188 protein-coding genes and 4 pseudogenes (2 of these 192 cut by a window edge) are annotated in these 230,686 nt (G+C 61.0%); 88 read left to right on the forward strand and 104 right to left on the reverse strand.

Annotated features, from left to right (window positions below; genetic code table 11):
* The 5 genes from OH764_RS29945 to OH764_RS29965 all read right to left on the reverse strand — a co-directional run.
* Positions 1-669, reverse strand: partial view of a CaiB/BaiF CoA transferase family protein gene (locus tag OH764_RS29945; protein ID WP_498851329.1) — the 5' portion only. It extends 555 nt beyond the left edge of the window; the window shows 669 of its 1,224 coding nt (coding positions 1-669); the start codon lies at positions 667-669; its stop codon lies off the left edge, out of view.
* Positions 669-1,136, reverse strand: coding sequence for a MaoC family dehydratase (locus OH764_RS29950; protein ID WP_020066713.1), 468 nt, complete (start codon positions 1,134-1,136; stop codon positions 669-671). Before OH764_RS29950 ends, OH764_RS29945 begins: the two co-directional genes overlap by 1 nt.
* Positions 1,137-1,138: 2 nt before the next feature.
* Positions 1,139-1,531: a VOC family protein gene (locus OH764_RS29955; protein WP_498849668.1), complete on the reverse strand. Its 393-nt coding sequence runs from the start codon at positions 1,529-1,531 to the stop codon at positions 1,139-1,141.
* Positions 1,528-2,478, reverse strand: a complete 951-nt coding sequence (locus OH764_RS29960) for a ketopantoate reductase family protein (protein WP_498849669.1) — start codon at positions 2,476-2,478, stop codon at positions 1,528-1,530. The genes OH764_RS29955 and OH764_RS29960 overlap by 4 nt, the downstream gene beginning before the upstream one ends.
* Before the next feature lie 193 nt (positions 2,479-2,671).
* Complete coding sequence (locus OH764_RS29965) at positions 2,672-3,247, reverse strand: TetR/AcrR family transcriptional regulator (RefSeq protein WP_498849670.1); 576 nt, start codon at positions 3,245-3,247, stop codon at positions 2,672-2,674.
* 182 nt (positions 3,248-3,429) lie between these two features.
* Between OH764_RS29965 and OH764_RS29970 the strand changes: the two genes are divergently transcribed.
* Entirely contained in the window at positions 3,430-4,839 is a 1,410-nt protein-coding gene (locus OH764_RS29970; protein WP_498849671.1) for an amidase, read from the forward strand.
* Positions 4,840-4,950: 111 nt separating this feature from the next.
* Here OH764_RS29970 and OH764_RS29975 read toward each other — a convergent pair whose 3' ends face one another.
* The 3 genes from OH764_RS29975 to OH764_RS29985 all read right to left on the reverse strand — a co-directional run bounded on the left by OH764_RS29975 (position 4,951) and on the right by OH764_RS29985 (position 7,573).
* Positions 4,951-5,847 carry a Rossmann-fold NAD(P)-binding domain-containing protein gene (locus OH764_RS29975; RefSeq protein WP_498849672.1) on the reverse strand — a complete coding sequence of 299 codons (897 nt, stop codon included), beginning with the start codon at positions 5,845-5,847 and terminating at the stop codon, positions 4,951-4,953.
* Between the two features lie 81 nt (positions 5,848-5,928).
* Entirely contained in the window at positions 5,929-6,471 is a 543-nt protein-coding gene (locus OH764_RS29980; protein WP_498849673.1) for a carbonic anhydrase, read from the reverse strand.
* 115 nt (positions 6,472-6,586) lie between these two features.
* Entirely contained in the window at positions 6,587-7,573 is a 987-nt protein-coding gene (locus OH764_RS29985; RefSeq protein ID WP_498849674.1) for a carbon-nitrogen hydrolase family protein, read from the reverse strand.
* 217 nt (positions 7,574-7,790) lie between these two features.
* Between OH764_RS29985 and OH764_RS29990 the strand changes: the two genes are divergently transcribed.
* The gene (locus OH764_RS29990; RefSeq protein WP_498849675.1) at positions 7,791-8,747 is read left to right on the forward strand and encodes a GlxA family transcriptional regulator; all 957 of its coding nucleotides are present in this window, start codon (positions 7,791-7,793) and stop codon (positions 8,745-8,747) included.
* A 135-nt stretch (positions 8,748-8,882) separates the two neighbouring features.
* The gene (locus tag OH764_RS29995) at positions 8,883-9,353 is read left to right on the forward strand and encodes a ribonuclease (protein ID WP_498849676.1); all 471 of its coding nucleotides are present in this window, start codon (positions 8,883-8,885) and stop codon (positions 9,351-9,353) included.
* Positions 9,354-9,387: 34 nt separating this feature from the next.
* On the opposite strand, the gene OH764_RS30000 is transcribed toward OH764_RS29995, so the two are convergent.
* The 3 genes from OH764_RS30000 to OH764_RS30010 all read right to left on the reverse strand — a co-directional run bounded on the left by OH764_RS30000 (position 9,388) and on the right by OH764_RS30010 (position 14,673).
* Entirely contained in the window at positions 9,388-10,965 is a 1,578-nt protein-coding gene (locus OH764_RS30000) for a hypothetical protein (protein WP_498849677.1), read from the reverse strand.
* Positions 10,966-11,626: 661 nt separating this feature from the next.
* A complete protein-coding gene (locus tag OH764_RS30005; protein ID WP_498849678.1) occupies positions 11,627-13,180 on the reverse strand; it encodes a methyl-accepting chemotaxis protein in 1,554 nt (517 codons plus the stop codon).
* A 347-nt stretch (positions 13,181-13,527) separates the two neighbouring features.
* Positions 13,528-14,673, reverse strand: a complete 1,146-nt coding sequence (locus OH764_RS30010; RefSeq protein ID WP_498849679.1) for a glutathione-independent formaldehyde dehydrogenase — start codon at positions 14,671-14,673, stop codon at positions 13,528-13,530.
* Between the two features lie 845 nt (positions 14,674-15,518).
* Between OH764_RS30010 and OH764_RS30015 the strand changes: the two genes are divergently transcribed.
* The 3 genes from OH764_RS30015 to OH764_RS30025 all read left to right on the forward strand — a co-directional run bounded on the left by OH764_RS30015 (position 15,519) and on the right by OH764_RS30025 (position 18,029).
* Positions 15,519-16,499, forward strand: coding sequence for a Vgb family protein (locus OH764_RS30015; protein ID WP_498851330.1), 981 nt, complete (start codon positions 15,519-15,521; stop codon positions 16,497-16,499).
* A 97-nt stretch (positions 16,500-16,596) separates the two neighbouring features.
* A complete protein-coding gene (locus tag OH764_RS30020) occupies positions 16,597-17,241 on the forward strand; it encodes a DUF1326 domain-containing protein (RefSeq protein ID WP_498849680.1) in 645 nt (214 codons plus the stop codon).
* Complete coding sequence (locus OH764_RS30025) at positions 17,238-18,029, forward strand: DUF2182 domain-containing protein (protein ID WP_498849681.1); 792 nt, start codon at positions 17,238-17,240, stop codon at positions 18,027-18,029. The genes OH764_RS30020 and OH764_RS30025 overlap by 4 nt, the downstream gene beginning before the upstream one ends.
* A 100-nt stretch (positions 18,030-18,129) precedes the next feature.
* On the opposite strand, the gene OH764_RS30030 is transcribed toward OH764_RS30025, so the two are convergent.
* Together OH764_RS30030 and OH764_RS30035 are read right to left on the reverse strand one after the other, a co-directional pair.
* Complete coding sequence (locus OH764_RS30030) at positions 18,130-20,514, reverse strand: filamentous hemagglutinin N-terminal domain-containing protein (protein ID WP_498849682.1); 2,385 nt, start codon at positions 20,512-20,514, stop codon at positions 18,130-18,132.
* A gap of 518 nt (positions 20,515-21,032) precedes the next feature.
* Complete coding sequence (locus tag OH764_RS30035; protein WP_498849683.1) at positions 21,033-21,770, reverse strand: IclR family transcriptional regulator; 738 nt, start codon at positions 21,768-21,770, stop codon at positions 21,033-21,035.
* A gap of 131 nt (positions 21,771-21,901) precedes the next feature.
* Here OH764_RS30035 and OH764_RS30040 point away from each other — a divergent pair, with 131 nt between their 5' ends.
* Together OH764_RS30040 and OH764_RS30045 are read left to right on the forward strand one after the other, a co-directional pair.
* Positions 21,902-22,891 (forward strand): carbon-nitrogen hydrolase family protein, encoded by a 990-nt coding sequence (locus OH764_RS30040; RefSeq protein ID WP_498849684.1) that lies wholly within the window; start codon positions 21,902-21,904, stop codon positions 22,889-22,891.
* On the forward strand, positions 22,888-23,814 hold the full coding sequence (locus OH764_RS30045) for a threonine/serine dehydratase (RefSeq protein ID WP_498849685.1): 927 nt from the start codon (positions 22,888-22,890) through the stop codon (positions 23,812-23,814). The genes OH764_RS30040 and OH764_RS30045 overlap by 4 nt, the downstream gene beginning before the upstream one ends.
* A gap of 102 nt (positions 23,815-23,916) precedes the next feature.
* Here the strand turns inward: OH764_RS30045 and OH764_RS30050 are convergent, their stop codons facing one another.
* From OH764_RS30050 to dld, 4 genes are all read right to left on the reverse strand, one after another.
* Positions 23,917-25,269, reverse strand: a complete 1,353-nt coding sequence (locus OH764_RS30050; RefSeq protein ID WP_498849686.1) for an epoxide hydrolase family protein — start codon at positions 25,267-25,269, stop codon at positions 23,917-23,919.
* A gap of 195 nt (positions 25,270-25,464) precedes the next feature.
* Positions 25,465-26,457 carry a carbon-nitrogen hydrolase family protein gene (locus tag OH764_RS30055; RefSeq protein ID WP_498849687.1) on the reverse strand — a complete coding sequence of 331 codons (993 nt, stop codon included), beginning with the start codon at positions 26,455-26,457 and terminating at the stop codon, positions 25,465-25,467.
* Between the two features lie 72 nt (positions 26,458-26,529).
* A complete protein-coding gene (locus OH764_RS30060) occupies positions 26,530-27,012 on the reverse strand; it encodes a MarR family winged helix-turn-helix transcriptional regulator (protein WP_498849688.1) in 483 nt (160 codons plus the stop codon).
* Positions 27,013-27,525: 513 nt separating this feature from the next.
* Positions 27,526-29,265, reverse strand: a complete 1,740-nt coding sequence (dld, locus tag OH764_RS30065) for a D-lactate dehydrogenase (protein ID WP_498849689.1) — start codon at positions 29,263-29,265, stop codon at positions 27,526-27,528.
* A gap of 154 nt (positions 29,266-29,419) precedes the next feature.
* Between dld and OH764_RS30070 the strand changes: the two genes are divergently transcribed.
* A complete protein-coding gene (locus OH764_RS30070) occupies positions 29,420-30,319 on the forward strand; it encodes a LysR family transcriptional regulator (RefSeq protein ID WP_498849690.1) in 900 nt (299 codons plus the stop codon).
* 408 nt (positions 30,320-30,727) lie between these two features.
* Here the strand turns inward: OH764_RS30070 and OH764_RS30075 are convergent, their stop codons facing one another.
* Positions 30,728-31,687 carry a LysR family transcriptional regulator gene (locus OH764_RS30075; RefSeq protein WP_498851331.1) on the reverse strand — a complete coding sequence of 320 codons (960 nt, stop codon included), beginning with the start codon at positions 31,685-31,687 and terminating at the stop codon, positions 30,728-30,730.
* A 118-nt stretch (positions 31,688-31,805) separates the two neighbouring features.
* Between OH764_RS30075 and OH764_RS30080 the strand changes: the two genes are divergently transcribed.
* The 3 genes from OH764_RS30080 (at position 31,806) to OH764_RS30090 (ending at position 35,855) form a co-directional block, all read left to right on the forward strand.
* Complete coding sequence (locus OH764_RS30080; protein ID WP_498849691.1) at positions 31,806-32,972, forward strand: mandelate racemase/muconate lactonizing enzyme family protein; 1,167 nt, start codon at positions 31,806-31,808, stop codon at positions 32,970-32,972.
* A gap of 157 nt (positions 32,973-33,129) precedes the next feature.
* On the forward strand, positions 33,130-34,488 hold the full coding sequence (gene dctA / locus OH764_RS30085) for a cation:dicarboxylase symporter family transporter (protein ID WP_498849692.1): 1,359 nt from the start codon (positions 33,130-33,132) through the stop codon (positions 34,486-34,488).
* Positions 34,489-34,919: 431 nt separating this feature from the next.
* The gene (locus OH764_RS30090; protein ID WP_498849693.1) at positions 34,920-35,855 is read left to right on the forward strand and encodes a type 1 periplasmic-binding domain-containing protein; all 936 of its coding nucleotides are present in this window, start codon (positions 34,920-34,922) and stop codon (positions 35,853-35,855) included.
* 87 nt (positions 35,856-35,942) lie between these two features.
* Here OH764_RS30090 and OH764_RS30095 read toward each other — a convergent pair.
* A pseudogene (locus OH764_RS30095) lies at positions 35,943-36,416 on the reverse strand (substrate binding domain-containing protein); the annotation flags it as partial.
* A 162-nt stretch (positions 36,417-36,578) separates the two neighbouring features.
* Between OH764_RS30095 and OH764_RS30100 the strand changes: the two are divergent.
* The 3 genes from OH764_RS30100 (at position 36,579) to OH764_RS30110 (ending at position 38,903) form a co-directional block, all read left to right on the forward strand.
* Positions 36,579-36,791, forward strand: a complete 213-nt coding sequence (locus OH764_RS30100; RefSeq protein WP_020066756.1) for a ParD-like family protein — start codon at positions 36,579-36,581, stop codon at positions 36,789-36,791.
* Positions 36,788-37,555 (forward strand): type I methionyl aminopeptidase, encoded by a 768-nt coding sequence (map, locus tag OH764_RS30105; protein WP_498849694.1) that lies wholly within the window; start codon positions 36,788-36,790, stop codon positions 37,553-37,555. Before OH764_RS30100 ends, map begins: the two co-directional genes overlap by 4 nt.
* 178 nt (positions 37,556-37,733) lie before the next feature.
* The gene (locus OH764_RS30110) at positions 37,734-38,903 is read left to right on the forward strand and encodes a glycosyltransferase family 9 protein (protein ID WP_498849695.1); all 1,170 of its coding nucleotides are present in this window, start codon (positions 37,734-37,736) and stop codon (positions 38,901-38,903) included.
* Between the two features lie 63 nt (positions 38,904-38,966).
* Here OH764_RS30110 and OH764_RS30115 read toward each other — a convergent pair whose 3' ends face one another.
* On the reverse strand, positions 38,967-39,545 hold the full coding sequence (locus tag OH764_RS30115; protein ID WP_498849696.1) for a TetR/AcrR family transcriptional regulator: 579 nt from the start codon (positions 39,543-39,545) through the stop codon (positions 38,967-38,969).
* A 270-nt stretch (positions 39,546-39,815) separates the two neighbouring features.
* Between OH764_RS30115 and OH764_RS30120 the strand changes: the two genes are divergently transcribed.
* Positions 39,816-40,520, forward strand: coding sequence for an SDR family oxidoreductase (locus OH764_RS30120; protein ID WP_498849697.1), 705 nt, complete (start codon positions 39,816-39,818; stop codon positions 40,518-40,520).
* A gap of 114 nt (positions 40,521-40,634) precedes the next feature.
* Here the strand turns inward: OH764_RS30120 and OH764_RS30125 are convergent, their stop codons facing one another.
* The gene (locus OH764_RS30125; protein ID WP_498849698.1) at positions 40,635-41,564 is read right to left on the reverse strand and encodes a LysR family transcriptional regulator; all 930 of its coding nucleotides are present in this window, start codon (positions 41,562-41,564) and stop codon (positions 40,635-40,637) included.
* A 126-nt stretch (positions 41,565-41,690) separates the two neighbouring features.
* Here OH764_RS30125 and OH764_RS30130 point away from each other — a divergent pair, with 126 nt between their 5' ends.
* Complete coding sequence (locus OH764_RS30130; protein ID WP_498849699.1) at positions 41,691-42,464, forward strand: SDR family NAD(P)-dependent oxidoreductase; 774 nt, start codon at positions 41,691-41,693, stop codon at positions 42,462-42,464.
* 13 nt (positions 42,465-42,477) lie between these two features.
* A complete protein-coding gene (locus OH764_RS30135) occupies positions 42,478-43,461 on the forward strand; it encodes an aldo/keto reductase (protein WP_498849700.1) in 984 nt (327 codons plus the stop codon).
* A 152-nt stretch (positions 43,462-43,613) separates the two neighbouring features.
* On the opposite strand, the gene OH764_RS30140 is transcribed toward OH764_RS30135, so the two are convergent.
* Positions 43,614-43,931: a DUF4148 domain-containing protein gene (locus tag OH764_RS30140; protein WP_498849701.1), complete on the reverse strand. Its 318-nt coding sequence runs from the start codon at positions 43,929-43,931 to the stop codon at positions 43,614-43,616.
* A gap of 347 nt (positions 43,932-44,278) precedes the next feature.
* Here OH764_RS30140 and OH764_RS30145 point away from each other — a divergent pair, with 347 nt between their 5' ends.
* Genes OH764_RS30145 through OH764_RS30155 form a run of 3 tightly spaced genes read left to right on the forward strand, consistent with a single transcriptional unit; the run spans position 44,279 to position 50,246 of the window.
* Positions 44,279-47,473, forward strand: a complete 3,195-nt coding sequence (locus OH764_RS30145; RefSeq protein WP_498849702.1) for an efflux RND transporter permease subunit — start codon at positions 44,279-44,281, stop codon at positions 47,471-47,473.
* A 9-nt stretch (positions 47,474-47,482) separates the two neighbouring features.
* The gene (locus OH764_RS30150; protein ID WP_498849703.1) at positions 47,483-48,730 is read left to right on the forward strand and encodes an efflux RND transporter periplasmic adaptor subunit; all 1,248 of its coding nucleotides are present in this window, start codon (positions 47,483-47,485) and stop codon (positions 48,728-48,730) included.
* A 19-nt stretch (positions 48,731-48,749) separates the two neighbouring features.
* Positions 48,750-50,246 carry an outer membrane factor lipoprotein domain-containing protein gene (locus OH764_RS30155; protein WP_498849704.1) on the forward strand — a complete coding sequence of 499 codons (1,497 nt, stop codon included), beginning with the start codon at positions 48,750-48,752 and terminating at the stop codon, positions 50,244-50,246.
* Here the strand turns inward: OH764_RS30155 and OH764_RS30160 are convergent.
* The 4 genes from OH764_RS30160 to OH764_RS30175 all read right to left on the reverse strand — a co-directional run bounded on the left by OH764_RS30160 (position 50,227) and on the right by OH764_RS30175 (position 55,557).
* Entirely contained in the window at positions 50,227-51,651 is a 1,425-nt protein-coding gene (locus OH764_RS30160) for a sensor histidine kinase (protein ID WP_498849705.1), read from the reverse strand. The genes OH764_RS30155 and OH764_RS30160 overlap by 20 nt on opposite strands.
* Positions 51,651-52,328, reverse strand: coding sequence for a heavy metal response regulator transcription factor (locus tag OH764_RS30165; RefSeq protein WP_027778691.1), 678 nt, complete (start codon positions 52,326-52,328; stop codon positions 51,651-51,653). Before OH764_RS30165 ends, OH764_RS30160 begins: the two co-directional genes overlap by 1 nt.
* Positions 52,329-52,481: 153 nt before the next feature.
* Positions 52,482-53,963: a P-loop NTPase family protein gene (locus OH764_RS30170; RefSeq protein WP_498849706.1), complete on the reverse strand. Its 1,482-nt coding sequence runs from the start codon at positions 53,961-53,963 to the stop codon at positions 52,482-52,484.
* Between the two features lie 73 nt (positions 53,964-54,036).
* Positions 54,037-55,557, reverse strand: a complete 1,521-nt coding sequence (locus tag OH764_RS30175) for a helix-turn-helix transcriptional regulator (protein ID WP_498849707.1) — start codon at positions 55,555-55,557, stop codon at positions 54,037-54,039.
* Positions 55,558-56,278: 721 nt separating this feature from the next.
* On the opposite strand from OH764_RS30175, the gene OH764_RS30180 reads away from it, so the two are divergent.
* Positions 56,279-57,232: an IS5 family transposase gene (locus OH764_RS30180; protein WP_498847679.1), complete on the forward strand. Its 954-nt coding sequence runs from the start codon at positions 56,279-56,281 to the stop codon at positions 57,230-57,232.
* 150 nt (positions 57,233-57,382) lie between these two features.
* On the opposite strand, the gene OH764_RS30185 is transcribed toward OH764_RS30180, so the two are convergent.
* Together OH764_RS30185 and OH764_RS30190 are read right to left on the reverse strand one after the other, a co-directional pair.
* A complete protein-coding gene (locus OH764_RS30185; protein WP_498849708.1) occupies positions 57,383-59,845 on the reverse strand; it encodes a hybrid sensor histidine kinase/response regulator in 2,463 nt (820 codons plus the stop codon).
* 152 nt (positions 59,846-59,997) lie between these two features.
* Positions 59,998-60,423 carry a hypothetical protein gene (locus OH764_RS30190; RefSeq protein ID WP_498849709.1) on the reverse strand — a complete coding sequence of 142 codons (426 nt, stop codon included), beginning with the start codon at positions 60,421-60,423 and terminating at the stop codon, positions 59,998-60,000.
* A 497-nt stretch (positions 60,424-60,920) separates the two neighbouring features.
* Between OH764_RS30190 and OH764_RS30195 the strand changes: the two genes are divergently transcribed.
* The 8 genes from OH764_RS30195 to OH764_RS30230 all read left to right on the forward strand — a co-directional run bounded on the left by OH764_RS30195 (position 60,921) and on the right by OH764_RS30230 (position 70,257).
* Entirely contained in the window at positions 60,921-61,139 is a 219-nt protein-coding gene (locus OH764_RS30195; protein ID WP_498849710.1) for a tautomerase family protein, read from the forward strand.
* Positions 61,140-61,405: 266 nt separating this feature from the next.
* A complete protein-coding gene (locus tag OH764_RS30200) occupies positions 61,406-62,437 on the forward strand; it encodes a TRAP transporter substrate-binding protein (RefSeq protein ID WP_498849711.1) in 1,032 nt (343 codons plus the stop codon).
* Between the two features lie 15 nt (positions 62,438-62,452).
* Positions 62,453-64,348 carry a TRAP transporter large permease gene (locus tag OH764_RS30205; RefSeq protein WP_498849712.1) on the forward strand — a complete coding sequence of 632 codons (1,896 nt, stop codon included), beginning with the start codon at positions 62,453-62,455 and terminating at the stop codon, positions 64,346-64,348.
* Between the two features lie 19 nt (positions 64,349-64,367).
* Positions 64,368-65,447, forward strand: a complete 1,080-nt coding sequence (locus tag OH764_RS30210; RefSeq protein WP_020066778.1) for a LacI family DNA-binding transcriptional regulator — start codon at positions 64,368-64,370, stop codon at positions 65,445-65,447.
* Positions 65,448-65,451: 4 nt separating this feature from the next.
* On the forward strand, positions 65,452-66,459 hold the full coding sequence (locus OH764_RS30215) for a hydroxyacid dehydrogenase (protein ID WP_498849713.1): 1,008 nt from the start codon (positions 65,452-65,454) through the stop codon (positions 66,457-66,459).
* Positions 66,456-67,271: an amidohydrolase family protein gene (locus OH764_RS30220; protein ID WP_498849714.1), complete on the forward strand. Its 816-nt coding sequence runs from the start codon at positions 66,456-66,458 to the stop codon at positions 67,269-67,271. The genes OH764_RS30215 and OH764_RS30220 overlap by 4 nt, the downstream gene beginning before the upstream one ends.
* Before the next feature lie 165 nt (positions 67,272-67,436).
* On the forward strand, positions 67,437-69,815 hold the full coding sequence (locus OH764_RS30225; RefSeq protein WP_498849715.1) for an ATP-binding protein: 2,379 nt from the start codon (positions 67,437-67,439) through the stop codon (positions 69,813-69,815).
* A gap of 4 nt (positions 69,816-69,819) precedes the next feature.
* A complete protein-coding gene (locus OH764_RS30230) occupies positions 69,820-70,257 on the forward strand; it encodes a response regulator (RefSeq protein ID WP_498849716.1) in 438 nt (145 codons plus the stop codon).
* Positions 70,258-70,357: 100 nt separating this feature from the next.
* Here the strand turns inward: OH764_RS30230 and OH764_RS30235 are convergent, their stop codons facing one another.
* Positions 70,358-72,031, reverse strand: a complete 1,674-nt coding sequence (locus OH764_RS30235) for a sensor histidine kinase (protein WP_498849717.1) — start codon at positions 72,029-72,031, stop codon at positions 70,358-70,360.
* 18 nt (positions 72,032-72,049) lie between these two features.
* Positions 72,050-72,712 carry a biliverdin-producing heme oxygenase gene (locus OH764_RS30240; RefSeq protein WP_498849718.1) on the reverse strand — a complete coding sequence of 221 codons (663 nt, stop codon included), beginning with the start codon at positions 72,710-72,712 and terminating at the stop codon, positions 72,050-72,052.
* A gap of 351 nt (positions 72,713-73,063) precedes the next feature.
* Between OH764_RS30240 and tehA the strand changes: the two genes are divergently transcribed.
* The gene (gene tehA / locus OH764_RS30245; RefSeq protein WP_498849719.1) at positions 73,064-74,086 is read left to right on the forward strand and encodes a TDT family transporter; all 1,023 of its coding nucleotides are present in this window, start codon (positions 73,064-73,066) and stop codon (positions 74,084-74,086) included.
* A 194-nt stretch (positions 74,087-74,280) separates the two neighbouring features.
* Entirely contained in the window at positions 74,281-75,381 is a 1,101-nt protein-coding gene (locus OH764_RS30250; protein WP_498849720.1) for a porin, read from the forward strand.
* 93 nt (positions 75,382-75,474) lie between these two features.
* Here the strand turns inward: OH764_RS30250 and OH764_RS30255 are convergent, their stop codons facing one another.
* Genes OH764_RS30255 through OH764_RS30285 form a run of 7 tightly spaced genes read right to left on the reverse strand, consistent with a single transcriptional unit; the run spans position 75,475 to position 80,608 of the window.
* Complete coding sequence (locus OH764_RS30255; protein WP_498849721.1) at positions 75,475-75,840, reverse strand: response regulator; 366 nt, start codon at positions 75,838-75,840, stop codon at positions 75,475-75,477.
* A 44-nt stretch (positions 75,841-75,884) separates the two neighbouring features.
* Positions 75,885-76,691: an IS5 family transposase gene (locus OH764_RS30260; RefSeq protein ID WP_498849038.1), complete on the reverse strand. Its 807-nt coding sequence runs from the start codon at positions 76,689-76,691 to the stop codon at positions 75,885-75,887.
* Positions 76,688-77,980 (reverse strand): ATP-binding protein, encoded by a 1,293-nt coding sequence (locus OH764_RS30265; RefSeq protein ID WP_498849722.1) that lies wholly within the window; start codon positions 77,978-77,980, stop codon positions 76,688-76,690. The genes OH764_RS30260 and OH764_RS30265 overlap by 4 nt, the downstream gene beginning before the upstream one ends.
* A gap of 1 nt (position 77,981) precedes the next feature.
* A complete protein-coding gene (locus OH764_RS30270) occupies positions 77,982-78,971 on the reverse strand; it encodes an ATP-binding protein (RefSeq protein ID WP_498849723.1) in 990 nt (329 codons plus the stop codon).
* Positions 78,956-79,318, reverse strand: coding sequence for an anti-sigma regulatory factor (locus tag OH764_RS30275; RefSeq protein ID WP_020066791.1), 363 nt, complete (start codon positions 79,316-79,318; stop codon positions 78,956-78,958). Before OH764_RS30275 ends, OH764_RS30270 begins: the two co-directional genes overlap by 16 nt.
* A 35-nt stretch (positions 79,319-79,353) precedes the next feature.
* Positions 79,354-79,737 (reverse strand): STAS domain-containing protein, encoded by a 384-nt coding sequence (locus OH764_RS30280; protein WP_020066792.1) that lies wholly within the window; start codon positions 79,735-79,737, stop codon positions 79,354-79,356.
* A 1-nt stretch (position 79,738) separates the two neighbouring features.
* Complete coding sequence (locus tag OH764_RS30285; RefSeq protein ID WP_498849724.1) at positions 79,739-80,608, reverse strand: STAS domain-containing protein; 870 nt, start codon at positions 80,606-80,608, stop codon at positions 79,739-79,741.
* A 349-nt stretch (positions 80,609-80,957) separates the two neighbouring features.
* On the opposite strand from OH764_RS30285, the gene OH764_RS30290 reads away from it, so the two are divergent.
* Both OH764_RS30290 and OH764_RS30295 read left to right on the forward strand, forming a co-directional pair.
* Positions 80,958-81,434: a YsnF/AvaK domain-containing protein gene (locus OH764_RS30290; RefSeq protein WP_498849725.1), complete on the forward strand. Its 477-nt coding sequence runs from the start codon at positions 80,958-80,960 to the stop codon at positions 81,432-81,434.
* Positions 81,435-81,523: 89 nt separating this feature from the next.
* Positions 81,524-82,396 (forward strand): YsnF/AvaK domain-containing protein, encoded by an 873-nt coding sequence (locus OH764_RS30295; RefSeq protein WP_498849726.1) that lies wholly within the window; start codon positions 81,524-81,526, stop codon positions 82,394-82,396.
* A gap of 57 nt (positions 82,397-82,453) precedes the next feature.
* Here OH764_RS30295 and OH764_RS30300 read toward each other — a convergent pair whose 3' ends face one another.
* Genes OH764_RS30300 through coxB form a run of 5 tightly spaced genes read right to left on the reverse strand, consistent with a single transcriptional unit; the run spans position 82,454 to position 87,982 of the window.
* Positions 82,454-83,797, reverse strand: coding sequence for a c-type cytochrome (locus OH764_RS30300; RefSeq protein WP_498849727.1), 1,344 nt, complete (start codon positions 83,795-83,797; stop codon positions 82,454-82,456).
* 5 nt (positions 83,798-83,802) lie between these two features.
* Complete coding sequence (locus OH764_RS30305; protein ID WP_498849728.1) at positions 83,803-84,306, reverse strand: hypothetical protein; 504 nt, start codon at positions 84,304-84,306, stop codon at positions 83,803-83,805.
* A 7-nt stretch (positions 84,307-84,313) separates the two neighbouring features.
* Positions 84,314-84,913 carry a cytochrome c oxidase subunit 3 gene (locus OH764_RS30310; protein WP_498849729.1) on the reverse strand — a complete coding sequence of 200 codons (600 nt, stop codon included), beginning with the start codon at positions 84,911-84,913 and terminating at the stop codon, positions 84,314-84,316.
* Entirely contained in the window at positions 84,906-86,897 is a 1,992-nt protein-coding gene (gene ctaD, locus OH764_RS30315; protein ID WP_498849730.1) for a cytochrome c oxidase subunit I, read from the reverse strand. The genes OH764_RS30310 and ctaD overlap by 8 nt, the downstream gene beginning before the upstream one ends.
* A gap of 26 nt (positions 86,898-86,923) precedes the next feature.
* Positions 86,924-87,982 carry a cytochrome c oxidase subunit II gene (coxB, locus tag OH764_RS30320; RefSeq protein ID WP_498851332.1) on the reverse strand — a complete coding sequence of 353 codons (1,059 nt, stop codon included), beginning with the start codon at positions 87,980-87,982 and terminating at the stop codon, positions 86,924-86,926.
* Positions 87,983-88,507: 525 nt separating this feature from the next.
* On the opposite strand from coxB, the gene OH764_RS30325 reads away from it, so the two are divergent.
* From OH764_RS30325 to OH764_RS30335, 3 genes are all read left to right on the forward strand, one after another.
* Entirely contained in the window at positions 88,508-89,752 is a 1,245-nt protein-coding gene (locus tag OH764_RS30325; RefSeq protein WP_498849731.1) for a sensor histidine kinase, read from the forward strand.
* 374 nt (positions 89,753-90,126) lie between these two features.
* Positions 90,127-91,956, forward strand: coding sequence for a hybrid sensor histidine kinase/response regulator (locus OH764_RS30330; RefSeq protein WP_498849732.1), 1,830 nt, complete (start codon positions 90,127-90,129; stop codon positions 91,954-91,956).
* Between the two features lie 117 nt (positions 91,957-92,073).
* Positions 92,074-92,343 carry a hypothetical protein gene (locus OH764_RS30335; RefSeq protein ID WP_498849733.1) on the forward strand — a complete coding sequence of 90 codons (270 nt, stop codon included), beginning with the start codon at positions 92,074-92,076 and terminating at the stop codon, positions 92,341-92,343.
* A gap of 56 nt (positions 92,344-92,399) precedes the next feature.
* On the opposite strand, the gene OH764_RS30340 is transcribed toward OH764_RS30335, so the two are convergent.
* From OH764_RS30340 to OH764_RS30360, 5 genes are all read right to left on the reverse strand, one after another.
* Positions 92,400-93,719: an epoxide hydrolase family protein gene (locus OH764_RS30340; protein ID WP_498849734.1), complete on the reverse strand. Its 1,320-nt coding sequence runs from the start codon at positions 93,717-93,719 to the stop codon at positions 92,400-92,402.
* A gap of 43 nt (positions 93,720-93,762) precedes the next feature.
* Complete coding sequence (locus tag OH764_RS30345) at positions 93,763-94,122, reverse strand: BON domain-containing protein (protein WP_498849735.1); 360 nt, start codon at positions 94,120-94,122, stop codon at positions 93,763-93,765.
* A gap of 193 nt (positions 94,123-94,315) precedes the next feature.
* Positions 94,316-100,282, reverse strand: coding sequence for an AAA family ATPase (locus tag OH764_RS30350; RefSeq protein WP_498849736.1), 5,967 nt, complete (start codon positions 100,280-100,282; stop codon positions 94,316-94,318).
* A 136-nt stretch (positions 100,283-100,418) separates the two neighbouring features.
* Positions 100,419-101,258, reverse strand: a complete 840-nt coding sequence (locus OH764_RS30355) for an enoyl-CoA hydratase/isomerase family protein (RefSeq protein WP_498849737.1) — start codon at positions 101,256-101,258, stop codon at positions 100,419-100,421.
* A gap of 40 nt (positions 101,259-101,298) precedes the next feature.
* Positions 101,299-101,976, reverse strand: coding sequence for a type 1 glutamine amidotransferase domain-containing protein (locus OH764_RS30360; protein WP_498849738.1), 678 nt, complete (start codon positions 101,974-101,976; stop codon positions 101,299-101,301).
* A gap of 585 nt (positions 101,977-102,561) precedes the next feature.
* Here OH764_RS30360 and OH764_RS30365 point away from each other — a divergent pair.
* Positions 102,562-103,296 (forward strand): response regulator transcription factor, encoded by a 735-nt coding sequence (locus tag OH764_RS30365; RefSeq protein WP_498849739.1) that lies wholly within the window; start codon positions 102,562-102,564, stop codon positions 103,294-103,296.
* A gap of 99 nt (positions 103,297-103,395) precedes the next feature.
* On the opposite strand, the pseudogene OH764_RS30370 reads toward OH764_RS30365, so the two are convergent.
* Positions 103,396-104,918, reverse strand: a pseudogene (locus OH764_RS30370) (sensor domain-containing diguanylate cyclase).
* Between the two features lie 293 nt (positions 104,919-105,211).
* Here OH764_RS30370 and OH764_RS30375 point away from each other — a divergent pair.
* The 6 genes from OH764_RS30375 to OH764_RS30400 all read left to right on the forward strand — a co-directional run bounded on the left by OH764_RS30375 (position 105,212) and on the right by OH764_RS30400 (position 111,716).
* A complete protein-coding gene (locus OH764_RS30375; protein ID WP_498849740.1) occupies positions 105,212-106,750 on the forward strand; it encodes a sensor histidine kinase in 1,539 nt (512 codons plus the stop codon).
* On the forward strand, positions 106,732-108,108 hold the full coding sequence (locus OH764_RS30380) for a sigma-54-dependent transcriptional regulator (RefSeq protein ID WP_498849741.1): 1,377 nt from the start codon (positions 106,732-106,734) through the stop codon (positions 108,106-108,108). The genes OH764_RS30375 and OH764_RS30380 overlap by 19 nt, the downstream gene beginning before the upstream one ends.
* Positions 108,109-108,247: 139 nt before the next feature.
* On the forward strand, positions 108,248-109,060 hold the full coding sequence (locus tag OH764_RS30385) for a hypothetical protein (protein ID WP_498849742.1): 813 nt from the start codon (positions 108,248-108,250) through the stop codon (positions 109,058-109,060).
* A 23-nt stretch (positions 109,061-109,083) separates the two neighbouring features.
* Positions 109,084-109,650: a hypothetical protein gene (locus OH764_RS30390; protein ID WP_498849743.1), complete on the forward strand. Its 567-nt coding sequence runs from the start codon at positions 109,084-109,086 to the stop codon at positions 109,648-109,650.
* Between the two features lie 52 nt (positions 109,651-109,702).
* On the forward strand, positions 109,703-111,016 hold the full coding sequence (locus tag OH764_RS30395; protein ID WP_498849744.1) for an MFS transporter: 1,314 nt from the start codon (positions 109,703-109,705) through the stop codon (positions 111,014-111,016).
* Positions 111,017-111,131: 115 nt separating this feature from the next.
* A complete protein-coding gene (locus OH764_RS30400) occupies positions 111,132-111,716 on the forward strand; it encodes a CGNR zinc finger domain-containing protein (RefSeq protein WP_498849745.1) in 585 nt (194 codons plus the stop codon).
* Positions 111,717-111,892: 176 nt separating this feature from the next.
* Here the strand turns inward: OH764_RS30400 and OH764_RS30405 are convergent, their stop codons facing one another.
* Together OH764_RS30405 and OH764_RS30410 are read right to left on the reverse strand one after the other, a co-directional pair.
* Complete coding sequence (locus OH764_RS30405) at positions 111,893-112,765, reverse strand: alpha/beta fold hydrolase (RefSeq protein ID WP_498849746.1); 873 nt, start codon at positions 112,763-112,765, stop codon at positions 111,893-111,895.
* Between the two features lie 295 nt (positions 112,766-113,060).
* Entirely contained in the window at positions 113,061-114,821 is a 1,761-nt protein-coding gene (locus OH764_RS30410; RefSeq protein WP_498849747.1) for an MOSC domain-containing protein, read from the reverse strand.
* A 302-nt stretch (positions 114,822-115,123) separates the two neighbouring features.
* Here OH764_RS30410 and OH764_RS30415 point away from each other — a divergent pair, with 302 nt between their 5' ends.
* Both OH764_RS30415 and OH764_RS30420 read left to right on the forward strand, forming a co-directional pair.
* Positions 115,124-115,732, forward strand: coding sequence for a TetR/AcrR family transcriptional regulator (locus OH764_RS30415; RefSeq protein WP_498849748.1), 609 nt, complete (start codon positions 115,124-115,126; stop codon positions 115,730-115,732).
* A gap of 108 nt (positions 115,733-115,840) precedes the next feature.
* On the forward strand, positions 115,841-116,530 hold the full coding sequence (locus OH764_RS30420; protein WP_498849749.1) for a type 1 glutamine amidotransferase domain-containing protein: 690 nt from the start codon (positions 115,841-115,843) through the stop codon (positions 116,528-116,530).
* 106 nt (positions 116,531-116,636) lie between these two features.
* Here OH764_RS30420 and OH764_RS30425 read toward each other — a convergent pair whose 3' ends face one another.
* Positions 116,637-117,398, reverse strand: coding sequence for a Rossmann-fold NAD(P)-binding domain-containing protein (locus OH764_RS30425; protein ID WP_498849750.1), 762 nt, complete (start codon positions 117,396-117,398; stop codon positions 116,637-116,639).
* A gap of 96 nt (positions 117,399-117,494) precedes the next feature.
* Positions 117,495-118,610, reverse strand: a complete 1,116-nt coding sequence (locus OH764_RS30430; RefSeq protein ID WP_498849751.1) for an MFS transporter — start codon at positions 118,608-118,610, stop codon at positions 117,495-117,497.
* A gap of 234 nt (positions 118,611-118,844) precedes the next feature.
* On the opposite strand from OH764_RS30430, the gene OH764_RS30435 reads away from it, so the two are divergent.
* Entirely contained in the window at positions 118,845-119,858 is a 1,014-nt protein-coding gene (locus OH764_RS30435; RefSeq protein WP_498849752.1) for a LysR substrate-binding domain-containing protein, read from the forward strand.
* A gap of 69 nt (positions 119,859-119,927) precedes the next feature.
* Positions 119,928-120,434, forward strand: a complete 507-nt coding sequence (locus tag OH764_RS30440) for a GNAT family N-acetyltransferase (RefSeq protein WP_498851333.1) — start codon at positions 119,928-119,930, stop codon at positions 120,432-120,434.
* 42 nt (positions 120,435-120,476) lie between these two features.
* On the opposite strand, the gene OH764_RS30445 is transcribed toward OH764_RS30440, so the two are convergent.
* The 5 genes from OH764_RS30445 to OH764_RS30465 all read right to left on the reverse strand — a co-directional run bounded on the left by OH764_RS30445 (position 120,477) and on the right by OH764_RS30465 (position 124,506).
* Positions 120,477-120,770 (reverse strand): cupredoxin domain-containing protein, encoded by a 294-nt coding sequence (locus tag OH764_RS30445; protein ID WP_227471206.1) that lies wholly within the window; start codon positions 120,768-120,770, stop codon positions 120,477-120,479.
* A gap of 84 nt (positions 120,771-120,854) precedes the next feature.
* On the reverse strand, positions 120,855-121,802 hold the full coding sequence (locus OH764_RS30450) for a metallophosphoesterase family protein (protein WP_498849753.1): 948 nt from the start codon (positions 121,800-121,802) through the stop codon (positions 120,855-120,857).
* Positions 121,803-122,103: 301 nt separating this feature from the next.
* Positions 122,104-122,895 (reverse strand): anti-sigma factor family protein, encoded by a 792-nt coding sequence (locus OH764_RS30455; RefSeq protein WP_498849754.1) that lies wholly within the window; start codon positions 122,893-122,895, stop codon positions 122,104-122,106.
* Positions 122,892-123,431: a sigma-70 family RNA polymerase sigma factor gene (locus tag OH764_RS30460; RefSeq protein ID WP_498849755.1), complete on the reverse strand. Its 540-nt coding sequence runs from the start codon at positions 123,429-123,431 to the stop codon at positions 122,892-122,894. The genes OH764_RS30455 and OH764_RS30460 overlap by 4 nt, the downstream gene beginning before the upstream one ends.
* A gap of 172 nt (positions 123,432-123,603) precedes the next feature.
* Complete coding sequence (locus OH764_RS30465) at positions 123,604-124,506, reverse strand: LysR family transcriptional regulator (RefSeq protein WP_498849756.1); 903 nt, start codon at positions 124,504-124,506, stop codon at positions 123,604-123,606.
* A 93-nt stretch (positions 124,507-124,599) separates the two neighbouring features.
* On the opposite strand from OH764_RS30465, the gene OH764_RS30470 reads away from it, so the two are divergent.
* Both OH764_RS30470 and OH764_RS30475 read left to right on the forward strand, forming a co-directional pair.
* A complete protein-coding gene (locus OH764_RS30470; RefSeq protein ID WP_498849757.1) occupies positions 124,600-125,853 on the forward strand; it encodes an MFS transporter in 1,254 nt (417 codons plus the stop codon).
* Positions 125,854-125,883: 30 nt separating this feature from the next.
* Positions 125,884-126,765: pseudogene (locus OH764_RS30475) on the forward strand (alpha/beta fold hydrolase).
* Positions 126,766-126,908: 143 nt separating this feature from the next.
* Here the strand turns inward: OH764_RS30475 and OH764_RS30480 are convergent.
* Positions 126,909-127,364, reverse strand: a complete 456-nt coding sequence (locus tag OH764_RS30480) for a winged helix-turn-helix transcriptional regulator (RefSeq protein ID WP_498849758.1) — start codon at positions 127,362-127,364, stop codon at positions 126,909-126,911.
* Positions 127,365-127,527: 163 nt separating this feature from the next.
* Between OH764_RS30480 and OH764_RS30485 the strand changes: the two genes are divergently transcribed.
* From OH764_RS30485 to OH764_RS30495, 3 genes are all read left to right on the forward strand, one after another.
* Positions 127,528-128,772, forward strand: coding sequence for an MFS transporter (locus tag OH764_RS30485; protein WP_498849759.1), 1,245 nt, complete (start codon positions 127,528-127,530; stop codon positions 128,770-128,772).
* A gap of 254 nt (positions 128,773-129,026) precedes the next feature.
* Positions 129,027-130,301 (forward strand): phospholipase D-like domain-containing protein, encoded by a 1,275-nt coding sequence (gene cls, locus OH764_RS30490; RefSeq protein WP_498849760.1) that lies wholly within the window; start codon positions 129,027-129,029, stop codon positions 130,299-130,301.
* Positions 130,302-130,526: 225 nt separating this feature from the next.
* Positions 130,527-131,594: an SDR family oxidoreductase gene (locus tag OH764_RS30495; RefSeq protein ID WP_498849761.1), complete on the forward strand. Its 1,068-nt coding sequence runs from the start codon at positions 130,527-130,529 to the stop codon at positions 131,592-131,594.
* 42 nt (positions 131,595-131,636) lie between these two features.
* On the opposite strand, the gene OH764_RS30500 is transcribed toward OH764_RS30495, so the two are convergent.
* Positions 131,637-132,422: an IclR family transcriptional regulator gene (locus OH764_RS30500; protein WP_498849762.1), complete on the reverse strand. Its 786-nt coding sequence runs from the start codon at positions 132,420-132,422 to the stop codon at positions 131,637-131,639.
* A gap of 255 nt (positions 132,423-132,677) precedes the next feature.
* Here OH764_RS30500 and OH764_RS30505 point away from each other — a divergent pair, with 255 nt between their 5' ends.
* Positions 132,678-134,054, forward strand: coding sequence for an MFS transporter (locus OH764_RS30505; protein ID WP_498849763.1), 1,377 nt, complete (start codon positions 132,678-132,680; stop codon positions 134,052-134,054).
* Between the two features lie 73 nt (positions 134,055-134,127).
* On the forward strand, positions 134,128-134,583 hold the full coding sequence (locus OH764_RS30510) for a type II 3-dehydroquinate dehydratase (RefSeq protein WP_498849764.1): 456 nt from the start codon (positions 134,128-134,130) through the stop codon (positions 134,581-134,583).
* Between the two features lie 6 nt (positions 134,584-134,589).
* Here OH764_RS30510 and OH764_RS30515 read toward each other — a convergent pair whose 3' ends face one another.
* Positions 134,590-135,558, reverse strand: a complete 969-nt coding sequence (locus OH764_RS30515) for a LysR family transcriptional regulator (protein WP_498849765.1) — start codon at positions 135,556-135,558, stop codon at positions 134,590-134,592.
* 103 nt (positions 135,559-135,661) lie between these two features.
* On the opposite strand from OH764_RS30515, the gene OH764_RS30520 reads away from it, so the two are divergent.
* On the forward strand, positions 135,662-136,438 hold the full coding sequence (locus tag OH764_RS30520) for an SDR family oxidoreductase (RefSeq protein ID WP_498849766.1): 777 nt from the start codon (positions 135,662-135,664) through the stop codon (positions 136,436-136,438).
* A gap of 104 nt (positions 136,439-136,542) precedes the next feature.
* Here the strand turns inward: OH764_RS30520 and OH764_RS30525 are convergent, their stop codons facing one another.
* Positions 136,543-137,292: an SDR family oxidoreductase gene (locus tag OH764_RS30525; RefSeq protein ID WP_498849767.1), complete on the reverse strand. Its 750-nt coding sequence runs from the start codon at positions 137,290-137,292 to the stop codon at positions 136,543-136,545.
* A 102-nt stretch (positions 137,293-137,394) separates the two neighbouring features.
* Here OH764_RS30525 and OH764_RS30530 point away from each other — a divergent pair, with 102 nt between their 5' ends.
* From OH764_RS30530 to OH764_RS30545, 4 genes are all read left to right on the forward strand, one after another.
* Positions 137,395-138,315: an AraC family transcriptional regulator gene (locus tag OH764_RS30530; RefSeq protein WP_498849768.1), complete on the forward strand. Its 921-nt coding sequence runs from the start codon at positions 137,395-137,397 to the stop codon at positions 138,313-138,315.
* Between the two features lie 115 nt (positions 138,316-138,430).
* Complete coding sequence (locus OH764_RS30535; protein WP_498849769.1) at positions 138,431-139,021, forward strand: helix-turn-helix domain-containing protein; 591 nt, start codon at positions 138,431-138,433, stop codon at positions 139,019-139,021.
* Entirely contained in the window at positions 139,018-139,548 is a 531-nt protein-coding gene (locus OH764_RS30540; protein WP_498849770.1) for a GNAT family N-acetyltransferase, read from the forward strand. Before OH764_RS30535 ends, OH764_RS30540 begins: the two co-directional genes overlap by 4 nt.
* A gap of 67 nt (positions 139,549-139,615) precedes the next feature.
* The gene (locus OH764_RS30545; RefSeq protein WP_498849771.1) at positions 139,616-139,975 is read left to right on the forward strand and encodes a cupin domain-containing protein; all 360 of its coding nucleotides are present in this window, start codon (positions 139,616-139,618) and stop codon (positions 139,973-139,975) included.
* 41 nt (positions 139,976-140,016) lie between these two features.
* On the opposite strand, the gene OH764_RS30550 is transcribed toward OH764_RS30545, so the two are convergent.
* The 3 genes from OH764_RS30550 to OH764_RS30560 form a co-directional block, all read right to left on the reverse strand.
* A complete protein-coding gene (locus OH764_RS30550) occupies positions 140,017-140,310 on the reverse strand; it encodes a GYD domain-containing protein (RefSeq protein WP_498849772.1) in 294 nt (97 codons plus the stop codon).
* 205 nt (positions 140,311-140,515) lie between these two features.
* A complete protein-coding gene (locus tag OH764_RS30555; RefSeq protein ID WP_498849773.1) occupies positions 140,516-142,219 on the reverse strand; it encodes a ShlB/FhaC/HecB family hemolysin secretion/activation protein in 1,704 nt (567 codons plus the stop codon).
* A 70-nt stretch (positions 142,220-142,289) separates the two neighbouring features.
* On the reverse strand, positions 142,290-144,554 hold the full coding sequence (locus OH764_RS30560; RefSeq protein WP_498849774.1) for a two-partner secretion domain-containing protein: 2,265 nt from the start codon (positions 144,552-144,554) through the stop codon (positions 142,290-142,292).
* Positions 144,555-144,904: 350 nt separating this feature from the next.
* On the opposite strand from OH764_RS30560, the gene OH764_RS30565 reads away from it, so the two are divergent.
* Together OH764_RS30565 and OH764_RS30570 are read left to right on the forward strand one after the other, a co-directional pair.
* Positions 144,905-147,553, forward strand: a complete 2,649-nt coding sequence (locus OH764_RS30565) for a PAS domain-containing hybrid sensor histidine kinase/response regulator (RefSeq protein WP_498849775.1) — start codon at positions 144,905-144,907, stop codon at positions 147,551-147,553.
* 190 nt (positions 147,554-147,743) lie between these two features.
* Positions 147,744-149,609, forward strand: coding sequence for an extracellular solute-binding protein (locus OH764_RS30570; protein ID WP_498849776.1), 1,866 nt, complete (start codon positions 147,744-147,746; stop codon positions 149,607-149,609).
* A gap of 89 nt (positions 149,610-149,698) precedes the next feature.
* On the opposite strand, the gene OH764_RS30575 is transcribed toward OH764_RS30570, so the two are convergent.
* Both OH764_RS30575 and OH764_RS30580 read right to left on the reverse strand, forming a co-directional pair.
* Complete coding sequence (locus OH764_RS30575) at positions 149,699-150,667, reverse strand: Tim44 domain-containing protein (protein ID WP_498849777.1); 969 nt, start codon at positions 150,665-150,667, stop codon at positions 149,699-149,701.
* 86 nt (positions 150,668-150,753) lie between these two features.
* Positions 150,754-151,236, reverse strand: coding sequence for a CBS domain-containing protein (locus OH764_RS30580; RefSeq protein ID WP_498849778.1), 483 nt, complete (start codon positions 151,234-151,236; stop codon positions 150,754-150,756).
* Positions 151,237-151,383: 147 nt separating this feature from the next.
* On the opposite strand from OH764_RS30580, the gene nhaR reads away from it, so the two are divergent.
* Entirely contained in the window at positions 151,384-152,280 is an 897-nt protein-coding gene (nhaR, locus tag OH764_RS30585) for a transcriptional activator NhaR (protein WP_020066857.1), read from the forward strand.
* 185 nt (positions 152,281-152,465) lie between these two features.
* On the forward strand, positions 152,466-154,025 hold the full coding sequence (locus OH764_RS30590; protein WP_498849779.1) for a methyl-accepting chemotaxis protein: 1,560 nt from the start codon (positions 152,466-152,468) through the stop codon (positions 154,023-154,025).
* Positions 154,026-154,112: 87 nt separating this feature from the next.
* On the opposite strand, the gene OH764_RS30595 is transcribed toward OH764_RS30590, so the two are convergent.
* From OH764_RS30595 to OH764_RS30605, 3 genes are all read right to left on the reverse strand, one after another.
* Positions 154,113-155,255 (reverse strand): porin, encoded by a 1,143-nt coding sequence (locus OH764_RS30595; RefSeq protein ID WP_498849780.1) that lies wholly within the window; start codon positions 155,253-155,255, stop codon positions 154,113-154,115.
* 884 nt (positions 155,256-156,139) lie between these two features.
* Complete coding sequence (locus OH764_RS30600) at positions 156,140-156,289, reverse strand: hypothetical protein (protein WP_498849781.1); 150 nt, start codon at positions 156,287-156,289, stop codon at positions 156,140-156,142.
* A 166-nt stretch (positions 156,290-156,455) separates the two neighbouring features.
* Positions 156,456-156,662: a hypothetical protein gene (locus OH764_RS30605; RefSeq protein ID WP_498849782.1), complete on the reverse strand. Its 207-nt coding sequence runs from the start codon at positions 156,660-156,662 to the stop codon at positions 156,456-156,458.
* A gap of 436 nt (positions 156,663-157,098) precedes the next feature.
* On the opposite strand from OH764_RS30605, the gene OH764_RS30610 reads away from it, so the two are divergent.
* The 3 genes from OH764_RS30610 to OH764_RS30620 all read left to right on the forward strand — a co-directional run bounded on the left by OH764_RS30610 (position 157,099) and on the right by OH764_RS30620 (position 160,617).
* Complete coding sequence (locus tag OH764_RS30610; protein ID WP_498849783.1) at positions 157,099-158,418, forward strand: MFS transporter; 1,320 nt, start codon at positions 157,099-157,101, stop codon at positions 158,416-158,418.
* 49 nt (positions 158,419-158,467) lie between these two features.
* Positions 158,468-159,427, forward strand: a complete 960-nt coding sequence (locus tag OH764_RS30615) for a dihydrodipicolinate synthase family protein (protein ID WP_498849784.1) — start codon at positions 158,468-158,470, stop codon at positions 159,425-159,427.
* Between the two features lie 95 nt (positions 159,428-159,522).
* Positions 159,523-160,617: a LacI family DNA-binding transcriptional regulator gene (locus OH764_RS30620; RefSeq protein ID WP_498849785.1), complete on the forward strand. Its 1,095-nt coding sequence runs from the start codon at positions 159,523-159,525 to the stop codon at positions 160,615-160,617.
* Between the two features lie 22 nt (positions 160,618-160,639).
* On the opposite strand, the gene OH764_RS30625 is transcribed toward OH764_RS30620, so the two are convergent.
* The 4 genes from OH764_RS30625 to OH764_RS30640 all read right to left on the reverse strand — a co-directional run bounded on the left by OH764_RS30625 (position 160,640) and on the right by OH764_RS30640 (position 165,929).
* Positions 160,640-161,830, reverse strand: coding sequence for an aminotransferase-like domain-containing protein (locus tag OH764_RS30625; protein WP_498851334.1), 1,191 nt, complete (start codon positions 161,828-161,830; stop codon positions 160,640-160,642).
* Between the two features lie 46 nt (positions 161,831-161,876).
* Entirely contained in the window at positions 161,877-163,049 is a 1,173-nt protein-coding gene (locus OH764_RS30630; protein WP_498849786.1) for an NAD(P)/FAD-dependent oxidoreductase, read from the reverse strand.
* 146 nt (positions 163,050-163,195) lie between these two features.
* Positions 163,196-164,695, reverse strand: a complete 1,500-nt coding sequence (gene amaB, locus OH764_RS30635; RefSeq protein WP_498849787.1) for an aldehyde dehydrogenase family protein — start codon at positions 164,693-164,695, stop codon at positions 163,196-163,198.
* Positions 164,696-164,900: 205 nt separating this feature from the next.
* The gene (locus tag OH764_RS30640; protein ID WP_498849788.1) at positions 164,901-165,929 is read right to left on the reverse strand and encodes a DUF1338 domain-containing protein; all 1,029 of its coding nucleotides are present in this window, start codon (positions 165,927-165,929) and stop codon (positions 164,901-164,903) included.
* A 180-nt stretch (positions 165,930-166,109) separates the two neighbouring features.
* Between OH764_RS30640 and OH764_RS30645 the strand changes: the two genes are divergently transcribed.
* From OH764_RS30645 to OH764_RS30680, 8 genes are all read left to right on the forward strand, one after another.
* Positions 166,110-167,015, forward strand: a complete 906-nt coding sequence (locus OH764_RS30645; protein WP_498849789.1) for a LysR family transcriptional regulator — start codon at positions 166,110-166,112, stop codon at positions 167,013-167,015.
* Between the two features lie 104 nt (positions 167,016-167,119).
* A complete protein-coding gene (locus OH764_RS30650) occupies positions 167,120-167,848 on the forward strand; it encodes a YrzE family protein (protein WP_498849790.1) in 729 nt (242 codons plus the stop codon).
* 391 nt (positions 167,849-168,239) lie between these two features.
* Positions 168,240-168,431 carry a hypothetical protein gene (locus tag OH764_RS30655; protein WP_481368357.1) on the forward strand — a complete coding sequence of 64 codons (192 nt, stop codon included), beginning with the start codon at positions 168,240-168,242 and terminating at the stop codon, positions 168,429-168,431.
* A gap of 284 nt (positions 168,432-168,715) precedes the next feature.
* Complete coding sequence (locus tag OH764_RS30660; RefSeq protein ID WP_498849791.1) at positions 168,716-169,126, forward strand: RcnB family protein; 411 nt, start codon at positions 168,716-168,718, stop codon at positions 169,124-169,126.
* A 541-nt stretch (positions 169,127-169,667) separates the two neighbouring features.
* The gene (locus OH764_RS30665) at positions 169,668-171,986 is read left to right on the forward strand and encodes a sigma-54 interaction domain-containing protein (RefSeq protein WP_498849792.1); all 2,319 of its coding nucleotides are present in this window, start codon (positions 169,668-169,670) and stop codon (positions 171,984-171,986) included.
* Entirely contained in the window at positions 171,976-173,193 is a 1,218-nt protein-coding gene (locus OH764_RS30670; RefSeq protein ID WP_498849793.1) for an S-methyl thiohydantoin desulfurase domain-containing protein, read from the forward strand. Before OH764_RS30665 ends, OH764_RS30670 begins: the two co-directional genes overlap by 11 nt.
* Entirely contained in the window at positions 173,190-173,915 is a 726-nt protein-coding gene (locus OH764_RS30675; protein WP_498849794.1) for an aspartate/glutamate racemase family protein, read from the forward strand. Before OH764_RS30670 ends, OH764_RS30675 begins: the two co-directional genes overlap by 4 nt.
* Positions 173,916-174,765: 850 nt before the next feature.
* Entirely contained in the window at positions 174,766-174,954 is a 189-nt protein-coding gene (locus OH764_RS30680; protein ID WP_498849795.1) for a hypothetical protein, read from the forward strand.
* Positions 174,955-174,981: 27 nt separating this feature from the next.
* Here the strand turns inward: OH764_RS30680 and OH764_RS30685 are convergent, their stop codons facing one another.
* Together OH764_RS30685 and OH764_RS30690 are read right to left on the reverse strand one after the other, a co-directional pair.
* Complete coding sequence (locus OH764_RS30685; RefSeq protein WP_498849796.1) at positions 174,982-176,190, reverse strand: MFS transporter; 1,209 nt, start codon at positions 176,188-176,190, stop codon at positions 174,982-174,984.
* A gap of 61 nt (positions 176,191-176,251) precedes the next feature.
* Positions 176,252-176,647 (reverse strand): hypothetical protein, encoded by a 396-nt coding sequence (locus OH764_RS30690; RefSeq protein WP_498849797.1) that lies wholly within the window; start codon positions 176,645-176,647, stop codon positions 176,252-176,254.
* Positions 176,648-176,867: 220 nt separating this feature from the next.
* Here OH764_RS30690 and OH764_RS30695 point away from each other — a divergent pair, with 220 nt between their 5' ends.
* The 4 genes from OH764_RS30695 (at position 176,868) to OH764_RS30710 (ending at position 178,054) form a co-directional block, all read left to right on the forward strand.
* Positions 176,868-177,044 (forward strand): hypothetical protein, encoded by a 177-nt coding sequence (locus OH764_RS30695; protein ID WP_167455782.1) that lies wholly within the window; start codon positions 176,868-176,870, stop codon positions 177,042-177,044.
* Between the two features lie 5 nt (positions 177,045-177,049).
* The gene (locus OH764_RS30700; RefSeq protein ID WP_498849798.1) at positions 177,050-177,286 is read left to right on the forward strand and encodes a hypothetical protein; all 237 of its coding nucleotides are present in this window, start codon (positions 177,050-177,052) and stop codon (positions 177,284-177,286) included.
* Positions 177,287-177,370: 84 nt separating this feature from the next.
* Positions 177,371-177,574 (forward strand): CsbD family protein, encoded by a 204-nt coding sequence (locus OH764_RS30705; protein ID WP_498849799.1) that lies wholly within the window; start codon positions 177,371-177,373, stop codon positions 177,572-177,574.
* Between the two features lie 156 nt (positions 177,575-177,730).
* Positions 177,731-178,054: a VOC family protein gene (locus OH764_RS30710; protein ID WP_498849800.1), complete on the forward strand. Its 324-nt coding sequence runs from the start codon at positions 177,731-177,733 to the stop codon at positions 178,052-178,054.
* 137 nt (positions 178,055-178,191) lie between these two features.
* Here OH764_RS30710 and OH764_RS30715 read toward each other — a convergent pair whose 3' ends face one another.
* The 3 genes from OH764_RS30715 to OH764_RS30725 all read right to left on the reverse strand — a co-directional run bounded on the left by OH764_RS30715 (position 178,192) and on the right by OH764_RS30725 (position 181,926).
* Positions 178,192-179,127 (reverse strand): DUF2950 domain-containing protein, encoded by a 936-nt coding sequence (locus OH764_RS30715; protein ID WP_498849801.1) that lies wholly within the window; start codon positions 179,125-179,127, stop codon positions 178,192-178,194.
* 144 nt (positions 179,128-179,271) lie between these two features.
* Positions 179,272-180,267: a 2-hydroxyacid dehydrogenase gene (locus OH764_RS30720; RefSeq protein WP_498849802.1), complete on the reverse strand. Its 996-nt coding sequence runs from the start codon at positions 180,265-180,267 to the stop codon at positions 179,272-179,274.
* 66 nt (positions 180,268-180,333) lie between these two features.
* Positions 180,334-181,926 carry an aspartate:alanine exchanger family transporter gene (locus tag OH764_RS30725; RefSeq protein WP_498849803.1) on the reverse strand — a complete coding sequence of 531 codons (1,593 nt, stop codon included), beginning with the start codon at positions 181,924-181,926 and terminating at the stop codon, positions 180,334-180,336.
* A gap of 433 nt (positions 181,927-182,359) precedes the next feature.
* Between OH764_RS30725 and ptsP the strand changes: the two genes are divergently transcribed.
* Both ptsP and ptsG read left to right on the forward strand, forming a co-directional pair.
* Positions 182,360-184,915: a phosphoenolpyruvate--protein phosphotransferase gene (gene ptsP, locus OH764_RS30730; protein WP_498849804.1), complete on the forward strand. Its 2,556-nt coding sequence runs from the start codon at positions 182,360-182,362 to the stop codon at positions 184,913-184,915.
* Positions 184,916-184,937: 22 nt separating this feature from the next.
* Entirely contained in the window at positions 184,938-186,731 is a 1,794-nt protein-coding gene (ptsG, locus tag OH764_RS30735) for a PTS sugar transporter subunit IIBC (protein WP_498849805.1), read from the forward strand.
* 132 nt (positions 186,732-186,863) lie between these two features.
* Here ptsG and OH764_RS30740 read toward each other — a convergent pair whose 3' ends face one another.
* The 3 genes from OH764_RS30740 to OH764_RS30750 all read right to left on the reverse strand — a co-directional run bounded on the left by OH764_RS30740 (position 186,864) and on the right by OH764_RS30750 (position 193,943).
* Positions 186,864-188,876, reverse strand: coding sequence for a glycogen debranching protein (locus tag OH764_RS30740; protein WP_498849806.1), 2,013 nt, complete (start codon positions 188,874-188,876; stop codon positions 186,864-186,866).
* A gap of 64 nt (positions 188,877-188,940) precedes the next feature.
* Positions 188,941-191,451: a glycogen/starch/alpha-glucan phosphorylase gene (locus tag OH764_RS30745; RefSeq protein ID WP_498849807.1), complete on the reverse strand. Its 2,511-nt coding sequence runs from the start codon at positions 191,449-191,451 to the stop codon at positions 188,941-188,943.
* Positions 191,452-191,546: 95 nt separating this feature from the next.
* Positions 191,547-193,943, reverse strand: coding sequence for a phosphoketolase family protein (locus OH764_RS30750; protein ID WP_498849808.1), 2,397 nt, complete (start codon positions 193,941-193,943; stop codon positions 191,547-191,549).
* A gap of 961 nt (positions 193,944-194,904) precedes the next feature.
* On the opposite strand from OH764_RS30750, the gene OH764_RS30755 reads away from it, so the two are divergent.
* From OH764_RS30755 to OH764_RS30765, 3 genes are all read left to right on the forward strand, one after another.
* Positions 194,905-195,213 carry a hypothetical protein gene (locus OH764_RS30755; protein ID WP_498849809.1) on the forward strand — a complete coding sequence of 103 codons (309 nt, stop codon included), beginning with the start codon at positions 194,905-194,907 and terminating at the stop codon, positions 195,211-195,213.
* A 127-nt stretch (positions 195,214-195,340) separates the two neighbouring features.
* Positions 195,341-196,705 carry a DUF3300 domain-containing protein gene (locus OH764_RS30760; protein ID WP_498849810.1) on the forward strand — a complete coding sequence of 455 codons (1,365 nt, stop codon included), beginning with the start codon at positions 195,341-195,343 and terminating at the stop codon, positions 196,703-196,705.
* Between the two features lie 295 nt (positions 196,706-197,000).
* The gene (locus OH764_RS30765; RefSeq protein WP_498849811.1) at positions 197,001-197,258 is read left to right on the forward strand and encodes an RNA recognition motif domain-containing protein; all 258 of its coding nucleotides are present in this window, start codon (positions 197,001-197,003) and stop codon (positions 197,256-197,258) included.
* A 123-nt stretch (positions 197,259-197,381) separates the two neighbouring features.
* On the opposite strand, the gene OH764_RS30770 is transcribed toward OH764_RS30765, so the two are convergent.
* The 8 genes from OH764_RS30770 to OH764_RS30805 all read right to left on the reverse strand — a co-directional run bounded on the left by OH764_RS30770 (position 197,382) and on the right by OH764_RS30805 (position 205,262).
* Positions 197,382-197,759: a BON domain-containing protein gene (locus OH764_RS30770; RefSeq protein ID WP_498849812.1), complete on the reverse strand. Its 378-nt coding sequence runs from the start codon at positions 197,757-197,759 to the stop codon at positions 197,382-197,384.
* Positions 197,760-197,789: 30 nt separating this feature from the next.
* The gene (locus tag OH764_RS30775; protein WP_498849813.1) at positions 197,790-198,935 is read right to left on the reverse strand and encodes a porin; all 1,146 of its coding nucleotides are present in this window, start codon (positions 198,933-198,935) and stop codon (positions 197,790-197,792) included.
* An 82-nt stretch (positions 198,936-199,017) separates the two neighbouring features.
* A complete protein-coding gene (locus OH764_RS30780; protein WP_498849814.1) occupies positions 199,018-200,646 on the reverse strand; it encodes a 3-(methylthio)propionyl-CoA ligase in 1,629 nt (542 codons plus the stop codon).
* Positions 200,647-200,732: 86 nt separating this feature from the next.
* Positions 200,733-201,467, reverse strand: coding sequence for a DsbA family oxidoreductase (locus OH764_RS30785; protein WP_498849815.1), 735 nt, complete (start codon positions 201,465-201,467; stop codon positions 200,733-200,735).
* Positions 201,454-202,014: an RBBP9/YdeN family alpha/beta hydrolase gene (locus OH764_RS30790; protein ID WP_498849816.1), complete on the reverse strand. Its 561-nt coding sequence runs from the start codon at positions 202,012-202,014 to the stop codon at positions 201,454-201,456. Before OH764_RS30790 ends, OH764_RS30785 begins: the two co-directional genes overlap by 14 nt.
* A 19-nt stretch (positions 202,015-202,033) precedes the next feature.
* Entirely contained in the window at positions 202,034-202,882 is an 849-nt protein-coding gene (locus OH764_RS30795; RefSeq protein WP_498849817.1) for a TauD/TfdA dioxygenase family protein, read from the reverse strand.
* Positions 202,883-202,892: 10 nt separating this feature from the next.
* Positions 202,893-203,873, reverse strand: coding sequence for a quinone oxidoreductase family protein (locus tag OH764_RS30800; protein ID WP_498849818.1), 981 nt, complete (start codon positions 203,871-203,873; stop codon positions 202,893-202,895).
* Positions 203,874-203,939: 66 nt separating this feature from the next.
* Entirely contained in the window at positions 203,940-205,262 is a 1,323-nt protein-coding gene (locus tag OH764_RS30805; RefSeq protein ID WP_498849819.1) for an MFS transporter, read from the reverse strand.
* 386 nt (positions 205,263-205,648) lie between these two features.
* On the opposite strand from OH764_RS30805, the gene OH764_RS30810 reads away from it, so the two are divergent.
* Positions 205,649-206,650 carry an AraC family transcriptional regulator gene (locus OH764_RS30810; RefSeq protein ID WP_498849820.1) on the forward strand — a complete coding sequence of 334 codons (1,002 nt, stop codon included), beginning with the start codon at positions 205,649-205,651 and terminating at the stop codon, positions 206,648-206,650.
* 217 nt (positions 206,651-206,867) lie between these two features.
* Here the strand turns inward: OH764_RS30810 and OH764_RS30815 are convergent, their stop codons facing one another.
* The 3 genes from OH764_RS30815 to OH764_RS30825 all read right to left on the reverse strand — a co-directional run bounded on the left by OH764_RS30815 (position 206,868) and on the right by OH764_RS30825 (position 210,013).
* The gene (locus tag OH764_RS30815; protein WP_498849821.1) at positions 206,868-207,926 is read right to left on the reverse strand and encodes a beta-keto acid cleavage family enzyme; all 1,059 of its coding nucleotides are present in this window, start codon (positions 207,924-207,926) and stop codon (positions 206,868-206,870) included.
* A gap of 496 nt (positions 207,927-208,422) precedes the next feature.
* The gene (locus tag OH764_RS30820) at positions 208,423-209,526 is read right to left on the reverse strand and encodes an AI-2E family transporter (RefSeq protein ID WP_498849822.1); all 1,104 of its coding nucleotides are present in this window, start codon (positions 209,524-209,526) and stop codon (positions 208,423-208,425) included.
* Between the two features lie 214 nt (positions 209,527-209,740).
* Positions 209,741-210,013, reverse strand: a complete 273-nt coding sequence (locus tag OH764_RS30825) for a hypothetical protein (protein ID WP_498849823.1) — start codon at positions 210,011-210,013, stop codon at positions 209,741-209,743.
* Positions 210,014-210,362: 349 nt separating this feature from the next.
* Here OH764_RS30825 and OH764_RS30830 point away from each other — a divergent pair, with 349 nt between their 5' ends.
* Positions 210,363-211,736, forward strand: a complete 1,374-nt coding sequence (locus OH764_RS30830; RefSeq protein ID WP_498849824.1) for a DUF3300 domain-containing protein — start codon at positions 210,363-210,365, stop codon at positions 211,734-211,736.
* A gap of 80 nt (positions 211,737-211,816) precedes the next feature.
* Here OH764_RS30830 and OH764_RS30835 read toward each other — a convergent pair whose 3' ends face one another.
* The 11 genes and pseudogenes from OH764_RS30835 to OH764_RS30885 all read right to left on the reverse strand — a co-directional run.
* On the reverse strand, positions 211,817-212,404 hold the full coding sequence (locus OH764_RS30835; RefSeq protein WP_498849825.1) for a PqiC family protein: 588 nt from the start codon (positions 212,402-212,404) through the stop codon (positions 211,817-211,819).
* Complete coding sequence (locus OH764_RS30840) at positions 212,401-214,020, reverse strand: PqiB family protein (RefSeq protein WP_498849826.1); 1,620 nt, start codon at positions 214,018-214,020, stop codon at positions 212,401-212,403. Before OH764_RS30840 ends, OH764_RS30835 begins: the two co-directional genes overlap by 4 nt.
* Positions 213,995-215,284, reverse strand: a complete 1,290-nt coding sequence (locus OH764_RS30845; protein ID WP_498849827.1) for a paraquat-inducible protein A — start codon at positions 215,282-215,284, stop codon at positions 213,995-213,997. The genes OH764_RS30840 and OH764_RS30845 overlap by 26 nt, the downstream gene beginning before the upstream one ends.
* Positions 215,281-216,765: an outer membrane factor lipoprotein domain-containing protein gene (locus tag OH764_RS30850; protein WP_498849828.1), complete on the reverse strand. Its 1,485-nt coding sequence runs from the start codon at positions 216,763-216,765 to the stop codon at positions 215,281-215,283. Before OH764_RS30850 ends, OH764_RS30845 begins: the two co-directional genes overlap by 4 nt.
* Before the next feature lies 1 nt (position 216,766).
* Positions 216,767-219,994: an efflux RND transporter permease subunit gene (locus tag OH764_RS30855; RefSeq protein ID WP_498849829.1), complete on the reverse strand. Its 3,228-nt coding sequence runs from the start codon at positions 219,992-219,994 to the stop codon at positions 216,767-216,769.
* A gap of 12 nt (positions 219,995-220,006) precedes the next feature.
* The gene (locus OH764_RS30860) at positions 220,007-221,440 is read right to left on the reverse strand and encodes an efflux RND transporter periplasmic adaptor subunit (RefSeq protein WP_498849830.1); all 1,434 of its coding nucleotides are present in this window, start codon (positions 221,438-221,440) and stop codon (positions 220,007-220,009) included.
* Positions 221,441-221,588: 148 nt separating this feature from the next.
* Positions 221,589-221,975: a response regulator transcription factor gene (locus OH764_RS30865; protein ID WP_498849831.1), complete on the reverse strand. Its 387-nt coding sequence runs from the start codon at positions 221,973-221,975 to the stop codon at positions 221,589-221,591.
* Between the two features lie 263 nt (positions 221,976-222,238).
* Positions 222,239-222,877 (reverse strand): response regulator transcription factor, encoded by a 639-nt coding sequence (locus OH764_RS30870; protein WP_498849832.1) that lies wholly within the window; start codon positions 222,875-222,877, stop codon positions 222,239-222,241.
* 17 nt (positions 222,878-222,894) lie between these two features.
* Positions 222,895-223,953 carry a PAS domain-containing sensor histidine kinase gene (locus tag OH764_RS30875; RefSeq protein ID WP_498849833.1) on the reverse strand — a complete coding sequence of 353 codons (1,059 nt, stop codon included), beginning with the start codon at positions 223,951-223,953 and terminating at the stop codon, positions 222,895-222,897.
* A 1,225-nt stretch (positions 223,954-225,178) separates the two neighbouring features.
* Positions 225,179-225,766, reverse strand: coding sequence for a lipid-binding SYLF domain-containing protein (locus tag OH764_RS30880; RefSeq protein ID WP_498849834.1), 588 nt, complete (start codon positions 225,764-225,766; stop codon positions 225,179-225,181).
* A gap of 309 nt (positions 225,767-226,075) precedes the next feature.
* Positions 226,076-226,405 (reverse strand): annotated as a pseudogene (locus OH764_RS30885) (glycine zipper family protein); the annotation flags it as partial.
* A 391-nt stretch (positions 226,406-226,796) separates the two neighbouring features.
* On the opposite strand from OH764_RS30885, the gene OH764_RS30890 reads away from it, so the two are divergent.
* The gene (locus tag OH764_RS30890; RefSeq protein ID WP_498849835.1) at positions 226,797-227,030 is read left to right on the forward strand and encodes a ribbon-helix-helix domain-containing protein; all 234 of its coding nucleotides are present in this window, start codon (positions 226,797-226,799) and stop codon (positions 227,028-227,030) included.
* Complete coding sequence (locus tag OH764_RS30895; protein ID WP_498849836.1) at positions 227,027-230,203, forward strand: CheR family methyltransferase; 3,177 nt, start codon at positions 227,027-227,029, stop codon at positions 230,201-230,203. The genes OH764_RS30890 and OH764_RS30895 overlap by 4 nt, the downstream gene beginning before the upstream one ends.
* Before the next feature lie 36 nt (positions 230,204-230,239).
* Here the strand turns inward: OH764_RS30895 and OH764_RS30900 are convergent, their stop codons facing one another.
* A protein-coding gene (locus OH764_RS30900) for a LysR family transcriptional regulator (protein WP_087752083.1) crosses the window boundary here: on the reverse strand, positions 230,240-230,686 show its final stretch. It continues 450 nt past the right edge of the window; 447 of the gene's 897 nt are visible here — the last part of the coding sequence; its start codon lies off the right edge, out of view — the gene reads right to left on this strand; its stop codon occupies positions 230,240-230,242.

The raw sequence follows: 230,686 nt of genomic DNA on the forward strand, positions 1-230,686 counted from the left end.
CGGCACCACGCCTTGCATCGTGTAGCACTGCACCGCATATTCATGCATCGAAAAGAGCGCGTCATACAGCGCCATGTCGATGTGCTGGCCGCGGCCGCTCTTCACCCGGCCGAGCAGCGCGGCGTTGACGGCCGCGACCGCATGGATGCCGGTGTACATGTCGCCGAGCGAAATGCGCATGAGCGGCGGCGGCTCACCGGGGTTGCCGATCATCTGCATGATGCCGCTCTTCGCTTCCGCAATGAGGCCGAAGCCCGCGCGATGCGCATCCGGTCCGGTATGTCCATAGGCGGAAATCGAGCAGTAGACGAGACCCGGATTGCGCTCGGACAACGCGGCGTACCCGAGCCCGAGCTTGTCCAGCGCGCCCGGCCGGTAGTTCTCGATGAACACGTCGGCGGAATCGCACAGACGCTGCATGAACGCCTTGCCGCGCGGATCTTTCATGTTGACGCTTACGCCGCGCTTGCCCATGTTGAGCTGCAGGAAATAGGCGCTTTGCTGGTCGTCGAGGACGGTGGCGTGCTGACGGCCTGCGTCGCCGCTGCCGGGACGCTCGACCTTGATGACTTCCGCGCCGAGCGCCGCAAGGCATCGGCCGACATAGGGACCGGCGAGAAAGTGGCTGTAATCGACGACACGGATACCTTCGAGGGGACGCGCCTGCATCATTTCGCTCCCGGACGGCGCGGGATCATCAGACGATGCTCGCCGCGTTGAACGACTTCGCCGTTCTGGTTGATCAATTCCGACGGCAACACGACGATGCCCCAGTCCGGACGGCTCTTGCTCGCGCGCATCGAGCCGACGCGGAACTTCACATGCAGTACGTCGTTAGCCTTGATCGGCAACAAAAAGTCCCACGTCCAGCCGAGCGACATGCCAGGCAGAAAGCGATAGTCACTTTGCGTCTTCAGGCCATCGGCAATCGACAATCCGAAGAGACCATGCGCGACGATCGAACCGAAATGGCTCGCATTGGCGTATTCCTCGTCGACATGCACCGGCGTGTGATCGCCTGTGAGATCGGCATAAGCGAGGATGCGTTCTTTCGTGACGGTATAGCTGGGGCTCACGCACTCGTCGCCTTCCCGCGCATCGTCCCAGTATTTTTCGGTGATGGTAGTGGTGCTCATGCTCACGCCTCCGCGCGTGGGTTGATCGCCAGCGCCTGCGCGACGCACGTAGCAGGTTTAGCCTGAATGAGTTCGACAGCGAGGCCGTCGGGCAGACGCAGCCAGTTGCGGCCCTGCGGCATTTCTGTGACGCCGAACGCTTGCGCGGCGGCAAGCGCGGCTTCGAGGTCTTCGCACATGACGCCGAGATGTGCGAGCCGCCCCTCGGGGCCCTCATGCTGTGGCGCGCTGATGAACTGCAGACCACCCAGCGTCCAGTACTGACGCGGCTCCTCGCGCGTGCCGTCGACTTCTCGCAGCGTCATGCCGAGCACCTTGTCGAAGAAGCCGATATGCCAGTGAATGTCCTTCACCCAGATCGCAACGTGTTCCAGATAACCTCTCGTCGCGCTCATGCTCCGGCTCCTTGTTTCTGGCGATCCGTCATCGCTCGTTCGATGCCCTTGATGCAGGCGACGAGTGTCGAGTTCACCGGAGTCGGCACGTTGAGGCGCTCGCCCCAGCGCACGACGGCGCCGTTGATAAAGTCGATTTCGGTTACCGAAGACTTTTCGAGGCTTTGCAGCATCGATGTCTTGAACGCGGGCGGAAGGCCTTCGGCGGCCATGTTCCAGGCGTCTTCGGCATTCGTGATGGAAAGCGTGATGCCGGCGGCCTCGGCCGCGGCCATTGCTTCTTCTACGGCCGCGAGCGACGTCGCTTTCAGAACAGGTTCATCGTAGAGCTGGCCATAGGTGAGCTGCGTGATGCCCGTGATCGCGCCCGTCGCGACGTTGATGAGCAGCTTGTCCCACATCGTGCCGAGAATATTGTCGCTGACCGTGGTCGTCAGACCGGCGGCGCTGAACGCATCCGCGATCGCTTGCGCACGGCCCGTGATGCGGCCGTCGAGTTCGCCGATGATCGTGAGCTTGCCCGTCACGCCGGCCTGGATATGGCCGGGCCCTCGCAGGACGCCGCCGACATACGTCTTGCCGGCGAGCACGCGCTCGCGTCCGACGATCTCGCTCAGCACGTCTTCGTGGCCGAGGCCGTTCTGCAGCGACAGCACGACCGTTTCCGGACCGACGAGATCGAGCGCGCCGCGCATGGCCGTATCGGTGTGAAAGGACTTGACCAGCACGATAACGAGGTCGACGGGGCCGACTTCTGCGGGATTCATCGTCGCGCGGACCTTGACCCGGCGCGTGCCGCGTTCGTCGTCGACTTGCAAACCGTCGCGGGACATGGCTTCGACGTGCGCGGCAGACCGGTCGACGAGCCACGTCTCATGGCCGCCTTCGGTCAGCGCGGATCCGATTGCGCAACCCAGCGCTCCGGCCCCTAGAAATGCTATCTTCATATGCGTCTCCTTGAACGCATACGAAGATACGGCTCCGCGTACATGCTGGCAATGCAATGACTTTAATAGCTGCATTGCGTATGGCAATAATGGGGAGGGTCTTCAGGCGACGTTACGGCACGAGAATGCAGACGCCGATCGCGCCGGCAGCCTGCATTTCGCCATTGGGGTCTATACGCGCCGAGGTAAAGCGTCAGCCCGGCAACAACCCGGCCTGCCTATAACTATCCATGAGCGTGTCAAACAGTTCGATGTCCGCGCGACCACGCGCCATGAGCTGCGCACCGGCGACTGCGGCATAAATGGCGCAGGCGCGTTGGCGGGCCCGCTGTGCGTCGACGATCTTCGCCTCTCGAAGATTTTTTTCCAGCCATGCGACATTCACATCCGCGAAAACCTGAACCTCTTTTTTCACTCCTTCGGGGAGATCGTCATACTCTGCGGCCATGAAGCTGCTCAGGCACATGCGGTTGTCGCTCTCGAGCGACTTGCGAAACGTCTCCGGGTATCGACGCAGGCTAACAAGCGGATCCGCCGACGAGGTCGCAAGCGCTTCCAGGAGCGCCGCGGAATCTTCCCAGTAACGCCTGGCAACGGCCGCAGCGAGGTCGGCCTTGCTTGCGAAGTGGTGGTAGATGCTTGCAGCCTTGATACCCACCTCCTGCGCAAGGTCGCGAATGTTCAGTCCGCCGTACCCGTGGGCCTGCGCCATTCTTGTAGCCGCGACGACGATTCTGTCGCTCGAACTTCCAGCGGCCTGATTCTTCATGGGAAGTCTCCGCAAAAAACTGTTGACTGCGCGGATTATAGCGCCTAAAGTCCAACCTAACAAACGTTAGGTAAAACGACTCGAGGCCGGCCAGCTGTCGGCTTTTTTAACGCGGCGCCGTCCTATCGAACGTTAGGTAGGTATCGTCCACATCATTGAATCGACCATTGATAGAGGTAGTTATGAGCTCGGAAATCTTTTTTCAGGATGCGACGCGACTGGCAGAACTGATCCGCAAGCGCGAAATCTCCCCGGTTGAAGTCATGCAGGCGCACCTTGACCGGATTGAAGCGATCGATCCCAAGGTCAACGCCATTGTTACGGTCGCGGACGATGCAATGAAAGCCGCGCAAGCCGCCGAAGCGGCTGTGCTCTCCGGACAGACGCGCGGGCCGCTTCACGGTGTGCCCTTCACTGCCAAAGACTCGATCGACACAGCCGGTGTACCGACGCAGCGTGGCTCGCCCATTTTCCAAGGGCGCGTGCCTGACGCCGACGCGGTTAGCGTTGCGCGGCTGAAAAAGGCAGGCGGCATCCTCCTCGCAAAAACCAATCTGCCCGAATTCTCTTATTGGATTGAGAGCGACAACCTGCTTAGCGGTCGGTCAAACAATCCGTGGGACCTTGACCGGACACCTGGTGGTTCAAGCGGCGGCGAATCGGCGGCCATTGCAGCAGGTATGTCGCCGCTGGGACTCGGCACTGATCTCGCCATCTCGGTGCGTGGGCCGGCCGCGCAGACCGGCATCGTCTCGCTTAAGGCAACCCACGGGCGAGTACCAATGACCGGCATCTGGCCGCGGGCACCGCGCCGCTTCTGGCATGTAGGTCCCATGGCGCGTAGCATCCGCGACCTTGCACTCGCCTTCTCGCAGTTGGCAGGCCCGGACGGGCAGGACGCTTTTGCGAGCAGCACCGTGCAATTCGATGCGGGCGTCGTGCGTTCGCATGATCGACCGTTGAGGGTGGGCTGGATGGCTGGGCCGGGCTTCGGACCGGTCGATGCCGAAGTCGCCGCGACTGTGCAGTCGGCGGCGGAAGCGCTCAGGAGCGTGGGCTGCCTCGTCGAGCCCGTCAGCATTCCCGCGCTGGAACGTGACTTCGCTCTTGATGTGTTCAACCGTCTGCACGTTATGGAAATGAAGCCAGCGTTCGCGGAAGCCACGGCAGGGCGTGGTCAGGACGAACTGTACAAGATGGCGAGAACAATGCTCGCGCTGCCTGATACGTCCATGAAGGACTATATCGACGCCGAACAGGCCGCCGAGCGTCTGCGGGACGGCTACGCCGAATACTTCACGAAATACGACGCGTTGATTACTCAGGTCCTGCCGATCCCTGCGCACAAACATGGCGTTGACACATTCACGATCAACGGTGAAACCGTTGACGCCAGGTATCTGCAGGGCGCAACGGTTCCGCTCAACGTGACCGGTTTGCCCGGCATTTCGATGCGATTCGGCACGAGCAAGGAGGCACTGCCCATCAACGTGCAGATCGTCGGCAGTTGGCAGGCGGAGTCCACCATCCTCCATATCGCGTCATTGCTCGAATCCGTGAGCCCCGTGCGCGATCAGCATCCGAATATCTGATGCGGCTGGGGTTTAGTTTGGTTTGGTTTCGCTGCGCCGGACTCGTCCGCGAGTCTGGCGCACACCGGCGCCTTAACCGCGGCGACCGTCGAGCGAACATCTAAGCGGCGCTTAACGTTGCGTTCCCGGCTGAAAAGCATCACGGTTAGCAGTGACGTAATCGCGCACGGAAATCGGCTTTTGGCCCGTTATCTGTTCGACCAGATTGTTAGTGCCGGCGAACTCGCCCGCCTGATAGCCGCGATACACCGACGTAATGTGCTGGATGAAATACGGCGGCAGTCCAAACTGGTTGAGACGCGCCTCGAACGATTCGACGCTCTCTGCTTCATAACGCATTGGGCGGTCGAGCGCATCGCCGACTATTTTCGCCATTTGATCGTGATCTAGTTCCTCCGCGCCGAACAACGGATATGTCTTGCCCGCGTGAGACTCAGGGTTCAGCAGGATGCGAGCAATCACACGTCCCTGATCGGCGGCGGCGATCGGTGCGTGGCGGCCGTTCCCGGCAGGAACGCGTAGCACGTTATGGTTCGCAATCTCCGAGCGCTGAAACCCATAACTCAGCCATTCCATGAAGAGTGTCGGGCGCAGATGAGTAACGGGGATACCGGACCAATCGAATATGCGCTCGCCATACCAGTGCGCAAGCGATGCATGGCTCCTTGCGTCGGGGCTCGCGGAAATCTGCGACATATTGACGATCGAGCGAACCCCTGCAAATTTCGCGGCGTGAGCAAAATAGGCAATCGCATCGACGAGTTGCGGTTGCATGATCGGGTATACGAAATAGGCACCTGTCACGTCGCGTAGCGCTGCCTGAACCGCGTGACTGTCGAGCAGATCGCCCACAACAACTTCGACGCCGCTCGCGCGTAACGATGCGGCGCGCTCGTCGTCGCGATGGACCAGAGCGCGCACGCGTGCGCCGCTCGACAAAAGCTCCTCGATAGCGGCACCGCCCGTTGCACCGGTGGCGCCCGTAATCAGATAAACATCATGCTTCATCTCATACTCCAGATTGGAATGCGAACAGGTGCGCGACGCTCTTCGCTCGGCGAAGTGCCGGCTTTTTCGCCCAGGCGGCTCTCAGCCTGCCGTCTCACGCAAAGGTGAAGGCGGAACCACCACCTCGACGAGGCCTGTCTTGACGTCGTAAACCAGGCCCGACACGACCAGGTTATCGGGAAGGTTGCTGTTCGCGCGCAGTGCGGCGACATCGAGCGCCACCGCCTCGTATGGCTCCGTGACAGCGAGCTTATCGAGTGCGTCCGTCTCGATATCAAGATGCTTCGCGAGCAAAGCGGGCGCGTGCTTGTAGCAGCCGATAATCCCGCAATCCGTGTGTTGCAGCAGGACGAGATTGCGCGCGCCATCCGGGCGTCCGGCAGCTTTCGCGACGACACTCAGTACTGCAAGCGTTTCGAGCAACGATTTGTTCACCCGGCCGCCGACATTGCGAATGACAGCCGTCTCACCCTGCTTCAAACCCAAGACATTGGCGGGATCGACGCGAGGATCGACACAGCCGACCACCACCGTTCCCGTCGACGGCATCATCTTCAGATCGGGCGCAAACGTGGTGTTTGCGAAGTCGGCGTTGCGCTCCAGCATGACATCGTTGAAGTCCATTTTGCTTACTCCTGCATTGATGGCTCGAAGTGGCCAAGTTGACTCTCAAGCGTCTCGCGCCTCGCACTCGCGCGATGCGCATTCGACGACGGTATTGCGCGATTGCACACGCGGTTCACGCGATCTCTTCCAGGTCGCTGACTGGCTCTTCTCCAACTGCGCGCACCGATCGCTCGATGACATGCAGCTTCGGTGTGCGATCGATCACGAGCCCGAGCACGTCGGGGCGGCTGTAATGACCGCGCGAGTCCATCATCCGTTTGCGTTTGTCGATCTGCCAGAAATCCAGATCGGCGATGATCTCGCCCTCTCCTTCACGCAGCGGCGCGCCACCCATGTACTCGCCTTCCGGTGAGACGATGGCGGTGAAACAACCGCTGGAGATCGGGCCAATCTGCGTTGTATTGGTATCGTGCAGAATCTGCTGTTGCTGTTCGGGCGTGAGCCAGGCAGTCGCGTTGACCACGAAGGCTCCCGCCTCCAGCGCGTGCTGGCGGATGTTCACGGAGATCTGCTCCGAGAAAAGATCTCCGGCGAACGACCCCGGATACATGGCCGAATGGATTTCCTCGCCGTCGGCCATCAGCGCGTAACGCGCGAGCGGGTTGTAGTGCTCCCAGCACGCCAGCTGACCGACCCGGCCCACAGCGGTATCAATAGCACGCAGGCCTGAGCCATCGCCCATTCCCCATACCATTCGCTCGTGATAGGTCGGCGAGAGCTTGCGACGCCGCTGCACGAGCGTGCCGTCGGCGTCGAACAACAGTTGCGTGTTGTAGATCGTGCCGCCGTCGCGTTCGTTGACGCCAATCGATACGACCATTCCGGCCTGGCGCGCCGTTTCGCCGATTGCGCGAGTCGTATCCGACGGAACGGTCACCGCCTGTTCGAGCAGCTTGTAATGCTCGGCGCCCATTGCAAAAGGCGATTCGATGAACGAGAAGTACGGATAATAGGGAACGACGGTTTCGGGAAACGTCGCGAACTGGACGCCCTGCTTGCCGAGTTCGAGAATCTTTTTGACGACTTTGTCGACAGTGCCTTCCCGGCTATACAGGACAGGCGCGATCTGGACTGCTGCGGCGCGGATGACTTTCGACATGATGATGTTCCTTTGGCTAGCTGCGATGCAATTAAGAGAAGTGCTTGAACCTTAACGTCGCAAGCCATTACGATCCACGTCGTTGTTGCCACCATTCATGACATTCGTGGCCCAAGCGCAGTAAGCTGGTTATCTGGATTCACAGTTCGCTATCGGGAATTCGACCCAGACGGCGCTTATTCACACCACGTTCACACTGCGTAGGGCGGAATCAGATATGCACCGGATTGGCTTCATAGTGCCGCGAAGATTTCAGATGATGAGCCTCGCGGCTCTTACGGTGTTCGAGATCGCGAACATGCCGCCGAGAGGCCCGTGCTATGAGGTCCATCTGCTGTCTGAACACGGCGGTCCGGTTGTATCTTCGGGTGGTATGACCTTGGAAACCGAAGCGTTTGGCGATCCGGCATTCGACACGATCATCGTGGGCTCTATCACTGAAATGAAAATGCCCGCTGCCGATGCTCCCGTAGTTGCGTTCGTGAAAGAGGCGGCCAGCGCATCCAGACGGATTGCCTCGATCTGCAGTGGCGCATTTGTCCTCGGCGAGGCAGGACTTCTGGATGGCAGACGCGCCACCATGCATTGGGCGCACGCGTCCGAATTCAGGGCGCGCTTCCCGAATGTCCGCACGGAAGAAGACCGGATATTTGTCAACGACGGTCCACTGTGGACTTCGGCGGGAATGACGGCGGGGATCGACCTCGCCCTGGCTTTGCTCGACAACGACCTCGGCCCGGACGCCGCAAAAATGGTTGCCAGGCTTCTTGTCATGAATCAGCGGCGATTGGGTGGCCAGATGCAGCATTCAGCACTGCTGGACATGACGCCGAAATCCGATCGGATCGAACTGGTCCTCGCGCATATTCGCCGCAACCTGCGCAATCCGCTCACCATCGAGGAACTTGCGAATGTCGCAAACCTCAGCCCGCGCCAGTTCAGCCGCGCCTTCGCCACCGAGACCGGTCAGTCGCCCGCCAAAGCTGTCGAACAGCTGCGCCTGGAAGCAGCCAGATTCATGATCGAGCAGGGCCGCCACACGATTAACGTGGTGGCACAGGAAACGGGTTTCGCCGACCGCGAACGTATGCGCCGAGCGTTCGTCCGGACGTATGGTGTACCTGCCGATATCCTGCGCAGGAGCGCGCGGCGTGAACCGGCCACGGAGAATTGAAGGCGCTTTATGGAGGGGCATGGCGTCGCGTGCCGAATGCCGACTTCAGGTCGAACGTTGATTCGCTCTGCCATTAGCGATACCTTTACATCTATCCTGGTCGTCGAGTGCTGGTCAACGAGGGAGGATCGTTTCGTGAAAAGCGCGTGGGCTTTCTCATGCATCGTCGCCATGGGCGCGATCCTCGGCGGATGCGGCAAGGGCGGTTCGCAAAACGTCACTGAGGCATCGGGCGCATCCGCGAGCCAGTCGCCGGTTCAGCCAGCGCGGGACGCGAGCGGTACACCCACCGCATCAGGCGCGCAATCGACGGGCGCACTGGGTACCGTCACCAAGGCACAGTTGCCGGGGGAAGCAGCCGAAACACTGCGGCTGATCACAGCGGGCGGCCCCTTCCCTTTTGCGGACGACGGCGTGTTGTTTCGTAACAGCGCGCTTTTGCTGCCCAAGCATCCCCGCGGCTATTACCACACATACACAGTCCGCACCCCGGGCTCGACGGATCGCGGACAGCGCCGGATCGTATGTGGTGGACCGCGCAAGCAGACCAGCGACTGCTATTACACCGACGATTACTACGCCAGCTTCAAGCGCATTGCAGGATAACGAGCTACGCTGATCCGCGAAATGTCGATCCCTCTCACACGTCCGGATTGCTTTTTATAAAGCCGGTGAACGCGCTATACGACGGATTGATGGGCGTCCCGTCGAGCATGATGCCGTACGTATCGTTTCCGCTATCGAGCACATACAACATGACCGATTGGATGCTGTGAGTCTTTCTCGCGGAATAGAACTCGCTCAACTGGCTCGTGATGTAATTTGCCCGATAGGCCTGCGTCTGCTCCGGACCTGTGTTCCACTCGCTGATGATGAACGGCACGCCGTAACGCGCTTTGCAGTACGTCGGCAGATCGAACCCCGGACTTTGGCCGTCGGCGGGAATGGCGAAGATGTCGCCGTAGACTTCGTAGTTATGCCAGGTGGTGATGTCCCAACGAACCTTGGGATGACCAGTGCTGCTGTCGGGCTGATTGCCTTCCCACAATGCATCGGATGCGCCGATATCGTTCACGCAAAAATTGACGCCGCATTTCGCCGAGGGCTGTACTGACTTCACGCCGTCTATCATGCCGCGCAAGGCGCCGCGCAGAAGCGGCCAGTTTACGTTGTTGAAGTCGGCCGCCTTGGTACCGGCGTTGGTGTCGTCGAGAATGATCGCTCTGTCACGGGTGAGTTCGTTGCCGCATTCGTACATCGTCACGCCGTATGGCATGAGTGCGCGAGCGACCGTCGCGCCGGAATTGAAGCCCGCGTTGTAAGCCGCCGACTCGCTTGCAAAGAGAGTGCCGTCGTTGGCGTAGATCCCCTGCTGGATCAAGGCGAACACCTGGAGCCCCGCCGTCTGGAATGTCCGCGCAATGTCGGTCACTGGGCCCAGTTGCGATGAGTCCGCCGAGCAGCCGACACGATAGATTGTGCAGCCCATCGTTTTCAGAATAGTGACGAGTTGCGCCGGCGTGTACAGGTAGTCGTGGTGACCGTTCATGCCGTAGAACGAACCCGCAGCCGGTGCGGTAGTAATGCGTGGGTCCGAGCAAGCCAGCCATTGAGCCTTGACTTCGGCGTTGACATAGAACTGACCGCTGGTATTGCGCAGGTATATTTTGCCGCCGTACCACAGCGCGAGCGATACGTTGTAGTTCGTTCCCGCCACCACGCCGTTCTTATACGCAACGCCGTTCACCAGGGTCCACTTTGCGCCCGTACTGTCGATGATGTAAGGCGCAGACGGCATCGTGGTGCCGTCTGCCGAAGTGCCGCCGGTCAGCCGAGGATCGGCGCACCTGATCCAGCCCGTACCGTTCCATTGGTAAAACTCGCCGGAGGTATTTTCGGCGTAGACGGCTCCGGTGTAGTACATGGCGAGCGCGACGTTATAGTTGTTTCCTGCTACTACACCGTTCTTATAAAGTACGCCGCCCGTAATGGTCCACACCGCGCCCGCGCCGTCGATGATGGAGCTGGCGGGCGGCATGGCCGTGCCGTTTGCCGAAGGCGAGGCGGTGGTGCGCGCCGTGGCACGCGCGGCGGAATTGCCGCTCGCAGCGCTCGCGACAACCTCGCTGTCCTCACCTCCACCTCCGCCACAGGCGCTAAGAACACAACTTCCGCCGAGGGCAACGAGCCCTCCAATGAATTGACGCCGCTTAACCATGGTGACTTTCTCAATCGATAAATAGCTTTTGAATTTCGTTCGGGCTGCTAACGATCAAGAACATCGCTTCCCAAACTCCACTTCGGATTTGGCCTGCTTCAACGCGTAAGATCCGGCGATGCTGACATTGACCTTCGTTGCGCTACGCACTCGGCGCAGACCTCAAACGGAGAGAAAATCAGCAATTATTTCCGCCTTCTGCATTGCTAGCTGCAATTCCTACTTGCTATATCGGCCTGAAATGCGAGAACTGCTGCGTTTGGGGCGAATAGTATGAATTTTGCTGTTAGGGGCACGAGACACGAAGAATCGCCTTTCTTCGGAGGAAAGGCGGGAGAGCATTGTCAGTCCGGGTATTGGGCCGGGGGTTGGCCCTCGTGTCGAACGGCCGTGCTGGCCGCTTATTGGCAATCAGTGCGCGATCGGCGAGAGTGTCGCGCGAGCGCCAGCACAGGGCCGGCTGGCGATACCGGACAGCGTCACATCCTCACGACGAGAAACGGCACCGCGACGGGAAACGTCCTCGGGACCGAAAGCAGAAAGAATATTCGGCGCGCCGACGAAGTCACTACTCACAAAACTTGCCCGAGGTGGCAGCGCCGGCCATAGTTTGTCGCGCTCTCACCGCGATGCGCCGCGCCGCCGGCCTTCGTCTTACGCGTTAGACGAGCGCGGCAAACTGCGGTGCGTGGTTCGTGCGGAACACCGCAACGGCGTCGCGCAGAGACCGCGCCTGCTCCGACATCGCCTGCGCCGCCGCCGACGCCTGTTCGACCAGTGCAGCGTTCTGCTGGGTCACCTGGTCCATCTGTACGACGGCGTGGTTGACCTGTTCGATGCCGGTACTCTGCTCGGCCGACGCCGCCGAGATGTCAGCAATGACTGTCTTTACCTGATGCACTGACTGAACGATATCGTCGATGATTCCGCCAGCGTTTTGCACAAGCTCAGCGCCCGCCGCCACGCGCTGCGATGACTGGCTGATCAATGTTTTTACTTCCTTCGCGGCAGCCGCGCTTCGCTGCGCGAGCGCACGCACTTCGCCAGCGACGACTGCAAAACCTCGCCCTTGTTCGCCGGCGCGGGCCGCTTCAACGGCCGCGTTGAGTGCCAGAATGTTTGTCTGAAAAGCAATACCTTCGATGACCGCGATGATCTCACCAACTTCCGACGAGCTCTCGCTGATGCCTTCCATGGTCCTGACCACGGTCTGCATCACGGTGCCACCGGAGCTCGCAGTGTCAGATGCCTTTTCAGCAAGCGACGACGCGAGTCCCGCGTTCCCTGCATTCTGGCGCACCGTGCTTGTCAGTTCTTCCATGCTGGCCGCCGTTTGCTCCAATGAGGCGGCCTGCTCTTCCGTACGCGCGGACAGGCTCAGATTGCCTGCCGCGATTTCCGAACTCGCCATCGCAACGCCATCCGCGTTGTGACGCACCGTACTCACGACGCTTAGCAAACTCGATTGCATGTCGGCGAGTGCTCTCAGCAACGCGCCGAGCTCGTCTGAGCGATCTACATTTATCTTCGAAGTCAGGTCGCCCTGCGCAACGGTACGCGCTACCTCTACCGCAGTGGCAAGCGGTCGCGTGATCGAGCGGCTGAACAGCATCGCACCGCTCAATCCCGCGGCGAAGGCTCCCATCATCAACGCCAGACTGATTGCGCCGGCCCGACGCGCGTCGCCGTCGGCTTGCGCCGACATCGCCGCTGTCTTCGCCGCGATTTGCTCGACCACTTCACCGAGCAAACGCGCCGGCTCGCGATCGACGCCGGCGACGGCCCGGTCGCCGACTGTCGGCTCGAAATCGTTGGCCTTGAACGCTTCCAGTCCTTTGCGATAGCCGTTGCCCATGCTTGTATGCGCGTTGCCAAATTGCTCGACGAGCGCACGCGTTCCAGGTTCATCAAGCGTTGAAAGCAACACCTTCGTTTCTTCGTCGACAAGGCGTTCCTGTTTCTCGAAGGCGGCCCAACCCTTGTCCAGTTTCACCGGGTCCTTGCCACGCAACAGCACGTCTTTCCATTCCTGGACTTGCAGTTTGAAGTTCACAAGGATATTTGCGGCCATTCGCTCATTCGCGACGTGTATGCGCACAAGCTCGTCGTACTCGCCAAGCGAGCGATGCATCGAGTACAGGCCATACATCGCGCCGGCGAACATCAGGAAGAGTGCCGCGGCAAAACCGAGGGGGAGCTTGAATGCGAGTTTCATGCAAGTCTGAGAGAAGGAGTGGGTACCGTACCGCGCGCATCGTGTCGGGCACTGTTGCGGTCTGCAGTCGGGCGGTTACTCTCAGGGTTTACGGCGGTGCGTAGACGATCTGAATAGTCAAAAACAGATTGCGGCGGGAAGGCACAGAGACACTGTTCTGGCACCGCAAACACAAACACACTACACAAACGATCGTTGCGCATGGCCGAGGGAATGCGCAGCTGTGCTCCTCGCGCGAATCGCGGGTCGCGCTGCGATCGACCTGCGCAAGCCGGGCCGGTTGGACCTTCGTCGAACCCGGCTTGCATGCAGGTCTCCGTCATGCACTCACTGACGAGAAAATGCCCTCAGCCCGCTGGCTTCAGGATTACTTTCGTCCACCCTTGGTCGCGCGAGTCGAAGTGCTGGTAGGCCTCAGCCGCCCTGCTCAGTTCGAGCTCGTGTGAAACGATAAAAGAGGGCTTCGCCCTACCCGCATGAATCAGGTCGCGCAACTGGCGGTTGTAGGCTTTGACATTGCACTGCCCGGTGGCGATATGCTGGCCCTTGAACCAGCACATTCCCCAGTCGAACGCAATCTGCCCCTTCTTGGCCAGGTTATCGGATGCGCCGGGATCCTGTGGCGTGAATACCCCGACCACACCGATGCCGCCGGTGAACTTCACCGATTGGACGAGATTGTTCATGGTCAGATTCGGAACCTCCTTCCCGGCGGGATCATGGCATTGATAGCCGACGCACTCGCAGCCGACATCGGCACCCAAGCCATGGGTGAGTTCCTTGATCCGCTCGACTGGATCGCACTTCGAATCGTCGATGGCGACTGCACCTATTGATTCCGCCAAGCGGAGCCGGTCGGGATGACGGTCGACCACCATCACATTGCAGGCGCCCTTGACCATAGCTGCATGCGCGGCCATCAGCCCGACTGGACCCGAGCCGTAGATGACGACTGCATCGCCCGGCCGCATTCCGGCGAGCTCGGTGCAATGCCATCCGGTCGGGAAGATATCGGCCACCATCACATAGTCGCTCTGCTTTTCCTCGGCGTCAGGAGGCAGCTTCAGGCAGTTGAAATCGGCCCAAGGAACGCGCAGGTATTCCGCCTGTCCGCCCTGATAGGGTCCCATGTCGGCGAAGCCGAAGGCAGCGCCTGCCATGCCGGGCTCAGGATTGGCAGCCAGGCAGAATGCGGTCAATCCCTTTTCGCAATTCTTGCAATGCCCACAGCTGATATTGAACGGCATGCACACCCAGTCACCGACTTTCAAACGCTCAACGGCCGGCCCCACTTCCGTGACCTGGCCGAGATTCTCATGCCCGAAAACCCTCCCCTTTTCAAAGTCGGTCCTGCCTTCGAACATATGCAGATCCGAACCGCAGATATTGGTGCTTCTGATCTGCACGATCACATCAGTCGGACGCTCGATTTTTGGATCGGGCACGTTTTCCACGCTGACATCGCGCGGCCCTCGATAGACAACAGCTTTCATCAGGCTTCTCCGGTTACACGCACGCCTGCCTGACCCTGCTTCCTCGATTGCCAGAAGTCGTGAGTCGGACCGGGTAGCGCTACCACATGACCCTCCGCTTATGCCCCCAGGCGTCGTACCGGTTTCGAATACCTGTGCGTAGCCAGGTCGTTCGACCGAGTGGTTCCCAGCGTCTTTGACGTCGTCCCAATGCCACGCATCCAGCCGCGGAGGGTTTTCTCCATCGGATCAGCTGGCCGATTCGCACGGACGTCGTTGGGGCAGCAATGGATATTCCAGACGAAAGCGATGCAAGCCCGACGCGCGGTGTATTTTCGTGCCATCTCTCGCGCTTCGCGTGCCAATAGCGGCGTCCCCCTTATGCAGCAGTTCGCCGCATTCGACGCCGGCGCCCGAGTTGCGCGCTGGGCCGATGCTTTCTCTTGCGCGTGCCGGGACCGAGGTCGTCGAGAGGTGTGTGCGTAATTACAAAGGACGGATCAAACTGTCCACGTTGAATGCGTCGCAATGGGTCGTGTGTCCAGTTGATGACGTGTGTGACGCATGCGCTAGCCAGATCCATGTTCATCCAATCGCGGAGAAGGATCTCGTCGATCAGTGCACCTTACATGTGCGGCGGGTCGGTTTTCGTCATCGCGTGTCGCGTCATTGCGAGTACCGCAGCCCAATGTCTGCGCGCGCATCGTCAGTGACGAACCCGAGACTCCCTCCGGTAAGTGCCACACTAAGCTAGCGTGCATGTGCAAGCCAATTCTGGTTCGGAGGCGAACGTGATTCACATCGCAAATGCATCGACGTGGGCACCGGCGTGGGCACCGGCGAAGAAAATTTCCGCATTCCATTTCTTGCAATACTTTGCGTCGGTTCTCGCTGGCGCGATATTAGCCACAGCTTCGGTACAGGCTCAGTCCCCTTCGTTCGACTCGTTTGCCTTGCCGTCCGGTAGCGCACCGCACGATGTCGCGCCAGAGTCTGGCGTCGCCGTCTGGTACACCGCGCAGGGGCAAGGCGTTGTCGGAAGGCTTGACCCGCGCAGCGGCAAGACGGAGCGGATTGCGCTCGGCAACGGATCGGCGCCGCATGGCGTGATCGTCGGTCCGGACGGAGCCGCATGGATCACCGACGGCGGGCTGAACGCGATCGTCCGTGTCGATTCGAAGACACTCGCCGTCACGCATTTCCCGTTGCCCAAGGACAGGCAGAACGCGAACCTGAACACCGCCGTTTTCGACAAGCGCGGGCATCTGTGGTTTACAGGGCAACGCGGAATCTATGGTGAGCTAGACCCGGCAAACGGCAAAATGCGCGTGTTTGATGCACCGCGCGGGCCGGGTGCCTATGGCATCTGTGTCACGCCTGACGGCAGCTTGTACTTTGCTTCACTGGCTGGCAACTACCTCGGCCGCATCGACCCGGCGAGCGGCACGGCGCAAGTCATCGAGCCGCCGACACCCGAACAGGGAGCGCGCCGCGTATGGTCCGATTCGAAAGGTCGCGTCTGGATCAGCGAGTGGAACGCAGGAAAGGTGGGAGTGTTCGACCCGGCGGCGCATCAGTGGCGCGAATGGAAACTGCCGGGCGCCGATCCGCATGTGTATGCAATATTCGTCGACGACAAGGACATCGTCTGGCTCAGCGAATGGAGCGCTAACACGCTCGTGCGCTTCGACCCACAAACGGAACGATTCGAGACGTTTCCGCTGCCTCGCCAACACGCGAATGTACGCCAGATGATGGGCCGGCCAGGAGAAGTCTGGCTGTCCGAGTCTGGCACGGATCACCTGCTGCGCTACCGGTCCGGCGCAGCGGTTGCCGGCAGCAAGTAACAGCCCGCGCGCCTCAGCCAAGCTTTAACTTTCCTTTTCCGCTGCATACACTGGATTCGAGCCACGTGGCTCGTCGCGAGGCACGAGGAGGACAACCATGACTCCCTGGGAAATTCAAGGCACCGAACTCGTCAATTGCAATTGCTCATACGGCTGCCCCTGCCAATTCAACGCCCTGCCGAGCAACGGCTTCTGCGAAGCGATGGGCGCCATTTCGATCAGCAACGGTTATTACGGTGACGTGCGGCTAGACGGCGTCAAGCTTGCGGTCGTGTTTCAGTGGCCCGGGCCGATCCACGAAGGTAAGGGCAAGTGCCAGCCGATCGTCGACGAACGAGCTAGCCCCGCGCAACGAGAAGCCATTCTGAAAATCATGACGGGGCAAGACACCGAGCCGTTCGCCACAATGTTCTCCGTTTTCGCATCGACGGTCGAGCATGCATTCGACCCGATCTTCACGAAAATCGACTTCGATGTCGATGTCGACGCCAGGCGCGGCCGGATTCATGTCGAGGGTATATTCGACGTCGTCGGCGAACCGATTCGCAATCCAGTAACGGGCGATGAGCACCGCGTCCGGATCGACCTGCCTCACGGGTTCGAATACGAACTTGCCGAGATTGGCTCCGGTACGAGCCGCTCGCAGGGAAACATCGCAGTGGATCTCAAGGGGACTTATGCGCAGTTCGCGCACCTCCACCTGAATAACAAAGGCCCGATCCGGCATCGCGCTGCGGCATGAGCAGCTTCGAAATTGCCGTGGGGCGCGAGCGCGTGATCACCGCGCTCGGCATCGTCGCCGTCGTCGCGTTTTCGTGGGTCTACGTGTGGACAGGCGCGGGAATCGGCATGTCCGCGCTCGAGATGACGGCCGTCGCGCTGTTCCCTCATCGACTGGCAGACGGCGGCGGGGGAATGGATCTGTCGTTGCCGACCGTGATCCTGATGTGGTGGGTGATGATGATCGCAATGATGACACCCAGCGCGGCGCCGCTGATCCTGTTATATCGACGCGTATTGCGGCACCACGCGTCCACTGAGTCCAGTTCGGCCATCCCGTCGTTGTTTCTGCTGGCCGGTTACCTGACCGCATGGCTGGCATTCTCAATCTGCGCGGCATCGCTCCAGAAGGTACTGCAACCGACCGGCCTCATTTCGGAAATGATGCTGTGGTCAAGGAGCGCTCCGCTTTCCGCCATTGTCCTGGCCTCTGCGGGCCTCTACCAGTTCTCGCCGCTTAAGCGCGCCTGCCTCGCGCAGTGCCGTTCACCAGTCAATTTTCTCACTTCGCACTGGCGCCCTGGCGTCGCAGGCAGCTTCATGCTCGGGATGCGTCATGGAATTTACTGCGTGGGCTGCTGTTGGCTGCTGATGGCATTGCTGTTCGTCGGCGGCATCATGAATCTCATCTGGATCGCCGCGCTGGCGTTGATCGTATTCGTGGAGAAAATCCTGCCCGGCGGGGAGCGAGTCGGCCGCGTGCTCGGCGTCGTGTTGATCGTCTGGGCAGGCGTTACTCTGCTGGTCTGATCGGCTTTTCTCTTCACAGCCGATCGTGTGAATGACCGGACAACTCCATCCGTCAGTAAGTCACCTACGCCTCGCGCCCGCGTTGAGAGGCCGAAGCTCATCATGGTTGCGCGAGCCGGTTCAGCGACGGCCCGAAATAGCCTGACACCCAAGTGCCGTTTGCACCGAAGTCCCATGTCGGCCCGAAGCTTGCAGGATCGCGCAATTCCAGGTCGGTGAGGCCGCTCGAACTGGCCACCGCCGTGCCCGAACCGACGCCGGCTTGCGCGCCCGACGACTCACTGTTCCAGAAAACGTCGTTGGCGATGCTGCCGCTATTGTTGCCCGCGATGCCGCCTACTGTCGCGTTGCCGTCCGGCGTGAGCTTCGCATACGCGTACGACTGCTCAATGCGGCCGGTATTGTTGCCAACCAGTCCGCCGACCGTCGTGCCGCCGGTCATCTGGAACGCGAAGGCGTAAGAACGAACTATGTCGCCATTGTTCGTGCCGACCAGGCCGCCAAAAGTGCTCGGCGCACTGGCTGTCATCGAGTTGAGCGAATACGAACGATCGATGTGCCCGTCGTTGCGCCCGACCAGCCCGCCCAGTTCACCCGTGCCGGTGATGTTCACACCCGCCCACGACCGCTCGATGTTGCCGAAATTCTCGCCGACGAGCCCGCCGATCACCGAGTTCGCGTTGCCCGTGGACGTGATGATGCCTGTCGCGCCGACATTGATCAGCGTCCCGTAATTGACTGCCGCGAGCAAACCTAAGGGGCCCGAAGAAGACGTCCCCGTGCCGTCTGCCAGCGTGAAGTTGCGCACCACCCCATCTTTGCCGATCACGTTGAACATTCCGGCATTAGTGGCGAGATGAAGATCGGCCGGCAGATGGCCCATGCCGTCGAACTGGCCGGTGAACGGATGGTCGGTGGAGCCGATGCCGCCGAACTCGCCCGCATCGACGAATTCAATTCCGCGCGGAGCCAGCGCATAGTTGCCCGCGAGGTTGTTGTTCACCGCGCGCAGGTCGTCCAGCGACGCGATCAGCTGATAAGCCGTGAATTGCGTGAGTAGTCCACTGAACGGCGCGGCCTGCCATGACGGATTCGTGACGACCGTGCCGCGTGTGAAAGTGCCGTTGATATCGTAGAGCGCCGTGATGATGCCGGTGCTTCTCGACCAGTCGAGCGTGCCCTGATTGATCACGCTCCCGCCGTTATCGAATCCATAGCTGTCGGCAGAAAGCGTCAGCGGGCCTGCGCCGATGTTGGCGATGGTCACGCGCGGCGCGATGGTCAGCGAGTGCGCGGCATTGAGATTCAGCGACGCGTCACCGCGCCAGCGCAGACTCGCTTCCACGTCGATGTTGCCCTTGCCGTTCGCGCCCAGCTTGCCGTCGGCGCCGTTCGCCAGCACATTGACCGACGCGCCGCGGCTCAGGCTGGCGCCGAGCGTGTCGGCGGTGCGCGCATCGACGGTGAAATCTCCGGTCGTGATGTTCCACTGTCTGGCCTGGACGTCTGCGCCGCCCACCTTGACGCTGCCGCCGGACATTTCGACTACGCCGCGGCTGCCGTCCGCGTTTTGAGCGGTGATCTGAGCGCCGCGGGCATCGATGTTGCCGGTGTTGATGCGGTAGTTCGTGGTGGTGTCTGCGACGAGCCAGACGTGTCCGTCGCGCGTGGCCGTGCCGGTCGCGCGCAGCGCGCCCGAGTGACCGGCCAGCGCGAAAATATTGCCGTCCGCCGCCTGAAGGTTGATGGTCGCCGCTTCGACGGTGCCCGTGTTTCTGATCGTACCGCCGCTTCCCACATCGACGGAAAGCTGCTGATACCCGCTATCGAACAAGCGCACCTGACGGCCCACGGCAGATTCCGCGTTGCCGTTGGGCGCATCTATCTTCCCTGCATTGACGACCTTGCTGGCCGATATAAGCAGGACGTCGCCGCCAGACGACGAGATCCTGCCGAGGTTGACGACATTCGCCGTCGAACTCCCAGTGTAGGCCGTTCCGCCGATCGCGCGCGGATTGAGGAAGCTGTCGTCGGAAACGTCGAGGGTCGATGCCAGGAAGCGGCCACCCGTCGAAATCACGCCGGTTCGACCGATCAGCACGCCATTTGGGTTGATGAGATACGCACTGCCCGTCGCGTTGAGCGCGCCGTAGATCGCGGACACATCGCTGCCGGTCACGCGGTTGAGCGTCGCGCCCGTGCCGTTGTTGATCGACACGGTGTTCCCCACACCGATCGAAAAACTGTCCCAATTGATGATGCCGCGCCCGCCTGCTTGCGTGATATTCAGGTTCCGGCCGTTCTGCGCGATGCTGCCCGTGGTGCCGACGAAACTGCCGCCCTGCGGTAGAGGTCCTGCCGCGACACTCGCGTGACCGTAGAGAAGTGCCGCCGCGGCAAGCCCTAACCCAGCCCACCGTTTGGCTAACGACCGCCGACGATCATGGAGTGCGCGCGTGCCACGCGCTAGCGCTGCAACGGTCATAGAACCCCCTTTTTCCGGCATCAATGTTTCGCCATCCTGAGCGAGTGCGCTCGACATCAGGCCAGCGGCGCACGTTCATTGATCTGAAGGTTAGCAGGGGGAACAGCCGTAGTCAGTCAAAAGTTAGTAGTTTGCGCCTTGTCTTTTCGCGCGCGTCATTTGCAGCAAAAGACGAACCCGACCGAAAAGGACGGCACGCTTATTTGATAACCTTGCGCCAGAACACAAGGTACGCGGCCGTGCCGGATGCGACAAGAAGGATTCCCCACATAGGGATCATGCTGATGAGAACAGAGGTGGCAGACATTTCATACTCCCGGTTAGCGTGATTACGTTTCAACACCACTGCTTCGTTCTTGCGTGCACGACGCGATCTGCAGGTGTTGTGTTCAACGACGTATTGATGCTAACGCTGCGTCCGGTCGGTTCCCTGCGGTCCCCTGTCGCACCGGTTTGCGCCCGATCAACGAATGTAACGTTGTCGATCGCGGTGTACCGGTGCATCCGTTGTTACTCATTTACTGCGCGAATGTCTTAACCGCCGCTTTCAGGATCTTCGCCAAGGCGGCCGGATTGCCAATGCGAGCCGTTGGGCCAGCAACAGATAGCGCGCCGCGAACCTGCCCTCCACTCACCACCGGCACCGCGACGCAAGTCAAACCGGCGATCAGTTCTTCCGCATCCAGCGCGTATCCCTGCTTGCGGATACGCGCGAGTTCCGCCTGAAGCTGATCCGCATCGACAATCGTATTCGGCGTGAAACGCTCCAGGCCTTGCTCGCAAACCTGCGGAAAAAGCCGAGTTTCTGCCGAAGCGAGCAGCACCTTGCCCACACCAGTTGCATGTAGCGGTCCCCGCCAGCCGACCTGGGAGAACATACGAATGGGATGCGGAGAATCCACCTTCGCAAGGTAGACGACGCGATTACCGTCGAGCGCGGCAAAGTGCGCCGTTTCGCCCGTTTCATTCACAAGCCGCTGTAACAGCGGCGTAACCTGCTCGGCCAGCGCAGCTTCCGCACTGGCACCCGCGCCGCGAAAAAGCTCCGCGAGCCTGAGGCTCAGGCGATACGTTTTGTCATCCTGAACGATCCATTCCTTCTGAGCCAACGTCTTGAGCAGACGGTACACGGTTGCACGCGGCAGATCGAGAGACTGCGCGATTTGACTGACGCCCAGAAGACTGTTGGAAGTGGCCAGTAGTTCGACGAGACGGATGGCGTGCTCGACGCTATTGACTGTCGCGATTTCTCCCATCACCTCTCTCCTCAACACACGAACACACGAACGCAGACCAACATGCACCGCTTGCCGTAAATCGGACAAGCACCTATGATGCATCAATACTGATACTAACATGTTCACTATAGATACACAAGGAGGCGGTAATGAACGACTTCAACAGGGAAGCGCCGTGGGTCGCTTCCGTCATCCAGGGTACGCCCGTCCCATTCGACAAGCGGCGCACCTTGGCAAAGGTCGACGACCTGGTCGCGTCCGCAGTGGCCCGCGACGCAAAGCTGGTGGTTTTCCCCGAAGCGTTCGTGGGCGGCTATCCGAAGGGGCATGCGTTCGGCTCGTACGTAGGCGGACGCAGCGACGAAGGACGAGATGCGTATCGCGAGTATTGGGAATCGGCGATCGATGTGCCGGGGCCGTGCGTCGACGAACTCGCCGCAATTTCAGCGCGCCATGGCGTGCATATGGTGATCGGCGTAATCGAACGCGACGCAGGCACGCTCTATTGCTGTGTGCTGTTCTTCGGTCCAACGGGAGACTTTCTCGGCAAACATCGCAAGCTGATGCCGACCGGCGCCGAGCGGCTGATATGGGGCTATGGCGACGGCTCGACCATGCCCGTGTTCGACACTGCACTCGGAAAGCTCGGCGCCGTGATCTGCTGGGAAAACTACATGCCCATGATGCGCACCGCGATGTACGCAAAGGGCATCGAACTCTATTGCGCGCCGACGGCCGACTCCAGGCCGACATGGGTCGCGTCGATGCAGCACGTCGCCATAGAAGGCAGGTGCTACGTGCTTGCGAGCAACCAGTTTCTGCGCCGTAGCGATTTTCCAGACACGTACGCCAGTCGCTTCGGCGACGATCCCGAGACCGTCGTTCAAGCCGGTGGAAGCTGCATCGTCGATCCGTTCGGCCAGATCCTTGCGGGCCCCGCCTTCGGCGAAGAAGCCATCCTCACGGCGGAAATCGATCTGCGAAACGTTGCGCGAGGCAAGTTTGATTTCGACGTGACGGGCCACTACAGCCGTCCCGACATTTTTCGCCTGACCGTCGACGAACGCCGCCAGGCGCCGGTCACTGTCATTCCTTCCGTGCGCCAGCAGGAAGCCGGTTATGAGGATCTCGTCAAATGATCAGTCAGGGAGACATTCGCGCCGCCGCGCAGCGCATCGCTCCGTACATCCGCACCACGCCGGTCATGCGCGTGGAACCCGGCTTGTCCAATGTGTCCGGCGATACTTTCCTGAAGCTGGAATCGCTTCAGGTGACAGGCTCGTTCAAGCCAAGAGGTGCATTTAATCGTCTGCTCGGCGAGCCGCTTCCGCTTGCTGGCGTGGTCGCGGCGTCCGGAGGAAACCACGGTATCGCCGTCGCCTACGCGGCGCAAAAGCTCGGCGCACGCGTGGAGATTTATGTGCCGAGCCTCGCGACCGCACTCAAACGCAAGATGCTGACAGACCTGGGCGCTCAGGTCGTCGTCGCCGGCAATAACTATGTGGAAGCGCTCGCGGCCAGCGAAGCGCGGGCGGCTGAAACGGGCGCGCTGAAAGTGCACGCTTTCGACGACCCGGCCACCGTCGCAGGACAAGGTACGATCGCGATCGAACTCGAAGCACAGGTGCCGGACGTCGATACCATTCTGGTTTCAGTCGGCGGCGGTGGATTCATCGGCGGCATCGCAGCGTGGTTCGCCGGACGCGTGAAGGTGGTTGCCGTCGAGCCGAAGCAATGCCCGACGCTCAATCGCGCGTTGCAGGCTCGCACACCCGTCGATGTCGACACGGGCGGCATCGCCGCAGATTCGCTCGGGTGCAAGCGCATCGGCGACGTGCCGTTTTCCGTTCTTCTTCCAAACGTGCGCGACTCCGTGCTGGTGTCCGACGAGCAGATTCGGGAAGCGCAAATGGCGCTATGGCAAAAGTTCAGGATCGCCGCAGAGCCCGGAGGCGCAACCGCTTTCGCCGCGCTGACCTCGGGCGCCTATGTGCGATCGCCGGGTGAAAAGATCGCCGTCGTGATTTGCGGCGGCAACGCCGACCCGGCGTCGTTCGCGTAGTGCGTCGCAAGCCGCCACTCTCTCGGACAGCGCGCGGCTGCCGCACTGCGTTGCGTGACTACGTCCTGGCTCTTGGCCAGGGCAACACGCGCGCCAAGCGTTTCAGGTACGCAAGGACCTCAACCCTGTGCGTACTTCATCGGCGAGGATCGTCGGCACCTCCCATGCCGGAAAGTGGCCGCCCGTTTCGGGCTTGTTGAAGTAGATCAGATTGTGATACGCCTTTTCGGTCCAACTCTTCGGTGCCTGGTAGTTTTCTCCCGGAAACGCGCTGATGGCGGCCGGCACGTTGACGTCAGCCGCCAGAAAGAAGTTGGCGTGCGACTCCCAGTAAAAGCGTGCCGCCGACACGCCTGTATTGGTCAACCAGTAGAGCGTGATGTCGTCGAGCAGGTCATCGCGCGTCAGCGCGCCCGACGAGTGACCGTTGACTGGATGACCGAGCACGGCCGCACTTAATGCCGCAGCGGGCTGACCGTAGCCGTCGCCATGGTCGAGCATCCAGGAAGCCAGCGCGACGGGCGAGTCGGCCAATCCGTATAACGTCTGCGGGCGCGTACCCATTTCGAAAGCGTAGCCGCGCTTTTTCTTCGCGTTGACGCTCAATTGTTCATATGCGTGTTTCTCTTCGTCGGAAAGACCCGTTGGCATCGGATCGCCCGACGCGATTGACTTCAGGATATCGGCCGGCACTGATGCGGGGAAATTTACGTGAATGCCGATTAGTTCAGGTGGTGCCTGCTTGGCCATGATGTTCGAGACAATGCCGCCGAGATCACCGCCGTGCGAAGCAAAGCGCGGATAGCCGAGGCGCTTCATCAAGACGACCCATGCGCGCGCGGTGCGCTCGGGTCCCCAGCCCGTGGTTTGAGGACGCGCCGAGAACCCATAGCCAGGCAACGACGGGATGACGAGGTGAAACGCGTCCGACGCCGGCGCGCCATATGCGGTCGGATTGACGAGCGGATCGATGATCTTGAACTGTTCGATCACCGAGCCGGGCCAACCGTGCGTTACGATCAACGGCATTGCGTTTTCATGCTTTGATCGCACGTGGATGAAATGGATATCGAGTCCGTCGATCTCGGTTATGAACTGTGGATACGAGTTGAGCCGCGCTTCGCACTTCCGCCAGTCGTAGCCGGTCGCCCAGTAATGCGCGAGCCCCTGAATGGTCGCGAGTTGAACGCCTTGCGACTCGTCGGGCACCGTCTCACGATCTGGCCAGCGCGTCGCGTTGATGCGACGCCGCAGGTCGACGAGTTGCGACTCGGGGGCGTGAACGCGGAACGGCCGGATCGCTGTCTTGTCGCCGTTCGCGGGTTCCGTGATCTTGCCTATCGCCTGACTCGTGTCGGCGAAAGCGAACTGGCTTAGCGAGCCTGCGGCGAGCGCCGCAGCCGTCATACCGACAAAGTGCCGGCGAGATGTGGATTGAGGGATGTCGTTTGACATGGTATCGGTCTCCGGTTCCGTTCAGATTGTCGCGTCGCGCGTGAAGTCCGCGACATGCAGCTTGACGAAGTCATACATGCTCGCGGGCTTAAGAATGGGCCGTTCATGGCTCGTATTCGTCGTCATAGCACTTACCTCAGATAACGTTGGAATCTGGCCGACCATCGATAGAACAGTCAGTCAGAATCGTTGCGGTCATGCAACCGGCGTGTGAACGTCATCTGCACTTTTCGTATCGATTGCCACCGGATGCACAGTGCGCTCGTGAACGTGGGCCGTAGGCGTACGGTCGATCATCAAACTCAAGAGTTCGGGGCGGTTGTAGTGGCCGGCGGAATCCATCAGCATCTTGCGGCGGTCGATCAACGTGAAGTCCAGATCGACGATCACTTCGCCTTCACCCGAACGCAGCGGCTCTGCCATCAGAGTGCCGTCTGGCGATACGATGGCGGTGAAACAGCCGCCCGATATCGGACCAATTCCGCAGCCGGTGTCCTTCATGATTTGCGCCTGCTGCGCGGCATCGAGCCACGCCGTTGCGTTGACAACAAATGCGCCGGACTCGAGCGCATGCTGGCGAATGTTGATTTCCATTCGTTGTGCAAAGCCGTCGCCAAACGCGGAACCCGGGTACATCGCCGAATGGATTTGCTCGCCGTCGGCAATCAGCGCGTAACGCGCGAGCGGGTTGTTGTGTTCGAAGCACGCGAGCTGGCCGATACGACCCACAGCACTATCGACGGCGCGCAAGCCTGAGCCGTCCCCCTGGCCCCAAATCATGCGCTCGAAATGCGTCGGCGTAATCTTGCGCCGCCGCTGAATCAGCGTGCCGTCTGCATCGAAGAGCAACTGCGTGTTGTACAGCGTGCCGCCGTCGCGCTCATTGACACCAATCGACACCACCATACCGGCCTTTCGTGCGGCTTCGCCAATTGCGTCGGTTGCAGCGGAGGGCACGGTCACGGCCTGTTCGAGCAGTCGCAAATGTTCGGTGCCTGACAGGAGTTCGATGCCCGACTGCACCGCTGAAAAGTACGGGTAATACGGCACGACCGTTTCGGGAAAGGTGGCGAACTGAACACCCTTCTCACCGAGTTCATGGATCTTCCGCACGACTTTTGCCACGGTACCCTCGCGGCTATAGAGCACGGGACTGATCTGGACCGCGGCGGCTTTGACGACTTTCATGACAGACTCCTTGACTAGAACATTAGAACGGGTTTTGAACGATGTTGCGTATGCAACATTCACAGAACAATTTCACGCAGCACGCAGCGCCAATTCGCGAGCGATATTCATGAAGTCGTCGACGCCCTCGTTTCCGAGAGCATGCGTCGCGTGGCTCTGTGCTGATGACCACGCACTCGCGGCACGCCTGAGCAGTGCGTCGCCTTCGGCGGTGAGCGAAAGCGGACGGCTCCGCCCATCGCCCGCTGGCGCGCCTTCGGTTACCCAGCCCTGAACGATCAGCGGCCGCAGGTTTCTGGTCAGCGTGGACCGGTCGTGACGGCTCCGTCGGCCGAGCTCGGATCGACTGATCGGCGCCCACTCTGCGATCAGCACGAGCAATGAGAATTGCGGCGCCACGATTCCGAACGGCCGCAGCGCGTCGCCATAAATCACGGTCAATACGCGGGATACCTGGCGGGCGCGCGTAACCAAACAATTACTCGCGATATGGCTGCTCAGCGATTGGCTAATAGAGCTGTTCAGTTCATTCGTGGGGTTCGGCTGGTGCTGCATATGCAATACCTCAAATGGTCCTGTGCGGCTGTGCGATGCCTGGCGTGCGATGGACGTATTTGAGCGTATGGATGTATCTCGATCGTGTCGGAAAATCGTCTGTGTGTATGCACATGTAACGCCGTGTCTTCCAGATACGTTGGGATACAAAAACGTGTTTGACGTGGTTTCGTGCGGTTCTTGCACGAATATCGTGGGCTAACCGATCGCTGAGGCGCCACTGCTGGTTGGCGAACTTTGCTGACGGTTTCCGTTGCGGCGCTGATCGTGGTTGATTCTGCTAATGCAGGCGGCCGAGGGGCAAACACCGCTTCAGTTGGAATCGTGTCAACGCGTGTCCGCGCGAGATGTGGATCGTGCCCAAATCTATTGCTTGAAGCGTCCCGGCGGTGCGCATACCGCGTGCATGATGCAATGCTTCTGAAGCCTGAATTGACTAGCTAGCCTCGGTTCAGGTCACCAGAGGACAGAAGTAGGTCGCGGGGAACTCTACCGGCAGGCGATGGACGTCACCTAGACTAAGGTTTCCCGATACTTCGCGAACTTCGACGTCTGTCCAATCCCCGGATTGAAGCAGTTGCAGGGATCGAGCTGCTGATAGAAGGCGGCGAGCTGGGGCTTCGCATGGTATAGATGGCCGACGTTGTGCTCCGCCGGATATTCGGCGCCGCGGCGGTCCAGCAGCTTCCACATCTTATGTTCGACTTCAAGGCAGTCGTTACCCTTCTTGACGATGTAATCCTGGTGGAACACGTGGCAGAGGAAGTGGCCGTAGTACAACTTTATAGCGATGGTTTCTTCGATGTCGGGCGGCAGCGTCTCAATCCAGTCGCGGTCATTGCGTCGCAATGCGACATCCAGCGCGACGATATTCTCCACTTCCTGAGTATGCACCGCGCGATAGCGAACGGCCGCGCCGGCGGCAGCGAAACGATGCAGGAATGCTTTCCTGCCTTCTTCGTCCGTACATTCAAAATAGCCACCGGCCGCATGGTCGAAATAACCTGAAAGGAAGGCACGCGTTTCTTCCACGCTTTCGGCCGACACCTTCAGCATCAAATGATGCTCGTACTTATCACGATATTCTTTCATTCGCGCCGGCAGATGACTCGGGAACAGTCGGCTCGCCGCTTGCATGACACGGTCGGTGAGATGCGAAGGAAGAAAACTGAAACGATCGAACAGCGCGTCGAAACGGCTCTTTAGTCCGAACAGCGCCGGCAGCCGGGAAGTGCCAAGATAGTTGATTGCAAGGAAGGTGTCCTTGCCGTATTCCTCAGCAATGTCGAAAGCGTCGCGATGAAAATATTCGCCGGAAATCGGCAGATGTTTGAAGTCATGCAGCGCGTGACGGCGGATTTCAGTGAGCTCGTCGGGGCGGTTCGTGCCGATATAGAACACCTTTGCATTCTGCTCGATCGGAAACGTGTCGAGCCGTAACGCGAACACCATCACCTTGCCAGCGGAACCTGACGCTTCGTACAAGCGCTGTGGATCGGCGTTGAAACGCGCGGGCGTATCGGCATCGATCTCACGAACATGCGTCGCGTAACCGTGATCGGATCCGGCACCCGCGTTGAGACGAATATCGGCATCGCTGAACTCGCGGCGCTCCAGCCGCCCGAGGATATCCTCGGGCGAGTCGCCGAGTTCGATTCCCAGATGGTTGACGAGGTTAAGTTTTCCCGCTGCATCTACCTGCCCGAACACCGCCATTTCCGTATAAGCCGGGCCGCGCTGCACCAGCGCACCGCCCGAGTTGTTGCACACCCCGCCGAATACCGACGCGCCGATGCAGCTCGAGCCGATCACCGAATGCGGCTCGCGGCCAAGCGGCTTCAATGTCTTCTCCAACTGATCGAGTGTCGCGCCCGGAAGGCAAACGATCTGCTTGCCACCGTCGATCACGTAGACCTTCTTCATGCGGCTCGTGCTGACGATCACAATGTCGCGATCGTAGTCGTTACCGTCCGGCGTCGATCCGCCGGTGAGACCGGTGTTCGATGCCTGCGTGATGACAATCACATTCGCTGCAATGCACGCCTGCAGCACTTTCCATTGTTCGACTATCGTGCCGGGACAAACCACCGCGAGCGCCTTGCCGGCGCCAAACCGGAAGCCGGTGCGATAGCGGCGGGTCGCGCCATCGTCAGTCATGGTGTGCTTGTTGCCCACGATGTTGCGTAGGTCCGCAATCAACGTGGAAGCCTTGCTGTCCTGTCCTTCTGCCGACGGTGCGCGCGTCACTGACATCGAATTCTCCTGGAGAAACGTTGAGTTTGACGCGCATCGACTCCAACTAAGCGGTCGGGTGTGACCTTTGAGCGCATCGGGTTGAACACGAGGTTAAAATCGGGCAACCCATTAGTCCAATATCTCGAAGTCACTTTTTGGAGACGAAAAAGATATGGAATTTCGTCAGTTGCGCTACTTCCTCGCCGTGGCCGAGCATCTGCATTTCACGGATGCCGCGACGCACCTTGGCATCGCCCAGCCGCCCTTAAGCCAGCAGATCCTCAAGCTCGAGCGGGAAATCGGCACGTCCTTGTTCGTCCGGCATCCACGCCGCGTCGAATTGACCGAAGCAGGACGGCTCTTCCGTGAGAGCGCGCGACGCATCGTCGAGGACGCGCAACAGGCTTTCGTCGAAGTACAGAACGCGGGACGTGGAGAAACAGGCCGGCTTTCGCTGGGTTTTGCAGGTTCGACGGTGTTTCATCCGATGGTGGCGACGACGATGCAGCAGTACCGGCATGCGTATGAGCGCGTGTCGATCAGTTGCGAGGAGAGCAACAGTTCGGCGCTGCTGGACAAGGTCTCGGAGCGCCAGCTCGATGCCGCGCTGGTGCGCATGCCGCTGAACTGCAGGGATCTGATCGTCGAGCCGCTGGTCGACGAAAACATGTTGGCGGTGCTACCGGCAAACCATCGCCTGAGCCGACGACGGCGCATCGATCTGGCAGATCTTTCCGGCGATCCGTTCATCCTCTTTCCGCGGCTGATCGGCCCGGATCTGCATGATTCGATCATTGCCGCGTGTCGCGAGGCCGGCTTCGCACCCTCGATCGGCATGGAGTCGCCACAGATCTCGTCGGCGGCGAACCTTGTAGCGGCCGGATTCGGCGTCGCGATGGTTCCGGCATCGATCCGGCAGGTTCAGGTCGAAGGCGTGTCTTATCACGAACTGAAGGGTAGCCCGCTTTCGACAGGCATCGCGCTAGTCCATCGGCAACGCGAAAAATCGCCTACTGTGCTGAATTTTGTACGGATTTTGCGGCTGCAGCGAGGCGCCGCCCGCTCGGCATGATGTTGCGTGAGTTAGCCATGAGGAAGTGGGTCCAGGCGTCGGCTGCCAACACGGACCTGTGATTTTTTAGCCTGGCACTGCCCTGCAGGCTCGAAGATCGCCAGTTGGCCATGGCGTGTCTTGATCCCGTTGCGACCGCGGTCTGTCGCAAACGAACGGCAGCAATAGACCGGGTACCAGCCGTTCTGCGCAACAATATGGACGTCTGCAATTGGCAGACCGCTACCCCACGCGATGGTTTCACTCGACCGAACTCCTCCACTCGCCGCTTTCCATCGTCAGCGTCTCGCAGCGGCAAACTCGAGTCATTCGGGCGTTGATTCGTCGCGGTGTCAAGTCAAACCGACCGGAAGCAACGTTACGAATAATGCGTGTGCGAGCGTTCAAGTCTGCCTTGCTTCCAACTCATCAACCGCGGCTCCGCTTCTTCCGTTCCCGCCGCTCCGCGCCGGTTTCCACCGGAGTGAACGGTGCCTGGAATCGACTCACGAGGAAATCAATGAATGCGCGCGCGCGAGCTGTTTGATTCTTCTGCCTCGGGTAGTAGACGAATAAGTCGGCGGACGGAAGAACCGTGTTAGGCAGCACAAGTTGGAGACGCCCGCTCTGCACATACTTGGCCAAGTCCCATTCAGACCGTATCAATATCCCGTGTCCTTCAAGCGCCCAGCGAAGTACGATGTCCCCGTCGTTACTCGACAAGGCCCCTTTGACCTTGATGGCCTCGGTGTGGTCATTCACGATATAACGCCAGACGCCATAGGCGTCGTTATTCTGGCGGTGGATGATGCAACGATGTTGGGCTAGATCCTCGACGCGCTCTGGTTTGCCGTACTTCTCCAAGTATTTTGGCGAGGCACAAAGGAAGCGGCGATTGCTCATGATCCTTCGCGCGCTCAAGCGAGTGTCGGGGAGCTCGCCGAATCTTATCGCCATGTCGAACGCGCCTTCAACAAGATCGACTGGACGATCGGTGACCTCGAACTGGATTTCGACGCTGGGGAAGCGTTTTGCGAATTCCGAGACCAACGGCGCGATTGTTGTTCGGCCGAAGCCGAGCGTCGCATTGACGCGCACGAGCCCTTGAGGGTCACCTTTCGTTCCCGAGATCGCTTCCTCCATTTCGCGGACCTGTCCGACTATCTGCGTTGCATACCGAAGATATGTTTCGCCTTCAGGCGTGAGACTCACGCTCCGAGTAGTTCGATTGACAAGTCGTACGCCGAGTCGCTGTTCAATGACGCCAAGCCTCTTCGTCGCAGCCGGCGGGGACAGGTCGAGAGCTCGTGCGGCGCCTGACATGCTTCTGAGTTTCGCCAGAAGAATAAAAAACTCGAAATCAGTCGCAGTCTGCGTCTCAGTATTCACTGCAATTGAAAAGTGATGTGAATGAAAGTGTAGTTTAGCAGTCTTTTTCACGGTTAATCTACGTCCCATGTTGCAGCCGATGAGTCGCAACACCTCGTAAAACTCTGGAGACGAAGCCGTGAGAATTGTTGAAATCCGCGAAAAGACCGTTCCGATCAGTTCCCCGATACGCAACGCCTATATTGACTTCAGCAAGATGACGCTGAGTCTGGTCGCAGTCATCACCGACGTGATTCGGGACGGCAAGCCGGTAATCGGCTACGGCTTCAACTCCAACGGCCGGTACGGGCAGGGCAAGCTCATGCGTGAGCGGTTCATCCCTCGCATCCTCGAAGCTGATCCCGCCTCGCTGGTCAACGATGCTGGTGACAACCTCGATCCCCATAAAATCTGGGCGACGATGTTCACCAACGAAAAGCCCGGCGGCCACGGCGAACGCTCTGTCGCAATTGGCACCATCGATATGGCAATCTGGGATGCGGTCTCGAAGATCGAAGGGAAACCGCTGTTTCAGTTGCTGGCGGACCGCTACGGCAACGGCCAACCGGATCGCAAGATTTTCGTGTACGCAGCAGGCGGCTACTACTATCCGGGCCAGGACCACGAGAAGCTGAAAGACGAGATGCGCAGCTATATCGACCGCGGTTACACCGTGGTAAAGAAAAAAATCGGCGGTGCATCGCTCGACGAAGATCTTCGCCGCATTGACTCGATCCTCAGCGTGCTGCAAAACGACCAGAAGCTTGCCGTTGATGCGAACGGTCGCTTCGATCTGGACACCGCAATTCAGTACGCAAAGGCACTCTCTCAATACGATCTCTTCTGGTACGAGGAACCGGGCGATCCGCTCGACTTTGAACTACAAGCCACGCTGCGCAACTACTACGACAAGCCGATGGCGACGGGCGAAGACCTGTTCTCGATGCAGGACGCGCGTAACTTGATCCGCTATGGCGGCATGCGTCCCGACCGCGACTGGCTGCAATTCGACTGCGCGCTGAGCTATGGCCTGGTGGAATACCTGCGCACGTTGGACATGCTGCGTCAGCACGGCTGGTCGCCGAGCCGCTGCATTCCCCACGGCGGTCACCAGATGTCGCTGAACATCGCCGCTGGCCTTGGCTTGGGTGGAAACGAGTCCTATCCGGACCTGTTCCAACCGTACGGCGGCTTCCCCGATGGGGTCAAGGTCGAGAACGGCTATATCACGATGCCGGACCTCCCGGGTATCGGCTTCGAGGGTAAATCGGATCTCATTGCCGAGATGCGCAAGCTGTCGGCATAAACACTCAGCGGTATCAGGGTATCGACGGTCCTCGTCGATGCTACGCCTAGAAAGAGACCAATTCAGGCGCACCTCGGCCGTGCTCACCACAGCGGATTATCCCGCTGTGGGTGCTCGTCCGTACTCTACAAATAGACGCCAGTCATAGGAGACAGACATGCTGGTATCGAAAGTCAGGAAGACGCTCTCGAAGCTCTACGTGCAGGTTCTTATCGGGATCATCGCCGGTATCCTGCTGGGCCACTTTTATCCGGACGTTGGTTCCCAACTCAAGCCCCTCGGTGACTTGTTTATCAAGTTGATCCGAATGCTGCTTGCACCGATCATCTTCGCGTCGGTGGTTGTCGGCATTGCCCGCATGAATGATCTTCATGAAGCGGGCCGCGTCGGCGTTAAGGCGCTGCTTTACTTTGAAGTCGCATCGACGATCGCACTCCTCGTTGGGATGGTCGTCGTGAATGTCTTCAAACCCGGTGTCGGCATGAACGTCGATCCGTCGCACATCGACGGGTCCGCGATCTCGACCTATACGACTGCCGCCAAGCAACATGGCATGCTCGACTTTTTCATGAGCATTGTCCCGAACAGCATCGTTGGCGCGTTCGCCAACGGCGAGATGCTACCGATCATTTTCTTCTCGCTGCTGCTCGCCATTTCTCTCGCCAAGCTAGGACCTCGGACGGCACCGTTTGTAGACATGCTCGATATGTTCCTTCAGGGCATGTTCGGGGTGGTGCGGATCGTCATGTACGTCGCACCTATCGGTGCGTTCGGTGGCATGGCCTTCACCATCGCAAAGTACGGGATCGGCACATTGGCTTCCTTCGGCCAGTTGATGTTGTGCCTCTATCTGACGTCCATCTTCTTTGTGGTTGTGGTCCTCGGACTAGTAATGAGGATGTGCGGATTGTCGCTGTTCAAGTACCTCCGCTACATCAAGGATGAGATCCTGATCACGCTCGGCACGGCGTCCACGGAAGCGGTACTTCCGCAGATGCTGGTCAAGATGGAACGGATGGGTTGCTCGCGACCCGTTGTTGGAATGGTGTTGCCTACCGGATACACCTTCAATGCGGACGGAACGGCGATATATCTCACGATGGCTGCGCTGTTCATCGCTCAGGCGATGAACGTGCATCTGACGATTTGGGATCAGTTGCTTGTGTTGGGCGTGCTTCTTCTCACTTCGAAAGGCTCGGCGGGAGTCGCGGGTGCTGGATTCGTTGCGCTGGCCGCGACGCTCGCGTCGATGCACAAAATTCCGGTCGAAGGTTTGGTCTTGCTTCTCGGTGTCGATCGTTTTCTTAATGAAGCTCGGGCCGTGACGAACCTGATCGGCAATGGTGTTGCAACTGTCGTGGTCGCGCGTTGGGAAGGACAGCTCGACATGAACACTGCGCGTGCGGTGCTGAATCGTACGTACGTTGATGAATTCGAAGAGCTGCAGCCGAACGATCATCCGGCCATCGTATCCGCATCTACGGGCGATGCATCCGTCCGATCGAACGCTCATTGAGCCTCCACAGCAGCACTTTTGCAAATTGGCAGTGGCTTTTGGGCGACTGCCAACTTCTTTTTTAGAGCATTGCCGATATGACCACGAAAAAAATGACAAGAAGATTTTCGCGAAGCCGCGCTCCACTATCATGAGTTCCCGACGCCAGAGAAGACGGCAAGCGCGTACCTCGGCTTCAGAGCAATTGCTGACATTTGAATGACCGCAGCCTCTTGCGCGCAGATGGCTGCTTGTGGCCGAGGCCGTCCGCTGCCCCGTCCCATGAAGTGACGATGGCGGCCCGCCGATCGTCGGCTTATTATTCCGACAGGTCGCTGAAAACTAGTGTGTGAGGCAAAGATTTCGCTTGCCGGGCGAGAATCTCCATAACAGGGAAATGCCTTTCCGCAAGCTTATGCTGTCAGGTCGAGGCCACTTCGAGTGGACACACCATGCTTGGACCTCTGAGATTTTTCGTGCTGCTCTGCTCGTTGGCGGTGATGGTGTCGGCCGCGCACGCGAGCACAATTGGTGTCGTCCTGCCGGGCTCATCGCTTGTCTTCTATCAGACATTGCTTAAGGGAATACAGCAGTCGGCCCATGATCATCATGTAGATCTGCTGATTCGGAGCCCGTCCGACGGTGAGTCGCTCAATACACCGAATATCCAGGTGCGCATTATCGAATACATGGTGAAGCAGGGAGTCTCGGGCGTGGTACTGGCACCAGAACCATTGGCCGGCGACACGCGGGTTTCAGTGCCAGTACCCTTGATCCTCGTGGATCGATATAGCGCCGATTACGACGGAATCTCGACCGTCTACACAGACAATTTCGGCGCAGGCAGGAAGGCGGCGCTCAGCCTGGTACCGCTTCTAAAAAAGGGTGCCAAGGTGGCAATGCTGCGGCTCGCGCCCAACGTAAGTTCGACTGCTGCGAGGGAAAGCGGATTTTTAAGCGTTGCCCGCAAAGAGGGATGGGATGTGGTGATCGATACCTACGTAGGGTATCGACCGCGCGATGCCGAAGTGCTGATCGCCGAGGTGATAAACAGCTACCCTGGCCGCCTCGACGCCGTTTTCGCGCCGGCCGAACCAATTGCTTACGGCGCTCTGCGTGTAATCGAGGCCGCAGCAGGCGGCCAGCGCCCGCGCCTCGTGCTATTCGACTGGCGTCCGGAATTCCTGGAAGGACTCAAAAAAGGAATCGTACATGCCGCCATATTGCAGGACCCTTACCGTATGGGTTACCTCGCCTTGGCGTCCATGGTCGAGGCGCTGCAGGGCCATCCGCCACCCCGCACTCTCTTCGTCGTCGTGGTCACCGTTACGCCACAAAACATGAACGATCCGGCGATCCGGTCGTTGTTGGCGAAGTACGCCAGATAAGCGGCGTGAGCCACGAGCGTCTTCAATACCGCTCCGCGCAATCAGAAAAATGGCAGCCGTGTAGGTGCCGCGCTGAACGCTTCACGGTCATTCCACCAATGCGTTCGCGTATTCACGCATGGCCGCGCTCATGGGCAACACCCGTTCCCTTAGATGAGCATGAAGATATCGGACAGCCGGCGAGAACTGACGACGGTGCGGACAGACCAGGTTCAGCGGCGCTGTTTCCCCGGGTTGGTCAGGCAACAGAACATGTAGTCGGCCGGATATCACATCGTCGTGCACGTCGAGCCATGATTTATAGGCGATGCCGCGACCTTGCACTGCCCAGCGTCTCGCGATTTCCGCATCGTCGCAAAGCAGCATGCCTCTCACCGTGACCTGCCGCCGCACGCCGTCGGACGGAAACGACCAGCGGTCATAGACGCGGCTTGCCAGCACATAGGGCAGGCAATCGTGCAAAACGAGTTCGTCCAGAGAAGCGGGCGAGCCGCGGCGCTTCAGGTACTCCGGCGAAGCCACCAGCACTCTTCGATTTTTCTCGGCGAGTGCCAGCGCAACGTTACGAACACGACTCCATTCGCAAGCGCGAACCGGGCGGCGAATGGCAGACCATCGTGCATGACCCGCGCGTGAGTGACGGCCATCGCGAGCAGCAACACGCTTGCACTGCGAACGGACAAGAGTATATGATTCGTATACGTTTCATATACGGATGGCAAAATGGGCATTGTGAATATTGACGACGACTTGCACGATCAGATACGCAAAGCGAGCCAGGTGTCGTGTCGGTCGATCAACGCGCAAGCGGCGTTCTGGATAAAGATTGGCATGCTGTGCGAAATGAATCCGACGCACAGTTTTAGTGAAATCGTTGCGCGCGAACTGCGAGCAGCAGGCGTGGAGACGCGATCCGTCAGGGTGGCGTCCACGTGACCAAGCGACCAGAAGAAATCGCGTTGCTCGCGGAGTCTGGGAAATTACTCGCGGATGTGTTTGGTCATCTGGACCGGTTGGACATGATCGGCATGTCGACCATGCAGATCAACGATCTGGTCGATAGCCTCATCGTCAACGAACTCAATGCCCGTCCGGCAAGCAAAGGCCAATACGGCTACGCCTACGTACTGAATTCATCGCGCAACAACGTGGTTTGCCACGGCGTTCCGTCGCCGACGGAAATATTGAAAGGCGGCGATATCGTTAATTTCGACATCACGCTGGAAAAGAACGGATACATCGCGGACTCCAGCAAAATGTATCTGCTAGGCGAGGTATCGCCGCTAGCTAAACGGCTCGTGGAAGTCACGTACCAAGCAATGTGGAAAGGCATCAGGGCCGTTCGTCCAGGCGCGCGACTGGGCGATGTCGGGCATGCGATCGAGCGGCACGCACGGCAAAACGGTTATTCGGTCGTAAGGGAATATTGTGGACACGGCATCGGACGCGAAATGCACGAGCCTCCTCAGGTTCTGCATTGGGGAAAGCCGCGAACCGGTCTGGTGCTGCAAGAGGGCATGGTCTTTACCATCGAGCCGATGATCAACCGGGGGCGACATGCGGTCGGGACCGAAGACGATGGCTGGACCGTCGTCACAAACGATGGAAAGCTGTCCGCACAATTCGAGCATACCGTCGCCGTTACCCGAAACGGTGTACGCGTCTTGACGTTGCGCCCAGACGAAAAACCCATGAACTGAAGTCCGCTGGGCTCAACACCGGCGACGCAATGCTGCGAGCTCGCGAACGCGCCATAGCGGCGAGCGCTCACGACGCGCCAGTTTCGTATGGCGGCCCACAGACCGGGCACCTCCTTCCATGCACACTCAGTGCGTCGCTCCGCGCGGCTTGGCACTCACCTCATCTCGTGGATATGCAATGGAATGGAAAAGCCTGCTTACTGAATTCCCGGTCTGGGTGATTGGCCGCTTGACCCCGTCGCGGCATGACCCTCGTCGCAGTACGCCGCGTGAAATTCTTGTCCTTCGACCGAACGATTTTGGTGAGTTGCTGACTGCGACGCCGATCTTCGAGGCGCTCAAAAAACGCTTCCCCGCCACCCGAATCGTTGCCGGCATCGGCAGCTGGGGGCGTCCGATTCTCGAGAACAATCCGTTCATCGATGAAATCGTCGAGATCGATGCACCATGGAACAACAAGATCGTCGAGAACCGCTCGCCCGGTGACGTCGTGCGTTTCCTGCTGAAATCGCCGCGAGTCGCCGCGCTGCGCAAGCGAGGCGGGTTTGACGTCGGAATCGACGTCCTCGGCAGTTACATGGGGGCGCTGCTGATGATGCGCCTCGGTGTGCGATACCGCATCGGCGTGCGCGGTTATCGCGGCGGCCACAGCGGGTGTCACGCTTACATTGACTTTGCGCGCCGCCAATCCGGTCGCGCCGCGCTCGCGCAAGCCGAGTTGCTCGGCGCAACCGACCTTCCCGACGCTCGACCTCAGCTTTTCCTCACGGCAGCCGAACGAGCAAGCGCCAAGAGGATCTGGACAAATGACTCCGCGCAAGCGGGCACGACATGGCGAGTGCTGGTCGGCGTCGGAGCGGGTGTTCCCACGAAGGCGTGGGATCCAAGGCAGTTCGGGGCAGCGCTCTCGCAGATTGCGTCCGCATTGCAACAGTCCGGTGACCGCTGCGAGATTCTTATAGTTGGTAGCGAGGCCGACAAGGCGCGCGCCAACGAAGCGATCGTCGCCGCGGGACCCAATGTCCCGGTGCGTTCGGTCGCGGGCGGGGTGTCGATGCGAACGGTCTTTGCGCTCGCCGAAAATGCGAGTGCCGTCCTGACGAACTCCTCGATGCTGATGCATGTGGCTGCCGCGTTCCACCGGCCGACGGTCGCAGTGCTCGGCGGCAGTATCACGAGGCCGACGGTTCACGATGCAATCTGGGGATACCCGGAACACTATAAGAGCGTCTCACCGGATGTTTACATCGAAGGCCAACCTGAAAAAAACTGGCCGGGCGTCGAGCGGGTTGTGGACGCCGTGCTGAGTGCATTGCGAACGCAGCGCACTTGCGTGAGTACGGTGTAGATTGAGCGGGCTCTGAGGCCGCGAGCGCGAACAATCTTCGGCGGTCCTATCGCACTGCAGCGCTCATGGACCCGTAGGTGGCGTCTCATCGGCAAGCGTGCGGCACCCTGCTTCGAGGATTTCGTCGGCGAAGGCGGGATCGGCATCTGCAATCGCACGCGACAACACGAGCGCCCCGACCATCTGACTGAACGCCGCAATGGCATCCTGGCGGGTTTCTTCCGGCGTCGCGCCTTCCTTGGCGATCATGGCGGCAAACCGGTCGAGATACGCCGCCAGGCCGCGCGCGTACGACACACGCGCAGCGGCGGTCATTCTGGGAGCGTCGCCCACGAAGCCGGACAGCGGGCACCCCGCCTCGATGTTGTCGCGGTGCCGGGTCGACAGATAGCGCGCAGTTTGCTTGACCAGGCTACCGGCGTTCGGCGAATCCGCATAGTCTTGCATCGCCTTTTCCATCACCGCGGCGACCAGCGCGTCCTTCGACTTGAAGTGGTTGTAAAAGCCACCCTGCGTAAAACCGGCTTCTTTCATCAACTCCGCGAGCCCCACGGCGTCGACGCCGCGAATGCGGAACAGCCGCTCGGCGGCCGCGACAATCGCGCTCCGGTTTTCGGCGGCCTGTTGCCGAGACACACCCATCGCTCTCTCCCTTATCCCGACAATCGCATCGATTAACAAACACAATGTCGATCACCATTGACATAGCCGATCCACGTCGACACAATGCATCTAAAGACGATGTCGATCGACATTGACATAAGTCTAGCGGAGTTTCGGGCGCGATGGGAAGCCAAGCCGACGGCACGGTTCACACGGCAACACATTCCGAAATAAGCAAGGAAGTTTTTGATCAAGTTCCCATGCGCCCGGCGAGCCGGCGCCTGCGATTAACCCTATGAAGGATTCGTCATGAAAATCGAAGGTTCGGTTATTTTCGTAACGGGCGCGAACCGCGGCCTTGGTCTCGAGTTTGCGAAACAGGCACTCGAGAGAGGGGCGCGCAAGGTCTATGCGGGCGCGCGCGATCCGGCCAGTGTGACGCTGCCGGGCGTCGTGCCGGTGAAACTGGACGTGACCGATCCAGCGGCTGTCGCCGCTGCCGCCGAGGCGGCGGGTGACGTCACGCTGCTGATCAACAATGCGGGCATAGCACGGCTTGGCAGCCTGACCGACGACGGCGCGATCGACGCGTTGCGCGATCACTTCGAAACCAACGTATTCGGCATGCTGGCGATGTCGCGGGCGTTTGCGGGCAACCTCGCCCGCAACGGCGGTGGCGCGATTCTCAACGTGCTGTCGGTCGCGAGCTGGGTGAACCGGCCGATTCTCTCTGGTTACGGCGTGTCGAAGTCGGCCGCGTGGGCGCTGACCAACGGCCTGCGCCATTCGTTGCGCGAGCAGCATACGCAAGTCGTCGGGCTTCACGCCGGCTTCATCGATACGGATTTGACGCGCGGGCTGGAAGTGCCGAAGGCGACGCCGGCCGACGTCGTGCGTCAGGCATACGACGCAATTGAAGCCGGCGCGGAGGAAGTATCCACCGACGAGTTCACGCGAGAGGTGAAAGCCGCACTGTCCTCCGGCGTCTATCTCAACGAGCCGGTTGCTCACTAACGGCATCGGAACGCTCGTCCGTCGCATGCGAAAGCGTGCGACGGACAGCATGACGAACATCCACGTCAAATGACTCTTTGTGGTAACGGCAGCAATTAGCGGCGCCAGTCCGGCTCACTCACGCGACCTTGAAATCTTCGCGAGTGACTGCTGTTTCCGGATGATATTGATCAAGCTAAGCAACGCTGGGTGGTTGTATCGACGACCACTGTAGTACATGTGAAGTGGATCCTCAGCGCACGCATGGTCTTCGAGCACAACCTTCAGGGTACGCCGCGCCAGCTCATCGGCGATTCGAGCCTCGAGTAGATACGCTATGCCCATTCCTGCCTTGCATGCGCTAATCGTGGTCGCGGTGTCGTTGATCGTGATCGACCCGGGCACTCGGATCGGGGTTGTTTTACCTGCAACGCCGACCTCCCAACGGTAGCTCGAATTGTCACCGAGCAAAAGCTGAAGGCAGTTGTGCTCGGCCAGTTCGCTGACGTGACGAGGAGTGCCGTGTTTCTTCAGATAGGCGGGCGACGCGGCCATCACCCATCGCTGCGGGCCGGTAAGCGGCACTGCAATCATGTCTTCGGGAACATGATGACCGTAGCGAATCCCGGCGTCGTATCCTTCTGCAACGATGTCGATCGGCCGGTTATCGACCACCACCGTAAGCTGCACATCGGGGCACAGGCGTGCGAATTCCGGCAATGCCGGTGCGACCAGCAGGTGGGCGGCATCCGCGAAAACATTCAGACGTAAAGAGCCGAGTCGCGCGGTACCTGGCGCTTCAAAACTCTCGAGAGCCGAACCGATCTGGTTGAAGCCTTCTTCCAGCCGGGAAGCGAGATCGAGCCCCGCCTCCGTGGGCGAAACCGCCCTGCTCGTCCGGTTAAGCAGCTTTGCGCCGAGGCGGTCTTCCAGCCGCCGCATCGCGTGACTGACTGCCGACGGGGTCTGCCCAAGTTCTATCGCAGCCAGCCGGAAACTCCGGCACCTGACGATCGCAAGAAACAGCCTTAAGTCCGCAAAATCGATCCGGTCGTTCTTTGCCATGATGAATGCCGTTCATCGTTCCAGTGAATCCCTTTCATTCTACGGTATGTAATCATTTTCTTCGACGAGAACCCGGAGCGCTGCGGCGTATGCCCCGCTCATGTTTATCCATTCGGAGGAAATTCCATGCATGGACTTGAGCACATACAGATCGGCGATGTGAAGGATACGAGAGTTCTCGTCACGGGCGGGTCGACTGGAATCGGAGCGGCTGTTGTTCGCGCATTTGCCGCACAGGGCGCGCACGTGGTCGCGCATTTCAACGAGAGCGAAGCGGCTGCGCAAGCGCTGCGTGCGGAATCGCCGGAGCGCATTCATCTTGTCCAGGGCGACGTCAGCGAGCCGGGCGAAGCATCGCGGGTCGTGAAGGAAGCGGCGCAACTGCTAGGCGGACTCGATGGGCTCATCAATAACGCCGGCGCCATGTTGGGACGGCTGGCATCTATAAGCGCCTCGGACAGCCACTTCGAACGCGTCGTCAACCTGAACGCAAGATCGGTTTGGGAAGCGACCTCGGCTGCCCATCCGTTTCTCAAGGAATCCGGTGGTTACGTCATCAATACGTCGTCCGTTGCTGCACGCACGGGCGGCGGCGCGGGAGCGGTTCTTTACGCCGCGTCAAAAAGCTTTGTCAGCAGTTTGACCCGTGGCCACGCAAAGGAATTCGTAAACGACGGAATCCGGGTCAACGCAGTAGCGCCCGGACTCATACAGACGCCGTTCCACGACAAATACACGCCGCCGGAAATCTGGGCGTCGCAGACTGCCACGGTGCCGATGGGCAGAGAAGGCCTGCCGGAGGAGTGCGTCGGCGCGTTCCTGTTCCTCGCGTCTCCCGCAATGTCGGGATACATCACGGGGCAGATCATCGAGGTTAACGGCGGACAACTCATGCCATGAACGGAGAATCAAGATGAAACAACGGAAGTTCGGACACGCAGAAAAGAGCGTCTCTGAAATCGGGTTTGGCGCGTGGGCCATCGGAGGTTCATGGGGCGACGTCGCCGAGAGCGATGCAAAAGCGGCCCTGCATGCAGCGCTCGATAGCGGTACAACCTTCATTGACACCGCCGACGTTTACGGCGACGGCCGCTCGGAGCGGATCATCGCGGACGTCCTCAAGGAACGCTCAGGGCCGCGGCCATTCGTTGCAACCAAGGCTGGGCGGCGACTGGACCCTCACGTGGCGCAAGGCTACACCGCAGCGAATCTAAATGCTTTTGTCGACCGGTCCTTGAAGAACCTGGAGATGGAGCGGCTTGATCTTGTACAGCTTCATTGTCCACCGACCGAGGTCTATTACCGGCCAGAGGTTTTCGATGCGATGGACCGCATGGTCGCAGCGGGAAAGATCAGCAGCTACGGTGTGTCGGTCGAGAAAGTCGAAGAAGGTCTGAAAGCGATCGAATATCCGGGCGTGAAGTCGGTACAGATCATCTACAACATTTTCAGGCAAAGGCCAGCCCGCTTTATTCAGGAAGCTCGTGACCGAGGAGTCGCCGTCATTGTCCGGGTGCCTCTTGCGTCGGGCCTGCTCACCGGAAAAATGACGCGCGAGACGACGTTTGCGGCCAATGACCATCGCCTTTTCAATCGTAACGGCGAGGCCTTCGACAAGGGCGAAACCTTTGCCGGCGTTCCTTATGACGTCGCTCTGGAAGCCGTCGACGAAATCCGCTCACTCGTCCCGCAAAACGCCACGATGGCGCAGTTTGCGCTTCGCTGGATCCTCATGAACGATGGAGTGACGACTGTCATCCCAGGGGCAAAGAACGCAGCGCAAGCCAAAGCAAACGCTGAGGCGAGCGAACTGCCGCCCCTGACAGATTCGGCCATGGAGGTCCTACGCGCGCTATATCTGCAAAAGATCGCGCCGTTTGTCCATCAGCAGTGGTAAAGCCTCGTTAAGAAGCCATCGAACATTGCTTTCCGGCCACCGGCCGGAAGCACCGGCAACCAGCGAAAACCAGCGACAACCCGGGCGGCCCGCATCGCGAGGAACGCATTCATTGCCCGCCCGGCGGTTGCACATGACACCGCAAACGCGGCTCAATGTCCGAAGTAGATCCTCCCGGGACCGTTCACCGATGCCGGCGCGCCTGCTTGCGACGAGCCGTTCATCGACACTCCCCCTACCGACGTCTTATACGTAGCAGTCTGTGCGGCGGACACCTTCGCCTTGGCGGCCTGAATGTCCGCGGGGTATTGCGCGTCCGATGCGACCGGACGATATCCGGCCATTTCAAACTGCACGAGATCGGCACGCACTTCGGCACGCGTCACCGGCTGATCGACGGTTTGCGCGAAAGAAAGCGCGGGCGCGGCCAGTGCGCAGGAAACGAGAACAACGTTGAGCAGTGCTTTCATGATCATTCACCTGTCTGTGAGTTGTGGCCACATTCACGATGAGCGCGGCCCGGATTCCCTCCGCTGCGATTCGTGAAGGGTTGAACGGATTGTGGGCATTGAGCACTGACCCAATGCTGACCAGCGCATTACAAGCTTGTCATCTTCGAGCGCGCTCGGCGCCCCTTGCTTTCTGCCGTCGCCCGCCCGTCTTTGCACCCCATGCAGATAACAGACTTGTAATGACGCCGTCACTTACAAGTCAGTGACGGATCGGCACACTGCGACGTCATCAGCCCGCCGCATTGCACCGCTTGGACGCACCGCGGCACGGGCCATCTCTCTAGCCCATCGTCCAAGGAAATGTCATGTGGATAGTCCGACTGGCCCTGCGGCGGCCCTATACCTTTATCGTGCTGGCCGTGCTGCTGTTCATACTCGGCCCGCTTGCGATCATGCGCACGCCGACCGATATCTTTCCGAACATCGACATTCCCGTGGTCAGCATTGTCTGGTCGTACAACGGCTTTTCCGCCGAAGACATGGCGCACCGGATCACGTCGAATTACGAGCGTGCGCTCACGACGGACGTCGACGACATCGAGCACATCGAGTCGCAGTCGCTGAACGGCGTCTCAGTCGTGAAGATCTTCTTTCACCCCGGCGCCGACATCAACCGCGCAATCGCCGAAGCCGCATCGAACTCCGCGTCGATCTTGCGAGTCCTGCCGCCGGGCACGTTGCCGCCGAACATCATCACGTATAACGCATCGACGGTGCCCGTCCTGCAACTGGGCCTGTCGAGCGACACGTTGCCCGAACAGACGCTCTACGATCTCGGCAACAGTTTTATCCGCACGCAGTTAGCCACCGTGCAGGGCGCGGCGGTGCCGCTGCCGTTCGGCGGCAAGATCCGCCAGATCATGGTCGAGCTCGATCCAAAGGCGCTGCAGGCGAAAGGACTCGCACCGATCGACGTCGTCAACGCAGTCAATGCGCAAAACCTGATTCTGCCGGGCGGCACCGCGAAAATCGGCTCGCGTGAATACAACGTCGAGATGAACGGCAGCACGAAGAGCGTCGCTGCGCTCAACGACCTGCCGATCAAGACGGTGCAAGGCGGTGTGGTGTACGTTCGCGACGTCGCGCATGTGATCGACGGTTATGCGCCGCAGACCAACATCGTGCGCAGCGACGGCAAGCGCGCTGCACTGCTGCAAGTCGAGAAGACCGGCAGCGCGTCGACGCTGACGATCATCCAGCAGGTCAAGGACATGCTGCCGAAAATCGCTGCCGGTTTGCCGAAAGCGCTGCACATCACCCCGTTATCGGATCAGTCCGTGTTTGTGAAGTCGGCCATTTCGGGCGTGGTTCGCGAAGCGCTGATCGCCGCATGCCTGACGGCCGCGATGATTCTGCTGTTTCTCGGCAGCTGGCGCGCAACGCTGATCATCGCAGTGACAATCCCGCTCGCCGTGCTGACATCGCTGATTGCACTTGCAGCGCTCGGGCAGACCATCAACATCATGACGCTTGGCGGCCTTGCGCTCGCCGTCGGTATTCTGGTCGACGACGCAACGGTGGCGATTGAAAACATCACGCACCATCTGGAAAAGGGCGAGCCGTTGCATGACGCGATCCTGAACGGCTCAGGCGAGATCGCAGTGCCGACGTTCGTCTCGACGATGTCGATTTGCATTGTGTTCGTACCGATGTTCCTGCTGTCCGGCGTCGCGCGTTATCTGTTCGTTCCGCTTGCAGAAGCGGTCGTGTTCGCCATGTGCGCGTCTTACTTTTTCTCGCGCACGCTGATCCCGACGCTTGCAATGTATCTGATGCGCGCGCCGTCCAAAGAAGGCCACCATGCGCAGGGACGCTTCGCTGCAGTGGCCCGTTTCCAGGCGCGGTTTGAACGGCATTTCGAAGCGTCGCGCAGCGGCTATCGTTCGATGCTGGGACGCGCGATCGCGGGACGCCGCCGTTTCGTGCCGGTCTATGTCGCGCTGTGTCTCGCGTCGCTGGCCCTCGTCCCGTTCGCCGGCCGCGACTTCTTTCCCTCCGTCGATACCGGTCAGATCCGGCTGCATCTGCGCGCACCGACGGGCACCCGCATCGAGGAAACAGCGCGCATCACCGATCAGGTCGAAGCGAAGATTCGCAGCGTGATCCCGAAGTCGGAGCAGGCGGCCGTGCTCGATAACATCGGTGTGCCGGTCAGCGGCATCAATCTGACCTACGACTCGTCCGATCCGGTCGGCCCCGAAGACGCCGATATCCTGGTGACCCTGCAGCCGAAGCACAAACCCACCGCGCAATATGTCGCGCAACTGCGCAACGTGCTCGCCACGTCGTTCCCCGGTGTGACTTTCGCGTTCCTGCCCGCCGACATCGTCAGCCAGATCCTGAACTTCGGCCTGCCCGCTCCTATCGACGTGCAGATCGTGGGCAATCAGCTCGACAAGAACCGCGTGGTGGCCGACCGGTTGCTTGCGCAGTTGCGCGGTGTGCGCGGTCTCGTCGACGCACGCATCCAGCAGCCCGGCGACGCGCCGACCATCGACGTGAACGTCGACCGGACGAAGGCTATACAGGCGGGCCTCACGCAGCGTGACGTCGCGCAGAACATGTTGATCGCGCTCTCGGGCAGCTCGCAGACTACGCCGAACTTCTGGCTCGATCCGAAGAACGGCGTCAGCTATCCGCTGCTTGCCGAGGTGCCGCAGTACGACATCGACTCGCTGCAGACGCTCTCGAACATTCCGTTGACCACGAATCAGGCCACCGTCGCGCCACAGAACCAGCTCGGCACGCTCGGCACGTTGGATCGCAGCTCACAACAGGCGGTGGTCTCGCACTACAACGTGCAGCCAGTGCTCGACATATTCGCGGCGACGCAGGGACGCGATCTGGGCGGCGTCGCCGCCGACGTATCCAGGATCGTCGACGCGGCGCGCGCGCAGTTGCCGCCCGGTTCGTCGATCGTGATGCGCGGCCAGGTGCAGTCGATGAACGAGTCGTTCGCTGGTCTCGGCGCCGGGCTCGTGTTCGCAATCGCGCTCGTCTATCTGCTGATGGTCGTGAACTTCCAGTCGTGGCTGGACCCGCTGATCATCATCAGCGGCTTGCCGGCATCGCTCGCGGGCATCGCATGGATGCTGTTCGCGACGCATACCACGCTGAGCGTGCCGGCTCTCACCGGAACGATCTTGTGCATCGGCATTGCAACGGCAAACAGCATTCTCGTGATCAACACGGCGTGCGAGTCGTTGCAGACCGGCATGGAGCCGCTCGCCGCCGCGCTCGATGCGGGCTTCAACCGCTTCAGGCCCGTGCTGATGACCGCGCTCGCCATGCTTATCGGCATGCTGCCGATGGCCCTCGGCCTCGGCGACGGCGGCGAACAGAACGCCCCGCTCGGCCGCGCGGTGATTGGCGGCCTGGCATTCGGCACGCTCTCGACGCTGATGTTCGTACCCGTCGTGTTCGGGGCGGTACATGCGTGGCTCGCGCCGCGCCGCGCGGCTCGCGCTGCCGCCGTGCCGATGAATACTCAAGCTCGATAAGGAAAAGCCATGACTCAGTCCCACCTTCCGCAGGACCGCGATGGCACGGCATCGACGGAGCTTGCCGTACCCGCTCCCAGCGACACCGGCGCGCAACCCGCGAAGCGCCGCGCGCTCCTGCTGCCCGGCGCGCTGCTGGCGATTGCAGCGGCCTTGCTCGCCATCGGAATCTTGCCGCGTCTGCATGCGAGCACCGAACTCTCGCAACAGGTCGCAGCACAGCGCGAAACCATCGTCGATGCTGTGCGGCCGAAACCGGCGCCGGCCTCGCAGGAACTGTTGTTGCCCGGCTCCGTGATGCCGTATGCCGACGCGTCGATCTATGCGCGCACGAGCGGCTATGTTCGGCATTGGTACGCGGACATCGGCACGAAAGTCCGAGCCGGACAAACGCTTGCCGACATCGAAACGCCGGAGTTGGACGCCCAGTTGCAACAGGCACGCGCCGACGTGGCCACCGCAAAGGCGAACTACGCGTTCGCGGACAGCACCGCGCGGCGCTGGCAGACGATGTTGCAAACGCAATCGGTGTCGCAGCAGGACGCCGATTCAAAGACGAGCGACAGCGCCGCGAAACTCGCCGCGCTCGCGTCGGCGCAGGCGAACGTCGCGCGGTTGAGCGAGCTCGTGTCTTACGAGAAAGTGACCGCGCCGTTTGACGGCGTCGTCACCGTGCGCAACGTCGATGTCGGAGCGCTCGTCACCTCAGGAGGTTCGCCCGGTCTTGCAAGTGCGCCGGGAGAGCTTTTCCACGTCGAGCAGACGGACCGCTTGCGCGTCTACGTGAACGTGCCGCAGGACGACGCCGGCAGCGTCACCGCAGGCACACAGGTCTATCTGACGACCCAGCAGTATCCGGGCCGCTCCTTTGCGGCGACCGTCGCGCGCAGCGCCGAGGCAATCGATTCTGTCAGCCGGACACTGCGCGTTGAGATCGACGTCGACAATCGCGACGGCGCGTTGTTGCCCGGCGCGTATGCGCAGGTTCATCTGGCGTTGCGCACGCAGCAGCCCGCGCTCGAACTTCCGGTGAGCGCATTGCTATTCAGACCCGATGGCGTCACGGTTGCGGTGATCGGACAGGATGGTCGCGCGCATCTACGCAAGGTGACCATCGGCCGGGACTTCGGCACCTACGTTGAAATCGCGACCGGTGTCACGTCGACGGATCAGGTCATCGACAATCCGGGCGATGCGCTCGCAGACGGCCAGCCGGTGCGCGTCGCCGCGCCTGCGGCTGCGGCACGGCACGGTTAAGCGATCCAGGAGACGGATCATGCCCACTCTTTTTCATCCATTTGCCCGTCGCAGCGCGGCTATCGTCACTGCCTGCGCGTTGACTGCATGTTCGACGCTGCCCACATATCATCAACCGGAAGCGGCCGTGCCCACTCAATATGCAGGCGCGGCGGCACCGGGCTGGAGCGTCGCTGCGCCAGCCGATGCCAAGCCGCCCGGCCCCTGGTGGACGCTCTTTCACGACGCCGAACTGGACCAGCTCGAAGCGCGCGTCGACGTGTCGAATCAGACCGTGGCGAAAGCCGTAGCGCAGTTGCAGGCCGCCCGCGCGATGCTCGACTACCAGCGTGCCGGCTACGCACCCACGGTGACGGCGGGCGCGGCGCAGTCCCGCACGAGGTTGTCGCAGAACGTGCTCGGGCATTCGCTCGCCGGACAGACGGTGCCCGACTATTCGGTGGGCGCGACCGCGAGTTGGGAACCCGACCTGTTCGGCCGGGTGAAGGACGCGACCGTCTATGCGCGCGACAACGCGCAGGCAAGCGAGGCGGACCTTCAGGCCGTGCGCCTGTCGGTCGCCAGCGATCTCGCAACCGATTACTTCGATCTGCGTTCGCTCGATCGTCAGAAGAAGCTGCTCGACGACAGCGTCACCGCGTATGCCGCGGCCTTGAGCATCGTGCAACAGCAGTTAAAGGACGGTGCGATCGACGCATCGGCCGTTGCGCAGGCGCAGACGCAACTGGAGAGCACCCGCAGCCAGGACACGGACATCGACGTACAGCGTGCGCAGCTTCAACACGCCATCGCGACGCTGATCGGCATGCCCGCGTCGTCGTTCGCACTGGCCAGTGAAGTGAAAAGCGTGGGGTTGCCGCAGATTCCAACGGGCGTGCCGTCGCAACTGCTCGAACGCAGACCCGATATCGCAGCCGCCGAGCGGCGCGTCGCGGCGGCCAACGCTCAGATCGGCGAGGCGCGTGCCGCCTACTATCCCAACCTGACATTGTCGGCCACGGCCGGACTCGAAAGCACGTTCTTCGCGCCGTGGCTCACAGCGCCCAGCCTCTTCTGGTCGCTCGGCGCGCAACTGGCCGGCACGCTGTTCGACGGCGGCCGCCGCGATGCCTCGTTGAAGGGCGCGAACGCGCAGTACGACAGCGCAGTGGCGGATTACCGGCAGACTGTGCTGACCGCGTTCCAGCAAGTCGAAGACAACCTGTCCACGCTGACGACGCTGGCTAGCGAAGCGGACAGCCAGCAACGCGCGACATCGGCCGCTGAGTTGTCCTTGAAGCTCACGACGAACCGCTATCAGGCAGGAGCTGTGAGCTACCTGGATGTCGTGACCGCGCAAACCATTGCGCTGACGAATGAACGCACGCAGGAACTGATCAACGCACGGCGTGTTGATGCCAGCGTGCAGTTGTTAAAAGCGCTGGGCGGCGGCTGGAGTCGCACGTCGCTCGATGAAAGCGGGAACACCGCGGCGACCACGTCACCGAACTCGCCGTCTAAGCGGCCGCAAACGTGAGAATGAAGCGTGTACTGGCAGCGTCGCTTTCGGCGTGCGCGCTGCCGCCATGCAGTTCCATGATGGTGCGGACAATGGCAAGGCCCAGACCCGCAGATCCAGACGCATTTGGCTCGCTTTTGCGCGACGGATCCACGCGATAGAAGCGGTCGAACACCCGCTCGAGCAAGGCTGGATCGATCGGCTTGCCCTCGTTCGCCACGGTCACACGCAGCGTATGCGGAGCCTCGGCGGGGGTCTGTGCATCCAATGTGATCATGGCCCCGCGCGGCGTATATCGGAGCGCATTCGCAAGCAGATTATTGACGGCGCGCCGGAACAGTTCCACGTCGGCGCGCAACTGGCCACCGCCTGTTACGCGAATCTGCACGCCGGCTTCGTCGGCCACGCCCTCGAAGTATTCGGCGATGCGCGAAAGCTCTTGCTGCGCATCGACCTGGGTCAGCGTCTTGACGAACTGCGGGTGTTCGGCGCGGGCTAGAAACAGCACGCTTTCGATCATGCGCGACAACCGTTCGCACTCTTCGAGATTCGATGCGAGCACAGACTGATATTCATCGGCCGAACGTGGGCGTGCCAGCGCGACTTCGGTCGATCCGCGCAGATTGCCAAGCGGCGTGCGCATATCGTGGGCGAGGTCCGCCGTGTATTGCGACATCCGTTCAAAGCCGCCGTGCAGGCGGTCCAGCATTGCATTCAGCGACGCGATGAGCGCCGCCAGTTCATTCGGCGCACCATCGGCTTCGATGCGCGTGTGCAGTTTGTCGACGGTGACGTTGGCCGCGCTGTGCGCCATTGCACGCAATGGCCGCAACGACTCGCGCACCAGCAACCAGCTCATCAGGAACGCGAGCAGCATGCCCGCGAGGCCCGCGACATACAGCCGATCGCGATACCGGTCGAGCAGACGCCAGCGGTCCGCCATATCGCGTGCAATGATGATCGTCACCGGCGTACCGTCGCGCAACATTGCATCCGCGGCGAGTCCCCGCACCGGCACGCCCTGCGCGGTGCGCCATTCTGCGATATCCGCTTCGGTGATGCGTTGTGACGCGCCGATTCGTTTCATGAGCGCGGGGGACGGCGTCGTGGCGTCGGCAATGGCGGCCGTGTTGTGTTCGAACAGCAGTTTGCGCTGCGGATCGCGCACTTCCATCGATAGCGCCAGGTTGCCCAGCACCTGGCTAGTCAGACGGTCGCCATGGCTGCGCAGTTCGTCGAGCGTATTGAGCTCCTGCGCGAGACGCCGCGTGTGCCGCGCGATCAGCACGATATCGAGGTCGTCCTGCCGCTTCACCTGGCGGTCAAGCGCGAAGTACAGCACGCTGCCGACCAGCGCGAATACGAGCAGCGTCGTGCCCGCGAATGCGAGTGCAAGCGTGGTGGTCAGCGAGCGTGCTGCCATCAGTCCGGCTCTTTGGCTTCGATTACGTATCCAACGCCGCGTACGGTCTGGATCAGCTTGACGGGAAAAGCGTCGTCGATCTTCGCGCGCAGGCGGCGAATCGCCACCTCGACCACGTTCGTATCGCTGTCGAAGTTCATGTCCCACACGTATGAAGCGATCTGCGTGCGGCTCAGCACCTCGCCCTGACGGCGCAGAAGCAGTTGCAACAGCGAGAACTCGCGGGGCGTCAGATCGATTCGCGTTGCGCCGCGTTTCACGCGCCGCCGGTTGATGTCCATCTCCAGGTCGCCGACCGCGAGAAGTTCGCTCTCTCGCGGCGGACCGCGCCGCGCCAACGTACGCACCCGTGCCAGCAGTTCGACAAACGCAAATGGTTTGACGAGGTAATCGTCGCCGCCCAGTTCGAGACCGCGCACGCGGTCGTTCACGTCGTCGCGCGCGGTAAGGAACAGCACCGGCGTGGTATGAGTCGCGCGCAATACTTTCAGCACGGCCCACCCGTCCATTGTCGGCAGCATCACGTCGAGGACGATCACGTCGTAGTCCTGCTCCTGTGCGAGCAGCAGACCGTCGGCGCCGTCGTTGGCGAGGTCGACGGAATAGCCCGACTCTTCCAGGCCCTTTTTCAGGTACGCGCCTGTTTTCGGCTCGTCTTCGATCACCAGGATACGCATCACCAGCTCCGGCGTCATTGGATCAATCCCGGCATTCTAAGGGACTGGACGAATGTTACCGAAATGTTCCGTCACGCTGCGGTGTTCGAAGGGCGTCGCCTCGCTCTTCGGGTAAGTTTTTACCGGGATGTGCCCGCTTCAGGCGACGGCCTCTCACTCGGAGGCGACGGAACTCGCGCCGAGCAAAGGCGTATGTCCGGCATAAGACGGCAGTCCCGACAACACGCCTTTGAAGTCGCTCAACACATCGCCTACTTCGAGTCCCTTGTCGCTTAGCCGGAATTGGCGGATCGAGCGTTCGTGCATGTTGGTCCGGCTTTTGACGGCCGACACCGCAGTCAACACCGAACCTTCTGCCTCGAAGAACCGGAACAGCAGCAACGCATCGCTCAGGTAGCTCACGTCGATATTGCTCTGGATCTCGCCGATGATCCCGTGCTGACCGAGAACGAGCAGGGACATGACGCCCTGCTGGTTCAGATAGGTCAGCAGTTCATGCATCTGCAGCATCAGGTATTTTTCGCCGGGCATCGCCTGCAGATATGCATTGAGGCTGTCGATAGCCACCACGCGCGCACCGTGCGTCTCGACCGCCGCCTGGACGCGGTGAGTAAATTCCCCTGGCGAAAGCTCCGCTGGATCTATCGGCTCGATCGACAGGAGACCGCTTTCCAGATGAGGCGAAAGATTCATGCCGAGCGCTGCTGCGCGACGCAGTAGCGTGCCGAGAGTTTCGTCGAAGAGATAGTAGACGGCGTGCTCGCCCCGCTCGAGTGCCGTCTGCAGGCACCGGAGCACGGTAGTGGTTTTGCCCGCGCCCGACGGCCCCACCAGCAACGTATTCGTTCCGCGCGCAAGGCCGCCGCCGAGCAGCGCGTCGAGTTCGGGTACGCCGGTCGAGAGGTTTTCGTGGTTGAACTGTACGTGTCGATGTCCGGCCACCAGTGTCGGGAAGACCTGGATGCCGCCGCTTTTCAGCGTGAAGTCATGAAACCCTCCCTGAAAAGCCACGCCGCGCATCTTGACGACGCGCAGACGGCGGCGCTGCGTGCCGTATTCGTGCGTGACCTGATTCAGGTTGATGACCCCATGCGCCAGACTGTGCAACTGCACGTCGCCGGCGTCGGAAGTCTCGTCGTCGAGCAGCAGCACCGTACAATTCCGGTTGCCGAAAAACCGCTTGAGCGCGAGTAACTGCCGGCGATAACGCAATGGGCTCTGCGACAGAAGCCGTAGCTCGGACAGGCTGTCGAACACCACACGTGTCGGACGAGCCTGCTCGACCTCTCGCATCACATTACGCACCGTTTCGCCGAGTTCGAGCTCGGCCGGATTCAGCACTGTCTGTTCGTATTCAGGCGTGAGCCCTTCGTCGCTCAACAGCTCGACGACGGCCAGGCCGTCGAGCGACCATCCGTGAGTCGCCGCAACCGAACGCAACTCGGACGCGGTCTCGGACAGCGTGACATAGAGACCGGTATCCCCCAGGCGCTGACCTTCGAGCAGGAACTGCAGTGCAAGAGTCGTCTTGCCCGCGCCGGGGGGCCCTTCGACCAGGTAGACCCGGCTTGCCGTAAGACCGCCGGCCAGGATCTCGTCGAGGCCGGCAACGCCGGTTGATACGCGGTGGTCCATGTGACTGCCACGCAGGTCAGAACTTTGATTTTCCATGAGAGGTAAAAAGACGCCGGCTGTGCCGGCATCGGAGTCAGGAAGAACGTCGGGGAGAGCGTGTCGCAGGACGCGTACTTGCAACGCCGCCAGCCGGCAGGCCGTGTTCGCGCGCCCAGATGATCGCCTCGCTGCGGCTGTGCAGACCGAGCTTTGCGTATAACGTGCTCACGCGGCTGCGGACGGTGTTCGGAGCCACGCCGAGTCTCGTGGCAATTTCCTTGTCGGCAAGGCCCTCGCAGATCAGCGCGAGAACGTCGCGCTCGCGCGGTGTCAGGTCTGAAATCGCCGCATCGATCTTGCCGGGTGCCGTCCCGCTGCGGATATGACGCAGCTTGTCCAGAATCGACCGGCTGAACCACGACGCGTCCTGCATGACCGCTTCGATCGCAAGAAGGAGTTCGAGCTCGGTGCGTTTGCGCTCGGTGATGTCCTGAAACACCATCAGCACGCAGTCGTCGCCATGAATGGGTACCGACTCGGCGGAGATCAGGCAGTCGACGGCAAGCCCGGCCCGCGTGCGCACCTTGAACTCGACGTTGCGCAGGTTGCCTGACGTGGCGAGCATCTGCTCTATCTTCGCGTGCGCATCCTCCGCGTCCCAGAAAGTCGATTCCTCTAGCGTGTGACCGACAAGCTCTTCCGCCGCAAAACCCGTGGCGTCGAGAAACGCCTGGTTCGCCTCGAGCAGCCTCAGCGAATCACGTGCGTACACGATCGTCGGGATGGGAGCCATCCTGAACGCATTCGCAAACTGCTCCTCGCTGCGACGCAGCGCTTGTTCGGCCTTTCTGCGCGGCTCGAGATCCATGAACGTGAAGAGCATGCACGGCTCGTCGGCCAGATCGATCGGCTGTCCGGCGACGATAACCAGCTTGGACTCCGAGTCCGCGAGGCGCAGCAACGCTTCCATTTGCGGAATCGTCTGCCCTGCTGTCAGGCGCTCGACGGCCAGTTCCTTCTGCGACGCATTTTCCAGAACATCCAGTTCATAGACTGAACGCCCGATTACCTGCTCGCGTGTATAGCCCGTCATCTCGACAAAGCCGCGATTGACCTTGATGAAGCGCAGATCGCTGAGCCGGCAGATAACGGCAGGCGCTGGATTTGCGCCGAATGTCTTTTCGAAGCGCTCTTCCGCGCTTGCCCACTCGGTTGCATCGTGCAGGATGAGCACGAGACAATCCGGCTCGCCTTCCGTGTCGGTAATCACCAGACTTCGCACGCGGTGAACCCAGCGCGGCTCCGCTTGCCCGGCCGGTGCGACCTCCACCAGTACGTCGCTAAAAGATTCACCGGCGACCACACGATCGATCGGGTAGCTGCCAGGTTCGATGCGGTGATTGTTCCGGTAGCGAAGCTGAAACCTTTGGCGGTACTCGGACACATTCCGGCCGAGTTCCTCGATGCTGCTGGCGCCATGCATGTCGAGGGCGGCCTGATTGGCCCAACGAATGCTCTGGTCGGGTTCTATGAGAATGACCCCTTCGCTCAGGCCTGCGATGATCTGCTGGAGCTGACGGCGGTCAGTTTTCGGGCGTTGCACGGAAGCGTCCATCGCGGCTGGCTGTTCTGTTCGGGCGCCGCGTCGCGGCAAGGTTCAAGGACGAAAGCGCCCGCGGCGGCGCACCGGCGAACTCGCCGGTTGCAACCGCCTCGGTCGCGCACACGCCATGGAAATCGTCCCGAACGGCATATGCGGCAGCAACATGCAGAACGTGCGGACAGGGCCATCCGGACGCGTTCGCTATCGCGAGATTATCAGGGATGTATTTACCGACCGGTAGCCGCAAATGCACCCAAAGCATGGGGGCAATTGCATGTTGACAGGAAATGATTTGCCCCTCTTAGCGGCAAAGTCCCGATCCGAACGTCGGTCGGGAACTTTCCAGGCGCCGCTCTTCCTTACCTTATGAAAGACAATGGTTTTGATGGACGCAAGACGGGAGACAAAAATGGACCACCCACGAGGAAGGACGGCTCAGACCAGTGAAGCGCGAGGCTCGGTGAAGGAAGCGATCGGCAAGGTAATCGGCGACGCTCATGCAGAAGCGGAGGGTGCGGCCGAGAAAAAGGCCGCGAGAGAACGACGCGCACAACGATCCACACGTGAAGAAGAGCGGCGCGCGCACGCAGGACCTCGGTCACGCTCGTAGCGTGCGCCGCTCTCGGGACGCTTCAACCCACGTCACTGGGCATCTAAGGATGGTCTGCAAAAGTCCTGGCGTCGAAGTCTGGTTGTCCTATCCTGGAAGAACGGGAATTAAAGGAGTTCCTCGATGACACAGCTCGGTCTTGGCCTGGATCTTTCAACGAAACGCACGCGCAAGCGGGAATTTCTCGATGAGATGAGGCGCGTTGTGCCATGGTCGAGGTTGATTGCGTTGATCGAACCGCACTATCCGAAGGGTAAGACTGGAAGGCCGCCGTTTCCGGTTGCGACGATGCTGCAGATTCACTTCATGCAGCAGTGGTTTGGGCTTTCGGACCCGGCGATGGAAGAGGCGCTTTATGACGTGCCGCTGTACCGTGAGTTTGCGGGGCTGGACGAAGGTATGACGCGTTTGCCAGACGAAAGCACGATTCTGCGGTTCCGCCACCTTCTCGAAACGCACGGACTGGCCGCGCAGATGCTCGCCCTGGTCAATGAGATCCTGAGTGAAAAAGGCTTGATGTTGAAGGCAGGGTCAGCGGTCGATGCGACCTTGATTAGCGCACCGAGTTCGACAAAGAACGGCTCTGGCAAACGGGACCCGGAGATGCATCAGACGAAGAAAGGGAATCAATGGTACTTCGGGATGAAAGCGCACATCGGCGTGGACGCAGAGTCGGGGCTGGTCCACACCGTCATTGGTACGGCAGCCAACGTGCACGACATCAATGCGGCCGAAGCGTTGTTGCACGGCCAGGAAAAGGATGTGTACGCTGACGCCGGATATCAGGGTATAGAAAAGCGATGTCAGGCGAACCCGGTACGCTGGCATGTCGCGATGCGACCGGGCAAGCGTCGACAACTGGACCTGACCAATCGTCTGGACGCGATATACAACCAGATTGAGCGCCTGAAGGCTGGCGTGCGCGCCAAGGTTGAACATCCGTTTCGCGTGCTCAAGCAGCAGTTTGGTTACACGAAGACCCGCTACCGAGGATTGGTGAAGAACACCGCGCAGATCACGACACTGTTTGCGCTGGGCAACCTCTGGATGGCGCGCAAGGCTTTAAACAAAGCGTGAAACGCCCGGCGCATCAGGCCGTGAATCTCGGCAAACGAAGGTCATCATGCTTCAAAAGCCGCACGATCAACCTGCTGGCAGACTCTGCGGCCGATACGCCCAACGTGAAAAAAGATCGGCGCACATGAAAACATGTTGTGCAGACCTTCCCTAAATCCGGAGCAATTCCCGAATGGCCCTGAAGAGACTCATCGGCTCGACGGGCTTCGGCATATGCAGGTCGAAGCCGGCCTGCAATGCACGAGCCCTGTCTTCCGGACGCCCGAAAGCCGTCACCGCGATCGCCGGCGTTTGATTGGCCCGCTGCCGCAGTGAGCGGATAAGTGAATAGCCGTCTTCGTCCGGCATGCCGATGTCTGAAAGAATCACGTCGAACTGTCCGGCATCGATCTGCCGACGCGCCTCGGGCGCCGATTCGGCACCGCGCACCGCGGCTCCAGCGGACTCCAGCACGGCAAGCATCGCATCGCGCACGTCCGCTTCGTCTTCGACGAGGAGCACGCTGATGCCGGCGAGCGCCTCGTCGCGGGACGATGTCACTATGTCGGTCAGCGGCGGTGCAGCCGGTGGTTCTCTATCTTCGGCAAGCAAAGGAATGTGAACGACGAAAGTGCTCCCACGCCCGTCGCCTTCACTATGGGCCGTGATCGATCCGCCATGCAGCGTCACGATGCTCTTCGCGATTGCGAGACCAATACCGAGCCCGCCGAAGCGGCGTGTCGTCGCCTGTGAAGCCTGGGCAAATGGCTCGAATACGTGGTTGATGAAAGAAGCGGGAATTCCCGCACCATTGTCCTCAACCCGTATCTCTGCCCAGTTGCCGGCGCGAGTGGCAACGATATCGATTTTCCCTGCTGCCTTCGAATATTTCAGCGCGTTGCTGAGTACATTGGAAAACACCTGGCGCAGCCGGAGCGGGTCGCCCTCCACGAGCAACGTGTCTGCGAGCCGCGGCACGATCTCAACTCCTTTAGCGCGCGCAGCCAACTCAACGTCACCGATCTCGGCGACGAGCAGCGGCACGAGGTCCACCTCGCTCGAATTGATGAACAGCTTGCCGGCGGCGATCCGGCTGAGGTCCAGCAGGTCGTCGACAAGCCGCGTTTGCAGTTCGACGTTGCGATCTATCGCCTCGATGCCGCGCGCGATGAGTTCGGGACCGGTGTTTTCGTGTTGTAGAAGATAGAGCCACGATTGCATCGCATTAAGCGGCGTTCGCAACTCGTGAGACACCGTAGCAAGAAAGGCATCTTTGAGCTGATTGGCATGTTGCGCCTCTAACCGCAATAGCCGCTCGTTTGTCAGAAGCCGGTCGCGCTCCATTTCAAGCGCTTTGTGAGAAGAAACGTCGATGGTGATGCCGTCGAATCGCAGCGGCCGACCCGCTTCGTCTACATGTGTTTTTCCCTTGGCACGAATCCACCGGATATCGCCCGATGGCGAAGCAGTTCGATATTCGATGTCGTAGGGGACACCTTCGTTGACCGCCTTCTCGACAGCGTCCCGCGTTTTTTGCCTGTCGTCCGGGTGAATCCTTGCGTAGAACAGGTCAAAGCCGACCTCGGCGTTTGCAGGCAGCCAGAAGTGCTCCTTGCACTTGACGTTCCAGATGATCCGGTCCAGTGGGATCGGACAATGGAACGTGCCGATTTCGGCTGCCTGGATCGACAGGTCAAGACGCTCGCGTTCTTCCGTGAGACTTTGCGCGTTGATTAGCGTTTCTTCGACATCGGTAATCATCCCCACCCATTCGTAGATCGCGCCGCGTTCGTCATGCGAGCCCGCCGCGCGAATCTGGCAACGCCTGTATGTCGAAGATGCGGCGTGCCACAGCCGGACGTCCGCGCGATATGGCCCGTCTGTTTCGAGAGACTTGTTCAGCGCTGTCTGCGCTGCGAGCCGATCGTCCGGATGGATCATTTCGGCCCACCCATAACCTTGGTGCTTCTCCCAAGGCTGCCCCGTATAGCTTTCCCACGAAGGTTGCGGCACCACGAACCTGCCCATGGCGTCGCACACGTAGGCCGCCGAGCTGGCCACCTTCACCAGCGCGTGATATCGGGCCTCCAACAGCAATCGACGCAGTTCCGAATCGTCACGGGCGGCGACATCCGACGTCGCCGTCGAAGCGTCATCGTTCCCGGACGCGGCAGTGCCCTCTAACTTTCTGCCTGCCGCTGAAACGTCGCCCGCGGCGTCTTTGGACTGCACCAGCACCACCATCGCCGGCGCCATGCCGACCGCATCTTCCACGGCAAGAGGATTGAATTCGATCCGCCACGTGATGCCCGACTTAGAACCGGCAGCACCCTGCGTGACGTCCGCATCGATCACAGCGTCGCCAACGACGACGCTCTGCGCGCGACCTTCTTCAAATGCTCGGGCCGCGGCCGCCAGAAGTTTTGCTCGCGACGCCTCCCTCGACAGAACCGGCAGCTTCTCGATGACGAGAGAAACAAGACTGGTGGGCACCGACGGTGACGGGCGGTAGTCGAACAGGTCGCCGAAACGGACGTTAGCTTCAATTACGGTCAAGTCACGAGCGAGCACTGCACACGCAGCGGGGTTCGCGTCTAATAGCGCGACAGCCAATGCTCTAGTGTTAGCAAACATACACAGTTCCACCGCAATCGAAATCTTTCAAAAGTTGCCTGCTCAACGGTCTCCACCGCTTGCACAACGCGTTCGCGGGTGCCGTTGGCGCTGGCATGATTGAACGTATCAGCCGCCGGTCGAGCTGGCCAGGCGCGGCGCTTCGTCATGTGTCATTGCGCACAGACAATTGCGGTTAGCACCATCGGAATCACCGAATGAATGACGGCATGGCTGCCCGCCGCAGCCAGTTCCCGCTGCACCGACTCGGACGAACCGAACACGACCACGCCATAGAGCGGCGCGGACGCTGGCTTGCCGGTGCCGGCCTCGAAAAGCGGATCGCCGGGCTGATATCCAAAGATCGCCTTCACGCGGAAACCGAACGCAGTCAGATGTGCACCGCGGGTCGGGCGAAACGCGTTGACTGAATCCGGCTGAACGCGGTTGGCTGGCGTCTCAATCGATTGCAGATTGACCAGTCCCTCGACGAAGTCATGGGGCGTGCCCTCGCATGCCATTTCCTGATCCAGTGCATGACTGAATGCCGGTGTGGACAAAAAAAGGGCGGGCGTCAGCAGCCATAAAAAGAGTCGCATTGGGTACTTGTTCAAAGTCATCGTTACCCCGGTTGTAGTCCTTGTCTTGCATCAACGATAACTGCATGCAACCGACCTGGCTGCAAATGCGTCAGCATTATTTGTACCGACTCACTATCGTCCGTCGCAACCGGGCAAACATTTGCGCTCATGCATCGACAAACCGCCCATTACCCGCGTTTTCGGCACCGTGCAGCGTCGGTCCGCCCGGCGTGCAGCGATGCTCCTTGACGATGCAACGAATCGTTCGACGACACCGCTTTCGGAGCTAAACCGACTTACAGCGATTTCCAGGTGACGCACTGTTGGGCAGCAAGCAACACCGCGCCCGTCTACAGCCCCTTCGCTCACTCATTATTGATCGACCTCGAATGCAGTTGTCCATCTGCCACTCTTTATCTCAAGACGGGCAACGACAAAAATGCGGTCAGTCATGCCGGACCGCCCCGGTGCCACAACATGCGCCTCGTCAACGAGGTATCTACAGGAGAAGCACTATGCCGTTTGCAAATTACAAGTTCCCGGAAGGCATTCTGGATCACGCGCGCAAGGAAGAGATCATCCATCGCACCACGGCGATGTTCGTCGAATACTTCGGCGAAAGTGTCCGTCCGTATTCCATGGTTCTCGTCGAGGAAGTTGCCGACGGAGGATGGGGTCGCGCCGACGAAACTCTGACGCTCAAAAAAATGGGCCTCGGTCCGAAGTCGAAATAGCTGTCGTTCCGGTGCAGCCTGATACGGCGTTGACCATCGGGAGCCGGGAGCCGCTTGTTCATGGCCGCGTCGCGGTCGTTTTATGCGGTGTGCCCGCGCGCCCTGCCTCACGGTGAACCACCGCATGCACCCGGGTAAACGCCCATTTGATCCGGCGATGCCGCGATTTACTGTATCGATACACTAAATCGATACAGAGGCGCGTTCTTTCTCGCCGCGCCCGACAAACTCGTCCGCGCTCAAAGCGGCATCCAGGAGACAACACCATGCATTCCATTTCCCGGCGACGGTTCCTTCAGACGGCCTCGGCAGCTTCGCTTGCAGCCGCGGGCGCGGGGTTTCCCGCGATCGTGCGTGCGCAGCCCGCCGCTACGTTGCGGCTGTCGTCGTCCATGCCCCCCAACGAAAACGCCGCGCATTACGTGTGGTACCAAAACCTTGCTGCGAACCTGAAAGCGAGCGTCGGCGATCAGATCCGGATCGACTACTTCCCGAACAACCAGCTCGGCAAGGAAAGCGACGTGGTGCAGCAGGTGAAGGTCGGCGCCGTCGACATGATGGTCACCGGCTCGTCGATCTGGGCGACCGTGTTGCCGGAATTGGGCATGCTCGATCTGGGCTATGTGTTCGACAGCTTCGACCATGTCGGGCGCGCGATGGACGGCACCGTCGGCAAAACGTTCGACACGATGCTGCAACAGCGTGCGGGCTGCTCGGTCGTCACATGGGGCTATTCGTTCGGCGCGCGCAACGTGTTCACGAAGAAGCCCACGCAATCGCTTGCCGACATCAAGGGCGTGAAGCTGCGCGTGCTGCCCACGCCCGCCTTCATGGAAACCTTCAAGCTGATGGGCGCAGTACCGACGCCCATTCCGATCGGCGAGTTGTACATGGCCGCGCAAACAGGCGTCGTCGATGGCTTCGAGCACGACTGCGCGACCGTGCTTGCCAGCAAGTACGACGAAGTCGTGAAGTCGTGCTGGCAGACGCAGCATGTATTCAGCCCGCTCGTCGTCGCGATGGGCCGCCGTGCGCTGGCGAAGATTCCGGAGAATTTGCGTCCCGCGTTTCAGAAAGCGGCGCAAGACGCGACGGTGAAGCAACGCACCGTAGCCATCGAAACGGCTGCCCGCGCCGAGCAGGAGTTGAAAAAGCGCGGCATGACGTTCTATCCGATGTCGAAGGCCGACCGCGATACCGCGCGCGGCGAAATGCAGTCGCAGTTGTACGCGAGCTTCTCGAAGCAGTATCCCTCGACCGCGCCGCTCTTCAGCGCAATCGCCGCAGCGCGCGGCTAACGAGGCAGGCACGCCATGACCACATTCTCCGCGACGCCCAGGCCGGAAACGCAACTCGCCGCACCGGGCTTCGGCCATGAGACCATGCTCGCGCGCGGCCTCGCCCGCCTCATGCGCTGGATCGAATACCTGTGCGCGGCGGTGCTCGCGGCCGATGTGCTCGTGGTGTTCCTCTCCGTGATCTACCGCTATTTCCTGCACGATCCTTTCGACTGGGCCGAGGAAGTGGCTGGCGCGCTGATGATCGTGCTGGTGTTCTTCGGCGCCGCCACGGTGCTTGCGCGCAGCCAGCACGTGGGCGTCGACCTGTTCCGCGGCATGCTGCCAAAGCGCTGGCAACCTGCGCTCGTTCATGTAGGGCACTGGGTGATCGTGGGCGTCGCGGGCAATCTTTGCGTGTCGTCGTGCCTGCTGCTGGTCGATTCGTACGGTCAGATGACGCCGAGCGGCCTCCCCGCATGGATCAACGTCTATCCACTCGTCATTGGCAGCGTATTCATGACGATCTTCGCGCTCGCCAACGCGGTGAACGGCGCGCGCAAGACCGTGCTGGGCACATTGATCGGCTGCCTGTTGCTCGCAGCGGCGGTGTTCGCGTGGAACGCCTCGGTGCCCGCTCATGCGATCAAGCCCGGCTCGCTGCTGATAGCCGGTTTCGTCGGCGCACTGGTGCTCGGCGTGCCGATCGGCTTCGTGCTCGCGTTCTCGGCGCTGCTGTATTTCCTCGCGGACCCGTCGCTGCCGATGCTCGTCTACTCGCAACAAGTAATGGCCGGCACCGACCATTTCGTGCTGCTCGCCATTCCGTTTTTCGTATTAGCCGGCCTGCTGATGGAAACCAATGGCATGTCGTCGCGACTGATCGAACTGCTGCTGCGAATATTCGGGCGCGTGCGCGGCGGCCTCGGGCTCATCACGATCATGGCGACGGCCTTCTTCTCCGGTGTATCCGGTTCAAAGCTCGCGGATATCGCGGCCGTCGGCGGTGTCGTGATGCCGGCTGTGCGCCAGAGCAAGGAAGATCCGAACGAAGCCGCAGCGTTGCTCGCCTGCAGCGCCGTGATGGCCGAAACCATTCCGCCGTGCGTGAACATGATCATCATGGGCTTCGTCGCGAACATATCGATCGCGGGGCTGTTCCTGGCGGGCGTGGTGCCGGCAGCCGTCCTTGCCGTGGCGTTGGCGATCGTCGCGGTGATTTTCGGGCGCCGCATCAATCTCGCCGATGCGCTCACCAATCCTCGCGCGTGGATGCCGCTGCTCGGCGGCGCGTTGGTCGCACTCGTCATGATCACCATGATCGGCAAGGGCGTGACGTCGGGTATCGCGACGTCGACCGAAGTGTCCGCATTCGCCGTGGTCTATGCGCTTATCGTCGGCTGGCTGGCCTTTCGCGAACTCACGCCGAAATCGGTGGCACGGGTATTCGTTCGCTCGGCATCGATGGCGAGCAGCATTCTGTTCATCGTCGCGGCGGCCTCCAGCGTGTCGTTCGCGTTGACCATCGAGCAGATTCCCGCGCTCGTCTCCGACTCGATGATCGCCTTCGCGCATCAATACGGTCCCACGATGTTCCTGCTGCTTTCCGTGCTGATCATGGTCGTATTCGGCGCGGTGCTGGAAGGCGCACCCGCGCTCATCATCTTCGGCCCGCTGCTTACTCCGATCGCCACGCAGCTCGGCATCAACCCGCTGCATTTCGGCACGGTGATCGTCGTCGCAATGGGCCTGGGTTTGTTCGCGCCGCCGGTCGGCCTGGGCCTATTTGCCACGTGCGCCATCACCGGCACGGAAATGAAGGCTGTAGCGCGTCCTATGCTCAAATATCTGTTGGTGCTGTGCATTGCACTGGTGGTCCTGGTGCTGGTGCCATCCTTTTCGTTGTGGTTGCCGACCCGGCTCGGCCTGTAGCCGGCAGATGCAAAACCTTATGAGCACCATTCAGGATGTCGCCCGCGAAGCCGGTGTATCCGTGAGCACGGTATCCAACGTACTCAACGGCCGCACCGATCAGATGCGTCAGGAAACGCTCGCGCGCGTGCGGGCCGCGATGAGTTCGCTGCAATATCGGCCGAGCACGCTCGCCCGTCAGCTCAAGACGGGACAGACGCCGCTCATTGGACTGCTGGTGCCGTCCATCGCCAATCCGATGTACGGCTACATCGCACGCGAGGTCGAAACGTACGCGCAGGAGCGCTACGGCTACCGTGTGATGATCGGCAACACGTATCGCGATCCGGCGAAGGAAGCGTCGTTCTTCGAAGACCTGCTGTCGCAAGGCGTGCGGCGCGTAATCGTCATCTCGTCGCTTGCGAACGAGCGCCATCTGGAAACCGCCGTCGAACGCGGCATGGTCGTCGTCAGTTACGACCGCCGCGCGACCGAAGGTGAGACCACGCGCGTCGAACACGTCACGCCGGACAACTTCGAAGCAGCGCGCATCGCGACGCGCCATCTGATCGCGCACGGCCACGCGCGGCTCGCCTTTGCAACGTTGACCGGTGTGACGATGAGCCGCCGCGACAAGATCAACGGGTTCCTCTCGGCAGCACAGGAGGCGGGGCTATCAGAGGAGGCGCGCGTGCTCGACAGCGGCCCGGTGAACGAATACGGCGACTCCATGATCGCTGAGAACGGTCGCGCGCTCGCGCGCCTGCTCTCGCAAGACGACGCGCGCCCGACCGGCATTGTCGCGGTCAACGACCTGATGGCGCTTGGCCTCATGGCAGGCCTGCGCGAGTGCGGACTACGTGTGCCGGAAGACGTGTCGATCGTCGGCATGGACGGGCATTTCCTCGCGGCGATTTCAAACCCCGCGCTCACGACCGTGCAACTTCCGGTGCCGGCGATGGCCGCCGCGATGGTGGAGCGCGCGATGCGTCCGCACGACGAACCCATGCCTGCATCGGAGCAGGCGCTGTTCACGGATATCACGCTCGTGGAGCGCGAGTCGGTCGCGCGCCCGGGCAAAACCGCGGCGAAAGCGAAGCAAGCCAGAAAGACAGGATAAGGACATGAACAAGGTATTCGTGAGTCATCCCCGGCACATGCTGGATCATTACTTCGGCACGCGCGCCGCGGCGGCGCTGGCGAAGTTCGCCGACGTCACGTACAACTCCGAAGATCGCGAGCTGACGCTCACTGAACTCGCCGACGCCGCGCGCGAGGCCGATGTCATCATCGCCTACCGGCAGACACCGGCGCCGCGCGCCTTGTTCGAAGCGCTGCCGAAGCTGGCCGCCTTCGTGCGCTGCGCCGTGGATATCCGTACAGTCGATGTAGATGCCGCGAGCGAACTCGGCGTGCTCGTCACGCAGGCGAGCGCAGGCTTCATACCGGCCGTGTCCGAGTGGGTGATCGGCGCGATGCTCGATCTCGCGCGAGGAACCACCGCGTATGCTGAGGCGTATCACCGGCATGAAGCGCCTGCCCCGAAGATGGGCCGCGAGTTGCGCGGCAGCACGTTCGGCGTGATTGGTTATGGACAGATATCGCGCTACCTGTGTCCTCTCGCGTCGGCCTTTGGCATGCGCGTGATCGTGTCCGATCCGTATGCGACGATCGACGACACGCATGTGCAGCAAGTCGGCCTGGACGATCTGCTCGCGGAGTCGGACTTCGTCGTCTGCCTTGCGCCCGCTACGCCGCAGACTGCGAATCTGATGAACGCGCAGACCTTCGCGTCGATGAAAGCTGGCGCGTACTTCATCAACGCGGCCCGCGGCGAACTGGTCGACGACGCCGCTCTGCTCGCCGCGCTGGAGTGTGGTCATCTGGCAGGATGCGCGCTCGACGTAGGCCGCGCGGCGGATCAGATGCCATCACCTGAGTTGGCAGCCCATCCACGCGTGATCGCGACGCCGCACATTGGCGGACTGACGCCGGGCGCCATCGAGCATCAATCGATGGAAACCGTCGCGCAAACCCAAGCACTGTTTCAGGGCCGCATGCCTGCGGGCGCCGTGAATGCGGCGCACGCGTATCGCCTCTCGGGCTTTGCCATGCCGACGGACGCCGGATGACATCTCCAATCGACTTCGAAGGCGCGTGCGATTGCCATATCCACGTGTACGAGGAAGGCTATCCGCTCGCGGCGAGCGCCACCTTCACGCCGCCGCCGGCACCTGCTTCGACATATCGCGAAGTGCAACGCGGGCTCGGTTTGTCGCGCGCGATCGTCGTGCAGCCGACTGGGTACGGCTTCGACAACCGCTGCACGCTCGCGGCCATCGCTCAGTTGGGCGACGGTGCGCGTGGCGTCGCCGTCGTGCCGCCCGACGTCAGCGATGACGAATTGCAGCGCCTGCACGGTGCCGGCATACGTGGTGTGCGTTTCATGATGCTGTCGGGCGGCGTGCTGCCGTGGAGTGTGCTCAAGGATATGTCGGCGCGCATCGCACCGATGGGATGGAATATCAACCTGCAGCTCGACGGGCACACGCTGCCTGCTCATGAAGCGATGCTGGCGAGCTTGCCGTCGAATCTGGTTATCGATCATCTCGGCAAGTTTCTCGCGCCCGTCACACCGGAAAGCGAAGGGTTCGCGTCGTTGTGCCGCCTGCTCGACGGTCCGCGTTGCTGGATCAAGCTGTCCGCGCCCTATGAAAGCTCGCGCAGCGGCTCGCCTGATTTCGACGACGTGTCGTGGCTCGTGCGCACGCTTTCAACCCGATTTCCGGAGCGCGGCGTGTGGGCATCGAATTGGCCGCATCCCAACGTAAAGCCCGTGCCCGACGACGTGCGCATGCTCGACTGGACGATGCGGCTCACGGAAAGCGCCGAAGTTCGCCGCAAGATGCTCGTCGATAATCCGGCTGAGTTGTACGGGTTTTAGGCGAGATCTAAACGCGCCGTTCAATCGTCGTGCGTAGAGCAGCACACTGCGAACGCGGAGAATCGGCACGACAACACACTCGATATGCCGATACTTTTCGGTCTGCAGTTCAAGTTCCGATGAAACGAATATGCGAAAATACAGCACACCGTTTCCGGAGCAAGCATGGCAGAACTGCCCTATTCCGCTTCATCGGCAGCTGAGGTCGACTGCGCGCGAGAACCCATCCATATCCCAGGCGGCATCCAGCCGCACGGCTTTCTGTTCAGCATTGCCCCAGACGGAACGTTGTTGCAGGTCAGCGCGAATATCGCGAGCCTGACAGGCTCGCCGGCGGAGAACACACTGGGCGGCTCGATCGCGAGCATTCTCGGCGAAGAATGGGCGGCCCGCATCGTCAACGGGCTTGCCTCGCAGGTCGATGACGGCATCCCGCTTTACATTGGTTCGATGAGCGACCCGCGCGGTGAAGCGGCATCCGGGCGGCCATCTCCCTTCGCCGTTATCGTGCATCGCTACCAGGGTGTCGCGATCGTCGAACTCGAGCCGGCGCTGGGAACCGGCGACGTGTTTTCGTCGATGTATCCGCTCGTGCGCACATTCATCAACCGCCTTGAAGAGGCGAACAGTATTGAGTGTCTCGCGCAGCTCGCCGCCGACGAAGTGCATCGCATCACCGGTTACGGCCGCACTCTCGTCTACAACTTCGACGAAGCCGGTATCGGTCACGTGATCGCAGAACACGTCGAACCAGGTTACGCGTCTTACATCGACCAGCACTTTCCGGGCTCGGACATCCCAGCGCAGGCGCGTGCGCTTTATGTACGCAACCGCATCCGCTTGATTGCGGACGCCGGATATCAGCCCGCGCCGCTCGTGCCGTCCTTGCACCCGTCGACAGGCAAGCCCACCGATCTGACCTACGCTTCGCTGCGAAGCGTATCTCCTGTACACGTGCAGTACATGAGGAACATGGACACGATGTCGTCCATGTCCATGTCCATCGTAGTTCGCGGAAAGCTGTGGGGCTTGATCTCCTGTCATCACGATAGCGGGCGCGTTCCGCCTTTCGAGGTACGCACCGCGTGCGAACATATTGCACAAGTGCTGTCGTTGCAGGTCGAAGCGAAAGAAGAACATGCAGAAGCCGCATACCGACTCGAATTGCGCCGCACCCTCACGCGGCTTCTCGGTGCAATGGCAGATGCAGACAGTTTTACCGACGCGCTCGTCAACGATCCTGGCGATTTCCTCGGACTGACCGCATCGGACGGCGCAGCCATCGTCGTTGACGGTCGAGTGCTGCTCATTGGTAGCACGCCATCCGAGGCGGATGTCGGGAAGCTCGTCGAATGGCTGGATACCAAGTCTCAGGAGACGTTCGAAACCGACGCACTCGCGTTCACCTGTCCGGTCGTGCCAGCCAATCCAGGTTATGCCGGCCTGCTGTCCGTATCGATTTCGACGTTGTTCCGGAATTACGTGCTGTGGTTCCGCAAGGAAGCCATTCAGACAATCAAATGGGCGGGCGATCCGCGAGAAAAGCTCGCAAGTCTTTCGCCTTCGCTGTCTCCGCGCAAGAGCTTCGACGTGTGGACGGACACGGTACGCGACCGCTCGCTCGCATGGCGCCCTGCCGAACTGGAAATTGCTTCGGAATTCCGCACTGCCTTGCTCGGCATCGTGCTGCGCCGGGCCGAGGAACTCGGGCAACTCGCGCACGAACTCGGACGTGCGAACGAGGAATTGCAAGGTTTTTCCTATACGGTATCGCACGATTTGCGGGCGCCTCTTCGGCACATCGCCAGCTTCGCGGATCTGCTGCGTCAGATGGAAAGCGGCGCGCTGTCCGAGCGCGGCCAACACTTTCTCGAGCGGATCATTTCATCGGCAAAATTTGGCGGCGAGCTAGTAGACGACCTGCTCGCGTTCTCGCAGATGAGCCGCACGGCGCTGCGTCCGCAACCGATCGACGTGAAGGAACTGGTCGACTCCCTGATCGCCGACGAACTCAAGCACGCGTCCGAGCGCAACATCACGTGGCACGTGGGCGACCTCGGACAGATTACGGCCGACCCTGTGCTGATTCATGTCGTGCTGCGCAATCTGATCGAGAACGCCGTCAAGTTCACCGCGACGCGCGATGCCGCTGTAATCGAAATCGGCCGTTACGCAGGGGAAGATGCACTAGCCGGCCACGACGTGTTCTTCGTGAAAGACAACGGTGTCGGTTTCGACATGCCCTACGTCGGCAAACTTTTCGAAGTCTTCCAGCGCCTGCATCGCATGGAAGAATTTAGCGGAACCGGTATCGGCCTCGCGACCGTGAAGCGGATCGTCGAACGTCATGGCGGTGAGGCGTGGGCGGTCGGCGAAGTGGACAAAGGGGCAACCGTGACATTCTCACTGCCCCGTTCGCTTGCGGCTGTTGCAACGGGGAACGAAGAATCGCCGGCATTATCCGCGGCACGCCCAGACAACTTGGTGGCGCACAACCGGACGCGGTCTGGTCGGAGAGCTCAAACGAAGATGAAAGGAGAATGAACGCGTGCTAAAACCAATTTTGCTGGTTGAAGACAATCCCAACGACATCGAACTGACGCTGATCGCGCTGGAAAAAACGCGGCTTGCGAATCCGGTCGTGTCGTTGCGCGACGGAGAAGAGGCGTTGCAATACCTTCGCCGTGAGGGACAGTGGGCGGACCGAGGTGCGGAGATTCCGGCCGTCATTCTGCTGGACAAGAAGTTGCCGAAGGTAGACGGTCACGAGGTGCTAAAGACTGTACGCGCCGACGAAGCTCTCAGGCGCATTCCGGTGGTGATGCTGACCTCATCGCGCGAAGAAAGCGATCTGCTACGCAGCTACGATCTGGGCGTGAACGCCTATGTGGTGAAGCCCGTTCAGTTCGAAGACTTCATGGACGCCATCAAAGACCTTGGCGTGTTCTGGGCCGTACTCAACGAACCGCCGCCTCTTCCGCGCTGATGCATACATCGCCCGCATGCGTGTCATTCACGCTCAATGCGTGGCTGATAGTGCGGTTCACGCCCGCTGCCCATGGTGAGCCAAAGAGGCGCTGCACAGCTTAGCGATACACAGGCAGGCGGACACGGAAAGTGGCGCCATGCCCGAGGCCGGCGCTTTCGGCGAAGATCGTGCCGTTGTGCAGGTCGACCAGGTTATTCACCAGCCACAAGCCTAGGCCGAGCCCGGCAACGCGTCCGGAACCATTGCCGGCGAACTGCTGGAAGCGTTCGAAAATCTGCTTGAGCGATCTTTCATCCAGGCCCACGCCGGTATCGCGCACCGCGAGTTCGACATGTTCTGCACCGGTTGTGACGGATAGCTGGATGAATCCGGTCGGACAAAACTTCAGCGCGTTCGACAACAGGTTCCACACAACCTGCTTCATGCGACTTTCATCGGCGAGCACGGTGACCGATGCGAGATCGTCGGCGACGAGACGCAAGCCTTTTGCCTCGACGTCCATACGCATGTCTTCTGCGACGTTGCCCGCGAGCGCACCCAGATCGACGGGGCTCAGATTGACCGACAGCTTGCCCGTAACAATGGCGCCGCTATCGAGCAGATCGTCGACCATATGTGCGAGTTGCCGCGCGTTGCGGCTGATAACGCCAGCGGCGCGCGGCGCTACCTGCGAAGCGTCTTTCGTGCGCTCGAGCAAATGAGTCCAGGATACGATCGCGGCGAGCGGCGAGCGCAATTCATGGCTGACTGTCGTGACGAAATGGTCCATCGCCGTGGCGAGGCGCTCGCTCTCCTCGCGTGCCCGCTTTTCCGACAACGCAATTTGCTGCTGCTCCAACTCGGCTTCTTTTCGGGTCGTGATGTCGAGGGTAAATCCAATGACCGAATTGAGCGCGCCATCGGGCAGGAATCGTCCCACGCCGCGCACCAAGATCCAGCGGATGGAACCAGTCGCCCAGCCGACGCGGAAATCCACTTCGAAATGCTCACGGCTGGCGAAGGCACGATTCATTTCATCGCGCAAACGGACACTGTCTTCCGGATGCGCGATCTCGCCGAAGAGTCGCTGCTCGGTCACCACCGAACTGTGCGACAGACCCAGGTTCGCCTTGCACTGATCCGTGCAGTCGATGAGCATCGTGCGCGGATCCAATTCCCACGCACCGAGTTGTGAAAACGCAAGCGCGAGTTGAAAGCGTTCTTCGTTCTCGCGCAACTGCTCTGTTGCTTCCTTCGCCAGCAACAGACGCAACTGCGCCTGCGAACGGAGCTTCGCGCGCTCGCGCTGATTTCGCTCGTATTCGTCGACACGGTCGGTGACTTCGCTCACGCGCAAAGCGATATCGCCGCCTCTTTGCGCCGAGTCCAGCAGGGACGCCTTGATCTTCCAGTAACGTGGCGCAAGCTGCGCGGAAGAGCCATCCGGATCTGACGCAGCGGCGCGCGCCGCATCCTGCGCGCGCCGCGGACTCTCGTAGCGGAACAACGCCGACCATTTTGGCTCGCCAGGCGCGAGGTCGAGCAGCACGCTATCCAGCCACGAGCGCCGGGCCTCGCGTTGCTCCTGGGGACCGAACTGGTTGACCTCGTAAATCGATTTGCCCAACAGGTCACTCGACGATTGGCTCACCAGTTCGCAATAACGTGCATTGGCAAGCTGTATTTCGTAGTGCCGGTTGAGAATCAGATAAGCCTCGGGTAGCAGGTCGAAGACCGACGCGGCGTCGAGCGGGTGCGACGGCGTTAGACCGTCCTCTTGGAAGCGATTCATTACGTGTGTCGCCCGCGGTTATTCGCCGCCCGCGAAGGTGGCCATGGCGGGACGCGGCACGAGTTGGATGAGGCGGTCAAACGCGTCGCAAGCGCCGCGGCACGCTTCTTCGATACTGGCTTCAGTTTGCATATCGACATCGGCGCACATTGCGCGAACGAACGCCGGCCAACGCACACCGAGTGCCTCGCGGCCCGCCTTGAGGTATCCGAGAGGATGAGGCGCGAGCCGTTCTTTCAGGCGCTCGTATAAAACCGCGCCGCCCAACTGCGAACCTTCGATCACATAGCACACGCCCCAACGATAAGCGGCGCTCTTGCTGCCGGCCCAGTAACATGTACTACTTACTTCTTGTGCACCAGCGCGATGTTCCAGTTTTACCGATACGTGAGCCAGATCCATATCGATCAACGCGACCCGATTCCGCTTTGGGACCACCGCCGCTGTCTGAGGTCCATCGCTGAAATGCGCTAGCCAGGCCTCGAGTTGTACGAGCCATTCGCGAAGAATGACCAGATGCGCGACGTAATCGCCGAGCGCGACACTGTCGACCGTCAGCGGCATCAGGATGTGAGTCGATTCGTGGCGTTGCGAAGTTGCTGCACGCAATGCGGTGAGCACCTTGTGCGGGCCACTAGCTGTACCTGTGGGCTGGCGGGCGATGTCGGATTTTTGGGTCAACGTGCTGGCGAAAACTGGAAAATAGCTGAAGCGAATGACGGGAGGCAGGCTTGACGAGACGCTGCGTGCGATGGGCGCCGCGCAGGAACGCGTGCCATTACAACTGGGCGTAGCGCATCAAATGATCAGTTGGAAGAGGGGCTAATGTCAAGCGCGCAACTCGCGCACCGGGGCCAAACGCTCGAATGAAACGCATGATCGAAACCAGATCGCATGCTGCGCATCTTGAGACGATTGCGCAATTTGTTGAGCGCGCCCAGCGTTCTGCGTTTGCGGGCCCGGTTCTACAGTACGTCATCGATCGCGCGAAGCCGAACAGTCTAGCGCGACGCAACTCCTGGAGGATCGGTGATGGACACCAATCGTGGCTCAGTACCCGTTGCATTCTTCGGTATCGCGGTGGGCGCCCTCGCGCTCGCCAACCTGTGGCGCGTGGCGATCAGGCTGTGGCACTTGCCGCCTGCCATTGGAACCTTGACGACGGTCGCCGCGTTAGTCGTGTGGCTCGCAATTCTCGCCGCCTACGGGCTGAAGTGGCTGACCCGCACTGCCGAGGCTCGTGAGGAAATGCAGCATCCGGTGCAGTCGTCATTCGCGGCGCTCGCGCCCGTGTCGAGCATGCTGGCCGCGCAGCTTTTGCAGCCGCACGCATATCGCCTCGCACTCGCGCTGTTCGGTGTGGCCGTGGTCGCGCAACTGGCACTCGGCGTGTATCTGCATGGACGACTCTGGCAAGGCGGTCGCAAGCCGGAACTCGTTACGCCGGCCATTTACCTGCCGACAGTAGCGCCGAGTTTCGTCGCGGGCACGGCGGCGGCGGCCTTCGGTTTTCATCAGCTTGGCGGGCTCTTTTTCGGTGCGGGCTTGCTGTCCTGGCTTGCCATCGAATCGCTGATTCTGCATCGTGCAGCCGTGCATGAACCGCTGCCTGAAGCACTGCGTCCCACGCTCGGCATTCAGCTCGCGCCGCCGGTGGTGGGTGGCGTGACCTACCTCGGCTTGACGAGCGGCACGCCTGATCTGTTCGCGCTGATCCTGCTTGGATATGGGGTTTATCAAGGACTGTTGCTGTTGCGATTGCTGCCGTGGATTCGTCAACAGGCTTTCGTGCCTGGTTACTGGGCCTTCAGCTTCGGTGTAGCGGCTTTACCGACGATGGCGCTGCGTATGGTCGAACGAGGCACGGCAGGAGCCGTTGAATGGGCTGCACCAGCACTGTTCATTCTGGCCAACGTGATCATCGCGATTCTGGCCTTCAAGACGCTTGCGTTGCTGGTGCGGGGCAAGCTGATTCCGCCGGCCGCGGCGCCCGTTGTGAGCGCTCAGTCGGCACTGCAAACACCGGCGGATTTGCGAGTGACACGGGCGAGCTAGCCTGACGGCGATGTTCCGTTGCTGACGTGTCGGCACCCCACACCGTTGCAACCGGACGACATGATCGCAGAAAGTCAGCGTCCGTTTAATTTGGTCGAAATATGATTACGCCCGCGCCCACGAACGCGCTATGCCCGCGGGCCCACCGACCATACACGGGGGCTCGCTCGATAAACAAGCACACGGGGAATCCGGTGAATAGAACCATCACGAGCGCCATCGGCGGTGCACTTCTGGCCATCGCTGCGCAATCCGCTTTCGCGCAAAGCTCGGTCACGCTGTACGGCATCGTCGACACCAGCATCCGCTATCTGACCAATGCGAATGCAAAGAACGACAGCGAAGTCGCAATGGGCGTCGGCCCGATCACCGGCAGCCGCTGGGGCCTGAAGGGTGACGAGGATCTGGGCGGCGGTCTATCCGCGGTCTTCCGGCTCGAGAACGGCTTCAATCTCTGGAACGGTCAGCTCGCGAGCTCCGGCACGCTCTTCAACCGGATGGCCTATGTCGGCTTGTCCAGCAACAAGTACGGCACGATCACGTTCGGCCGCCAGAACACGCCGCTGTTCGATCAGCTCGGCAACGTGTATGACCCGCTGACGGTCGGCAACTACGATCAGGACGGATGGCTGCCGGGCGCACTCGGTTATGGTCTGCGTCAGAACAACTCGGTTAAGTACAGCGGCCAGTTCGGTGGTTTGAATGTAGAAGCCATGTATGGCTTCGGCGGCGTGGCTGGCAGCACCGGCGCGAACAACATGTACGGCCTGACGGCATCGTACACATATGGCGGCCTGTCGCTCGACGCGGGCTACCAGCAGAACAGCGACGCGAACAACCGAAAGTTCAACGTAGTCAACGTGAGCGCGGTCTACGCATTCAGCACGGTCAAGGCATACGCCGGCTGGCTGCACGCGCAGGACAACACCGGCATGGTCGACCTCTTCATGGCGGCGGCGAACTCGCCGGCAGCAGGCTGGACGACGCCGGTGACCAACACCAATCGCATCGACGACGGCTTCTACCTCGGCACCACGTGGCAAGTCACACCGCCGCTGCTGTTGACCGCCGCGACCTATTACGACCACTCGCGCAACGCGCTGAACGCGGATCAAACCACGCTGAGCCGCGGCACCCGCTACTCGGGCGTACTGCTCGCCGAGTACTCGCTGTCCAAGCGCACTGAAGTGTATGGAACGGTCGACTTCATTCGCGGCACCGGTGCGGCAACCGCCGACTTCCCCGGCCGCAACAACCAGACCGGCGTTGCAGTGGGCCTGCGCAACATCTTCTGACGCCCCGGTCCGCTTCCGGCGGACCAGTGAAGCTCGGCACGGCTGCTCATGTACCGGGTTTCACTGCCTGCATGATGGCGGCGACGCGAACACTCAACCCTTCGCCAGAAACTGCAAAAGCTCCTCGATGGCTACGGGCTTCGAGAAAAAATGGCTGAACCCGGCCTCGGCTGCTTCGGTTCGAAACGGCGCAGTCGAATAGCCGCTCAAAGCGATCAACCTCAGCGATCCCAACGCGGGCCTGGCGAGCAATGCCTTCGCCACGTCGAATCCCGACATATCGGGCAGGCCGAGGTCCACCAGGCCCACCGTCGCCGGGAAGGTCTCGGCGAGTTGCAGCGCCGACGCACCGTCGTATGCGACTTTGCACCGGTGCCCATGCATGTCGAGCAGCGCAGCGAGGGCGTCGGCCGAATCGCGGTTGTCGTCGACCACCAGCACGTTGTGCTCGACGCTCACCCACGGCGTTTCGGCGCGAGTCAGAGGATCGTCGCTAGACGGTGTTATGCACTTTTGTTAAGGGATGCGAAGTGAACAAGCATAAGCACGGAGAACACGACAAAGTGCAAGCCAGCCAAGGTTTCGGGCAGTCGCTCGTAATCCCTGGCCAATCGGCGGAAGCGGTTGAGCCAGCCAAAGCTGCGCTCGACGACCCAGCGACGTGGCAACAGTACAAAGCCTTTTTTCGCCTCCGACAGCTTGATGACCTGAAGCTCAATGCCCTCGTCGAGTGCCGCCTGCGCGGGCTCTTCGCCGGTGTACCCCTGATCTGCAAATGCTACCTTGACCGTCTGCCCCGTGACCTGCTGGACCTGCCGCGCCAGTTCTCCAACCTGTGCGCGCTCCTGTTCGTTGGCTGGCGTCACATGCACTGCGAGCAGTTGTCCCAAGGTATCAACCGCGATGTGCACCTTGCTGCCTTTCTTGCGTTTGTACCCGTCATAGCCTGCACGCGGTCCGCTCTCGCACGTCGATTGCAGCGTCCGGCCATCAAGGATCACTGCACTGGGCTGACCTCGACGATCCTGCGCCACCCGGATGATCGAGCGCAGGTCATGGACCATGGCTTCGAAACAGCCCGCCTGAATCCAGCGTTGCGTCTGCTGATAGACCGTCTCCCACGGCGGAAAGTCATTGGGCAGCAGACGCCACGGCGCACCCGCGCGGACAATCCAGCGCAAAGCGTTGAACATTTCGCGCAATTCGTATCTGCGTTGTGGTGCGTCTTTGCTCATCAAGGTCAGGTACGGAGCAGCGAAGTACCACTCTTCATCCGACACATCCGTTGGATAGGGTCTGCGTTTTTTCATCCGGCCAGGATACCAGGTCTGGCCGAAAGTTCATAACACCGTCTAGTCACCTCTTCGTGGACGATCGGCAGCGACACGACAACGCGGTCGCTGTACGCCTTCACCGATCCGCCATGATCGTTCACGAGCCGCTCCACGACCGTCAGCCCGATGCCGAGTCCGGCATCCTGCCTGCCGATTCCAATCGTCGCCTGAGCAAAGAGATCGAACACGTGCGGCAGCATGTCGGGATCGATGCCGATGCCGCGATCCGTAATCGCAATCGTCACGTCGCTGTCCGCGTTCGTGACCGTAATCGCGATGGTGTCCGGCTGTGGCGTGTATCGCGCCGCGTTGTGGATGATGTTGTTGAACACCTGCTTGAGCCGCGCGATATCTACGCGAACCGAGGCAAGCTCCGCCGGATAGTCGATACTTACTGTGTGGCCGCGCCGTTTGATTTCGGCCAGAGCCATCTCGATCCCGCCGTCGATAAGCGAATCGACACGTACCACCTCGGTCTGCAATTCGACCTTGCCGCGCGTAAGCCGTGAGACGTCGAGCAGATCTTCGACCATTCGCGACAGTTGCGCCGTCTGCCGTGCGATCACAGCAAACGTGTGGCCGGACTCGCCCGTCCCAGCACGCGCCTCCAGTTCGAGCGACAACGATATGGCTGCCAGAGGATTTCGCAGTTCGTGCGCCAGCATGGCGAGGAACTCGTTCTTGCGGAGGTCCGCTTCCTCGAGTTCAGCGCGCTTGCGACGAAGCTCTTCAAGCGCGAGAAGCATTTCGCGATTTTGCTGCTCGAGTTCTTCAACCGGCGTCTGAGCTTTGCGCTGAGTAAGTTGGCCGACGAGCGCGCCGAGCGCACGCATGGAAAGACGTGCGGTGCCCCGAGGCAGGAACATCTCAAGCGTTACGGTCGTACCTTTGCCCGCCTGCGACTGCACAAAGAACCCATCCGCCATGCGTTGACTGCCCGGAATACCCACTCCGGTGGCGCCGGGCCGACCGCTGGGATCGACCAGCAACGCATCGAGATTGGGAATGCCCGGCCCGTTGTCGCTGATTTGCGCGACCACGCACTGGGTCTCCGCTGCGTCAGTGGCATCGCCGACGAAAAAGGTCAGCATGCCGCCGCCGGCAAACTGCACCGCGTTGCGCGCAATCTCGGAGACGGCGGTGATAAAGCGCGTGCGCTGCAAATTGTCGAGGCCGAACAGTTCGCCGATCTGACGTGAACGGTCGCGCACCGTGACGAGGCTCAGATTGGAACTCACGGGCGTCGCGAGGATTCTGTGTCGCATGTCAAACCGCCTTTACGACAACGACTGTGGCGTCGTCCGCGTCGCGGGCGAAGTCGCGGTGCAGCACGCTGGCGATCAGGCTCGGGTGCCGGTTCGTCAAACCGGGATGGCGATTCAGATTCCAACGCGTGGACAGGCCGTCCGTGGTGGCAATGAACACACTGCCCGATACCCAACGGGCTTCCCCCGGGCGGACAGCGCGCATGTTGTAGCCGACCGTGCCGTCCATGGAAAGCAGGTGCTGCGCGCTCTCGCCGGTATGAACGACACTCACGATATTACCGATGCCCGCAAACGACAGAACAGCGCTTGCAGGCTCGAATTTCGCAATCGCCATGACTGCGCCGCGCGTCGCCTTGATGCCGGAATGAACGTCGCGCATGACGTCTGCCGGCAGAGCAACCGGATCGGTTGCCATGAAAACGTCGACGGCACGACGCGACGCCTCTGCCGCAAGCGGCCCATGCCCAAGGCCGTCGAGCAAGGTCACCCACATGCTGTCCGCCGCATGGCGCACGGCCCATGCGTCGCCGTTGACGTCCTGGCCGAGCTTCGGCGTGGACCTCGCGCCGACCTGAAAGCGGGAAAGCTTTGCGGCTGGTTTATCGGTCACCCGCGCAAACAAAGCCGTGCCGTTACCGGCGACCGAATAAATGTCGAAGAGTGCCGAATGACGCGCGATCGTTCCGAGACCGGCGCCGAGGCTGCCGCCCGTCGAGAATCCGTCGGAACACGCGGCGCCCAGATTGACGATACCCGGACCGCGGTCGAGTGCGACCACGTCGAGACCGCCCGCGCCGCCCTCGGCACTCTTCAACACGATCTCGCCATGGCCCGCGTACTTGAGGATGTTGGTGGCCGCTTCCGTGACGATCAGCGCGGCGTCGGCCTGCGATTTTTCGGGCAGGCCGAGCGATTGCGCCATCTGAACCGCACGCCTGCGCGCGTCTGCCACGCCGCTCTTGTCGGCGAGGGTTAGCGTCGTTTCCATTGAATGATGCTCACTTTGGTCCCCACGCCCACTGTCGACGTAATGTCGAACTCATTGACGAGCCGACGTGCACCGCCTAATCCAAGGCCCATGCTTTTAGCGGTGCTGAACCCGTCCTGAAGCGCCCGCTCGATGTCCGGAATACCCGGCCCCGTATCTTCGAAAACGAGCTTGATGCCAATACGGCCGTCGCGCTGGACTTCGGAGATGGTGAGTTTGCCTCCCCGGCCATGCACGAGTGTATTACGCGCAAGTTCGCTCGCCGCCGTAACGAACTTGGTTCGATCGAGCGTGCCGAAGGCGAGCCGCGTTGCCCACTCCTGAACCGTCTTGCGTGCAAGGTTCACCTGATCGGCCGTTCGAACCTCGAGGACGGATTCGCTTAAGGTAACGATGAGGGGTCTCCCGCGTCTTCGAGCGATCTGCGCAGCAAGGCCATTCCCTTGTCCACGTCGAGCGCCGTGCGGATACCGTGCAGCGACATGCCCAGTTCGACCAGCGTAATAGCTACAGCAGGCCGCATGCCCACCAGCACGGTGGTGGCGTCCATTACCCGCGCCATCGCTGCGATGTGGCCGAGCGTACGGCCAATGAAAGAATCGACGATCTCCAGTGCGGAGATGTCGATCAACACGCCCTTTGCATGCGTACGCTCGATCCGTGACGTCAAATCGTCCTGCAAGCTCATCACCAGTTCGTCATGCAGCTCTACCTGAATCGAGACGAGGAGGAATTCGCCGAGCTTGAGGACAGGGATCTGCTCCATCTCAGTTGTCCTGCTTGGCGGTAGCGAGTTTCGTCACCGTCATGCCCACTCTTCGCAAAGCGATTTTTAGCGCTTCGGCGAGCGTTGCCTTCGTGACGACGTCACCGAGATCGACGCCAAGGTGGACGATAGTTTGCGCAATCTGCGGACGAATTCCGCTGATGATGCACTCCGCACCCATCAGCCGGGCGGCCGCAACAGTCTTGAGCAGATGCTGCGCGACCAGCGTGTCGACAGTCGGCACGCCAGTGATATCGATGATTGCGATCGCCGCTTCGTTTTCGACGATGGAGTCGAGCAGGCTCTCCATGACGACCTGGGTACGCTCGCTGTCGAGCGTGCCGATTAGCGGCAGCGCGACGATGGAGTCCCACAGGCGCACCACTGGTGTGGTGAGATCCAGTAATTCTTGCTGCTGGCGCTCGATTATCTGCTGGCGGCTCGCCTGATACGCTTCAATGGTGATGAGGCCGAGGCTGTCGAGAGTCTGAGTCAGCTTCCACAACTCGTCGCCCAGCGCTTCGAGGTTCTTGCCGAGCGACTTGCGCAGCGCTTCGAACAACGGCTTCTTCAGCGAAAAAATGAAAGTGGCAGTTTCTACCGGGGAGAAGCCCTGAATTACGCGTTCCCGGGACAATGCAGTCAGATGTGCGCGGACCGGTTCCCATGCCTCTCCGGACAACTGCTCGTCGTAGCTGCTTTTGACAGCGCTTGCAAATAGCGCGAGAAATGCACGCGATGAGTCGCGCACATCAGCTTCCGAGATGACACCCTGGCGGACGCCGCCAGATATCTGCCCGGCTACCCACGCTTTCAAAACGGCTTCTTCATTTTTCTCAAGTATGGTTGCCAAGTCATTTTGTTCGCTCAAAGTCCGCTCCTGTATTGGTGTCAATTGGACAGAGCGACATCATACCTGTGGGTTGACGGTTCCGTTACATGCAGCCGGTCCATTATGTTGCGTGAGCCCACACAACGTTGCTGACGGTCAACGAACTTATTGTCCTGCCAGGCGGGCATGTTCCCTCATCCCGCCGACACGGCATGCCCCTTGCGGATTGAAACGTTACGGCGCCGCATGACGGGGCGCCGGTTCACCTCGCCGGTAGATGCCAGAGATGCTTCCGACACAAGCAGCCACGTGCCATGCATGGTCGCCGCGCTAAATCTTCCAGGCGCCCCTTTTCTAACTGAACGCCCGCTTCTCCCGGAGGCAACTGATGGACATGCCCGAATCGGCCAAATCCAAGTCGCAATCCGCTGACCGCGCGGACACGTCCGATGCAAGCAATGCGTCGGACGAATTGCGCCTCGCTGCCGTGCAAGAACAACTGCAGGTCGACGTCGACAGAATCGAGACGGGTTCAGTCCGGGTCCGCAAGGTCATTCAAGAAGAGACGAAGCCGGTTTCCGTGACCCTGCGCGAGGAGCACGTTGAAGTTCGGCGCGTGCCGATCGGAAGACCTGTCGATGAGCGCTACGCGCCGCGGCAGGAAGGCGACACGCTCATCGTTCCGGTCTTCGAATCCGTGCCGGTAGTAAAAATGCAACTCATGTTGAAGGAAGAGGTGCACATAACGACCTTCGAATCACAGCATGAAGCAGTTCGTGAATTCACTTTGAAGTCCGAAGAATTAGTCATTGAGCGCCGCGAAGGCACGGATGGCGAGTGGAAAACCGAAACTGACACCGAGTAGCGCGCCCTGGGAACGGTCGTTGCGCGATAGGCGGGACGCGTTCCACTTGGACTTGCGTAGCTCTGGTTCACTCTTTTGGGAGATCTGCAATGACTCACACTATCATCGGTGTATTCGATTCATTCGCGCAGGCGGAAGCCGCAAAAAGCCGCCTGGAAACTGAAGGCGTTCCGTCTGCGAACATGGCCGTGCATGCTCAGGACGCCGGGTTCGGTGCATCCACCACAACCGATACGGGCCTCGGGACAACACCGGTTTCCTCGACCGACGCCACTGGCCACGAGCACGAAGGCGCGATGGGGCGCATCGAACATTTCTTCAAACGACTCTTCGGTGACGACGACCGTCCGGAAGAAGCCGGCCACTATCAGGAAGCCGTGCGTCGCGGCGGCGCATTGCTGTCCGTGGATGTGAATGACGAGTCGTCCGTGGAGAGAGTGCAAGAGGCGTTGTACGCCGCGGGTGCCGTCGACATCGATTCACGCGTTGCACAATGGCGCGGCGCGGGCTACACCGGATACGACCGCAACGCGCCCGCTTACACGAGTGAGGAAATAGCGGCCGAACGCAAGGCGTTTCCAGTCGTACAGGAGTCGCTCGAAGTCGGCAAACGCGAAGTCTCGACGGGAGGCGTACGTGTTTACTCGCGCGTCACCGAAACGCCTGTTAGCGAAGCGGTGACCCTGCGCGAGGAGCACGCCACGATAGAACGGCGCGCGGTGGACCGCCCCGCGACTACAGCCGACCTGACCGAGAGTTCCGTCGAGGTTCGCGAAACTGCGGAGCAGGCCGTCGTCGCAAAGACGGCTAGAGTCGTTGAGGAAGTGGTGGTTGGCAAAGAGTCGAGCAGTCGCACTGAAACTGTCAACGACACAGTCCGCGGTACCGAAGTCGAAGTTGAGCGGGTGGAAGGAACCGACAAGACCACGCGGCTCGATGAAGTTGAGAGGAAGCCGATCTAATTCGGCGAACGATGAGGCCGGTGGCGAAACAGAGAGTTCGAACCGGCCCTGCCTGCTTCACTTCTTGATCTTGCTGCGCACAGTCGAGACGTCGCGCGTCGGAACCGGCCGTGCCTCGTTACCCCACGCAGTACGCACGAAGCTCAAGACTCGGGCGATCTCTCTGTCTGTGAACTGATTCCTGAACGCGGGCATCTCACGATGTATTGGCCCATTCTCTGTCTGCGGACTAGTGCCGCCTTCAAGAACGAGCCGGATTAGCGACGACGTGTCCGGCGCGAGTACTGCCGGATTGCCTGCCAGCGCGGGGAATTTGTGTGGTTCCCCGCGCCCGTCGGCTTGATGACACTTTGCGCAAAACGACAGGTAGAGTCCGGCCCCGGGACGCTCTATCTCACCCGCCTTCAACGACACAGCCGTCTCCTGTAACTTCTGCGTGTTCGGCTTGTAAGCACCGGAGCTCTGCCGGGCGGGGAGGCTCTTCAGATATCGTGCGACCGCGTTCAGGTCGTCGTCGCTGAAATATTGCCCGCTGTCCTCGACCACTTCCACCATGCTGCCAAACGTCACGACGTGCACATCCACGCCGTGGCCGGACTTGAGAAAGGAGGCGATGTCGCGCGGCGATAGACGCCCTAATCCGGAACCTGGATCCCCGGTGAGGTTCGGCGCGAACCAGTGATCGTTCGTTCCGCCTGTCAGGTATAGCTTCGACGACTCGTCGTAGCCGCGCTCCTCGAACCCGGGGCCACGGGGCGTGTGACATGCGCCGCAGTGGCCGAGCGATTGCACGATATAGGCACCTCGATTCCATAGCGCGTCGCGTTTGCCGTCCGGAATGAAGCGCTCGTGCCGCACGAATGCGAAATCCCAGAAGGCGAGGCCCCAGCGCTGACTGAACGGGAACGGCAATTTCGTTTCAGGCGGCCGGTGCGGGACCGGCTGCACGCCATGCATGAAGTACGCGTAGAGTGCGTGCATATCCGAGTCGTTGATCTTCGTGAACGACGCATACGGCATGGCCGGGTAAAGCCGCTTGCCGCCGGGTGTCACGCCGTCGCGCAGCGCGCGCTCGAAGTCAGCATAGCTGTAGCGGCCGATTCCGGTTTGCGGGTCGGGCGTGATGTTAGTCGAATAGATGGTGCCGAACGGCGAGCCCATCGGGAGGCCGCCGGCGAACGGCGCACCCTGCTTCGGCACCGTATGGCAGCCGGCGCAGTCGCCAAGCTTCGCGAGATAGGCGCCACGTGAAATCAGCGCGGGGTCCGACAGTGAAACTTCATCGTCGACGCTAGGCGAAGCTGGCTGCGCGAGACTGCGTGCGCACAGCCCCGCCACCATCGTCATGGCGAGCGTCAGAGCGAAGGCGGTGCACGCGGCGCGCGGCCGGATCCGTTTCATGTCAGTCATCGCCACGCGCTGCACGGTGAGACGAGCAGCACAGCCAATCCTGCTGTGACCAGGCCGACGAGAAAGAGCACGCTGAGTATGAGCGCTGCCATCGCGAGAAAACGGGTTCTTCCCGCTGTTGTGTCGGACACGGAAGCAGCAGAATCAGGGAGCGCGCCGCGCGCTATGCGCCAGCTTCGCCAGGCCACCCACACACCCGCGATACCAACCAGCAGCGCGACGATACTCATTACGTTCAACGCCGGCATGAGCCACGACCATTGAGGCGCGGGGAGCGCACGCCGATGCGGGTAGCAGGCCTGAGCGGCAAGCGTCTCGCCAACTTCCGTCTGCAACCCCCATGCTGCGGCCGCGCCCAACAGACCGAACAGCATCATCAGCGCCCCGCCGCGCCGTGGATAGGGATTCAGACGGTCGGACCTGCGGCCGGCGCCTCGCTGCGCGGTCGCCGGGTCCGGCTCGCCTGGCGGCTTCTGATAAAGCTCTGCGGCTAACATCATCGCGCTCCTAGAAAAGAAAAGGCGTGACGTACAGCGTGGTGAAAATAAAGAGCCAGACGACATCGACGAAATGCCAGTACAGGCCGCCGATTCTCAGCGCAGCACAACGCTTTTCGTCGAAGTAACCGAGCGCCGTCCAGCCGAGCAGACAAGACAGCACGACAAGGCCGACGAGCACGTGGATCACGTGAAAGCCCGTGATCGTGAAGTACAGCGATCCGTAAAGATGCGTTGCGATGCCGTACGGGTGGTCGTGCCACTCCTTCATCTGAATGCCGACGAAGACGACGCCGAGAACGATCGCCAATGCCATCGACGCTACCGCCCAGCGGATTCTGCGCCGGCGCACCAGGCGCTCGCACAACCACACGAACAGGCTGCTCAAGAGCAGGACGCACGTATTGAGCGCGCCGATGCCGATCTTGGGCAGCCCTTCCGGCGGCCAGTGCATCTCGGTCTGCGAGCCGAGGTACAGATACGAAAAGATCAGATAACCGAAGAGCGACGCTTCGGTGGCGACCGTCGCCATCATGCCCCACCAGCCGCCCGATAATTTGCCGGCGCTACCGACAGGAAGAACCGGCACGTTGTCCGTCAGCTCACTCATGACCGGCTCCCGCATCCCGCACCGGCTCCGGCTCGCGCTGTATCAGCAATCGTTCGGGCCACAGCCATAACAGAATCGCCGCGCCGCACGCGGCTATCATGGCCCCCGCAAAGATCCAGGTGCGCAGCAGCATGGCAACGAATAGCAGCGCACTGAACAAGCCGAGCAAAAACGGGGCGTAGGAATCGGTCGGCATCTTCAGGATGATGTCGGGCCTGGCATCGAGCGGTGTCGTGCCGAGCGCCTCACGGCCATGATCGAGCAGGAACCCTTCATCGAGCTTCGAGTTGCTGCCCTCTCCAATCCGTTCTTCCCACAACGGATTGCGGCTCGCTACCACTGGCACGACAGCGAAGTTGTAGGGCGGTGGCGGCGACGGTACGGACCATTCGAGCGACGCGCCGTCCCAGGGATTGTCGCCTGCCGGTGCACCGCGCCGCAGGCTCACGGCCATGTCGATCAGGAAGATGAGAATGCCAATGGCGAATATGAATGAGCCAATGGTCGTGATCATGTTCGTCGTGTCCCATCCCATGTTTGCCGGGTAGGTGTAGATCCGACGCGGCATGCCGAGGAGGCCCGAGATGTGCATCGGAAAAAAGCCGACGTTGAAGCCGACAAAGGTGACCCAGAACGACAGCTTGCCGAGCCGCTCACTGGTCATCCGGCCGGTAAATTTGGGGAACCAGTAATAGATGCCCCCGAGCACGGGAAACACGTTGATGCCGAGCAGCACGTAGTGCAGATGAGCCACGACGAAGTAGGTGTCGGTCAACTGCCAGTCGAATGGCACCGCCGCGGTCATCACACCGGAGACGCCGCCAACCACGAACATCAGCACGAAGCCTGCGAAAAACAGGAACGGCACGCGATAGACCGGCCGTCCAAGCCAGATCGTTGCAATCCATGCGAAGGTGGCGACGGCGCTTGGGATCGAGATCAACGTACTTGCGGCGCCAAAGAAGGCCAGCGCGAGCGGCCCGATTCCAGTCGCGAACATGTGATGAATCCAGACCACGAATCCGATCATCATCGTTGCGACGGTCGAGATCGCAACGGGTGTGTAGCCAACGAGTGGCCGGCGGCAAAACGTCGGCAGTGCATCGGAAACGATGCCCATGGCCGGCAACACCACGACATATACCCACGGATGAGCGAACATCCAGAACATGTGCTGCCATAACATCGGCCGGCCGCCGTGGGTGACATCGAAGAAGTGCGTGCCGATCTGCCGGTCCAGCCACAGCATGAGAAACGCCAGACTGACCGATGGCACCGCCACAAGGTTAGCCGCCGACGCAGTCAACGTGCCCCACACCAGAATGGGCAACCGGTCGATCGACATTCCCGGTGCACGCATGCGCAGTAGCGTGACGACGAAGTTGACCGATCCAACGGTTGTGGACACACCGAGCAGCACCATGCCGAGCGCGTAGACGTCGATGTTGGGTCCGGTGTTGTATTCGAGATTCGCGAGCGGCACATAATTGAACCAGCCGGCATTAGGAGCCTGACCGAGCGGAAAGCTCGCATAAAGAAAAATGCCCGCGAAAAGGAAGACCCAGAACGACAGCGCGTTAAGCCGTGGAAATGCCATGTCCCGCGCGCCGAGCACGAGCGGCCACAGGTAGTTCGAAAAGCCGGACAACACAGGCAGTGCGTACAAAAAGATCATCGTGATGCCGTGCATCGTGAAAAGCTGGTCGTACTGCTCCGGCGACAGCAGATGTGCGTTCGGCCGCGCAAGCTGTACGCGCATGATGAGCGCCTCGATTCCCCCGGCGATCAGAAAGACAAAAGCGGTGACGATGTAGCGCAAGCCGATTTGCTTATGGTCCACCGTCGAGAGCCAGCCGCGCCAGCCAGGTTCGCTTTCCCACAGTTCTCGCAGGCGCTGCTCGCGCGGCGAACCTTGCGGCATGCGGCCGATTTCCGGTCGGCGTGCGAGCCGCAGGTCGGGCGTATCGGGTGCAAGGTCGGCCATGTTCTTCCTTGTCGGATGGGAGCGCTTCAATGGAGCGTCGCGAGATAATCGGAAAGCGCAGCGGCATCGTGCACGTTCAGCGTAAAGCTGGGCATCAGCGAATCGGGTTTTATCTGTTGGGCGTGCTCGATCCAGTCAAGCAGGTGCGTCGGGGTATTGGTCAATGTGCCGGCTGCAAGCTGCTGGCGTGAGCCCACATGAGTAAGGTCCGGGGCCTGCGCACCGGCTGCGTCGCTACCCCGTACCGCATGGCAGCCTGCGCAGCGATCCATGAAAATCTTCTGACCGTCTCGCACCTGGCCGTCGGCCGGCAGAGCCGCCTGACGGATCTGCGCGCTCTGCCAGGCATCGAAATCCGCCTGCGGCTGCGCGATGACGTCGAACGCCATATGCGCATGCTGTGAGCCGCAAAATTGCGTGCACTGACCACGGTAGACGCCTGGCGCATCCGCCTCTATCCATTGCGTGTTGACCTGCCCCGGAATTGCCTGGGTCTTGCCGGCAAGGCGGGGCACCCAGAAAGCGTGGATGACGTCCGCACTTTTCAGGTTGATCTTGACCGGCACGCCCACAGGAATGTGAATCTCGTTGGCTGTTGCGAAATGGTTCGCCGGCTCGGTGTCTTCGCCGTAGTCGATCTTCCACCACCAGTCGTAGGCGGTGACGGTGATAGTCAGGCCCGGTGTCAGCGAAGGTTGCGCGACTGCCTCCAACGTAACGAGCGTGTAGAAGAGCGACACCAGCAACGCGACGGTGGACACGCCCACGCCGATGTAGATCCACGCCATTCCACCGCCTTCCTTACCGAGCGCTCGCCGCGCGGTCGGCGGGCGCCGCCGCATAAGTGCGCCCGCCAGCAGAACCGCAATGATGACGACAACCGCGATGCACATGGCAGTCAGACCCCAGCCAAGATGCATGGTCGGTGTCGCCGCGGGACCGGCCGAATGCAGGAAGTATTCGAGCGGCGCGTCGGCGTGCGCAAGCGGCGCGAAAGTAAGCGCCGTTAGAAGTGCAAGCTTGCGACCGCTGAGGTCCAAACGATGCAGGCGTCCGACAAGAAAATCGCTGACCGTCTGACCCATCATTGTTCTCCGGCCCGGCACGTAAGCCGACTCGCAAGCGGTTATTTCCTTACATGTGCATTGCGGTTGTCGGAGCGGACGCCGCGCGTTACACCTCACAACGTGATGCATTGCAAAATTCTTGCCTGGCACCGCAAGCCGGCCCTTGCGCCGTGGAGGCTCGCGGCAGGCGCTTGCTTCTGCCTTCGCATGACGTGACGAGTACGTGAAGCGCTTGTAAAAACCGTCGGGCGATGTAACTTCGATTAAGCATGTGCTCACCGTACGAGCCGGAGGCGTGCGTCGTCACGAATACGCTGGCTCCGCTACCACGAAATAAAATGTAAGGATTTGATCGATGCTGCCAGTGTTCGCCGCATCTCGCCGCGTCTCGACGGTAGATGATTGGCTAACGTTGAGACTGGCGATGCCGGGCAAGACACGGACTCACAATCCAAAAATGTACGTCGCAGACCGGCATGTCCAACAGGAAGATGCCCGCTAGGTGCGTGCACGTAACTTTCAAATGAAGCGCAAGAGGAACCCGTGATCAGGTCGATTCACCGAGTCATCATATTGGCTGTCGTGCTCAGTTCATGTATCGACTGCGGCGCGATGGCAGTTGCTTCGCAACATGTCGGCCTGACACGATTGGACTCGTCGTATGCGTCGCAGGCGAGCCCGGTGCCTGCGAGGTTTCAACAAGCTGACGCGCGCAAGCGCTCATATTCCCCGTTACTGACGTCGATCTCCGCGGCGCCGCCCGCTGTGGTGGTTGTGGAACGGCCAACGCTGGTTAATCTCTGGCGGGACCAAGGTGAAGCTGGGGGCGCCCAAGCCTGGTTCCCCGTTCCAGGCTATCAATATTGGAACGGCCAAACCGTTCCGCCGTATAACGCGTTCCCATTCGAAAACGCGCCCACCTATCTGCGTTGGGACTGCATTGCGTTCCCGGCATGGTCGATTGTCTTTCTATCTATTGGTCTCGGATTAGCAGCAAGCTGGGCAATTGGGCGGCCTCTACGCAGTCTCTCGACAGCGTTTAGCAAGGTTGGCGGCGAATACCGCCCCCACGAAATCATTCCGGAAAGAGGCCCGAAGGAGTTACGGCGACTGGCGCGAATATCCAATGAATTGCTCGCTCGGCGCATCGACTCACGTTCAGAGCAATCGTCTACGCTGGTGGCCCTGCAACTTCATCTCGAATCGCACGCAACCCGACTGCGTGAACGAGCCCTTCAGGTGAAGAAATGGCACAAGCGCGTGGCGCTCGTAGAGGACATCGACCTGTTCTCGCATCTTGCCAGGCAGTTCGTCGAAGGGACTCAGCTTTCCACCGGGCCGCAGGCCAACCTGTCCGTGGAAGCATTCATCCACGATCGATTCGTAATGACAAGTTCGCTGGAGGCCAACCTGTTCGTCTGCACGTTCGAAGCGGGTGCAGAATTCAAGCTGCCGCGCCCGGTCCTTGAGCGCGTCCTGTTCAATCTGGTCGACAACGCGCTGGAGCATGGAATTCCGCCGATCGAAATCAAAACCTCGCGAACCCGAGCCGAGTGCGTCCTGAGCATAAGAGATCACGGTGCAGGAATCACGCAGTCAAGATTGGCAGATGCAACCGCAGCATTCGTGCGCCTGGGCAGCGCTGACGATAGCGGACGCCATCGGGGACTGGGGCTGGCTCTGGTCAAAAAACTCGTGGCAGGCGCAGGAGGCCATCTCATTCTTGGCAATCACCCGGGCGGCGGGCTGATAGCGCGCCTGGTGTTCCCAAAAAGCGAACGGACATAGCCGACACGCTCTCGTCTCCTGACCGAATCGGGAATCAACTCGGTACAACTTCCGGGCGACGAAGACGGAGGGTCAGGCGTACTTGTCGGTGCGGCCACGGCAGCCGCGGAGCACCCGAGAGCTTCCGTCGGGAAGCCCCACGGCTGAGTTCAATGCGGACCACGCACTTGACTGCCTACCATCCCGGAGCGCTGGCGCAACTCTTGCGACAGTTCATATGGCACGGGCTTCAGGAGCCTCGCGTGACAAACCGCTGACAGGGCGCCGCCCGGTAAAAACACAAAATGACTAACTTTGCACCGTCCCCCCGGGACGTTTCGGGAGAGGAATCTTTCCAGCTTCTGGTCGCAGGCGTTAGGGATTACGCGATTTTCATGCTGGACGCAGAAGGTTTTATCAAAACGTGGAATGCAGGCGCCCAACGCTTCAAGGGCTATGCTCCCAAGGAAATTCTGGGCCAGCACTTTTCCGTTTTTTACACAGACACTGACCGGGCGGGCGGCCGCCCGGCCTTCGCGCTGAGAACTGCGCGCGACGAAGGTAAATTCGAGGATGAAGGCTGGCGGGTCCGAAAGGACGGCAGCCAGTTCTGGGCGAGCGTGGTAATCGATCCGCTGCGTGACGATTCCGGCAAGCTCATCGGCTTCGCCAAGATCACACGCGACATCACGGACCGGAAGATGGCCCAGGAAGCGTTGCGTGAAAGCGAGGAGCAGTTCCAGCTGCTGGTTCAAGGCGTCACGGACTACGCGATCTACATGCTTTCGCCAACCGGCGAGGTGACTAACTGGAATGTCGGCGCGGAACGGATCAAGGGTTACACGCGCGAGGAAATTCTCGGCAAACACTTCTCTTGCTTCTATACCGAGGAGGATCGCGCGAGCGGCCTGCCTGCGCTGACGCTGTCGACCGCCGCCGCGGAGGGCCGAGCGGAGCGCGAAGGATGGCGGGTCCGCAAGGACGGCTCGCGGTTCTGGGCCCACGTGGTGGTGGATGCAATCCGCAACGGCGCGGGCGAGCTCGTCGGTTTTGCAAAAGTGACGCGCGACGTCACGGAACGCAAACAGGCGGCGGAGGCTCTCGAGCGCGCCAACGCCGCACTGTTCCAGTCACAGAAGATGGAATCGCTCGGCCAGTTGACCGGCGGCGTCGCCCACGACTTCAACAACCTGCTCGCAGTCATGTCGAACGGACTCGATGTGCTGTCGCTGCGCGTACAGGACCACGCCGATCTCAAGATGCTGGAAACCATGCAACGCGCAGTGGCCCGGGGCGCGACGCTGACACAGCAGTTGCTCTCGTTTGCGCGCCAGCAGCCGCTCAAGGTCGAAAGATGCAATCTGAACGCGGTGATCCGCGGTTTTGAAGCGGTTCTTCGCCGCGCGGGAAACAGCACGATCGAGCTGGAGATCAGGCCAGAGCCGCAACCGCGGCCCGTGCTGCTCGACGTAGCCCGCTTCGAGGCCGCGCTGCTGAATCTGATCGTCAATGCGCGCGACGCAATGCCCGCAGGCGGAAAGATCGCGATTACCGTTGAAAACGTCGAAGTCCGCGAAGGCACGGTTGGCACGCTCGTCGAGGGCCCGTATGTCAAGGTCTCCGTGGCAGACACCGGCTCGGGGATGCCGCCAGAGGTTGCCGCGCGCGCGTTCGAACCGTTCTTTACCACCAAGGAGGTCGGCAAGGGCACCGGTCTCGGTCTAAGCCAGGTGTACGGCTTTATCTCGCAGTCTGGCGGCGATGTGCTCATTCGCAGTGAACCGGACATAGGCACGGTCGTCAGCATGTATCTGCCGATAGCGAAAAGCGCATCGGGCGACGCGGACTCTTTAGCCGGACCGACGCTCGATACGGTGCTGGTCGTAGAGGACGAGCCGGATTTACTGGATGCGACAGCGGCGCTCTTCCGTAGCCTCGGATACGAAGTACTGACCGCGAGCAACGGGGCCGAAGCGATGAACGCATTGGGTCGTCGCGACGATATCCGCGTTTTATTTACCGACGTCGTGATGCCCAAGGGAATCGACGGCATCCAGCTTGCGCGTTCAACGCGCGATCGCCACCCCGAGATCAGGATCGTGCTTGCATCGGGGTATCCTTTGCCCGCCCTCAAGGCACAGCACGGCAATCTCGACGACTTCGCGTTTATTCACAAACCGTATCGGCTGGCCGATCTCGTGCGAACGCTGGGCATGGCGACGTAGCCGCAGATCGTGTTGCGGGTTCCATGATATGGCCGTACTGTTGACGCACGCGTTACGCGGCGCAACCACGGCAACAGAACCAAACCGCTAATCTGACATGACCTTCCGGAGGAAAACATGGCAAACGTCGAACAATTCAAGGACGACCTGGAAAATAACGCTGACGGCCTGGTGGGCGGAAGCCGGGGCGACTTCATGGAAGCGGTGGGCGAGGCCGTCTATGCTCGCGTCGAAAGCCACCAGCTGGACGGCATCATTGCAGCGTATCTAACGCTGCAGGAGGTGCTGGATGAGAACGCAGACAACCTGGACGACGAGGCCGACGAGGCAATCCAGAACGCTACCGACGAATTCAATGAGACGGTCGGCAAGATCCTCGGTGTGTAGTCGTCGGCCAGCCGTGACCGCGCGTTGCGGTCATTCATGTATCGGCGGGCGCCAGGTCAGCGCAACGACGAAAAGCTTGCGCGAATTTCCTGCGTGAAGATCTGCGGCTGTTCCCAGGCCGCGAAGTGGCCGCCCTTGGGAAGGCGGTTGTAATGCATCAGCTTCGGGTACGCCTGTTCCGTCCAACTGCGCGGCGCGGCGTAGATCTCGTCGGGAAAGACGCTCACGGCGACCGGAATCGGTACATGTTTCGGCGCGAAAAAATTCAACTTGTTTTCCCAGTACAGCCGCGCCGACGAGATCGCCGTGCCTGTCAGCCAGTAAAGCGTGACGTTGTCCAGAACGTCGTCGCGTGTCAGCCCTTCCGGCTGTCCGTCGAAAACGCGCGCGATCATCGCCTGGCTGCTCGCGTCGTGGTCCAGCATCCATGCAGCAGAACCGATGGGCGAATCTTCGATGCCGTAGAGCGTCTGCGGACGGTTCGCCATTTCGAGCGCATACCCAAGCCCGTGCTTGTAGAAGAAATCAAGCTGGTCGAAGGCATGCTTTTCGTCGGCTGACAGATTGGCCGGCGCAGGCTTGCCGTATTTCAACGCATCCGCAATGTCGTCCGGAACAGTGGCCGGCATATTCGTATGCATCGCAAGCAAACCGGGCGGCGTCAGCAGCGCCATCTGCTCGGTCACGGCATTGCCCCAGTCGCCGCCCTGCGCGACATAACGTGTGTAGCCGAGTCGCTGCATGAGCACGACCCATGCACGCGCGATGCGCCCAGGGTCCCAACCGGTCGTCGTCGGTTTGCCCGAAAAGCCGTACCCCGGCAACGACGGGATCACGACATGGAACGCGTCTGCGGCCGCGCCACCATAAGCGGTCGGGTTCGTTAGCGGCTCGATAATCTTCATTTGCTCGATGATTGAACCCGGCCAACCATGCGTGACGATCATCGGCATCGCGTTCGCGTGCCTGGACCGCACGTGGACGAAATGAATGTCGAGTCCGTCCATTTCGGTCACGAACTGCGGCTGAGCGTTGAGTTTCGCTTCGACCTTCCGCCAGTCGTAGTCAGTAGTCCAGTAACGCGCGAGGCGCTGCATCGTCACGAGCTGCACGCCTTGAGTGGCGTCGGAGACAGTTTCGCGCGTGGGCCACTTCGTCGCCTTGACGCGCCGTCGCAAGTCGGCGAGTTGCGCGTCCGACGCGTGAACGCGCAACGGACGCAGCGCAGTCTTGTCGCCGCCGCCAGGCTGCGAGGTGCTCGTGATCGATGTATCGGCAAACGAGAACCGCGGCGCTGAACCTGCGGCGACGACGGCTGCCGCCGCACTGATGAACTTACGGCGCGAAGAGATTTCGGGAAGAAGATCGTCTGACATGCCAACTCCTTCGAACGCAGTACTACTCGAGCGCATGCGGCCTTCAATTCCCGGGCTCGGACACAGTGAGCTCATTGTTCACGTGGCTGACACCTGCAACCTTCGAAGCAGCCGCTTGTGCGGAGTCGATCTGCGACTGATCCGATGCGGAACCCGTCAGCGTGACCGTGCTGCCGTGCGCCAGCACGTTGATGTGCGAAGAGTTCAGCCCCTTGACCTTCGTTAGCGACTGACGCACTGCGTGGCTCAGCGCGCGATTCTCGGCTCGCATCTCCTTCTTGCTGGTGCCGCCAGTACTGGCAGCCGATGAGTCGGCAGCCCACGCGGTGCCAACGCCGATAAGGGACGTCGCCGTGAATGCCGTTGCGGCCGCCACGGTAAGGATGATTGCTCTGGTTTGCATGCCTGGCTCCTTTCGGTGATAAGTTCACGCACGATGCACGGGTACATCGGATAACAATCTCAATTACAGGAGATTGCGTGCGTCGTTTCAATCGTCATCGGGTATGTCAAACCATGCTGCCGGTATGCCTTTCATAAACCAAAGAGAGCGCGACTACTTGCACAACGATTGACTCGGTGAATTCGACATCGACTCAAGCCGCCTCGGAAGCTAGCGGCAGCGTGAAGAAAAAGCGCGCGCCGCCATGCACCGACGCGTTGTCGGCGCCAATTTCGCCACCGTGCATTTCAATGATCGAGCGGCAGATCGGAAGACCCATGCCCATGCCACTTACCTTGGTCGTGAAGAAGCTTTCGAATACGCGCTGCATGTTGGGCTCGTCGAGCCCCGGGCCGCTGTCTTCTACGAAACAGGTGACACTCGTGGCATCGGGCAGATAGGTGCGAATCGTTATGTTGCCGCGCCGGCGTGACGTCGTTTTCATAGCTTGCATTGCATTGACGACGAGATTCACGATCACCTGTTGCAACTGCACGCGATCTGCAAGCACGGCGGGCGCCGGTCGCGCCCGCTTACGCATGATCGTGACGCCGAGCGCGTTCACATCGTGACGCAGGAACACCAACGCTTCATCGATCAACTCATCGAGCAGCGCGATCGAGCGCTTCAAGCCCTGGCGCACCGCCATGGTGCGAATGCGATCCACGATATCGACCGCTCGCTGCGCATCGATCTTGATGCGCTGATTGATGAGCCGCGCCTCTGCCACATCGGGCGTCTCGCGATCGAGCCAGCGCGTGCCAATCGAGCTGTTCATCGCAATCGCCGCAAGCGGCTGCTTTAACTCGTGCGCGATGGACGCGCTCAACTCTCCGAGCGTCGAAATGCGCGCGGCGTGCGCGAAGTCTGCCTGAAGCCGCTGCAGCATTTCTTGCGCGCGGACGCGCTCCGTCAGATCGACAAGACTGATCAGCGCAATGCCGAGATCTTCGGCCGCGCCAGGACGCGCGACCGTCAACAGAACGTCGATGATGCGCCCGTCGAGCGTGGGAAGCCTCGTGGTTTCCTGAAAGAGCGGTGCGCCGCCGTAACGGCTTTCCAACGCGCGCCTGAATGTGTCGGGGCTTTCCCGCCACACCCACGGCGACGGTCCGAGCAGCATGCTCCGGTCGTGCGCGCCGAACATTTTGGCCGCGTGATGATTGACCTCTTCGACGATGAGCAACTCCATCGCGCGATCCAGCCACCCGGGATGATGGTCTATGTACTCCGACAGATCTTCCACGCCCTGCCCGCGCAGCGACGACAGCAACGCGATCAGCGGTTGCGCGTCGATCTGCCATAAGCCGACGGGCATGTCGAAAAACAGACTGCGATAACGGTGCTCGCTTCGCAGCAACGCGGCATGAGCCTGCTTGCGGGTCGTGATGTCCTTGAGTGCTCCGAGCACCCGAATGCCCGCGTCGGCGTCGGCGATCACGTGCGCGAGCAATTGCAAGTGCCGCACCGAGCCGTCCGGCATCAGCAGCCGGTGCTCGACATCGAACGGCTGCCGGTCATGCGTGGCCCGATCGAACATGAGACGCACGAACGTCGCGTCGTCGGGATGCACCCGCGCCAGCATCAGTTCGAGTGTAGGAAGCGTGGCGAGATCGTAGTCGAAGATGCGAAAGCTTTGCTTCGACCAGAACAGCTCGCCGCTCGAGACATGCCAGTCGAAGCTGCCGGTGTTGCTGAGCCGCTGTGCGTCGGCGAGCAGCGCTTCGGCGTGTTGCAGGTCGGCATAAAGCCGCGCGGTTTCGAGCGACATTGCAGCCTGAGACGCGAGCATTCGCAACACGACCGTGCGCGGCGGCGTGAATACATTCGAAGCCAGGTTGTTTTCCAGATAGAGCACGCCAATCATCCGGCTCCGCTTGATGAGCGGCAGACACAGTATCGAGCGGCAATCGTGACGCATCACGTACTCGTCGGACGAGTAAGGACTGGTGGACGATGCATCGTCGAGTAACAGGCTGTCGCCTGTACGCATCACGTATCGCAACACGGATTCCGGTAGTTCTGCCTGTTCGATGGGCAGTCTGGGCAGACGCACCTCGACGGCATCGGCCCTTGTCGTCGCTTCTGCCTCCACGCACAATTCGTTGCGGCGCTTGAGCACCAGCACGCACCGATCGGCGCCGGCGTGTTCAAGCGACAAGGCCATTAACGTATGGATCAACTCGTTGAGGTCGATATCGCTGAATATTGCGCTCGACACGTTGACGACGGTTGCCAGGTCGAGCTGTTCGTTGGACATGGCAATGGTGCCGTCGAATTTCGATGTGCCGGGACGCACTCGCGTATGACTGCGCGTCAACTGGGTGACTTTGGTCCAGGCGCCCCAGCGCTCGTAACATGAACGGGCGTTCATCAGATACGTATCCGCGACCGTCTCAAGACCGCAGTCCGCGTAAAAGCGCGCCGCCAGTTCATGCGCGAGCGCCTGGTTCTGAATGAAACCATGCTCGCGGGCCGAGCGCACGGCCTCCTCATAGTGATGCATCGCATCGGAATCGCGGCCCTCGAGACGCGCCAGCTCCGCCGAAATCAGCGCATGACGATGCCTGAAATTGCTCGGACAGTGGCTCGTCCAGACAGCGAACTTTTCGCACGTCGCGTGAATCGCGCGACGACAGGTGACTCGTTGTTCGTCGGTTGCCGATGCGTCGAGCGCCGCAAGTGTCAGCGCGTGGAAGAAGTAAAACGTCGCCTCTATTGGCAGCGCCATCACGGCGCCGATCACAGATTGCGCACAGTGTGCGGCGCGAAGCGCATCGTCGTATCGTCCTTCGAGATAGGCGAGCATCAGATTCATGATGTGGTGAAACGCGATCCCGCAGCCGAAATTCGACTTCGCGATAACGGCGAAAGACGCGTCGCCGTCGAATGCCACCGCATCCGTGAGTGCCCCGCCGCCTGCCTGACCTTGCAGCGCCGCAACAAAATGCTGCTGCAGCCGAATCGTTTCGTAGACTGCGTCATTGCGGCTTTGGCGTGCGAACGACGCGTGGCGCCCGGAACTGCGCTGCACGTCGGAAAGCGGTGCGCCCTTCTCGATCATCTGCCAGACCGTGGTGAACGCGAGGTATCCGGCAAAAGCCAGATCGCCCACGTCGAGACACGCGGCGCTCGCTCGTTCGAGTATCGGCAGATCGGTTACGACGTGACGCCGCCAGAAGTTGATGTGATTGCCGTGCAGATGGAGCAACTTGCCTTTGAAGCGCCGGTTGCCGAACTTGTCGTTCAACCTGAGCGACATCTCCGAGAACTGCACCGCGGACTCGATGTCTCCAAAACTCGACACCAGCATCAACGCGTAATTACCATAAGCAAAGCTGGACTTGTCGGTGTTGCCCGCGCGCAAGGACAAGTTCACCGCCTGCAGCGTTATGAGCGGATAAAACGCCGGCCGGGCGATGAACGCGCAAGGCATTGATTCAACCAGCAGGTCTACGATCGTCCAGGTGACCGGGTCCGATGCCACCGGCGCATCCACGAGCGTGTCGATGGGGCGCCCGGCGAGATTAACCGGTATCTTCCGCAACTCGGCGTCGATCTCGTTCTCGGCGGCGTCGTCGTGCAGCGGCAGCAATACGCCGAAATCGCGTAGTGCGAGGCGGGCCACCTCGAAGCTCTCGTCATACCGCCCGGCGACCTGGTATAGCTCCATGCGCAAGCCATAGACCTTTGCGCGATCCAGGTTCGAGCGCGACCGCTCGAGCATCATGTCGAACATCGTATCGGCGTCGGCGAAGTCGCCGGCCAGATACTCGCATTCGGAAAACGCCAGATAAAGCTCGAACGTCCGCTCGTAATGACGACTCCACGCGTCCGCGCCAAGCAGGGCGACGCCTTCTGCCAGATATGTGCGTGCTGAGGCGAACGCCGTCGAGTGCATGGCTCGCTGTCCCGCTGCATAGTTCAGCGCGACCATACGCTCACGCTCGTCGGCGTCGGTCATGAGCGAAGCGCCCCGGTTGAGATGATTGACGATGTCGAAGAGGAACTCGTCGAGCTCGCCCGCCGCGCGTCCGGAGGCCAGCGTGCGGCCGATGTGCAGGTGCGTCGCCGCACGTTCGCTCTCAGGAATCAGCGCGTAGGCGCCCTCCTGAACGCGATCGTGGGCAAACACATAGGCATCGTCGACACGGTGCACGAGCCCCGCTTTCATGGCCTCCCAGAGCTTCGCATCGATCGATGCCGCAGACTCCCCGTGAACGAGCTTCAGCGCATCGATCTTCGCGACGTTGCCGAGGATGGCGAGCCGGCTCAGCGCGTCGCGTGTATCGTCAGGCAAGCGGGAGAGTTTCGCAGCCATTAGCTCGACCACGTTTTCAGTCAATCTCTTGGCGCGGATGCGAGGCAGATCCCACGTCCAGATCGCGGCACGATGATCGAACGCAACCAACCCCTCGTCGGCAAGCGCCGTCAGGAACTGGATCACGAAAAACGGATTGCCGCCGGTCTTCTGATGAACAAGCTGCGCAAGCGGCTCGGCTGTCGCGGCGGAGCAGCGCAGCGAATCGGCGACGATCTCCGTGACGCTGCCGGCGCCAAGCGGCGCGAGATCGATGCGCTGCAGCGTCGTGCCGCTGCCCATTCCCGGACCGCTCATATCTTCGATCATTCGCGTGAGGCGATCTGCCGGATCGACATCGTTGTCACGATAAGCACCGACGAACAGCACGTGCATCACGTCCGGATGCGTCGCGAGGTGTCCGATCAGATCGAGCGTGGCAGCGTCGATCCACTGCATATCGTCGATGAACAACGCGAGCGGATGCTCGGGCCGCGCGAACACGCTGAGCAGGCGGCGAAATACGATATGAAAGCGATTGCGTGCGTCCTGTGGCGGCAACGCCGGGACCGGGGGCTGCTCCCCGATGATGAGAGCGAGTTCGGGAATCAGACCAACCATCAGTTGGCCATTCGGCCCGAGCGCCTCCGTCAACTCACGCCGCCAGCGCTCCAGTTCTGTATCGGTCTTGTTGAGCAGGTCGCGGACGAGCGACTGGAACGCGTGGGCCAGCGGCACGTAGGGCGTGTCGCGCTTGAACTGGTCGAACTTGCCTGAGGCGAAGCGTCCGCGCGAAGGCACCAGCGCCTTGTGCAACTCGTTCACCACCGACGTCTTGCCGATCCCCGCATAGCCGGAGACAAGCACCACCTGTGCGGCGCCGAACGTCACGACGCGATTGAAGGCCGCCAGCAGCGCATCGATCTCTGAATCGCGTCCGTAAAGCTTTTCCGGGATCATCAAGCGGTCGGACGCATCGTGCTTACCGAGCGCAAAGGGCGGGATTTCACCATCCGCTTCCCATGCGGACAAACACCGCTGCAAATCGGCCCGGACACCACCGGCAGTCTGGTAACGCTGCTCCGCCGTCTTGGCAAGCAGTCGCTCGACTACGTCGCCGACCGGCGCAGGCAGACCTTCGACACGTTGCGCAGCGGGCACCGGCCTGCGAGCGATATGACAATGAATCCATTCGATCGCTTCGGATGCGACGAATGGGGACGAACCCGTCAGCATCTCGTAGAGCGTCACGCCGAAGGAATACAGATCGCTGCGTGCATCGATTGAACGGTTCATGCGGCCGGTCTGCTCGGGCGCCATATACCTCAGCGTTCCTGCGATTATCTCGGGCGGCGCGGGCGGCTGATGTTCGTGTGGGAGCAGCGACGCAATGCCGAAGCCGGTCAGGCGGACATTGTCGTTCGCATCGACAAGCACATTGGCGGGCTTGATGTCCTTGTGGACGATTCCCCGCTCGTGCGCGTGTCCGATCGCCTGAGCGAGATTCACGGCGATGCGCAGGCACCGCGCCAGTTCGAGTGGCTTACCGAGAATCCGTATCAGCGGATCGCCGCCGGTGTCGTCGAGAATCAGCACGGGCGGCACGCGCCCAAGGTCGAGCGCGAGCGGCTGCGCGGCCCACTCCGGTTCGAGCAAGGGCGCAAGACCGTATTCGTGCTCGAGCCGCATGATGCTCTGCGACGCGGGCTGCGTGGCCACTAGCGCGAGCATCGAGATATGCGAGCCGGGCCGCTGTGCACGGCACAACAACAGTTCGCCGTCTTCGTGCAGCGGTTCGAGCGAAAAGCCGGTGAGATCCATGGAGATGCTCCTTCTCGCTGCTCTCTTCCGAGGAAGGCGACACCTGCCCGAAGGGCACGTATCGCTCTGCGAAGCGAAAAGTAGCCTAGCACGCGAGGAGCGCAATGCCCCTCGAATGAGTCGCCTGATCCGGCGGCTAGCGCCAGAGCGAGCCCGTGTAATCCGCGAGCCTCGCTTCCACGTCCGTCACCTTCTGCAAGCCGAGATCCATCAGTTGGGTAATCTTCTCCTGCGCAGCCGGCCGACCGACCGACGCGATGAAGGCGTCCCACTCGGTCGCGACGCTCGCGTCAGGCGGCAGGGTCTGCGCGTTGACGTGCTGCTTGATGACCGAAAGGGATTGCCTGTCGAACAGGCTGATACGGGTCGCGAGGTCGTCGACGAACGTATCCAGTTCGCTGTCCGGCATTGAACGATTGACGTACCCGTAGCGCTCGGCCAGCGCGCCGGGAAAGTCGTTGCCGCTCGTCAGCACCTCTAGCGCACGCCCGCGGCCGATCAGCCGCGAAAGACGCGTCATCGGGCCGCCGCCGGGGACAAGCGCTACGCCGATTTCCCACTGCGACATCAACGCGTGCTCGTTGCTGGCAAAGCGCATGTCGCTCGCCAATGCGAGTTCGCTGCCGACGCCTGACGCACGTCCTCGAATCTTCGCGATCGAGATGACAGACGACCGCCCGATGCGCACCAGCATATCGGGTAGCGGCGGCATGCCCGTTGGTCCCGGCGGCATGCTCGTAGTTGCATCGAGCGGCGGCACAAAGTCGTAGTGCGTGAGAAAGAAGCCGGGCACTGCGCTCTCGAACACGACCACTTTCACGTGCGGGTCCGCTTCGATCGCGCTGACGACCATGTTGAGCTGCGGCGTGGTATCGGGCCCGAAGATGTTGAAGGGCGGATTGTCGAAGACGACACGCCAGTAGGACGGGCTGGGACGTTCGATTCTAATCTGCGCGTTGGGACTATCCTGGGTCATGACGCTCTCCATGCAGGCAATGTCGGTTCGATGATGCGAGCTATCCGCGCAGCACTTTCAACAGGTCCTGCGCAACCGATTTCGACGAGGCGGGATTCTGTCCAGTGATCAGGCGTCCATCGATGATCGATAGCGGCTGCCAGTCGTCGACTTTCTCGAAGCGGCCGCCAAGGCGCTTTAACTCGTCTTCCACGAGAAAAGGCACTACATGAGTGAGCTGCACCGCCTCTTCCTCCGAATTGGTGAATCCGGAGACGCGCTTACCCTTGACGAGCGGCTCGCCGTTCGCCTTGACATGACGCAATACACCTGGCGAATGACAGACGAAGGCGACGGGCTTACCGCTGTCGTAGAAGCGCTCGATTAGCGCCACCGACTGCGGATCTTCAGCGAGATCCCACAAAGGTCCGTGGCCGCCGGGATAGAACACTGTGTCGTAGTCGTCGGCTTTCATGTCGCCGAGCTTCGCGGTGTTGGCGAGCACCCGCTGTGCGGCGGGGTCGCTCTTGAAGCGTTCGGTGAGTTCGGTCTTGCCTTCCGGCGTGTCGCTTTTCGGGTCGATGGGCGGCTGCCCGCCTTTCGGCGAACACACGGTGACATCGACGCCCGCGTCGAGAAATGTGAAATAAGGCGCTGAAAATTCCTCCAGCCAGAAACCTGTTTTTCTGCCGGTGTTGCCGAGTTGGTCATGTGAAGTCATCACCATCAATATCTTCATGGTCGCACCCTGCGTCGGAATATAACGTCGTGCCACGCGGTCGCGTGGTGCAGGAACTATAGACATGGAACCGGCGCCGGGGGCGGCTGGCGCATACCAACGTATAGTGTTCTATACAAGGTCGCGCACCACGGGATTCGTTGACCAGGCGACTTGCGGTCGTGCCATCGTTCGGTGGAACGGCATTTGTGAATGCACCAGAATGTTGCTCTTTGGCGTGTAGCAACAATTGACCTGTAACGATTCTGTTTGATCGGCAATCGCAACGTACCCGGCTGCAACTCGACAGATTTTTCCCAAGGAAGTCTGCTAGAGTTAGCCGCATCGCTGGCGCAAACTCTAATGACGTCAGCGCTTCAATCGCAAGCCGGCCCGCAAACATCAGGCCGGATCGGCCACGCGGCCGCTTCGATGGTCTTTCCCCTCCCCCACTTCCCATCGAATCGGTCTCGACGTTCGCCGGACGCAACTGCCCGAGGCCCGAGCGGCGCCGCCCCTACATCCGGCGCGCCGGAACGAAGCTTCGCCAAATCCGTTATTCAACGGCCCATTGATCGTGCGTCACCTACTCCCGCAGGAGCAGACATGGTGCCCAGATCGCAGTCCACATTAAACAGTACGAAGGCGGAAAACGAGACGCCGGTGGTGTATGTCATCGACGATGACGAGTCCATTCGCTTCACGCTGCAGAGCCTCGCTCGCTCTGTCAGGCTGCGGGTAGAGACGTTCGATTCGCCCGCAGACTTTCTTGCCTTCCCGAAGCACGACGCGCCGAGCTGCCTTATCCTCGATGTCCGGCTTCGCGGCGCGAGCGGTCTCACGTTTCAGGCGGAAGTCGCGCGGTACGGCCTTCGCATGCCGATCGTGTTCATGACCGCGTATGGCGACATCGAAATGAGCGTGAAAGCAATGAAGGCGGGTGCGCTCGACTTCTTTCAGAAGCCTTTTCGCGAGCAGGATATGGTCGACGCAATCGCGGATGCGCTGAAGCGCGATACCCTGCGTCGAGCTTCCGATAGAGCGCTGGCCGGCGTAATCTCCTCGTTCGAGTCATTGACGGTCCGTGAGCGGGAAGTAATGAAACGGGTCGTTACAGGCATGTTGAACAAGCAGATCGCGTATGAGTTGAATCTCAGTGAGATCACCGTGAAGATCCATCGTGGACAAGTCATGAAGAAGATGGCCTCGCGCAACTTGCCCGATCTTGTCAGAAAGGCCGAGGCGCTCGGCATGGAAGCCACGCGCGGTAATTCATCGGCTCTTCTGCCCACTGCGCGGGGCGCGCCGGGCGAGAACCCAGGCGTCGCTCGTCGCATCTAGCGCGAAAGACAGTGCATCGCCCAACGCTTTCGGGGCGGCGTTGCGCTGCCTCGGTACTTGCGACAGTCACCGTCGGGGACGGCAATCAGTAATCGGCAATCAGACCTGCGGCTGAGCCGGTTCAACGATATCGCCAGCGCAGACGACCACATTCCTTCCCCGTCTTTTGGCCGCGTACAGCGCCAGATCGGCGGAACTCGTCAATTCTTCCAGTGACGACGGATGCGACCGCCGACCGGTCGCGCACCCAATGCTGACCGTGAACGGTGGAATCGCCTCGGACGACGCTGACGGCTCCCGGTGTTCGACTTCTCGACGTATAGCTTCACCGATCTGAAACGCTCCGGCTTCGTCGGTATTGGGCAGCACGACAACAAACTCCTCTCCGCCGTATCGCGCGGCGAGATCGCCACAACGATGCACGTGCCATCGATACACTCCGCGAGATGTTTCAGCGCAATATCACCTTGAGCGTGACCATGACTGTCGTTGTATTGTTTGAAGTGGTCAGCATCGACAAACAGCAGCGACAACGAACCATCGCTGCGCTGCAGTCTCTCCCATTCGTTTTCGAGCACATTGTCGAGCGCACGCCGGTTTTTGAGCCCCGTCAATGGATCGGTTTGCGTTAGCTCCGTAAGCAGCACCTGCGTATTCGCGTGGTCGCGCAGAGCAAAAGCAAGGAGCCAGACCACGGTGCAAAACGCAATGCTCACAGACGAAGCGGAAACTCCGACTATCCATGACAATCGTTTCCACGAGGCCAGAACGTCGCTTTCCGCTGGCGCGACGACAGCAATGAGCGGCGTTCCGGGCACACGCTGAAACGTGTACAGACGAAGTACTCCGTCAGAAATCGACGGGGCAGTATAGAACCCGGAGTCATGGTTCACCATGCGCGGAAAGGTCGGTGACTTGCCTACGTTGACCAGCCCGGCCCGCGTGATAGGGGGATTCCTCGCTACGAGCGTGCCGTCTGTACGCACGATCGCGGCGATACCGTGCGCCCCCACGTCCAGTTTCGCGAGAAGCTGCCTGAAATATTCGACGTCGATGGCGACGATCGCCACTCCGCCGAACGACCCGTCGGGACGATTAATCCTTCTGCTCATCGCAATGGATTGGGCACCCGGCCGCGACCGCGCCGCATACACCGACGAGACATAAAGCCCGGCATCCGCCGACTCGCGATGCGCAATGAAATAGTCGCGGTCGCTAAAGTCCCAGGTGTGGGACCTGGAGCAGCAGCCGTCGATTACACGACCACGATCATCGGTGATTCCCATGCCGGTGACATACTCGGCAGCAGTCCGGTCGAACAGCAATTCGTGACGCAAGCTCCGATCCATGGTCTGGATAGCAGGCTTGTCGAGCGCGGCGATCAAGGTGCGCAGCGAATTGTCAGACGTTTCAATTGTTCGAGCGATGTTGGTAGCTAGAACCGCAGTGACGTTCCTGGACGTTTCATGAGCATGCTGAATCGCGGCGTCACGGGAGGCGAGGAGCGTGGCGAGGCTGATAGCCATCACGCCTAATGCCATCAGACTCCCTAGCGCACCGACGATCAATGGATGCCGGCCTGCGAGAACAGCTAGTTTTCCGGTGGTAATAGAAACGGACACTGTAACGTTCTGGTTAGAACACTCGGTTCAAAGATGTTCCTCCCGCGCGGTGACATTGCCTCCCGGTGAAGCGGGTTCTGTCGTGGAACAGAGGACTGCCGGAGTGTCGTGGCTAGCCAATGACCGGGTTTACGGCAAAGGCGGTAAAAAATGAAGTCCCGGATCCAGCCGCAAGCACATCTTGCCGCCGGAGGTTGGCACAGCAGTGGTTCAGCGGCGTTTTGAACGCTGGATGAAACGCGCGGTCTAGAATCGCGGGCTGGATTCAACCTCCTGCAGCGGAGCACCGCACGATGAAACGAATCTCTTTCGCCAACCAGCTTGTGCTTCTCTGGGCGTTGATCGCCGTGGTCTGCACACTGCTCGCCGGCGTGATCTGGCTGCTGTTCCAGACGGACCAGAGCCGGCAGATTTCCGCTGCGAGTCAACAATCCATCGCGGCTTGCGAGCATGTGGCGTCTCGTTACTCGCTGTCTCGCCTCGCCGCCAACAATCCTTACGATGCCGACCTGATGCATGCGGTACTCGATACCGTCCTCATTCAGGCTCCGAAAATCGAAGGAGGCTTCTGGAAGAACGACGCGGCAGGACCAACGCATGCCTCTCAAGACACATCCCGAGCGACGAACGGCTTTCTTGCCTATTCGTTCCCAACATATGAAGGCACCGGCGTTAAGCGCGATATCCCACAGGCAGAAACGCCGCTGATACTTCGCGCGCTGCACCGGGCCGCGTCGGCAGGTGCGGCCGTTTCTGATTCCGTTCCTGCAGGAGAAGGCGCAACCGTCGCCTCTGCGTGTCCCGTATCCGGTGGCCCTGCGCTCTATGCGTGGACCCTGACCAGGGCGCAAGCTCCTCTCGGGCAATATGGGCACATGCTCATGCTATCGCTGGTCGTCGTTCTAACGGCCATTCTGCTTCTCGCTCTTATCCTGGGCTTGGGCTTGCGCCGTTGGCGGAAAAATCTGTCGCAGCTCGAACAGTCTTTATCGTCCGGGACGGCAGCCTCGTGTTCCGAGCTTCCGTCTCCAGGCGAGCCCGACCTCGACAAAATCGTCAATGCTGTCAACGTCTTCGCTGCGCGCCTGAGGGAATCCCAAGCCCAGGCCTCCGCCTTGCACGAGAAGTTATCGCAAGCCGAGCGGTTTGCCTCTCTCGGCAAGCTGGCCGCACAGGTCGCGCATGAAATCCGCAATCCGCTCGGGGCCGTCAGGCTGAAGCTGGAAAACGCTCTGGCCCATGGAGGAGACACGCCGCGTCAATCGCTGACGTCGGCTCTCGGCCAGGTAGAGCGCATAGAAACTCAGGTAACGAGTCTGCTGGCTTTGACGCAGCCTGTCACGCTCGCAGTGAAGACAGTCGACGCCGCACAGTGGGTGACGTCGACGGCCGCGACACATCAGGAGCAAGCAAGAATCAAGGGCGTGACGCTGAGCGTCAATGCTGACCTCCCTGCGCCGTCGGGGCCGGGTGCTGACGCCGCGCCGGCGAAGTTCGATCCCTTACAGATGGCAAGAGCAGTCGATAATCTGATCCTGAATGCAATCCGGCACGCGCCGCCGCAAGGGAACGTCACCGTTAACGCAAATCGCGTCGAAACCGGTCACACGAGCCTGATGCGAATTGCTGTCGTCGATAATGGCCCGGGAGTTGCGTTAGCCGACCGCGAACGCATTTTCGAACCATTCGTCACGGGTCGGCCCGACGGCTCGGGACTCGGGCTCGCAGTGGCGAGAGAGGTGGCTACGGCGCATGGCGGCCGCGCGTATGTAGCCGATACGGAGAGCGGCGCGTGTTTCGTCATTGAGGTTCCATGGCACACATACTCGTAGTCGATGACGACAACGGCTTTCGCGAAGGCCTCGTCGAAACGCTGGTTGACCTCGGTCATAGCGTGGACGAGGCACGCTCCGGCGAACAGGCGCTGGAAATGCTCGAGAGCACGGGCGCGCCATTCACCTGCATGTTCCTGGATTTCCGCCTGCCTGGCATGGACGGCCTGGCAGTGCTGGACGCTCTTCGAAAAACGGCAAAGGGACAGGCGTTGCCAGTGGTGATGCTCACGGGTTTCGCATCGAGCGATAACACGATTGGGGCAATGACGCTGGGAGCGTTCGACCACTTGACCAAGCCGGTCGGTAGGCAGGCAATCCAGTCGCTACTCGCGCGCATCATCGCCTCCACGGGCACGAGTGAGTCCGCCGCGAACACATCGCATCCGTTCAGCGCGGAGTCGGCGGGCGCGAAGCCTCGGCTACTCGGAGTGAGCGAGACGTTGCGCGAGGTACAGAAACAGATCGGGCGAGCGGCATCGTCCGAAGCAACCGTCCTGTTTACCGGCGAAACAGGAACAGGAAAGGAAGTCGCTGCGCGCGTGCTTCATGATGCGTCAAGGCGCAGCGGCAAGCCGTTCGTCGCAGTGAATTGCGCGGCGATTCCCGCGGAACTCCTCGAAAGCGAATTGTTTGGTCACGTCAAAGGTGCGTTCACGGGTGCAACCGCGGACCGGCCCGGCTGCTTTGCAACGGCTGACGGCGGAACCTTGCTGCTCGATGAAATCGGCGACATGCCATTGCCGATGCAAGCCAAACTGTTACGGATAATCCAGGAGCGGCAGATCACCCCGCTCGGTTCCAATCGTGTGATTCCCGTCGACATCAGGCTGGTTGCCGCCACGCATAGAAACTTGCAGACCATGGTCGAGGCGGGTGAATTCAGGGAAGACCTGCTTTACCGGCTGAACATCATTCCAATCGCATTACCTCCGCTGCGCGAGCGGCTAGCAGATATCCTTCCGCTCGCCGAACACTTTCTTGCTGAGGTCGCGAAAGCGAGGTCACGCGAACTGCGTTTGTCGCTGCCGGCGCAGCATCTGCTCGTGGGTTACGCATGGCCCGGCAATGTGCGTGAACTGAGAAATGCAGTGGAACGCGCCGGCGCACTCGCGCCGGGAGCGATGATCACGGCGGAGGATCTCGGCTTTCTCAACGGCAAGGCGGACCTTGGCGAGCCACTAGTGGGTACCGGCCTGCTCGAGATGACGCTTCCCGACGCAGTGGAAACACTCGAGCGCGCGTTGATCTCCCACGCGTTGACGCTCGCGAGCAATAACCGCGCGGACGCAGCCCGGCGCCTCGGAATCAGCCGCCAGACGCTCTATGCAAAGCTGGCCGCGCTCAAGATCGAGTGAGGTGTCAAGCAAGCCGACACCAGGTGTCTGGATCATGGACAGATATCCTGCTGCATCGGGCGCGAAAGCCCTTTCTAAAGGGATGCGCTGCATGGCATAGCCTTTGCAAAAGTCTCCGTGTCGTTCATCGGAGAACATCATGGCTGTCAACCAATCCATCCAACCTTGCCTGCATGCCACGCCCGCAAGTCACACGCACTCCATCACGAAGCTTGCGCGGGCCGTAGCACTCTCGCTCGGTGCCGTCACCATTGCTTGCGCTGCTCAAACGCGGCCCGCCGAAGGCCCGGGCGCGCCTCCATCACCACCGCTCGCGGGCATGCCTGCGCCGGCAATCGCAGCACCTGACGCCCCTCCTCCACCGGCACGTGCACCCGTGCTTCCGACAGATCAGCAACAGGTACGAGTCGCGAGCGGTACGGTAAGCCGCTTTGTGATTAATCCCGAGGGCGATGTCGATGGCTTCGTTCTGCATGACGGCTCGCTGGTCCGCTTCCCGCCGCATATGGGTTCGCAACTGGTGAGCGTCGTTCATCGAGGTGATCCGGTTCGGATTGCCGGCGTGTCTAACGGAGCGGGCGACGTCGCAGCGCAGCGGATCACGAATGAACGGACGTCGCAGCAGATCGTCGATCAGCCGCCTCCGATCGGCGCAACGCCAATGCCGCCCACACTACGCGGCGCGGGTCTCGTGAAACTCAGCGTCAAGGGTCCTGTTGCGCGGGTCATGACGGCGCCTCACGGAGAACCCGACGGCGTGATGCTCGCCAACGGCACCATCATCAGGATGCCGCCGCCCGTCGCGCAACAGTTTGCGAATCTGCTGCGACCGGATGTAGTGGTTGCCGCGAGCGGCTACGGAACGCGCAATCAATACGGCGAAGCATTGCAGGCTACCGCTTTCGGCGCGCCCGACAACGTCACGCAGTTGTATAGCGACACGCGCAACTAATTAATCTTTACTGGAGCTACATCATGCATTGGATCGACCCAACTTGCCTGCAGGAAACTCGCGGTACCGTCAGCCAGTTTCTGCTGAATTCCCATGGAGAACTGGACGGCCTGATTCTCGGCAACGGCAGACAGGTGCATTTCCCGCCGCATCTGTCCGGTCAAATCGTCAAACACATCAGCGTGGGCGACAAGGTTCGCGTGCGCGGAGTCAAGCCGCGCGCCGCCGATATCGTCGCTGCTGTTCAGTTGACGTCGGCAACAGGCGTCGAGATTGTCGACGAAGGCCCGCACGGTCATGGCAAAAAGCACGAGAAGCCGCACGCAAACACGCGCCCCATCGAGTTAAGTGGAGAAGTGAAGCTCTCGCTTTATGGGCCGAAAGGAGAACTGCGCGGTGCATTGCTGAGCGACGGCACTTCCCTGCGGATGGCTCCGCACGCCGCAGACGAACTGTCCAGCTACCTCGCCCCCGGCGCGCACATACAGGTGTGGGGTCACGCAGTGAAGAACCGGTACGGAAAGACTATCGAAGTCGAGCACATCGCGGAACTCGTCGGTGACGATGACGTTTCGATGAACGCGGATTGATCGCAAAGTCATTGGCGGAAAGCGGATTCGAACCGCACGGTAACGGGAGGAAATGGTGAACGCGGATCGTGCACAGCAATCAGTGGAGCGCGAAGCAACCGTGCGTCCATCGTCCCGAAGTCTGCGCGGTCTCGATGCGCTCAACTTCCTGATGGCCGATGTTCGCGACGGTTTGGGGCCCTTCCTGTCGGTGTATCTCAAGGGCACCCAGCACTGGAGCTCGGGGAACATCGGCCTCGTCATGGCCGCGAGCGGCATTGCAGCGGCAATCTGCCAGATCCCCGCTGGCCTGATTGTCGACGCAGTTCGCGTGAAGCGGCTGCTGATCGCGATATCGGGTTTGCTGGTGGCAGCGGGATGTATTCTCATCGCGTTTCTTCCGAAGCTTCCCACCGTGCTGGCCGCGCAGATCACGCTCGGCGCAGCGTCCGCCATTATTCCTCCCTGTCTTGCCGCGCTGAGCCTTGGCGTGGTCGGTCACTGTCTCATGCCCGCACGGATCAGCCGAAACGAAGGGTTCAACCACGCAGGGAACTTCACGGCTGCAATTCTGGCGGGCGGTCTTGGACAGTATGTCGGCGTTAAATGGCTGTTCTACCTCGTATGCGCGTTTGCAATAGCAAGTGCCCTCGTGGTCCTGCTGATCAACCCGAAAGAGATTGACCATGAGCTTGCACGCGGTGCCGACAGCACTTCAAATGAAAACACGCGCCACAACCCGCTCAGCTTCTCAGCGCTATGGAAGAAGCGTGACCTGAAGGTGTTCATTGTCTCCGTGATGCTCTTTCACTTCGGCAACGCGGCCATGCTGCCGCTGGCGGGCCAGGTCATCGCTAAAGTGCATCCGGGAATGGATGTCATCGCACTGAGCGCGTGCGTAATCGCTGCGCAACTCGTCATGGTTGCGGTCGCGGCGGGCGTGGGTCGCGCGCTACGCAGGGGATTTGGACGCAAGAGCATATTCCTCGTTGCATTGGCTGTGCTGCCGGTGCGAGGTGTGCTCTTTTCTATGACCAGCAGCCCCTATGCGGTGGTCCTGATCCAGTTACTCGATGGGATTGCTGCGGGCATCTTCGGCGTGATCGGCGTGGTTATCGCGTCCGACGTGATGCGCGGAACGGGGCGATTCAATCTTGCTCAGGGTCTGATGGCGCTTGCGGTCGGAATAGGCGCGGCACTCAGCAATGTGACGGGCGGCTATGTCGTCGAGAAGTTCGGCTTCGCCTCGGGGTTCCTCACCCTGGCTGCAATCAGCGTGTTTGCGCTCGTCTTTTTCGCGGTGTTCATGCCAGAAACACGACCTGACAACGATGCCGAATCAGCTCCAGACGCGCGGCCGTCAGAATTGATCTCCGCCCGCAACTGATTGCACAGAGAGTAAGTGCTTTTTCTGGCGATTGTGGTTTTGCACAAACCCGTCATAACTTGTTATACGAAATTTCAACGGTTACAATTTGGATCAGGTTACCGGAGAACGCCTGATGCCCGCACAAGAATTCCTCATACTCGCCGACAACCCCGCGCTGGATTTTCTCAACACCCTCGCGCAAGGTGATGACGGGCCGGTGGAGTACCTGTCGACCAATAAAGACGTGATAGCCTGGCTGCAGAGAATGGATTATCTCGGTGAGCGTGGCCCGCGCGCCTTTCCGCGTGACGTCCTGGCAGAGAGAGCGCGGACGTTGAGAGAAACGATCCGGAAACTGCTTATGCAGCGCAAACTTGGCAAGAACATTGATGTCGGTGCGCTCAACTCGTTTCTAATGCACGGCAGATACACAGTACAACTGGCGCGGGCAAACAACGGCGAGTTGGAAGTCAGAGATCACTATGATATCGACACACCCGAACAGCTTTTGGCACCCGTAGCCCGAGCTGCCGCGGAGTTGATCGCGACGGGCGACTTCGATCTGGTTCGCAAGTGCGAGGCAGACGATTGCGTACTATGGTTCTACGACAGGACCAAAGCGCATCGCAGAAGGTGGTGCAGCATGGCCCTTTGCGGGAACCGTCACAAAGTAGCGCAATTTCGCCAACGTCAGAAAGACAATGCGGAGCTTGAGTAAAGCGCTCCGCGAGCAATTACATTCCGCCCGCCCTTACTTTCCGATGATAAGAACCGCGCCATCCACTTTTGAAGCGCGGTCAGCCTTCACAGCGAAAGGCCGCCGCGCGCGATTCGGCGTGCACGACTACCTGTGTTAGCTTCGAAGCGATGACGACGCACCGCGAATCACGCAAGTTAACCAAGCAACTCCCTGATCGCCGAAGCAATCTCTTGCGCGTGCGTTTCAAGTGCGAAGTGTCCGGTATCGAGCATCGTCACCGTCGCTTGCGGGATATCACGGCGAAAGGCCTCAGCGCCAGGCGGAATAAAGAACGGATCGTGCTTGCCCCAGATAACCAGCGTAGGCGGTTTCGCGTCGCGGAAAAACTTCTGGAACGTCGGGTACATCTTCACATTCGACGCGTAGTCCAGGAACAGATCTAGCTGGATATCTTTTTGGCCCGGACGCTCCAGCAGCGCTGCATCGAGTGTGTAGGACTCAGGTGCGATCGAGTCCGGATTCGATACGCCGTGCACATACTGAAATCTGGTTCCTTCGTAGTTCAACACTGCGTCGTGAACCACTTGCCGGTTGGCCGCCGAAGGTTCGGCCCAATACTTTCTGATCGGCGCCCAGGCGTCCCCTAAACCCTCTTCGTACGCGTTGCCGTTTTGCGAAATCAGTGCGCGTACGCGCTCCGGGTACTTCACTGCGAGACGAAAACCTGTCGGCGCTCCATAGTCGAACACGTAAATTGCGTAACTCGTAAGTTCGAGCTTGTCGACAAAGGCCGCCACTGTCTCTGCCAGGGCATCGAACGTGTATTTGTAATGACGCGAGTCAGGAACGTTCGTAAAGCCGAAGCCCGGTAAGTCTGGCGCGATGACCCTATAGCGGTCGGCGAGTCTTGGAATCAGATCGCGATACATGTGGGACGACGAAGGAAACCCGTGGAGAAGCAGGACCACCGGTGCATCTTTCTCGCCTGCTTCCCGATAGAACATATCGATGCCATCTGCCTCGATACGCTTGATCGATACCGATGGAATGTTGTTGCCGTTAGCCATGAAGACCTCCAGTAGAGATGCAGGATCGAGCCGGCTCGCTGCGAGTTGTGGCCTCTATCGTAGACGTCTTTCGTAACTTTTCAAAGTTGTTTTTAACGGTTACTAGATCTGTGCGTGAATCGTTGCCCTGGACAATCTGGCGCGAGTGCGAGCGACGCGGCTCATAACAGCGAAGCGCCAATGGACAAGAGCAAATCCAGCGATGAATGCGTCGGACCGCCGGATTCTGCAACCTGTTTTTCGGCAGTTAGCAGTAGTGTTAGTGACTACAAGCACATCAACCGCGCTCGGTCATTTAAATGTCGATCACCACGTCGTCCTGCGGTCGGCAGCAGCAGATCAACACGTTCCCGCGTGCCGGTGGGTCGAGCGGATCGGGATCGTAGCTGATGGAACCGGAGACCAGTCCGCTCTCGCAGTTGTGACAGACCCCAGTGCGGCATGACCATCTAACGGGCACATCGCATGCCTCGGCTAACTCCAGAATGCTTTGATAAGCCGAGCCGTTCCAGTGCGCAGCAATGCCACTGCGCGCGAACGAGACCAGCGGACCGGTGTTAGCCTCGTCCATGGGGCGATGCGGCGTTCGTTTCTGCGAATCGACGATACCAGGATTCAACGACTCTCCGCCGTTGAACGTCTCGGCATGAATCCGCTCCGGCGCAATGTCCAACGCGGCCAGCGCTTTCTTCATGTCAACCATGAAAGGCGCCGGTCCGCACAGATAGACATCTGCATCGCGAGAAACGCCAACCTCGCTCAGGATTTGCTGCGACAGTCGCCCGGTCGCGTCGAAATCTTCATCGAGCCGGTCATTCGGTCCTGCCGCGCTATAACAAACGTAGCTGCGGCCATGCGCGAGCGAGAGCATGAGGCGTCGCGCTTCCGCGGCGAATGGATGATGCTGCCGGTTACGTGCGGTATGCAGCCACAAGACCTGCCGCGTCGAGTGTTGCGACGACAGCGCGTGCAGCATAGCCAGAACGGGCGTTGCGCCGATTCCTGCGCTGAGCAGTACGATCGGGCCCTCTCCTGGCTGCAGGACGAAGCTTCCACGGGGTGAACTGACATCGAGGGAATCCCCTGCCTGCACGTGCTGGCGCAACCACGCTCCAGCCAACCCGTTGGACTCAATTTTGACGCTTATCCGGTAGCTTCCTGCGGACAGCGAGCCCGAGAGCGAGTAGCTGCGAAACAGCGGCGGCCCGTCCGTGGTCGGTCGAAGACGCAACACCACATACTGGCCCGGCAAGGCTGGTTGCAATTGACCGTCCGCACTTTTCAGCGTGAACGACACAACGTCTGCCGATTCCTCTTCGATAGCGGCCACCGTGAGCGGCCGGAATCCAGGCTGAACCGCGTGGCGCGCCGCCGCGGGCGCTAGCCCGGCGTTCCCCCTCGCCGCGCCGGTCGTGCGGCTTTGAAGTAACGCCTCGAACGAGGAACGCCAGCCCGGCGACAGCGCTTTGATTCGCAACGCGCGCTCGAGCAGGTCGAGCGGGTGATCCGGCGAATAGAGCAGCGCATTGATCTGCGCGACCGTCATTTGCTCTTCTGCCTCGGCGACTTTCACTATCTCATCGCCCGCGCCCACCTCGCCCTCTTGCACGACGCGCAAATAGAACCCAGGTCTTCCACTCGATGTGAGCAACGCCGGCATTCGCGGCTCGTTCGTTCGAATGCCGACGCGATAACAGGTGACGCGCGGTTGCGTCACCTCGAACAGCGCGTTGCCGATGCGATATCGGTCGCCAATGCACACGAGCGTGTCGGGCAGTCCTTCGACCGTGAAGTTCTCGCCAAACTGTCCGTGCACGAAGTCGGACCTGTTCAACTCCTGCTGCCAGTGACGATATGAGTCGGTCTGATAGACGAAGACGGCGCGCTGCTCACCACCGTGCCCGGCTAGGTCACCTTGACCGTCGCCCGCCAGATTCAGCCGCGCCGCCCAGCATCGACCTTGCACGGGACTCTTCCAGATGCCGGTGTGAACCGTACGGCCTTTCCATTCGATGTCTCGCGGAAGTCCAACATTCACCGATAGCAGTCGAGCCATTATTTGCTCCGCAGTTGGGCGAGTTCGCGACTGCACGCCGCCATCGATGAATTCGACCGGGCAGCACCTCGTGGGCCGTCAGGTTGCGACCCGGGCCGCGCCGCGATCGCCGTCCGGCTTCGTCCAAGACATTGAGACTGAATAGTAGGTGGCACATAGAGCCGGCGCAACGACCGTTTTATGGCGTTTCGCGCTATGGGCCGGAGGGCATCCTTCCCGGTCGGGACGCGGGGTCCTCACAATTCGCTATCGACGCAAAAAAGTTGTAGACGACTGGTCTACTACTAGATATAGTCCACCTCATGGCTACTGCAAACATCACCGAGACGGCTGACACCCGCGACAACATCATCGCCGTCGGGCAGCGAATCATCGGCGCGAAAGGTTTTTCAGCCGTGGGGCTGAACGAGATCCTGTCCGCCGCGGGCGTGCCTAAGGGCTCGTTTTATCACTACTTCGGTTCGAAAGACGCGTTTGGCGTGGCACTGCTCGAAAGCTATTTCGACGAATACCTGGCTGACATGGACCATACGCTGGGCGAGCCGGGTTTGACGATGGCGCAGCGCCTGATGAATTACTGGCAGATCTGGCAGGAGACTCAGTCATTCTCCGACTGTCAGGGCAAGTGTCTTGCAGTGAAGCTGGGCGCGGAGGTTGCGGACATGTCCGAAGCGATGCGCGCCACACTAAAACGCGGCACGTCGGGCATCGTCGAACGGTTGGCGCGCGCTATTCAGGCCGGCGTGGAGGAAGGCTCCCTCTCGGTGAGCGAAGAGCCGCTGAGCGCAGCGCAAAGTCTCTATCAGCTTTGGCTGGGCGCGAGCGTAATGGTGAAGATCGTGCGCAATCTGCAGCCGTTCGAGACTGCCATGGCGAGCACCCGGTTGATGCTTCACCCCGTTTCCGGCTAAAAAGCAAATATACGCGGCGCCTTTACGAAGTACCTTTCCCATCGTTTTTCACTAGACGACTGGTCTACTACGTTGCAGACTAACCGTCCCACCCGAAGGAGAAGCAACATGAAAGTACTGATGGTTCTAACGTCGCACGATCAATTGGGCAACACAGGCCGCAAGACCGGATTCTGGCTCGAAGAACTGGCAGCGCCCTACTACGCGTTCAAGGATGCGGGCGCGGAGATCGTGCTTGCTTCGCCGCAAGGTGGGCAACCGCCGCTCGATCCGAAAAGCAACGAGCCGGCCAATCAGACCGATTCGACCCGTCGCTTCGAGGCCGATGAAGCCGCAAAGGCGCAACTTGCGGCCACAGTTCGCCTCGACAGCGTTTCGCATGCGCAGTTCGACACGGTCTTCTATCCCGGCGGTCACGGGCCACTGTGGGATCTCGCGGAGGACAGGCATTCCATCGAATTGATACAGTCGTTTATCGCGGCCGGCAAGCCCGTTGCGCTCGTGTGCCACGCTCCGGGTGTGCTGCGCCATGTCACCACAGCGGACGGGAAGCCGCTGGTCGAGGGCAAGCAGGTCACGGGCTTCGCTAATTCCGAGGAAGCCGCGGTGGGGCTGACCGAAATCGTGCCGTTCCTCGTGGAAGACGAACTGAAGGCCCGGGGCGGCATCTATTCGAAGTCCGACGACTGGGCGCCGTACGTCGTCACCGACGGCCTTCTGATTACCGGTCAGAACCCTGCTTCGTCGTCGCCCGCAGCCGCAACTTTGATGAAGCACCCGGCACTTCGCGCGCAGTGACAAACGCAGGCTCGCCAGCGCGGGCTGTCACATCGCTGCCGTATGGCCGCTTGTGGCAGCTCGTGGCAGTGGCGCGATCACCGGTATCGCGGGCGACACCTGGATGTCACTTGCCGCCGGTGACATCGAGGAAGGTGCCCGTGATGAAAGAAGCCTCTTCGCTTGCGAGCCATAGGATTGCCCGCGCAACTTCCTCGGGCTGGCCGCCTCTTCCCATCGGAATCGAGTCTTTGACGCGATCCACTCGTCCAGGCTCGCCACCGCTAGCATGCATGTCAGTGTAGATGTGCCCGGGGCGAACACAGTTGACGCGTATCCCGTCCCGCGCAACTTCTTTGGCAAAGCCGGTAGTGAATGTCTCGACAGCGCCCTTGGATGCAGCGTAGTCGACATATTCGTTCGGACTGCCAAGCCTGGCCGATGCCGATGAAACGTTGATTACGACGCCACCGCGCCCTTTGTAACGATGCGACATGCGCTTCACCGCCTGTTGCGCACAAAGGATCGGACCTATCGCGTTGACGGCGAAGATGCGCTGCATCCGCGCGAATTCGAGATTTTCCAGTGCGGACTGCTGCGCAATTATCGCGGCGTTGTTCACCAGCACATCGATCCGGCCGAACTTCCGGTCAATCGCCGCAAATAGCTGGGCGACCTGCTCAGGATCGGCGCTGTCTGCACGCACGGCCAAAGCCCGGCGTCCGACAGCTTCGACATCGGCCGCCACGGCACGGGCGGCCGATTCATCGGAAACGAAACTGATCGCTACATCGTAACCGTGTGCGGCAGCAAGCCGCGCAGTCGCCGCGCCTACGCCACGGCCTCCGCCCGTTATCAGAATCAGCGGTGCCTGCGAAACAGTATTCATTGAGCGAACCTCCATATGATGGCGAGATACTGGTTTGGGCTGAGATAGAACCGGCGCGAGCGGTTGAGTAAGAGCCAGCGGGCGTCGCGAACGAACTCACGTGGTGCGCAGATGCGGCCGAAGTGCGAGCGCCAATGGCAAAACCGTCAGCGCCGTGGCGGCAGTCGCAATAGTGGCACCGTGTACACCGATTTGATCGCCGAGAAATCCATACACGACCGGAGAGAGCGCTCCCGACGCGATGGTGCCGGTATAAAAAAGCGCAAACGCCCGCTCGGTGCGATCGACCGAAGTCAACTCGGGCACCGTGCCGTAAAGAACAGACGACGTCCCGTTGAGCATCGCCCCAAGTAGCGGCAACAAGACCATGGCAGGCGTCAAGGGAAGGTAAATCACTGCAAGAATCAACGCAGCCGTACCGCCTTCGGTGGCGAAGACGGTACCGATCACGCCCACGCGAGCGCCGAGCCAGCCACAAACGAACTTGCCCGCGGCGCCACCGATGAAGACGAGCGCGAGTGCCGTACCCGTCATCGATTGCGAGATGCCTTTCGTTTTCAGGAGAAAGGGCAGGAAGGTCAATAAGCCCATCCGCACGGCTGTGTCGAGCACGCCGATCGTGAAGAGCAGCGAGAAGCCGGATCGCGAGTCGTTGCTGTGCTGCCTCGATGCTTTCTCCAGGGACGAATCGCCACGCGGTATCGATGGGAGAAAAAGTGCAATCACTGCCGCGACTAAAACGCCGACGATCGACACGGCCCAAAGCGCATGTCGCCACGGCATGATGGTAATGAGAAGCGAGATAGCCGCTGGAAGCGCGGACTTCCCGAGGTCGCCCGAAAAATTGTAGATGCTGAGCGGTCCTCGGGCGTTGCGTCCATATACGCGCGAAACTGCTCCCGAAGCCAGCGGATGCTGCGTGCTCGAGCCACCGCCGGAGATGGCCAGCGCGACACATAAGCCCAGCAGGGTTCCAGATATGCCCGCGACGGCATAGCCCAGCGCGGCGAGAAACGTGCCGACCGCAAGCGTCGCGCGTGTGCCGAATTTGCGTGCGAGGCGTCCAGCGGGCAATTGCAACGTCGCCATCGTGCCGGCGTAGACGCCGCGCAAAATTGCCAGGGCGCCGTAACTGAGTCCGAACTCCGTCTGCCAAACGGGCAGCAACGCGTAGATCATGTCGGTGTAACCGTCGTGCAGCGCATGCGCCATGCATGACAGCCACAATACGCGCGTGCGTGAAACGGAACCCGACGGACCGGGGCCGTCAGTCACGTCTGTTGTTGGGGAAGAGAGAGAGAACAGTCCCATAGTCCAATGAAATGGCGCAAGCGCGGGCCATCGCGACAGCTGGCGGGTTTCGTTACACAAGACCCTAGTCTAGGTTCGCGCAGAACGAGCCACAACTGACGTAAAATTGGGTCAGACGGGAGAAAAAGTCACCACATGGGCATTGAGAAACGTACGGAGAAGCGCTCTGAGAGAGAAGCGGAGATGTTGCCGCCACTAAATGCGTTGCGGCACTTCGAGGCGGTCGCGCGCCTTGGGAGTTTCGCCGCCGCGGCGAGCGACCTGCACGTCACGCATTGGGCAGTCGGCAAACAGATCCGGCTGCTTGAAGACTGGTTCGGCGTTCCGCTCTTTGAGCGCCGCTCTCGCGGCGTCGTTCCTACCGACCAGGGCGCGGCTCTCCTGAACGATGTCGAAGGTGCGTTCGCGCGGCTGAGCAGTTCGGTCACCCGCTTGCGCCACAAATCCATTACGCGTCGCATAGCGGGCGTTGTACGCGTGAACACGCTGGCGAGCTTCGCGTTGTGCTGGCTGATACCGCGGCTGGCAGATTTCCAGGCGCACTACCCGGACATTGAAGTTCGTCTCTCGACGACCTCGCGTAAGTTGCGCTATGTCGGCGACGCCTTCGACGTCGGCGTGCGCTCAGGGCCCGAGGAGGCAGCAGGCCTCACGTCGACAACGCTGATGCCCGACTTGCGTCTGCCCGCCTGCAGTCCAGCGGTGCTGAAAACACACCCGATCAGGACGGTCGCCGATCTGCGAAATCACACGCTCCTTCACTCCACAAGCACTCGCACAGCCTGGTCCGACTGGTTACGGGATGCTGGCGCACCAGGCTTGCAGAGTGCACGCCATCTCGACTTCGACCATGTTTTTCTCCAACTGGGCGCGGCCGCTGAAGGCCTAGGTGTAACGTTGGCGTCGCTGCCGCTCATCGAGCGCGAGATTGCAACAGGGCGTCTCGTGTGCCCCATCGCAGAGCCGGCAGGGCGCGGACCCGATTACACATTGGTCGTGAGCAAGGACCGCGCGAACGATGACGCGGTCGTTGCGTTCAAGAAGTGGATCGTGACGGCGGCCGCGCAGAATTCGACAGAGCCGGGTACTAGCGAACGTGTGCGAAAGACTCGTCGCAGTAAGCCGCTCGCGGAGTCATCGCGACGTTAGTTGTCGCGATGGTTGTTGCACCTGACATCATCGTCAATCGATCTATCTGCGACAAAAGGATCCGCCAAAATGCGTGTACGTCTACTTTGCACAGAAGACGCGTCTTCATTCCACTCGCTCCGTCTCTGCGGACTCAGCGAAGCTCCGACGTCTTTCGCGTCGAGCTACGAAGAGGAAGCAGACCGTTCGGCTGAAGTCATCGAAGCTCAGCTGGCGACACGCAACGACCGCGGAATATTCGGTGCTTTCGAAGGCTCGCGGCTAATAGGAATAGCTGGACTTGGACGCGAGAATCGGCGAAAACTCAACCACAAGGCTTTTCTGTGGGGCGTGTATGTCGCGCCAGACATGCGAGGTTTAGGCGTGAGCAGAAAGCTCGTCACCGAGGTGCTTACCTTCGCGCGGTCCATCCCTGACATCACACAGGTGAACCTGACCGTGAACGCAAACAACCCGGCGGCAATTCGCCTTTATACGTCGCTCGGCTTCGAGCAGTTCGGGCGGGAGCACAACTCCTTGATGGTCGACGGACACATGTACGACGAGGTACACATGTCACTCCATTTCGGCGGCTGAACTCAATGGTATTTCAGCGCCCGCCCTTCTACCCGAACTCCTTCACTGCACGGTAATCGTCTCCTTCATATTCGGATGTATGCTGCAGAAAATCTTATAGACTCCGGGCTTATCGAACTTGAACTGGTAAGTATCGTTCTGATCAAGCGCGGCCGAGCGGAAGAGACCCGCATCGTTGACGACCACGTGCGGTTCGCTATCAAGGTTTTTCCAGGTCACGGTCGCCCCGGCTTTGACCGTGAGCGACATAGGCGAGAACATAAAATCTTTGATGACAACAGCGTTGGGCTGCTGAGCTAGCACGACGGCGGACATAACGCACATTGCGATCAGCATCGCCACTCCAACACAGATAACAAAGGCGTAGCGAAAAGTAGTCGTTTGCATGATGGGGTCCTCGTTGATAGGCATGGTCTTCAGTCAGACGAGCGTCGTATCGGCGAGCGTAGCTCTCACCGGATGCCTCATGATCTTGACGCTCGTTACGCCCAGCATCCGCGGCAGTTCCGCACTGGACACCGTAAGCGGCCCGGGTCCCGGCCCGTTACCAGCCGTCGGCTGCGGGTAGGCTGTCGAGCGAGCGGTATGGAAAGTCACGTTACCTTCCACTTTCGATACGATCTGATGGATATGGCCGTTTAGCACGGTTACCGAGCCGAAGCGCTTCAGATAACTCATGGCCTGTCCTGCATCGCCAGTACCCCAACCCCACGGTTCGTAGATCGTCCACATCGGCATGTGCGCGAAGACGACGATCGGCGTGCTGGAGGAGCGGCCCTTGAGATCTTTCTCCAGCCACTCGAGTTGTTCATCGCCCAGATTTCCCAAACCATTAGCCTTGAAGTGCATGACGTTGACGAGACCAACAAAATGCACGCCACTGTGGTCGAAGCTGTAGTAACCCTTGTTGTCCGACGCTTGACCGAAACGTTTGAAATACTCTGCGCCGGGTCCATCAGTGACATCATGCTCGCCCGGCACGGTGTGCAGTTCAGTAATACTCAGGCCCGACATCAGTTGCGCTGCGAGGTCGAACTCCTCAGGCTTCGACAGATGCGTGATGTCACCGGTATGAATCGTCAGCGCCGGTTTAACGGGCATCGCGTTGACGAAGTCGATCGTCTGCTTGAGCGTGCCCGCGACATCGGGATTCGCTTCCTTCTTGAAGCCGATGTGAGAGTCGCTGATCTGCAGGAAAAGCGGGACGCCTCCCGAACCCGCTGAAGCGTCTTTGGGTGTGGCCGCGAGGGCCAGATCCACCGGCGACAGAACACCGCCGGTTAATACGAACACGGTGCCCACGCCACCGAATGCAAGACATTTGAGTACGCCCCGGCGCGACGGATCGAATGGATGATCTGACGACATATTCACCTCACAATGGAGATTGACGAGGCAGGCGGCTGGACCAGCCGGCTGCGTTCAGTGAGTAGACTGTCGTGGAATCAGGTTTATTCCCATGGTGGCCGCTGCGTTGCAATTCGATGCCACGGTCCAACCCGTCATTGCATAGCAGAGGCCATATGCACGTCAGACTGCTTAGCATGCCGAATTAATACAGACACGTTGACGCCGCGCGTTCCTGAATGTTCATGACGACCGGCGTAACAACGCAATGGCCGGTCTCCCATCGCACCGCTGCAATTACATTGGGCGTGCAGCGCTGCGATTACGAAGCGGGATGCGCAAGCAGAGTCGTTACGAAACCGTTCAGTTCCGCTTGACCGGCGTCGGAGATCGCCCAGTAATTCATTCCCCCGACGCTCCAGTGGGCGACGTGATAACCCTTCTCCTCGTAGATGCGCGGCGGCGGTGTACCTGCATCGTTACCTGGCCACACGTAAAGATTGACGGGGTGCAACTTGTAGCGATACACCATCACCGCAACGGAGCGGCCGTTCAGATAATCGAGCCGGCCACCAATCAGCGGATATCCCTGCTGCGCGAGGTCGACCACTGGGGGCGCAAAATCGAGCTTCCCGTCGAACCACGGTTTGACCGTATGCCGGTCCGTTGAGATCACATCCGAAAGATGGTTGACCTGCAATGAGCGAACATGACTGTCGACGAGTTCCTCCGTCAGGCGCGTTTCGCCGGAGGGCGCCGCGACGAACAGACTCGCGCCTGCCACCAGCGCGACAACGCTCAACACCATCGCGCCAACCGGTGACCAACCCAGCGACTGGCCCGCGGACGGCCCGCCGAACCGGTCACGCAGTCGTTGCCAGAGCGGAGGCCGCCCCGGCAGCGCAGCCTTGATCCGTTTCACCAGGTCCGGCGGTGCATCCATCCGCAAATCGGCCTGCCGGAGTTGCGCACTGACCTGACGATCCTGGTCGTAAATCTGTCGGCATTCCTCGCAGGTTGCGAGGTGGCGTTCGAAATCAAGCGCCTCCGACAGGCTCAGTTCCTCGTCGATATAGCCTGGCAGTAATTGCAACGCCTGTTCGTGATCCATCATGCCTCCTCATCCGTCGGTGCGAGCAGTAATGCGAGTTGCCGGCGCCCGCGCCCGAGGCGAGACATCACAGTGCCCATCGGAATGCCCACGATGGCCGCAATTTCCTTGTACGACAAATCTTCCAGTTCGCGCAACACGATCACTTCGCGGTACTCCAGACTCAGACTCTGCAATGCCTTGTGCACCCGTTTCCGGCTTTGACTGCGGATCAGCACAGCTTCCGGGCCATCGTCCCGGTCAGCGGCGCCAGTTTCGAGGCTATGAATTTCTTCCTCGAACATCGTGGTGTCCGCCGTGTGACTCCGGTTCTGGAGATACCACGTGTAGAACGTGTTGCGCACGATGCTCAATAGCCACGCGCGCGCGTCATCTCCGCGAAATCCGCCAAAGAACCTGAACGCGCGAAGGTACGCCTCCTGGACCACATCCTGTGCATCCTGGTCGTTATGCGTGAGCCAACGCGCAACGTTGAAGGCCGAATTCATATGAACTAACACGAGCTTCTCGAAGCGCTGCACGGTAATCGGATCGGCCATCTCTCGGAATCCCTGCTGTAACGGCAAAGTGTGACCGACCAACAGCAGACTGCCGGCGTGTCATTTTTATTCCCGAAGTGCAAAATCCATCTGGCGCTCGTACGAGACTAGCCTAACGGCTGCAAAAGGCAAAAGGCGCAACGCTGATTGCCCAACCGCCGCCTTACTCCTACTATAAGGCGACGCTTTGCAACCGCGCCGCCAGAAACTCCACGAACAGACGCGTGCGCACGGGCAGATGCCGCGTGGGCAGCCACAGTGCCTGCAACGGCAGCGGCGACAGTTCGTAGTCGGTCAGAACGAGTTCCACCCGGCGCTGCTGCACCAGTTCACCGATCTGCCAGTACGCGGCCCGGCCGATGCCGAGACCGCTCGCCACCGCGTCGTTCAGCGCTGCCGTGCTGTTGCTTTCGAAGCGGCCGCGCACTTGCACCGACTCGTCCTCGCCGCGTTTGCTGCGATAACGCCACAGCGAGGCCTCGGGTAGCGCCGAGCGCACCACGCAATCGTGCTGCTTGAGATCTGCGGGCCGCAACGGACGCCCGCGCGCTTCCAGATAGGCAGGCGAGGCAAACGTCACGCGACGGATCGTGCCCAGCCGCCGCGCAATCAGATTCGAATCAGGTGTCTCGCCGATGCGGATTGTGACGTCCGCACCGGTCGTCGCGGGGTCGTCGTACTCTTCGGAAAGATCCAGCGACGCCGTGAGTTCAGGATAACGCGCGAGAAACGCCGCCAGCAGCGGCGCGATATAGCGCGGACCGAACAGCGTCGGACCGCAGATGTGCAGACGCCCCGACACGGTCGTCGCGTAGTCGGCAAGTTCCGCGCGCGCCATTGCCAGATCGCCGAGCACCTGCTTGATGCGCGCGTAGAACTTCTCGCCTGCAGTGGTAAGCCGGCACTGACGGGTAGTACGCGCAACGAGCAGCGTGCCCGCCTCGCGCTCCAATACCTGCAGCGAGCGGCTGACCGCCTGTAACGACTTGTCGAGCCTTCGTGAGGCGGCGGTCAGGTTGCCCTCTTCCGCGATCGCGACGAAGGTTTCGAGATCGCGTAACGATCCATTATCCATTTTTACGGGAGGAAGAGTCAGTTGGCAGCCTGATTATCTATCACGTATGTGCAGGTAGCATGCAGGACATAGTTTTTGCCGGAGCGCATGTCCATGTCAGCGAATGAAATGAATCCATCCGATGTCGCCGCGTCGGCACGCATTCCCACGCGACCTTATGCGATCGCCGTCGGCACTGCGGTACTGGGTCTCTACGCGTCGCAGGGATTGGTCAACGATCTCGCCACCTCGATAGGACTCGGTCCGTGGGCTAACCTCGTGACCATGCTTACGCTCGCCGGCTACTCCGCCGGGCTGCTGCTTCTGGTGCCGCTCGTCGATCTGTTGCCGAACCGCCGGCTCATCATTGCGACACTCGGCGCACAGGTGGTGTCGTTGGCTGTGGTCGCCGCCGCTCGCGAGCCGGTCGCGTTTCTGGTCGCGTCGTTCTTCGTCGGCTTGACATCGAGCGCTATCCAGATGCTCGTGCCGGTAGTCGCCATGCAGGCGCCGGAGGCGGACCGCGGCCGGGTGGTCGGCGACGTGATGAGCGGGCTGATGCTCGGCGTGCTTCTGTCGCGGCCGGCAGCGAGTCTGATCGCCGGCGCGCTCGGCTGGCGCAGCTACTATGCGATCGACGCCGTCGCGCTCGCCGCGATGACCGCGTGGCTCTGGACGCATGTGCCGGAACGGCGTCCGGCGCACCGTAGCTCGTACGCGGCGCTGATTGGCTCGCTGCTAGGTCTGATTCGCGACGAGCCGGTGCTGCGGCGCCGCGCGCTTTATCAAGGCTTGCTGATGGTGTCGTTCAACCTGTTCTGGACCAGCGTCGCACTGAAGCTCGCAAGCGCGCCGCTTCGGCTTGGCCACACCGGCATCGGCCTGTTCGCGCTGGCCGGCGCGGGCAGCACGATCATCGCGCCGGTCGCGGGCCGCCTCGGCGATCGAGGTTTCGACCGGCAATGCACGATCGCCTTCCACGCGATCGTCGTGCTCGCGGCCGGCATCGCGCTAATTGGAGGCAGCGACCACTTGTCTCCTGCCGCTTCGCTCACGCTGCTAGTCGTCGCTGCACTGCTGCTCGATCTCGGTGTGATCGGCGACCAGGCACTGGGGCGCCGGGCGGTCAACCTGCTCAATCCGCATGTGCGCGGTCGAGTGAACGGTCTTTTCACTGGACTCTTTTTCGTCGGCAGCGCAGTCGGTGCGTTGCTCGCGGGACCGGCGTGGGCTCATGGACACTGGACAGGCGTGTGTGTCGCCGCCGCCCTGTTCTCGACGGCGGCCGCGGCGCTGCATGTTCTGCAGACACCTGCATCCGCGCAAGCCGCACCGCCGGCACAACCTGCACACGAGCACCGGACGTGAAACTGCATTCCTAAACCGGAGGACCCCACCATGGACGCAACCCGCCGTACCTTCCGCTATCCGACCGTGAGCATCGACGGCGTCGATATTTTCTACCGCGAGGCCGGCCCGAAAGATGCGCCGACTGTTCTGCTGCTGCATGGCTTTCCGTCATCGTCGCGAATGTACGAACCGCTGATGCCGTTCCTCGCGCGCGAGTTTCATCTGGTCGCACCCGACTATCCGGGCTTCGGCAACAGCGAAACGCCCTCGCCGGATCGCTACACGTACACGTTCGACGATCTCGCACGGTCCATGGAACAGTTCACCGACGCGCTAAAACTCGATCGTTATGTGCTCTTTATGGCCGATTACGGCGGCCCGGTGGGATTCCGTCTTGCAATGGCGAGGCCCGAGAAAGTGACCGGCATTGTGGTCCAGAACGCGGTCGCGCATGAGGAGGGACTCGGACCGTTGTGGGAAACGCGCAAAGCGTTCTGGAAAGACCGCGCCCAGCACGAAGAACGCCTATAGCTCAATCTCGCGTCGCCGGACGCATTGAAGCTGCGCCACGTTGGCACCAGTCCCGATCCGCAGCGCTACGATCCAGACAATTGGCGCGAGGAGCAACAGTTTCTGGCGCGCCCCGGACAGGCCGCGATCCAGACCGATCTGTTCTACGACTACCGTACGAATCTGGAATCCTATCCGCGCTGGCAGGCCTGGTTGCGGGAGCATCAACCGCCGACGCTCGTGACGTGGGGCAAATACGATCCGTCGTTCACGGTGCCGGGCGCGCATGCTTATCAGCGTGACGTTCCGGACGCGGAAGTACATGTGCTCGATGCGGGCCACTTCGCGCTTGAGGAGGCGAGTGATGAGATCGCCGCGCTGACGCTGGACTTTCTGCGGCGAGTGCATCGAACAGCGTGATGGTGACTTCACAAGAGGGTGCAGCGGTGTCGCGGCTCGACGTGTTGAGCATTTTTTCGCTACCTGTACATGTCGAATTCATTTCGCGTCAGTGAGGCACCCGGCGCAACTATCGTCGCTGCACCCATCGGTATAGTCAGTTCCTAGACCCGCGCCGAGACTTTCTTCACGAAGGTATCAGCCGGCGCCAGCGCGCCTCCATCCGCGCTGCGTAGTGTCACCTTTGGCACCGGCCTGCCGCTTGCACGGTCGATCAACTGTGAGCGCTTTTCGCCGCGTCCGAAAAGGTTGCCTTCGCCCCACTGACGCAACGTGACGATCACCGGAAAGAGCGCTTCGCCTTTCGGCGTCAGGATGTACTCCTGATAGGCGGAGCCGTCCGACGCGGCGACCACTTCGAGCACCCCCGCTTCGACGAGGCGCCGCAGCCGGTCGGTCAGTATGTTGCGCGCAATGTCCAGGCTTTCCTGGAATTGCCCGAAGCGGCGCACGCCGTCGAATGCGTCACGCACGATCAGCAGCGCCCAACGGTCACCAACGATATCAATCGCTCGCGCAACCGGGCACGACGAATCCGCAAGACTCTTACGCGCAGCCATCTACAACACCTCCTGTTGACCAAGTCATTGTCGTTCAGCCCGCGCGACACGAAGAGATGAAAACTTCGTCACGCCCGAACTAGTTGCATTTTAAAACAAGGATGAATACACTTCATTGAGTTTCATTTTGCAACTACATTAGAGTTTGCATAAAGGACGATAAATGGATTTTGGATGCTCACAGTGCGTTGTGACGGACCAGCACAAGTCACGCGACGTTCATGCGGGGCACGCCATACCGGCAGCGCTGGTTCTACTTCTCGCAGTGTGTTGCGCGATGAGCGTCGCCAATGTCTATTACGCGCAACCGCTGCTCGACGCGATCGTCGCGGACTTCGGCATCCAGCAGGCAGCGGTCGGCGGAGTGATCGCGGCAACCCAGCTAGGTTGCGCGATGGCGTTGCTGTTGCTCGTCCCGCTCGGCGATCTCGTGAACCGCAAACGCCTGATCGGTGCGCAGCTGATACTGCTGGCCGTCGCATTGACCATGACCGGAATCGCGGACTCGACGCTCATGCTGATGATCGGCATGGTCGGCGTCGGGATGCTTGGTACCGCCATGACGCAAGGACTCATTGCATACGCAGCGGCGCTGGCGCACGAATCGGAGCGCGGGCGTGTGGTCGGTGCGGCTCAAAGCGGAGTGGTAATCGGGCTGCTGATAGCTCGCTGCTTCGCGGGCCTCATTACCGATCTGCTCGGCTGGCGGTCCGTCTATCTGATATCGGGGTTGCTGACAATCGTCATGCTGATCGTGCTGCGGATCGCACTGCCCGCGTCGCGCGTGAACCCCGTCAAAATGAGCTACGCAGAATTGCTACGTTCGATGGTTACCCTGCTTGCGTCGGAACGCGTTCTGCAGGTTCGAGGCACCATCGGCCTCCTCATGTTCGGGGCATTCAGCACCTTCTGGAGCGCGCTTGTATTACCGCTGAGCGCCCCACCGTTTTCCATGTCGCATACGCAGATCGGCGCCTTCGGGTTGGTTGGCGCAATTGGGGCGTTGGCGGCAGCCAGAGCCGGGCGCCTTGCCGATCGCGGCCTTGGGCAATGGACTACCGGCGCGGCACTCGTGTGCCTGCTCGTGTCGTGGATACCTATGGGCTTCATGCAGCACAGCATGCTGGCGTTGATCGCGGGCATTGTGTTGCTCGATATGGGTGGTCAGGCGGTCCACGTCATCAACCAGAGCATGATCTTTCGACTTCGGCCTGAAGCACAAAGTCGCCTGGTCGGTTGCTACATGCTCTTTTACTCAGCGGGAAGCGGTCTGGGCGCGGCAACTTCTACCTATGTTTTTGCGCGCACGGGTTGGACCGGCGTCTGCGCACTGGGCTTTGCGTTCAGCATGGCCGCGTTCCTGCTGTGGGCTGTCACACTGATTCTCGCGAAGCTTGCGTCCCGCTAGATAATTGGGGCTTTCGTTTCGCAACCGGTCGCTGCTCGGCAAATCAACTCGACGTTGAGCGCCGACTTCTTCACCACTATCGGCCAGATCCGGTGAACGGTGCGAGCAAAGGCGCGGTCGCTTGAATCACCGCACGGTGGTCCACAGTCTTCCGTCGACGCACAGGCAATATGGTGGGCTTGCCGACTCATCCGCTGCTCAAAACGCCCGTACACTTATGGTTCCGGACGGACGTCCGCTACGGGAGCTTGCGCATGCCGACGATTGCCCTGATCATCATCCTGACGGTCGCCGTAACGCTCGCCATCGTGCTCGTCATCGCGAATCTGACGAGCGGCGAGAAGAAGATCGAGCACAAGATCGAAAGGCTTTACTCGAGCGACGATCCTCAGTTCACCCGCTCGATGGGGCTACTGCTCGGGCCGCCCGTTGTCGGGGGCAATCAATTCCAGGTGCTCGTGAATGGCGACGAGATCTTTCCGTCGATGATGGAAGGCATCCGCTCAGCGCAGCACACCATCACCTTCGAAACCTTCATTTACTGGTCTGGCGCTATCGGCGAAAAGATTGCGCATGCATTGTCCGAGAAGGCGCGTGCGGGTGTCGCGGTGCATGTGCTGCTCGACTGGGTCGGCTCGTCGAAGATGGATAAGCGCTATCTGGAGATGTTGCGCGAGTCGGGGGCCGAGGTCATTCAGTATCACAAGCCGCACTGGACAGGACTCGGCCGCATGAACGATCGCACGCACCGCAAGCTGCTCGTGATCGACGGACGCATCGGCTATACGGGCGGCGTAGGTATCGCCGACGAATGGACCGGTCACGCGCAGGACGAGAAGCACTGGCGCGATACGCACTTTCGCGTCGCAGGCCCGGCGGTCGGACAGATGCAGGCTGTCTTCATGGACAACTGGGTCAAGGCGACGGGAAATGTACTGCACGGCTCGCCATACTTTCCGGAGATCGACGCCGCCGGTGACGGCCTTGCGCATATGTTCAGCAGCTCGCCCTCGGGCGGCAGCGACGACATGCAGCTGATGTACCTCATGGCGATCACCGCCGCGACGCATTCCATCCACCTCTCGAGTGCCTACTTCGTACCCGACAAACTGACGATCAACGCGATCGTCGAGGCCGCGAAGCGCGGCGTGAGAGTGCGGGTCATCACGCCGGGAAAGCATATCGACACGCGCACGGTGCGCGAGGCATCACGTGCATGCTGGGGCGACCTGCTTGCAGCAGGCGTCGAAATTTATGAGTACCAGCCAACCATGTACCACTGCAAGGTGATTGTCGTGGACGAGTATCTGGTGTCGGTCGGCTCGACAAACTTCGACAGCCGCTCGTTCAAACTCAACGACGAGGCCAATCTCAACATCTACGATCGCGACTTCGCGCGCCAGCAGACAGCGATTTTCGATGACGACGTCGCTCGCGCGAAACGCATTACGCTCGAAGACTGGCGCCGTCGTCCGCTCGTCGAGAAACTGCTGGAACGCGCTGTCGCGCTGCTCGATCCGCAGCTTTGACGATTGGATCGGCACGCCTCACTTGCTTTACTTCAATCAGCGGGCAACGGTATATGCCGCGGTCCGCGGCTTGCTGCAAGCTGCTTTAAACGGCGCGCCGCGTGAGCCATTGCAGTTCGACGGCTTCTCACGCGGCTTTCGGGAGACGCGCTTCATTCCCGGGTAACGGCCGGTCGCAGAACCCGCCCGGATCGACAGAAATTCACTTACCTGGCTATCTCTCTCATGGAAAAACGCGCAATCATTATCGGCGCAAGCGGTATCGTCGGCAGCAATCTCGCCAACCAGTTGCGCTCGACCGGCTGGAACGTGGCGGGCCTCTCGCGCGGTCGCACGGCCGTGCCGTCCGGCATAGAAGCCATTACCGCCGACCTGACCTCCGCGCAATCCGTTAGCGCGGCGCTGGCCGGCAAGAATTTCACCCACGTGTTCTTCACCGCCTGGGCGCGGCAAGCCACAGAGCAGGACAATATCCGCGTGAACGGCGCCATGGTGCAGCATGTGCTGGACGCCCTCGGCACGACGGGCGCATTGCGGCATGCGGCACTCGTTACCGGGCTCAAGCACTATCTCGGCCCGTTCGAGGCCTACGCAAAGGGCACCGTGCCCATCACACCTTTTCGCGAGGAGCAGGGACGTCAGAGCGTCGATAACTTTTACTACGAGCAGGAAGACCGCCTGTTCGATGCCGCCGCGCAATATGGCTTCAATTGGAGCGTGCATCGTCCGCACACGATCATTGGCTTCGCGATCGGCAACGCGATGAACATGGGCATGACGCTCGCCGTCTATGCAACGCTGTGCAAACACACGGGGCAGCCGTTCGTCTTCCCGGGCTCCGCCGCGCAATGGGAAAGTCTCACTGACATGACCGACGCCCGCCTTCTCGCACGGCATCTCGAATGGGCCGCCACCTCGCCGAATGCACGCAATGAAGACTTCAACGTGGTCAACGGCGACGTGTTCCGCTGGAAATGGCTGTGGCCGCGACTCGCGGAATACTTCGGCGTGGAAGCGGCACCATTCGACGGCGTCGTGCGTCCGCTCGAAGATCGCATGCAGGATGCGGGCAAGCAATGGGCCGACATTGCCGCACAGTTCGATCTGCGCGAAAGCGATATCGGCAAGCTCGCGTCGTGGTGGCACACGGACGCCGATCTGGGGCGTCCCATGGAAGTACTCACCGATATGACGAAGAGCCGCAAGGCTGGATTCCTCGATTATCAGAGCACGCCCGACGCATTTTTCGAACTGTTCGACCGGCTGAAAGAAGAGCGACTCATTCCGCGTTGAGCCGAAGCGCGACAGCCGGTCGCGCCGGTCACGTCAGTTACGTCAGTTACGCCCGCGATCGAATAGCGGCGATGCGTGGCTGGCGGCAGCCAGTTCGGCGGCTGCCGCGAGCAGCGTCGGGCCGAGGCTCGCCATGCGCTTCTCGCTGAGCCGCACGAGCGGTCCCGCTATGCTGATCACGCCGATGGCGGGATAACCGCGTCGCAGGACCGGCGCGGCCATTGCCGTCATGCCGGGCGCAAACACTTCGTTGATGGTTGCATAGCCGCGCTCGCGCGCGGCGTGAACGAATTTCAACAAGCCGGCAATTGTTGTCGGCGCGTTCGGGCCGTACTGCTTGGGCTGCCCGAAGCCTTGCCGCGAGACGAGTTCCAGGGCTCGCTCGTCGGTCATCGTCATCATCCATGCGTGGCCGGTGGCGCTGCACGACAGGATCGTGTCCATGCCCATGTCGGGGTCGTAGCGCAGGCCTTTCAATGCGCCTTGCGACTTCGCGACCCACGTCAGCCTGTCGCCGTCGACTATTGCAAGCCGCACCAGTTCGCCCGATTTTTCGGCGAGGCGATCCAGCACGGTCTGTGCAATATCCACGATCCCCGAGGTCGCGAGATACCCCAACCCCAAGCCGACGAGCTTGGTTGTCAGCACATAGTCGCCGTGCTCGCGCAACTGCCGCACGTAGCCGCAATTCTTCAAATCGACGAGCAGGCGGTGACACGCGCTGCGGGGAATATCGAGTTCACCCGCGATCAGCGCGAGCGGTGTGCCTTCCATCTGCGTGGCCAGGAATTCAAGGACCGCCATGGTGCGTTCTGTGACGCCGGGCATATCTGTCTCCGGAGATCCGCGTCCTACACGGAGCGCGGTAAAGCCGAATGGTTGCACGATATGAAACAGAATTCCACCCTGGAATAGCGTCCCACCCACCAATGCTAACCTTGGTTCACGAGATTCCCAACGCCCCAAGGAATCCCGGCAAACAGCAATTCATAAAGCGCGAGAGCAGCGGACGGCGACGACCGTCGGCACTTCCGCCATATTCCGCACGGCATGTTTTGCACGGCGGCAGGTCAAGGAGACAACATGGCACATGACGCACAGCACGGCACATCCTCAGCGATGCGCACACGCGCGGTGACCGCCGCCGCGGTCGGCACCGCACTGGAGTGGTTCGATTTCACGCTCTACGGCGCATTAGCCGCAACGGTACTACCCAAACTGTTTTTCCCGTCGATGGACTCCACTTCCGCGTTGCTGGCTTCGCTGGCAACGTTCGGCGTGGGTCTCGCCGCGCGTCCGCTCGGCGCGATCATCTGCGGACACCTTGGCGACAAGCTCGGGCGCCGCAATCTGATGCTCGGCACGGTCACGGTGATGGGTCTCGCTTCGATGATGATGGGCTTGCTGCCCACCTATGCCAGTATCGGCGTATGGGCGCCGATACTGCTCGTCGTACTGCGCATTCTGCAGGGCTTCGCGCTAGGTGGAGAATCGACGGGCGCTCAGTTGATGGCGATCGAACACGCCAGTGCGGATCGCCGCGGCAAGTATTCCGGCCTGCTGGGCTTGTGCTCGCCGCTCAGTCAGATCATGGCGAACGGCGTGCTGCTATTGCTCGCATCCACGATGTCGGCGAGCGCGTTCGACTCGTACGGCTGGCGCATACCGTTTGTGCTGAGCTTCGTGCTGGTGATCGTCGGCGTATATATCCGCCTGAAGGTCAGCGAGACGCCGGCTTTCGTCGAGTTGCGCAAAACCGAGGTCGTGCACGTGAGTAGTCCGCTGCGTGACGCGCTGCGTCTGCATTGGCGAACCGTTCTGCGCTGGATGCTGTTTTTCTGCGGGCCCGCTGCGATTTTTTATCTGATCGTCGTGTTCTCGCTCAGCTACATCACGAAGACGCTTGCCATCCCGAAGCAAACCGGCTTTCTGCTGTTAATGGGCGCGAACGTCTGCGCGATTGTCGGAGCGCTTGCTGGCGGCATGCTGAGCGACCGGATCGGCCGCCGCAAGGCGCTCGCCATTGGTTCCACGGCAACCTTGCTGATGCTGTTCGTCTACTTCCAGATTCTCGACACGAAGAGCTTCGTGCCGATGCTCGCGGCCATGGGCTTTTTCCTGGGCTTCACGCAGTTCCAGAGCGGCATTCAACCCGTCGCATTCGCGGAAGCCTTTCCGACTAACGTGCGCTATTCCGGTTCGGCCCTCGCCTACACCGGCGCGAATCTCATCGCAGGGGGGCCGATGCCCGTGCTCGCGGTGTGGCTGTTCTCGGTCTGTCACGGGTCCCCGTGGGGCGTCGTGGCCGTATGCGTCGCGTTCAACGTCATTTCGCTGATCGCGATCCTGACGGCGCGCGAAACGCTCGGCATCGACATGAACCGCACCGATTCCACTTCTGCAGTGACGGGCGATCCGGGCTATGCATCGGCTGGCATCGGCAACGGGCGCCACATCTGAGACTTGTCGCACCCCCGCGTCTTCTCGACACGCGTCATGCAACTTCCGCTTTTATGAAACAGGCAAACCGATAATGACTAACCTCGTCTATGTGCTGAACGGCTCGAACCTGAACATGCTCGGCAAACGCGAGCCGCATCTCTACGGCGCGACCACGCTCGCCCAGATACAGCAGCGAGTCGAGGCGCTCGCTGAGCAACTGGCGCTGACATGTGACTTCCGCCAGACCAATAGCGAAGCGACGCTCGTCGACTGGTTGCAGGAGGCGTTCGAGCGCAACGCCGCAGTCATCATCAACCCGGCGGGCTTTTCGTTTGCGTCGGTGCCTGTCTTCGACGCCGTCAAACTCATCCAGCAACCGTTGATCGAGCTGCACATCACCAACATCCATAAACGCGACGAGACGTATCGGCACTCGCTGATTTCGCGTGCAGCGACGGGTGTGATTTGCGGTCTCGGCGCGAATGGTTACCTGGTTGCATTGCAGGCGATGGCAATGGCGCTCGGGAAAACGCCGGCATTCGACTAACGCGCTTTACTGTCCACGCTCAAGCTTGCGCGCGCGGGCAACCGCCTCGATGTGCTGGTCCCACGGAGCCGGAGACGGAAAGACTTCGGCGAGAAACGCAACGAACGCCTTCACGTTCGGATTGCCGCGCCGGCTCTCCGGCCATAGCGCGGTCAGCGGAAAGCGTGCGTGCGCAAATTCGTACATGACCGGAACCAGTTCTCCGCGCTTCACGTACGGCGCCGCGATATAGGTCGGTGAAAGGCCAATGCCGCCGCCCGCGACCACAACCGCTGCAACTGCGTCGCTGACGTCGATGGTAATGGGCGCGTCCGGCACAATCTCCAGCACGCTCTTGCCCGTTTGGAACGGCCACCGCGCCGCCTGCCCGGTGCTCTGATAACGGAAATTCACGCAATCGTGTGCCTTGAGCTCGTCTGGATGCCGAGGCTCGCCGCGTCGACGCAGATAGTCGGGCGAAGCGAACGTGCATAGCCGATGCGGCGCAAGGTGACGCGAGATCAGCCGCGAATCGCCGGGGTCGCCAGCACGTATTGCAATATCGACGCCTTCCGCTATGAGGTCCACATACTGATCGCCGAGGCGCAGGTCCACATTCACCTTTGGATACTGCGCGCGAAAGCCGGGCAGCGCTGGCGCGAGGATATGAACGCCAACCGGCAGCGGTGCCGTGACCTTAATGGTGCCGGCGGGCTCAGCGCGGGCGGCGACCACTGCCTGCTCGATCTCTTCCGCTTCCCGCAGCAGGCGCTGCGCGCGTTCGAGCAGGTCACGGCCTTCCGGCGTCAACGTGAGCGAGCGCGTGGTCCGGCTGAAGAGTCGCAAGCCGAAGTGCTGTTCGAGCCGCTGCACGCTTTTGCTGACCGCCGACGGCGAAACGGACAGCGCTCGCGCCGCCGCCGTGTAGCTGCCGAGCGAAGCAGCCCGCGCGAAGGCGATCAGGCCGGTTAGTCGTTCAAGTCCGATTTGTTCCATGGTGGCATGATTAAAGCGAATCTCGGCCAAATTATCAAGGTTGAAGCTTCAATTTAATCTGCTCTCCAACGACGCCACGATGGCGTCTTCAACGGAGAACAACATGAGCAACGCATCGAGCATCGGCACTTTCAGCAACGTCGCAGGCGGCCGGTCGCTGCGCGGACAACTCGAAGGCAAGACCGTGGTGATTGTCGGCGGCACGTCGGGTATCGGCCTCGCGGCCGCGACTCAGGCCAAGGCCACCGGCGCACACGTGATCGTGGTCGGTCGCAACGCGGCGAGCACGGAAGAAGTGGCCACGAAACGCGGCTTCGACGGCTGGCGCGCGGCCGACGTTACCGACGGCATTGCGCTCGAAGCCGCGCTGCGCGACATCGCGCGAGTCGATCACCTGGTGTTGCTAGCTGGCACCTTCGTGGCGGGAAAGGTTCGCGAGGCAGAGGTCGACTATCTGCGCCGCGCCTTCGACGAGCGGATGTGGTCCGCCGTCCATGCGGTCCGCGCGGTGGGCGATCGTATGAGCCAGGACGGTTCGATCACGCTGATTTCAGGCGCGCTCGCCGACCGCCCCAACGCAAACGGGACGGCAGTGCTCGCCGCTGCTTCCGCCGCGATGGAGGCTTTCGCTCGGGGCCTTGCGCTGGAACTCGCGCCGGTTCGCGTCAACACGTTGTCGCCCGGGCCGATCGACACACCGATCTTCAGCAAGGCGCTCGGCGCGAACCGCGATGCAGTTGTCGAGTCGATGCGCAATTCGCTGCCGCTAAAACGGTTAGGCACGGCGGACGAAGCAGGCGCGAGCGTCCTCTTTCTCATGATCAACGGCTGGATGAACGGGGCAACGCTCAACGTCGACGGCGGATCGCGGCTCGTGTGACAGAGTGCGGGCCGAGCGCATGCAACGACCGGTGTCGGTCAGGAAACCGATCGCTGCGGCGTTGCATCGCTTCGGGCAAATCCATTGGACGATAGGCAACCGGTTCAGCGAGCCGCAGAGGCCCATGCTTCAGCATCGGCACCAGCCGGAATGTGCATCGGCGCAGACGGATCGGTCGCGGCGCGCCACACCGCTTTGGCGACGTCCTCCGCATGCGTGATCTGCGAGGACGTATCCGCGAATTGCGCGAAGACCTTCTTGCCGAGATCCTCGTACGCCTCATGCTCAAACCCGTGCATGTTGGCGCGCGCGTTCTCGCCGAAGCGCGTATCTGGCGCGCGGCCAGGCAACACCAGACGCGCCCGAACGCCGAATTGCTCGAGTTCCAGCGCCATCGACTCGGTAAAGGCATTCACTGCTGCTTTGCTTGCGCGATATGCGGCGAGCAGCGGCAGTGCCCTCAACGTCACGCTCGAAGTCACGTTCACGACGACGCCGGCGCCGCGCTTGCGGAACTGCGGCAGCACTGCCTGCGTCATTGCGATCGTGCCGAACGTGTTGGTCTCGAACACCTCGCGCACCGTCGATAGCGGAGTCAATTCAGCCGGAGATGCCGCACCGATACCCGCATTGTTGACGAGCACGTCGACCGGCCCCGCCGCCTCGACGGCCTCGCGGATGCTGTCCGAGCTGGTAACGTCGAGCGCCAGTATGCGCAGGCGCTCCGAAGGCGGGAGCACATCCGCGCGAGGCGTGCGCATGGTCGCCACGACGTTCCAGTCTTGAGCGAGAAAATAGCGGGCAATTTCACGACCGAAACCGGAAGAGCAGCCAGTGATGAGCACAGTTTGCATTGAAACTCCTGTGGGAAAGGTTGACGACTGCTCATACGATAGATTGCTCCGACCGTACTCGCTACAATCAAACGTCCGAATTTCATTCGCGAGAGTCCGACCATGACCGACCCACTTGCCGAAGTGGTGACGCTACTGCAGCCGAGTGCGCGATTCTCGAAGCTGGTTTTCGGCGCGAGTCCCTGGCGCATCAGTCGCTCGGACGCGGGGCAACCGTTCTATTGCGTAATACTGGAGGGCGGATGCCGCATCGCGATCGACGGGCACGATCCAATCGAACTGGCGTCCGGCGATTTCGTGCTGATTCCCGCAGCCTACGGCGTCGCCATGTCGAGCCTTCAGCCTCCGCCGCCGGGCATCGAGACGCCCGCGCCCATCGCGCTCGGCAATGGCGAGTTCAGAATCGGCGCGCCTGGCAACAGAATCGACGCACGAATGATGGCGGGACATTGCACCTTCGGTTCACCGGATGCGTCGTTGCTGGTTTCGCTGCTGCCGCAACTCGTGCATGTGCGTGGCGAACAGCGGCTCGCTACGCTCGTTGACCTGGTACGGGAAGAATCGCGCGAGCAGCGGCCCGCGCGTGAAGTCGTGCTCTCGCGGCTGCTGGAGGTGTTGCTGATCGAGGCGCTGCGCTCGTCAGCAAAAACCAACGCATCGCCGGGCCTGGTTTGCGGGCTTTCGGACTGCCGGCTTGCTGCCGCGATTCGCGGCATGCACCAGCGCCCGACCCACGCGTGGACGGTCGCCGAGCTTGCGAAAGAGGCCGCCCTCTCGCGGTCGACGTTCTTCGAACGCTTCAGTCGCGAGGTCGGCGTAGCGCCGATGCAATATCTGCTCACCTGGCGCATGGCGCTCGCAAAGGACATGCTGCGACGGAACGCGGGACGCATCGCGGAGATTGCAGAGCGCGTCGGCTACAGTTCCGCTAGCACATTTAGCGTCGCCTTCACGCGGCATGTCGGCCGGCCGCCAACCCAATATGCGCGCGACGAGCAAGCTGCCGCAAACGCAGGTTCATAGCGGGTTGTGCCTGCATGAGTCGCATTGCTCCGCGTCGCTCCGCATTGGTTAACGATCTTGACAAGTCAGGTCACTCCGTCCAGTTTACCGGACAATATCTCCATTAAACTGGAACATGGACGTTCACCAGATCATCGCGCGACGCATTCGTGAACTGCGCGACGCAAAAGCGTGGACGCTGGAGACCCTCGCCGAGCGAAGTTCGGTAAGCCGCTCTAACATCTCGCTTATCGAGCGCGGGGAAAGTAGTCCAACTGCGGTCGTGCTCGACAAACTCGCAACCGCACTCGGCGTTCCGCTCGCATCGCTCTTCGAGCATTCAGATGCTGATTCAGCAGCCGAGCTTTCTCCACATTCGTCGTTGCGCGATCAGCCGGTATGGAAAGACCCCGTTTCAGGATACATACGGCGTAACGTGTCGCCGCCCGCGTGGTCGCCTATTCAGTTGGTGGAAGTGGATTTTCCGCGCGGCAAGGAAGTGAGTTACGACACAAGCGCGCGCGACGCTGATATCCACCAACAGATATGGCTAATAGATGGCTCGATGGAAATCACGGTGGGAGACCGGCAATGGCAACTCGAAACCGGCGACTGTCTCACCATGAAACTGGACAGCCCGATTCGTTTTCGTAACACGTGGCGCCGACGCGCTCGCTATCTCGTAGCGTTGTGCACTTTGCCCTTCGACTCGCGGAGCGAAAGATGACTGGAACAGTAGCCGTTCGGCGCGTCGGCGCTGACGAAGCAATGCGCTACGCCGATCGGCTCGCCGATCTATTGATTGACTGCGTCGAAGGAGGCGCGTCGGTCAGCTTCATGTTGCCCATTTCGAAAGAAACCGCGCTGCAGTTCTGGAAGCAGGTGGCGAATGGCGTGGCGCGCAACGAAAGAATCCTTCTTGTCGCTGAATCCGCGGACGGCAAGCTCGTCGGCACAGTGCAACTCGTCACTGCGCAACCCGAAAATCAGCCGCATCGCGCGGACGTCGCGAAGATGCTCGTATGCCGCGCATCGAGGCGCCAAGGCATTGCCGCGCGGCTCATGACAGCCGTCGACGAAGAAGCGCGGCGCGCCGGCAAATCCGTGCTCGTGCTCGACACGGTTACGGGCGGCGACGCCGAAAGACTTTACGAACGCGCAGGCTGGCAGCGCGTGGGAGACGTGCCCAACTATGCGTTGATGCCTGACGGAAGGTTCTGCGGTACGACGTTCTTCCATAAGCAACTGCGGTAGGCGTTCAGCGCTGAATCCGGGACCGCGTTACTCTGTATGTCGGCACATGGCAACTCGCGGAGAGAACATGATTGAAGCCATCGACATTGGCGCGCTCGCCGCCCGCACGCTTCGCGGATACTCGAATCAGATACTGACGAGCGCCAACGATCACGATGTGCATCTGAGCGTCATGGATGCGCCGTTTGTCTGGCACTTCCATCCGGACTCGGACGAAACGTTTCTGGTGATCGAAGGCACGCTGATCATCGACTTCGAAGACGGCCCGGTGCAGTTGCGAGCCGGCCAGTTGCTGACAGTGCCTGCGGGCACGCCACATAGAACGCGGCCGTTAGGGGCGCGTTCCGTCAATCTCACGTTCGAAAGATCCGATGCGGCCACCGTTGAATGCGATGCGCCCTCTGATCGCCGCATAACGGATCAATAGTCGGTGAGGCCTCACACTTCGCCAGGCTGATGCGAGCCGTCTTATGGAAGCTTGCCGAGACATGCGCTGAATTCGTCGGCGGAGAAGGCGCGAAGCGTTTGCGTCTTGACGTTCCCCGCTGAACCTAGCGCAAGGCCGAACGACAAAAAGCTCTGCTCGTCCGGTGCTTCAACGATGGTGACAATGTCGTATTGCCCCATCGTCCAATAGATCTCCTTCATTTCACAGCCAAAGCTCCTGGCCATTTCCGCAGCCTGACCAGCGCGTTGCGGGCTGTTTTTCACGTTGCGTATGCCTTGGTCGGTGAATTGTGCAAGAACAACATATGTCGCCATGACGTTCCCCTCACTTCCTGCCGGGACCCAGACGCGCAAGACGAACGCGAACGGCTCCGCGCTCGCGCACTTTGGACAAGCATCCCGCGCGTAAGCCAAGTATATGCAACCGATCTAGTGAAAAATCGTCGATTGCTAGCCGTCAGTTACGCTAAGTATTTGTGGAGACTCAATGGCAGCGATTTGCGCGGTGCCCGCTTGCGCTTTAACTGCCAATTGAAACGAAGAGAAGCACCATCGGCGCTTTGGAGCCGCCCGGCGTCGGTGCGCGAAGCGGCACGCCGTAAGTGCAGCGGAAATCGACGAAACGCGACCATTGAAAACGCACCCCCGCGCCGACGCTGACCAGCGAACCGTTACCTGTCTCAGCGGGTTGGTCGATGCGGTTCCACACATGGCCGGCGTCGATAAACACGAAGGGCTGCGCCGCCGCGCTGCTCGTGCCGAACGGCAACGCGGGCGCGCGCAATTCAGTCTGCACATTCCAGCCGCGATCGCCCAGCACCACATACGGCTCGTAACCTCGCACGCTGGACTCTCCTCCGAGCCCCATCTCCTCGCTTGGCAATAGCGTATTCGGCGTCCACTGGAACGCGCCTCGCCCGCTCAACGTGAAGCCTCCGCCGAGCGCGAAAGCGCGCTGCGCAGCGAGTTGCAAATACGCGTAGCGCACTGTCGCGCCGTGCCGCGCCGTGGCGAACGCCGCGTCGTTGTTGGAGCCGTCCAACCTGCCGGGACTTGCCACAAGCGTTGCTGAGGCATGTGCTGCTCCCGCATCGCCCGGCTTGCTGAAGTCGTACGTGAGCAGAAACTGGTGTATGTGCGTGTTCGAGTTGAACACCTGAAAGCCGCCGAATTCCAGATCGTTATTACTGCGCTTGAAGTCGTACCCGAACTGGACGAGTTGCGCCGCATCCGCCGTCGTCGGCAAACGCCAGTCGTAGCGGAAACTCATCTGCGCCGAAATGCCGGTTTGCCCATAACTGTCCGGCAGGCGCGGCGTGCTTTGCGCATAGACGCCGAACAGTTCGATGCTGTCGTGCCACGGCAGAGGCGCGATATAGCTCAGCGCGTGGGCGGTGAAACGCGCGCGATTGGCGCGCCCTTCAATGTCCGGATTGCCGCTGAAAAAATCATTGCTGGCCGTGAATTGATATGCGATGTGCTGGTCGAGCCCAAACAGATTGCCGTAGTCGATACCTGCGAAAAAACGGTCTCGGCCGAGGTCGCGCACGCCCGCATTGTCGTACCCGGCGTTCACCCTCAGCGGCAGACGGTCGTCGGTCTGCAAGATGACGTCCGTCGAATTCGCCGCTTCGCCTGGTGCGAAGACGGCATCCACGCGTCGATAGGGATTTGCGTTGAGCACGGCCAGACCCAGCGACACGTCCGATTGAAGAATCGGTCCGCCCGCTTCGAGCGGCATTTCGCGCTTCAGCAGGTCGTCGGAGAAGTAGCGGTTGCCGCTCGTGCGCAGTTGCCCCAGGCGAAATTCCGCGACCGCGATACGCACGACGCCTGAGCTTACGTCCTGCTCGGGCACAAAGACATCCACGAGCGGTTTGCCGGCGGCCCGATAGTGCTCGACCACGGCGCGGCGGATTTCAGCGAGCCGCCCAAAGGTGAGAGGCTCGCCGAGATCGGCCTCGAACGTGCGGAGAAAAGCGGGGTCCAGTTCGGGCAACGACTCGGCCGCAATGCCTGGGTGTGGGGCCGCCGCTGGCGCATTCGCGCCCGCGGGTTCGAACACCAGACCTTCGAGCTTTGTCACGGCGACTTGCGCGGATTGCGCTTCGGGCTGCGCGGAAGGTTGCGATGGCGCGCTGCGCGGAGTCGGCGGCGCCGGCAGCGGAGCGACGTCGCGCCACGCCTGCGCGAATACTGGCGAAGACTGAAGAGCCACCAGCACGCATGACGTCACCAGGACCCACCGCGCGGGCGGCACGCGCGACGGTTCATCCGCGAATGAAGTGCGCCGCCTAATGGGCAAGCTGCCAGCGCAACACGGGTTGCGTCGCGCCCGACGGCATCGCCCATACGCCGTTCGGTCCGAAGTCATAACCCGCGAAGTTCGCCGGGTCGCTCATCTGCGCGGTGGTCAGGCCGTTCGACGGCGGCAAGCTCCCGCCACTCGCGGGCTGCCCTGTCGTCTCCTTGTTCCAGTAGACGTCCGGCGCGAGCGTGCCCGAGCCGAACGCAATCACGCCGTGCGTCGGCATGCGCTGCGTTTCAACCGCGCCTGTCGCAAACGACTGCGCGACGGTTCCTTCATTGATGCCGACCAGCCCGCCACCGTACCCCGTCGAGAAAACCGGACTGACGCTGCCGGTTGCATACGACTGCGTAATCGAACCGAGGTTGTAGCCGACGAGTCCCCCGTTCGCGTCCGAGCCCGAGACCGAGGCACTGCTCCACGAGCGCTCGATATTGCCGTCGTTGCGGCCGACCAGCCCGCCGAACGTGGTGCCGTTCTGGAAGAGTTCCATGGCCACGCCGGTCGAATGCGCATTCGCAATCGTGCCCTGGTTCACGCCGGCGAGCAGGCCGCTGCCCGAGTGGCTCGTGCTGACCGAACCGTTTTCCACACCGACATCGCGCAGCACGCCGGTCTGCCCGACAAGACCAAACAGGCCGGACGAATAATCCGTGCTGAAGTCGGCAATCTCGATCTTTGCGTTGCGCACGTTGTGCCACATGCCGTCGAACTGGCCGGTGAAAGGCGTCGTATGGTTGCCGATCGGCGTCAATGTGTAGCCGGTCGCGTCGATGTCCGTGCCGAGCGCGTAATTACCCGCCAGATCCTGAGAAATGTTCTGGAGGTCCGTCACGTTATTGACCAGCTTGTAGGCGGTGATCTGCGTGATCTGACCGCTGCCGGCCGCGGCAGCCCATGCGGTATTGGCCAGCAACGTGCCGGGACTGTACGTCCCGTTCATGTCGTAGAGCACATTGACGAGGCCCGTGCTGCGCGACCAGTCGATCACACCGCGATTGGCCACGCTGCCGCCGTTGTCGATGCTGGCGGAGTCCGCGCGCAACGTCAGGCTCCCGCCGCCCTGATTGCCGACGGTTGCACCTTCTGCGATCGTCAGGTTGCGATACGCAGCAAGCGTCAACGAGGCGTTGCCCTGCCAGCCGATTCCCGAGTTCACGTTGATGTCGCCGGTGCTGCCGTTCGCGCCGGTCGTCTGCACGTTAACCGATGTGCCGGTGCCGAGACTCGTGGAAAGCGCTTGCGCCGCGTTGCCGTCTACGGTGAATGCCGGTGTCGCGATGTTCCACTGGTTAGCCCGGACCGTGGCGCCGCCGGTCGGAAATGCCACCGTGTCCGCGCTCATGTCGACGGTGCCGCCGGTTGCCTCGATCGTGCCGCCTGGCTGCAGCGTGCCGTGTCCCGCAACGAGCCACACGTGTCCGTCGCGCGTGGTCGTGCCCGTTGCGCGGATCGCTTCGTTGTTGCCGGCGAGCGCGTAGATGTTGCCGTCGACGGCTTGCAGGCTGACCTGCGCCGCCTCGATCAAGCCGCCATTCGCGATGGTTCCGCCCGCGCCCTGCTGGCCCGGTTGCACGAACACCTGTTTGCCCGAGGACGAGTCCTGCAGCAACACCTGCTGTCCGACTGCCAGTTCCACCGTGCCGTTCGGCGCGCTGATGGTGCCGGCGTTGGCCACCCGTTGCCGCGCGATGAGAAACACGTCGCTGGTGCCCGATCCGATCGTGCCCATGTTGACGATGCTCGCGCCGGAGTTGCCCGCGAGTGTCAACGGCTGGCCGTTCATGAATGCGTCGATGTCGACGACGTTGAGCGTCGACGCGACGAAACGTCCGTTCGTCGAAATCACGCCTCCCGATCCGACAAGGATGCCTTGGGGATTGATCAGATAGACGCTGCCGCTGGCCGTCAGCGTACCCATGATGGCGGACGGAGAGCCGCCCGTGACGCGATTGAGTGTCGATCCGTTGCCGTTGGCGAACACGACGCGGTTGCCGCTACCTATCGAAAAGCTATTCCAGTCGACGACGCCCCGGCTCGAACCCTGATTGATGGTCACCGTCGTGCCGTCGCCGCTGATGGAGCCGTTTCCACGGACGAAGCTTCCGCCCGCGGGCAGCGCACCGGCGGCGCGCGCCTCGATTGAAGCGACGCAGCACACCAGCGCCGCAGCAAGCGGCAGGAGCGCATTGCGCGCACCTCGCCGACGTGAGTTTCCCAGGTCATACCCTGCCGGCGAAGTCTTGCTCATCTCGTCTCCTGTCCCACTCGATGGGCGCCGCATTGTCTGATGTCTTGCGGTTATGGCGCCACATTACCGCTGCACGCACGCCGTATTATTACAGTCGGTTTCAGGAGCACAATGAGGCCAGGTGAGCGGGATATCGACGGAATGTGCCTAAACGTCTGCAGAATTGGCCACCGCGGGAACAGCGCGTGCGGCATTGCAAAGCGCAAACCCATGATTTCCCCAATAGCAGCCTGGCACCGTGCAAACGACGATTACTTCGCGTAGCCCGTGCCGGGCGGCGCTTCAATCTCACTTGGGATGCGAGCAGACGTTCTCCTGGAAGCAGTACGAACAGTGCGATTGATAACGCAATGAGCAACAACGATATTGCCGATCAGGTTCCGGCTCTCGTGTGGACCGCGGAAGCACGCGGAACCGTTACCTATGCCAACCTCGCCTGCCGCAAATATCTCGGCAATCCGTTCGCGCCCAACACGACATTGCACTGGGACCAGTTCGTCCTCGAATCCGACGTGAAGAAAGTGCACGATGCATGGCGCACCGCGCTCACCGACGGCGAGAGCGTGAAGGTCAATGCGCGCCTGCAGCGTTTCGACGGTAAATACCGCTGGCACAAACTGCGCATACGACCGATCTTCGACGAGGCGCGCGTCGTGTCCGGCGCGTGCGGCATCGCGATGGACATCGACGACTTCGTGAAGGCCGGCGAAGCCTACGAGGTCGGCGAGCGGCGTCTGCGCTTCGCGCTGGACGCGGCGCGTGTCGGCGCGTGGGAATGGGACATGGGCAGCCGCACGGCGCGAATCAGCGCTCAATTGGCGCAGATTTACGGTCTCGATCCCGAGCAGGCGGAAGTACCGCTGCAATGGCTGTTCGACAGGATCCCCGAAAGTCATCGCGCCTGGTTCGCGAGCGAGCTGACCGGCCGCATGCATCAGTGTGTGCCTTTCGAACTGGACTTTCCAATTCAGCTCGAGGATGGGCAGCGCTTGTGGCTTCGAACACGCGGCGAGACCGACTGCGGGACCGGCTCGGAAATCGAGCGTGTATTCGGCGTGACATACGACATCACCGAACAGCACGACGCGCAGACAGAACGCGAACGCAGCGAACAGCGTTATCGCGCGCTCGTCGAAGCGAGCTCCGAACTCACCTGGATCGCGGACGCACTGGGGAAGACGCATCAGCTCGGCAACTGGCAGTCATTCGCGGCGCAGGACGGCATGACCGCAGGCTGCGAATGGCTCGACCTCGTTCACCCGGACGACCAGGAAAGCGCTCGCGACAAGTGGTCGCAGATCATGAAAACCGAGATGCCGGGCTCGATGACGTTCCGGCTGCGCCGGCGCGATTCCAGTTGGCGGACGCTGGTCGCGCGGGCCGCGCCTTTACGCGACGACGACGGCACATTGCGCGAATGGTTCTGCATGGCGACGGACGTCACCGACGAACGCGCCGCAGCCGCCGCGCTCGAAGAGCGCAATCTCCGCCTGCAGGTGGCCATGCGCGCAGCCAGAATGACGATTGGTTATCTGTCGCTCGATTCATGGACGCTCTGCTGGGACAGCGTCGAGCCGGTGCCTGGCGTGCAAGCCGCGCCGAGCGCGCTCAGCTACGACGCGGCGCTTCATCGCGTGCACGCCGAAGACCGCGCGTCGGTGGACGCAGCGATGCGCCGCGTCGCGCTCACTGGCGAATTCGACAAACCACTGGAATTCCGCATTTCGTTGGGTAACCGGGAAAGCTGGCTGCAGAGCCAGGCCGTGTTGCAGCGTGACGCCGACGGCCGCCCGTGGCGCGTCATTGCGAGCGCCGTGGATATCACGCAGCGCAAGACGCTGGAGCTCGCATTGCGCGAAACGGATCGCCGCAAAGACGAATTTCTCGCGATGCTCGCGCACGAATTGCGCAACCCGCTCGCGCCGATGCGCAATGCCATTGCCTTACTGCGGCGAGAGAAAGAAGCCGGGCTGAAGGCCGGCGAACTGGTCGGCATGCTGAGCCGACAGGTCGATCACATGGCGCAACTCGTCGACGATCTACTCGAAGTCTCGCGCATCACGCACGGCCGCATCGTGCTTCGACGCGAGCCGCTACTGGTCGGCACGGCGGTTTATGGTGCGCTCGAAACGGTGTCGTCGATGGCAAGCTCGCGCGGCCAACACCTCACCGTTCGGCTGCCGCCCACGCCGGTCTGGCTGCACGCGGACCCGCTGCGGCTGTCGCAGATTCTGGTCAACGTGTTGAACAACGCGTGCAAGTACACGGACCCCGGCGGCAACGTGTGCGTGACCGCCCTCGCCGACGAACGCTTCGCCACCGTCACCATTGAAGACAACGGCAGCGGCATCTCGCCCGATCTGCTACCGCACATTTTCGATCTGTTCGCGCAAGGCGAGCGAACGCTGGACCGGGCGCATGGTGGCCTCGGCATCGGCCTGTCGCTCGTGAAGAAGCTTGTCGAATTGCACGGCGGCTCGATCGACATCGCGAGTCCCGGACCCGGCCGCGGCGCCACGGTGTCGATCAGGCTGCCGCTCTGCCACGCGCCCGAAGTGTCGGCGCCGCTGCACGACGAACCGTCGGCCGGGGGTCATTCGCATGCGGAGCGCGCTTCGCTGCATGTGCTGATCGTCGACGACAACAAGGACGCCGCCGACTCGCTCGCACTGCTTTGCGAGAGCGAGGGCTATCACGTCAGCGTTGCATACTGCGCCAGCGACGCTCTCGCGCAAGCCGAAGCCGAGCCTGTGGACGCAGCGTTGCTCGACATTGGGCTGCCCGATACGGACGGCTATGAACTCGCCAGTCTGATCCGCCTGAAGGGCGAAGTCCGGCCGGTGCTGATCGCGGTAACGGGATACGGCCAGGCGGACGATCATCTGCGGGTGCAGGCCGCTGGGTTCGACCATCATCTCGTCAAGCCGGTGGACATTGAATATCTGATGTCGCTGCTCGCGGAATTGTCGCCGGCTGCGGCGTCGCCGCATGCGGAGTGACCTGCTCAGATTTGCGCAATTTGCGCAACCGGGACTCCCGCCCTTGCGCGCGGGACGGCGCTGATGGCGGCCGCCCGATTACGCCGTCTCGACGCAGGAAACGTCGAGATGGCGACTTGCTGCATGAAACGCCGGCGGCGCGTGACGGTCCAATTCACCTACAAATTGGAGCCTTGCGCCAAGGGAGTTTATGACTCACACGAGGTTACGCGCGCGCGACATCCGGCGCCTGCTGGTTGCGCTAGTGCTCGGCGGATCGGCCATGTCGATCACGAATCAAGCGTGTGCCGTCTACGCCATCGCACAATATGGCGAGCCCAAATATCCGGCGGACTTCAAGCATTTCGATTACGTGAACCCCGACGCACCGCGCGACGGCACGCTTGTCCTCGCGAACCCCGATCGCCTGACGAGCTTCGATAAATTCAATCCGTTCACGCTGCGCGGCAATCCGGCGCCCGGACTCGGGCTAATGTTCGAGAGCCTGACCACCGGCAGTTCCGACGAAGTCGCGAGCGCGTATTGCCTGCTCGCCGACGACATCGACGTGGCGCCAGATGGCCTTTCGACCACCTTCCACATCAATCCGCAAGCGCGCTTTTCAAATGGCGACGCGGTCACGGCCGAGGACGTCAAGTTCTCGTTCGACACGCTGAAGAGCCCGCAGGCTCTGCCGCAGTTCTCGGTGTACTTCGCGCAGATCGCGCGGGCCGTGGTGGTGAACCGCCTCACGATCCGTTTCGATTACAAGGTCGCGACACGCGAAATGCCGCTGCTCGCGGGCGGAATCCCGGTGTTTTCGCGCAAGTGGGGCATGAGGCCGGACGGCACGCGCATACCTTTCGATCAACTCGCGTTTCAGAAGCCGATAGCGAGCGGAGATTATCTGATCGACAAATACGACAACGGCCGCACCATCAGTTATAGGCGCAACCCCAATTACTGGGGCGCCTCGCTGCCGGTGCGCGTGGGCACCCACAACTTTGCACGCATCGACTACAAGCTGTATGCCGACGCAGTCGCGAAGCTCGAGGCGTTCAGAGCCGGCGAGTACGACGTGCTGGTCGAGAACGTCGCGCAGAGCTGGGTGCGGCGCGATGTCGGCAAGCGCTTTGACAGCGGCGAGCTGATCAAGCGCGAGTTTCCCCACCACAACGGCGCGGGCATGCAAGGCTTCTTCATCAACTTGCGACGGCCGATTTTCCGCGACGTGCGGGTACGTCAGGCACTGGATCTCGCGCTCGATTTCCAGTGGCTCAACCGTCAGCTATTTTTCGATCAGTACAAGCGCACTGCCAGCTTCTTTGCCAACACGGACTTGCAGGCGACCGGCAAGCCAGGCGGAGGCGAGTTAGCGATTCTGGAGCCTTTGCGCGGACAGCTAGACCCGGCCGTGTTCGGCGAGATGCCGCAACAGCCCGACACCGATCCGCCCGGTTCGCTGCGCGCCAATCTCGTCAAGGCGCGCCAACTGCTGGCGCAGGCGGGCTGGACTTATCGCAACGGGGCGCTGCGCAACATGAATGGGCAGCCGTTCGTATTCGAACTTCTCGACGACAGCGGTAGCGGCACGTCAATGGAGCCGGTCGCCGCCGCGTTCGGCCGCAATCTGCAAAAGCTGGGGATTACGATGAATTTCCGCACCGCGGATTTTGCGCTCGTGCAAAAGCGCCTCGACGCGTTCGACTTCGACATGACAACCGTGCGATTGCCCGATGTCCAGGTGCCGGGTACCGAACAGCTTTCGCGTTTCGGCAGCAAATATGCCGATCAGCAGGGCTCCGACAATCTGGCCGGCGTGAAGTCGCCGGCTATCGATGCCATTCTGCGACGGGTGATATCGGCGCAAACGCATGAGCAACTTGCCGACGCGACACACGCGCTCGACCGGGTATTGATGAATGGGTACTACGTGATACCGCACTGGTATTCCGCAAGCCACCGCATCGCATACAGTCGCGACCTCGGCTATCCCGCGAAGCTTCCGCTTTATTTCGCCGCCGACGAATGGGTGCTATCGACATGGTGGAAAAAGAGTTCGGCCAATGCCAGATAGAGCGCAATAGTGAGTGGCCGTTCAGGCGCTTTCTCATGCTCGCGGGGAGCATCCACTAATAGATGCCCCCGCGAATCAGAGCCCTTCTTTTAACGGTCGAGCTGCTGAATGCCCGCAAGCCGCCACGCCTGGTCGCTCTGTCCGCTGCGAACAATGTTCCACACCTCCTGGAACGGCTGGGCAGTCGCTGCGCCGTCTTCGCGCATCTGGCCGTAGAAGCGCACGCTGACGAGCGTCTCGTCCGCGGTGTTTTCCACGCCCAGCACTTCGGCATCCAGTTGCGGCACTTCCGTACGATTCGGCTCACTGCCGCGGCTTTCCAGATCACGCTTGATTTGCGCGAACATCTCCGGCGTAGTCAATTCGAACAGGTCGCCTTGCTCGTTGCGGTCCCATGCGCCTTGCAGACGCATGAACATGTTTTTCGCCACCGCCACCAACTCGGCCTGATCGAGCCCGAGCGGTTGCACAGGCGTCGTCACCGTGCCCGTTGCCCCGGCCGGATTCGTCGCGGCGCGTTGCATGCCGAAAAAGTTCGTGTCCGGCCGCCCATAACTGGCCTGGTTGTGAAGCGGCGAGCCGTTGGTCTGCGACCGGTTCGTGGCGCCGTGTCCATACGCCAGATCCGGGCGGCGCCGATTGGCGATGAACCTGAACAGCATCACGCCGGCAACGACCACGAGACCGATCAGCAGCACGTTCGACAGCATTTGCGCAAGCCCTGCGCCCAGGCCAAGTGACGACAGCAGCGCGGCAATACCAAAGCCGGCGGCGAGGCCTGCCAGCGGACCGAGCCAGCGGTTGCGCGCCGGCGTGGCGGCCGGCGCCTGCGCGGCCTGTTGCGCCGGTTGAGCTTGCTGGCTTCGTTGCGCCGGAGCGGACGGCGACGCCATCTGCGACTGACGCCCAATGCTTTGACTGCCGCCGACGCGCTTCGCTTGCGCGTCGTTGGCCGCGAGCGCGCCAAGCGCGAGCACGCCCGCGAGACCGAGCGCTACGGTGCCGCGTGTCACCTTGCCGGCAACGCGCCGCAAGCGATCGATAGTTTGCTTATACATATGAACCTCTCTTGATGTGTCAGGGGCCGCCCGCGCCGCGCGTCATCTTTTCGCGGCTACCTTACGGACAGTAAAATTTTTCGTCGTTAAACTTGCCATCGGCCAGCCTGCATTCCGCCATGCGCGGACTGCGAACTGTTGCCGTGAATGTAGTGCTCCAGCTGCTGGATCGTGTGTTCCTGCTCCGACATCTGGCTCTTGATCAGGTCGCCGATCGACACCATTCCAATCACCTGCCCCGCGGCGATCACGGGCAGATAACGTATGCGGTGGCCGGTCATGATTGCCATGCACTCCTCGGTCGTCTGCTCCGGGCCGACGTAGCGCACCGCCGTCGACATGATGTCGCGAACCGGCGTATTGCGCGACGAACGGTCCATTAGAACGATCTTCCGCGCGTAATCGCGCTCCGTGACGATGCCGGCAATGCGCCCTTCGTGCGCGACGATCAGCGCGCCGACCTGCCGGTGAGCCATGATCGCAATCGCGTCGTACACCGACGCCGACGCCTCGATAGACCAGACCCTCTGGGACGCTTTCGAACGCAGAAACTGTGCAACGGATGCCATAAGCCACCTCTGTCAGCTCTAAGTAGCCGCCCGCTAACGCCTCGGGGCGAGCCTCAAATCTAACCGAATGGGAGACAACGGAAAATTCGTATTTTTATTGCTGATCGTTCGAAAAAACCGTAACGTCAACTGATTGACGGAGGGAGCGTGAACTTCAAGCATCTGTATTACTTCTGGGTCGCGGCCCACGCGGGGGGCATCGTCCGCGCCGGTGAGCAACTGCACATCACGCCGCAAACGCTGAGCGGGCAGATCAAACTGCTCGAGGAAGCGCTGGATAAAAAGCTTTTCAAGAAGAGCGGGCGCACGCTCGAATTAACCGATGCGGGGCGGCTCGCGCTCGACTACGCCGACGAAATTTTCTCGCTAGGCTCCGAGCTGGAAAGCGCGGTGCGCCGGGAGCAGGAGGTCGGCACGCAATCCCGGTTTCGCGTCGGCATTGCGGACTCGGTGCCCAAGGCGATCGCGTACCGGCTGCTGGAACCCGCGCTGAGCGCGCCCGCTTCGCTCCGCGTGATCTGTCACGAAGGCAAGCTGCACGCGCTGCTCGCTCAACTAGCCGTGCACCGCCTCGACCTGATCATTGCGGACGCGCCCATTCCCGCCGACGTCAATATCAAGGCGTTCAATCACCCGCTCGGCCGCTCTACCCTGAGCTGCTTTGGCGCTGACGCGCTGCTGCAGGGCGTGCGCAAGCGTTTTCCCATGTCGCTCGGCCAGTTACCGCTGCTGCTGCCCGGCACCGAATCGGCAGTGCGCCGCAAACTGGATCATTGGCTCGCATCGCGTGCGATCTCGCCGCGCATCGTCGGCGAGTTTGACGATAGTGCGATGGCACTCGCGTTCGGACGCGAAGGCCGCGGCCTGCTCTTCGCGCCGACGGTACTGGAGAACCAGTTGCAGGCTGAACACAAACTCACTTCCGTCGGGCAAATCAACACCATCGTCGAGGAATTCTTCGCGATCTCGATCGAACGCCGCATTAGTCACCCGGCTGTCGCGACGATCATCGACGCCGCGCGCAGCGAACTGTTCAATGCCTAGGGTCGAGCGCCGTGCGACGCGAACCTTGTGACAACCGCGCAACTATTTGATTTGTTTGGTGTGCGGTGCCGACACGCCCGTTTGGCCAGGGATAAAGAATCCGCTTCGACAGCCGTTATGCGAACTATGGCGCTGCCTGGCAAGCGCTCCTATCTCTCGCGCTCAACGAACCGTCGAATCCAATAATGAACCGTCTGACATTGAAACAGAAGTTATGGGTGCCCCTGCTGCTTTGCTGGGCGGCGCTGCTGATCGTCACCGTAGTGAACGCGTTCGAAGCACGTAGCGCACAGATGGACGCACGGCGTTCGGCGCTGGCCGATGTAACCGACATGGCGGCGTCGATCGTCGCCGATTACGCGAAGCAGGCGGACGCCGGCAAGCTTTCCGTCGACGAAGCGAAACAGCAAGCCATTGCCCGCGTCAATGCGCAGCGCTATGGCACCTCGGGCTACGTGACGATTGTGCGCAGCGACTCGGTGATGGTCGCGCACCCGATGAGCCCGCAGCTCAACGGCAAGGACATGAGCGGTTTTCGCGACGCCAAGGGCAATGCGCTGTATCACGACATTGCCGCCGCGGGCGGCTCGGCCACCGGCGCCGGCTATCTGCGTTACTGGTGGCCGAAGCCCGGCGACACGAAGCCGAGCGAGAAACTCGGCTACGTGAAGCGCTTCGCGCCGTGGAACTGGGATTTCATCGCCGGCGCCTACATGGACGACATTCAGGCGGAGTTCTACGCGACGCTGCTGCGCTCGGGCGGCATGTTGCTGGTGCTGGGCGTAGTCGTGTCCTTTGTCGCCTCGCGCGTCGTGCGCAATGTATCGCGTTCGATCGGCGGCGAACCGTCCGCCGCGGCGGAAATCGCCACGCGCATCGCCCGCGGCGATCTCGCCACGCGTATCGATTTGCGCCGCGACGACACCACCAGCTTGCTGTTCTCGTTGCGCGAAATGCGCGATCAGCTTGCGGCCACCGTCGCACGCATCAAGAATTCGGCCGAAACGATCACGGTCGCCTCGAAGGAAATCGCCGCGGGCAATCTGGACCTGTCGAGCCGTACCGAAGAACAGGCGGCATCGTTGCAACAAACCGCCGCCAGCATGGACGAGCTCACCAAGACCGTCACGCAGAACGCGGGCAACGCAGCAACGGCGTCCGAACTGGCGAAGGACGCATCGAGCATCGCCGCGCGCGGCGGCGAAGTCGTCAACGACGTCGTTCAGAAAATGGCCGGCATCACGGACAGTTCACGCAAGATCGGCGAGATCATCAGCGTGATCGAAGGCATTGCGTTCCAGACGAATATTCTCGCGCTCAACGCAGCCGTGGAAGCAGCACGTGCGGGTGAGGAAGGCCGCGGCTTTGCGGTCGTCGCCGGTGAAGTCCGCAATCTGGCGCAGCGCAGCGCGACAGCCGCGAAAGAAATCAAGGTGTTGATCGACCAGTCAGTCGAGCAGGTCGGCGAGGGTTCGACGTTAGCCGGGAAGGCCGGCAGTACGATTGGCGAGGTGGTGGAGGCGGTGGGCCGCGTCACGGCGATCATGAATGAAATCGCGGCGGCGTCGAATGAACAGAGTTCCGGTATCGGCGAAGTGAACCTCGCGATTCGCCAGATGGACGACGTCACGCAGCGCAACGCCGCGCTCGTCGAGCAGGCCGCAGCCGCGGCAGGTTCGCTCGATGAGCAGACCGAGCAGTTGCGCGAGGCTGTCGCGGTGTTCAAAGTCGGCCAGCCTGCCTGATCTGGCTGTTGCGCTCAAACGGAGCGCGCATAAAAAAAGGTGCCGCGAACGGCACCTTTTTGTACAACAAGCAGCTTCTGCTGAAGCTTAGAAGCGGTGACGCAGACCGACCGTAGCAGCCGTCTGGTTCTTCGACGACGACGGAGCTTGCGTGATGTCGCCGCTGTAGATCGAAGCAACACCGCCGTCGCCCATTGCGTGCTGGTACACGGCTTGAGCGTAGACGTCCGTACGACGCGACAGAGCGTAGTCAGCCTGCAGGCCGATCTGGTGGTAACGAACCGACGTCGAGCCACCGTTTGCGGCAGTGCCATAGCCCTTGCCGTCGGTGAACGTGTACGCCACGCCCAGGCCGAGAGCCGGGGTCAGGTTGTACTTGCCGTTGACTTCGTAGTTGTTAGCGCGCAGCGATTGCTGAACGCCTGCAACGTTGTCGATACGCGATTGCGTCCATGCCAGACCGACAGTTGCCGGACCGAACGCGTACGAACCTGCTGCACCGAATTCACGCTGACGGAAGTTGCCCGTTGCGCCCAGGAAGCCGCCGTCGGTCGCGCCGCCGTTGCTAGCCGTGCCAGCAGCGTTCGTTGCGCCCGGGTTGTTCTGCTGTGCGTAAGCAGCGCCCAAACGCAGACCTTGCCACTGGTAAGCAGCACCGAGGCTGTATTCGCGGTTGTTTGCGAATGCGCCAGCCTGGTTCGAGAAGCCGTACGTGCCGCCGAACGTGAAGCCAGCGTAGTTAGCGCTCGAGTACTTGACCGAGTTGTTAACTGCGAAGCCGCCGTTCGTGTTCAGGTTGTCGTTGTTGAAGGGGTGAGCGAAGTACGTGCCGCCCCAGCTGCCCGTTGCGGTCAGCGGTGCCAGGAAGTCTTGCGCTGCGTCGTATTGACGGCCCAGCGTGACGGAACCGAATTGCGCGCTCGACAGACCGACGAATGCCTGACGGTTGAACATGCCGTTGTTGTTAGCGAAACGGCCGTTGTTGACGTTAAAGCCGCTTTCCAACGTGAAGATTGCCTTCAGGCCGCCACCCAGGTCTTCCGAACCGCGCAGACCGAAACGGCTCTGCTCGATGCCGCCGCTGCCGGCTGCCCACTTCGAGTTGTGAGCAACGTTGCTCGTGTAGGTCACGCCAGCGTCCAGCAGACCGTACAGGGTGACGCTGCTTTGTGCGTGAGCGACGGAAGCGAACGATGCGGCAACCGCAACGACGATAAGACTCTTTTTCATGCGTGGGACTCCTGTTCGATAAATTTTCGCGGGGGAGCGGGACCAGCCTCGGTAGTACGCGAACGCGCCACCGCCCTTGTCGCCGAACCGTTCTGGCCCGGCTGGGGCACCCCTAAACGAAGCGTGAGTGTAGGGGGCTGCCCGGACAACGAGCGCCCGCAATTCGCACAACACGGTCTTGCCGATTTGGCAATAATCGATTGTCCTTAGGTGCTAAGTCTTTGTTTTTGGGAAACTTATCGCAACGAGGACGGGGCCATCCATCTGCTCCGGACATAAATTATTTGCAACTTTTCAATAACTAAAGTTGTGCGAATGCAACAGCCTGTAATACGGCCGAAGTAATGCGCGGCGTAGAAAGCCATACATTCAGAACGTATCGTCGATCATTAATTGAGCAATGTGAGCGCCACTGCGGGCGCGGGATCTGTCATTTGAAGGACTTGGGAACTTAATCGATCGGATATAGTCGCGGTTAATCCGCGCTTATTCGCGATAATCGGTTAGCGCCGCATTCAGCGGCTTTAATCAAAGTGATTATTAGCGTGAACTGCCGGCGACGTGAGGAACCGGAGAATGTGGGCCGCAGCCGCTTGCGGCCGAGCCAATGAAAAACCGCCCTTCAGGCGGCCGTGGCGAAGTGCGGCACAAATGCCGCATAAATGCGTATCGATGGCTAGTAAGTGAAGCCTTCAGCACGGGCGTGCCCGGATGTGAATTGCGACGCCGACCGCCGCGTGACCAACCCTGTGCTGAAAGCGGACGGCAATGCATCGAACAGCCTTCCATCTACATTAACGGCACGACCGTGCGCCTTTTCACACGTAGATTCCCTAATTCCACCAGCGCTGTTGCCATGCTTGATGCCGGCTGGCGAGACTGTGTCAGCGAGCCTTGTCGTCGGGAGCGATGCCTGGAGTCAGCGGGTCCGTGTCCGGCGGCGTGCCAGGCAGGGGACGCGGCTGCTCTTCTGGCGCGTCGAGCGGCTGATTCGAAGGGTCGGCTACGGGATCGACGGTCGGATCGGTTTGCATGACAGGCTCCTGTGGACGGGAAGGACTCCCGCCTACAGCATCGCAACCGTTATTCCCGCAAACGGCGCGCGCAGCGGGTGCTGCCGCACTCGTGCTCGACGATGTAGAAACCACTCACACGACAAGTGAAATTTTCACGACCTGTCAGTGCGACGCCCTACATACATCAATGACGGTCCGGACCGCGTTGCGAGGAATCGCCGCCGACGCCGGTGAGAAACGGCTCCAGCCCGAACAGCCACGCGAAGCAGAACGTCACCTGCGCAAGCAGGCCAATCTGGCGGTGGGCCGCCCGTTCGCTCACGCCCGCAAGCGGACTCGCGAGCAGCGGTTGCGCCTGGGGAAACTCAGTAGCAGTCTGGTCAGGTTGCATGGTTGTTCTCGTTATCGAAACTGTATGGACAGAAAGGCATCGAGCGCCCAGCAAACGCTGTGCCCACGGCCGCGTTGCGTTTTGCGCGGCTGTAGCGACCGCCGGCGATGGTCAGTGTTTACCCGTCAACCTGCTTTTCGAGCTTGCGCCTGCCATCGAGTCGACACAAAATGTAAGCGCTATCATCATTCTCTGTGCATGTTGCGCTCGTGCCTGCCCCCAGAATTGCCGGAGTTTCGGGCGTCAATGTAAGCGCTAACACCGAGAATTATCGTTTTGCACCTGGAACACACCGCAGCGAGCAAGCGCCGATCGCCAACAAAGAGGACATGACCTCAAAGCCAGCGTCCGCTTGAATCGCCGCGCAACTCACGGTCGCCCGACATCGCATCGGTGCGCCCCGCCTGAATCGCAACATGAAACGGAGACAACGATCATGAGCGCAACGTCGAGCCACGAGCAGCCCCCGCCAAAAATCCGCCGCGCCCAGGTCGTGGCGCTCACGCTGCTGATGGTGAGCGGCATCGTCAACTATCTTGACCGCGGAACGCTCGCCGTCGCCAATCCGTTGATCCGTCACGACATGGGCCTGACGCTCGGGCAAATGGGACTGCTGCTGTCCGCATTCTCGTGGAGCTATGCGCTCTTCCAGTTGCCGGTCGGCGGCCTTGTCGACCGGATAGGACCGCGCAAACTTCTCGGCATGGGGCTGATCGTGTGGTCGCTCGCGCAGGCCGCGGGCGGCTTCGTCTCGACGTTCGGCTGGTTCGTGCTTGCGCGGATCCTGCTCGGCATCGGCGAAGCGCCGCAATTTCCGTCGGCAGCCCGCGTGGTCAGCAACTGGTTTCCGTTGCGCGAACGCGGCAAGCCGACCGGCATCTTCAATTCGGCGTCACCGCTCGGAACCGCGCTCGCGCCGCTCTGCCTGTCGGTGCTCGTCGTGAACTTCCACTGGCGATGGGCATTCATCGCGACCGGCGCGGCCGGTCTGATCGTTGCAGCCGTATGGTTTGCGGTTTATCGCGACCCGGTCAAGGCGACCATGAGCGAGGCAGAGCGCCGCTATCTGGAAGGCGACGAAACGGACCGTAAGCCGGCACGGGCCGTCACGTTCGCCGAATGGCGCTCGCTGTTCTCGCACGGCACCACGTGGGGCATGCTGATCGGCTTTTTCGGCTCCGTTTATCTGAACTGGGTCTATCTGACATGGCTGCCAGGCTACCTGACCATGGAGCGTCACATGAGCCTGATGCACACCGGCGTCGCCGCGTCGGTGCCGTTTTTCTGCGGTTTCCTCGGCTCGCTCACGGCCGGCTGGTTTTCCGATCTCATCACGAGCCGCAGCGCGAGCCCGGTCGCGAGCCGCCGTAACGCCGTGGTCATCGCAATGCTGGGCATGGTCGCGTTCACGATTCCGGCCGCGCTCGTCGAAAGCAACGTGCTGGCAATCGTGTGTATCTCGGTCGTGATCTTTCTCGCCAACGCCGCATCCGCGAGTTCGTGGGCGCTCGCGACAGCGGCCGCGCCGCCGAACCGCGTCGGCTCGCTCGGCGCGATTCAGAATTTCGGCGGCTTTCTCGGCGGCGCACTCGCGCCGATTTTCACCGGCTATATCGCGCAGACGTGGTCGTTCGTGCCGGCCTTGCTGACAGCCGCGGGAATCGCGTTTATCGGCGCGATGAGTTATCTGCTGCTGGTGCGCAAGCCGATCGCCGACACGCCCGCCACGAACGAGACGATCCAGGCACCGGCATGAACCGTTCGCCTCTCGCCCGTCCAATCAAATTCTTCTGGAGCACAACAGCATGACAATCGCGAAGCCACCCACCGTGTCAATTGAAGGGATTGTTCCCGTGATGCTGACGCCGTTCGACGACTCGGGCGCGATCGACTACGCCGGCCTTGAACGTCTGATCGAATGGTATCTAGCGCAGGGATCGGACGCGCTTTTTGCGGTCGCGCAGTCGAGCGAGATGCAGTTTCTTACGCTCGCCGAGCGCGGCGCTCTTGGACGGTTCGTCGTCGAGAAGGTCGCCGGGCGGATTCCTGTCGTCGTGTCCGGCCACATCAGCGACGATCCGGACGCGCAAGCCGAAGAATTGAACGTTGCGGCAGCGACGGGCGCACAAGCCATTGTGTTAGTCACCAACCGGCTCGACCCCGCCCGCGAGGGCACGCAGGCATTCGCCGCGAATCTGAAGCGGCTGCTCGCGCGTCTTCCGTCAGACCTGCCGCTCGGTCTGTACGAGTGCCCCGCGCCGTATCGTCGGCTTCTTTCGGATGACGAACTAAAACTATGCATCGACACTGGGCGCTTCATCATGTTGAAGGACGTGAGCTGCGATCTCGCGACGGTGAAACGCCGCGTCGCGCTGGCGCAAGGCTCTCCGTTGAAAATCCTCAACGCCAACGCGGCGATTGCGTGGGACGCGATGAAAGCTGGCTCGGCAGGCTTTAACGGCGTGTTCACGAACTTTCATACGGACCTGTACAAATGGCTACGCAATAACGCCGCCCAGGACCCTGCCCTCGCGGATGAACTTGCGACGTTCCTCGTGCTCGCCGCCGTTTCCGAATCGCTCGGCTACCCCGCGCTTGCGAAGATGTACCACCAGCGCATCGGCACGTTCAATTCGATTCGCTGCCGCGTGATCGACTATGACGTCCGCGAACGTTTCTGGGCGCTGGATGCGATACTCGACAAGATCGTGGCCGGCACCGAGCATTTCCGCGCTCGTATCGCAGCACTGGATTCGAGCCGCTAGCGATAGCCCGCTCCTCGGGCGATCGCCGCGGCTACGCTAAGAGTGACGCAACGGTAAGATGTCAGGCTTCCAGCTTCACCTCGCACTCTGAACCCATGTCCGACACGCCCGACACATCAGACACAACCGGCTTCGCCGCAACAGCCCGAACTCAGACAAGCCGCGTACGCCGTGGGACGGGCCGCACGGTGCTGTCGGATGTCGCGAAGCTGGCGGGCGTGTCGACCGCGACCGTATCGCGCGTCTACAACGAGCCGGAGAAAGTGTCGGCTGCGGTGCGCGAGCGCGTCGAACAGGCGGCGCTCACGCTGAACTGGTTTCCCAACGCCGCGGGGCGCGCGCTTGCATCCACGCGCAGCCACATCGCCGGCATCATCATTCCCACACTCGACGATCAGGTGTTCGCCTCGCAGGTAAGCGGCATGCAGGCAGCGTTCGCGGCGCGCGGCATCACGCTCGTTCTCGGCTGCTCGAACTACGACCCCGCGCAAGCGCTCGTGCAGGTGCGCGCGATGCTCGCGCGAGGCGTCGAGGCAATGGCAATCGTGGGTGAAGCGCATCCGCCAGAACTCTTCGACGCGTTGCGGCTCTACCGCGTGCCGTATGCGGTGACGTACGCGTATCGCAAGGAGAGTCCGCACGTCTGCATCGGCTTCGACAATTTCGCGGCGTATGTGCAAATGACCGAACATCTGATTGCCCTCGGTCATCGCTCGTTCGCGGTGTGCATTCAGCCGACACGCGACAACGACCGGGTGCAGGCGCGCGTGGCCGGCATTCGCGCGACGCTCGAACGTCACGGCCTCGCGGTGCGACCCGAACACATGTGCGAGGGGGAATCGACAATCGCATTCGGGCGCCGCAGTCTGCGCTCCATCTGGCAAGCGGCGAGCGAACGCCCGACTGCTCTTATCTGCGGCAACGATCACATCGCGCTTGGCGTGCTGCGCGAAGCGGAAGAACTCGGCATTGCCATACCGCGCGAGCTCTCAGTAACGGGTTTCGACGATCTCGAGATATCCAAAGAGATTCACCCCACGCTCACCACGATGCGCGTGGATACCCGCGAAATCGGACAACTCACCGCGCAATATCTGCTCGACATGCTGGACGGCAAGCGGGCGCAACGCGGTCAAGAAGTGCACGCGCTACTGCAGATCAGAGAGTCGACAGGGCCGGCGTCACGATAAGACAACGTTGCGCGCCGCCGTGTCATATGCGCTCATATGCGCGCCGCAAGCGCTTTGCGCCTTCTTCGATATCGGCAATACCCGGCGCCGCAAACGACAAACGCAACGACGCAGGGTCGATCCTGTCCGCGAAAAATGCCTTGCCCGGCACGAACATGACCTTGTTGTCGATAGCGCGCTGTAAAAGCTCGGAGGCGTCGATTCCTTCAATACGCGCCCAGACGAACATGCCGCCCTCAGGCCGATGAAACTGAAGCGTATTGCCAAACTGCGAGCGCAGTGCTTCGCATAGCGCCTCGCATTTGCGCCCGTACATTTCGGTAATGCGCGGCAGGTGTCGTTCGAGCGCACCGTTGGCCAGATATTCGGCGGCAATGGCTTGCGTCCACGGCGCGCTGCACAGGTCGACGGTCTGCTTTGCAATCACACAACGGCGCGTGATTTCGGCCGGTGCGATTGTCCAACCTACGCGCAGTCCAGGCGCGACGATCTTCGAAAGACTCGCGAAATGCACGACCCAGTCACGTGAGCCCTCCACTTCGGCCGCAAGGGAGATGATCGACGGAACCGCGGCCCCGGAAAAGCGCAGATCGCCGTACGGGTCGTCTTCGACAATAAGAAACTTGTATTGCACCGCAAGCTTGAGCAAGGCGATGCGGCGCTCGCGCGTGATGGTTGCGCCGGTCGGATTGGCAAACGTCGGGACCGTATAAAGCAGCTTCGGGCGCGCGACCGTACCCGACGCCAGAAGCGCCGCGAGATGGTCGACGTCAAGGCCGTGCGCATCCACCGGCACGGTAACGATTCTCGCCTGCTGAAGCTTGAGTGCCTGAAGCGTTGCCGGATACGCAGGCTGTTCAGTGAACACGACTTCGCCCGGACTCACCAGCACGCGAAGCAGCAGGTCGAGCCCCTGCTGGGAGCCCGTCGTCACCAGCATTTCGTTCAACGCGCACGGCACGCCACGACGCGCCATCAGCTCTATGAGCTCGTGCTTCAGACGCGGCAAACCGTCGGTCGGCCCGTACTGCAGACAGGAGTTCGGATCCTGATATGCGCGAGCTTCGGCCTCCTGCAAACCGTCGACATCGAACAGATCACTAGCGGGATAGCCGCCCGCGAACGAAATCATGCCTGGCTCACCCAGATACTTGAACAGTTCGCGAATCGGAGAGCCTGAAGGATTCTGGAAAGGGGCGGTGAATTCGTACATGTTTTCGGCGGTTGAGCTCAGGTCGTCAAGCATTATTCGTGGTCGCCTACACCACGTTTTTTTCCACGATGGGACGGTTTTCGAGCAGACGGTCCCAGTTCAGCGAAGAGAGATCGAGCGACACGTAGCGTCCATTCAGAATCAGCTCGCTTACGCCGCGGCCCGTTGCGGGGCCTTGCTGAAGACCATGTCCGCTGTACCCGTTCGCGAACACGCAGTTTTCGATTTGCGGGTGATAGCCGATGATCGCGTTGTGGTCGAATACGTTGTACTCGTAATAGCCTGACCAGCAGTTCGCGACACGCAGCGCTTCGAACTCGGGCACACGATGCGCAAGCGTCGGCCAGATGACGTCGTCGAAAAGGCGGTGATCTACCTCGTCGAGCGGCAGATCGTCAGGATCGTTATCCGCGCCCGGCGATGTGCCGCAAATGTAGGTCTTCCCTTCCGGCCGGAAATAGACGCCGGTCGGATCGATCAGCAACGGACAATTCGCGAGGTGAGCTGGAGACGACACATTGAAAATGCTGCGACGGCGAGCAAAGACCGGAATGTCGATATCCATCATTCCGGCGATCTTCCGCGCCCATGCGCCCGCCGCGTTCACGACCGTATCGCATGCGAAGCGCTCGCCATTGCTGGCGATGACGTGCGTGATCTTGCGGCCCTCGCGAACCACACCGGTCACATCGGCGGCAATGTAGCGCGCGCCGAGCGACTGCGCTTTCTTGCGAAGCGCCTGCACGAGGCCATAGCCGTCGAACCATCCTTCGCCGCTCTCGCCGAAGGCGCCCGACGTGAGGTCGGCCACGTTCAGCCAGGGGAACCTGGCCTTCAGCGCTTGCTGGTCCATCAGATTGATGTCCGCGCCAAGGCTCTTCTGCAACGCGTGGTTTTCGCGCAGCGTTGCGTCGCCGGCGGCCGTGGCGAGGAACAGGTAACCGCCTTCATGCAAATCGATCGAGGGCTTGTTACGGTCCACATCAAGAAGCTCGCCGATATTGCGCAGAAATTCGATACCGTACAGCGACATCTGAATCGATAACGGCGTGGAGAACTGCTGCCGGATCGAAGCGGCCGATAATGCCGACGACGACTTCGCGTAGCTCGGATCACGTTCGATAACGGAGACGGAAACCGTCGGATCGGAAGCGCGCAAGAAGTAAGCAATAGAACTGCCGATAACGCCGCCACCGACAATAACGACTTGTGAACTCACGACTCGCTCCAGGTTGCACATGACCGGGCCGCCCCGGAAAGGGCCCGACGTCATACAGTGACCGACTTGTCCGGCGGGGCCGCAACGACAGCTCGCGCAAAAAAACGGCCGTGGTTAAACAGCCGTGTACGTGCAGCGCAAAACGCTTAGCCGATGTTGAAATCGATGCCCTGAGCGAGCGGCAGTGCCGACGAATAGTTGACGGTGTTGGTCGCGCGCCGCATATAAGCTTTCCACGAATCGGAGCCCGATTCGCGACCGCCGCCCGTTTCCTTCTCGCCGCCGAACGCGCCGCCAATTTCCGCGCCGCTCGGTCCGATATTCACGTTCGCGATACCGCAGTCGCTGCCCGACGCCGACAGGAATCGCTCCGCTTCACGCAGGTCAGTCGTGAAGACGCACGACGAGAGACCATGAACCGCTGCGTTGTTTCCACCGATCGCGTCGTTGAAGTCGCTGTACTTCAGCACGTAGAGAATCGGGGCGAACGTTTCCTTCAGCACGACCGACGTTTGCGAAGGCATTTCGACGATTGCCGGACGCACATAGAAGCCCTTCTCATGGCCGGCGACCGCATGACGCTCGCCGCCGAACACCTTGCCGCCTTCGCTCTTTGCCTGTTCGAGCGCCGCTTGCATGCGGTTGAACGACTGTTCGTCGATCAGCGGTCCCATCAGCACGCCCTGCTCCAGCGGATTGCCGATCACGACTTTGCTGTATAGCGCCTTCAAACGTTCGACAGCTTTGTCGTACACGCTTTCGTGAACGAACAGGCGGCGCAGCGACGTGCAGCGCTGACCGGCCGTGCCGACTGCAGAAAAAACGATGCCGCGCAGCGCCAGTTCCATATCGGCGCTGCCGGAGACGATGCCCGCGTTATTGCCGCCGAGTTCGAGAATCGAGCGGCCAAAGCGGCGCGCCACTTCGACGCCGACCGCGCGGCCCATTTCCGTGCTCCCCGTCGCGCTGACGATGTTGGAACGCGGGTCGGCAACCAGCTTGGCGCCGACATCGCGGCCACCGTTCACGACGCTCGTCAGGCCTTCGGGAGCGTCGCCGAATTCCTTCAACGCGTCCTGCAGAATCTTGTCGACTGCCAGCGCGGTGAGCGGTGTCTTTTCCGACGGTTTCCAGACGACCGCATTGCCGCAAACCAGCGCGAGCGCGGCATTCCACGACCACACGGCTGCGGGAAAGTTGAACGCGGAAATGATCGTGCACACGCCGAGCGGATGCCACGTTTCAGCCATGCGATGACCTGGGCGCTCTGACGCGATCGTCAAGCCGTAAAGCTGACGCGACAGCCCAACCGCAAAGTCGCAGATGTCGATCATTTCCTGCACTTCGCCGAGGCCTTCCTGAAGGATCTTGCCGGTCTCGAGCGTGATGATGCTGCCGAGCGCGTGCTTCTGCTCGCGTAGCTTGTTACCCAGCAGGCGCACCAGTTCTCCACGGCGCGGCGCCGGCACGTTGCGCCAGCTTGCGTAAGCCTTCTGGGCGCTGGCCAGTGTGGCGTCGACCTCGGCGACCGTCCGGCTCGCGACGCGGCCGATCAGTTCGCCGTTGATCGGCGAATGGACGGCAATGTCGCCCGCTTCCGCGAGATGGGAAATGCCGAGTTCCGAGAGAATGGCGGATGCTTTCACGATTGAGACCTCTTTGAATTTCCAATACGAAATTTTGGTACGTTCGGAAACTATACACGCGCGGGTTTTTGCCGGCAACATCAACCGCTTCCGCTGCCGCCGCGCGCTCGCAAGTGTTATTTCTGATAGGAAATGCGACTTGCGTTCGGATCGGCGTTAGTTACCAGCATGAGACCCTCACTTGGAACACCGGCCGGCGCTCCGCCTACTGTGCCGCGTTCGCGGTCATTTTGAAAATGCCTTGCGCATTACCGGCGTCGAAACGCAGGTCCGTGACCCAGCTACGCGATGCCTGATCGAAAGTGCGCTTGCGAGTGATGAATTCGTAGAAGGAGCCAGGCACCGTGCGCGTGACCAGCCGGTCGCCAGTGGACCTGAATTGACGCTCGACCGTATCCGCGCGATAGGCGGTCTGGAAGACGCGGCCTGAGCGTGAGCGCTCGACCTCGGGCTTCATGGGCCGGCCCTTGCCTTTCTCTTCGTCCGACAGCGTGAACACGTCTTCCACGCGATCCGTCGCGTGGTTGAAGGCGTTGCCTTCGGTAGCGATCCACGCCATTTCAGCTGATTCGCGCAACAGGACTTCGTAGTCCGCCTCGCTCGGCAGATCGTGCTGGCGAGCGAACGCGCCGACAATGACGGGCAGCAACTTGTGAGCTGCGTCGATAGCAATCGAGCCTTCGCGTTCCAGCTCCCAGAGTTGCGAAACGGCGAGCGGTGTCAACGGATCTTTCGACGAATGGACCACGTTAGTGACTGCCTGCTGGAACTCGGTGGTGAAGCGTTCGGGATGCAACTCGCTCACGAAGAACTGCGCGATTTCATCGGGCGCGTCCTCATGCGCGTACGCACGCCCGGTCATGCCCAGTTTGTCGAGCGGATAGCGGCCGTTCAGCCTGAAGCCAAGCGGACGCAAGATGCGAGTGAATGCCGCCTCGCCAGGAGGGAGCGCCCCGTTGCTCTCCCACCTCACGGTGCGCAACGCGCCGTGATCGAAGTACACAGAGCCGCCGTTCGCGATTGTCTCGGTCGTGTAGGCGCGCCCGTTCGGCGAACGCTCCAGCAGATCTTCGAATAAGGCCATGTTCATCGCCTGCGCGAGTTCGGCGCGCGTCACCGTGCCGTCTTCCCAATCTGCGAGCGCGCTCGGAAATCTGAGGGTTGTAAAGAGCGACTCCGTTTTGGCCGGGCCAAGCAGTTTCAGTAACAGGCGTTCAACGTTCGAATTGCGCATCTGCGTTTCTCTCGGGGGCGCGCCGCCGCAGCGGGAAGGTGTTCATCGACGGCATACCGGAATTGGTAGCCAAAAGGTAGGCAAAGGGATAGCCAAGCTTACGTGATTCTCATTATTCAAAGTGTTGCACGCGGCGTAAAGCGAGATTAAATTGCCAGTTGATGACTTTTTGGAATTAACATGCGCAAGTTCAAGGTTCCCGGCACGAGCGCGTTGCTGGCCTTCGAGGCCGCGGCGCGGTACGAAAGCTTCACTCATGCTGCGAAAGAGTTGTCGCTGACGGAGAGCGCAGTTTCGCGGCAAATCTTGACGCTCGAATCGAATCTTGGCGTGCGCCTTTTCGTTCGCTCGAAGCAGCGCGTGATGCTGACTCGCGCCGGCCGTCTGTATGGCACGCAAGTGCGCCGCGCGCTGGAGAATCTGGATCGCGACACGCTGTCGATCATCGCGCATGGCAGCGGAGGTGGTTACCTGGAACTCGCGGTGCTTCCCACGTTTGCGTCGCAATGGCTGATTCCGCGAATGAAGGACTTCAACGACCGCAACCCGGACGTTCGAATCAACATGGGTGTTCGCACCGACCCGTTTCCCTTCGAAGAGTCGCATTTCGAGGCCGCCATTCACTATGGCAAGCCAACCTGGCCGGGTACGTCGTCGGACTATCTTTTCGGCGAGGAAGTCGTGCCGGTCTGCGCGCCGTCACTGCTTGCAAAGCCCATCAAGAGAGCGCACGAATTGCTGAACTACCCGCTTCTCCATTCGACGACGCGCCCCGACGCCTGGTCCCGCTGGTTCGCCAATCTCGGCGTCGAAGATAACGCCACGATGCAAGGCGTCCGGTACGAACTGCACTCCATGCTGATCAGCGCCGCCGCCGCAGGACTCGGCGTGGCCCTTGTTCCAAAATTTTTCGTCGACGAACAGCTGTCGCAATTCGGCCTCGTTATTCCGCTCGCGGCCACCACGGTCGAGGAATCTGCGTACTACCTGGTCTATCCGACGGAGCTAAGTCACGGGAAGCCTCTTGAACTCTTCAGAACCTGGTTGATTGAGGAAGCAGGCGCCTATAACGCGGCAAGGCGCTGACGCGGCGCATCACGGGCGCCCACGGCATGGCGCTTGCGCAAACCCGAAGTGCCGGGCCATGCGCGCGGCACCAGGCGACCTCTTCCCTCTCTGCAGGAGACACCATGAAACTTCTCACGACACAAGACGGCCTGCCGCGGCTGTCATGGGGCCCGATTTTCGCGGGCGTTATTCTCTCGATGATCGTCTATCTGGTCATGAGCGTGCTGGGCACGGCTATCGGCGCGTCGCTGCTCGCGCCGATGTCCAAACCCGACCCGTTGCAAGGCTTCGGCTTCGGCTCCGGCGTGTGGGTGATCGTAACGACGGTCCTCGCGGTCTTCGTCGGTTCGTACTACGCAGGACGGTGCGCGCCCGTGCTCGGATGGCTGCATGGCCTGCTAGCATGGGCCGTCATGACGCTGTTCATCCTCTACGGCATGACTTCGCTCATCACGGGAGCGGTCAGCACTGCAGGAAGCGTGGCGGCGACGGGTGCGCAAGTCGGCGCGCAAGTGGGCGCGACTGCCGCCAATCAGGGAGGCGGAGCCAATTCCATCGTCGACACTGCCAAGCAGCAGATGCAGTCGGCCGTGGCGTCGGCCGCGTCGATGGCGTCCAGCCCCGAAGCCGGACAACGGGCCCGAGAAACCGCTGATACGGCCGCGCGCGGCGTCGCTCGCGCAAGCTGGTTCTCTTTCGCGGCGCTGATCGTCGGCGCGATTATCGCGATCGTCTCGGGCAGTGCGGGTTTCCGCCATCAGCCGCCGATCGAAGAAAGCGGCGGCTCGGCCGTTGGCCGCAATGCAATGCCGGGCAGCAATCGCGTCGTTTCGCCGCGAAGCAGAGCCTGAACGGCAACTGAAAGAGACGGCATGCGGCCCGCCTCGGGTTGCATGCCGTCGCATGTCATCGTGCATCGTCGAGTGCGGAGATATGTTAAGCGGGACTGTCTACGGATCGCGTAAATCATAAAGGCCGTTGCCACGAATATTTAACATTCGCTGTTGCAAGGAAAAAGACGTTGGCTTCCCGTTGCGCCTAATGCTGCGTGCATTCTCTCCGAAAAAATTGCCGACCGCTTTAGCCGCTCGTCAATAATTGACCCCATTGGTTATTTGCCGCATTTGGACTAATGTCTAATAACTCTTGGTTAGACAACAAGAACGAACGTTGCGAGGTGGGGGCATGGTCACTTTAATAGACCTTGAAATCGCGCATCTTGCGCGAGTAATGAGCGCGTCAATGACTGGAGATCTCGCGGGGCCGATCCTACCGGCTGCCTACTGGCGCCTGCGGCTTCATCGACTACTCGATTCGCAACACCTTACGAACGCGCAATTGCGCTCACTCGACCTCCTTCTGCTGCGACTGGACGAACTCGAAGCGCAAGCTTCGAATAGCACCGCAGCCGGGATTGCGATCAGCATGAGCTAGTCGATGCAATGCTGCGATAAGCTCGCCACCGAGAATTCGAACGCATTTTGCCGATGCATGGCATAGCTTTGGATCGCGAATTTGCATAAAAGCGTAAGAGGAACTGCGGCTGTTTGCTACGCGAATGCGCGCAGAACATTGCTAGTTGCGCGTGCAACGGTTGGCAAGATTTCGTGTGCGCGCAGGTGACCGGGGTCCGCTAACATACAAACCTGACAGATTTAGATTGGGCTGTCCGGTTTGGTACCCTGCACCTTCACGCTGCTAATTCCAGGAGATAGTTAATGAGTAAATCCCGCATATTTCTCGCGTCGATGATGAGCGCGGGTATGCTGGCATCGTCGCTCGTTCTCGCGCAACCGCCGCACGACAACCCCGGCAACGGCGGCGACCACGGTCACGGAGAAAGTCACGGTCACGGGCCCAACCATGGTCATGAATCGAATGGTCATGGCCACAAGCAGATGCCACCCGGACACAGCCCAGACGGTCCAGGCAACTCCGCGAACGCGCCCGGACATTGGCGCAAGGGCGATCGCCTGCCTCCCGAATACCGCGACCGTCAGTATGTAATCGACGACTGGCGCGCGTACCGGCTGGCTCCGCCGCCGCGTGGGTATTCGTGGGTCGGCATTGGCGGCGACTATCTGATGGTGCAGATTTCAACGGGAATCGTCCTGCGCGTCGGGCCGTAAGCACCGATTGGCCGGCCGTCGCATCGGCCGGTCATAAAGCATTAGATTGCCACGCTCCCCGTTGTCGGCGGACCGTGGCAATTTCCCCATCGAAACCTGCGCAACAAAAGCTGCAATCAACTGGCTCTTCAACCACCCCGCCTCACATCGCAGGCCCGGCAGCGGCCACATGCACCCCTGCACACGTTGCACACCCTACACACGATTGACACCACGCGCGCCGGAGCTAAAGAACCGTTGACGCGGCGCCGTTATATCAACCACGTATCGTGAGCCGGCGTGACGCGCTTGCGCCGCTGCAGCCACCCTTCTTTCTGTGCTTTTTGCCATACGCGATGAAATGCGCATAGATACTTGCGCCAGGATTATTTTCGAAAGACAACATCGACAACCAACCTTCATACTCTGTCACATCTTAGGCGGACTACTCCGACAGCGGAATCGGAAGTTCGTCAGACAGGGAATCGATGCATGACCGCCGTCCTTGCGACGGCCATTTCCGCGTAGCGCCGCACGCGGATCATGTGGAGCTTACTTTGTAATGAGTTATACCCCAGTCGTTCCGTTCGCCAACGACAAGGCCGAGTCAGGCTCTTTCGTAGGCGGCGCACCAGCGTTTCGCCAACTGGTCCGCATGATCGATCGGGTTGCTCCCACCGATCATCCGCTGCTTATTTTCGGGCCGACCGGTTCGGGCAAAGAACTCGTTGCGCGCCGTGTTCATGCGCACAGCTTGCGTCAGGATCAACCCTTCGTCGACGTCAATTGCGGCGCGATTCCCGAACACCTCGTTGAAGCTGAACTGTTCGGGCACGTCAAGGGCGCGTTCACCGGCGCGGGCGAAAACCGCCAGGGGCTTTTCCAGCAAGTTGGCAAGGGCACGCTTCTGCTCGATGAAATCGGCGAATTGCCGCTCGCGCTGCAGCCGAAACTACTGCGCGTACTTGAAACGCGCACATTCCGTCCGCTGGGATCGTCGACCAGTTTGCAGTTTGCCGGACGCGTGGTTGCCGCGACGCATCGCGACCTGCGCGAGCTCGCGCGCGCGGGGCTGTTCCGCGAGGATCTGTTCTATCGCCTCGCGGTCTTCGTACTCGCAGTGCCGGGACTCGAGCAGCGCGTCGAGGATATCCCCGCGCTCGTCAATCACTTCGCGTCACAACACACGCGCCGGCTGGAGTTTGCGCCGGCCGCGCTGCGGCGTCTTGCGCAGCACCCGTGGCCTGGCCATATCCGGCAATTGCGCAACCTGGTCAGCCAGTTGAGCGTGCTCGCAGAAAGCACGGTGATCGACGTGGATACGCTCGAGCCGTTTCTCGCGAACGAGACCAGCGGGCCGGTGTCGCGCGCGAGTCTCGCGGATATGCTGATGCAGCTCGAAGGCCGCGACAAGCTCAACGCCGCCGAAGATTTGCTGATCGACCGAGCACTCGAACGGACGAGCGGCAACAAGAGTGCGGCCGCCGCGATGCTCGGCGTGGGTCGCAAGACGATCGAACGGCGTCTGAAGTCGCGAGAGGAGCATCACCGTGAAGCGCGCAAGTGCCTGGAACATGCGAGCGCGCTGATCGAAGAATCGAAATTTGCCGAAGCAATTCCGCCGCTGCGCCGTTGTCTCGACGTGCTGCAAACGCCGAACGAACAGGATGCCGTGCGCCGCCTTCAGTTCGACGCCTACCGCCTTCTGGGCATGAGCTTGCGCAGCGTGCACGGCTGGCTGTACGCGGAAGCCACGGCCTGTTACGCCGCGGCGCTGGCGGTCGGTGAAGGCGTGTGCTCCCCCGCTGAAATCGCCGCAATCCAGTTCGGCATCTGGACCACGCAGTTAACCACGCTGCAACTCAAGCAGGCACGCGCCACCGCGCAGAACATGCTGGAGCGCGCGCAGAACGCCGGCGATCGCGTGTCGCTCGACGAAGCTCACGTCGCCATGACCAACACGCTGTTCTGGCTCGGGGACAGCGAAGAAGCTCTCGCCTGTCTCGCGCGCGGCAATCTGCTAGGCGTTGGGCGCAACGACATCCGCACCGGCTCGCAAGGAATCGACCTCGCAAGTCTCGCATTGACGTTCGAAGGACTCGCCGCCTACCAGATCGGCGCCTTCGGACAGGCACGCCGCGCGATGGAAATGCTGATTTTGCGCACATCCGAACCCGGCGTGCACGCGCTCGCTCACGTCGTCAATTTGCAGGGCGCCGCCTGGCTCGCTGCGCTGTTCGACGACGTGGAACGGCTGGGTCAGCTTGCGAGCGAACTGGAGTCCGTGTCGATCGCGCATGGCTTCGCGTTCTATCGCGGAGTCGGCCAGGTGCTACGCGGCTGTCATCTCAGCGCACTCGGGCAGGCCGACGAAGCGGAAACTGTCATGCTCGACGGCTACGATAACCACGTCGTTTGCAATGGCGGTGCGCTGTTCTATTCATTCAAGACGTGGCAGCACGGGGAATTGCTGCTGCGCGCCGGCCGCGCGAAAACGTGCGAGGCGATCCTGGCTACGGCTATCGACGAAACGCTCGCCCGTCAGGAGCGAGTGTATCTGGGCAAGCTACTGGTCACTCGCGCACGCGCGCAGTGGGCGCTCGGCGACGTGAACGCCGCGGAACTCGGGCTGCGCACGGCGCTGTCGACGGCGCTCGCGTTCGGCTCGGTGCCTGGGCGCGTGGATGCCGCGCACCACCTCGCCGATTTGCTGCGCTCGACTGGCCGAGTAGCCGAAGCCGTCGAGACGCTCGAGCGCGGCCTGCGTTCGTTGCCGACGGATGCAACGCCTCGTGTAGCGGGCGCCGCGAATCTGCTCGCCGAACTCCAGCAACATGCTTCGTTCCACAACTACACCAAAGGGATCGTAAATGGCATATGAGCTACGCCGGGAAGATTTTGAACCGCTGCTACTGGGCGCAGCGTTCTTCGGCAGCGGCGGGGGCGGCACCATCGAATCCGCACGGCATCTGGCCGCGCACTTCGTAGCCGGCGACTACTATCCGACCGACACCGTCAAGGTCGTCTCCGTCGATGAAGCTACCGAGGGCGCGGCCGTCATGGTCGCCTATCTCGGCGCGCCCGAAGCGATCAACTCGGCGACCTACCCGCTCGGCCCCGTGACGGCGGTGCAGAACGTTCAGGCTCGGCTCGCCTCGCAATCCACGAAACTCGCCTATGTGATGCCGCCGGAAAGCGGTGCGCTGGGCTTCACGGTGGCAGCACTCGTGGCGGCGAAACTGGGCCTTGCGGTCATCGACGCCGACGGCGCCGGGCGCGCCGTTCCCTCATTGCCGATGCTGACGTTCGCCGCTGCAGAGATCGATCCGCGGCCCGCGTTCCTCGTAAGCCAGGGCGGCCTTTGCGTCGAACTGAACGTGACGCCGCGCGGCGGCAGCGAAGGCGCGCCGACCCATCAGCGGGACGTGTCGGCGATCGTCGAACAGATGATGCGCCCGGTCGTGGCCGATCCGGAGTTCGGACAGTTCGGCGGACTCGCGATGTGGGTGATGACGCCGGCCGATATCGGCCGCGCGACGCCGATTCGCGGCACACTGACACGCGCGCTGAAACTCGGGCGCGCACTGCAGAGCGGAGAGATCGGCAGCGCCCGGCAGATGACCGCTTATCTCGTCGAACGTTGCGGACTCGCGGCGCGCGCCGTTTCTGAGCCGGGTGAACTGGTGTCGGCCGAAGTCGATACGAGCGGCGGCTTCGACGTCGGCAAGATTCGCATCCAGGCTGGGCAGCATACCTATACGGTGATGTATCAGAACGAGTCGCTACTCGCATGGGACAGCACGTGTGCGCAGCCCATCGTGCTCGCGCCCGACAGCGTTGCCTACTTCGTCGGCGGCGAGGGCCAGGCAGTCTTTAGCAATGGCGACCTCGTCAATGGCGACGGTTCGCTGAATCCGGCAGTCGGCAAACGCCCTGTGACGCTGATCGCCTGGCGCGCCGAAACGGAATTGCGCAAACCGGGCCTCATTCTCGACAGCTTCATGCAGTTGCTGAACTCGCTTGGCTACCTCGGCCCTTACGTGCCGCTCGAGTCGCTGCAGTCCGCACGCAAGGGAGATGCATCTTGAACTCGCCCGTTCGCATCTGCGTGCTCGTGCCGGTTGCCACGGCCCAATACAACGACCGCATCATGAAGGCGATTGCGCCTGTCGTGCCGCCCGACGTCGAGGTGGAGATTCGCAACATCACCGAGGGTCATCCTGATATCGAGAACCGTACGAACTGGCTGCAGAACGGCATGCCGGTGGTCGAGCTCGCGCAGTCCATCGCCAACGACGGTTTCGACGGCATCTGGCTGACCGACTTCGACATGTGCGGTGTCGAAGCCGCGCGCGAAGTGATCGACATTCCGATCATCGGCGGCTTTCCGGCGTCGGCGTTTACGGCTCTCGCGCTCAGCCAGCGCTTCTCGATCATTACGATCCTGCAAAGCACGCTCGCGATGCAGCGCGGTCATCCGCAAACCTACGGCATAGAAGACACCTTCGCGTCGATTCGTGCGATCGACTGCCCTGTCGCGCAGCTCGAGAACATCGACGTCGTGGTTGTCCGCACCTTCGAAGCCGCGTTGAAGGCGATCAAGGACGACGGCGCGCAGGCGATTCTCCTGGGCTGTACGGGATTCGTGGACGTGGCGAGCCGGGTGTCGACGCTGCTCGGCGAGGCGCTCGGCGCTTATGTGCCCGTGATCGATCCCAATCAGGCGGGGTTCAGCTTCCTCGTGTCGCTGGTGCGTATGCGCGTGCGCCCGAGCAGGCTCACGTACAGCAAGGTCAGCTTGCAGGCGTAAGCAAGTCCGCTCCTGTCCGCCTCATCCCCCGTCCGCTCTCATCTGCTTTCTGCTTTCGTCCGGCCCCGGCAAGCACCGCCGCGCCGGACTTCCCTATGCGCCGTCCGTGGCGCCCGCAATCCTCCGTCACGCCGTCGAGCGTCGCCCCGCTGCGGACGAAATCGCCCTATTACATGCGCCCGCAGGCCTATGTGGACGAAAACGACCAACTTTGACCGCCAATCTGGACGAGATCGGCCAACACCGGCAAACCAGATTCACCGACGTGCCCGAGCCTACGCGATCTCAACATATGGCACGACTATTGCTTACACAGAGGCAGGTGGCCGGAAAGCTGCGACGAATTTTGTCCGAATGACCGGGGAGCCTGAGAGACCAAACAAAGATCGCGCGCTGCAATGTGTTCGACATTCTGTTGCCGCGTTGCTGCGTCCGTTGCGGGACGGCTGACACCGCGGATCGAGTGATCTCGATTCACCAAGGCAAGCAGTCGTTTAGTTAAACGAACTAATACGTGCAACGCCGATCGACGCCAACGGTAGCCAGCCGTTGGTAGCAGACTGAGAGAGGGCTGTGCTGTTGTAGCGGTGACGCGTAGATGGCGACCATGCTTCCGCAGAGAAGCAGCTCGCAATGCGCGGCACTAAAGAGCGGAAAATCTTTGGCTATGCACCGAAGATCCGCCGCGGGATGGGTCCGGCCGTCGTTGCCTTCCCTTCGGGAAAGGGCTGCGACGGCTAACCTTGTTGTAACGAGTCGCGGAAAACAAGCTGCCCGAGCAGCTTTACGCAGCGCCAGATTTCAACGGCGCCGTGACGAGAGAAGACTGGCCATCCACGGGGGTTCAACAATGCACCACCACATCTTCGAAAGCGAGCTTGTTCACCTCGAGCGCGTGATCGCATGGGCGTCCCAAGAGCCTTTTTCACCGACCTATTGGCGCGATCGCGTCGAACATCTGAAGACGAGTCCGCAAGCACCCATGTACCGCAACCGCATCGCCCGTCTGGCGCGCCTCCTCGCGGAACTCAACGGATAGCTGCGGCCTTTGCAAATTGTTTGTTGGTCAGTGCGACGTTGCGCGGGTGTCGGGCGCCTTGCCGGCAACCAGGAGCGCGATTGTCGCCACGCAGAAAACGGCGCCTGCATAAAAGGTAGCCGTAGCCCCGATCTTGTCCCACAGCTCACCGGCAATGACGCTCGAAAGCAGTGTGACGACACCGCCCAGCAGGTTGAAGAAGCCAAACGCAGTGCCGCGTAATTGCGCCGGCGCGGTATGAGAAACCATGGTCGCGAGCAGCCCCTGCGTCATACCCATATGCAAGCCCCACAATGCGACGCCGAGCAGCACGATGCTCCAGTGGCTGCCGTGTGCAAGCACGAGGTCCGACGCGATCAGCACGACGACGCCCGCGATCAGCAGCCGCTTGTGATTCATCGTGTCCGCGAGTTTGCCGAACGGATACGCCGATAGCGAATACACGATATTCATCGTCGCCATAACGAGCGGAACTAGAGCGATGGGTACCCCACTACCCATCGCACGCAAAACGAGGAATGCTTCGCTGAACCGGGCGAGCGCAAACACAGCGCCAATGGCGACGACCCACCAGTAGCGCGGGCCCAACTTCTTCAGATTCTCTAGCCGCACAGGATTGACGCGCTTCGCGCCCGCTTCACGCGCCGGCTCCTGGATGCCGAACATCAACAATGCGACCGCCAGGACACCAGGTATGACGGCAAGCCAGAAGGCGAGCCTGAAGTTATCGGCCCACGCCGACATGATGACCACAGCGAACAACGGGCCCAGCACCGCGCCGATGGTATCGAGCGACTGACGCAAGCCGAATGCGGCGCCTCTGAGATGGACAGGCGTGACGTCGGCAACGAGCGCGTCGCGCGGCGCGCCGCGGATTCCCTTGCCGATTCTGTCGATGACGCGCGCACTCACCACCACGCCGACGGTCGGCGCAATCGCAAAGAGAGGCTTGCTCAACGCGCCCAATGCGTAACCGGCCACCGCGAGCCACTTGCGGTTCCCAAGGTAGTCGCTCAGTGCGCCCGAAAACACCTTCACTATCGGCGCGGTCGCTTCGGCAACGCCTTCTATCAAGCCGATGGTCGCGGCGCTTGCACCGAGGCTCACTGTCAGGAACATCGGTAAAAGGCTATGGACGATCTCCGACGAGATGTCCATGAACAGACTCACACAGCCGAGTACCCAGACGCTTCGTGGAATGCTCGCGAGGACGCTGATCCGGATTCTGGCTTGCATGGACAGGTTACCTTTGCAATGGCAATCGGGACAGCGCACAAAGCCGGCCGGGCCAGCTCACTTACTCCTGGCACTGCACGTCTTTTCTCGGCACGGCGATAAGCACCGGATACGTGCCGTGATCCAGCTCGACGCGCGCGACCACGGTGATCATCGTGCTGTCGATCTGATCGTACACGCTCACCTGTTCACGCTTAAGCGTGGTGATGCCGGTACATGCGGACGCCCGGCCCTCGTCGGAAATGCGGCATTGAATCGGGTTGTCCGCAATGTAGCGATATTTGTCCCGATCGGGCGTCGCTAGATATTCACGGACGCTCTGTTCCGACCCGCCCACGCCGGTCACTTTTCCGATCGCACATTGCAGCGCGCCCGTCTCGCCATTCGCAGCTGTTTGAGCGTTCACGGCAGTACTCGCAACGGCCGCCGCAAGGATCAATGCATAGTGGTATCTCATCGCGCATTCACGTTTGTCGGATCGAAGTGTTGGATTGTAAAGGTACCCGGGACCAGACTGCCGGGAAGCCTGCGGCTGTGCATTCAGCGCGTAGCGATCCGGGAGCTGCCTGGCCACACGATGCTGCGCACGGCCTGAGCAACGCTCGCGATTCGATGGCACACAGGATGCTGCAAACACGATACCTGATCTACCGAAAGCAACGCAGAAGGAGCCGTCCATGACCGAAACACCCGCGCCCCAAAAACCCGATCCGCAACAGTCCGAAATTGGCCGCGGCACGCCGCCTGCGCGCACGCCGGAGTCGCTTCCCGAAACCGACGTCCAGCCGGATCAGCAGCCCGTGCGTGACATCCCGGGCGTCGGTGTTCCCGGTAGTCAGTCACCTGCTCCGTGAACCCGGTGTACATGGTCTATTGGTCGGAAGCGATAGACGACGTAATCGTGCCGCGCGCCGCATCCTTTGCCGCCGGCGCGATGGCAGAGGCGCTGTCATTTACCGAGACGTTGCGGCGCCGTCAGTCGTGCGGCGAGCCTGTGTGTTTCGTCACCCTTTGCTCGGAAAATCCGAACTCGGTGGGTCGGCCGGGCGTCGCCGATCCACCCGCCGACTACGCGTGGAAGAAGCGCCGTCCATAAGCGCCTCGGCATGCGGATTGCACACTCGCAACACGCACGCGATGGTGGCATCGCGCGAAAGCCCGCTCAACTCTGGAGGCACTCATGGCAAACGACAAGACCGAAGGAATCAAGGAAGAACTGAAAGGCATGATCAACAAGGGCGTCGGCTCTATCACCGGCAATGAAGACAGGAAGCTCAAAGGTGAAGCGCAAATCACCGAAGGCGAAAACCGCAAGGACCTCGGCGATCAGCGTGAAAACGCCGAAAAGGGCAAGACAGATCCGGGCAACCCGTCGAATCTCTGACCGCGTTGCCGCGCTCGGCGGCGGGGCGATCCGAACCGGCCCGCGAGCGTAACCGGGTAACGCACATACCAGCATAATCGCTTGCCTAGTTGCGCTCATGCGCAATCGCTACGATGGGCGGACCGTCAAAACGGATAACCACCGCGGGAGCCCATCATGAAGCGTTTTCACATTGCACTCGCTGTTGCGAGCCTCGACGAATCGATTGTCGACTACAGCCGCCGGCTCGGACAATCGCCCGAAGCCGTCGTGCCGGGCAAATACGCGATGTGGCGAACCGACCTGCTCAACTTCTCGATCAACGAGAAACCAGAACAAGCGGGTCAACTGCGGCACGTCGGATTCGAAGACGATACCGCCAACGCGTATTCAAGCAGCGTCGATGTGAACGGACTCGAGTGGGAGCTGTTTCCGACCGCTGAGCAGGATGCGCGAATCGTCAGCACGTATGGCGTAGCTGTGCGCCCAGCGCAAGCATAGACAGGAGCCTCGCGCACCGCTCGGCACCTGTCTTCGGCTGGCAATCGAGCTGACCGGAACCTCACACCAGCCCGTTGATGGCGCGCGGCAGTCATCGACTACTCAAACATGAGGACCTGACGCGCGCAGCACCATGATCAGGGTAGGCCGCTATCCCGAGCGCTCACCTTGTTCCAGCCAGGGCCCGGATCGAACGACTTCGTTGCCTCGGCTTTCGCGGCAGTCTGCGGGCCAAGGTCACGCTCATAGACCTGCCCGGCATGACTCACCATGAAAGTCTTGATACCCGTATCTCCGTAACGCACCGGCCAGGCAATGATGGCGAAACCTCCGAACAGCTTGCCGTTGACCACGTAGTCATAGGCGCCGCCAGGCGCATGCGGTCCCTGTGAATTGAGCAGCTTGTAGTGATACCCGTGGTAACCGGCGGTCTGGGTATTGCGCGCGCTTGCATTAACGAACGCGTCGCCGAGTGGACTTGGTGGGTCGTCCGGTCCCGTCGGCCAATACAGACCGTCGTGTTTACCTGGCGAACTCACCATCTTCGACGCGTAGGCGAGCACGCCCTCGCCGTCGTGATTGGTCTCCGCGTATTCCCGTTGTGCATCGTAGATTGCGAGCATCGTCTGAATGACGGCCAGTTCGTTGCGCCCGATGCGTCGTTCCCGCATTTCTTCCGCGCCAGCGCGCGTGTCGAAGTGCCATCCCCGGTCGGTCTTCACGAGTGGGATTGGCAGCGTCCAGCCATCGTCGCCTACCTCGATCTCCGCGTGCCGCGTATCGATCGGCTTGATCGCATGCGACTTTGACCACATCGTGAGAAACGCATCACGCACCTGTGCACCAACGGGAGGAATCAGATTGCGAAAATCCTTGCCGAAGATGGTGCGCAATGCGTCCTCGCGATCTTTGACAATTGCGTCACCAAAGGCGTTCATTGCGGCCTCCGGAGTAGCAAAGTGCTGCTGAGCATGAGCCGCTGGTGAGATTGCCAACGCGAAAATCGCCGTGACCGCGAGGTTGGTGAAAATGGCAGTCAGCCACTTCTGGAAAACGTGTGAATTGAGTTTCATGGTTCCTGCTCCTCAGCGCCGCCCGCCGCGCATGCCAGGTGTCGAAAGTGCTTTGGCCACATCTATGGCGAAACGATGTAAGTACCGGCTAACAGAACACGATTACGAACTCGCACCGAGTGACCGCTCCACAGCGCGCTGCGTTCAGCTCGCACTGATTTCGTTTGAAAGCGGCTTGCCCGTCTCGAACTCCGTGACGCTTTGCAGGGTCGTCTCGCAGATGGTCGTCACCGCTTCGCGCGTGAGAAAGGCCTGATGGCCCGTGACGATCACGTTCGGGAATGTGACAAGCCGCTGAAGCACGTCGTCGGTGATGATGGTGCCCGACAGGTCGCGGAAGAAAAGGTCCGCCTCCTGTTCGTACACGTCGATCGCGAGACCGCCCAGCTGTCCGCTTTTCAGCGCATCGATGACCGCTTCGGTGTCGATAAGGGCGCCGCGGCTCGTGTTGATCAGAAGCGCGCCGCGCTTCGCGCGCGCGAGCATGCTGGCGTCGATGATGTGGTACGTCTCCGGAGTGAGCGGACAATGCAGCGAAATGATGTCCGCACTCTCGCCGATTTCCTTTGGCCGCGCGTAGCGCGCGCCCAGCGCCTCGAATTCCGCTGATGGGAACTTGTCGTAGCCAATCACGCTGCAGCCGAACCCCAGCATGATCTTCGTGAACACGCGCCCGATCTTGCCGGTACCGATCACGGCCACCACCTTGCCGTTCAGGTCGAAGCCCATCAGGCCGTCCAGAGAGAAATTGAAGTCGCGCGTGCGGTTATAGGCACGCTGGATCTTGCGGTTGATCGCCATCAGCAACGCGACCGCATGCTCAGCGACCGCGTTCGGCGAATAGTTCACGACTCGCACTACCTTGATCCCGAGGTCCTGCGCTGCTTTCAGGTCGACATTGTTAAAGCCGGTGCAGCGCAGCGCGACGAGCTTCGTGCCGCCGTGCACGAGCGCCTGCAGCACGGCGGCATCCGCACGATCGTTGACGAAGATGCACACGGCGCCATGGTTCGCGGCGAGGCTGACCGTTTCGATGTCGAGCGGGACGTCGAAATACTGGAGCCGATGGCGATGCCCCGCGTTCGCGGCATTCAGATACTCGCGGTCGTAAGGCTTGGCGCTGAAGACGGCTATTTCCATGATGATCTCCGTGGCAATTTTTGATGCAGAAGTGCCGGGTGCGATCGCTAACGGCTGGTGATCGCGCTATCCACTGGCGAGCGCCGCGGCGACCTGCACGAACAGAATCTTTGCGATGGTCATCGACGGGAAAATCATCGCGTAGCCGACGTCCGGGCGGTCGGTCGGCGCAATGCGATTGGCAAAGGCGAGGATCGCGGGATTGCCCGTCGCACCGCATAAGACGCCCACCGTCGTGTCGAACGGCAGCCTGAAGACCCACAGGCAGACCGCCGCCGTCACGACGACGAGCGCGAGCAGGATCGTGATGCCATAGAGCAGGAAGGACAGGCCGGTAACGCCGATGGTCGCGAAGAACTTCGGCCCCGAAGCGATGCCTACCTGCGCGAGAAAGATGGTCAGGCCAAGGTTGCGCAGCACGAGATTGGCCGAAAGCGGCATCGTCCAGACGAAAGGGCCGAAGCGCCGCACCCGGCCGAGCACGAGTGCGACCAGCAACACTGCGGCCAGCCCGAGCGCGAGCTTGCCGATGCCTGGAATGGATAGTGGAATAGCACCCGCCAGCAGGCCGAGCGCCGCACCGGCGCCGATCGAGATAAAGCTCAGTTCGGCAGTACCCTTGATGGAGTCACCGAAGAACGCACGAACCGCTTTGATCTGGGCGCGATCGAGCAGCAGACCGACGCGGTCGCCATATTCGAGGATGAGGTCCGGGTTCGGCATCAGGTCGGCGTCGCCCCGGCGCACGTGCGCAATAGTGCAGACAACGCCCTCGGGAAAGCGGATGTCGCGCAGCATGCGCCCGACCACGAGCCGGCTCGACGCGAACACACGCGCGTAGTCCAGGTCTTCGCGGTGACTCGTCATACGGCCCGGCTGCAGTTCGCCAAACAGCGTCGTGGCCTCGTGCAGCACGGCCGGGTCGGTGGAGGTCGCGAGCAGGACGTCGTCGGCACGCAGGACGAGGTCGTCGGCAGCCGGGCGGTTGCGGTGCTCGCGACGCACGGCGGCGATCGCCAGCCCGGTCGGCATGCGCGCCACCACTTGCGCCATATTCAACCCGATAAATGCAGGATTGCGCAGCGCGATCTCGGCCGTTTCGATGAGCGGAGGCGGCGGTCGCACGATGTTCGGTTTAAGCAATGCACTAAGGGCATACAGGAAGAGAATCGGCCCGGCAACACCGAACGGATACGCGACGCTGTAGCCCACCGCCGGCCCGTCGCTTTTCACAGCGGCGATCGCAGCCTGCAGGCTCGCCGTGCTGGTGCCGGCACCGGCGAACATGCCAAGCGATTCGTCGAGTTTCACGCCGAAGAGCGGTACGAATGCGACCGCGACCAGTCCCGAGACGATCACCCCGAGCGCGGCGGCGGCGTTGGCCCTGAGGCCGTCCGGACTCGTCAGTCCCTTGAAGAACTGGTCGCCATACTGGATACCGATACCGTAGAGGAACAGCAGCAGCCCGAATGTGCCGAGCAACGCGGGCGGTGCGGACTTCGGTGCGAAGCCGCCGATTGCCAGGCCGACGAACAGCACTGCGCCCGAGCCGAGCGACACTCCTTTAATGCTGATCTCACCGACCACGTATCCCAAGGCCACAGTGAGAAACAGCACGAAGAGCGGCTGCGTTTCGAGCAACGTCCTGACCGTATCCATGGCGGTTCCTTTTTGCCTTGGAGCGAAGACGCAGCAGCGAATGAGCCCCGGGGCCTCCGGGACACGATCCCGCCACCAGCCTGGCGCTCGTCGGGGCATTCCGGCTGCGATCGAAGGCTTTTCGATTGTTGGAAATTGCAGCCCGAAGGCGCATCTACAAATTTATGTTCAATCCGATCATGAAGACAATAGGACCATTGACCGATGTCGCGCACGCGGCGGCGACTGTAGGCTAGCCGTGGCAGTGTCACGATCCTGATATCGGTCACGGCTTGACGTCAGCGCCGCTGGACGACCCAACGGCGTCCGGTACGCAGGTCCGCGGCGGAATACCCAACGGCCCAGGTCATCCGGGCAGTTCACGGCGCCTTCCAGACAGTTCGCGCCGCTCGAAGCAGCACGTTTCAGCCGGGCGTCAAACGGAGTCGCGCCGATGAAAGCTCTTCAGCGTCCACTACGCATCGAGTTGGTCGCGCCTCTTTCGGGCGTCATGGTGCCGCTCGAAACCGTGCCCGATCCTGTCTTCGCACAGAAGATGGTCGGCGACGGCATATCGATCGATCCGACTTCGCACGAATTGCTCTCGCCGCTTCCCGGCAAGGTCACACAACTGCATAGTTCCAACCATGCCGTCACGATCACGGGCGCGAGCGGGCTCGAAGTGCTGCTTCACATCGGGCTCGACACCGTATTGCTGCGCGGCGAGGGTTTCACCCCGCTCGTCAAGGAAGGCGATACGGTCACGACGGGCCAGCCGCTGATCCGGTTCGATCCGGTCTACATCGGCGCCAAAGCGACCAGCCTGCTGACCGAGATGGTGATCGCCAACGGCGACCGCGTGACGCGCTACGTGGCCGCGAAAGGCCTCGTTACCGCAGCCGGCGACGTCGCACTGACTGTCGAACTCGCCGACGATACAACCAAAGATCAGACCGCCCGCACGACCGGCGCAGTCGTCTCCGACGAGGTCACTTTGCCGAATCCCGCAGGCATGCACGCGAGGCCGGCAGCGGTTTTCGTCGGCGCGGCGAAGAAGTACGAGTCCGAGATCCGCCTGCTGCACGGTAGCAACAGCGCGAACGCCAAGTCGATCGTGTCCATCATGGGGCTCGCGACGAAGTTCGGCGACAGGGTACGCATCCAGGCCACCGGTCCTGACGCGGGAGAAGCCGCTGGCGCGCTTGCGCGTCTGCTCGCCGAAGGTTCGGGCGAAAAAGCCGCCGACGCACCCGCCTTTGCCCCGACGAGTCTCGCGCCCACGAGTGGATCGTCTGGCGAGCCCGCCGTCGTCAAACGCGCGCAGCCTGCCGATGTCAACGGACTCACTGGCGTATCGGCTTCCCCCGGCCTCGCCGTCGGCAAAATCGTGCAGTTCCGCCAGCAGGTCATCGACGTCAAGGAAGCCGGCGAATCGCCGCAGCGCGAACGCGTGCGGCTCGAAGCTGCACACCACGAAGCGCGCCAGAACATCGAGGCGCTCAAAGCGAAGCTCACCGATCCGTCGAAGGCGCAGATTCTCGACGCGCACCTGGAATTACTCGAAGACCCCGATCTCAACGGCATGGCGATCGGCAGCATCAGCGAAGGCAAAAGCGCGGGCTTCGCGTGGCGCGCCGCCTTCGAGCAGCAGGCAGCGACACTCGAAAAGCTCGACAATCCGCTGCTGCGCGAGCGCGCGGGCGACGTCCGCGATGTCGGCCGGCGTGTGCTGGCGCTGCTGGCAGGCATGCAACAGGCGCAGATCGACGTACCCGCCGACTCGATCCTGATCGCCGAGGAACTCTCACCGTCCGACACCGCTTCACTCGATCGAACCAAAGTGCTCGGTTTCTGCACGACGACGGGCGGCGCCACGAGCCACGTCGCAATTCTCGCCCGCTCGCTCGGCATTCCGGCGATCTGCGGCATCGACGAAGATGCGCTGCAACTCGCCGACGGTACGCTCGTCGTGCTGGACGGTTCGCATGGCAGCTTGCGGCGGAACCCGAGCGCCGGTGAAGTCGAAAAGGCACGTGAGCGCATCAGCCGTCAGGCCGAAAAACGCGAAGAAGAGAAGCTCGCTGCGAGCAAGCTCGCCATGACGGCCGACGGTCACCGCGTCGAAGTCGTCGCGAACATTCGCAACGCAAAGGAAGCACGCGATGCGGTTGCGGCGGGTGCCGAAGGTGTGGGCCTGTTGCGTTCGGAATTTCTGTTCGACGATCGCGACACCGCACCGTCCGAAGACGAACAGGCCACCGAGTACTGCGCCGTTGCCGAAGCGCTCGGCCGCGAACGCCCGCTCGTGATCCGCACGCTCGACGCGGGGGGAGACAAGCCGCTCTCCTACATGCCGCTGCCGAAAGAGGACAACCCGTTCCTCGGCCTGCGCGGCGTGCGTGTGAGTCTCGATCGCCCGGACATTTTTCGCACGCAGCTGCGGGCGATTCTGCGCGCCGCTTCAATCGGCAATCTGCATGTGATGTTCCCGATGGTTGCCGCTATCGAGGAAGTGCTTGCAGCAAAAAAGATCCTGCTGGAAGAAGCCGGCGACCGCGCGAACAGCATCAAGATCGGCGTAATGATCGAAGTGCCGGCAGCCGCGTTGATCGCCGAGCCGCTCGCGCGCGAAGTCGACTTCTTCTCGATCGGCACGAACGATCTGACGCAATACACGCTCGCGATGGACCGCGGGCATCCGAAGCTCGCCAGGCAGGCCGACGGGCTTCACCCGGCGGTGTTGCGCCTGATCGGCATGACGGTCGAAGGTGCGCATAAGCACGGCAAATGGGTCGGCGTGTGCGGCGGCATCGCATCGGATGCGATCGCTGTGCCGGTGCTCGTAGGTCTCGGTGTCGACGAGCTTTCAGTCAGCGTTCCCGCCGTCGGTTCAATCAAGGCCCAGCTCGCCCGCCTGACAATGGACCGCGCGCGTCAGCTCGCCGCAGAAGCGGTGCGACTCGGCACCGCCGCGGAGGTCCGCGCCCTCCTCGCTCCGTTCGCCGAATAAGCAGTTCAACAGGAGACCGGCCGTGTTCAAACATGCGTTCGGAGTGTTGCAGAAAGTCGGCAAGTCGTTGATGCTGCCGGTCGCCGTACTTCCCGTGGCCGGCCTGTTGCTCGGCCTCGGCGCGACCGATTTCCACGGGTACGTGCCGGCCATCGTGCTCGCCCTGATGAAGAACGCGGGCGACGTGATTTTTGCCAATCTGCCGCTGATCTTCGCAATTGGCGTGGCGCTCGGCTTCACCGAAAACGACGGCGTCTCGGGCATCGCGGCAACGATCGGATATCTCGTCATGACGGCTACGTTGGGCGTGATCGCCAAGGTGGAAGGCATCGAGCCCGATATGATCATGGGCATTCCCTCGATTCAGACCGGTGTGTTCGGCGGCATCCTCGCGGGCGGCCTCGCGGCCTGGATGTTCAACCGGTACTACAGAATCGCGCTCCCGGCCTACCTGGGATTTTTCGCCGGCAAGCGCTTCGTGCCCATCGTGACCGCAATCGGCTCGATCGTGCTCGGTGCGATCCTGTCCGTCGTGTGGCCGCCCATTGGCAGCGCGATCAAGGCCTTTTCGCAGTGGGCGGCTGTGTCCGACCCGCGCACTGCGGCAACCGTCTATGGCTTTGTCGAGCGTCTGCTGATTCCGTTCGGCCTGCATCACATCTGGAACGTGCCGTTCTTCTTCGAGGCAGGCAGCTTCCTCGATCCCACGACCGGCAAGGTGGTTCACGGAGACATCACCCGGTTCTTTGCGGGCGATCGCACTGCGGGCATCCTGGCGGGCGCGTTCCTGTTCAAGATGTTCGGCCTGCCGGCGGCGGCGATCGCAATCTGGCACTGCGCCAAGCCCGAAAACAAGGTCGCCGTTGGCGGCATGATGATCTCGGCCGCACTGACCTCGTTCCTCACCGGCATCACCGAGCCGATCGAGTTCGCGTTTTTGTTCGTCGCTCCGGTGCTCTACCTGATCCATGCATGTCTCGCGGCCTCGGCGCAGTTCGTGGCCAATACGCTCGGCATGCGCATGGGCTTCACCTTCTCGCAGGGCGGCATCGACTTCCTGATGTTCAATCTGATCGGCAACAAGTCGACTCATGCGTCGTACGTCTTTATTCTCGGGCCGATCTACGCGGTGATCTACTACGGCGTTTTCCGTTTCGTGATCACCCGCTTCGATCTCAAGACGCCGGGCCGCGAGGACGACACCGTCGAAACCGCGAAGGTTAGCACCGCTGGCGTCGGCGGACGTTCGCGCGAGTTGGTGCTCGCCTTCGGCGGCCGTTCCAACATCGCCAGCCTCGACGCCTGCATCACACGTCTGCGCATCTCGGTGAAGGACCCCGCGCTCGTCAATGAGGCCAAACTCAAGGCGCTGGGCGCCGCGGGCGTCGTGCGGGTCGGCAACGGGGTTCAGGCGATCTTCGGGCCATTGTCCGAAAACATGAAGACCGACATGCAGGAATACCTGAAGACCGCCGGCAGCGAAGCCGATCTTGCAGCAGCGGACGGAACGGCTGTCACCGAGGCCACCGCGCCGACTGCGTCCGCAATTGGGAGCGCCCAGGCGTCGGCGCACAGCACGACGCAACAAGCGGCGCGTGTTGAAAAAATCCGCGCAGCGTTGGGTGGCGTCGCCAATATCCAGAAACTCGACGCGCTGGCGGCGACACGGCTGCGAGTCGGGTTGCGCGACGCCTCACAACTCGACACCGCCGCACTAAAGGCGGCCGGCGTTCCCGCGACGCAAACGCTGATCAACGGTGAGTTCGATCTGATTGTCGGCCTCGACGCGCCAGACCTGGCAGGCGCGATGCGATAGGTCCCGGGCGGCATAGCACCGCTGCAAAAGGCCCGCGAGCAACGGATAGCATGTGCGTCGCCAGCATCGGCTATATGCCGTCTCAGAGAGATCAGCCTCGCGGGTCGACACAGTGTGTGACGTCAAGTCCGCTCAGATCGCTTCGAGCACCACGACGCTGCGTGCGTCGACGCAACTCGTCTCCTGCTCGATAGGGGCGTGTTGCAAGGTGGAGACGATGTCGTTCGGACTCTCCTGTGCCGTATCGATGACCCGGCACCAGCGTCGCCCGTCAAGCACAGGAAGGTCAAACCGGCGCGCGCAGTCGTCCATGTTCAGCATAACGTGCAACGCGGACTCGCCGGACGCTTCGCCACCCAGAGTGAAGGCGAGCAGCCGAACTCCAGGATCATGCCAGCGTGGCTCGTTAAGGCGTTCGCCGTGCCAGGCAACGTCAGGATCGGCGTGGCCGGACGACGGTCTGCCAGTGAGAAAGCGTCGGCGACGCAGACTCGCGTGGCGCTTGCGCAGCGCAATCAGTTCACGCACGAAACGCAGCATGCCGGACTCTGCCTCTATCGAGCGCCAGTCGATCCAGGAAAGCACATTGTTCTGGCTATAGCCGTTGTTATTGCCGCGCTGGGTGCGCAGGAGTTCGTCGCCTGCGAGGATCATGGGCACGCCCTGGCTCAGAAACAGAATGGCCATCAGGTTACGCGCCTGCTGGTTACGCAGGCGACGAACGCCAGCGTCGTCCGTCTCGCCTTCGGCACCACAGTTCCACGACAGATTGTCATTGCTACCGTCGCGGTTTTCCTCGCCGTTGACCTCGTTGTGCTTCGCGTTGTAGCTGACGAGATCGTTGAGCGTGAAGCCGTCGTGGCAAGTGATGAAATTGATGCTGTTGGCGGGCAGCCTGCCATCGTCAGCATACAGATCGGCACTTCCTGCGATGCAGGTGGCAACCACGCCGCTCATGCCCGGATCACCGCGCACGAAACGGCGGATTACATCCCGATAGCGCCCGTTCCATTCCGCCCACGCCATGCCGGGGAATGCGCCGACCTGATAGAGACCGGCGGCGTCCCACGCTTCGGCGATCAGCGGCACGCGCGAAAGTACCCGAGAAGACTCGATCGCCCAGGGCAATGGCGGGTCGCCCAGGAGATCGCCATGCTGATCACGTGCAAACACGCTCGCCAGATCGAACCGGAAGCCGTCCACGCCGAGCTCCTGCACCCAGTATTCGAGGCATCGGACAATGAACGCGGTCACCAAAGGATGGTTGCAATTGACGGTGTTCCCGCAGCCAGTGTAGTCCCGGTAGTGGCGCCGGTCGCCAGCGTCCAGGTGATAGAAAATGTCGTTGGCAAGGCCCTTGAAATTGATGACCGGCCCGGATGCGCCCGCCTCCGCCGTATGGTTGAAGGCCACGTCGAGCAACACGCCAATACCGGCGGCGTGCATCGCGTCCGTGAGCGCGCGGAACTCCTGCGGAGCGCGTGCCGGATCGACGCAATAACGCGGATGCGGGCTGTAGAAGCTATGCGTACTGTAGCCCCAGTAGTTGCACAGCCCTCTGGCTGCGGCCGCCGGCGGAACATCCTGCGCGTCGAAGGCCATGACCGGGAGAAGCTCGACATGGGTCACGCCCAGCTGCGTGAGGTAAGGTATTTTTTCGATCAACCCGGCAAAGGTTCCGGGGTGCGTCACATTGCTCGACGGATGGCTCGTGAAGCCGCCAACATGCAACTCATAAATGACAGCGCCGTCCAGCCCGGAGGCGACCCGCGTAGCGTCAGCGGGTACAGGCTGCGTCACGATGGCCCGGTACGAAGCGTGGCCGGTCTCGAGTATCGCCGAGGCGCTCGTTCGCTTCCACAGGTCATCGCTTACGGCACGGGCATGAGGGTCGAGAAGTTCCTTGTGCGGGTAGAAAGCTCTGCCCGTGTGTTCCGCGTCCTGCACGCCGTCAAGGCGCCATGTGTAGCAGGTGCGTACCGGCAGGTCCAACACCAGCACGTGCCAGTAGAAAAAAGTGCGATTGCACTCGGACGAGAGCGGAATGACCTGAAAGGGTTCAGGGCTGTCCGGGGCCGCGTACAGCAGAAGTTCGACTTGCGTGGCATGACGTCCGAAGATACAAAAGTTGACGCCTTCGGGCACCACTGTCGCCCCTGGCGGGAACCGCGATCCTGGTCCTATTGGATAGCCCCGCGCCGGGCCGCGCTCAGCGTTGCTCAAGGTCGATTCTCACCGGACGGATGTTCCAGATCTGACTACAGTACTCGTTGATCGCACGGTCCGACGAGAACTTGCCGGCGCGTGCGGTGTTGAGGATCGACATGTGGGTCCAGTGCCGCACATCCTGCCAGGCGGCGCTCACGCGCTCCTGACACGCCACGTAGTCGGCGTAGTCGGCTAGCACGAGGAACGGATCGAATTGCAGCAGACTCTCGACCAGCGGCCGGAACATCTCGCGATCGCCGCGCGAGAACTGCCCGTCGGCGATCAGCTTCAGCACTTCCCGCAGTTCGGCGTTGCCGTTCGCATAGTCGGCAGGGCGATAGCTGTCGCGCTTGACCTGCTCGACCTGATCCGCGCTCAAACCGAAAAGAAAGAAGTTTTCTTCGCCGACCTGTTCGCGGATCTCGACGTTGGCGCCATCCAGCGTTCCGATTGTCAACGCGCCGTTCATCATGAACTTCATGTTGCCGGTGCCCGACGCCTCCTTGCCGGCCGTCGAAATCTGCTCGGAAAGGTCCGCTGCCGGGTAGATGAAATGTGCGTTCTTCACGTTGAAGTCGGGAAAGAACACGACTTTCAGTCGATCATTCACGAGCGGGTCGTTGTTGACCACTTCTGCCACGCCGTTGATCAGGCGGATGACCAGCTTGGCCATCGCATAGCCCGGCGCCGCCTTTCCGCCAAACACAAAGCAGCGAGGTGCAAGCGTCAATTGAGGATTGTTACGAAGACGTTGATAAAGCCCGATGATGAAGAGCGCATTTAGATGCTGGCGCTTGTATTCATGGATCCGCTTGACCTGAATATCGAACAACGCGCCGGGGTTCACGACGATGCCCGTCGTGCTATGGATTCGCGCGGTGAGAGCTTCTTTGTTCGATAGCTTGACGCGGCGCCACCGCTCCTGGAACGCAGCATCGTCGGCATGCGCTTCGAGGCCGCGAAGTTGTGTGGGGTCGGTGATCCAGTCCTTTCCCACTGTTTCATCCAGCAGCCGCGCAAGCTGCGGATTGCACAGCAGCATGAAGCGGCGTGGCGTGACGCCGTTGGTGACATTGAAAAACCGTTCGGGCCACATGTCGGCAAAATCCCGCATCACGGTCTGTTTGAGGAGCGCGGAATGCAGCGCGGCAACTCCGTTCACGGCGTGACTGCCGACGGTCGCCAGGTGCGCCATGCGCACCCGCTTGTCGCCCCGCTCGTCGATCAGCGACATGCGCGCCACGCGTGCCTCGTCGCCGCCATAGCGTTGCCGGACCTCGTCGAGAAAACGGCGGTTGATTTCGTAGATGATCTCGAGCAGACGCGGCAACAGGTTTCGAAACAGCGGCAGCCCCCAGGTCTCGAGTGCCTCCGGCAGCAGCGTGTGGTTGGTATAGGCCAGCGAGCGCTGGGTGATGTCCCAGGCCTCGTCCCAAGGCACCTGCCGTTCGTCCACCAGCAGGCGCATCAACTCGGCGACAGCAATGGACGGATGCGTGTCGTTGAGTTGCGCCACGAACATGTCGGCGAAGCGCTCCGTCGGCTCACCCTTGAGATCGAGCAGCCGCAGCATGTCCTGTAGCGAGCATGAAACGAAGAAATACTGCTGAGCGAGGCGCAACCGCTTGCCGGCTTCCGGCTCGTCGTTTGGATAAAGCACCTTCGAGAGCGTTTCGGATATCACCTTTTCCTGCACGGCCTGGTAATAGTCGCCGGCGTTGAAGTCCTGCAGATCGAACGACTCCACCGCCTCGCTTTTCCAAAGCCTCAACGTGTTGCAAGTGTTGACGTGAAAGCCTGCCACCGGAATATCGTAGGCCACGCCCTTGACCTTGTTCGCCGGTGTCCAGCGAACACGAAGCCGGCCGTGCGCGTCGATGTCGGTCTCGGTGTAGCCGCCGAAGGCCACGTAGAATGCCACGTCCGGACGCACGATCTCCCACGGATTGCCCATCTGCAGCCACTTGTCGGTCACTTCCACCTGCCAGGCGTCGCGGATCTTCTGATCGAAAATGCCGAACTCATAGCGGATGCCATACCCGATCGCGGGGATTTCAAGCGCAGCGAGCGAGTCCAGGTAACAGGCTGCGAGCCGGCCGAGTCCGCCGTTGCCGAGCCCCGGTTCTTCCTCCTGCGCGAGTATCGTGTCGAAGTCCTGACCGAGTGCCTGCATGGCAGCGCGCGCATTTTCCTCGATGCCGAGGCTGACCAGGTTATTGCCGAGCTGCGGCCCGATCAGAAATTCGGCGGACAGATAGCAGGCGACCCTCACCTCACGCGCGGCATGAGTTTGCACAGTCGCCACCCAGCGTTCCAGCATACGGTCTCGCACGCTGTACGCCAGTGCCATGTACCAGTCGTGCGGGGTCGCAATGGCCGGGTAACGTGCCTGCAGGCAGATGAGGTTGTCGACGATGTCGCGTTGCAGCGCGTCGGCATCCATTCCTGATCGCGCGAGTCCGGCACTGTGGAACATGTTGGCGATCGGGTTGACGGTCGAGTCGGCGGTCATGGTCTTACCCTTTTCCAATGCCCAGTTCTGTGTGGCACGCTCGTATCGCGAATTCGAACGGCCAAGCTTTGCGCGGCGCTCGCCCTGCGGGACACTCAGTCTGGCCAGACCCAGTCGGTAATCTCGGGGCGGTCGATGCCATGCGTGTGCGCATAGTTCAGGTTGCTGATGATCGCGTTCTTCATGTCTTCCCTGAGATGCGCCGTCCTGCCCTGCAATCGCGGCACGCGGTCAAGAACGTCGATGACCAGATTGAACCGGTCCACCTGATTGAGGATCGCGAGTTCGAGAGGCGTGTTGATGTTGCCCTTCTCCTTGTAACCGCGAACGTGCAGATTCTCGTGGTTGCGGAAACGATAGGCGAGCTTGTGGATCAGCCACGGGTAGCCGTGAAAGTTGAAGATGACGGGCTTGTTCACCGTGAACAGACTATCGAACTCGCGCGCAGTCGAGCCATGCGGGTGTTCGCTCGCCGGCTGCATCCTGAACAGGTCCACCACGTTCACGAAGCGCAGCTTGAGCTCGGGCAAGCGCTCACGCAAAATTGCCGTTGCCGCCAGCGATTCCTGAGTGGCGACATCGCCACACGAGGCCATGACGACGTCAGGCTCTTCGCCCTCGTCATTGCTTGCGCGCCGCCAGACTCCCAGGCCCTTCGCGCAATGCACGATCGCTTCGTCGATCGTGGTGAACTGCAAGTGCTTCTGCTTGTCCGCCACGATGACGTTGATGCAGTCGGTCGAGCGCAGACATTGGTCGGCTACCACGAGCAGCGTATTCGCGTCCGGAGGCAGGTAAACCCGCGTGACGGAAGGCGCCTTGTTGGTCACGAGGTCGATAAAGCCGGGGTCCTGATGCGAGAAACCGTTGTGATCCTGCCGCCACACAGTCGACGACAACAGGATGTTCTGCGACGACACCGACGCTCGCCACGGCACATGGTTCTTGCAGATGTCCAGCCATTTGGCATGCTGGTTGAACATCGAATCGACCACATGCGCGAATGCCTCGTACGTATGGAAGAAACCGTGCCGCCCTGAAAGCAGGTAACCCTCGAGCCATCCCACCAGCGTATGCTCCGAGAGCATTTCCATCACGCGGCCGTCTCGCGTCAATTCGCCGCCGTCCTCGTCCTCCGGCAGCAGATCGGCCATCCAGATCTTCTTGCTGGCTTCATAGATGGATTGGAGCCGGTTAGAAGCCGTCTCGTCAGGGCCGAACACGCGGAAGGTGGTCATGTTCTTGCGCATCGTGTCACGCAGGAATTCTCCGAGCGGCCGGGTGTTCTCATACAGCACCTTGCCTGCGCGACTGACGTCCACCGCGTAGGCACGGAAGTCGGGCAGCTTCAGTTCCCTGCGCAATACTCCGCCGTTGGCATGCGGATTGGCGCTGATGCGCCGTGGTCCCACGGGCGCGAGATCTCGCAGTTGAGGAATCAGCCGCCCGTCGGGATCAAACAGCTCCTCGGCCTTGTAACTGCGCAGCCAGTTTTCCAGAAGCGCCAGATTCGCGGGATTGCTACGTACCTCGGAAAATGGCACCTGATGCGATCGCCACGAGCCCTCCGCCTTGTGCCCGTTGACCTCTTTGGGTCCGGTCCACCCTTTCGGCGAGCGCAGCACGATCATCGGCCAGCGGGGTCGCTCGACCTGCGAACCTGAGCGCGCCTTGTCATGGATAGCGCGAATCTCCGCAACCACGGCGTCGAGCGTGCTGGCCATCTTCTGATGCATCTCTGCATGGTCCGAGCCTTCGACAAAAAACGGCTTGTAGCCATAGCCCACGAACAGCGCCTCGAGCTCCTCGTGGCTGACGCGCGCGAGGACGGTCGGGTTGGCTATCTTGTAGCCATTCAGATTGAGAATCGGCAGCACGGTGCCGTCGCGAGCCGGATTGACGAACTTGTTGGAATGCCAGGCCGTGGCTAACGGGCCGGTCTCCGCTTCGCCATCGCCGACCACGCAGGCAACGATGAGATCCGGGTTGTCGAATGCGGCGCCGTATGCATGCGACAGGCTGTAGCCCAGCTCGCCGCCTTCATGGATCGAGCCGGGGGTTTCCGGCGTGACATGAGAGCCGATGTGGCCCGGAAACGAGAATTGCTTGAAGAACTTCTGCATACCCTCCGCGTCTTCGCTCTTGTCCGGATACACCTCGGAATACGTGCCCTCCAGATAGGCGGGGCCGAGCACGCCAGGCGCACCATGCCCGGGGCCGGCCATGAAGATGACGTCGAGGTCGTCGCGCTTGATCACCCGGTTCAAATGCGCCCAGACAAACGAAAGCGCTGGACTCGCGCCCCAATGCCCCAGTAGCCGCTGCTTCACGTGCTCTGCCTTCAACGGCTCTCTCAGCAACGGGTTATCTATCAGATAGATCATTCCGACCGAGAGGTAATTGCATGCCCGCCACCAGGCATCGACCAGTCGAAGTTCATCTGCACTGAGGGCAGCCGTTTGCGAAGCGCCCGCGGCGTATTGCTCCCTCATAACGTAGTCTCCTGAACAGCAGGTCTCATCCAGACGCGTGCAAATGCGAATGGGGCACAGCATCTACGCGTCTCGTTGATTTTTCGCGCCGCCCTGCACCTATAGCCAGTCTCTGACGCTATCTTTTGTGAAGTACTTGAAGTCTTCACAGCGCTTTATGAGGTCCTGATGAAAGTGCGGAAGGTCAATGCGGCGATTCAGTTCCGATCGTGTGACAAAGCGCTATGCAACGGTGCGACGCACAAGCGGCGCATACCATACGAAGCCCGCACCTGTGCGACGCTTCGCATCTCAGGAGATGACGCAGCAACGATCTCAAAACGAGCCTACTAGCCTCGCGTGGCAACTTAAATAGGCCTTTGGTCCAACAAACGCGTGGGAAACGCGCAGAGCTCGGGCTGCGCATCGGTAGGACCAAGGTCCGATGTTCGCGGCCCATCGCGCTGATAAGCTGCACATACTGCGTATGCACGCCTCGCGCATATCGGGAAGCGGTCGACCGTTGTTGCGCCTGGCCCGTGGCTGCCGCTATTGAGTGGTGTGGTGGCATTTACAGAACCCGAACGTAGCTGGTGGTGGCAACCGGTTTGGGCGATAAGCGGGAGCGCCCTCGGCAACTTCCTGCGTCCGGTTATCGCTCGGCTAAGGTCACGCTGCCGATGGCGCTCATTCTGGACGACATATCGTGGCGCGAGCCCGACGATCGATACGGCGGATAGTCCCCGCAATGCCGCCTTAAGCTGGCGTCGACTTCATGTTAGCCGTGCGATGACGTCAAGCCGCAGGCCCCACGACGGGACGACAGGTGATGCGTTCCAAGGCGTCTTGAATAATCGGGGGAACAGCGATGATTTCGTCGTGTGAGGGTCGGTCTCACGAGCGCGGGGACGAGGCCGGTCGAGTCGGTTCCGCGAGAAGCACCGATATGAACTTCAGGCGCTTTGTACTCTTGAGCGTCTGCATGTTGGTCCTGCCATTGACCGGCTGCCCGTATTACGCCGCGCCGCCCGGCACCGTTGTCACCGTCCCGGCCAGCTTCGACCGCTCGTTCTCCGCTGCAGCGGGCGCAATGCGCGACGAAGGTCTCGCGATCAGCGTCCAGGATCCCGGCACCGGCACCGTCGTCGGCGAACTGGACGGCAGCACGGTGACGGCGAGCGTGCGTCAGCAACCCGACGGCAGCGTCGTCGTGCAGTTCAATTCGCCCACGCCCAACCCTACGCTGCTCGATCGCATTTCGCGCGGCTACGACCGGAGAATGGGGCGGTGACCGCACTCACATGAAGTGTCCTGCCGACGAACCTCGCCGGAAGGGACGTAAAGTAAGCGTCGTACTTTTCACCAGTTGTCGGTTTGTCGTCGTTTTCAGTATGACTTACTAGTTTTAAGGAGCAGCCATGTCTTCGTGGAACCGTCGATGGGCCACAGCGCCGTGGCTGTGGCTGCTCGTCGCGCTGACCCTGGCAGCGGGTGTCGCGCATGCCCAGACCGACCAGGCGCCGCCGCGCGAGCCCTTCAAGCCGGAAGAGATTGAAGCGCTGGTCGCGCCGATCGCCCTTTACCCGGACTCCGTGTTGTCGCAAGTACTGATGGCGTCGACCTACCCGCTTGAAATCGTGCATGCGGCGCGCTGGGTGAAGAGCAATCCGAAAGTCACGGGCGACGCCGCCGTGAAGGCAGTCGCGAACGAGCCGTGGGACGTCAGCGTGAAATCGATGGTGGCCTTCCCACAAATCCTCGAACCCATGAGCGACAAGCTGGACTGGACCCAGAAGCTCGGCGACGCGTTCCTCGCGCAGCAGAAAGACGTGCTCGCCGCTGTGCAGCGCCTGCGCGCCCGCGCGAAGGAGTCGGGCAACCTCAAGTCGAACGAACAGCAGAATGTGATCGTCGAAGCGGCGCCCGCTGGCGGGGAGGCCATCGTGAAGATCGAGCCCGCTAATCCGCAGGTCATCTACGTGCCCGCGTACAACCCGACGGCCGTGTACGGTTCGTGGAGCTATCCGGCCTATCCGCCCACCTACTGGCCGCCTTACCCGGCCTACTATCCGGGTGCGGCGCTGGCAACGGGTTTCGCGTGGGGCGTCGGGCTCGCCGCCGCCGGTGCGATCTTCGGCAATGCCAACTGGGGCGGCGGCGACGTCAATATCAATGTCAACAAGGCGGCGAACATCGATCGCAACTTCGACCGCACGAAGGTCGAAGGCGGACGCTGGCAGCACGACGGCAGCCATCGTCAAGGGGTCGCGTATCGCGACAACGCGACCCGTGACAAGTACTCGCGCAACGTCGGCGGCGCTGAGGGCCGCAACGATTTCCGCGGACGCGATACGACGGGCGGCGGGCGCGCCAACACGGCGGACCGAGGCCAGCGCACCGACCGTTCGGGCGCAGGCGATCGCGCTGGAACGGCGGATCGGTCGAATGCGAATAATCGAGGGGCAGTCGCGGACCGATCGACCGCAAACGCGGGAAATCGCGCGGGAAGCGCGGATCGCTCGACGGCCGGCGAGCGCGGCGGCGCCTCGAACCGCGCAGGCGCGAGCGACCTGTCACGCACCAGCAACCGTGCGGGCGGCGCCAGCGGCGGCTTCAGCGGGGGGCGCGACAACGCCTTTCAGGGCGTCGGCGCAGGCGGCGCGACGCAACGCAGCGCCGACCGTGGACGCTCCAGCGTGCAAGGCTCGGGCTTCAGCCGACCTACCGGCGGCGGCGGCATGCGGGCCGGCGGAGGCGGCGGCGCACGCGGTGGCCGACGCTAGAGGGCGTCGATCCATGACATCACTACGACGATTTTGTCTGCAAGCAATCACGGGAGCGCTGCCCACCGTCGCGCTCGCGTGCGCGCTGTGCGCCTGATTGTCGCGCGGATAGTCGGACTACCGGCGACAACATTCCGACGACCCAGGTTGTGTAGGCCTTTGGTCCAATTGCCGCGGTATGCAGCGGCCTTCACGATTCAAGCGACAACGTAAAGCCGGATGGCAAGTCGCGCGCCTTCGAGAATGGAACGATCATCGCCTGAGCGGTAAATTCAGGAAATTGGAGCGAGGCATCATGGCAGACATATGGATAGGCAATGTGCAAGACGACACATCGGACGATGAGATAAGGGAATTTCTCATCAAGTACGGGTTCCCGTCATTCGACGCCATCAGGCGTGTCGAGGGGACCGGCACGCGGCCCGCCGTCGTGGTGACTTTTCACGACACGTCTCCGGACGCTTTGCGGAATCTGCAATCGCGGATCCACAACATGTTCTGGAAGAATCGGACCATCGTTGTGCAGGTCATGCCAGAGCGCGACGACAGCTAAGCGCCAAGTATGTCAATTCGGCTCAGGCCGCGGTGCGGCCTGCCCGCAAATGCCAGAACAGCATTTGAGCCGGTGGGTACTTCGGCTTGCACCAATGCATCATGGCGTGCAGGCCGTCGTCGGCTACATGCCGCCAAATGGCTTCTTCACGGCCAGCTTGTTAGTCACGGACGTGACCCCGTCAACCGCTTTTGCGATATCTGCGACCTGGCCGATCTGCGCCGCGTCCGTAACCGTGCCGTTCAATGTCACCGCACCGTCTTTTGCCATGACGCTGATATCTCCGGCTCGGATCTCCTTGTGTTTGCCGATCGCGGCATAGACCTTCCTGCGTAGCGCGCGATCCGCTTTTCTGCCCGTGGCCGGTGCTGCACTGCTCGATGCTGCACTCGCCGACCCTCCAGGTGCGCTAGCCATCCCGCTTGCCTGTGACCATGCGTTGGTGGAAAGCGAAACGATCAACGTGGCGACGGCCGTTATAAGAACGCGAATAGATTTCATGGATTTACCCGGTCGATAAGAATGAAGCAATCAGAACGTATGGCGGATGCCGACCATCGCCGCCGTCGTGGACACCCCCGGTGCGACCGGAGATCCATAGATGATCGTCTGGTTCATGGTCCCTTTGTTGTCGACGTAGCCGACCTGTGCGTACGCCTTGGTCCGAGCGGACAAGTTGTACTCCGCCCCCAAAGAGAATTCGCTCGAATGATTTGCTGAATGGTTTCGATCCTTCAGATAGTAGAAACCTGAAGTGACCTTGAATCGCGGGCTGAATTGATAACCGAGCCCTGCCGATGCCATTTCAAAGTTCACGGTGTCGCTTCTGGCCGGATTCTTACCCACGCCATACGAGCCTGAAATCGAAAATCGTGCGATCGTGTACAACGCGCCAAAGTAGTAAAAACGATTGTTCGCCTGCCCCGTCGCTACCGCCGCCGGAGTTGCGGGATAAGTAAGCGGATACGGATTGGTATCGTGTCCGTTGTAGTACACGGCGGATAGATTCAGACCGTAATTCGAATACTTGAGCACGGCCGACTCGCGTGTGCCGCCCTGAAACTGGCCCGCGACGCCTCCCGGTGCATATTCGAGTGCGAGCGACGCTCCGTAGAATTTCGGCGACGTGTAGACCAACGCGTTGCTGTCATACAGCGCACCGATCGGCGCGTTCGTGCTGGTGCCGGGCCAGCCCGCCGCCTGATTCACACCGAGCCACGCGGTCAGAATACTCCCGAAATACTGTGCGCCGCGAACGTCGGTTTCCGCCATTGCGTAGATCATCGGAATGATCTGGCGGCCGGCATCGAATGAGCCGAACGGCCCGGACGCGCCAATCATCGCGTACTGATTGAAGATCGCGGTGGTCCCCGGCGTGTCAGGCAGCCCCATCTTGCCATTCGAGCTGTTGAACGAGCCCTGCAGCCTGAAGTTGATCTTGTATCCGCCACCGATGTCTTCGCTTCCCTTCAAGCCCCAAAAGCTCGCATAGATGCCGCCGTCCTTCAGTTGATAGACATGCCCCTGGTTGCGCGCGGTCGGCAGGAACGTCGCCGCCGAAGTGCTTTGATAGAGCAGCCCACTATCGAGTACGCCGTAGAGCGTAACCGTCGATTGCGCATGGGCGGCAACCGCGAACAATAACAGCGCCGCGGCGCCGCTCAACTTCAATTTCATTCTGTGTCTCCAATGTTGTGCCGGACATGGCCGGCTTTTTTTTGCTGTTGCTCGAACGAAGCTGCGCTGATAACCCGGCGTGTCAGTTCGGTAAAAAATAATCCGCGAATTGCTCCCGCAAACGGTGCTTGAGCACTTTGCCGGTCGCGCCGTATGGAACCGAGTCAACGAATACCACCGCGTCGGGCGTCCACCACTTCGCTACCCGTCCATCAAAGAACGCCAGTAGTTCATCCTGGGTGAGCGCGCTGCCCGGCTTTTTAACGACCACCAGCAGCGGCCGCTCGTCCCACTTCGAATGTCGCGCGCCGATACAGACCGCAGCCGTAACTTTGGGATGCAGGTATGCGACGTTTTCGATTTCGACGGAGCTAATCCATTCGCCGCCTGATTTGATGACGTCTTTGCTGCGGTCCGTGATTTGCATGAAACCGTCGCGATCGATTTTCGCCACATCGCCGGTCGGAAACCATCCGTCACGCAGCGGCGACTCATCGCCGCTACCGAAGTATTGCCTCGTGACCCACGGGCCTCGTACCAGCAGGTCGCCAGTCGCGTTGCTGTCCCAGGGTAACTCTTCGCCGTCGGGGCCGGTGATTTTCATGTCGATACCGAACACCGCACGTCCCTGCTTTGCCTGGACCGCATAACGATCGGCTTGCGGCAGCGTGAGCTGATGCGCCTTGAGACTGCATACGGTGCCGACCGGGCTCAACTCCGTCATGCCCCATGCGTGCAACACCTCGACACCATGACGCTCCTGAAATGCTGCGGACATAGCGGTCGGGCAGGGAGCGCCGCCGATCACCGTGCGCCGCATCGACGAGAATTGTCGCCCGAGCGCGTCAACGTGAGCGAGCAGTCCTTGCCAGACGGTCGGCACGCCCGCAGATAACGTCACCTGTTCGGTCTCGATCAGCTCATAAAGTGATTCGCCGTCGAGCGCGGGTCCCGGAAACACCAGCTTCGCGCCCACCATGCAAGCGATGTACGGCAGTCCCCACGCATTCACATGAAACATCGGCACGACCGGCAGGATGGAGTCCCGCGCCGAGCAATTCAGCGAATCGGGCAACGCTGCAGCGTAGGTGTGCAATATGGTCGAGCGATGGCTATACAGCACACCTTTCGGATTGCCCGTTGTGCCGGACGTGTAGCACAGCGACGACGCACTGTTCTCGTCGAGCAGCGGCCAGTCGAAAACGTCGCTATTGGCGTCGATCAGGTCCTCGTAGCACATCAGCTTCGTGGACAGACTGTGCGTCTGCGGCATATTCGCGCGATCGGTCATAGCTACGAAGATCTTCGTGCTTTTGACGCGTGACGCGACGCTTTCGATCAGCGGCAGAAACGTCAGGTCGAAGAACACCACGCGATCTTCCGCATGATCGATGATGTACGCCAGTTGCTCGACGTGAAGCCGGGGATTAAGCGTATGCAGCACCGCCCCCGAGCCTGACGCTGCAAAGTACATCTCCATGTGCCGGTAGCCGTTCCACGCCAATGTCGCGACGCGCTCGCCCGGCTGTACACCGAGACCTGCCAGCGCGTTGGCCATACGGCGCGCGCGTTGCGCGAGATCGCGGTACTGGTACCGGTGCATGTCTCCTTCTACCCGCCGTGACACAATTTCCTGTGCGCCGTGATGGCGTTCAGCATGCACGAGCAGCGAAGCGACCAGCAGCGGTTGCTCCATCATCAAGCCTTGCATTCTTTGTTCTCCTGAGTTACTGCAGTGGCACGCGCGCCGGTTCCTCTGCTACACAACCGGCATACGTCGTGACAACTTCCGTTCCTTCAATTTCGTGTGGCCGACACCATGAGCGCAGCAATGACCTCGGGCGAGTGAACGCCCGAGAACGTGTATCCCGTGCTGAACACGAAGTGCGGCACGCCCCTTACTCGCGACTGGTGGCGCGACACGCGTCGACCGATTCCAACGACGCGGTTCACCCATTGCGTCAAATGCGTTTTCAGGCTTTCGCCATCCAGACCGCAGTCCTGTCCGAGACGCTCGAGAACCTGGCGGTCTCCGATGTCCTCGCCTTCCAGAAAGTAGGCCGCTAACACGCGATCGACCAGTGTCGCGCGCTGCGCTTCGCCGAGATGGTTCGCAGCAAAGGCGACCAGTTCGTGCGCAGCGGCGGTGTTGGGCAACACGCTGATCCGATCGAATGCAAAGTCGATACCGGCTTCGCTTCCAGCTAGCTCCACTTCTGCGCGCCTGGCGATCACGGCTTCCGGACCGCCGAGGCGCTCGCGACAGAAATCCTGATACGGCACGCCATTGAGTGGCGTGTAAGGAAGGAGTTGATGGGACCGCCATCGCACCTTCACCTGTGCGTCGGGGCGCAGTCCGCCAAAGACTGCTATAGCCTTCTCCAGATTGCGCTTTCCAATCAGACACCACGGGCAGATGAAATCGAAGAAGGCGTCGATTGTCAGATTGCGCTTCGAATCGACTTGCCGACCCACTTTGTCTTCAACGTGCCGTTCCGCCTGGACGACCCAGTTCTGATCACACAAGTTCATCGATCAGTGTCTCCGCCATCGCCCACACACCAAAACCCGCCGCGGGATTGAGGTGCCCCACTTCGCCGAGATCGACGAGGTGACTGCCCCAGTCCGTCGCCATTGCAGATACACGATCGAACTGCGCAAGCGGATCATTGCGGCTCGCCCCAACGATGCTCGGAAACGGCAAGCGTTTGCGCGGTGTCGGATGCCAGCCGTTTTCGGCGAGTGCATCGAAAGTCGGATAACCCGCCGGCAGCGGCGTATCGAGATCGGCCGGCGTGGCGAGCAACGCACCGTGAATCTCGCGGTCGTGTTGCTGTGCCCATTGAACCGTAATCATCACGCCCGCGCTGTGAGCGACAAGGATTACTGGGCCGTCGATTTTCGCGAGCGCTGCGTCAAGCGCGGCAACGCGTGCGGCGCAACTGAGCTTGTCGTGTTCGAGCGGCGGCACCGAGATTGCATTGGGCAACTTGTGCTGCAACAGGGTTTGCCAGTGGTCCGGAACGTGGTCGCGCAAACCCGGGACCATCAGAATGGTCGGTTTTGTATCGGTAGTCATGAAGCGGTCTTCTTTGCGGTTAGTACGGCTTGTCGCCGATAATTCCCGCTCGTTCCATCTTGCGGTGACATGGCGGATAGTCCATCACCGCATAATGCTGCGTGCTGCGGTTGTCCCAGATGGCGATGCTGTTCTTCTGCCAGCGCCAGCGCACCTGGTATTCCGGGATATAGGCCTGACTGATCAGATAGCGCAGCAAATCGCCCGAGCCCGGGTTAGCGTCCTGCCCGAAGCGCACGCGATCCGGCGTGTGGTAGTTGGTGAAATGCGTGGTGAAGGCACTCACGAACAGAATCTTCTCTCCAGTCTCGGGATGCGTGCGCACGACCGGATGTTCGGCATCCGGAAACTGCGCCTTGAGTGCGTGCCGCTTCTCGATCGGCATCGCGGCACCAAAGCTCGCTTCGATGCTGTGTCGCGCGCGGAGGTCGGCAATCTGCCTCTTGATGTGCTCGGGCAGATTCTCGTAAGCAAGTGCCATATTCGCCCACATCGTGTCGCCTCCAACCGGCGGACACTCGACGCACCGAAGGACCGCGCCGAACTGCGGCGCTTCGCGCCAGGTGGCGTCCGCGTGCCATGCGTTTTCGTAACGGTCGTTAGGTTGATCGGGAGTCTTGTAAATGCGCACGAGACCGGGGTACTCGGGATCGCTACCTGCGACCGGGTGATCTTCCAGGTCGCCAAAGCGTCGGGCGAACGCTACATGCTCGGCGCGTGAGATGTCCTGTCCGCGCAGGAACAGCACGCGATGTTTCAACAGCGCCGCCCGGATCTCGCTAAACAGGCCGTTGTCGTGAATGGCGTCGGCGAGATTGACGCCGACTAGTTCTGCGCCGATTGCGCATGTCAATGGTTCGACTTGCATCACTGGCTCCCTAGATGACGAAGACGGACGAACCCGTCGTCTTGCGCGATTCAAGATCTCGATGCGCCTGCACCGCGTCCTCTAATGCGTAACGCTGGTTCAGCTCGATCCTGATACGGCCTGCAGCGACATGCCCGAATATCTCAGCGGCGAGCTCATTCTTTTCTGCAGGGTCGGCAATGTAGTCTGCTAGCGCCGGACGAGTCAGGAAAAGCGATCCCTTCATTGCAAGAATCTGCGGATTGAACGGCGGGATCGGACCCGACGCCGTGCCGACGCACACCATCAACCCGCGACGCTTGAGCGAGTCGAGTGACGACTCGAAGGTGTCCTTGCCGACGCTGTCGAACACCACATTCACGCCGACGCCGTCGGTCAGTTCGCGCACTCGTTTCGCGACGTCATCGCGGCTGTAATTAATCACGTGATCGCAACCATGCGCGCGTGCGACCTCACCCTTGGCTTCGGTCGACACGGTGCCGATCACGGTGAGGCCAAGCAGCTTCGCCCATTGCGACACGATCAAACCGACACCACCGGCAGCGGCGTGCAGAAGGATGGTGTCGCCCTTCCTGAAGTCGTGAATGCGGCGCATCAGGTAGGCACACGTCAGGCCGCGCATGGTCATGCCGGCGGCCGTTTCGCACGAGATTGCTTCCGGCAGCTTGATGAGAGGCGCGGCCGGGATCAGCCGTTCGGTACTGTAGGCGCCCAGCGTATTGATGAAGCCCGTGTAAGTCACGCGGTCGCCCGGCGCGACGTTAGTGACGCCGGCGCCAACGGCCTCGACGGTCCCTGCGGCTTCGACGCCCATGCCCGCAGGCATCGGCACCGGATACAAACCGTTGCGGAAGTAGGTGTCGGCGAAGTTAAGGCCAATCGCCTCGTGGCGCAACCGGACCTGCCCGGGGCCGGGATCGCCCACTTCGACCTCTTCATAACGCAAGACTTCGGGACCACCGGTCTCATGGAAGCGAATCGCTCTAGCCATGTTCAATCTCCTATCCATTACTCAACTGCAAAATGAAATTCGCGCGCCGAAGGTCAGGACCTCTGCTCAGCGTACGGCCCGCTCGCGCAGGGCATCCAGACGATCCAGATCACCGGCGTAGTTCCGCTTGCCGATGAAAAATGCAATAGCCGCGACGAGAGGCGCAAACGGCACCAGCTGCAACGCGCCGAGCAGGCCGATCCGGTCTGCGATGAATCCTGTCAAAATGGCGGCGGGCGCCAGACCCAGCAGATTGTTCGCCAGTGTCAGCGTGGCAAACGCCGACGCGTGGATAGACGGCGGCGTGAGGTTAGCCACCATCGCCCCGGAAGGCCCGCTTGCACCCGCGCTGAAGAACATGCCGAGGCCTATCACCGCGAGTTGCAGCGGACCCGCAGGCATGCGCAAACCGATGATCAGTAACGCGAAGCAAATCAGGCAGAATGCGATCGCAGCCATCCATTTTCTTTCGCGTGCGCGCTTGCTGAGCCGGTCGGCCAGATTCCCACACACCACCATGCCAAGCCCGGTAATCAGTACGAATACCGCAGCACTCATCGCGGCCTTACTGACGGGCATGCCGTAGTAGCGATTCAGGAAGCTCGGCATCCATGCCCACATCGCGGCGGGAACCAGCAGATGGATGCCACTGCCGACATACGCGCACACCACCGATCGGGTGGAGAAAAGCCCTTTCATCAGCGCGCGCAGACTCATGCGCACGCTCAGACCTTGTACGTGTCTGCCTACGTTTACCGGCTGAAGCCGCATAAGCCGCTTCTCGGTGACGATGAACCGATAGACGATTACCAGTACGAGACCCAAGGCCGCCATCGTGCCGAACGCCGAGCGCCAGCCTAGATGAGCCGCCACTGTGCCGCCCAGCGCCATCCCCAGCACCGAACCGAACGCGCCGCCGGCCATGAACGTACCCGTGAGCGTGGAGCGCAGCCGCGCCGGAAATATGCTCAGCACGACCGCAATGCCGACACTGCCGTACGCCGCCTCACCGATACCGACGAAAGCGCGCGCGATCAGCATTTCACCGTGGTTCGTCGCGAGCGCGCAGCCTAGTGTTGCAAGACTCCACATCGCCGCCATCAGCACGATGCTTTTTACGCGTCCCCAGCGGTCCGCGAGTACTGATAACGGGAAGGTGAGCACGCCCACCATCAATGCAACGACGCTGCTCAGCGAACCGAGTTGGGTGTCGGACAAAGCCCAGTTTGCCTTGAGCAGCGGAAAGACGGCATTCAGTACCTGCCGTGACATGTAATCGGAAAGCAGCAAGCCTACGGTCAACGCAAAAACCACCCACGCATAGGCGCGGACGTCCGCTTCTTTTACCGGGACATCGCCTGTTGTGTGTTCTACATGCTGCATCAGCATAGTTATCTCCTCCGCGTCTGGCTCGTTAGCGGTCGTCTTCAGATGACAGCGCAAAGGCTCATTCACCATGACTGCTTCGCCCTGCCCTGCGCCTGTCAAAAATCAGCACTTTCAAAAGCCCGGCACGCTTCACACATCAGCGCGGCGCCTTCGTCTCACCGCACGAGGCGGCACTTTCGACGCTCGCAAGGCCAGGTCAGAATCGACCGAGGCATAGTGAATGTCGTGATTGCAAGATACGGGAATCGCGCAATACAATTTAATGATTAGGCGCCATTCTTTTACGAATACACGCCGCTTAGTGAAAACACCGATCCTCGACGCAGTCGGCGATCAGCAGTCCATGAGCGGACAGCAAAGCGTTCGCTGCCACGAAGGGAAACGCAATGGAGACGATGCTGCGGTCGGTTGCGATGAGCGGTTATTTCGACGTAACGCGGCGGTTCGGACTCAACCCCGTGGAGCTCGCGCAACAGGTCGGAATAGATCCGGCCGCGCTTGCAAATCCGGACAGTCGCGTTGCGGCAGCCGCGTGCTGCCGGCTGCTTGAACTGACGGCCAAGCTGGCGTCGTCTCCAACATTTGCGCTGCAAATGGCCGAAACCCGGCATCAGTTCGGGACAGGCGTGGTCAATGTTCTGCTCGCGCACAAACGCACGTTACGCGACGTGCTGCTAGCCGCAGCCGAGTACCGTCATCTGCTCAACGAAGCACTTGCAGTTTATGTCGAAGACGCCGGTGCAACAGTCACGATTCGCGAAGAGCTCGTCGTTGATCCCGGTACTCCGACGAATCAGGCGATCGAACTTGCACTCGGAGTTCTCGCTCGCCATTCCAGTGCTCTGCTCGGCGTCCACTGGAAACCGCGCAGCGTTCACTTCACGCACGCCGGTCCCGCCGATCTGACGTTTCACCGACGTTTCTTTGGCTGCCCGATGCAGTTCGGCAGCGACTTCAATGGGTTCGTGTGCGCTGCGGCCGACCTCGACTATCCGAATCCGGCCGCGGACCCGGAACTCGTCCGCTACGCGGAAAGCCTCGCGGCACCACTGAAGCAAGCCGGGACAGATTCGACGGCTCTGGAAGTTCGCAAAGCGATCTACCTGCTTCTGCCTCTGGAGCAAGGCACGGTCGAGCCGGTTGCCCGCCACCTAGGTCTGAGTGTACGCACGATGCAGCGGCAGTTGGAATTGGTCGACACCAGTTTCTCAGACCTGGTCGACGAAGTACGGCGGGAACTTGCCGTTCGCTACATGAGCAACTCGCGCTATCCGATAGGACGCGTGGCGGCGCTGCTCGGTTATAGCCAGCAGGGTTCGTTCACGAACTGGTTCAGGTCGCGTTTCGGCATGGCGCCGCGCGACTGGAGAGCCAGGCAGGCAAAATGACCGGCACTGTCTGCACCGCCCCTTTTTCAACCTATGGAAGGATTGGACAGCCATGCATTGCCGGCGGCCTGCATCAGAATTTCCCGGCGTTGCTTCTATATGGAGGCATCGCAGGACGCGTTCCGGCAGGCGCAGTTGCACATACGTTGCGCCCTGCCGGCCGGTGCCTGGCCGCTTGTGAGCGGCGGCACGCGGATCGCGAGTTGCGCTACCGCGTTCAGACGGCCTTGCGCAGGAAGCCTTGAGTGCCACCTTTGCGGTTAGGCGCGAAACCGTTGGCCAGCAGCGTTTCTTCCACGGTATCGTAGAACACGCCGATCTTGCTTATGTCGCGCGCCTCCTGGGCGGTGGCAATATTGCGGCCGAACTCGCGTGAAATGCGCACCAGTTGCTCGATCTGCTCGACGGAGCTCATCTTCCGCGTGCGCGACTGATTCCACAGGTTGTCCTCGATGCCGCAGCGCACGTGTAGACCCATCGCGATACCCATCATGTTGACCGGCAACACATTGCGCATCGAGCTTTCCACCGTCAGCACCGCGCCGTCGGGCGTAGCTCGCACGAAGTTGGCAAGGTTATAGATATTTGGCGCGTCCATGCCGCCGCCGATGGCCACCCAGTTCATCACCAGCGGACCCTTGTAAACGCCGCGCCGGATCAACCGCTCGACCGACTCGAAACTATTGATGTTGTAGCACTGAAAAGCACTCTGGATCCCGGCTGCGTTCAAGCGGCGGATGTGCTCTTCGGCCCAGCCTGGCTGGGCTGGCACTGTCATCTCTTTGTACGCTTTGTAGACATTGGGATCCTCCATCGACGTTCCCTTGACGTCGTCATCTTCCCAATGTTCGACGACGTTCATCTGCGAAGTATTGATCGTCACCGTGACCTGATCGGGTTTTGGATCGAGCTCGGCCAGCATGTGGCGCGTGTCGTCGCTCAGCCATTTGGCCGCGGCACCTTCGGTCTCGGGAGCAAAGCTGATCGAGCCGCCCACCTGGATAATCATCTCTGGCACTGCGTTGCGCACGCCAGCAATCAGTTCGTTGAATTTCGACAGCCGCTTGCTGCCTTTGCCGTCAAGTTCGCGGACGTGCAGGTGCAATACGGTGGCGCCGGCGTTGTAGCAATCCACTGCCTTCTGGATTTGCTGTTCAATGGTGACCGGGATATCTTCGGGGAAGTCGGAAGGCACCCAGGACGGCGCATACGGCGCCGCTGTAATGATCAGCGGTTGCTGGTTTTCAGTGTAAAGGGAACCGTCGAGGAAGTTCATGGCAGGGTCTCAAAAGGCTGGCTACGGAGGCGGAAAGAGATTGGGCTGCTGGATACCGGTTGTTGACGAGGTTCGCCCAGTACCGGCACCTCTCCTTTCCGCGAAAACTAATGGAACGTTCGCCTTCGCGTCAGACGCGGCAAAACGAACTCGTCCGATGAAGATACAGTGACCTCAAAATGCGATTTACCTTTGGGCGCCATATATTTGTGATTGGATGCCACTACGTGTTTACGCCAACTCGCTGCGCATTCCAGTGAGAAGTTAAGTTGTGGCGGATTTGCCAGAGCGATAAGAAGTTAACGAGCGCTTCGGTCGCGTACTTGCGGTCGCGCCAGCGCACACGAGGGTGATTTGGGAGGAATGTGATCGGCCGCCGGAAGGCGAGCGCGAATGTCGTGCGCAGATGCGGCCGGCGCTGCATTCTGCGATTCTTCAGTCATGCAGCTCAACAGGAACGGCGCGTCGCGCGGGACACTTGCGCCGTTCTACAACGTCAAGACTGTTCCTGCTGCTCAACGCGCGCGAGTTCCGGCTGGTCCTTAACCCATCGCCAGAACAGCTTGTAACCGACGGCAAGCATCACGGGACCAATGAACAGGCCGATTACCCCGGCTGTCACCATGCCGCCAAGCGCGCCAATCAGCACGACCGGCATTGGCACTGCAACGCCGCGTCCAAGCAGTAGAGGCTTCAGCACGTTGTCGGTGAGTCCCGCCACCAGGATATAGGCGGAGAAGATAATCGTCGACGCATTGGCCCCTTGTGTGAGTATCACGAAGACGATCACGGGGGCAGTGATCAGCGTGGCGGGCAACTGCATGACGCCGATCAGCAACACCGCGAGCGCGAGCAGACCCGCGCCGGGTATCCCCATGACGATGAACGCGACACCAACGAGCAACATCTGGATGAACGCAATTCCGACCACCCCTTGGGCGACTGCGCGAACCGTGGCCGTGCATAGGCTGGTAATTTCTAACGCGTTTTCAGGTCCTGAGATGCGCGAAGCGATCAGCACCGCGCTGCGATGGCCTTTCTCCCCGTGCGCCATGAAGATACCCGCGATAATCAACGCGAAGAAGAAAATCAGGAGGCCCGCGCCAAGGCCAGTGAGTGTACCGAGCACTGCAAGACCAGCGTCCTTGACTTGCGGCGCGAACCGTTGAGCGAGCCCGGTCAGATTAGTGGACGCCTGCTGCCACAATTCATGCACACGTGGGCCCACTAGCGGCCAACTCGCGACCGATTCGGCTGGCGGCGGGATCGCAAAGCTACCGCTCCTGAGTACTGCGATCATATGGTTGATCGAATCGGCAATGGCCACGCCCAATAGATAGGTCGGCACCAGAATAACGCCGAACGCGACTAGGATAATCATCGTGGCGACTAGACCATCTCTTCCCGCAAAATGTCGTCGAAGCCTGAGTTGCAGTGGATAGAGGGTGATGGCGAGAATCAGCGCCCAGACCATCAGATTGAGAAACGGGACGAAGATCCGGAAACAGAAAACAGCGAGGACCGCTACGAGTCCGGCGCGGATCAATACGTCAAGCAGCTCTCTCGATAGGCTCCGGGAGCCGGTCGGCGAGATCAGCATCGGAATCTCCTCGCAGATTGTCGCGACAATTATCTAACGACAAACCGGACTGACCAGTGACGGAGCATGACCGCCGTCGGATAACTCGCGCCGCATGGATGTTGCGCACCTACGCCGGACTGCTCGCTCCGGGATAAACCGCCGGTCGACGGTGAGGCAAATCTCGAAACATGAACGCGGACGCTCTCGCTACTCTGGAACTGCGGCAAGCCGCTTATTGGCTCGTGCCGCTGTGTGCGGCAGCAACCGCCGCGTCGCGCTTCTTGTTAGCAGCGGCCTTCTTCTGGTCATAAACTTTCTTGGCCGCCGCGACTTCCCGGTTGTACTCGCGATTCGCCGCTGCAACCTGTTGATGCATTCTTACTATCTCATCCGGATGTTCGGCGGCTGCCGCTGGGGGCGCTGCAGAATTATCTTGCGCCGACGCGAAACTAAACGGTAGTAGTGTGAGAGATACGGTCATCACTGTTGCAATTGCTTTTTTCATAACGGGCCCCAATCTGATTTGCTGGTGAGTTTGTGAGTGACAAGCATGCGAGCTTTCAGCGTATATTCGTTGAAGCAAGATTTGTATTGGACTTTGGTCGTACGCGGCGACTCTTTCTCACCTTCGATGTTCCTTCACTTCCCGCCAAGGTTCGCATCCATATCAGTGGCGCGCGAAGTCGAAAAAATGCACCGCTTGTTGGCACCACAAAGGTCGCGAGATGTTCTAACATCGTATTGGGTAGGAGTAGCGACAGCCACGCGTACAACTTTCATGCTCTCCAATTGTTGGTCGGTCGCCATCAACCCCGATTAGTTCGGATATCTATCAAAAGCATGGAGGAGCAACCATGTCCAGATGGAATCATCAATGGACCAAGGCATTGTGCCGGTGGCTGCTTGTCATGTTGACACTCGCATCGACCGGCACACAGGCCCAAACTGAGCCAGCCCCAACACGCGAGCCGTTCAAGCCAGAAGAAATCGAAGCACTCGTCGCACCAATCGCACTCTATCCCGACTCCGTGCTGTCGCAGGTGCTGATGGCGTCGACCTACCCGCTCGAGATCGTGTATGCGGCCCGCTGGGTTAAGGCCAATCCAAAAATCAAAGGTGACGACGCTGTCAAAGCTGTCGAAAACCAGCCATGGGATGTCAGTGTGAAATCGCTGGTTGCATTTCCGCAAATTCTCGATCCGATGAACGATAAGCTCGACTGGACTCAACGGCTGGGCGACGCGTTCCTCGCGCAACAGAAAGACGTCTTCGCCGCGGTGCAGCGCTTGCGCGCCCGCGCGAAAGATTCCGGCAACCTGAAATCTAACGAACAGCAGAACGTTGTCGTCGAACAGGCGCCCGCTGGTGGGCAGACCATCGTGAAGATAGAACCTGCTAATCCGCAAGTCATCTACGTGCCGGCCTACAACCCCACTGTCGTGTACGGTGCATGGAGCTATCCGGCTTATCCGCCTACGTACTGGCCTCCATATCCTGCGTATTACCCGGGAGCCGCACTGATGACGGGGTTCGCGTGGGGCGTCGGATTGGCCGCCGCCGGCGCCATCTTCAGCAATTGCAACTGGGGCAACAACGAAGTCAATATCAATGTCAACAAAGCGGCGAACATCGATCGCAACTTCGACCGTACGAAGGTCGAAGGAGGGCGCTGGCAGCATGACGGAAGCCATCGCCAGGGCGTTGCGTACCGCGATAACGCGACTCGCGAGAAGTATTCGCGCGACGCCGGCGGTGGGCAGAGGCGTGACGATTTTCGTGGCCGTGACAACGGCAATGGCCGGCGCGCCGACAGTTCCGACCGGACACGCGGTGGCGACCGAACGGGCGCCGGGGACAGGTCGAACGCGGGTAACCGTGCGTCGGTCGCGGACAGGTCGAACGCGGGTAATCGTGCGTCGGTCGCGGACAGATCGAACACCGGCAACCGCACGGGGGCCGCGAACAGATCGGCTGCAGGCGATCGGGGCAGCGCATCGAATCGCGCCGGCACGAGCGACGTTTCTCGCGCTAGCGACCGCGTGGGCGGTGCCGGCGGTGGTGGAATCGGCGGAGGGCGGGACAACGCATTTCAGGGTGTAGGCTCGGGCGGCGCAACGCAACGAAGCGCCGACCGTGGCCGTTCAAGCGTGCAAAGCTCGGGATTCAGCCGGCCCAGCGGCGGCGGTGGCGCCCGTGCAGGTGGCGGCGGCCGTGGCGGAAGACGTTAGCTTCGCGATCCGATTCCGCCCGTCGGCCCCCGACTACATCATGCCGGCCACGTCGGCATAAACCGCCGCGGCCAGTTTCTTTAAGGCGCGCCTGCGTGAATCACTCCAGCTATATCGCGGCTCACTGCGCCGAGAGCGTGATCGGCGGCTGACACCAGCGCGTCGTAACCGTGTCCGTCAATGGGTTGCCGAACCAGCGACTTCCCGGCGACCGGCAACGATTTGCCTGGGGGGAACACGGCCCAGAGCGCTTCGACGGTTACGGCCTCGCCGGGCGTCGCGTCAAAGCGCATCACGTCCACGCGTACTCGCCACGTACCCGCCGCATCAACGCCCATATTGAAGACCGACACGTGATCCGATGCCAGCAATGTGGCGAGATCGCCTGCGATCGTACGTGCAATGTCCCCCTTCAACGGTTCGCCCCACCGAGCGAACTCGTTGAGCACGACCTCGTTGTTGCCCATGCGCGTGACGATCTGCGGCCGATCGACCACATCGGGAATAGTGACTGGATTGACCACGACATGGACCGGCATCGTGGAAGTCATTGGCGTGAGTGTCGTATCGACGGTCAGCGTGTAGAAGCTGGCGGTCGGCGAACTGCCGCACGCGCCCAGCAAGCCGCAAAAAAATACTCCGGCAACGACAGAAGAGATTTGCGTCACGGTTTGTTCTCCGGCTTGCCGCGTACCAGTGCCTCGGGATGCCGTTCGAGATAGTCAGCCAGCGTGCGGACTGCGGCGGCCGTCTGCGCCAACTGGTTCATGGCGTCGGAGACATTCTGCTGTAGCGCGGAGTCCGGCTGCAACGCCCCGTTGGCAGAAGTCATCATTCCATGCGCGGCAGTCAAGGTGTTTTTCGCTTCTGGAACGACATCGGTGTCGAGATGGGCAAGTAGCGAATTCGCGTTCTGAAGGGTCATCTGCGTGTTCTTGCCGATTGCTTCGAACGGTATCGTATTCAACTTGGCGACCAGGCGCGCGACGGAGTCCTGAAGCGATTGAAGCGAGCCCGGAACAGTCGGATACTGGGGCGGATTTTTACTCCAGTCGATCTGCGCCTTCGGTGCGTCGGGGAAGAAGTCGACGGCGAGATAACGCTGGCCGGTCAGCAGGTTGCCCGTCCTCAATTGCAGCCGCAAGCCCCGTGCGACCAGAAAATCCGCGAATCCGCGGGTGTCCTTGACGACCGGGTTGCCGGTTGGACCGCTTTCATAGCGGCTTGTGAAACGCTCGGGATAGTAGGCTACTTCCACCACGATACTCAGCTTCCTGCTTTCGCGGTCAAAGCGAGTGTAGATACCACTCACCTCGCCAATCGTTATGCCGCGAAAATCGAGCGGCGCCCCGACAGTCAGCCCGCGTACTGAATCGTCGAATTCGGCGACGAGCCGGGTGACGATCCGGTCATGGCGCTTCATGGCCTCACCGAAGTTCGCGAACAGCGTGAAGGACGTCTGTGCGGGCGCTTGAGGTTGATCGAGCGACTGCTCCGGCGTATCGAACGCAACCCCGCCAATGATGATCGACACGAGCGATTGCGCATTGAGCCGTACACCATTGCTGTCGAGTGCCACGTCGACCCCGCTGGCATGCCAGAAGCGCGTGTCGGGTCTGACGAACTTGTCGTACGGCGCATTGATGAATACGTGCAACGTTACGCTTCTGCCGTCAGGATCGAGAGCAAAGGAGGTGATCTGCCCGACCTGCAGCCGCCGATAAAAAATCGGTGTGCCGGCATCGAGCGAACCCATGTCCTGGCTTCGCAGCACAAACTCGCGACCGGGCACATCGCTCGTGATCACAGGCGGAACTTCGAGACCGGCAAAAGTCTGGCGCGGCTTCCTGGAGCCGCCCACGTCCATGCCGACGAACGATCCCGACAGCAGAGTGCCGAGCCCGGACACGGTGCCGCCCGAGATCCTTGGACGCACGACCCAGAAACGCGTGTCGTCGACCAGCAGGTCCGACGCATCCTTGACGACTTCCGCGGTTGCGATCACGTGCTTGTGATCTCTCGAAAGGCTGACTCCCTTGATGACACCGATATCCACTTCCTTGAACTTTATTTTTGTCTTGCCAGCTTCGAGTCCGTCGCCTGTGTTGAACATGATGGTGATCTGCGCCCCCTGATCGAGCACCGCCTTGACGGCGAGCCACCCGCCGATCAGCACGGCGATGATCGGCACCAGCCATACGACCTGGGGCCGCCAGCGCGCGCGGGGCGCGACGATGGCTACAGGGACGTCAGGCGGCTCAGGCGTGTTTGGGTTGTCCGGCATGATCTTGCCCGTCCGCGTCCCAGATCAGACGCGAGTCGAACGACATGGCGGCGAACATGGTCAATACGACGACCGCGCCGAACGCGACCGCAGCCAGACCCGCCTGGATGGTGGCCAACGCCTTGAACTGCACCAGGGCCACCAGCATGGTGATGACATAAATGTCGAGCATCGACCAGCGCCCGACCAGTTCAACCACTCTGTAGATGCGCGTACGTTGTTCGGGATTCCAGCGCGAATGAACCTGAGTGGAGATCGACAGAAAGGCAATGGCGATAATTTTCAGCATCGGCACTGCGACGCTCGCGACGAACACCACGACGGCGAGCAACCACGAGCCGGACGTCCAGAGATAAACGACACCGCTCATGATCGTGTCCTTCTCTGCGCCGAACAGAGAACTCGTGTACATCACCGGCAACAGGTTGGCGGGGACATACAGCACCATCGCGGCGAGCAGAAACGCCCATGTGCGCGACAGGCTGTCCGGTTTGCGAAAATGCACCGACGCGCCGCAGCGCGAACAGTACAGACCGTGCGCGTTTGCGGGCACCTTCACCAGCAAGCCGCAATCATGACACTGCATCAGACCGCACTGCGCGGCGCTCAGCCAGCCACGCGGCAGAGACAAAGCGTCACCCGTCTGACCGCCAGCGTGCTCAAGCGCACCGATTCTCGCCCACAGGTCGCGCGAATCGAACGCCGTGCCCGCAGCGGCGAGCAGCAGCATTAATACGCCAAACGACCATAGTCCAACCCCTACAACGACGCTTGCGATGTGGGCGAGCTTGACGAGCGCCACCAGCAAACCAATGATCAGCACTTCCGTCATACCCCATGGTTGAACGAGGCGGGCCAACCGGAACACCACGGCCGCCCCCCATGGCACGCGGTTGAGTTGCAACGGCACGAGCATCCACAGCATCGAGGCGATTTGCAGAGCGGGAGTGAGAACAGTGGTGAAAAAGACCAGCAGCGCGATCGGCCACATTCCGTCGTTGTACAGAACATCCACTGCCCCGATCAGCGTCGTTTCGACCAACGAGCCGCTTACCGACAGTCCAACGATCGGATAAGAGTTGGCGATCACGAGCAGCACCGCTGCCCCGAGCGAAAGGGCCAACGCGTGTCCGAGCGAATTCGCGCGGTTCCGGTAAAGCTCGCCATGACAACGCCGGCAACGCAACACGCCGCCTTCGGGAAGGTCCGCATCGACCTGGAGCAGGTCGCATTCGTGGCATGCGAGAAGCCTGGCGTGCGTCATCGCGGAGCCTCGGCAGCCGGCACGCCCGCCATAGGCTGCGGAGCAGGCGGCTGAGTCATCTCCTCCGCCTTGACGACCCAGCCGCCGCCCATCGCCTTGTAAAGACGGACGAACGAAGTCAATTCGGCGCCCTGAGTCTGTGTATAGCTCAGTTGCGCGTTGAACAGACTGCGCTCGGCGTCGAGCACCTCGATGTAACTCGTGTAGCCGCCTTCGTAGCGCAGCCGGGCAAGGTGCGCGTAGCTGGACAGCGCGGCAACCTGGTCCTGCTGGATTCCCAATTGCTCGCGAGACTTCTGCAGCGCGATGAGCGCGTCCGCGACTTCCTGGAATGCAGCCTGAATCGCTTTCTGATAAGCAAACAGCGCTTCCTGTTGACGTGCCTCCGCCTGGTGAACCTGCCCTTCGATGTTGCCGGCAGTGAAGATTGGCAACGATACGGCGCCGGCGAAAGACCATACGCGCGCCGGCCCGGTGAACAGGTTCGAGAATTGGGTGCTGAGGGAACCGAACAGCCCCGTTAGCGAGATCGACGGAAAATACAGCGCACGCGCCGCGCCGATCAACGCATTTTGCGCCACCAGATTCTGCTCGGCCTGGAGCACATCCGGACGGCGTTCGAGCAGTTCGGACGGCAGACTGGACGGAATCGCGGGCGCAGTCAGCGCGTCCAGTTCGTGGCCACGCAGAATCGGCTCCGGATTGCGTCCGAGCAGCACGGCAAGCGCGTCTTCCTGCACCCCGATCTGGACTTCCAACTCCGGAATAGTGGCTAATGCTGCCTGATATTCAGACTGGCTTTGTGCCAATTCCATTTGCGACACCTCGCCGCCCGCGAAACGCAGCGTGAATACCTTGACCGATTCGGCCCGGCTCTCCACCGTGGCCTTCGCGATGTCCAGTTGCCGGTCGAGGCTGCGCAGGTTGATATAAGACGAAGCAACCGACGCTACTAGCGAGAGTATCGTGCCGCGGCGGCCCTCCTCGCTTGCGAGCAGATTCGCGCGAGCAGCTTCGGTCTCGCGCCTAGTCTTGCCGAACAGGTCGATTTCCCAAGCCGCCGAGACGCTCGCGTCGAACTGGTTGTAGACCGGGTTCACATTCGCCGGCAGCGGCACCCCGCCGCTCTGCGTTGCGCGCTGGCGTGACGCATTGAAGTTTGCCCCCACCTGCGGGAACAGTCCTGAGCGGGTTGTCACGAACTGCCCGCGAAACTCTTCTACGCGCGCGGCGGCGATCTTGACGTCGAGATTATCCGCGAGCGCGGCAGCGATCAGATCGTTGAGGACAGGGTCTCCGAACTGTTCCCACCAGGCCGTATTGGCGGTGTCAGCCGTCTCCTGGATGCTGAAACGGAAGGTAGCGGGCACATCGACTTTGGGCCGCGCGTAGTCCGGTCCAAGCAGACAGCCAGTCAGCGACAGCGAGGCGAGCCCCGTCAGAAGCACAACGCCAACGCTCGCAAAGTGCGTGGTGCGCATGTCAGTCACCCTCGCGCTGTGCGGACGGCGTGACCTTCGGCGTACCCGGACCGCCCGCTGCAGGCGCCGAGCCTCCCGGGGCGCTTGGGTCTGCTCCCGGCTTCTCCTTCGGCCCGCTTTTACGCGACGACCAGGTTTCCAGCAGGTAATAGAACATCGGAATGAAAAATACCGCGATGACGGTCGCACCCAGCATCCCGCCGATCACACCAGTGCCGATCGAATGCCGGCTGTTTGCCGACGCGCCCACTGCAATAGCAAGCGGCACGCAGCCGAGAATAAAGGCAAGCGACGTCATCACGATCGGGCGCAACCGCTCTTCGGATGCTCGCAAGGTAGCATCCAGCACCGACGCGCCTCCTTCCCGGTTGATCACCGCGAACTCAAAGATCAGAATTGCATTCTTCGCCGCGAGCGCGACCAGCATCGTGAGGCCGATCTGGAAATAGATATCGTTTTCGAGGCCCCGCATCAGGATAGCGAGGAGCGCACCGAACAGCGCGAACGGCACGGCCATCAGCACGCCGACCGGCAACGACCATTTCTCGTACTGGCCGGCGAGGATCAGGAACACCATCACGAGCCCGAAGATAAAAACGATGCCCGACGTCCCCCCGGATTTACGCGCCTCATAAGCCTCACCACTCCAGGCGACGCCGAAGCCGGCCGGCATTTCGGTGGCAAGCTGTTCGAGTGCGGCGATCACCTGGCCCGAACTGTAGCCCGGCGCAGCATTCGCCGTCACGAGCACGGCCGGGAAGTTGTTGAAGCGTGTGAGCAGATCCGGACCCGTGACATACCGGTAGGTCGCGACCGCTCTTAGCGGCACCATCGTGCCGTTCTTGCTGCGAACGAATATCTGGTCAAGGTCCTGTGGTCTGAGCCGATAGACCGGATCGGCTTGCAGGATGACCTGCCACAGCCGGCTCGACCGGTTGAACTGGGACACATAGAGGGAACCAAACATCGTCTGCATCGAGCTATAGACATCTTCGATCGGCACGCCGAGCGTCTGGGCTCTTTCCCTGTCTACCTCGACCAGCAACTGCTGTGACGACGCATTGAAGGTCGTCGTGACCCGTGCAAGCTCGGGCCGTTTTCTCGCCCGCTCGATAAACTGCTGCACGACCCCGGCAAGCTGCGCGATCGTCGCGTCGCCCGTGCTCTGAATCCATACTTCGGTGCCGCCGGTCGTGCCGAGCCCGGGAATAGACGGTGGATTAACCGGCGTCACGACTCCCGCCGTTATCTTCGACAAAGTCTTATATGCATCGATCAGCACGGCCCTCGCATTCTGGGTTTCGCGATTGGCACGTGTGTAGCGCTCGTCGAAACCTTTTAGACCGATGAAAAAGGTACTCGCATTGTTTTTGTTCTGCACGTCGAGCAGACTGTAACCATCGACCGTCGTGATACTGCCGACCGCGTCCTGTTTCATGAAGTATTCAGTCACCCGGTCAGACACCGCCCCGGTTCGATCGAGGCTCGCCGCATCCGGCATCTGGATTGCGCCGAGAAGATAGCCCTGATCTTCCGGCGGAAGAAATGCGCTCGGAACGGATTTGACGATCACGACGGTCAGCGCGATCATTGCCCCAAAAAGCAGCAACGCGAGAACGAAGCGCTTGATGACGAACTGAATCGCGCGGGAGTAGCTTGTGGTCATCCGTGCGAACGTGTTTTCGAACCAGCGGAAGAAGCCTTTCTTTTCCTTGTGAGTACTTTTGAGCAATAGCGCGGCGAGTGCGGGCGACAGTGTCAGCGCGACAATGCCCGAGATCACAACCGAGATCGCAATCGTAATCGCGAACTGCTTGTACAACTGGCCAGTAATGCCGCTCACGAACGCCACCGGCACGAACACCGCGCACAGCACAAGCACAATGGCGATCACCGGCCCCGCCACTTCATCCATCGCGAGTTTGGCCGCGTCTTTCGGATTGAGCTTGTGAACGGTCATGTTGCGTTCGACGTTCTCGATCACCACGATCGCATCGTCGACCACGATACCGATGGCAAGCACCATCCCGAAGAGGGTCAGCATGTTGATCGAAAATCCGAGCAGGGCCATCCCCATGCAGGTGCCGACAATCGAAATCGGCACTGCCAGCACTGGAATCAACGTCGCCCTAAGGCTTTGCAGGAAAACGAACACCACGATCACCACTAGCACCAGTGCTTCGAAAAACGTGTGGATCACATCGGAAATGGACGCGCGCGTGAATTCCGTAGTGTCCATTGCAATGTCGTACTGGATGCCCTCGGGGAACGACTGCTGGAGTTGGGCAAGCGTGGCGCGAACCTGCTTCGACACATCGAGCGCATTCGCGCCCGGTTGCTGATAGACGGCGATGATCGTGGCCGGTTTGCCCTGAAAGCGACTGCGGATGGAGTAGTCCTTCTGTCCCAGTTCGGCATGTCCGACGTCCTTCAGTCGCACGATAGCCGACCCTTCGCTAGCAGCACGCAGGATAATGTTCTCGAACTCCGCCGGTTCGGCGAGGCGACCCGTGGTCGTGACAGCAAACGACTGTTCAACCGGAGTGCCGGTCGGCGACTGTCCAATGCGCCCTACAGCGAATTGCTGGTTCTGGTTCTGGACAGCGTTCTGCACGTCGGTCGCGGTGATGCCCAGCTGCGCCATACGATCGGGCTTGAGCCAGACACGCATCGCATAGTCCGGAGTGCCAAAGATGCTCGACTGGTTCGCGCCCGGAATCCGCTTGAGCGCATCGAGCACGTAGATGTTTGCGAAGTTCGCAATGTACGTGCTGGTGAAGCGCTGGTCCGGCGAGTAGATCGCGATGACCATCATGAACGCCGACGACTTCTTCTGCACCTGTACACCCTGCGCCTGAACCGATTGCGGCAGTTGCGGCAACGCAAGGTTCACGCGATTCTGCACGTCGACCTGCGCGAGCTGCGGATTGGTGCCGATTTCAAAGAAAGCGTTGATCGTCAGATTTCCCGTCGATGAACTCGACGAGTTCATGTAGATCATGTTGTCGGCGCCGTTCACCTGCTGCTCGATTGGCGCGGCCACGTTATTCGCGACGACGTCTGCACTCGCCCCCGGATAGGTGGCGGAGATCGTAATCTGCGGCGGCGTGATGTCCGGATATTGGGCAACGGGCAGCGCGAACATCGTCAACGCACCGCCGAGCGTAATCACAATCGAGATTACAGACGCAAAAATCGGCCGGTCGATGCAGTAGTGGGAAATGCTCATCGTCGCCGTCCTTCACTGGGACGCGCCGGCGCCGGAGACCGGCTCCGTCGCGGCTGTTTTGGGTCCATTAGCCTGGCCGCCTGGTTCCTGCTGTCCGCTGTCCGCGACGGGCGGCCGTTGAACGATCTTGAGCGGCGCCCCGGCGGTGACGCGGATTGCACCGTCTACTACGACACGCTCGCCGGGCTTCAGCCCGTCGGTGATGAACCAGTCGTCGCCTTGCCATTCCCCGACTTCCACCACACGCTGACGGCCTTTAGATTCGGCGTCCACCACCCAGAGAAAGTGGCTTTTCGAGCCCTGCAAAACCGCCCGCTGAGGAACGAGGATCGCATTTGGCCGGATCGCTCCGGCCACGCGCGCCCGCACGAACTGCCCGGGGCGCAGCACAGCTTTAGGATTGTCGAAGACGGCTCGTACCAGGAACGTGCCCGTTTCAGTGCTGAATGCGGGATTGGCGAAATCGATCGAGCCGTGTTCCGCATAAACGGAACCGTCGGCGAGCACGAGAGATACCGTGAAGTTGTTTTCGGGCGGAAAGCGCAGATGTCCCGTCGCAATCTGATCGCGGTACCTCAGCATTTCATTCTCCGACACACTGAAGTTCACCCAGATCGGATTGAGTTGATACACAGTAGTGAGCAACCCCGACTGGGTAGCCGTCACATAGCTGCCGTCCTGCTGTTTGGCGAAGCTCGACAGCCCCGTTAGCGGGGACTTGATCGTCGTGTAGCTGAGATTCAACAGAGCCGTATCCACTTCGCCTTTGGCTGCAATAACGGCTGCGGCGGCTTGTGCTTCGTTGCCAACGGCATCGTCGAGATCCTTCTTGCTCAATGCGTTCTGCGCAACCAGAGGTTGCACGCGGGCCAGATTGGCTTTTGCGACCTGGTGCCTCGCCTGCTGCTGCGACAACTGGCCTTTGGCCGTTTGCAGCGCGGCCTCGAATGGCTTCCGGTCCATCAGAAACATCGTCTCCCCGGACTTCACCAACGACCCTTCCACGTAGGTCCGACGATCGAGAAAGCCGTCTACGCGAGCGCGAATCTGCACTTCGCGCGAGCTCTCGGTCTGCGCGGTGAATTCGAATACGACCGGCGTGTCGCGAGGCGTGACCGTCATCACCGTGACCTCGGGCGCACCTGCTGCCGGCAATGCCTCCTTCTTGCCGCATCCGGCGACGAATGCAAGCAACGCGAGCAACGTAATCACCAGTGTGAGCGTGGGGCGGACCGGCGCGACGCTTGCGTTACCAGTGGCGTCAAGAGCGTGATTGTCGAGCGCAGGCAACCGTGTGCTTTGCGCGGCGAGACGGCGGGCATGCGTCGGGCGACCGGGCACGATCACGTGCGAGGCGGTGACGCGCGCGCGCGACAAGCGCAAAGCGCGGGCAACAGAGGCCATATTCATCGGGGCGATCCCACTGATTGCGTCCGGGCTTTTCATATCCGCGTTCTCCGGATGACGTCAGCGCGGCTGACGGCTGCATAGATTGCAGTGTGGTTATCCGACAAGGTCCGGACAATCGGACTTTGGTCTCATACGATCCGTACGAAGACGACGCTGCTGCGCCGCCACTCAACGAAGAGTGGCCTCAGGGCGCAGGCGGGAAACCCGTCGCCGCCTGAACGGCGCGGATTAGCGCGGCACCGTCGAACGGTTTGCGCAGATAGTCGATGGCGCCGGCGGCGAGCACTTGCGCGCGAACCGACGGGTCGTCGTGGGCGGTGATGATGATGACCGGCATCCCCGTACCGGACAGTTGGCGCTGCACTTCGACGCCGCCAACGCCAGGCATCAGGACATCGAGGATCACGCAGTCGGGCCGGTACGATGCATCGGTCGACAGTCTGTTCAGAAATGCCTCGCCGCTCGAGAACGCCTCCGCGTCGATGCCAGCAGATCTCAACAGGCGCTTGATCGCCCGTCCGACCGATTCTTCATCGTCGACAACCGCTGCGGTCGGAGTGAGATTGGCCATGTGGTACGTTCGGGCTCGTTAGGCGATGTCGCAACGCGATCGTGCAGTCCGAGCCTAACGAATTCACTTGAGATATGAAATAGGACTTTGGTCCACCAAGACCATTCAAGTGCACCGGATTACGACTGGTGGCCACGCGTCAGCGGCACTGAGCGCGATGTGTGGATGCCAGCAGCGCTGGCGTACAGGACGTCTGAAATCTTGATTCGCACCAGCGCCCGGCGAGGTGCGACCTCATCTGCATGGCGCCTGCCCGAACGCAGTCAGCGATACGAGGCGGACGTGTCCGTCGCGGTCGCGGATTCCGCTTTTTCCGCGAGGCGCACGAGTTCTGCGAGCGATCCGGCTTTCATTTTTTCCATCACGCGTGCACGGTGAATCTTGATGGTCTTTTCTGCTGCGCCCAACTCGCTCGCGACCTGCTTGTTCAGGTAACCCGCCACGACGAGCGTCATTACCTCGCGCTCGCGGGGAGTAAGCTGCTTGACCCGGCTCTGGATGTCCTGCAGTTCGCTGCGCCAACCGAATAGCCGTCGCGCGCGTTCGAGCGCGCGTTCGATTGCGTCGAGCAATACGCTGTCAGTCACCGGTTTTGGCAGGAAGTCTGTTGCTCCTGCTTTCATTGCGTCGACCGCGGAATTCATGTTGCCGTGCCCAGACATGAAAATGATCGGTAGCCACTCATGTAACTGGTGCTGCAACGCTAACCCGCTGAGTCCCGGTAGTTGCAGGTCGAGCAGCAGACAGGCAGGGCCGCTCTTCGGATCGAAACGGTCGATAAACGTCTCCGCGCTGTCGAAGGTCTGGACACAATAACCGGACAGCCGGATCAGTCGCGCGAGAGCAGACCTGACGTGCTCGTCATCGTCGACGACGAATACCATTGAAGTGACTTCAGTCATGGTGTTTGAACAGGTTGTCATATATCAGCCTCCCCCGCAGATGGCAGCACGAGTCGGAACGTCGCGCCCCGCTCGCCATTGCTTTCCGCCCATAGCCGTCCGCCGTGCATCGAGATGATCGAGATACTGATCGACAGGCCGAGCCCGAGACCTTGCGGCTTGGAGGTGGGAAACGGCGAGAACATCTCGCCGAGTTGCTCCGCCTTCAGACCAGGGCCGCGGTCGCTCACAGAAATACTGACCCCTTCTCCTTGCGCCGCAGTATCGACTTTCACCGACACGACGCGGTGTTCCGCACAACACCCCTCTACCGCGTCGAACGCGTTTTGCAGCAGATTGATCATGACCTGCTGCAACTGGATGCTATCGCCTCGGACCAGCGGCACGCGCCTCCCGATGTCGAGCGTCACGCTGACTCCGCGCACCACCGCATCGCGACGCATGAGGTGCATCGCTCCGCTGACCAGACTCCCAATATCGATCGACCGTGTCTCGGGTGCGGCGCGACGGACGAACTGCCGCAGCTTGCGAACGATCTCGGTGGCACGAAAACTATCCGCCACGATGTCTGCAAACGCCTCCCGCAAGTCAGTTGAACCGCTTTTGGTCAAATGCAGGAACCGCTGTACCGCCTGTGCATTACTCAGGATCGCGGTGAGCGGCTGATTGATTTCGTGAGCAAGAACGGCCGCCATTTCCGCCAGTTCGAAAACGCGCGCAAGATGCGCGTGCTGCGACTCGTCGATAACCATCTCTGCGTGAGCTTGCACGTCGTCGGCAGTGACGACCCATACAAATGCACCAGCCGGTCTGTAGTGCGTACACTTCACGCTGACCGACCGTTCGGTGCCGTCCTTACATCGTGCAACAGCTGTTCGTCGCGCGCTGGAAGCTGCAAAGTCTTCGGGCGCGCCGTTTGATGGCAGATGTCCTCGCCGCGCCACCGCGTCGTTATCCATGCGAGGAAACAACTGCACGAAAGAGAGGCCGCTCATTTCCTCCGCTGTATAAGAGAAAAGCGTTGCGGCAAGCTGGTTGGCCTGTATGACCTTATGGGCGTCGTCGACCACGATCATCGCCGCAGGCATCATTTCCAGCAGTGGCTTCAGCCCTTCTCTCGCGCGGTTAAGCTTAGCGTCTTCAGCGCGACCCGTCGGCCACGGCAGATATCTGACCAGCGCACTCTTTAACTGCCCCATACGGTCGGAGCTTACAGTGGATGGTCGTCTGTATGTCCGGGGGTGCAACTGCTTTCGAACGAGGTTGTCCTGCCCGCTCCCCGCTTTTCGAGGTGCCACGTCAGACATGTCGACCCGCGGCCTGTCATGCGCGCGATTTGCCGTAATCATTCTGGCAGGCCTGGCCGACGGCGTCGGGTTCTGTTTCCTTGCGCTGGCTCCCCATGAATGTTTTAGCCGCTCAAGGGCTGACGCAATCCCCGTCATCATAGTGCGGGGGTCGCGTGTGGGCATATTCATGACTTGACTCTCCGTATTGGCCTTACGGTATCGAGCAGCAACGCGCGCCTCTTCGCGGGGATGTGCTCGAACATGCCACAGTACCCGCTTAACAGATCGACAGATGAGCGAACTCTTCGGTCAATCAGCAAAATGAGATCTAGTAGGCTATTGGTCGGCTCACCTAATCGCGCGAGAGCCGTATTTGTTTGGCACCTTTGAGTACCATAGACTGGAAGATAGCCGGATGAAAGGTAGCGATGTGATTTTTTCAGAATTTTTTTCGAACAAGCTGGAGGCATCGGAAAAAATGGCGCGACTCAGCGTTCAATAGCCTGTTAATAACATCGTTGCGAGTCGACGAGGGAATGTGGAAGAAGATGCAATCAAGTTCGCCTTAGCGTATACGCGGGCAGAACATGAAACGTTTTCGGCGTGGAATCGCTTCACGCGCTCTACTTCGGCGCGATTATGCTAACTGCGACCAAATAGCATAATTTCGCACGTTGTCTAGAGCTGAGTGAGATAGCGATAAGTGCGTGACTGAGGTGGCTCGCGGTCGAAGTCAATCAGGCGACATTGCAGTACGAATGGATTGAAGCGTTCCTGTACAAGTTCGGATACCTGACGTTTGACCACATCCCAACTCTATTTCTGAACGAGTACGCGCCTCGCGCGTCGTGCCGACTTTTATCGACACGACGCCGAATGCGCTGCGCGGATCCCAGTCGCGGATCCACAACATGTCCTGGAGCGATCGACCATCATCGTCCAGATCATGCCGAAGCGTGACGAGGTTTAGATCGCCCAATCGCCCGATACATTGCTAGCACATGGTTCCGGCTCAAAGGTTGAGCCTCGTCACCTTTGCACCGTTAACCGAGGCGTCGGCCATCAGACCGACATTGGTGAGCACGAGGGCGACCACCTGGGAGCTTGCCGATGTCGTATCGATTGCGCCATTCGCACCTACCTTCACGACCGATACCGCAACGTCACCCCCGGCCGACCAGCCAGACGAACTCTGAAATTTGGCGAGCGCGTCGCTTGTCATGAACAGGAAAATGACAGCGGTGGATTGTGCCCCCGCCTGAAATCCAAATGACGCCGCCGCCGTGCTGTAATAGCCGGCCGTCCTGCCACCCACACGCAATGCGCCTTCGCCATACTCGGCGCCCACGATGAAAGCAGCCTTCTTCACGTCTGGAAACACCAGAATCCCTTGTGCCTTCGACGCAAGTTCCTGCGAGCCTTTCACCGTTGAGAACAGCCGGCTCAATGTACCGTTCACACTCGCGTCAATGGCCTGGCGCTTGGACTCGTCAGTATCCGAGCTTTTGCCGCTGCCTGTCGTCGCGGTGCAACCAGCAAACGCCAGTGTGGAAGCGGCCATCGCAGCCGCAGTTCTTAACACGAAGTTCCGTCTGTTCATTGTTGGCCTCCGTTAGCGCTCCGGCCGAAGTACCGGTACGCGGGTAAACACATCGTTCTTAAATCGTTGCGGCAGCAATCACATCACTCGGTCGGCCGCAGTCACATGACGCAGTCAGATGAGTACTCAGGTAATAACGTCAAGGGCTCGTCCCGGCTTGACCAGTTCTGTGATGGCGACGAGGGGAGGAATAAGACTCTCGTCTTAGAGCTCGCCGCTATCTCCGCAAAGGCAGACTTCCAGCCACGGTTACGTCACGCGTCCATGAAGCACTTCGCATCCAGCGGAATGACACGCACGCTGTTTCGCTCACGGCGGCATCCAATAACACGTTCGCTTGACCGAATAACCGCGTCCTTCCATGCAGGCGCTCCAGGCGCGATTGAAGGTATCCATTGCGCCTTGCACCTGCGCCTGACTCGAATCTGCAGCGGCCTACCGATTGTTGCGAGCCCGCGCTCCGCCAACCATCGTGCCGCCAACCGCGCCGATTGCAGCGCCCTTGCCGGCGTCGCCAGCAATCGCGCCGATCGCCGCACCGCTCGCTGCGCCGCGCGCAGCGCCTCTAAGCCGTTCACCACCACCCACCGCTGGCCCCGAAGGCGGCGGCGGCTGGTTCGACGCCACAGTCGCTGGATCAGGAGCACACCGCTCAATGCGACAGCGCAAAAGCGGTGTCTCCTGTAAATATCCACAACAGCTCCCAAGGTGTTCCCGACGACGCATAAGCTCGCGTGATGAGTACATGATTGCGCTGCGTATCTGTTGAGGACAATCGGACCAAGGTCGTATGCGATCACTACGGCCGCTGCCGCATCGCGAACATTGGTGAGTGGATGTGTGCGGTGATCATGATCTCCTTTCTCGCGGTTCTGCCCTGAGACGCTCTCGCGTGAATAAGCTTTTGAGCCGAGATTCCAGGGAGTCAATCGAGCGACGAATCACGCCGGTTGCTCGCCACTGGTTGTCGAAGTGCCCAGTTCCAAAAGCGTAATATAAAATCATACCCATCCATTTTCGCGAGTCGCCCATGCCGAGCAAGCACGCGCTATGCGTTAGTCTGACGGAGCGACTGGCGTCGTTCATAGAGGCAGAAATTGCCGTAGGTCGCTACAGCCCGGCAAGCGAGGTCGTCCGTGCCGGACTGCGGCTGCTGCAGGAGCAGTCCATGCCCTCGCTGGACAATAGCGCGGACGGTACGCCCCCGAAGCGGCAGGCCCATCCCGACGGTGGCAAACCCGCGGCAATGCGGGACAAACGATGACGCGACCCACCCATTTCCCGATTGTCGGCGTAGGTGCGTCTGCTGGTGCCGTCGAAGCGCTCGAGGGCTTCTTCCGTGGCATGCCGCGAAACCCCGGCCTCGCGTGCGTGATCGTCACGCATCTGAGTCCCGATCGCGACAGCATGCTGCCGGAAATCGTTGCCCGTTTTACCGACATGCCGGTGCACGCCATTGCAGACGGCACGTCCATCGAACCCAACAATGTGTACCTGTTGCCGGCCGACGCCGTCGTAAGTGTCAAGGACCGCACACTTCATGTGCAGTCTCAGGACAAGCTCCGGCGCGAGCGCAAACCGATTGATGTTTTCTTCAGCACGCTCGCGGCCGACGTCGGCGAGCTGTCAGCCGGCGTGATTCTCTCGGGCGCCGATTCCGACGGCACACTGGGCATCAAGGCCATCAAGGAGCGCGGCGGGTTGACACTGGCGCAGGCCGACGACGGCTTTGGCCCGCATCATCCGGACATGCCGAGAAGCGCGATCGCAACGGGCCTCGTCGATTTCGCGGTGCCCGCCGAGGCAATGGGCCAAAAGCTCGCGAGCTTCGCCGCGGGCGTCTTCATGCTCGACGGCTTTGCCGGGAAATCAGGAGCGCAAATCAATGCAAGCGAGTTCGACGAAGCGCGCATTGCGATCTATGCAATCCTGCGCAGTCAGGTCGGCCATGACTTCAGCGGTTACAAGATGAACACGTTTGTGCGCCGCGTGCAGCGGCGCATGCAGGTCCTTGAAATCCTTACGCCGGAGGCCTACGTTGCGCGACTGTCGAAAGAGCCGGAAGAAGTCGCCGCTCTGTTTCGGGACCTGCTGATCAACGTGACCAGTTTCTTTCGCGACGCGCAGGCGTTCGAGGCACTCGCGGAGATCGTGATTCCCCAATTGCTGGAGGGACGCGGCGCGGACGACACAATTCGCGTGTGGGTTCCCGGCTGCGCGACTGGTGAAGAAGTCTATTCGATTGCGATGCTGCTGCGCGAGCAGATGGATGGCCGTCAGCCGACACCGCGCGTACAGATTTTCGCCACCGACATCGACGACGGCGCGCTCGCCGTCGCACGCGCGGCACGCTACCCGCTAGCGATGCTCGACGGAGTATCCGAAGAACGGCGCGAGCGCTTCTTCATTCAGGACGGCAGCAGCTATGTGCTCACGAAGGAAGTGCGCGACTTCTGTATCTTCTCGCCGCATAGTGTGATTCGCGATCCGCCTTTTTCGCGCATCGACCTGGTCTCCTGCCGAAACCTGCTGATTTACTTCGGCACAGAAATCCAGAATCAGGCGATCCCGACGTTCCACTATGCGCTGCGGCCGGACGGGTATCTCTTCCTCGGTACATCGGAGAACGTCAGCCAGTTCGACGAACTGTTTCTGCCGGTGGAGAAGAAGCACCGCATTTTCCGGCGGAGAGCGGATGTTTCGCCGCAGATTCGTGTGCCACTATCGGTCTCTTCGTTGAAGATCGGACAACCCGGAGGACTGACGCCGAGCCGCCCCGCTCTCGGCGGCGCTGCGCTGCGGCATGTGGTGGATAACCATATGCTGGAGCGCTTCACACCGCCGCATGTGCTCGTCACGCGCGACGGCGATGTCGTCTATTACTCCGGCCGCACCGGCAAGTACCTGGAGGCGGCGCCCGGCGCACCGACGCGGCAACTGTTTGCGCTCGCACGCAAGGGACTCAGCCTCGATCTGCGGTCGGTGTTTCGCGAAGCGGTCGAGTCGGGCCGCACCGTCACGCGCGAGGGCGTCGTCGTGGAGGGCGAAGACGGCCGTGTGCAACTCATCAGCCTAACAGTGGAACCGCTGACCGGTCAGCCGCAGGACGAGCATATGTATCTCGTCATCTTCGAGGACGAAGGCCCGCTAGCGGCCCGAGAAGAAGCGCTTGCGCGCGCGCAGTCAATGCACGACGGCACCGCGGCGCAGATCGAAAAGGAGTTGCGCGAGACTCGCGAGCGTTTGCAGTCCATGATCGAAGAGTACGAGACGGCGCTGGAGGAATTAAAGTCCTCCAACGAGGAACTGGTCTCGGTCAACGAAGAACTGCAGTCGTCGAATGAAGAGTTGGAGGCGTCGAAGGAAGAACTCGTTTCGCTCAACGAGGAACTGCAAACCGTCAATATGGAATTGAGCGGAAAGATCGACGCGCTCGACCGCTCGAACAGCGACTTGCGAAACCTGTTTGAGAGCACGTCGGTGGCAACGGTGTTTCTCGACCGCAACCTGGTGATCCGTTCGTTCACGCCGGCAATGGACAGCATTTTCCATATTCGTGCTATCGACCGCGGCCGCCCAATCACTGAACTCGTCAGCCGGCTTGAGTTGCACGGGCTGGAGCAGGATATCGAGACCGTCTTCAAAACGAACCAGCCGAGGGAGCGGCACGTCAGCGGCAGGGATGGGCTCGCGCATTTCCTCGTGCGCCTTGCGCCGTATCGCAACGGCGACCGGCAGATCGACGGTGTGGTGATTGCTTTTGTCGACGTAACGGACATGGTCCATGCCGAAGACAGGCAGAACGTGCTGATCGGCGAGTTGCAGCATCGCACCCGCAATCTGCTGGCGGTGATCCAGTCCATTGCTGAACAGACGCTTACCGCCGATCAAAAGCTGGAAACGTTCACGAGCCGCCTCGCGGCGTTGGGACGCCTGCAGGGATTGATCGGGGAAGCGGACGGCAATCTGATCAACCTGAGCGATATCGTGCGACTCGAGTTCGATGCGCTCGGCGTCGCGGACGGCGAGCGGGTCAAGCTCAGTGGCCCGGTCGTGCCGCTTGGATTCCGGAACATACAGATCATCGCGCTGGTCCTGCACGAGTTGGCGACTAATGCCCTCAAGTATGGCGCGCTGAAGGAGGAGCAGGCACGACTCGAAGTGCGCTGGCGCGTGGAGGTGGGCACCTCCGGTGCTGCATCGCTCGTGATCGAGTGGGTGGAAAGCGGGGTTCGCACCAGACCGGATAGCAGCCGGACCGGCTTCGGCCGGCAACTCATCGAAAAGGCGCTGAAGTTTACGCTTCAGGCGCGCACCGAACTCACGTTCGACGCCGACGGCATCTCGTGTCACATCGAGATACCGTTACCTGCAGCCGGTTCGCCGGGCGGCAATGCGTCGAATGCCACACCATCGCAGCAATCGCGAACGCGTTGAACCGTCAATGCATCACGGTCGTGGAGGACGACTGCCTCACGTGACCGACGACGCCAACGCAACCGCCTTCTGCAGGAAGTTCGCTGTCTTTGCCGGCGCGGCCTCGATGCGCGAGGCCAGCACGAGCCGGATCGAGATGGCGTTGCCGAGCACGTCGGTATAAGCGACGCCTTCCACCTGTATCTGACATACCGAAGCCGGCACCAGTGAGACACCGAACTCGGCAGCAACAAGATTCACCACGGACGAAAGCTGCGGCGCCTGCTGTCCCGCGATCGGCTCGAACCCGGCCTCCCTGCATGCTCCGACAATGACGTCATGCAGCGTAGGGCTCGCCTCGCGCGGCAGCATCACGAACGGATCTTCGGCTAATGCGGACAGCGCGATCTTGCGTTTCTTCGCGAGGCGATGCGTTGCCGGCAATACGACCCGCATGGGCTCGATTGCGATGTGATGGAACTGCACGCCCGCTGGCGACTGACT

Source organism: Burkholderia sp. M6-3, assembly GCF_050858985.1.
In the GTDB taxonomy this organism is placed as follows: domain Bacteria; phylum Pseudomonadota; class Gammaproteobacteria; order Burkholderiales; family Burkholderiaceae; genus Paraburkholderia; species Paraburkholderia caledonica.

Coding starts and splice junctions, on each gene's coding strand:
- OH764_RS30750 (WP_498849808.1), bottom strand. CDS start 193,943: ATGAGGGAGCAATACGCCGCGGGCGCTTCGCAAACGGCTGCCCTCAGT.
- OH764_RS30435 (WP_498849752.1), top strand. CDS start 118,845: ATGGGCATTGAGAAACGTACGGAGAAGCGCTCTGAGAGAGAAGCGGAG.
- OH764_RS30870 (WP_498849832.1), bottom strand. CDS start 222,877: ATGACTGAAGTCACTTCAATGGTATTCGTCGTCGACGATGACGAGCAC.
- OH764_RS30035 (WP_498849683.1), bottom strand. CDS start 21,770: ATGGGAGAAATCGCGACAGTCAATAGCGTCGAGCACGCCATCCGTCTC.
- OH764_RS30060 (WP_498849688.1), bottom strand. CDS start 27,012: ATGCAGCACCAGCCGAACCCCACGAATGAACTGAACAGCTCTATTAGC.
- OH764_RS30710 (WP_498849800.1), top strand. CDS start 177,731: ATGAAGCGTTTTCACATTGCACTCGCTGTTGCGAGCCTCGACGAATCG.
- OH764_RS30005 (WP_498849678.1), bottom strand. CDS start 13,180: ATGAAACTCGCATTCAAGCTCCCCCTCGGTTTTGCCGCGGCACTCTTC.
- OH764_RS30655 (WP_481368357.1), top strand. CDS start 168,240: ATGACTGGAGATCTCGCGGGGCCGATCCTACCGGCTGCCTACTGGCGC.
- OH764_RS30195 (WP_498849710.1), top strand. CDS start 60,921: ATGCCGTTTGCAAATTACAAGTTCCCGGAAGGCATTCTGGATCACGCG.
- OH764_RS30360 (WP_498849738.1), bottom strand. CDS start 101,976: ATGAAGATATTGATGGTGATGACTTCACATGACCAACTCGGCAACACC.
- OH764_RS30170 (WP_498849706.1), bottom strand. CDS start 53,963: ATGGACCACCGCGTATCAACCGGCGTTGCCGGCCTCGACGAGATCCTG.
- OH764_RS30755 (WP_498849809.1), top strand. CDS start 194,905: ATGTTGGTCCTGCCATTGACCGGCTGCCCGTATTACGCCGCGCCGCCC.
- OH764_RS30025 (WP_498849681.1), top strand. CDS start 17,238: ATGAGCAGCTTCGAAATTGCCGTGGGGCGCGAGCGCGTGATCACCGCG.
- OH764_RS30560 (WP_498849774.1), bottom strand. CDS start 144,554: ATGAGCAAGACTTCGCCGGCAGGGTATGACCTGGGAAACTCACGTCGG.
- OH764_RS30405 (WP_498849746.1), bottom strand. CDS start 112,765: ATGGCTAACGGCAACAACATTCCATCGGTATCGATCAAGCGTATCGAG.
- OH764_RS30425 (WP_498849750.1), bottom strand. CDS start 117,398: ATGAATACTGTTTCGCAGGCACCGCTGATTCTGATAACGGGCGGAGGC.
- OH764_RS29985 (WP_498849674.1), bottom strand. CDS start 7,573: ATGTCGAAAGTCATCCGCGCCGCAGCAGTCCAGATCGCGCCTGTCCTG.
- OH764_RS30045 (WP_498849685.1), top strand. CDS start 22,888: ATGATCAGTCAGGGAGACATTCGCGCCGCCGCGCAGCGCATCGCTCCG.
- OH764_RS30155 (WP_498849704.1), top strand. CDS start 48,750: ATGCCCACTCTTTTTCATCCATTTGCCCGTCGCAGCGCGGCTATCGTC.
- OH764_RS30890 (WP_498849835.1), top strand. CDS start 226,797: ATGCCGAGCAAGCACGCGCTATGCGTTAGTCTGACGGAGCGACTGGCG.
- OH764_RS30410 (WP_498849747.1), bottom strand. CDS start 114,821: ATGGCTCGACTGCTATCGGTGAATGTTGGACTTCCGCGAGACATCGAA.
- OH764_RS30310 (WP_498849729.1), bottom strand. CDS start 84,913: ATGAGTGAGCTGACGGACAACGTGCCGGTTCTTCCTGTCGGTAGCGCC.
- OH764_RS30720 (WP_498849802.1), bottom strand. CDS start 180,267: ATGGAAATAGCCGTCTTCAGCGCCAAGCCTTACGACCGCGAGTATCTG.
- OH764_RS30265 (WP_498849722.1), bottom strand. CDS start 77,980: ATGCGACACAGAATCCTCGCGACGCCCGTGAGTTCCAATCTGAGCCTC.
- OH764_RS29975 (WP_498849672.1), bottom strand. CDS start 5,847: ATGAAGCATGATGTTTATCTGATTACGGGCGCCACCGGTGCAACGGGC.
- OH764_RS30660 (WP_498849791.1), top strand. CDS start 168,716: ATGAGTAAATCCCGCATATTTCTCGCGTCGATGATGAGCGCGGGTATG.
- OH764_RS30690 (WP_498849797.1), bottom strand. CDS start 176,647: ATGAGATACCACTATGCATTGATCCTTGCGGCGGCCGTTGCGAGTACT.
- OH764_RS30190 (WP_498849709.1), bottom strand. CDS start 60,423: ATGCGACTCTTTTTATGGCTGCTGACGCCCGCCCTTTTTTTGTCCACA.
- OH764_RS30305 (WP_498849728.1), bottom strand. CDS start 84,306: ATGATGTTAGCCGCAGAGCTTTATCAGAAGCCGCCAGGCGAGCCGGAC.
- OH764_RS29960 (WP_498849669.1), bottom strand. CDS start 2,478: ATGAAGATAGCATTTCTAGGGGCCGGAGCGCTGGGTTGCGCAATCGGA.
- OH764_RS30290 (WP_498849725.1), top strand. CDS start 80,958: ATGGACATGCCCGAATCGGCCAAATCCAAGTCGCAATCCGCTGACCGC.
- OH764_RS30765 (WP_498849811.1), top strand. CDS start 197,001: ATGGCAGACATATGGATAGGCAATGTGCAAGACGACACATCGGACGAT.
- OH764_RS30745 (WP_498849807.1), bottom strand. CDS start 191,451: ATGACCGCCGACTCGACCGTCAACCCGATCGCCAACATGTTCCACAGT.
- OH764_RS30760 (WP_498849810.1), top strand. CDS start 195,341: ATGTCTTCGTGGAACCGTCGATGGGCCACAGCGCCGTGGCTGTGGCTG.
- OH764_RS30595 (WP_498849780.1), bottom strand. CDS start 155,255: ATGAAAAAGAGTCTTATCGTCGTTGCGGTTGCCGCATCGTTCGCTTCC.
- OH764_RS30385 (WP_498849742.1), top strand. CDS start 108,248: ATGGCTGTCAACCAATCCATCCAACCTTGCCTGCATGCCACGCCCGCA.
- OH764_RS30640 (WP_498849788.1), bottom strand. CDS start 165,929: ATGCGCAATTCGAACGTTGAACGCCTGTTACTGAAACTGCTTGGCCCG.
- OH764_RS30185 (WP_498849708.1), bottom strand. CDS start 59,845: ATGTTTGCTAACACTAGAGCATTGGCTGTCGCGCTATTAGACGCGAAC.
- OH764_RS30625 (WP_498851334.1), bottom strand. CDS start 161,830: ATGTACGAATTCACCGCCCCTTTCCAGAATCCTTCAGGCTCTCCGATT.
- OH764_RS30110 (WP_498849695.1), top strand. CDS start 37,734: ATGGAATGGAAAAGCCTGCTTACTGAATTCCCGGTCTGGGTGATTGGC.
- OH764_RS30460 (WP_498849755.1), bottom strand. CDS start 123,431: ATGGCCGATCCGATTACCGTGCAGCGCTTCGAGAAGCTCGTGTTAGTT.
- OH764_RS30270 (WP_498849723.1), bottom strand. CDS start 78,971: ATGGAAACGACGCTAACCCTCGCCGACAAGAGCGGCGTGGCAGACGCG.
- ctaD (WP_498849730.1), bottom strand. CDS start 86,897: ATGGCCGACCTTGCACCCGATACGCCCGACCTGCGGCTCGCACGCCGA.
- OH764_RS30030 (WP_498849682.1), bottom strand. CDS start 20,514: ATGACCGTTGCAGCGCTAGCGCGTGGCACGCGCGCACTCCATGATCGT.
- OH764_RS30350 (WP_498849736.1), bottom strand. CDS start 100,282: ATGGATCTCACCGGCTTTTCGCTCGAACCGCTGCACGAAGACGGCGAA.
- OH764_RS30050 (WP_498849686.1), bottom strand. CDS start 25,269: ATGTCAAACGACATCCCTCAATCCACATCTCGCCGGCACTTTGTCGGT.
- OH764_RS30220 (WP_498849714.1), top strand. CDS start 66,456: ATGACATCTCCAATCGACTTCGAAGGCGCGTGCGATTGCCATATCCAC.
- OH764_RS30365 (WP_498849739.1), top strand. CDS start 102,562: ATGGTGCCCAGATCGCAGTCCACATTAAACAGTACGAAGGCGGAAAAC.
- OH764_RS30615 (WP_498849784.1), top strand. CDS start 158,468: ATGACAATCGCGAAGCCACCCACCGTGTCAATTGAAGGGATTGTTCCC.
- OH764_RS30470 (WP_498849757.1), top strand. CDS start 124,600: ATGTCAGCGAATGAAATGAATCCATCCGATGTCGCCGCGTCGGCACGC.
- OH764_RS30680 (WP_498849795.1), top strand. CDS start 174,766: ATGCACCACCACATCTTCGAAAGCGAGCTTGTTCACCTCGAGCGCGTG.
- OH764_RS30515 (WP_498849765.1), bottom strand. CDS start 135,558: ATGGAACAAATCGGACTTGAACGACTAACCGGCCTGATCGCCTTCGCG.
- OH764_RS30650 (WP_498849790.1), top strand. CDS start 167,120: ATGAAACTTCTCACGACACAAGACGGCCTGCCGCGGCTGTCATGGGGC.
- OH764_RS30830 (WP_498849824.1), top strand. CDS start 210,363: ATGTCCAGATGGAATCATCAATGGACCAAGGCATTGTGCCGGTGGCTG.
- OH764_RS30575 (WP_498849777.1), bottom strand. CDS start 150,667: ATGTATAAGCAAACTATCGATCGCTTGCGGCGCGTTGCCGGCAAGGTG.
- OH764_RS30165 (WP_027778691.1), bottom strand. CDS start 52,328: ATGCGTATCCTGGTGATCGAAGACGAGCCGAAAACAGGCGCGTACCTG.
- OH764_RS30520 (WP_498849766.1), top strand. CDS start 135,662: ATGAGCAACGCATCGAGCATCGGCACTTTCAGCAACGTCGCAGGCGGC.
- OH764_RS29950 (WP_020066713.1), bottom strand. CDS start 1,136: ATGAGCACCACTACCATCACCGAAAAATACTGGGACGATGCGCGGGAA.
- OH764_RS30770 (WP_498849812.1), bottom strand. CDS start 197,759: ATGAAATCTATTCGCGTTCTTATAACGGCCGTCGCCACGTTGATCGTT.
- OH764_RS30150 (WP_498849703.1), top strand. CDS start 47,483: ATGACTCAGTCCCACCTTCCGCAGGACCGCGATGGCACGGCATCGACG.
- OH764_RS30875 (WP_498849833.1), bottom strand. CDS start 223,953: ATGATCGTGGTCGACGACGCCCATAAGGTCATACAGGCCAACCAGCTT.
- OH764_RS30415 (WP_498849748.1), top strand. CDS start 115,124: ATGGCTACTGCAAACATCACCGAGACGGCTGACACCCGCGACAACATC.
- OH764_RS30430 (WP_498849751.1), bottom strand. CDS start 118,610: ATGGCGCATGCGCTGCACGACGGTTACACCGACATGATCTACGCGTTG.
- OH764_RS30815 (WP_498849821.1), bottom strand. CDS start 207,926: ATGAACTTCCTCGACGGTTCCCTTTACACTGAAAACCAGCAACCGCTG.
- OH764_RS30530 (WP_498849768.1), top strand. CDS start 137,395: ATGACCGACCCACTTGCCGAAGTGGTGACGCTACTGCAGCCGAGTGCG.
- OH764_RS30780 (WP_498849814.1), bottom strand. CDS start 200,646: ATGCAAGGCTTGATGATGGAGCAACCGCTGCTGGTCGCTTCGCTGCTC.
- OH764_RS30145 (WP_498849702.1), top strand. CDS start 44,279: ATGTGGATAGTCCGACTGGCCCTGCGGCGGCCCTATACCTTTATCGTG.
- OH764_RS29980 (WP_498849673.1), bottom strand. CDS start 6,471: ATGGACTTCAACGATGTCATGCTGGAGCGCAACGCCGACTTCGCAAAC.
- OH764_RS30330 (WP_498849732.1), top strand. CDS start 90,127: ATGCTGGACGCAGAAGGTTTTATCAAAACGTGGAATGCAGGCGCCCAA.
- OH764_RS30665 (WP_498849792.1), top strand. CDS start 169,668: ATGAGTTATACCCCAGTCGTTCCGTTCGCCAACGACAAGGCCGAGTCA.
- OH764_RS30525 (WP_498849767.1), bottom strand. CDS start 137,292: ATGCAAACTGTGCTCATCACTGGCTGCTCTTCCGGTTTCGGTCGTGAA.
- OH764_RS30550 (WP_498849772.1), bottom strand. CDS start 140,310: ATGGCGACATATGTTGTTCTTGCACAATTCACCGACCAAGGCATACGC.
- coxB (WP_498851332.1), bottom strand. CDS start 87,982: ATGGGTCAGACGGTCAGCGATTTTCTTGTCGGACGCCTGCATCGTTTG.
- OH764_RS29965 (WP_498849670.1), bottom strand. CDS start 3,247: ATGAAGAATCAGGCCGCTGGAAGTTCGAGCGACAGAATCGTCGTCGCG.
- OH764_RS30295 (WP_498849726.1), top strand. CDS start 81,524: ATGACTCACACTATCATCGGTGTATTCGATTCATTCGCGCAGGCGGAA.
- OH764_RS30785 (WP_498849815.1), bottom strand. CDS start 201,467: ATGAACTTGTGTGATCAGAACTGGGTCGTCCAGGCGGAACGGCACGTT.
- OH764_RS30000 (WP_498849677.1), bottom strand. CDS start 10,965: ATGGTTAAGCGGCGTCAATTCATTGGAGGGCTCGTTGCCCTCGGCGGA.
- cls (WP_498849760.1), top strand. CDS start 129,027: ATGCCGACGATTGCCCTGATCATCATCCTGACGGTCGCCGTAACGCTC.
- OH764_RS30380 (WP_498849741.1), top strand. CDS start 106,732: ATGGCACACATACTCGTAGTCGATGACGACAACGGCTTTCGCGAAGGC.
- OH764_RS29990 (WP_498849675.1), top strand. CDS start 7,791: ATGCACCGGATTGGCTTCATAGTGCCGCGAAGATTTCAGATGATGAGC.
- OH764_RS30705 (WP_498849799.1), top strand. CDS start 177,371: ATGGCAAACGACAAGACCGAAGGAATCAAGGAAGAACTGAAAGGCATG.
- OH764_RS30125 (WP_498849698.1), bottom strand. CDS start 41,564: ATGGCAAAGAACGACCGGATCGATTTTGCGGACTTAAGGCTGTTTCTT.
- OH764_RS30130 (WP_498849699.1), top strand. CDS start 41,691: ATGCATGGACTTGAGCACATACAGATCGGCGATGTGAAGGATACGAGA.
- OH764_RS30210 (WP_020066778.1), top strand. CDS start 64,368: ATGAGCACCATTCAGGATGTCGCCCGCGAAGCCGGTGTATCCGTGAGC.
- OH764_RS30600 (WP_498849781.1), bottom strand. CDS start 156,289: ATGCAAACCGATCCGACCGTCGATCCCGTAGCCGACCCTTCGAATCAG.
- OH764_RS30645 (WP_498849789.1), top strand. CDS start 166,110: ATGCGCAAGTTCAAGGTTCCCGGCACGAGCGCGTTGCTGGCCTTCGAG.
- OH764_RS30400 (WP_498849745.1), top strand. CDS start 111,132: ATGCCCGCACAAGAATTCCTCATACTCGCCGACAACCCCGCGCTGGAT.
- dld (WP_498849689.1), bottom strand. CDS start 29,265: ATGTCAGTGACGCGCGCACCGTCGGCAGAAGGACAGGACAGCAAGGCT.
- OH764_RS30345 (WP_498849735.1), bottom strand. CDS start 94,122: ATGCAAACCAGAGCAATCATCCTTACCGTGGCGGCCGCAACGGCATTC.
- OH764_RS30795 (WP_498849817.1), bottom strand. CDS start 202,882: ATGCAAGTCGAACCATTGACATGCGCAATCGGCGCAGAACTAGTCGGC.
- OH764_RS30020 (WP_498849680.1), top strand. CDS start 16,597: ATGACTCCCTGGGAAATTCAAGGCACCGAACTCGTCAATTGCAATTGC.
- OH764_RS30685 (WP_498849796.1), bottom strand. CDS start 176,190: ATGCAAGCCAGAATCCGGATCAGCGTCCTCGCGAGCATTCCACGAAGC.
- OH764_RS30570 (WP_498849776.1), top strand. CDS start 147,744: ATGACTCACACGAGGTTACGCGCGCGCGACATCCGGCGCCTGCTGGTT.
- OH764_RS29970 (WP_498849671.1), top strand. CDS start 3,430: ATGAGCTCGGAAATCTTTTTTCAGGATGCGACGCGACTGGCAGAACTG.
- OH764_RS30800 (WP_498849818.1), bottom strand. CDS start 203,873: ATGGCTAGAGCGATTCGCTTCCATGAGACCGGTGGTCCCGAAGTCTTG.
- OH764_RS30235 (WP_498849717.1), bottom strand. CDS start 72,031: ATGAATCGCTTCCAAGAGGACGGTCTAACGCCGTCGCACCCGCTCGAC.
- OH764_RS30140 (WP_498849701.1), bottom strand. CDS start 43,931: ATGAAAGCACTGCTCAACGTTGTTCTCGTTTCCTGCGCACTGGCCGCG.
- OH764_RS30340 (WP_498849734.1), bottom strand. CDS start 93,719: ATGTCAGACGATCTTCTTCCCGAAATCTCTTCGCGCCGTAAGTTCATC.
- tehA (WP_498849719.1), top strand. CDS start 73,064: ATGGACACCAATCGTGGCTCAGTACCCGTTGCATTCTTCGGTATCGCG.
- OH764_RS29955 (WP_498849668.1), bottom strand. CDS start 1,531: ATGAGCGCGACGAGAGGTTATCTGGAACACGTTGCGATCTGGGTGAAG.
- OH764_RS30055 (WP_498849687.1), bottom strand. CDS start 26,457: ATGAAAGTCGTCAAAGCCGCCGCGGTCCAGATCAGTCCCGTGCTCTAT.
- OH764_RS30590 (WP_498849779.1), top strand. CDS start 152,466: ATGAACCGTCTGACATTGAAACAGAAGTTATGGGTGCCCCTGCTGCTT.
- OH764_RS30605 (WP_498849782.1), bottom strand. CDS start 156,662: ATGCAACCTGACCAGACTGCTACTGAGTTTCCCCAGGCGCAACCGCTG.
- OH764_RS30850 (WP_498849828.1), bottom strand. CDS start 216,765: ATGCGCACCACGCACTTTGCGAGCGTTGGCGTTGTGCTTCTGACGGGG.
- OH764_RS30280 (WP_020066792.1), bottom strand. CDS start 79,737: ATGGAGCAGATCCCTGTCCTCAAGCTCGGCGAATTCCTCCTCGTCTCG.
- OH764_RS30010 (WP_498849679.1), bottom strand. CDS start 14,673: ATGAAAGCTGTTGTCTATCGAGGGCCGCGCGATGTCAGCGTGGAAAAC.
- OH764_RS30610 (WP_498849783.1), top strand. CDS start 157,099: ATGAGCGCAACGTCGAGCCACGAGCAGCCCCCGCCAAAAATCCGCCGC.
- OH764_RS30790 (WP_498849816.1), bottom strand. CDS start 202,014: ATGACTACCGATACAAAACCGACCATTCTGATGGTCCCGGGTTTGCGC.
- OH764_RS30865 (WP_498849831.1), bottom strand. CDS start 221,975: ATGGCCAATCTCACTCCGACCGCAGCGGTTGTCGACGATGAAGAATCG.
- OH764_RS30355 (WP_498849737.1), bottom strand. CDS start 101,258: ATGACCCAGGATAGTCCCAACGCGCAGATTAGAATCGAACGTCCCAGC.
- OH764_RS30565 (WP_498849775.1), top strand. CDS start 144,905: ATGAGCAACAACGATATTGCCGATCAGGTTCCGGCTCTCGTGTGGACC.
- OH764_RS30775 (WP_498849813.1), bottom strand. CDS start 198,935: ATGAAATTGAAGTTGAGCGGCGCCGCGGCGCTGTTATTGTTCGCGGTT.
- OH764_RS30180 (WP_498847679.1), top strand. CDS start 56,279: ATGACACAGCTCGGTCTTGGCCTGGATCTTTCAACGAAACGCACGCGC.
- OH764_RS30485 (WP_498849759.1), top strand. CDS start 127,528: ATGGATTTTGGATGCTCACAGTGCGTTGTGACGGACCAGCACAAGTCA.
- OH764_RS30620 (WP_498849785.1), top strand. CDS start 159,523: ATGTCCGACACGCCCGACACATCAGACACAACCGGCTTCGCCGCAACA.
- OH764_RS30725 (WP_498849803.1), bottom strand. CDS start 181,926: ATGGATACGGTCAGGACGTTGCTCGAAACGCAGCCGCTCTTCGTGCTG.
- OH764_RS30510 (WP_498849764.1), top strand. CDS start 134,128: ATGACTAACCTCGTCTATGTGCTGAACGGCTCGAACCTGAACATGCTC.
- OH764_RS30215 (WP_498849713.1), top strand. CDS start 65,452: ATGAACAAGGTATTCGTGAGTCATCCCCGGCACATGCTGGATCATTAC.
- OH764_RS30420 (WP_498849749.1), top strand. CDS start 115,841: ATGAAAGTACTGATGGTTCTAACGTCGCACGATCAATTGGGCAACACA.
- OH764_RS30895 (WP_498849836.1), top strand. CDS start 227,027: ATGACGCGACCCACCCATTTCCCGATTGTCGGCGTAGGTGCGTCTGCT.
- OH764_RS30120 (WP_498849697.1), top strand. CDS start 39,816: ATGAAAATCGAAGGTTCGGTTATTTTCGTAACGGGCGCGAACCGCGGC.
- OH764_RS30695 (WP_167455782.1), top strand. CDS start 176,868: ATGACCGAAACACCCGCGCCCCAAAAACCCGATCCGCAACAGTCCGAA.
- OH764_RS30300 (WP_498849727.1), bottom strand. CDS start 83,797: ATGAAACGGATCCGGCCGCGCGCCGCGTGCACCGCCTTCGCTCTGACG.
- OH764_RS30715 (WP_498849801.1), bottom strand. CDS start 179,127: ATGAAACTCAATTCACACGTTTTCCAGAAGTGGCTGACTGCCATTTTC.
- OH764_RS30670 (WP_498849793.1), top strand. CDS start 171,976: ATGGCATATGAGCTACGCCGGGAAGATTTTGAACCGCTGCTACTGGGC.
- OH764_RS30390 (WP_498849743.1), top strand. CDS start 109,084: ATGCATTGGATCGACCCAACTTGCCTGCAGGAAACTCGCGGTACCGTC.
- OH764_RS30505 (WP_498849763.1), top strand. CDS start 132,678: ATGGCACATGACGCACAGCACGGCACATCCTCAGCGATGCGCACACGC.
- OH764_RS30465 (WP_498849756.1), bottom strand. CDS start 124,506: ATGGATAATGGATCGTTACGCGATCTCGAAACCTTCGTCGCGATCGCG.
- OH764_RS30855 (WP_498849829.1), bottom strand. CDS start 219,994: ATGAGCATTTCCCACTACTGCATCGACCGGCCGATTTTTGCGTCTGTA.
- OH764_RS30535 (WP_498849769.1), top strand. CDS start 138,431: ATGGACGTTCACCAGATCATCGCGCGACGCATTCGTGAACTGCGCGAC.
- OH764_RS30205 (WP_498849712.1), top strand. CDS start 62,453: ATGACCACATTCTCCGCGACGCCCAGGCCGGAAACGCAACTCGCCGCA.
- OH764_RS30225 (WP_498849715.1), top strand. CDS start 67,437: ATGGCAGAACTGCCCTATTCCGCTTCATCGGCAGCTGAGGTCGACTGC.
- dctA (WP_498849692.1), top strand. CDS start 33,130: ATGCTGGTATCGAAAGTCAGGAAGACGCTCTCGAAGCTCTACGTGCAG.
- OH764_RS30540 (WP_498849770.1), top strand. CDS start 139,018: ATGACTGGAACAGTAGCCGTTCGGCGCGTCGGCGCTGACGAAGCAATG.
- OH764_RS30500 (WP_498849762.1), bottom strand. CDS start 132,422: ATGCCCGGCGTCACAGAACGCACCATGGCGGTCCTTGAATTCCTGGCC.
- OH764_RS30445 (WP_227471206.1), bottom strand. CDS start 120,770: ATGCTGATCGCAATGTGCGTTATGTCCGCCGTCGTGCTAGCTCAGCAG.
- OH764_RS30040 (WP_498849684.1), top strand. CDS start 21,902: ATGAACGACTTCAACAGGGAAGCGCCGTGGGTCGCTTCCGTCATCCAG.
- OH764_RS30450 (WP_498849753.1), bottom strand. CDS start 121,802: ATGTCGTCAGATCATCCATTCGATCCGTCGCGCCGGGGCGTACTCAAA.
- OH764_RS30860 (WP_498849830.1), bottom strand. CDS start 221,440: ATGAAAAGCCCGGACGCAATCAGTGGGATCGCCCCGATGAATATGGCC.
- OH764_RS30395 (WP_498849744.1), top strand. CDS start 109,703: ATGGTGAACGCGGATCGTGCACAGCAATCAGTGGAGCGCGAAGCAACC.
- OH764_RS30070 (WP_498849690.1), top strand. CDS start 29,420: ATGGAATTTCGTCAGTTGCGCTACTTCCTCGCCGTGGCCGAGCATCTG.
- OH764_RS30135 (WP_498849700.1), top strand. CDS start 42,478: ATGAAACAACGGAAGTTCGGACACGCAGAAAAGAGCGTCTCTGAAATC.
- OH764_RS30880 (WP_498849834.1), bottom strand. CDS start 225,766: ATGAACAGACGGAACTTCGTGTTAAGAACTGCGGCTGCGATGGCCGCT.
- OH764_RS30805 (WP_498849819.1), bottom strand. CDS start 205,262: ATGCTGATGCAGCATGTAGAACACACAACAGGCGATGTCCCGGTAAAA.
- OH764_RS30175 (WP_498849707.1), bottom strand. CDS start 55,557: ATGGACGCTTCCGTGCAACGCCCGAAAACTGACCGCCGTCAGCTCCAG.
- OH764_RS30820 (WP_498849822.1), bottom strand. CDS start 209,526: ATGCTGATCTCGCCGACCGGCTCCCGGAGCCTATCGAGAGAGCTGCTT.
- OH764_RS30335 (WP_498849733.1), top strand. CDS start 92,074: ATGGCAAACGTCGAACAATTCAAGGACGACCTGGAAAATAACGCTGAC.
- OH764_RS30200 (WP_498849711.1), top strand. CDS start 61,406: ATGCATTCCATTTCCCGGCGACGGTTCCTTCAGACGGCCTCGGCAGCT.
- ptsP (WP_498849804.1), top strand. CDS start 182,360: ATGAAAGCTCTTCAGCGTCCACTACGCATCGAGTTGGTCGCGCCTCTT.
- OH764_RS30375 (WP_498849740.1), top strand. CDS start 105,212: ATGAAACGAATCTCTTTCGCCAACCAGCTTGTGCTTCTCTGGGCGTTG.
- OH764_RS30455 (WP_498849754.1), bottom strand. CDS start 122,895: ATGATGGATCACGAACAGGCGTTGCAATTACTGCCAGGCTATATCGAC.
- OH764_RS30115 (WP_498849696.1), bottom strand. CDS start 39,545: ATGGGTGTGTCTCGGCAACAGGCCGCCGAAAACCGGAGCGCGATTGTC.
- OH764_RS30480 (WP_498849758.1), bottom strand. CDS start 127,364: ATGGCTGCGCGTAAGAGTCTTGCGGATTCGTCGTGCCCGGTTGCGCGA.
- OH764_RS30545 (WP_498849771.1), top strand. CDS start 139,616: ATGATTGAAGCCATCGACATTGGCGCGCTCGCCGCCCGCACGCTTCGC.
- OH764_RS30840 (WP_498849826.1), bottom strand. CDS start 214,020: ATGCCGGACAACCCAAACACGCCTGAGCCGCCTGACGTCCCTGTAGCC.
- OH764_RS30495 (WP_498849761.1), top strand. CDS start 130,527: ATGGAAAAACGCGCAATCATTATCGGCGCAAGCGGTATCGTCGGCAGC.
- OH764_RS30100 (WP_020066756.1), top strand. CDS start 36,579: ATGGGCATTGTGAATATTGACGACGACTTGCACGATCAGATACGCAAA.
- OH764_RS30825 (WP_498849823.1), bottom strand. CDS start 210,013: ATGAAAAAAGCAATTGCAACAGTGATGACCGTATCTCTCACACTACTA.
- OH764_RS30810 (WP_498849820.1), top strand. CDS start 205,649: ATGGAGACGATGCTGCGGTCGGTTGCGATGAGCGGTTATTTCGACGTA.
- OH764_RS30090 (WP_498849693.1), top strand. CDS start 34,920: ATGCTTGGACCTCTGAGATTTTTCGTGCTGCTCTGCTCGTTGGCGGTG.
- OH764_RS30440 (WP_498851333.1), top strand. CDS start 119,928: ATGCGTGTACGTCTACTTTGCACAGAAGACGCGTCTTCATTCCACTCG.
- OH764_RS30580 (WP_498849778.1), bottom strand. CDS start 151,236: ATGGCATCCGTTGCACAGTTTCTGCGTTCGAAAGCGTCCCAGAGGGTC.
- OH764_RS30160 (WP_498849705.1), bottom strand. CDS start 51,651: ATGGCAGCACGCTCGCTGACCACCACGCTTGCACTCGCATTCGCGGGC.
- OH764_RS30845 (WP_498849827.1), bottom strand. CDS start 215,284: ATGACGCACGCCAGGCTTCTCGCATGCCACGAATGCGACCTGCTCCAG.
- OH764_RS30260 (WP_498849038.1), bottom strand. CDS start 76,691: ATGAAAAAACGCAGACCCTATCCAACGGATGTGTCGGATGAAGAGTGG.